Origin of the sequence: Mesorhizobium sp. 113-1-2 (assembly GCF_016756475.1) — a bacterium.
Classification (GTDB): Bacteria; Pseudomonadota; Alphaproteobacteria; order Rhizobiales; family Rhizobiaceae; genus Mesorhizobium; species Mesorhizobium loti_C.
The window spans coordinates 5,794,106-6,024,001 of record NZ_AP023242.1 but is presented as its reverse complement, the minus strand read 5'-3'; the positions used below and the strand labels follow the sequence as shown (position 1 = coordinate 6,024,001).

Here is a 229,896-nt window from a genome sequence, read left to right as displayed (position 1 = left end):
TTCCGTCCTGACATCGCGCATCCTTGCTACGACAAGGTGGCGCGCTGGAACAAGGAAGGGCTGCTGCAGCCGATCGACACCAAGCGCATCAAGAACTGGGATTCGATTTTCCCGGTGTTCAAGAACCTGCCCGACCTGCAGGCCGGCGACGGCAAGGTGTGGATGGTGCCGTGGGACTGGGGCAACACCTCGATCCTCTACCGCACCGATCTGGTGAAGAATCCGGAAGCGAGCTGGAACCTGCTCTGGGACAAGCAATATGCCGGCCGCATGGCGACCATCGACGCCGTGCATGACACGCCGATCGTCGCCGCGCTTCTGGCCGGGGTGAATCCCTTCGACATGACCGCGGAACAGATGGACAAGGTCGCGGCAAAACTGCGAGAACAGCGCCCGCTGCTGTCGAGCTACACCACCGACATGACCTCGGTCGAACAGGCGCTGGCCAGCGGCCAACTGGTCGCCGCCATGACCTGGAATGCGTCGGCCACCTCGCTGAAGAAGCAGGGCGTGCCGGTCGAGTTCATGAAGCCGAAAGAAGGCATGCTGACCTGGGCCTGCGGCTTCGTCATGCTCAAGGACGCCAAGAATGTCGATCTCGCCTATGATTTCATCAACAGCCGGCTCGACGCCGATTCGGGCAAATTCCTGATCCAGTCCTACGGCTATGGCAGCTCGCTCAGCACCGCTTTCGCCGGCGTGGCGAAGGACGAGCTGGAGAAACTGCAACTGCCGTCCGACCCCGAGGTGATGCTGAAGAGCACGATCTTCACCGGGCCGATGAAGCAGAATGACGATGTGGCGAAGATGTTCGAGAAGGTGAAGGCTGGCGGGTGACGCTGATCTTCCCTTCTCCCCTTGTGGGAGAAGGTGTCGCCGAAGGCGACGGATGAGGGGTGCTCCAGCTTGGCGCCGACGGCGATCCGTCACCCACCCCTCATCCGTCTCGGCGCTGCGCGCCGATCCACCTTCTCCCACAAGGGGAGAAGGCAAAACCGCGAAGCACTGCGCCAGTGAAGTGACTGCAACGAGGACGAATGCATGGATGTTCTTGACGAAGCGAAACCCAAGGACGATGCCGACGTTCGCGTTGGCCGGCGCGTGCGGGCGCTGCGGCTCGAGCGCCGCCTGTCGCTGGCAGAACTGGCGGCAAAAGCCGGCGTGTCGATCGGTGCGCTGAGCCAGATCGAGCGCGGCATGTCCTCGTTGCGCGTCAAGGTGATCTGGCCGCTCGCCGCTGCGCTGGACATTGAGCCGTCGGCGCTGATTGCCGACGGCAATGATGCCGTCAACGATCTCTATTGCGTGCGCGCCGACAAAAGGCGGCAGATCCCGGTCAAGTCGGAAGGCATCGCCAAGGCGCTGCTGTCGCCGCCGGGCGCGACGCTCACCGGCATGCTGGTGACGGTCGAGGCCGATGGCGGCACGGCGGAAGCCTATGCCCATGCCGGCCATGAATTCGGCTATGTCCTTTCGGGCGAGGTCGAACTGGTGGTGGATTCGACCAAATACGGGTTGAAGACCGGCGACAGCTTTGCCTTCAAGAGCACGCTTTTGCATGCCTTCCGCAATCCCGGCGCCGAGCAATGTCAGATCCTGTGGGTCAACACCACAAAACCCTCCGAGGTTCGCGATGGCGCCTGATCCACTTGTCCGGTTGCAGGCGGTCTCGAAGGTTTTTCCCGGCGGCATCGTTGGGCTCGATGCCGTCGACCTCGACATTATCAGCGGCGAGTTCATCACGCTGCTTGGGCCATCGGGCTGCGGCAAGACCACCAGCCTGCGCGTCATTGCCGGCTTCGAGAGCCCGTCGAGCGGCAAGGTCTTGCTCGACGGGCGCGACATCACGGCCCTTCGGCCCTTCGATCGGCCGGTCAACACCGTGTTCCAGGATTACGCGCTGTTTCCGCATATGGACGTCGCCGAAAATGTCGGCTTCGGCCTGTCCCTGCGCAAACTGTCCGGCGCCGAGCAGGCCAAGCGCGTCGGCGAGGCGCTCGACATGGTCGGTCTCGCCGACAAGCTCCGCGCCCGCGTCTTAGAACTCTCGGGCGGCCAGCGTCAGCGCGTGGCACTTGCCCGCGCCATCGTCTGCGAGCCGCGCGTGCTTTTGCTCGACGAGCCGCTGTCGGCGCTCGACGCGCATCTGCGCGAACAGATGCAGGTGGAACTGAAGCGGCTGCAATCGCGGCTTGGCACCACCTTCGTCATGGTCACCCACGACCAGACCGAGGCTTTGTCGATCTCCGACCGCATCGTCGTCATGAACAAGGGCCGCATCGAGCAGATTGCGCCGCCGGCGACGCTCTATGACCGGCCCGCCACGAAGTTCGTGGCGAGCTTCATCGGCACCATGAACCTGTTGCAGTCACACTTTGTCGGCCGCGATGGCGATCGCCTGCGTTTTACCGCCGGCACCTTGCCGCTGGAGGCCGTTTCTGAAACCGGCCAGTCACCCGGCGAAGGCGAAATGCGCACCATCGGCGTGCGTCCGGAGGATTTGCTGGCGGCCACCGAGGCGGCCGAAGGAACCGCGCCGGCGCGGGTGAACAGCATCGTCTTCCACGGCCGTACCTTGCGGCTGCACGCCGAGCTGGGGCAGGGGTTGCCGGTGGTGATCGATGCGCCGCGCCAGGCCGAGGGGTTTCAATTCAGCGTCGGCGACGTGGCGCATATCAGCCTGCGCCGTGGCGCCAACTGCCCTATGCTGCCGGGCTAGTCTGATCCACCTTCGCAAGGTTGCCGCCAATTGACCGGCCAGGACGATTCCATGGCCGGCATGTGAGAAATCGTCGCCACACAGTCGCGCTATATCTATCGTCCTGACACGCCTTGTCAGCTGTCGTGCGGGCAAAGGTGGCGGGCCGGCAAGCGATCCCCTACTTCGAGTGCGTCTGAACAGGAGGAACACAAAATGACCATCGCAGAAATTGCCAAGGATTTCACCGAGCTCCTCAAGCAGGGAGACCACAACGGTGCCGCCGAAAAATACAATGCCGACGACATCGCCAGCTACGAAGCCATGGAGGGGCCGATGGCCGTCAGCCATGGCAAGGAGGCCCTCAGGCAGAAAAGCCAGTGGTGGCAAGAGAACCACGAAGTCCATGGCGGCTTGGTCGAGGGCCCCTATGTCAATGGCGACCAGTTCGCGGTGCGCTTCACCTTCGACATAACGCCCAAGGCCACCGGCCAGCGCGTCACCATGGATGAGGTCGGCCTGTACACGGTCAAGAACGGCAAGATCGCCGAAGAGCGCTTTTACTACTGAGGCCAGGAATCAGGCTCTCCGAACTCTTTTCTCTTCGTTGCAGGTCTGATGAATGAGCAAGGCGGCCGGGGCAATCCCCTGGCCGCCTTGTGGCGCTCAAATAGTCTTCACATACTTGGCAAGCTGGTCGGCCACCGTACCCCAGCCATCGAAGAAACCCATCTCTTCATGATTGTTGCGGGTCGCCTCGTCACGGTGAATGGCGGTGGCGGTGTAGCGCGTGCCGCGGCCGTCCGGCTGGAGGGAAATGACCGCGGTGATGAAAGGCTCACCTGACGGCCGATAGCCCGGCAGCAGCGCATCCGTCCACACCAGCCGCTCGTTCGGCACGATGTCGAGATAGCAGCAATGGCGGTCGTTCACCTCCTCGCCGTCGGGTGACTGCATGCGTGTCCGGAACACCCCGCCTGGCTTGAGATCGATCTCGCAATCGGTGATCAGCCATGGCTTGGGCGTGAACCATTGCTTGACATGCTCCGGCGTCGTCCACGCCCGCCACAGCAACTCGCGCGGCGCATCGATGACGCGCTCCAGCACGAGGTCCAGCCTGGGATCCGGCTTGAAAGGGTAGCTCATTTTTCCTGCTCCTTGAGGGTCATCAGATAGGCATCGAACTGGTCGAGGCGGCGCTCCCACAATGTCCGCTGTTCGGCCAGCCAGTTTTCGGCAAGCTGCAGCGGCTCTGGCGCCAGTTGGTAGGTCCTGGTGCGGCCGATCTTTTCTGAGCGCACCAGCCCGCAGCCTTCCAGCACCTTGAGATGTTCCATGAAGGAGGGCAGCGCCATCTCGAAAGGCTGCGCCAGTTCGCTGACCGAGGCCGGGCTGCGGTTCAGCCGCTCGACAACACGGCGCCGCGTCGGATCGGCAAGCGCGCGGAAGATGCCGTCGATCGGCGGAGGGCTCGGATTGGTGGTCTGGAGGCTTGTCATTGGTCGGTCCTGTGATGCCGCCAAAAGCAGCTTGGAAGATACTTAGGAAAATTCCTTAGTATTGGCAAGCCCGAAAATTCCGCGGTTGCCGGCCTGGGTGCTGGCAAAGCGGGCAGGGCAGTTTTAGGCTGTGCGACGGATTCGGCTATCAGCCCAGGGGAAGCGCGCTTTGACGATTACGATCTACGGCATCACCACCTGCGATACGGTCAAGAAGGCACGCGTCTGGCTGGACAACCATGACGTACCCTATCGTTTTCACGATTTTCGTGCGGAGGGGCTGGACGCGAAGCGGCTCGATGGCTGGGTCGGCAAGGTCGGCTGGGAAAAGCTGCTCAACAAGAGCAGCACCACGTTCCGCGAGCTGGCGGACAAGGACAAGCAATCGCTCGATGAGAAGAAAGCCAAGGCGCTGATGTTGACCAAGCCAACGATGGTCAAGCGGCCGGTGCTGGAGGTGGGTGACCGGGTTCTCGTTGGCTTCAAGCCGGAGGCTTATGAGCAGGCGGTGAGATAGGTAGCGAAGCCGTTGAAGCTGCCGATCTCCCCCCTCGTGGGGGAGATGTCCGGCAGGACAGAGGGGGGCGCTGTCCCGCCGGCCTCAGAAGTTCCGGCCGCCTCAGCCGATCCCGCGCAGATACCCCGCCAGCGCCACGGCATTGTTGTGCGCTTCGTCATGGGCGCCGTAGAGCAGCGTTACCTTGCCCTCGCGAAGCAGGTGGCGCAATTGCGCCACCGCCTCGCCATTCCCATCCAGCTCAACACGATACCGCTCCTGAAACTCTGCCCAGCGCGCCGGTTCATGCCCGAACCACTTTCGCAATTCATCGCTCGGCGCGACCTCCTTCAGCCACAGCGCCAGCGCGGCATGCTCCTTGCTGACGCCGCGTGGCCAGATGCGATCGACGAGAACCCGCTGCCCGTCACCAGGTGCGGGTGGCTCGTAAATCCGCTTCACCGTCAGGTCGAAGGCCATCACACCCTCGCTGGTTGGAAACCTTCAGGCCCACTCGCCCTTGCGCATCACAGGCACGCGGCTGCCGTCCTTGTGGACGCCGTCAATGTCGATCTTGTCCGAGCCGATCATCCAGTCGATGTGGATAAAACTCTTGTTGCCGCCGCGCGCGGCGATCTCGTCTTGGCTGAGCGAGGCGCCGTCGACGAAGCACTTCGAATAGCACTGCCCGAGCGCGATGTGGCAGGCGGCGTTCTCGTCGAACAGCGTGTTGAAGAACAGCAGGCCGCTGGCCGAGATCGGCGACGAATGCGGCACCAGCGCCACTTCGCCCAGACGCCGCGATCCCTCGTCGGTGTCGAGCACCTTCTTCAGTACATCTTCACCCTTGGAGGCCTTGGCCTCGACGATCCTGCCTTCCTCGAAACGCACCGAGATCTCGTCGATCAGCGTGCCCTGGTAGGACAGCGGCTTGGTCGAGGAGACGTGGCCTTCGACCCGCCTGGCATGCGGCGTGGTGAAGACCTCTTCGGTCGGAATGTTGGGGTTGCAGGTGATACCGTTCTTGGCGGTCGAGGCGCCGCCCATCCATTCATGCCCGTCCGCCAGCCCGACGGTCAGGTCGGTGCCCGGTCCGGTGAAATGCAGGGCGTGGAAATTATGGCCGTTCAGCCATTCGGTGCGGCCGCGCAGCGCTGCATTGTGCGCCGTCCAGTTGCCGATCGGGTCCTCCACGTCGACCCGTGATGCCGCGAAGATGGCATCGGCGAGCTTGGCCACGGCGACATCGTCGGCATCGCCAGGGAAAACCTGCTTGGCCCAGGCGAGGTCCGGATAGGCGACGATGTTCCAGTTGATGTCGAAGCCGGTGATCTTTTCCAGCGCCGGCTGGTAGGCCATCGAGTTCGCCTTGTTGGCGCGCGCCACTTTCGCCGGGTCCTGCGCCGACAACAGCGATGGATCCTCGCCGCGCACGGCAAGCCTGGCCGCATTGTTGGAAAAAGCCTTCGCCATGCCTTCATAGAGCCAGCCGGCGGCGTGGTCGAAACTGGCGTCCGCCCCGAAGCGGTAGCGCGCCAGCGTCATCTCGTCATCGTTGAAGATCGGCGTCACCAGCCCAGCGCCGGCCTTGTAGGCATGTTCGACAATGCGCCTGGTCAACGGCAATGCCGCGATCGACGAGGTCAGCACCAGATCCTGTCCGGGCTGCAATTGCAGCCCGACCTTGATGGCGACCTCCGCCAGCCTGTCGAGCTTCACCGGGTCGATCGTTGCGGAAACGCCGCGCGAATGTGTGGTCATGATCCTGCCTGCCGTGATGTTTGATCTGGTCTTACATAGACCGCGGCCGGCATCCTTTCCACCGCGATTGCGCTGGGCCAGTTCAGGCCATGATCCCGAAAAGTGGGAACCGGTGTTCGGAAAAGATCATGGTCAACCAAAAGAGACCGAGCCCCATCCCGATTCCATCGGGATGGAACAGGGCTCTAGGCCGCGCTTTCGAGCGATCCGAACTGCGCCATCGTTGCCGCGATCTCCTCCTTGATCCAGGCTTTGAAGTCCCGGACCTTGCGGCTCTCCGTCTTGGCCGACGAGGTCACCAGCCAATAGCCGAGCCCGCTCTGGGCGCGAATTCCAAATGGGGCCACCAGCCGCCCGTCGGCCAGTGCATCCGCCGTCAGCAACTGCCAGCCCAGCATCACCCCATGGCCGGCAATCGCCGATTCCAGGCACAGCATCGGATCGGTGAAGCGCGCGCCCTTCTGGAAGGTGACGGGCGCAACACCGGCCGCGGCGAACCAGCTTTCCCAGTTGATCATCGCCCGCTCGTCGGTGATGGCGCAGGTCTGGGCAAGGTCCTCGATCGATTGCAGTTTCCTGGCGATCACAGGCGCGCAGACCGGGAAGACCTCCTGCGCCAGAAGCAGTTCTGCTTGCCCGCCCGGCCATTTGCCGTCGCCAAGCCGGATGGCGATGTCGATGTCGGAATGATCGAGATCGGCCAGCCGCACCGACGCATCGATGCGCAGCAGCACATTGGGATGCCGGTCGAAGTGACGCGACAGTCTGGGCAGCAGCCATTTCGAAGCGAAGGCCGGTGCCGCCGAGACGACCAATGTGCATTGCGTCGCCTCGTCGGCCAGCGCCACGGCCTGGGCAAGCTCGCGAAATCCAGCACCGAGGCGGGCCGCGAAGACGCCGCCGAATTCGGTCAGCACCAGACCGCTCGCGGTGCGCTCGAACAGCGCCTGGCCAAGTTGCTTTTCGGTGCGGCTTATCTGCTGGCTGACGGCGCTGACGGAAACGTTGAGCTCGCCGGCGGCCGCGGCAAGCGAGCCGAGACGGGCAACAGTTTCGACGGCGCGAAGGCCGTTGAGATGGACGCGGTTGAGCATGGCCATTTGAGATTTTCTAAACTGCTCCGGGTGAAATCTCAATTGAAAGACACGCAGAAACGGCAGATTTTGTCGATGGGAGCCAGATCCGAGGAGCCGGAAATGTTAAGGCTGTTGTCGTCGCTGAAGGTTCTATTCGCCGTGGGCACGCCCTATGAGCCGCGCTCGCAGGGCGATACGCAGACATGGCTCACCGATCCGCTTTCGCACCCCGTCCTGAATACCATGTCGGAGCGCGAACTTGGTGACGTGCCGTTCAGGCTGACGGCGCGGCGGACGGTGTACGAGACCGCTTCATCGCATGCTGGTTTCGGTGGGCGCCGCTGAGTCGAGCACGCGCTTTCAGCTTCATTATAAGTCGAACCGCTCGCGGGTCTCTGCGCTCCACTGGCCCAACAGATGGCTGATTGTTTCGGCGATCGCTGCATTTATTGTGCGCTGCAATGAGATCGGCCACCTCGACAGCGCTGCGCTTCACCCTCGCCGGTATGATTGCGATGGCGGTGGCCATGGGCATCGGCCGCTTCGTCTACACGCCGATCCTGCCCGGCATGATGGAAGAGCTGCATCTGTCACCGGCCAATGCCGGATGGATCGCGTCCGCCAATTATCTCGGCTACCTCGTCGGCGCGTTTGTGGCGGCGGGCGGCTGGGCGCACGGGCGCGAGCGTCTGCTGATGCTGACTGGGCTTGGCGCCAGCACCGTCCTGGCCGCGCTGATGGGGTTGACCGACGCCATGGTCGCCTTTCTCCTCATCCGCTTTCTGGCCGGTCTGGCCAGCGCCTTCGTCATGGTGTTCATGGCCAGCATCGTTTTCAGCCATATCAATGCTGCCGGTCGTGGCGACCTGCAGGCCTGGCATTTCGGCGGTGTCGGCCTCGGCATCGCCATCTCGGCGGCGATGATGGCGGTGTTGGTCACGGAACATGCCGGCTGGGCGGCGGGTTGGTTGTGGTCGGCGGTAATTTCGGCATGCGGCTTCGTGGTCGTGGCGCTGCTGGCCAACGAAGGCCCGCTCGCCAACGGTGAAGCCGTCCGTGAGCCCGCGCTCCCGAAAGACCGGTCGCTGACGAAGATCATCGTCGCCTACGGCCTGTTCGGCTTCGGCTATGTGGTGACGGCGACATTCCTGGTCGCCATCGTCCGGCAAGGTGGCGGCAGCCGCGTCTTCGAGGCCATGGTCTGGCTGGTCGCCGGCCTTGCCGGTTTTCCCTCGACCTGGCTGTGGCAGAAGATCGCTGGACGGATCGGGCTCTACGCCGCCTATGCGTTGGCATGCTTCATCGAAGTGATCGGCGTCACCGCCAGCGTGGCGCTTGGCGGATATTCGGGGCCACTGCTTGGCGGGCTGCTGCTTGGCGGCACCTTCATTGCCATCACCGCACTTGGTCTGCAGGCCGCCCGCCAGCAGGCGCCGAAGGCACCCCGGCGCATCTTTGCGTTGATGACGGCCTCGTTCGGTCTCGGCCAGATCATAGGCCCGATTGCCGCCGGCCTTTTGGCGCAGATGTCAGGCGATTTCTTCCTGGCTTCGATCGTCGCTGCGGCCATGCTGGTGGTCTCCGGCGCCATCACCTGGTCGGCCGCGCCAAAATCGCCATGATTTGTGGTCTTGCTCTGCGCCGGGTGTCGGGCAGGCATTTTCTTTCCCCCTAATGTGTGACTTTATGCCCGCCGAAGTCAGCTGATTTGCCCATCGAGCAAGGAATTCGCCACAGTGTTCGTATCCTTCTTCCCGCAGCCGAAGCTCTTTTTCTCTTCGGCCGCCATCTGGAGCCTTGCGGCAATCCTGTTCTGGTTTTTCGGGGGGGAGCAACTGGGCTCCGTTTTCGGCCTGCCAGCGGCCGCCGCTGACGCGCCGCCCATCATCGGCATCGCCGTGCTGGTGTCGAAGCCGTTCCTCTGGTTCTACATCTACTTCGTGGCCTGCGTGGCCATCTTCTACGCGTTCTGGAGCTGGTATTCCCCGCATCCGTGGCAGCGTTGGTCCATCCTGATGACGGCGGTCATCCTGTTCTTCATCTATTTCAATGTGCAGGTCAGCGTAGCCGTCAACGCCTGGTACGGACCCTTCTTCGACTATGTGCAAGGCCTGATGTCAGGGACCGGGAAATCGACCAACGGTGAATTCTACACCGGACTGGCTGACTTCTCATGGCTGGCGCTGGTTGGCATGAATGTCCAGGTGGTCAATGCCTTCATCGTCAGCCACTGGATTTTCCGCTGGCGCACGGCGATGAACAACTACTTCATCGAGAATTGGGGCAGGCTGCGCCATATCGAGGGTGCTTCGCAGCGAATCCAGGAAGACACGATGCGGTTCTCGCAGATCATGGAGGATCTCGGCTCCAGCTTCGTCCAGTCGATCATGACCTTGATCGCCTTCCTGCCGGTGATGATCCAACTGCAGGCTCATATCAGCGAATTGCCGATCATCGGTGCGATCCCGCAGCCCCTGGTGGTCGCGGCACTCGCTTGGTGTCTGTTCGGAACGATCTCGGTGATGATTGCCGGCCTGAAGCTTCCGGGGCTGCAGTTCCGCAACCAGCGCGTCGAAGCCGCTTATCGCAAGGAGCTGGTTTACGGCGAAGACCATGCGGACAGGGCGCAACCCGCGACCACTGCCGAGCTGTTCGCCAATGTCCGGCACAATTATTTCAGGCTCTATTTCCACTACATCTATTTCAACGTCGTCCGGTACACCTACCTTCAGGCCGACAACATCTTCTCGCTGCTGATCCTGGGTCCGTCGCTGGTCGCGCACAAGATAACGTTCGGCGCGCTGAACCAGATCTCGAATGCCTTCGGCAAGGTGACGGGTTCGCTGCAGTTCCTGCTGACCTCGTGGTCGACCATTGTCGAACTGCAATCGGTCCACAAGCGCCTGCGCGCCTTCGAGGCGACGCTGCTGGGCGAGCCGCTGCCCGAAATCGACCAGCGCTATCTGGCAAGGCAGGGCGCCGAAGATCCGGCATAGTAAGGTTTGATGTAAAACGGGTTGGCGGCTCAGCCGCCAACCGCGGCCTGCTTCTGGTCGCCATCCTGCCGCGAAACATAATCGCGAAAGCTGATGCATTCGACATCTGATTTCACGCAGACTTCGCCGGCGAAGCGCTCCAGTGCGTTCCAATAGGCGCCGTCATTCATCAGCGTGAAGTGGAAGCCGAGTTCCAGCGCAATGCGCTTGCCCTGATATTGCGTGTCGAAAGCGGCGCGAAACGCCTGATAGGTCCGGTCGGCGAATTCGCCCGCCTTGCTCGGCCGCTCGAAGCCGCCGGAGTGTCTGACATAGAGATTGTAATCCATGGCGATCACCGGCCTGGAATTCGGACCTTCCGGGATCTGCGGCAGTGAAAAGCGGGTGATGCCGCCGACGGTCGGCGGCTGGGCAGGGCCCTGCGAGACGCCGCTGGCGTCGAACTGGTAGCCGGCGGCGGGTAAGGCCTCGTAGAGCGCCTTGCTTGCCGACAGATAGGGCGCGCGAAAACCGACCACGCCATGCCGGGCGAATTCGCGCCAGCCATCGGGTTCAGGCACAATGCCGTTGATCGCATAGGCGTTCTCGAGAATGTGCTTGAACGAGCCGAACTCCTTCAGCCAGTCGGCCTTGCTCCAGTCTTTGCCGTCGAAATGGCCACAGGCGTGGCTGGCGATGTCATGGCCCTCATGCGCGGCAAGGCCGATCTGTTCGAGCCGCTCGGCCACTTCCTGTTTGGAAGCGGCAAAGCCGATATTGGATTTGCCGGCCGTTTTGCCGGGCGCGGTGTATTCCTTGCGCGTCTCAGGCGACAGCAGGAAGACGCAGGAGAGAAAATAGGTGAAATGCGCGCCGGTGCGCTGCGCCAGCGCCCGGCTGCGCTTCCACTGCGAGATGTCGCGGGCGCTGTCGAAGGAAATAATGACCACCTGCTTCGGCTTCGCCGGCATTGGCGGCGCGGGTGGATCGGCCAGAGCCGAGCCGGCGGTGGCGAGGGAGGCAAGTGCAAACGCAGCAACACGAAACAAACAAGGCATCGGCAAACTTACAGGCTCCTGGCGGTCAGCAAGCCGGCTATCCCCGAAATGTGGCGTGGGTGCGATTGGGCTTTTTGCCGGTTTGCCCCGGGGCAAACATCGGCTTGCCCCCGGCAAACATCCGTTTGCCCCGGGGGAATAGCCGATTTTCCGGCCGAACCCCTTCCATGCCGACAAAATTTCGCTAAAACGCGGGCTCATGAACCGCCCCGGCCCGGGGCAAAAGTGGTTTTGATTGATGTCCGACGACAGTTTTATCCGTGAAGTCAACGACGAGATGCGTCGCGAACAGGCGCAGAAGCTGTGGGACCGTTTCGGTCCGGCCTTGCTTGTCATTGCGATTCTCGTGGTGCTCGGCACCGCCGCCTTCGTCGGTTATCGCTATTGGGACGAGACCCGCGCCAACCGCTCCGGCGATGCCTTCTCGCAGGCGCTGAAGCTAGCCAATGACGGCAAGAACGACGATGCGCTGGCCGCGCTCGACCAGCTGGAGAAAGATGGCTACGGTGCCTATCCGCTGCTCGCCCGCATGCGCGCCGCCACCGTCAAGGCGAGCAAGGGCGACACCGATGCCGCCGTGAAGGATTTCGACGAGGTCGCCGCCGACACCGCCATCCCCCAGGGCATTCGCGACATGGCGCGGCTCAGGGCGGCGCTCCTGCTCGTCGATCACGGCTCCTTCGCCGACGTGTCCAGCCGCGTCGAGGCGCTGACATCGGACACCAACACGCTGCGCCACACCGCGCGTGAGGCGCTCGGCCTTGCCGCCTGGAAGGAAGGCAAGACCCAGGACGCGCTAAAGCTGTTCGACCAGATCGCCGCCGATGACGGCGCCCCGCGCAACACCCGCGAGCGGGCAACGCTGATGTCCGAGCTGATCCGCGGCTCTGGCAATGCCTCGTAAATGCATGTCGCCCAAAAGTGTGCAGCGGTTTTGGGACAACGACATGCATGATTGTAGGACTGTATGACCTTCAAAGTCGCCATTATCGGCAGACCTAACGTCGGCAAATCGACCCTTTTCAATCGGCTGGTGGGAAGGAAGCTGGCGCTTGTCGACGACACGCCGGGCGTCACCCGCGACCGTCGCGTCCATGCCGCCAAGCTCTACGACCTGCATTTCGACGTCATCGACACCGCCGGTTTCGAGGACGCGGGTGCCTCGACCTTGCCCGGCCGCATGCGGGCGCAGACCGAGATCGCCATCCGCGAAGCCGATCTGATCTTCTTCACCATCGACGCCAAGTCCGGCTTGCTGCCGGACGACAGGACCTTCGCCGAGATCGTGCGCAAGTCCGGCAAGCCGGTCGTGCTGGTCGCCAACAAGGCCGAAGCCAAGGGCGCGCAGGGCGGCATGCTGGAGGCCTGGGAACTGGGTCTTGGCGAGCCGATCCCGGTTTCGGCCGAACATGGCCAGGGCATGCCCGATCTGCGCGATGCGGTCATTGGCGCGCTCGGCGAGGCGCGCGCCTTCGGCGAGGAGGAAGAGGGCGAAGACGACGAGATCGCCGCCACCGAGGTACTGATCGGCGAGGACATTGCCGACCCTGATGCCGAGGATGCGCACACCTACGACGACACCAAGCCGATGCGCATCGCCGTCGTCGGCCGCCCGAACGCCGGCAAGTCGACGCTGATCAATGCGCTGATTGGCGAGGAACGGCTGCTGACAGGACCGGAAGCCGGCATCACCCGGGATTCGATCTCGGTCGACTGGGACTGGCATGGCCGTCGGCTGAAACTGTTCGATACCGCGGGCATGCGCCGCAAGGCCAGGATCCACGAAAAGCTCGAAGTGATGTCGGTGCAGGATGGCTTGCGCGCCATCCGCTTCGCCGAGATCGTCGTCATCGTGCTCGACGCCACCATTCCCTTCGAGAAGCAGGACCTGCAGATCGCCGACCTGATCATCCGTGAGGGTAGGGCGCCGGTGATCGCCTTCAACAAATGGGACCTGATCGATCATCCGCAGGAGCTGCTGGCGGAACTGCGCGAGAAGACCGAGCGGCTGCTGCCGCAGGTGCGCGGCATCCAGGCCGTGCCGGTCTCGGCCGAGACCGGGCGCGGCCTCGACAAGCTGATGGACGCGGTGCTCAGGACGCACAAGGTCTGGAACAGCCGCGTCTCGACCGGCAAGCTCAACCGCTGGCTCGAAGCCATACTGGCGCACCACCCCCCGCCCGCCGTTGCCGGGCGCCGCCTCAAGGTCAAATATGTCACCCAGGCCAAGACGCGGCCTCCGGGTTTTGTTGTCCAGTGCTCGCGGCCGGATGCGATGCCGCAAAGCTACGTCCGCTATCTCTCGAACAGCCTGCGCGAAGCCTTCGACATGCCGGGCGTGCCGATCCGCATTGCGCTGCGCACCTCGGACAATCCGTTCGCCGGCCGGGCCAAGAAGCGTAACTGAGCTCCAGCGCTCGTCTGATCAGGCCACGGCACGCAAGCCGGCACCCCGCGCATTGCCCGGCAAGGCCTGCCGCGCCGCCTCCAGCAATATGTCTCCGAGGCGGGCCGCCACCGGCTCGGGCTCGGCATCCCGTCGATGCAGGAACAGCGCCATCTTGGGCAGCGCCGGCAGCCCAGCGATCTCCGGCGTCATCGCGCTGACGCTGGCCGGCAGGCCGATGTCGGTGCGGATCGTCAGTCCCAGCCCAGCCGCCACGGCCGCCCAGATGCCGCCAAGGCTCGGGCTGGAGAAGGCCATGCGCCAGGGCAGCCCGGCGCGGTCGAGCGTTTCCGTCGCCACCGTGCGCAGCAGGCACGGTGCTTCGAGTGCCACCAGCGGCAGCGGTTCGCCATCGCGCAGGCTGGTCTCGATGCGCTTTGCCGGGCCGATCCAGCGCATGGGAACATCGGCGACATGCTCGCTGTAGGGCAGCGTCTGGCCGCTGTGCCAGGCGAGCGCGATGTCGAGGCTACCCGACACCACCCTTTCGGCAAGGTCGTGGCTGCGCGCGATCCTGGCCTCGATCTTGACCTTGGGGTGGGCACGGGCGAAGCGGCCGAGAACATCGGGCAATACAGCCTCGCCTAAATCCTCCTGCAGGCCGAGCCGCACCCAGCCTTCCAGTTCGACGTCATGGATCGCCGCGGCCGCCTCGTCATTCAGCTCGAGCAGCCGGCGGGCATAGCCGAGCATGGTCTCGCCGGCCTCCGTCAAGGCCAGCCCACGCCCCGATTTGCGGAAGATCGGCGTCGCTGCCTGCTCTTCCAGCTTCTTCAATTGCGCGCTGACCGCCGAGGTCGACCGGCCGAGCCGGTCGGCGGCCTTGGCAAAGCTGCCCAACTCCATGCCGGTGACGAAACTGCGGAGAACGTCGAGGTCGAAGGTCGCACGTTGCATAGAAATGTCCTGCTTTTCAGGATTAACAGTCAAAAACTTCCTGATTTTAAGGACGAAATTATGGCGCTACAGAGATGCCGTCAAGGTCCAGGCGACTGGGCCACCACGGGAATGAAACCATGTCCGCCATTGTCGACTGCACCGACCAACAGCCAAGACAAATCCTGAAAGACAGCGCTGCAGGCCCCGCCGCAAGGGTGTTCAGCCCCGGCCATCGCTGGAAGGTCCTGGGCATCGGCGTTGCCGCGAACGCAGGTTTTTCGGCCACCTTCTCCGGCATACCGGCAACGGCGGTCGTGCTTCGTCAGGGCTATCACTTAAGCAATGCCGAACTTGGCTTGGCGCTCGGCCTTCTCGGCCTGGGCGTTGCGCTCAGCGAATTGCCCTGGGGCCTGCTCACCGATCGCTGGGGCGATCGCCGCGTGCTGCTGATCGGGCTTGGCGCGACGGCGGCCTGGCTCCTTGCCATGGCCATGCTTGTCGTGCCGACAAAGTCAGGCGTTCCCGATGTCATGCTGCTGTCGGCAAGCCTGCTCCTCACCGGATTGCTCGGGGGCAGCGTCAACGGCTCGAGCGGCCGCGCCATCATGGGCTGGTTCCGGGAAAACGAGCGCGGCTTTGCCATGAGCATAAGGCAGACGGCGGTGCCGCTTGGCGGTGGCCTCGGCGCGCTTGTCCTGCCGTCGCTCGCGCTCGCCTACGGCTTTTCCGCGGTGTTCGGGCTGCTGGCGGGCGCATCGGCTCTCTCCGCCCTGTTTGCCTGGCGTTGGCTACACGAACCGCCGACGGCGGGGCACGCCGTTTCGCCGGCCGCGACCGGACCGGCGCCGCTGCGCAACATCGAAGTCTGGCGCATCGCCACCGCCATCGGCCTGCTTTGTTTCCCACAAGTGGCGGTGCTCACCTTCGCATCGGTGTTCCTGCACGACTTCGCCGGGCTGGGAACAGCGGCGATCAGTGCGAGCCTCGCAGCCGTGCAGACCGGTGCCATGGTCATGCGCGTCTGGAGTGGGCGCTTCACCGACCGCCATGGCAACCGCCGCCAGTTTCTGCGCCTGTTGAGTGCGCTCAGCGCGTTCGCCTTCGCGGTGCTTTGGCTGCTGGTGCTGGTCAGCCCCCCGATGCCGGGCGGCCAGTCTTTCCTGGTTGCCGTCCTTCCCTTGGTGCTGATTGTCGCAGGCATCTCGGTGTCCGCCTGGCATGGCGTCGCCTATACCGAGCTAGCCACCCTTGCCGGCGCCGGCCATGTCGGAACCGCGCTCAGCTTGGCCAACACCTTCGTTTTTGTCGGTTTCTTCCTGGTGCCGGTGGCCATTCCGGGGCTGCTGCACCTCTGGTCCTGGTCAGGCGTCTGGCTGTCGGCCGCCATTTGCGCGCTGATCGCCTGGCCGATCTTCCTGCGGCCGGCGGGTGCAAGGTCAGGCGACGGCGCCGACAATAACAGGCGCGGATAAGGGTGCCCGCCTGGTCATCGGGAATTTTTTCCTGGCCCAGTCCATACCGGGTGTTTCCACCGTTCGATGGAGAACGATTGAAAAACCGAGGCTTAGTACGCCTGCCGAGATCGCGGCGACTGTCGGACCACAGTGCTGCCTGATCTCGAAGTTGTAAGCCAGGACGTGGATGACGACCTGATGGATCATGTAGAATGCGAAGCTGATCTCCCCGCAGAAAACCAGCACACGGCAAGACAGGACGCGGGTCAATGAGCCTGACTGATGTGCGAAGACGTAGACGATGGCGGCGAAGAGTGGATACAGCCCGAATTCGCGATAGGCGACGGACGCCATCAGCGATGCATGATCGGCAAAAAATTGCGTGATCTCGGCATGTACGCATGCCCAAAGCACCAGGCACACCACTGCTGCAACCTGGCAGAACGTCACCCAGTCATTGGAAATGCGCCGGTTCCTGAACAGCTGATAGACGGCTATCCCGGACAGAAATTCCACCATACGCACGGGCGGGAAGAGGTGAACCAGCGACGCATCCGTGACGTAGAGGTCCAGCCAGGGCTTTTCGGAAGGGGGCGGAAATACAGGCCCGGGCAAAGTCGCTGTGAGAGCGATCAGACCAAGGACGGCAAATGTCCAGCCACAGACCACCAGCATGATCTGATTTGGCCGCAAGATCAGAATGAGCGGTAAGGCGAGATAGAAAAACAGTTCGACCGATATCGACCAGGAAACGCCGTTATATGCGTAGGCCGTGCCGTAGGTTGGAAACCAGGAACTCTGCAGTGTGGTTGCCAAGTATGCGGTGAAGAGACTGGTTGGAGGATGACGCGCCACAAGGGCAAGGAAGAAACATAGCATGTGGACGGGCCACAGCCGGAAGAATCTCTGCAAGATGAAGTTTCTTATGTCGCGCCAGCCAAGGAAACGCCCCGAGAAACTGTACGCCAGCACGAACCCTGACAGGACAAAGAAGAACGAAACGGCACAGCCGAGATACATGTCCCGAATGGATCGGGATGCATCGATCCCCAATTCCGTCAGATGGTAGATGAAGATCGACAGAGCTGCGAAGGCGCGCAGCGCCGTCAGATTGAGAAGCGTCGGGCGTGCCGTTGCTTTCGCCGATTGGGCGTCATCCACGGCAATATTTCCCGCGACCGCTGTCATCCGTCCGCTGTGCTGAACCACTGTTTGGAACCAACTGCCATATGGCGGTTCGAATATGGATATCCCGTTAAGCCCATCCTCTGGACCAGCAGACCTACCGGCTCGCCCTGCCAGCGTCGGGTCGTTCGAAGCGACGCGCCGCGCGACGGTTGGCCGCAAAACCGCCCGACTTCCAAACCACGACCTTGAGCCGACTGAGAAAACCCGATCGAACCCGTTAACGTCCCATCAAGGTTAATGCATCATTTTGCTCTCCAGTGGGGTCAGTAGCGTTCCTGGAGAGAGTTCTGTGCATCGACGCGTCTTGAAGCGGCTTGTTGCCGCCGCCGGTGAGAAGAAACGCAATTTTGTGTCTCCTTTCATCATCGGCCTCGGCATCTGGATCGGCTTCCCGACCGTCGCCGCCTACCAGGACATGACCAGCCTGGTTTCCGGCCTCGAATCGCCGACCGCGCGCTGGAATTCCTATGTCGAGAGATCCGTCGCGGGCTCGACCCATGCCGCCGAGATGCCCTTCATCGATTCCGACGTCACCGGCTCGATCTCCGGATCGGGCATTCACCTGGCAGGCGTCGGCAACGTGTCGTTTCGCGGCAAGGGCGGCAAGGTCAGCGGCTCGCCCGACGAGGATCGCGTGGTGCGTGCCGACAAGAAGGGCCGCATCGTCCAGGTGTCTCCCGTCGCGCCGCCGAAGAACTTCAACGCTGGTTCGATTTTCCAGCGGACCTCTTCCCTGATGCGGCCGAGCATGGACGGCGGCCTGAAAATGGCCTTTGCCAAGCCGCAGATCAAAGGCAAGGAAATCCAGATCGCCGCGGAATTCCATGCGCGTGAGGACAAGAAGCCTGATCCCGGCGTGCCGGCCATGCTTGCCGCTTTGGTGAACAACGACCATCCCGACGTCCTGGCGACGGCCTATGCGCAATCCGAGCCGGACTATGCCAAGGCTTCGCCCTTCGAAGCCCTGCTGCAGGACGAGCAGCCCAACAGCGGCCGCTTCATTCCGCCGATGGCCAAGGGCGACCATTGGTGGATCCAGAACCCGCTGCCGGCCAGCGTCTTCTCCAAGCCCGAGCAAAAATGCCTGGCCAATGGCATCTATTTCGAGGCAAGGAGCGAATCCGTTCGCGGCCAGGCTGCCGTTGCCCAGGTCATCCTCAACCGCGTGCGCAATCCGGCCTATCCGAATTCGATCTGCGGCGTCGTCTACCAGAACGATAGCTGGTTCAACCGCTGCCAGTTCTCCTTCGCTTGTGACGGCAGGAAGAAGCGCATCGACGATCCTGCCGCCTACAAGACCGCGCAGGACATCGCCATGGCCGTCACCGCCGGCAAGATCTTCATCCCCGAGGTCGGATCGTCGACCCACTACTATGCCCAATATGTCCATCCGGGCTGGGCGCGCACGATGCAGAAGATGACCAAGATCGGCCTGCATATCTTCTACCGCACCTATGGCGGCGGCTGGAGTTGAGGGGCCCCGGCTGCTGGTCTTTCCGACCGGCCACAGGCTCAATCGGGCAGCCATTGCCGGGGGGATTCGTGCAACGCATCCCCATCATCGCGGCGGGCACGATGTCGCACCTCCTTAATTCATTGATTTTATTGCCTAAAATACATGGCAATGATCTTCCGCCCGTGGCTTGACGGGCGCAAACCCTCTAACTATGTTGCCGGCGACTTTAGAAGCGGACGGACGGTGACGGTCTGACCGGGCAGGGGGGTTGCGATGGCCGACAAGAATGGGCCAGACGGAACCGGAGAAACCGGCCGCGGCAATCAGCATGAAACCGGCATCCGCGACGAGGATCTTGAGCGACGTCGGCGTGAACTTGAAGCATCGCTTGCGACAAGGCTGCCGAACCGGCTCGAGGGGAAAGACGACGCGAAAGCGGGCAGTGCGGCCGGTTATGGCCAGGCGGTCAAGCTCTCCAGCGAATTTATCGCTGGCGTGGTGGTGGGCGCCGGCATCGGCTGGATCATCGACCGTATGGCGGGGACATCGCCGTGGGGTCTGATCGTTTTCCTGCTGCTTGGTTTTGGCGCCGGTATACTCAATGTCATGCGTTCCGCGGGCGTTGTGGCAGAATTCGGACAGGGCGATAAATCGCGCTCTGGCCGGGACGACAGCAAATAGCCGCCCTGGTGCGGCAATGATAATTTGGCCGTACGCGGCATTGACGGGGTTAGAACGTGGCAGCTGACAAGGTCGATCCGATCCACCAGTTCCATATCATCAAGCTGATTCCGATTAACATCGGCGGCTACGACCTGTCCTTCACAAATTCGGCATTGTTCATGGTCGCGACCGTGATCGTCGCGGCCGCCTTCCTCTATCTCACCACATCCAGCCGCAGCCTGGTTCCCGGTCGGCTTCAGTCGATCTCGGAAATGGCCTACGAATTCGTCGGCAACATGTTGCGCGATGCCGCCGGCACGCAGGGCATGAAGTTCTTCCCGCTTGTGTTTTCGCTGTTCATGTTCGTGCTGGTCGCCAATCTGCTCGGCCTGTTCCCCTATTTCTTCACCATCACCAGCCACATCATCGTCACCTTCGGCCTCGCCATCCTGGTGATTGGCACCGTCATCGTCTACGGCTTCATGAAGCACGGTCTGGGCTTCCTCAAGCTGTTCGTGCCGAAAGGCGTGCCCCTCGTGATGATGGTGCTTGTCGTTCCGATCGAGGTGATTTCCTTCGTCTCGCGCCCGATCAGCCTCTCGGTTCGTCTGTTCGCCAACATGTTGGCCGGCCATATCACGCTGAAGGTGTTTTCGGGCTTCGTCGTCAGCCTCTCCGCGCTCGGCGCGGTCGGCGTGGCGGGCTCGATCCTGCCGCTGGCCATGGCGGTGGCGCTGACGGCGCTGGAACTGCTGGTCGCCTTCCTGCAGGCTTACGTCTTTGCGGTGTTGACCTGCATGTACCTCAACGACGCCCTGCACCCCAGCCACTAAATTTCACCGGCGCGTGACGCCAATTACAATCTGCAACGACAACGGAACCACAAGGAGTTTGACATGGAAGTAAATGCAGCAGCTGCAATCGGCGCCGGCATCGCTTGCCTGGGCATGGGTGGCGCGGGCATCGGCCTGGGCAACATCTTCGGTAGCTATCTCTCGGGCGCGCTGCGCAATCCGTCGGCTGCCGATGGCCAGTTCGGCCGCCTGATTTTCGGCTTTGCCGTGACCGAAGCTCTGGGCATCTTCTCGCTCCTGATCGCGCTCCTCCTGGTGTTCAAGTAAGAAACACAGGCTGACGAAGGGGGGCGCATGGTGCGACCTTACCTTATGGACAGGGGAATGAGATGTTCGTGACATCTGCCTTTGCGGAAGAGACCGCGCCCGCCGTGACGGAAGGCGACACGCATTCCGGCACCGGCGTGCCTGCCGAAGCGCACGGCACGTTCCCGCCATTCGATCCGGCGACGTTTCCGTCACAGCTTCTGTGGCTGGCGATCACTTTCGGGCTGTTCTACCTCTTCTTGAAGAAGGTAGCGATGCCGCGCGTTGGCGGCATCATCGATGTCCGCAACGATCGCATCAGCCAGGATCTTGATCAGGCGTCGAAGTTGAAGGGCGAGGCCGATGCCGCCGTTGCTGCTTACGAGCAGGAACTGGCGGAGGCCAAGAAGAACGCCAGCTCGATCGGCCAGCAGGCCGCCGATGCGGCCAAGGCGGAAGCCGAAACCGCGCGCAAGAAGATCGAGTCCGCTCTCGACGAGAAGCTTGGCGAGGCCGAGGCGCGCATCTCTTCCATCAAGGCCAACGCCATGAAGGAAGTCGGCAGCATCGCCGAAGACACCGCTTCGGCGATCGTCGAAGCCCTGGTCGGCGGCAAGGCCAGCAAGGCCGAGATCGCGGCCGCGGTCAAATCCGTGGCCCGGTGAGGAGCGCATCATGGACGCTACATCTCTCGCAACGCTCTGGGCCACGATTGCCCTGATCATCTTCCTTGGCATCGCTATCTACATCAAGGTGCCCGGCCTGATCGCCAAGGCGCTTGATGCCCGCGCCGCCAGAATCAGCAGCGAGCTCGACGAGGCCCGCAAGCTGCGCGACGAAGCCCAGCAATTGCTTGGCCAGTACAAGAAGAAGCGCAAGGAAGCCGAGCAGGAGGCTGCCGACATCGTCGCTGCCGCCAAGCGCGAAGCCGAAATGCTCGCCGCCGAGGCGCACAAGAAGACCGAGGATTACGTTGCCCGGCGCACCGCGCTTGCCGAACAGAAGATCGGTCAGGCCGAGCGCGATGCGGTGGCCGAGGTGCGCGCCAGCGCCGTCGACATCGCCGTCGAAGCCGCCCGCGCGCTGCTCGCCGCCAAGGTCGACGTCAAGGCCGGAGCCGACCTGTTCAAGGCTTCGCTCGCGGATGTGAAGGCCAAGCTGAACTGAGCCGACAAGATTTGAAAATCAAAAAAAGCCGCCCGGGCAACCTGGCGGCTTTTTTGTTGGCGATGCGTCAAAGCGGCTAATCTCCCCCACAAGGGGGAGATCAGCTAAATCGCCGTCCGGCTCAATCCAGTCCGGCCAGGCTCTCTTCTTCCGCCACCTCGGCTCCGCCCAGCCGGAACGGCGCGAACGACACGCGGTGCAGGCGCGCGACCGGGCCATGCGCCTCGATGGCCGTGCGGTGGCGTGCGGTGGCGTAGCCCATATGGACCTCGAAGCCGTAGCGGTCGTGGTGGCTGCCGCAGCCGCACATCATGCGGTCGCGCATCACCTTGGCGACGATCGAGGCGGCGGCGATCGATTGCGAGCGCTGGTCGCCCTTGATCAGCGCACGGCCGTCGCAAGGCAACCCCGGCGGCACGTCGCGGCCGTCGGCCAACGCGAGCTTCGGCCGAACCGACAGCCCGACCAGGGCGCGGCGCATCGCCTCGAGGCTGGCCTTCAGGATATTGCCGCCGTCAATGCCTTCGGCGCTGATCGAGGCCATCGAAACCGCCTGCGCCGAACCAAGAATGCGCAGGAACAGCGCCTCGCGCTGCAAATGGCTGAGCCGTTTTGAATCGTCGAGGCCTTCGGGGATGTTGGCGGGGTCGAGCACGACAGCCGCGGCGACCACAGGCCCGGCCAGCGGACCGCGGCCGGCCTCGTCCATCCCCGCGACCGGCCATAGCCCGTCAGCCATCGCCTTCGTCTCGAAGGAGAAATCGGGTTTCTCGACGATTTCGAAGAGAAGCGGAGAATCGGAACGCGCGCGAGCCATGTTGCGGCGAGGTTCGCATCGGCTCCGATTCTCCGCAAGTCCCTCCGGGTCGGGTGGGGCGCCGGACCGGGAGGGCACCGTCTGCAGGCCGGGGCGGGCCGGACGGGATTTTGTACGCCGTGGCAGGTCAAACCGCCGCGGCGAATTGCGTTCTCAGAGCAGCATCAGCTGCTCCTGGTCCTTTCCGGCGGCGACGAACTGGTCGGTGCGCAGCGTGCGCCGCTCGGCATTGATGCCGAGCCGCTTGGCGGTGATCTCGAAACGGCGGCCGATCTGCCAAGCATAGGGTCCGGCGCCCTTCATGCGCTTGCCCCATTCCGAATCGTAGTCCTTGCCGTCGCGCATCGAGCGGATCAGCGACATCACGTGGCGGTAGCGGTCGGGATAGTGGCGCAGCAGCCAGTCCTTGAAGATCGGGCTGACTTCCAGCGGCAGGCGCAGCACGACATAACCCGCCTCGCGCGCGCCGGCGGCTCGTGCCGAATCGAGGATCCGCTCCATCTCCTGGTCGGTGAGGCCGGGGATGATCGGCGCCACCATGACCGAAGTCGGAATGCCTGCATCCGAGAGCTGCCGGATCGCTTCGAGCCGCTTGGTCGGCGTCGATGCGCGGGGCTCCATCGTCCTGGCCAGCATGCGGTCCATCGTCGTCACCGACAGCGCCACTTTGGCCAGTCCGCGTTCGGCCATGCGCGACAAGATGTCGATGTCGCGCGTCACCAGAGCGGATTTGGTGACGATGCCGACCGGATGGCCGCGCGCTTCCAGCACTTCCAGGATCTCGCGCATGATCCGGTACTGTTTCTCGATCGGCTGGTAGGGATCGGTGTTGGTGCCAATGGCAATGGTGCGCGGCTGGTAGCCGTCCTTCGACAGTTCCTTGTCGAGCAACCGCGCCGCATCCGGCTTGGCGAACAGTTTTGATTCGAAATCCAGCCCCGGCGACAGGCCCATGAAGGCGTGCGTCGGCCGTGCGAAACAATAGACGCAGCCATGTTCGCAGCCGCGATAGGGGTTGATCGACCGGTCGAAGGAAATGTCGGGCGATTCGTTGCGGGTGATGATGGTGCGCGGCTTTTCCACCTGCACCTCCGTCTTGAACGGCGGCAGTTCCTCCAGCGAGCTCCAGCCATCGTCGAAGACATGCCGGCTGACCGGTTCGAAGCGGCCGGACGGATTGATGCCCGCCGAGCGGCCACGGTTGCGGTCCGGACGGATGCGCATGCCACTTTGCTCGATCATCGCATTGGCCATCTCGGCGCGTCCTGCCCCGAAGGCTGCAATGTCGGCACGCACGATCGGTTCCATCTTGGCCCGCTCCCAGGGACTGTCCATGTTGTTTCGAATCGCTCTGTTCATGAAATTATTCCTATTTTGCTGATGAGAACAAAGCAAGAACTTTTTATGCTGCGCCGCAAAAACTGGCGCTGTGCGCGGCTTTCCGCTATTCGGCTAAATATGCTCAGTGTTCTCATCGAAACGCGTAATGACGAGGAGGCTCTCGCCCGCACGCTCGCCTCGCTGATTGGCGGCGCGGTCGAGGGCGTGGTGCGCGACGTCATCGTCTGCGACACCGGCTCCACCGACCAGACGCATCATGTCGCCGAGCATGCCGGTTGCCACTATGTGGCGAGTGGCGGTATCGCATCCGGCATCCGGCAGGCCAAGGGTGACTGGCTGTTGCTGCTGGAACCGGGCGCGCGGCTGGTGGAGGGCTGGATCGAAGCGGTCGTCGTCCACACGGCGAAGCAAACCATGGCGGCGCGATTTTCTCGCGCACGCGGCAGCCGCACACCGTTCCTGGCTCGCGTCTTTTCAGGAAACCGTGCGCTCGCCGAAGGGCTGGTGATCAGCAAGCGGCAGGCCGCGTCCTTGTCGAAGAGCGCCGGCAGCGCCGAGGCTCTGGCACGCGGCCTGGCGACAAAGAGGCTCGACGCCGAGATCTGGGTGGCGCCGCCGAAGCAGCAGCACCGCGCCCCGAAGTGATTTTTTGCATCTGCTCTGTCCATTGTGCATTGCACAAAACCTGACGCGGGGTTAGCCTTTCCCCGAGGTGGATGAATTGGGTTTGGGTCATGCGAGTGGTGGGCACCGATGCGGCATCGGGTGTCGCCCTCATAGAAGAGGACCCGATGAACCTTTCAACCCCTGACAAATCCGGCGCCGCCAGTCTCGAGGCCATTGCGCGCAATGGCAGCCTGCTGCGGCGCATCGCCGTACGCATTCCGACCTATCTCACGGACCTGCGCGAAAACCCTGCCTGGCTGCCGATGTTCATGCTGGCGCGCACCATGCCCGGCCGCCGGATGCATTGGCTGGGGGCAAAGCGCGCCCGTCCCGCCGACACTATTGGGAATACGATGTTTTCCGGTGTCGAGCGTGCAGCGGTGGTCGATGCGCTGCGTTCCGACGGCCTGTTTTCAGGCCTGGTCCTGCCGCCGGAAATCCACGAAGAGATCGCGGATTTCGCGGGGCGCACGCCGTGCTTCGGCAATTTCGACCGTCGTCTCGAATTCATGCCGGGCGAGCATGCGCAGGCCGAGAAACGCCTGGGCCGATCGCTGCTCAGCGGACACTATTTCGAGCGCATCCTTGATTGCCCAGCCGCTCTCGCCATCCAGCGCGATCCGCTGCTTCTCGACATCGCCGCGCACTATCTCGGCGCTCAGGCGAAACTGATCACGACGCGCGTCTGGTGGAGCTTTCCGACCGGCGAGGCTTCGGACGCCGACAAGAACCTTGCCTCGCTCGGCAAATATCATTTCGACCTCGATGACTGGCGCATGCTGAAATTCTTCTTCTACCTCAAGCCTGTCGATGCCGACACCGGTCCGCATGTCTATGTCCGGGGCAGCCATAGGCGCCGCGCCATCAAGCATCAACTGACCCTGCTGGTCGGCCATCCCGCCCAGGAGGTGCTGGACGTCTATGGTGAGCAAAGCCCGGTGACGCTGACCGGAGGGGCTGGCCTCGGCTTTGTCGAAGATCCGTTCGGGTTCCACATGGGCACCGTGCCGGCGCGCACGCCGCGGCTGATGATGGAAGTCGGCTTCGGCGTTTCGCGCCCCTCGCGCCGGCGCTTTCACGGCGAGCCGGTCATCCGGTAAAGGCGGACCGGATCTCCACCGGCATCCAGCGCGCACGTCGCCGGGCAATGCGGCTTGCCCTGCTCTCGGCATCATAGTCCACGGCGACCGGTTCGCGGCTGAACTGCAACCGGTCGTCCAGGGCATTGACGATGGCGATCGCCCTTGGATCCCTGTCATCGGTGGTGACCGCCGCGACGTAGACACCGCAGCCCCGGCAGATCAAATACTCGGCTGTACGCAGTCCGAACCGGTATCTGTGCAATCGGGCTTCGTCCTCGACCGAGACGGTCAATCGTCCGTCCGGATCGGCGAGGGCGCGCGAGCCATGCTTGATGCAGAACGCGCATTGGCAGGCGCGGATTTCGATTTGTGAAGGATCGAGCTTGGTTGAAAATCGAAGGCGTATGTTGCCGCAATGGCATCCGCCGATATGCTCGCTCATCGCATCGTCCTTGTCGTGATCGGCTATGGCCCTTCCACGAAAAGGTACTTTCTCCGGTATCCGGTTTGGAATGGCGTTTCGAAGGCACGAACGCCGTTTCGCCTGGCAAACACGGCGTGAAACCGGGACTTGCCCTCGGCTTTTACGGAGCCGACTTGCCGCGCCGCAGATGTTCGTCCAGGCGCGGCATGATCTCGACGAAATTGCAGGGCATGTGCCGGTAGTCGAGCTGCGCCTTGAGGATACCGTCCCAGGCGTCCTTGCAGGCGCCGGGCGAGCCCGGCAGAACGAAGACGAAAGTGGCGTTGACGACGCCGCCGGTAGCCCGGCTCTGGATCGTCGACGTGCCGATCTTGTCGTAGGAAATGCGGTGGAACACTTCCGAAAAGCCGTCCATTCGCTTTTCGAAGATCGGCTCCAGCGCCTCCGGCGTCACGTCGCGCCCAGTGAAGCCGGTGCCGCCGGTGGTGATGACGACATCGATGGCCTTGTCGCGCGACCACGCCAGCACCGTGTCGCGGATCTTGTCGCGGTCATCGGTGACGATGTCGCGGGCGGCCAGGATGTGGCCGGCCTCGGTGATGCGGTCGGCCAGCGTCTGGCCGGATTTGTCGTCGGCAAGGCTTCGCGTGTCGGAAACCGTCAGCACCGCGATGCGCACGGGCATGAACGAACGGCTCTCGTTAATCCCAGCCATTTCACTCAGCCTCCGATGACATGCTGCGCGTCGCCGCGACGAACCAGTCGGGCTGGCGGCTGCGGATTTCGGCCGCCGCGCGCTTGGCGACATTGCCGGTTTCGAACAGGCCAAAGCAGGTCGCGCCCGATCCGGACATGCGGGAAAAGCCAGATCCGGCCTTGTCAAGCCACGAAAGCGCCCGGCCGATGGCGGGCTGCAGCGCAAGCGCAGCCGGTTCGAGATCGTTGCGGGTGACATCCAGCCAGTTGCGCAGGCTGTGAAAGTCGATGCGGCGCGGCAGCGGCGGCAGGGGCTCGTTGTCGCGGTGGGAAAGGGCCGCGAACACGTCGGCCGTGGAGACCGGCGTGCCGGGATTGACCAGCACCAGTCCCAGCGCCGAGAAATCCGGCACGATCGACAGCGCTTCACCGATGCCGCGCGCCACCAGCGGCTTTGCCGCCAGGCACATCGGCACATCGGCGCCGAGCGAGAGGCCGATCCGCGCCAGTTCGGCGCCGCCCATGTCCAGGCCCCATGTCTGCGCCAGTCCGCGCAGCACGGCCGCCGCGTCGCTCGACCCGCCGCCGACGCCGGAGGCGACCGGCAGGTTCTTTTCCAGCTTTATGGCGACAGATGGGGTGCGCTCGGGGCCGGCCTCCCGTCGCAAGGCATCGCGCGCCTTGAGCACAAGATTGCCGGCGTCGAGCGGAACCGCCGGCGCATAGCGGCCGGACACAGTAAAATCGTCGCTGTCGGCGAGCGCGATCTCGACCCGGTCGCCAAAACGCGTGAACACCGCAAGGCTGTCGATCAGATGATAGCCGTCAGGCCGCCTGCCGGTGACATGCAGCGCCAGATTGATCTTGGCGTGCGCGTGCCAGATGCGCGAACCGATCTCGGTGTCCACGGCGTCAGTCGTATGGAGGATGATGCTCAGTCCTTGGCCAGCCGGTATTCGCCGGTCTTCGGATCCTTGACCAGCGTTCCCATCGCGCCATTGGCCGCCTGCTTTTCGGTGCGCCGCACCTTGGCCGTCACGCGCTCGGCCTCGCGCACGAAGGTGCGGTAGCCGAAATAGGCGGCGACGCCAACGACGGTGAAGAAAATGATCTGCGGCATGCCAAAACTCCTCCCACGCTGGGCCGGCGAAGGCGGCCGGTTGGGTCGGTTAATGCATGTCGCCCAAAACTGTGTTCTGTTTTGGGAAAACGACATGCATAGGACTTCAAGCTTTCATGCTAGACGGTTTTACCGGTTTTTCAAAGCCCGAAGCGAGCCCACAATGCGCGCTCTTCCGCCGCATCGATGACGCCGCTGGCGGCAGCGGCGGCGATATCGGGCGCCGAAAAGCCCTTGCTCGAGCCGAACAGGCCGAAACGGCTGAGGAAACCGCGTGGCGCCGTGACCAATCTCAGCTGGGTCTTCGCCCCGAACCGGGTCTTCAGCACCGTGCGCATGTCGCCGAGCGCATCGACGAGGCCTAGCTCCAGCCCCCTTTTTCCGGTCCAGAACAGGCCGGTGAACAGGTCTGGATCGTCCTTCAGCTTGCTGCCGCGCCGCTCCTTGACCAGATCGATGAAGGTGTCGTGGACCTCGAGCTGCAACGCCTTCAGCCGTTCGACGTCTTCCTTCTTCTCGGGTTTGAACGGATCAAGCACCGCCTTGTTCTGGCCGGCCGTGTGGACACGGCGCTCGACGCCGATCTTCTTCATCAGTTCGGGAAAGCCGAACGAGGCCGAGACCACGCCGATGGAGCCGACGATGGAGGACGGATCGGCAAAAATCTCGTCGCCGGCGACCGCGATCATGTAGCCGCCCGAGGCCGCGACGTCCTCGACGAAGACCAGAACTTGTCTGTTCTTTTCAACCGCCATGTCGCGGATGCGCTTGAAGATCAGCCGCGATTGCACCGGCGAGCCGCCGGGCGAATTGATCGAGATGGCGACTGCCGGCGCGTCGAAGGAAAACGCCTTCTCGATGAGGCCGGCGGTGGAGGCCAGCGACAGATTCTGCCGGAACTGGCCGCCGGCCATGATGGTGCCGTGCAGCCGGATGACCGGAATGGTGACGACGGTGGAGCGCCAGGATTTCGGCAGCAGTCGGTTGAAAAGGCGTTTCACGAGGGCATGGTCTCCGGTCGATGGGTTGCAGGCATGTAGGGATTTCCCGGCCAACGGCAATGCGGAGGCCAGGAATAGCTCAATCTCCAAACAACGAGGCGAGACCGTTGGCGATCATTTCGCTGCGCTCGTCGGGGCCGTTGCCCGATTGCGCGTGAAGCATAAGGGGTGGGCGGATTGCGAGCTTTCCGCGCGCGCCGAGTGCTGCCCGCACGATGATGCGGATCGCGGCTGCGTCGGGGCGAGGGTGGACGGCAAGCATCTCTGCATCGCCGAAACGGCCTGACATCGCGTCGAGGATGGCGCCGAGCTGTTCGGGCCGCGCAATGACGGCAAGTCCGCCGCGCGGCCTGACCACCGCCGCCGCACTGCGGATCCAGCTTTCGAACAGGCCGTCCTCCATGACATGGGCTTCCTTCCGCAGCCGGTCAGGCGTGGCGCGGTCCCGGGCGGCGTTGAAGGGCGGGTTCATGATGACGTAGTCGAAATCATTATCAGCGAGGCCGGCTGCCGCTCGCGCCCGGCCGGATACCGTGACATCGGCGATAAGCACGGACGCACGATCGCTGAGATGGGCATTGCCGGGATGAGCAAGGGTGGCCGCGGCAAAGGCCGCCATTTCCGACGCACGTTCGATCAGCACGGCCTGGGCAGCCGGACAGCGCGACAGCACGGCAAGGCCGGCAGCGCCGGCGCCGGCGCCGAAATCGGCGAGGCGTCCGTCGAACGAGGATGGCACGGATGCCGCCAGCATCATCGCATCCATGCCGGCGCGGTGGCCGCCATGCTTGGGCTGCACGAGCCAGAACCGGCCGCGATGGAAGGCATCGACCGTATGGGCCGGCGTGTCCGGGCCAAGGGTGTCAAGGGCAGGGGCGGCTGGCGCGGCCGACATTATTTTGTGCGGATCTCGTTGGCGATGCCGGCGTCCGTGAGGATGCGACGTGCTGCATCGGCCTGGTCAGCGTCGACCATGACGCGCTTCTGCAAAAGACCGATCGACCCTTCGAGAATGCTCATATTCTGATCGGCGACGAAGCAGGCAATGCCGGCGTCGCGCATCAGCGATTCGACAAAGGAGATGATGACGGCATCGTTGGTGCGGACAAGCTCTATCATCGTATGAAACTCGCAGTTTGCGCTATGGATGTAAACGGGCAGGGGATTCCGCGGCAGAGCCTCGCTTCCTGCCGGATCGTTAACAAGCTGTCACCGGCGCCGCGCCAATTCGCCACTTGCCGTGGCCGTGTCCGCCGCCCTAGAGTCCGTATCGGGACTAAGGGTGCCGTCGCACGCGTTATACCAAGGCGGGAGTGATTGTCGTGGGTGTCGTTCTCAACATCGAAAACGGGAAGCGGGAACCCGCCTCCATCAAGGATCTCATCGATCTGACGGCTGCCGATATGGGCCGCGTCAACGAATTGATCCTGTCCAAGGCCGGCTCCGACGTCGAGATGATCCCGGAGGTTGCCAACCATCTGATCTCGTCCGGCGGCAAGCGGCTCAGGCCGATGCTGACGCTCGCTGCCGCGCAGATGTTCGGCTATGCCGGCGAGGGCCACGTCAAGCTCGCCACCTCGGTCGAGTTCATGCATACGGCGACGCTTCTCCACGACGACGTCGTCGACGAGAGCGGCATGCGGCGCGGCAAGAAGACCGCCCGCATGATCTGGGGCAATCAGGCGAGCGTGCTGGTCGGCGACTTCCTGCTCGGCCAAGCCTTCCGCATGATGGTCGATGTCGGTTCGCTCGAAGCGCTCGACATCCTGTCGAGTGCGGCCTCGATTATCGCCGAGGGCGAGGTGATGCAGCTTGCCGCCGCCAAGAACCTCGAAACCACCGAGGATGAGCACTTCGCCGTCATCAAGGCCAAGACCGCGGCGCTGTTTTCGGCCGCCGCCGAAGTTGGACCGGTCATCGCCCAGGCAACCCGCAATGATCGCGCCGCACTTCGCTCCTACGGCATGAATCTCGGCCTTGCCTTCCAGCTCATCGACGATGCGCTGGACTATGGCGGCACCAGCAAGGATCTCGGCAAGAATGTCGGCGACGATTTCCGCGAGGGCAAGGTGACCTTGCCGGTCATCCTCGCCTACCGGCGCGGCACCAAGGCCGAGCGCACCTTCTGGAAGCGCGCGATCGAGGACAATGTCGTCGACGACGCCGGCCTGGAAAAGGCGATCGGCCTGATGACCCGTCACGGCGCCATTGCCGACACGATCGGCCGCGCCCGGCATTTCGGCGAGATCGCCCGCGACGCGCTGGCGCCGCTGGAGGAAACGTCGCAGAAATCGGCGCTGATCGACGTCATCGATTTTTGCATCAGCCGGGTGAACTGAACGGCGTCACTTCGGCGTCGGCTACTTTCCCCGGCAGGACCATTGCGGCGAGCAGGCTGATCACGATGCCTGCCGCCGCAAGCCAGAAGGCCAGCTCTATGCCGTCGGCGATGGCGGTCTTCAGTGCATCGCCCGTCAATCCGGCAATGTGGCTGTTGGCGACGGCGATCAGCGTCGCCATGCCGATGGCGTTGCCAATGTTGAGCGTCGTGCAGGCCATGCCTGAGGCAACGCCCTGTTCGTCATGCGCGACGCCTGAAGCGGCCGCGATCCACATCGCGGTCCAGACGATGCCTTGGCCGACACCGGAGATGATCAGGCCCGGAACGAGGGCGGCATAGCTGCTCTCGGCCGACGCGCCAAGGACCATGAAGGCTGTGCCGGCCGCCCCGATAACCATGCCGCCAACCAGGGTCGAGCGTGTCGAAAAGCGCGTCGCCAGCCGCTCGCCGAGCTGCGTGCCGGTGGCGATAGCGATCGATGGCACCAGGAAGGCGAGGCCGGTCTCCAGCGCGGTGAAGCCATGCACGGTCTGCAGCAGCACGGTGAGGAAATAGGGCAAGGCCCCGAACGTTCCCATGTAGAGGAAGGTGATCGTCATGCCAGCGACCAGGCTGCGGTTGCGGAACAGGCGCAGCGGCATAAGCGGGTCGGCGCTCCGTGCCTCGATCACGGCGAAGACTACCAGGAAGAATGCCGCCAACAGGGCGCTGGTGAGGATTGTCGGTGACGTCCAGCCATAGTCCGGTCCCTGAACCAGCGTGAAGACCAGCAGCGTGGCGCCTGCGGTGACGGTGAGCGCGCCGGGCAGGTCGAAATTGCGATGCGCCTGCCGCTTCGGATCACGCGGGATGATGGCAAAGGCGGCGGCGATGGCGATCCCGGCCAGCACCACATTGACATAAAACACGGCCGGCCAGCCGAAGGCGCCGGTCAAAAACCCTCCCGCCAGGGAGCCGAGGGTCAGGCCGCTTGCCCCGGCGCCGCCCCAGACAGCGAGTGCCCTGTTGCGCTCCGGTCCCTCGGTGAACAGGCGGTTGACCAGCGACAATGTCGCCGGAAACAGGAAGGCAGCGCCGATGCCTTGCACGGCGCGCGCCGCGATGATGACCCCGGGCGACCAGGCGAGGCCGCCAAGCAGCGAGGAGAGCGCGTAGAGCCAGAGCGCGAAGATGAAGACGCGGCGTTGGCCGACCAGGTCTGCGGCGCGGCCGCCAAACAGCAGGAAGCCGCCGGTGAAGACCGTGTAGGCGCTCACCACCCATTGCAATGTCTGGCCGGAAAAGCCGAGGCCCGAGCCGATCTCCGGCAGCGCCACGAAGACGATGTTGAGGTCGAGCGCGATGATGAGCTGGGCGAAGGCGAGCAGCGCCAGCGTGGCGCCGCGCCCGCTGCCGGCCGCCGCTCGAGTTGGCGCGATATCGAGCGCCGCGTCTTGATTGAGTGAACTCATGTCAGTCTCCGGTTTGCGATTCTTTATCGATTGACAAAGAATTGGAATTTGCAATCCGGAGTCAAGCGGATTATTTGTTGATCGATAAAAAATGGAGTTGGCGATGGCGGGCAGGCCAAGGGAGTTCGATCGTGATCAGGCGCTTGAGAAGGCGCAGGATGCCTTCTGGGCGCGCGGCTACGAAGGCACCTCGATGGCCGATCTCGTCTCGGTGCTCGGCATCGCCTCGGCGCGCATCTACGCGGCCTTTGGTTCCAAGGAGGATTTGTTTCGGGAAGCGGTCGGCCTCTATGAGGCCAATGAAGGCGGTTTTGCCACGCGAGCCCTGGCGGAAGAGCCGACCGCCCGGCGCGCCATCGAGCGGATGCTGCGCGAGGCCGTCGAAACCTACACAAAGCCGGGGCGGCCGCAGGGCTGCATGGTGGTATCGGCCGCCACCAACTGCGCCGTCGAGAATGACCGTGTGCAGGAGTGGCTGGCACAGCACCGCCGCGCGCGCACGGTATCGATCGTCGAGCGGCTGAACGAGGCTGTTCGGGACGGCGAACTGAAACCGGGTACGGATGCCGAGGTGCTGGGCGATTACTACGCCACGCTCATGCACGGGCTTTCGGTACAGGCGCGTGACGGCGTACCAAACAAGCGCCTGCACGATCTCGTCACTGTCGCCATGCAGGCGTTGGACGCAAGGTTGGCAGGGCGCCCCTGAATGCCGGTACCGTTTCGCCAGGCAGTTGTGGAAGCCGGTCTCGCTGTCTCGACAAGCGGCCCTTCCGCAAATTATCTATAAAACATGGCAAAGGGCACGGACGACACCATCGCGGTGCGCATCAGCAAGGTGCTGGCGGACCGCATCATCTCGGGCGCGATCGAGCCTGGCGCCCGGTTGCGCCAGGATCATGTCGCCGAGGAGTTCCACACCAGCCATGTTCCGGTGCGCGAGGCGTTCCGCCGGCTGGAAGCGCAAGGCCTTGCCGTCAGCGAGCCGCGCCGCGGCGTGCGCGTCGCTGCCTTCGATCTCGGCGAGGTCAAGGAAGTGGCTGAAATGCGGGCAGCCCTCGAAGTGCTGGCGCTGCGCCATGCCGCGCCACATCTGACGTCAGCCATTCTCGATCTTGCCGAGGAAGCCACCAAGGCCGGCGACAAATCCCGCGATGTCCGGTCATGGGAAGAAGCCAACCGCGCCTTTCACCGGCTGATCCTGGCGCCATGCGCCATGCCCCGCCTGCTCGCCACCATCGACGATCTGCATGCGGCCAGCGCCCGCTTCCTGTTCGCGGCATGGCGTTCGGAGTGGGAGACGCGCACCGACCAGGACCATCGGGCGATCCTGACCGCCTTGCGGCAAGGAAACACCGAATCGGCCGCCGCGACGCTGGGCCGGCATGTTCAATGGATTGGCGGCAAGCCGGTCCGGACGGCCTCCGGCGCGACGCGCGAAGCCTTCGCGATCGTGGGTTGATGCCTGTCGCCCAAAGTGGCCCCCCGGTTTTGGGAGAACGACATGCCTGAAGTGATGATCTGAAGCGCGTCACGCCGCAGGTCAGACGGTCTTTGTCGTGGGAAGGCTTGCTATCCCAGCAAAAATGTGGATTCGATAATAGATCGAAAACAGAAATTATCTATAATTTTAAATCGAGCGAAGGAATACCCATGACAGACATCGCATTCGCGTCCAGCAAGCCGTCCTTCAGCCCGCTCCGGCTCCAGGATCGCTCGCTCACCTGGCAGGTCGGAGCTGTCGTGCTCGGCACGCTGTTCCTGGCGCTGTCGTCCTACATCGAAGTGCCGATGGTGCCGGTTCCAGTGACCATGCAGACCTTCGCGGTGACGCTCATTGGCGCCCTCTATGGCTGGCGGCTTGGCGCGGTCACCATCGCGGCGTGGCTTGTCGAGGGTGCTGCCGGCTTTCCGGTGCTGGCCGGCGGCGCCGCCGGCGTGGCGCATTTCGTCGGCCCGACCGGCGGCTATCTCTTCGCCTTCCCGGTTGTCGGCGCGCTGGTCGGCTGGCTGGCCGAACGCGGCTGGAACGGCAACAGGGTGGTGCTTGCCTTCGTTGCCATGCTGCTCGGCAATCTTGCCTGCCTGGTGCTCGGCACGGCATGGCTTGCCGTCATGATCGGCACTGAGAAGGCCATCACCTTCGGCTTCCTGCCGTTCATCGTCGGCGGATTGCTGAAGTCGGCGCTTGGTGCTGCGACGCTCATGGCGCTTCGCGGCGGCAAGGCCAAGCCGGCCAATTCGTGACGATCAGGCTGCGCGCCCACCACCTCCTTTGCCTGCTCACCTATGTGGGCAAGGGATACAGCCCCGCTTTCACCGCCAATTACGACGCGGTCGCGGAGCGCCTGAGCCGGGGCGAGGACATCCTCCTCGTTTCCGGCCCGGACGACATCTGCGCGCCCTTGCTCGATGAGCAGGAACCGCATTGCCTCAACGAGAGCGTCATCGAACGGGACCGGCTTGCCGCACGCGATGTCGGGGATCTGCTGGCCCGGCCAATCCAGGCCGGCGTCCGCGTCGATCTCGACGCGGCAATCCTGACGCGGATGCGCCAGGCGTTTTCTGTCGGTGGCGTGCGCAAGGCTTGCGACGGCTGCGAATGGAACGAGCTGTGCAGCGCGATAGCGGCCGGCGGCTTTGCCGATACGAAGGTGCAGCGATCCGTCGCGCCGGGAGAGCGTGGACCTTGACGCGGGCTTTTCCGCGGTCGAAAGTCGCCTTCAGCCATGGTTTGTTAATCGGCTGACCCGATTGTGAATTTCAGGCGGATTGAAGCGCGACCCCAAAAAGGCCATGCTTTGCCCGGAAAGATCGAGTCTACGTCGATCCCGCTGATGCGGAGATGGCGCCTGGCTGAAAGGGATACGATGCAGCAAGGACGTGCGCGCTGGCTGACAAGGCTGGCAATTGTGACGGGCATGGCGATCTCGGCTCTGCCGGCCTATGCCAAGCAATCCACCGAACCGGTCAAGATCTCGTCGTTCTCGGGCGCCTATCTGGCCGCCCGGATCGCCGAAGGCGACAATGATCTCGACAGCGCCATCGCCTACTACAAGCAGGCCCTGGCCTTCGATCCGAGTGACACCGGCCTGCAGCAGAGCCTGATGCTGTCGCTGATCGCGCAAGGCCGCTTCGACGAATCCCTGGTCTATGCCGACAAGCTCAAGGAAGTGCCCGATGTCGAGCGCTTCTCGCGCCTGGCACTGGCGGTCGATTCCTTCCACAAGAAGGATTTCACCAAGGCGCAGTACTGGCTCAAGCTGTCGCTGGAGTCCGATCTCGACCGGTTGATCTCCGGCGTCATGTCCGGCTGGGCGCAGCAAGGCGCTGGTGAAGCCATGGATGCGATGGCTTCCATCGACAAGCTGCAGGGCCCTGACTGGTTCGGTCTGTTCAAAGCCTTCCACCGCGCCCTGATCGCCGATGCATCCGGCATGCCTGAGAAGGCCGAGGCGATCTACGCCGCAACGCTGCAGGACACGACCGCCGGCGGCGCGGCGCCCGAAACCTGGATGCGCAATGCGCAGGCCTATGCCTCGTTCCTGGCCCGCAAGGGCGACAAGGCCAAGGCGATTTCGGTACTCGACCAAGCCGAGGCGTTTTCGCCGGGCAAGCTGGAAATCGTCGCCTTGCGCGACAGGATCGCCAAGGGCGACAAGATCCCGCCCTTCGTCTCCGGTCCGTCCGACGGCGCTTCCGAAATCCTGCTCGATCTCGCCACCGCGCTCAACCGTGGCGGCGGCGAACCGTTCGTCCGCCTTTATCTGCAATACGCGCTCGCCCTGAGGCCTGACAGCGATGCGGCTCTCGTGCAGCTCGCTGCCGTCGCCGAACAGCTGAAGGACGGCGAGGGCGCCATCGCGCTCTATCGGCGGATCCCTGATTCTTCGCCGCTGAAGGAGCTGTCGGACCTGCAGCTCGGCCTCAACCTTGCCGATCTCGACCGCCATGACGAGGCGATCACCCATCTGAAGGCCTTCGTCGACGCCCATCCCAACGACATGCGCGCCTATCTGGCGCTTGGCGGGGTCTATTCCTCGAAGGATGATTTCCGCTCGGCCGCCAACCTCTACGACAAGGCCGTCGAGGTGCTGAAGACGCCGACCGCGGCCAACTGGAACATCTTCTATCAGCGCGGCATCGCCTACGAGCGGCTGAAGGAATGGCCGAAGGCCGAGCCCAATTTCCGCAGGGCGCTAGAACTGCAGCCCGACCAGCCGCAAGTGTTGAACTATCTCGGCTATTCCTGGGTCGACATGAACACCAACCTCAAGGAAGGCCTTGCGATGATCCAGAAGGCCGTCGACCTCAGGCCGAGCGACGGGTACATCGTCGATTCGCTGGGCTGGGCCTATTTCCGCCTCGGCAGGTTCGACGACGCGGTGCGCGAAATGGAACGCGCTGTATCGCTGAAGCCGGAAGATCCGGTTCTGAACGACCATCTCGGCGATGCCTACTGGCGCGTCGGCCGCAAGCTGGAAGCCACCTTCCAGTGGAATCAGGCGCGTGACCTGAAGCCCGATCCCGATGTGCTGGCCACCTTGCAGCAGAAGCTGATGAAGGGCCTGCCGCCGATCGAATCCAACACGGCGCAGGAAACCCCCAAGGTCAAGCCCGAGCCGGTGCCTGCCCCGAAGGGGTGAAATCGGCTTTTCGGAATGCGAACGGGGCTCTTTTCAGGGCCCCGTTTTCGTTTGGAGTGGCGCGCCGCCCTCAGAGTAGTTTGCGATAGACGACGAAGCCGGAGCGTTCGCCGACCTTGTCATAGAGCTTCATGGCGGTTTGGTTGGTTTCGTGCGTCAGCCAATACACTCGGCCGGAACCAGCGGCCTGGGCACGCTCATAGACGCCTTCGATCAGCGCCCGGCCGATGCCTATTCCACGCGAAGCCTGCGTAGTGAAAAGGTCCTGCAGATAACAGTTCGGTGCGATCGCGGTCGTACTGCGGTGAAAGAGATAGTGCACAAGGCCGAGAAGCTGTCCCTGGCTTTCGGCCACCAGCGCGTAGACCGGCTCATAGGCGTCGAAGAAGCGCGACCATGTCATCGCGGTGATCTCGCTTGCCAGCGCCGTCTCGCCCGAGCGGCCATAAAATGCGTTGTAGCCGTCCCACAGCGGCAGCCATCGGTCGAAATCCTGTCGCGTGACCGGGCGGATGATGGAGTTGGGCATGGTTGGACCTGTCGTCTTTGCTGTGGGGATCGAACAGACCGCAGGCATCTGAGGCGGGCAATGGGCCAGCCTTCCGCAAAGCTTTCAACAGCGTATGAGCATCTCCAGCGCGACCGCATCCGGCGCGCCTTGCTTGACGCTTTGCCGTCGTGTCTCTAGGACGTGCCGGCAAGCTAGCCTTTGCTGTCGAGGCCACCCGTGACGATTGAAATCCCCGCCCATATGCATCCCAGCCGCTCGTTCCAGGGGCTGATCCTGACCTTGCACAATTACTGGGCGGCCTATGGTTGCGTCATCCTCCAGCCCTATGACATGGAGGTCGGCGCCGGCACGTTTCATCCAGCAACGACGCTGCGCGCGCTCGGGCCGAAGCGCTGGAACGCCGCCTATGTCCAGCCCTCGCGCCGCCCCAAGGATGGCCGCTATGGCGAAAACCCGAACCGGCTGCAGCATTATTACCAGTACCAGGTGATCCTGAAGCCGAACCCGCCGAACCTGCAGGAGCTTTATCTCGGCTCGCTGGCGGCGATCGGCGTCGACCCGCTGCTGCACGATATCCGCTTTGTCGAGGACGACTGGGAAAGCCCGACGCTGGGTGCCTGGGGGCTCGGCTGGGAATGCTGGTGCGACGGCATGGAAGTCTCGCAGTTCACCTATTTCCAGCAGGTCTGCGGCATCGAATGCGCGCCGGTGGCGGGCGAGCTGACCTACGGGCTGGAGCGGCTGGCCATGTATGTGCAGGGTGTCGACAATGTCTACGACCTCAACTTCAACGGTCGTGAAGGCGCCGACAAGGTGACCTATGGCGACGTCTTCCTGCAGGCCGAGCAGGAATATTCACGCCACAATTTCGAATACGCCAACACGGCGATGCTGCTCAGGCACTTCGAGGACGCCGAGGCCGAGTGCAAGGCGCTGCTTGAGGCCGGCGCGCCGGCCTCGAACGATAATCTGCCGATGCACAAGATGGTCTTCCCGGCCTACGACCAGTGCATCAAGGCCAGCCATGTCTTCAACCTGCTCGACGCACGCGGCGTGATCTCGGTCACCGAGCGGCAGAGCTACATCCTGCGGGTGCGCAACCTGGCGAAAGCCTGCGGCGAGGCGTTTCTGAAGACGCAGGCCGGCGGATTGGCGGCTTAGCCAGCTGCTTTCGAGAGGGCGGCGGACGCGCTGATCGGCGGAACGTTCTGACCGGCGGCACCGTCGATCGTCCTTAACGCTTGCCGCACGCCCGGCATTGAGAAGGCGCCATGGACCTGCGCGGTGAAGCAGGCGCTGAGCGCGAGGATCTGCAGAAGTCTCGATGCCGTTTTCATGGTCGTTCAGCCAATAGTTCCCTGCCTGAGCGTGGGTCGCTCCAGCGCCGCGTTTGGTTCATGGAAATCTTTGATCCAAGGACGGGCCGGATCGCTGCGGCCCGACAGGGCGGTCAAAATTTCTGGAAAGGGTGACAGCGGCCAGCCGAGTTGCTATGCCCTCTTTACCTCCCCCTGGATGGGGGAGGTCGCCGCGAAGCGGCGGGTGGGGGTGCTGGCGCGACTTTCCATGCCGAAACTCGATCGGTTCAAGCTGCAGTCCGCGCAACGGCTTCGTGCGGCAATGATCGACGAAGAACGCATTTTGTGGCGGCATCTGTGGCGCATTCCGGTCGAAGGCACTCATTTCCGCAGGCAGGCGTCGGTTGGCATCTACTTCCCGGATTTCATCTCACACCGACTGAAGCTGATCATCGAGGTGGACGGAGCCCATCACAGCTTCGATGACCAGCAGCGCCATGACGAGCGTCGAACAAAATGGTTCGAGAGCCAGGGTTATCGCGTCGTCCGCTTCTGGAACCATGAAATCAAAAACGAACTGGATTCCGTGCTCGATACGATTTATGCGGCGGTGGAAGAACGAAAATCCCACCTTGGCCCGCGAGACGCCGAAGGCGCTTGAGACCGAGACGCCGCCACCCCACCCCGGCGCTAACGCGCCGACCCTCCCCATCAAGGGGAGGGTGAGGAGCTAACCATGCCTGACCTGCTTCTAGAACTTCGCTCCGAGGAAATCCCCGCGCGCATGCAGCGCAAGGCGGCGGGTGATCTCAAGAAGATGCTGACCGACGGTCTGGTCGAGGCGGGTCTGACCTATGAGGCGGCGCGCGAGTACTGGACGCCGCGGCGTCTGACGCTCGACATCAGGGGGCTGACGGCACGCTCGAAGGACATCCGTGAAGAAATCAAGGGACCGTCGACGACGGCGCCCGAGCAGGCGGTCCAGGGGTTCCTGCGCAAGGCAGGCCTGTCCTCGGTCGCCGAGGCGCATGTCCATTCCGACCCGAAGAAGGGCGACTTCTATGTCGCCCACATTTCGAAGCCGGGCAGGGCGGCCGAAGAGATCATCGCCGAGCTGGTGCCGGGCATTATCCGCAATTTCCCCTGGCCGAAGTCGATGCGCTGGGGGCCGGCCTCGGCCAAGCCCGGCTCGCTGCGCTGGGTGCGGCCGCTGCAATCGATCCTGTGCACCTTCGGCCCTGAGACCGAGGAACCTGTCGTGGTCGATTTCGAGATCGACGGCATCCGCTCCGGCAACATCACCTATGGCCACCGCTTCCTGGCGCCGGGCGAAATCACCGTGCGCCGTTTCGACGACTATGTGAGCAAGCTTGAGGCCGCCAAGGTCGTGCTCGATGCCGATCGGCGCAAGGAGATCATCCTCGCCGACGCCCGCAACCTCGCCTTCGCCAACGGGCTCGACCTGGTCGAGGACGAAGGCTTGCTGGAAGAGGTGTCCGGGCTGGTCGAATGGCCTGTCGTGCTGATGGGCGAGTTCGAGCAGGCGTTCCTCGCTATTCCGGCGGAGGTGATCCGGCTGACAATCCGCGCCAACCAGAAGTGCTTTGTCACGCGCCCGCAAGGCGAAGGCGAGGCGCTGTCCAACCGCTTCATCCTCACCGCCAACATCGAAGCCAAAGACGGCGGCAAGGAGATCGCGCACGGCAACGGCAAAGTGGTGCGCGCGCGTCTCTCCGATGCGCTCTATTTCTGGACGACCGACCAGGGCGATCTGCCTGATCTCGGCCAGCTCGAAGCATCGGCTGAAAAGTTCGGGCTCGATCTGAAAAAGCCGCTCGACCAGCGCATGGCCCGCCTCGATCATCTCGGCGTGACCTTCCACGCCAAACTCGGCACGCAGGGCGAGCGCGTGGAGCGGATCAAGCGGTTGGCGGAGGAATTGGCGCCGATCGTCGGCGCCGATCCTGCGCTCGCCGCTCGCACAGCCGTTCTCGCCAAGGCCGATCTGCAGACCGAAGTGGTCGGCGAGTTTCCGGAACTGCAGGGCGCCATGGGCCGCAAATATGCGTTGCTCCAGGGCGAGCATCCGTCCGTGGCCGCGGCCATCGAGGAACATTACAAGCCGCAAGGTCCGTCCGATTATGTGCCGAGCGATCCGGTGTCGGTCGCCGTAGCCCTCGCCGACAAGCTCGATACGCTGGTCGCCTTCTGGGCCATCGATGAAAAGCCAACGGGGTCGAAGGACCCGTATGCGCTGAGACGAGCGGCGCTGGGTGTGGTCAGAATCGTAGTGGAAAACGGGGCTGGGCTTGAGCTTGCTACCGTCACGTCGCCTCACTTTCGCCAGTTGAGACGACAGGAGGCGCATGTTGCCACTCGTGAGCGCCTAAAGAAAGTCAAAGCAGCGTCTGATCAAAGCACCATATCAATGGTTGGCAGTGACGGCGCAATGTCGGTCACCAGAACGATGGGAGGGCGACAGATTGATGAAGGTGCTCTTGACCTCCTGTCCTTCTTCCACGACCGCCTCAAAGTCTACCTCCGCGATCAGGGCGCCCGCCACGATCTCATCGACGCCGTCATCACGCCGCAGTCCGACGACCTCTTGCAGATCGTGCGACGCGTCGAAGCGCTCGGCTCCTTCCTTGATACCGAGGACGGCAAGAACCTGCTCGCCGGCACCAAGCGTGCGGCCAACATCCTGGCTGCCGAAGAGAAGAAGAAGACGGCGGTCGCCGAAACCGTTGAGCCGGCTTTGTTCAAGGAGAATGCCGAGAAAACGCTGTTTGCGGCGGTGAATCAGGCCGAGAAGCAAGCCGGCGAAGCGATTCAAAACGAAGACTTTTCGGCCGCCATGCTGGCGCTTAGCGCGTTGCGCGAACCCGTTGATTCATTCTTTGAAGGTGTTCTCGTGAATGATGAAGACCTGGCGGTGCGAGCCAACCGTCTGGCGCTTCTCACGCGCATCCGCGCGGCGACGGGTCAGGTCGCGGATTTCTCGAAAATCGCCGGCTGAGCGCCCAGGAAAAATATCTCTCAGCCGGCCGTTCGAGCCGGCTTACAGTCATATGACGATGATCTCTCCGTGGCAAAAGGGACATGTTCCCCAACCCAACGGAGGCTTCCATGAATTCCGATCACGACATCGAAGTGACTGAAGAAACCTCGGCCGCCGCCGAGGCGCTTGAATCCGCTTCCGAAACCGCTCTCGATCATGCCGCCGCTGCCACGGTCGAAGCCGCCGACCACTCCGACGATGAGGACGGCGACGAAGAAGAAGGCGACGACGAAGACGGCGAAGAGTCTGACGAAGACGACGCCGATGATGCCGTAAAGGCTGAAGGCGATGACGCTGAAGGCGAAGAAGAATCCGAAGACGGCGAGTCCGAAGAAGACGACGACAAGGAAGAAGCGGCCTGAGATTTCAATCCGGCTCTGTCGAGAAGAGGGGCGGCGCATCAGCGCCGCCCTTTTTGTCCATCTTCCCGGACACTGACTTGTCAGTTGTCCCGGATGCTGACTTGTCAGTCTTCCAGGATGCTGACGCGCACGCTGTTTTCATAGACGTCGACCTGGATCAGCGGTTCGCCATTGACGATGGCGCGCTTGGTCGACGAACTCATCGCGCCGGGGCGCTCCAGCATGCGCTGCAGGTCGGCGCGCGCGTCGTTGGTCGTGAACCACTCATCACCCTGGTCGTCTCTGTCGCGGCGATGGAACTTGTGCCAGTTGGCGCGATCCTGGCGCACCATCTGCGCGGCGTTGTCCAGCGCATAGCCATCGCTCGCCTGATGATCCCTGTCGGAAATGCGCGCGACATAGGATCCCAGCATGTCGTCGGCTTGCGCCGCACTGGCGGCCAGCAGCGACGCCAGCAGAAGCCCGGCCACGGTAACGGTCTTGGATAGTCTCATGATCAACCCCCTTTTAAACGACGAAGCCCGTCTGTCAGAGCCGCCCCTTTGCCTTAAGCACTTGGCTAAATTCAGGCGGCGGCGTCCAGCGAGATGTGCCGCACGAACTCGCGCGGCAATGGTGCGCCGGGCGCCGGAGTGCCGTCAAGCTGTCAACGATCTGGCCAGTCCGGCCGTTTGCCGGCCGCTACTTGACCTTGCCGACGCCGGAAGCGGGCATGGTCGATGCGGCCGGTTTCTTCTGCGTGTTCGATGCCGGAGCGGCCGAGGCGGTCGCCTTGGCTGGAGTGGGGGCAGGGGTGGTGGCCGCGGCTGGTGCCTTGCCTTGCACCGGTGTCGAGAAGTCGCCGCCGACGACGCCGCCGCGAATGATCATCGGGCCTGGCATGAAACCGTGCCGTGCCTCGGGCGCGTTGGGGATCGCCGCCACCTTCTCATAGGTGACGTCAGGCTCGCCGAGCGCAACGACGGACATCACATCGCTTGCCTTCGTGTCATCCGCCTTCAGGGTCAGGACGGAGGGCGTTGTGGCCGGCGCGCCGGGAAAGACCAGGGACGAGGCCTGAGCTTCGCCGATCAACGCCAGGGTGATGATACCCAGCAGGATACGCACAGACACGATGACCACTCCCCTTCGCCCAAGCCCGAATGGTAGTCGACCGGAATTGATGCCGGCTTTCGCGGAAACGTAGCATTTTAGGGATTGATAAATCGCCAAGACGCTCTCTTGCCGAACAGCCGGCTTGCCCAACAGCCGCCATCGTACTACGCAGCCGGCATCTGCGAGGTGACGAGAGTGGCTGAGATACTTGCCGCCGGCGAGGCGTTGGAGCGGGCACTGGCGCTGCTCGAAGGCGGCGATGTCGTCGCCATCCCGACGGAGACCGTCTACGGGCTTGCCGGCGACGCCACCAACGGCATTGGCGTGGCGCGCATTTTCGAGGCCAAGGGTCGGCCGCGGTTCAATCCCTTGATCGCCCATGTCGCTGACATGGCGATGGCCGAGCGCATCGCGGTGTTCGATCCATTGTCGAAGAGACTGGCACAGGCGTTCTGGCCGGGTCCGCTGACGCTGGTGCTGCCGCAGCGGCCCGGCAACGGCATCCACCCGCTGGTCACGGCCGGGCTCGACACGATCGCTCTGCGCATGCCGAGGGGCTTTGGCGGCGATCTCATCGCAAAACTCGGCCGGCCGCTTGCCGCACCCAGCGCCAATTCATCGGGCAGGATCAGCGCGACGACGGCGCAAGCGGTGGCAGCCGATCTCGGCGCACGCATCAAGCTGGTGGTCGATGGCGGCGCGACGCCGGTCGGACTGGAATCGACCATCGTCAAGGCCGAAGGGGCAGGATTGCGCCTGCTTCGTCCCGGCGGCATCGCCGCCGAAGAGATCGAGGCGGCCATCGGCATGACGCTGTTGCGCGGCGGCACCGCCGGCGTCGAGGCGCCGGGCATGCTTGCCTCACACTATGCGCCGGGCGCGGCGATGCGGCTCAATGCTGATACGGTTGGTGAGGGCGAGGCGCTGCTTGCCTTCGGCGGTCAGCGGGCCGAAGGATGGCGGCATGCAGCCGCCTTCCTCAATTTGTCCGCATCAGGCGATCTGCGCGAAGCGGCGAGCAATCTTTTCGCCTATATGCAGGATCTCGATCGCAGCGGCGCACACACCATCGCTGTCGAGACGATTCCCTTCGACGGGCTCGGCGAGGCCATCAACGACCGGCTCTCTCGCGCGGCCGCCCCTCGTGACAACACTCAGCCCACACCGTAGTTTCCCGCATGACCGAAATTCCGCAAAACCTTGACCCCGCTGTCATCGATCGCTTCGCGGCGATTGTCGGTGACAAATACGCGCTGCGCGACGAGCAGGACATCGCGCCCTACCTCATCGAGCGGCGCGGGCTCTGGCATGGCGTGACATCGCTGGTGCTGCGGCCGGGCAGCGTCGACGAAGTCAGCCGGATCATGCGTCTGGCGACCGAGACGGGAACGCCGATCGTGCCGCAAAGCGGCAACACCGGTCTGGTCGGCGCCCAGGTGCCGGACAGATCCGGCCGCGAAATCATCCTGTCGCTGTCGCGGCTGAACCGTATCCGCGAGATCGACGTCCTGTCGAACACAGTGACTGTCGAGGCTGGCGTCATCCTGCAGACGCTGCAGGAGGCGGCCGACGCCGCCGACCGGCTGTTTCCGCTGTCGCTCGCTGCGCAAGGCTCCTGCCAGATCGGCGGCAACCTTTCTTCCAATGCCGGCGGTACCGGCGTGCTTGCCTATGGCAACGCCCGCGAACTGTGTCTCGGCGTCGAAGTGGTGCTGCCGACGGGCGAGGTGTTCGACGATCTGCGCAAGCTGAAAAAGGACAACACCGGCTACGATTTGAAGAACCTGTTCGTCGGCGCCGAAGGCACGCTCGGCATCATCACCGCCGCTGTCTTGAAGCTCTTCCCGAAGCCGAAAGGCAGGGAGGTCGCCTTTGCCGGCATGTCGTCGCCCAAAGCGGCGCTGTCGCTCTTTACCTTGGCGATGGACCGGGCCGGCGCCTCGCTCACCGCTTTCGAGCTGATCGGCAAAAGGCCTTACGACTTCACGCTGAAGCATGGCCAAGGCATCACGCGGCCGCTTGCCGATGATTGGCCCTGGTATGTGCTGATGCAGGTCTCTTCAGGACGTTCCGAGGAAGACGGCAGGGCGCTGATCGAGGAGATCCTGGCCAAAGCCCTCGAGCAAGGCATCATCGGCGACGCAGTGGTCTCGGCAAGCCTTGCCCAGGGCGATGCCTTCTGGAATTTCCGCGAGACGCTGCCAGAGTGCCAGAAGCCCGAGGGCGCTTCGATCAAGCACGACATCTCGGTGCCGACAGCCGCGATCCCGGAGTTCATCGACAAGGCGGCCGGCGTGGTGGAAGGGGTCTGCCCCGGCGCACGCGTGGTCTGCTTCGGCCACATGGGTGACGGCAATCTGCATTACAACATCTCGCGCCCCGTGGACTGGCAGGATGAGGCGTTCCTCGACCTTTACCATCCCATGAACCACGCCGTGCACGATGTCGTGCGCTCCTTTCATGGATCGATCTCTGCCGAGCACGGCATCGGCCAGTTGAAGCGCGACGAACTGATCGCCACCGCGCCGCCGATGGCCATCGATCTGATGCGCAGGGTGAAAGCCGCTTTCGATCCGGCCGGCATCATGAATCCCGGTAAGGTTATCTGATCCTTTCAACATCTTGTGGTCGGTGGCATTCCGATAACCATCCCTGAGATCAGCAAAATTTAACCGACTTTCTTAAGCGCGGCGGTAAGGAGCCCGCGCTACTGTTTCCCCATAACGAGGCCGGGAAAACTGGCCCGGAGAGAACCGGACACCGGCTCTCAGGAGACAGACAGGAAGGCACTCTATGAACACCGGACTGAAGCCAGTCTGGGCGGGACGCAACATGCGCCTCGACCCATTCCGACTGCCCCAGATGGTCAGCTACGCCACGCGCGACGACTACGGCGACGTGACGTTCACCATCGACCACCGTGGCGCCGTGATCCGCCGCATGCTCGAGATGAGCGGCGTGCCGGCGATCATCGCCCTTCCGGCCAATGCGTTCCGCGGCGTCGCCGCCCGCGCCATGGAGGATCCGGAAGGCAATGTCACGGTGACGCTCGAACTCCTGCACAATGATCCAATGCTGTCGGTGCCGCTTTTGGTGGCCGACGATCTCGACGATGTCGCCGCCGACTGGCGCGCCTGGGCCGATGCCTATCGCCTGCCGATGCTGTTGATCGAATCGGACGGCGTCGCCCGCACCCTGGAAGAATCGCTCGGCGCCGCCATCAAGACGCTGCCGCCGCAGGATCGCCGCAAGGGCCGCATTTCGCACACGCGCCGCCCGCGCTTCCTCGCCCGCCGCAGGGCCGGCAACCTCGGTCTCAGGCTGGTCATCGACGGCCAGGAGATCATTTCGAGGGAGTGAGAAGCGGTTCGCGTAGCGAACGAAAAGCCAATTGCTTGGCTTTTCGAGCTTCGAACGCCCTGAGCCTGCGAAGGGCCAGGGCGTGGAAAAAAGCCGCTACACCAGCGGCTTCAGCGCCACCCACAATGCGCCGCCGATCAGGCCGAGGAAGATCAGCCAGCCGACCTGGTTGTTCGACCGGAACAGCCGCAGGCATTGGTCCGGATCGTTGATATCCAGAACCGCGATCTGCCGCGTCATATGGGCCCCGGCGGCGATCAATCCTGCCAGAGCCACCACCGGCGCCTGCGCGGAGGCGAAGGCGATGGCGAAGCAGATCAGCGTGCCGCCGTAAAGCCCGACCAGCCACGACTTGGTGTTGTCGCCGAACAGCCGTGCCGTCGAGCGCACACCGACAATGGCGTCGTCTTCCTTGTCCTGATGCGCGTAGATCGTGTCGTAGCCGATCACCCACAGGATCGAGCCGATATAGAGCATGATGGCGGGGCCATCGAGATCGCCGAACTCGACCGCCCATCCCATCAGCGCACCCCAGGAAAAGGCAAGGCCGAGAAACAATTGCGGCCAGTTGGTTATCCGCTTCATGAATGGATAGATGGCGACGATCGCCAGCGAGCAGATGCCGAGCAGGATGGCGAAACTGTTGAACTGTATCACCACCACAAGGCCGACCAGGGCCTGCAGGACAAGAAACAGCCAGGCCCGCCGGCGCGTCGTCTGGCCCGACGGCAGCGGGCGCGAGCGGGTGCGTTCGACCTGGTTGTCGATGTTCTCGTCGACAATATCGTTGTAGGTGCAGCCGGCGCCGCGCATGGCGATGGCGCCGACCAGGAACAGCACGAGATACAATGGCGCGGGCAGCAGCGAGAGCAGAGGGTCGCCGGGGCGCGGATAGGCGCTCGCGGCGAGCGCCGCCGACCACCAGCACGGCCACAGAAGCAATTGCCAGCCGATCGGCCTGTCCCACCGCGCTAGCTGCGCATAGGGCCAAACCGCGCGCGGCAGCACGCGATAGACCCAATGGCCGTTCGGTGCATCGGCGACACGGCCCTGGGCCGCTTTCGACTGGATAGGTTCCATGTCCATGGAGTGGCAGCAGCCGCGGAAACCGTCAAGCGGCAAGCGGATGCGGGCTGTCGCCGACCCCTCAAGAGGTGAAGATGTCGCGCGTGGAAAACCAGTCTTTCGCCGTCTCGACGAAGGCAAGCGCCGCATTCGACACGCGCTGATGCGTGTCATAGGTCAGGATGATCCGTTGCATCGGCAGCGGATCCGACAATGGCTTGCAGATCAGCGGCAGCCCGTCATAGCTGCGGTCGCCATGCGGCCTTGTGTAGCTGACGGCGACACCAAAACCGTTTGCCACCATGCTGCGCTGGAGTTCGAACGAACTCGTCGCCCTGTCGGCCACCGGCGAAAGGCCACGGCTGCGGAACAGGTCGAGCATGTGCTGCCAGCTCTGCGGCTGGTCCGTCGTGATCAGCGGATAGGCGGCCAGATCGGCCAGACTGACCTCGGCACGGTCCGCCAGCGCATGGCCAGCCGGCAACAGCGCATGCGGCCGCAGCTCGTGCAGCAGGATGCGGGCGAAATGCGATGGCAGGCCGAGATCGTAGCTGAGGCCAAGATCGATGGCGGCGTCCGCCAGACGCCGCCCGAGCGTTTCGAACGTTTCGTCGCGAACGATGACAGCGACGTCTGGATGGCGCTCGGAGAAGGCCCGGATCAGACCCGGCGCGAAATAGGGCGCCAAATCCTCGAAACATCCAAGCACCAGCTCGCCGCCGACGGCTGAATTGCCTGAACCCAGGCTCATCAGTTCATCCGTCTCGGCAAGAACCAGTTTTGCCTTCGCCACGATGACACGCCCGAAGGAGGTCAGCGAAACGCCGCTCCCGCGCTGGCGCACGAACAGTTTCTGGCCGAAATCCTTTTCGATCGCGTCGATCGCCACGGAAATCGAGGGCTGGGAAATGTTCAGCGTCCTGGCTGCGCCGGTGACGCTGCCGTGGCGGGCGACCGCAACCAGATAACGCAACTGCGTGAGAGTCAGGCTCATAGTTTCGTTCTATGTGTCAGATGAGAAGTTATTATTTTACTGAATGAATGCGGGTTGCGATAGTCGTCTCGATCCTGAAAGGAGGACACCATGGCTTCCCAAAATGCTGCCCGCTCCATAGACACCAGCCTGATCGATGCGGAGACGATTGCTGACTACCAGCGTGACGGTGCGGTCTGCATCCGCGGCGCCTTCAAGGGCTGGGTCGATACGATTGCCGCCGGCATCGAGCGCAACATGCAGAACCGCAGCGCCACCGCGTCCGACATCGCCAATGGCCGCGGCAGTTTCTTTGACGATTATTGCAACTGGGAGCGCATCCCTGAATTCGTCGAGGTGGTGCGGAAGTCGCCGGCCGCGCAAATCGCTGCGGCGGTGATGCAGTCGCGCACCGCGCAGTTTTTTCACGATCACGTGCTGGTGAAGGAGCCCGGCACGCAGAAGCCGACACCCTGGCATCAGGACATCCCCTATTATTTCGTCGACGGCCAGCAGACAGTCAGCTTCTGGATCCCCATCGACCCGGTGAAGGAGGCGACGCTGCGGCTGATCGCCGGCTCGCACAAATGGGACAAGATGATCCTGCCGGTGCGCTGGCTCGACGACAGCAATTTTTATGCCGGCGAGGGCGACTATTTGCCGGTGCCCGATCCCGACAACGACCCGTCGATGAAGGTGCTCGAATGGGAGATGGAGCCGGGCGACGCCATCCTGTTCGATTTCCGCACCGCGCATGGCGCGCGCGGCAATCTGACCTCGGCACGGCGCCGGGCGCTGTCGCTGCGCTGGGTGGGCGACGATGCCCATTATGTCGAGCGGCCGGGCCGCACCTCGCCGCCCTATCACGGCCACGGCATGCAGCCGGGCCAGAAATTGCGCGAGGACTGGTTCCCCGTGGTCTTTCCCGGCTGAAGCGGGCCAGAATATGGGCGCCGGTATTCGGCGCCCATATTCGGCTGGGATAACGTTCCCGTGCGCAATTTCGATCAAAACGCCCTGATGCCTTGACCCGTCGCCCCGAGAGCAATAGCGGGTGCTCTCCAGGGTTTGCATCAAGAGGTGGCCATGAACGTTCTTCTTCTGGGCTCCGGCGGCCGCGAACATGCGCTTGCCTGGAAGATTGCCGCCTCGCCGTTGCTGACCAAGCTCTACGTGGCCCCCGGCAATCCAGGCATCGGCGCCGAGGCTGAGCTGGTGAAACTTGACATCACCGAGCACCCCGGTGTGGTCACCTTCTGCCGGGAGAAGAAAATCGACCTCGTCGTCGTGGGTCCGGAAGGGCCGCTGGTCGCCGGCATTGCCGACGATCTGCGCGCCGAAAACATCCGCGTCTTCGGCCCTTCCAAGGCCGCCGCGCGGTTGGAAGGCTCTAAGGGTTTCACCAAGGATCTCTGCGCTCGATACAACATCCCCACTGCCGCCTATGGTCGTTTCAACGATCTGGCCTCGGCCAAAGCCTATGTCGAAAAGACGGGTGCTCCGATCGTCATCAAGGCCGATGGGCTCGCCGCCGGCAAGGGTGTCACCGTCGCCATGACGCTGGACGAGGCGCGGGCGGCCCTCGATGCCTGTTTCGAGGGCTCCTTCGGCGCCGCCGGCGCGGAGGTGGTGGTCGAGGAATTCATGACCGGCGAGGAGGCGAGCTTCTTCTGCCTCTGCGACGGCACCACGGCACTTCCCTTCGGCACCGCGCAGGACCACAAACGCGTCGGCGATGGCGACACCGGCCCCAACACCGGCGGCATGGGCGCCTATTCGCCGGCGCCGGTGATGTCGCCTGAGATGATCGAGCGCACCATGCACGAGATCATCGAGCCGACCATGCGCGGCATGGCCGAGCTTGGCGCGCCCTTCGCCGGCATTCTCTTCGCCGGGCTGATGATCACGGACAAGGGGCCGAAGCTGATCGAATACAACACCCGCTTCGGCGATCCGGAATGCCAGGTGCTGATGATGCGGCTGAAGGACGACCTCTTGGTGCTGCTCAATGCCGCCGTCGACGCCCAGTTGGCGCACACGTCCATACGCTGGCGCGACGAGGCGGCGCTCACCGTGGTGATGGCGGCGCGGGGCTATCCCGGCACGCCGGAAAAAGGCTCGGTTATCCGCGGCGTCGAGCAGGCGGCGAGCGACGGCGTCCAGATCTTCCATGCCGGTACCGCCATCAATGGCGGCGCGCTGGTCGCCAATGGCGGCCGCGTCCTCAATGTCACGGCGACCGGTGCCACGGTCGGCGCGGCGCAGGCGCTGGCCTATGCCGCGCTCGACCGGATCGACTGGCCTGACGGGTTCTGCCGCCGCGACATCGGCTGGCAGGCCGTGGCGCGCGAGCGGGCGAGCTGAGATTTCGCAGCGGCGGCTTACGGCCGACCGCGATCGACTTCGGTCGAGCCGGTGCTGACGGGGTCGGCCGCGGCAAAGGCGGCGTCCAGCTGCTCGGGTGAGCGTTGCTCGGTCCGCTTCCAGGCGACGTATTGGACGATGCCGAAGCCTGGCCGGCGCGGCACCGTCTTCACGACCGGCATGCGGAACCCGTCGCGGAATTTCGACCAGCGCGAGCCGAGCACCGAGACCATTTCCTCGAAGGTCGGCGGCGTTGCCACATCGGCATAGATGAGTGTGGCCTTGCCGGCGAGCGCTGCTTCGCGCGAGAGCGGCACCGGCACGCTGGCGAGATAGTCGGATGGCACGTCGATCAGCCCGCCAAAGGGCCATTGCTGGCGCAGTGTGGCGGCATCCGTCGGCGCGACGTTGACGTCGATATCGTTAGGCGTGCCGGCAACCCTGTAGGGGCAACGGAAACGGCCGCAATTGGCCTGCGCCGAGAATTGCCAAAGTGCGTAGCTCCGCCAGTTTCCCATCGGAAAATGCACGTCGATGTCGGGCTTGTAGCGCGCGTACCAAAGCGGCAGCCGCGACAGGAGCCGGTATTTGTAGCGGTTGTCGGCGATGTACTGGGCGGTCTTGCCGTTGGTGTAGAGCACCGGGAAGCGGCCGACGCGCCGATGCACCTGGCGCACGAACTCCTCGGCGTCGTCGAGCGACATCCATTGCAAGGGATCGATGCCCTCGATATCGAGAACCATGAGATCGTCCGACGCGGGGTCGGCGAAGTCGAGAAAATTGTTGGCCTGCTCGACCGGATTGCCGGGACGGGCGAGGTGATAGGCGCCCCATTTCAGGCCGAGCGCCTTGGCGACGACCCGGCGCGTCTGGAACAGTTCGCGCGTCACCGCATGGCGCTTCCACAGCGCCTTGCAGAGCTTCACATCGGTGTCGCTGCCTAAACAGAAATAGGGCGGCGGCATGCCGTCGGAGGCCTTGTTGATGAAGGCGACGATACGCTTGTCGGTGGCAAGCTGCGCCCAGTCGATGGAATTGTACTCGTAGGCGTCGACGACCAGCGCGCGGTCGGCACTCTTCCACGGCTCGGAAAAGTCCGAAGCCTTTGCCGCGGATATCAGCGCCATCATCGCCGCAAGAGCGATCGCTGAGCGGCGAAGAAGATGCGCCGGCGTTTTCAAACAGGGGGTCCCCGTTGATCAAACACCGATGGTGAACCGGTATGGTTAAGGAATACTTCTCGATGCAGAGGCCGTGGGAACCTAGCGCCGGCTGAACGGCTGAAATTCGAACGGGTCGGGCGCGGGCTCCTGCCGTAGCGTGCCTTCGGCGGCGCGCTTGCGGTGGTGGGCAAGCGAACATTGCGGCGAGCACAATATGCCGCGATCTGACCAATAGGCTGCACCGTGTTCCAGCTGGCCGCCATGATGCCAGAATCCCGTTGCGCGATAGGGCAAGCCGCATTCGATGCAGCGATAGGCGTCTGGTCTGGCGAGCATGGGCTGGTTCCGGTCGGCTAGTTCTGGTCGTCGCCGGTCGATTTGATGCGGCGTGGATCGAATTTAATACAGGCCGGCCCGATTGCAAAATCCGCGTGACAAAATTTGACGTTTACGTAAAAAGAAACCGGGAGACCGCCCAAAGGCGGATGGTTTTGCGGCCGCGCCGGCTCTAGGGTTGGCGAGGCCGATGCATCAGGAGGATCGAGCGGCATGTATCGGGCACCGATCGAGGATATCGCTTTCACCTTGAAGCACGTGGCGGGCATGAAATCGGCCCTCGATGCCGGCACCTTCGGCGATCTCGGCGAGGACCTGGTCGATGCCGTCCTTGGCGAGGCCGGTCGTTTCGCCACCGAGGAGGTGGCGCCACTCTACAAGATCGGTGACGAACACGGTGCGGTGCTGAAAGACGCCGCCGTCACCACGCCGCCCGGCTGGAAGGACCTCTATCGCCGCTGGATCGATGGCGGCTGGAACGCGCTGTCCGGCCCTGAAGACTATGGCGGCCAGGCGCTGCCGACCATGCTGGGCGTCGCGGCGCTCGAAATGTGGAACTCCGCCGCCATGGCCTTCGGCATCGGCCCGACGCTGACCATGGGCGCTGTCGAAGCACTCGACCAGCATGCCTCCGAAGCGCTCAAGGCCAAGTATCTTGCAAAGCTCGTATCGGGCGAATGGATGGGCACGATGAACCTGACCGAGCCCCAGGCGGGCTCGGACCTCGCTGCCTTGCGCGCCCGCGCCGAGCCTGCTGGCGACGGCACCTACCGCATCTTCGGTCAGAAGATCTTCATCACCTATGGCGAGCACGATTTCACCGACAACATCATCCATCTGGTGCTGGCGCGGCTGCCGGACGCACCGGCCGGCACGCGCGGCATCTCGCTGTTCCTGGTGCCGAAGTTTTTCGTCAACGACGATGGTTCGCTCGGCGCCCGCAACGACGTCTTCTGTTCTGGCCTCGAGCACAAGCTTGGCATTCATGCCTCGCCCACTTGCACCATGATCTATGGCGACGGTTTCCAGGGTGCCAAGCCCGGCGCCATTGGCTGGCTGATCGGCGAGGAGAACAAGGGCCTGGCCTGCATGTTCACCATGATGAACAATGCGCGGCTGTGCGTCGGTATGCAGGGTGTCGCGGTCGCGGAAGCCGCCACCCAGAAGGCAATCGCCTACGCCAATGAGCGGCGCCAGGGCAAGGCGGCGGATTACGCCGGGGCCGGCATGGCGCCGATCGTCCATCACCCCGACGTGCAGCGCAATCTCCTCACCATGAAGGCGCTGACGCAGACGGCGCGAGCGATCAGCTATTCCTGTGCCCACGCCATCGACATGGCACGGGTCTCGGACGGTGACGAGGCTGTGCATTGGCGCGACCGCGCCAATCTCTTGACACCGCTGGCCAAGGCATTTTCGACCGATGTCGGTGTCGAAGTGGCCTCGTTCGGCGTGCAGGTGCATGGCGGCATGGGCTTCATCGAGGAGACGGGGGCGGCAGCGCTCTATCGCGATGCCCGCATTGCGCCGATCTACGAGGGCACCAACGGCATCCAGGCGATCGATCTGGTGATGCGCAAGCTGCCGCTCGGCGACGGCGAGCATGTGCACGGCTTCATCGGCGAATTGGCTACGGTCGCCAACGCCGTGCGCATCTCCAATCTGCAGGGTTTCGGCCGCACCGCCGATGCGCTCGATGCTGCACTCAACGATCTGACACTGGCGACCCGTTTCCTGCAGAGATTGTCGGCCGACGGTCGGGTGGAGGAGGTGCTGGCAGGGGCGACGCCGTATCTGCGGTTGATCTCGCTAGCCGCTGGCGGCGCTCATCTGGCGCGGGGCGGTCTTGCCGATCAGGGCCGCATCGCCCTTTGCCGCTTCTTCGCCGAGAATCTGCTGGGCGAGGCACGTACATTGAAGGAACGCGTCATCGACGGCGCGGAGAGCCTCGCTGCCGCCGGCAAGTCGCTGATATCAGCTTGAATTCTCACAGCGCTCACCAGGGAAAAAGACCGTGACAGACCATATCCTCGTCGAGCGCCAGGGCGCCATCCAGATCATCCGCATGAACCGCCCGGAAAAGAAGAACGCACTGACGCGCGCCATGTACGCGAAAATGTCCCAAACCTTGGCCCAGGGTGACGCCGATCCGGCGGTCCGCGTCCATGTTTTCCTCGGCGTGCCCGGCGCCTTCTCCTCCGGCAACGATCTTGCCGATTTCATGGTCGTCGCCACCGGTGGCGATGGCGGCACGGAGGTCTGGGATTTCCTGATGGCGCTGGCCAGGGTCGAAAAACCCATCGTCTCCGGCGTAGACGGCATCGCGGTTGGCATCGGCACCACGATCAATTTGCATTGCGACCTGACCTTCGCCACGCCGCGCACCGTGTTCAGGACGCCTTTCGTAGATCTCGGCCTTGTGCCCGAGGCGGGATCGAGCCTGCTGGCGCCGCGCATGCTGGGGCAGCAGGGCGCGTTCGCGCTGCTCGGCCTCGGCGAAGGCTTTTCCGCCGAGCGCGCCAAGGCCGTTGGCCTGATCTACGAAGTGGTCGAGGAAGACGCGCTGGAAGCCTCGGTCCTGGCGGCCGCCGGCCAGATCGCCGCCAAGCCGCCGCAGGCGCTGAAGATCGCGCGAGATCTCATGCGTGGCTCGCGCGACGACCTCATCGCCCGCATCGGCGAGGAGAGCGAACATTTCCGCGAGCGGCTGAAGTCGGACGAGGCGCGCGCGGCGCTCACCGCATTCATGACCAGAAAGAAGAGCTGAGCCTTCAGGGATAAAGCCGCGTCTTGTCCCAGCCGCCTTTGGCGTTACGGGAAAAGACCACCCGGTCGTGCAGCCGGAACGGACGGTCGTGCCAGAACTCGATCGTCTTCGGCACGATGCGGAAGCCCGACCAGTGCTTCGGCCGCGGAATCTCACCGATGGCGTAGCGCGCCGTGTATTCGGCGACTGCTTTCTCCAGCGCGAAGCGGCTTTCCAGCGGCCGTGACTGTTTTGAGGCCCAGGCGCCGATACGGCTGCCGCGCGGCCGTGTCGCATAATAGGCGTCGGCTTCGGCCTCGCTTACGATCTCCACCGGACCGCGGATGCGCACCTGGCGACGCAGCGATTTCCAATGGAAACACATCGCCGCCTTCATGCTGCCAAGAATCTCCTGGCCCTTCGCGCTTTCGAAATTCGTGTAGAAAACAAAGCCGCCTTCATCGAACCCCTTGAGCAGCACCATCCGCACATCCGGCATGCCTTCGGCATCGACGGTCGCCAGTGCCACGCCATTGGCGTCATTGATTTCGCTCTTGGTGGCGTCATCAAGCCATGCGGCAAAGAGGCGAAACGGCTCGGCCGCTTCGGTAAAGTCACTGGTTGTTAACTCTGTGTCACTCATAGTTTTTCTCAAATTGTCACGAAATCAGGGAGGTTGCCGATTGTCGCGTATCGCGCAAGCTTTTGACAGCAGGCAATGGAGCGTTATCGCTTCGGCCAGCGCGAAAGCGGCGATCGTGGCGGCCGCCTTGCCGCTTGCCGCCTGCGGCGCGGGTGGCTTCAGCCTGGAAAAGGCCGAAGTCGACCGCTCGATCCTGACCAGCAGCACGCAGACTTCAGCGGCACCTGCCGATTCGGATCGCGATTCCGACCAGACGACGATCGGCAATGCGGTGTCCTCCGCCGATATCGAGCAGCTCGGCGGCCAGGCCGTGCCGTGGGCCAATGCCGGCACCGGGTCGCGCGGCTCCATCACTGAACTGGCTGAATTGAAGGACAGGGGCCAGACATGCCGCCGCTTCAAGGCTTCGCGCGAGAGCTTTGATGGCGTTGCCATGTTCGAGGGGGAACTCTGCCTGGCCAGCGCCGGCGGCTGGCGCATGCAGGACTTCAAGCCGCGCTGAGCCTGATCTGATTTTCCGCCCTTGATATGATGCTCCGCTACTGGAATTTCTTCCTATGCGAGCGCATATAGGAGGCAAGTATGGACTCAACTCATTTCCAGGGCAGGAAGCATGCGCGACCCGTATGAGGTCCTGGGCGTTGCAAAGAACGCATCGGCCAAGGACATAAAATCGGCATACCGGAAACTCGCCAAGAAACATCATCCGGACCAGAATCCGAATGATCCCAAGGCGAAGGACCGTTTTGCCCAGGCCAACCAGGCCTATGAGATCGTCGGCGATGAGAAGAACCGTGCGGCTTTCGATCGCGGCGAGATCGACGCCGACGGCAAGCCGCGCTTCCAGGGATTTGAAGGTGCCGCCGGTGGCGACCCCTTCGGTGGGTTTCGCCGCCAGCAAGGTGCCGGTGGTTCGCGATTCGAATTCCGTTCGGGGCGCCCGGGCGGTGATCCGTTCGACGGCAACAGCGATATATTCAGCCAGATTTTCGGCGACGCCTTTTCGGGCGCGCGCGGCGCTGGCGACCGCCGCCAGCCGGCGACGGCGGCCGATCTGAACGTCACGCTCGATGTCACCATCGAGGAAGCCGCGACCGCCGAAAAGGTGACCGCGATGTTCCCGGATGGCCGCAAGGTGGCGGTCAAGCTGCCGGCCTTTGTCGAGGATGGCCAGACCATCCGGCTGAAAGGGCAGGGCGAGCAGGGACCGGGCCAGCCTGGCGACGCGCTGGTCAAGATCCATATCCGCCGTCATCCGCGCTACCGCATCGAGGGCCGCGACCTGCATGCCGATCTGCCGGTGTCGCTGGCGGATGCGGTGCTCGGCGCCAAGGTGCCGGTCGAGACACCGACCGGCAGGCTGGCGGTCAACGTTCCCGCCTGGTCGAGTTCGGACAAGGTGCTCCGTCTGAAAGGCAGGGGCCTGCCGGAAAAGGCCGGCGGCCACGGCGACCTCTATGCCCATGTCCGCATCATGCTTCCGGAAGGCGGCGACAGCGCGCTCGAAGCGTTGCTGCGTGGCCAAAAAGGCTGATCCAGCGCTTTTGTCCCCCGAACTGTCCGGTTTGAGCGCTTGAAGGGTCTCTGTGCCTGTGCGATAGGCACTCCACAAAGCAGAAACCGTGCGGAGAGCGCAGACATGGCGGGTGGACAGGGCTTGATGGCCGGCAAGCGCGGCCTGATTCTTGGCGTCGCGAACAACAGATCGATTGCCTACGGCATCGCCAAGGCATGCGTCGATCATGGCGCCGAAATCGCGCTGACCTATCAGGGCGAGGCGTTCAAGAAGCGTGTCGAGCCGCTGGCGGCGGAACTGGGCGCCTATGTCGCCGGCCATTGCGACGTCACCGATCCGGCGAGCCTCGACGAGGTTTTCGCCAATGTCGCCAAGCATTGGGGCGGCAAGCTCGACTTCCTCGTCCATGCCATCGCTTTCTCCGACAAGGACGAGCTGACTGGCCGCTATGTCGAGACGACGCGCGACAATTTCCTGCGCACCATGGACATTTCGGTGTTTTCCTTCACCACCATCGCCAAGCGCGCCGAGGCACTGATGACCGATGGCGGTTCGCTGCTGACGCTGACTTATTACGGCGCCGAGAAGGTGATGCCGCACTACAACGTCATGGGCGTCGCCAAGGCCGCGCTCGAGGCCAGCGTGCGTTACCTCGCTGTCGATCTCGGCGCCAAGAAGATCCGCGTCAACGCGATCTCCGCCGGCCCGATCAAGACGCTGGCCGCCTCCGGCATCGGCGACTTCCGCTACATCCTGAAGTGGAACGAATACAATTCGCCGCTGAAACAGACGGTCACGCAGGAAGAGGTCGGCGATTCCGGCGTCTATTTCCTGTCCGACCTGTCGCGTGGCGTTACCGGCGAAGTGCATCATGTCGATTCCGGCTATCACGTGGTCGGCATGAAGGCGGTCGACGCGCCCGACATTTCGACGGTCAAGGATTAATTCCCTTCGCCTATCGTCCGCCAGGCCCAGGCCCGACCTCCGGAAAACTGATGTACCCGCTGGTTTTTATCGTGCGCCACGGCCAGACCGCGTGGAACGCCGAGGCCCGGCTTCAGGGTCAGGCCGACACCGACCTCAATGGTCTTGGCCGCGAGCAGGCGACCGGAAACGGGCTTCGGCTGGCCGAGCTTGTCGGTGATGTCAGGGATTTCGATTTCGTCGCCAGCCCGATGCGGCGGACGCGCGAAACGATGGAACGCATCCGTGCCGCGATGAAGCTCGATCCGCTCGCCTATCGAACCGATCCCAGACTGATTGAAGTCAATTTCGGTGACTGGCAGAGCTTCACCTTTGCCGAGTTGGAGACGCAGTCTCCCGGAGCAAAGCGGTCGCGCGCACGGGACAAATGGAACTTCCAGCCGCCCGGCGACGGTGCGGAGAGCTACCAGATGCTGCTCGAACGGGTGAAACCCTACTTCGACGGGATCGACCGCAGGACGATCTGTGTGACGCATGGCGGCGTCATGCGCACCCTGTTTCGCTTCGTGCTCGATATGGCAGAGGACGAGGCCGCGAACCTGGAAATACCGCAGGATCACGTGCTCAAACTCGAAGGCAAGAGCCTGGAGTGGCTGTAGCTAGTCGTCCTGGATTAACGCATCAGTCGATGTAGGTCACCACACCCGTGCCAAGGTCATAGATCGCCGCGACGATCTTCAGCTTGCCGGTCCCGATGAGGCTGGCCAGGAGCTTGCTTGAAACGGCCAGGCGCCTCGCGGTCCTCCGCGCGCTCTCCTTGGCGGTGTTGTCGACGAAATCGCCCGCCTCGCTCCGCACCGCGATCGCCGCGGGCAGGATCGGTTCGATCATCGGGCCGATCGCGCCCGGATAGGTGGCGTTCTTGGCGACCACGTCGCAAGCCGCCTTGACGGCACCGCAACTTGTGTGCGCCAGGACGACGATCAACGGCGAGCCGAGCACCGCCGCACCGTATTCGACCGTGCCGAGCGTCGCGGTGTCGACGAGGTTGCCAGCATTCCGGGCGACGAATAGTTCTCCAACGCCGTGGCCACCGAAGATCAATTCCGGCGGAACGCGACTGTCGGCGCAACTGATGACCGTAGCCCAGGGCGCCTGGTGTGCGGCGACAGCGCTCCGCTGCGCGGCAAGGTCAATCGAGCAGAGTTCAGGGTGGCTGACATAACGTTCGTTGCCGGACTTCAATGCGGCGAGCGCTTCATCGGGGAGCAGCGTCGTCGCAACACCTTCGGCCGCGCGCGCCGACCAGGAAGCTGCGCCAAAACCGATCGCGACGAGCCCCGCACCGACCTTGAGGAAATCCCTGCGGCCGACCCCTTCGCCCTTGCAGTCGATGCACATTGTCCGGCTCCGCCGCAGATCCACCCGACGGCTGAATCTGCTAGCCGAGACTGCTACCAACAAACGGCATTGGCAAGGGCCAGCCTTCGCCCAGCGCGCCCAAGCTGGTTGGAAACGACATCCAGGCGCAGATCCTGAACTTTCGGTTCCGGTAGGGTCCGAACAAGAAGATGGAGCCGATTTCGGCCTTGTCGGAATGGATCTGGCTGTGCGGAGGCGGAGAGCTTCTTATTCGGTGTCCGGCAGTTCCATGTCGGTGACGACGTTCTCGCCATTGGTCACGTCATAGGCGATGACGATATCCATGCCCGGCTTCAAGGAGTCGAGATCGGTTTCGGCATTCAGCTTGTAGGATTTGCCGTCATCCAGGGTCAGCGTCAGCGCGTCCTTGTCGATCTTCTTGATCAGGCCTTCGGTCTGGCCGGCGAAAGCAGCGGTGGAATAGAGCAGCGTGGCGGCAACAGCGCCAATCAGGGTACGCATAATCGTCCTCTTTGGTCATTGCGCCGGCACGGTGGCGGCGGATCCTCAACGGCGGATGGAAGAAAGCAGAAACCAGCCGAATGTGTCAAAACTTAAACGGCGGGGATGACAGTTTGACCACCGCAAAAAACGCCAATAGAAGGCAGGCTTCAACCGGCTCCGCTGCCGGGCAGGGCAATTTTCCATGTCTCACAACACGTTCGGCCACCTTTTCCGCGTCACCACCTGGGGCGAAAGCCATGGGGCAGCGCTCGGCTGCGTCGTCGACGGTTGCCCGCCCGGCATCCGCTTCACGCGCGACGAAATCCAGGCCGAACTCGACAAGCGCCGGCCGGGCCAGTCGCGTTTCGTCACCCAGCGCCGCGAGCCGGACGAAGTGAAGGTGCTGTCGGGCTTCGTGCTTGACGAGGATGGGGAGACGATGATCACCACCGGCACGCCAGTTTCGATGCTGATCGAGAATGTCGATCAGCGTTCGAAGGACTATGGCGAGATCGCCCGCCAGTACCGGCCGGGCCATGCCGACTACACCTATGACGTCAAATACGGTATACGCGACTATCGTGGCGGCGGCCGCTCCTCGGCCCGCGAGACGGCCGCGCGGGTCGCAGCCGGAGCGCTTGCCCGCAAGGTGGTGCCGGGCATGGTGGTGCGCGGCGCGCTGGTGTCGATGGGCGAAAAGTCGATCAACCGCGCCAACTGGAACTGGAATTTCATAGGCGACGCGGAAAACCCGTTCTTCACCCCCGATCCGGCTTCGGTTCCGGTTTTCACGCAGTATCTCGACGGCATCCGCAAGGCCGGTTCCTCGGTCGGCGCGGTGATCGAGATCGTCGCCGACGGCGTACCACCGGGGCTCGGCGCGCCGATCTACGCCAAGCTCGACCAGGACATTGCGTCGGGCCTGATGTCGATCAACGCCGTCAAGGGCGTCGAGATCGGCAACGGTTTCGAGGCCGCGCGCATCACCGGCGAACAGAATGCCGACGAGATGCGCATCGGCAATGACGGCAAGCCGGTGTTCCTGTCCAACAATGCCGGCGGCATCCTCGGCGGCATCTCGACCGGCCAGGCGATCATTGCGCGTTTCGCCGTCAAGCCGACCTCGTCGATCCTGACGCCGCGAAAGTCGATCGACAAGGATGGCCACGACGTCGAGGTGATGACGAAGGGCCGGCACGACCCCTGCGTCGGCATCCGCGCGGTGCCGATCGGCGAAGCGATGGTTGCCTGCGCGATTGCCGATCATTATCTGCGGCACAGGGGACAGACGGGGAAGGGCGCAGAGCAGTAGGGCAGTAGGGCGATATGCTACGCCCCGCGCCCAGACAGCCAAATTTTTGCTTTCCCCTACTGCCTTACTGCCCTATTCCCCTACTGCCCTGCGAGCGAAGCGAGCATCCCATGCCTTACGACCAGAAAAAGATTGTCGAAGCCATCCGCGCTTTCGAACGCGGCGAGATCGTCGTCGTCATGGACGATGACGGGCGCGAGAATGAGGGCGACCTGATTGTCGCCGCCGTCCACTGCACGCCGGAAAAGATGGCCTTCATCGTGCGCAACACCTCGGGCATCGTCTGCACGCCGATGCCGCGCGAGGAAGCCAAGCGGCTCAACCTGCAGCCAATGGTCGCCGACAATGATTCCGCCCACACCACCGCTTTCACCGTCAGCGTCGATTTCAAGCATGGCACGACGACAGGCATTTCGGCCGACGACCGCACGCTGACCGTGCGCAACCTCGCCAACGGCAATGTCGGCGCCTCGGATTTCGTCCGCCCCGGCCACATCTTCCCGCTGATCGCGCGCGAAGGCGGCGTGCTGATGCGTTCGGGCCATACGGAAGCGGCGGTCGACCTTTGCAAGCTCGCCGGCCTGCCGCCGATCGGCGTCATCTCCGAGTTGGTCAACGACGACGGCACCGTCAAGCGAGGCCCGCAAGTGCAGGCTTTTGCCGAGGAACATGGTCTGAAGCAGGTTTCGGTCGCCGACCTCATCGCCTACCGTCAGCGCAAGGAAACGCTGGTCGAGCGCGTCGCATGCTCCGATATCGACACGCTCGGCGGCAAGGCGCAGGTCTTCACCTACACGCTGCCCTGGGACACGATGCATCACGTCGCCGTCGTCTTCGGCGACATCCGCGACGGCGAGGACGTGCCGGTGCGGCTGCATTCCGAGGATGTGGTGACCGACGTTTTCGGCACCTCCCATAGGCTGGACGGCATCATGAAGGCGATGGGCGAACGCAAGCGCGGCGTCATCGTCTATCTCAGAGAAGGTTCGGTGGGCGTCGCCCACCAGGAGCGCAAGCGCCCGCTAAGCGGCGACCGCGAGGATCATGAGGAGGCGCGCCGGCGCGAGAATGAATGGCGCGAGATCGGCCTCGGCGCGCAGATCCTGAAGGACCTCGGCATTTCTTCGATCAACCTGATCGCCTCGCGCGAGCGCCATTATGTCGGCCTCGAAGGCTTTGGCATCCACATCGCCAAGACCGAGATTATCTAGGATATGTCGATATTCAGGTGAGGCCGGCCTGCAAATGACGGCTTTCTGCGCTTCCGGTGCTCACGGACCGGAAAGTCCGCTGCGCTCCGGTTCTCGAAATCCATCATTTTCGGCGCGGCCTGACCTGAATCTCAACATATCCTGGCCGTCACTCGGCGGGAACCGCGGCGGCTTCGCATCCATCCAGCTCGCACCTGTGGGTGGCCAGGCTGCGTTGGCCGAGCAGCACGGTGGCGAGTGCAATCGTACCTGATGCCACCGAGACCCAGAACCCGTTCTGGGCGCCGAACGCATCCACCACCGCGCCGGCGGCGAAGGAGCCCAGCGCCATGCCGATGCCGATCCCGGTGGTCACCCAGGTGATGCCCTCGGTCAGCATCGCTTCCGGCACATGCCGCTCGATCAGGCCGAAGGCCGTGATGAAGGTCGGCGAGATCGCCACGCCGCTGATGAAGACGGTCAGCGCCAGAAGCGGCACGCTGCTGGCGGTGAGCGGCAGCAGCGTGCCAAGCGCGACCAGAGCGACCGCGATGGCAAGTTGGCGCTGCAGCGGCGCTTTCAGGTTGAGCGCGCCGACAATGATGCCGAGCACGAACGACCCCAGCGCGTAGACGCCGATGACGAGGCTGGCGGCGCCGGGCTGACCGAGCTCCTTTGTGATCGCCACGGTGCTCACTTCCGTCGTCGCGAAGGTCGCGCCGATGAAGATCAGGGCAAAGGTGATGATCTGCACCGGGCGCAGACGGATCGCCGAGCTGCTCAAGCCCTGGTCCATCGGGCGCACTTGCGGCTCGGTCGATCGCTGCAGGATGAACGCCGTCGAGCCCAAGGCAAGGAACAGCGTGCTCGCCAGCATGCCCGCTTCCGGGAACAGGGCAGCACTCAGGCCGACCGACAGCGATGCGCCGGCGATATAGACCAGCTCGTCCGCCGCCGATTCGAAGGCGAAGGCGGTGTTCATCTCGGGGCGGCCCCGGAAAAGCTCGGTCCAGCGCGCGCGCACCATGGCGGGCATGCTGGGCATGGCCGCGGCCAGCAGCGCCGACACGAACAGCGTCCAAACCGGCCAGTCCTGATTGGCGGCCGCAACCAGCGTGATGAAGGCGAGCACGGAGATGATTGTCGTGGGCACGACGATCCGCGTCTGGCCGAGGCGGTCGACCAGCCTTGATATTTGCGGCGCCAGGAAGGCGTTGGCCAGCGCGAATGTCGCCGAGACCGCACCCGCCAGCCAGTATTCGCCGCGCGTTTGCGACAGCATCGCCACAATGCCGATCGGTGCCATGGCGATCGGCAGGCGTGCCATGAAGCCGGCCGCTGCAAAGCCCTTGGCTCCAGGGGCGCGGAAGATTTCCGAATAGGGGTTTTGCATGGCAGTTCCTCGACAAAGGGCGATCTGACAATTACATACGAAGCGTATGAGAAATAGATAGATCATACGTGGCGTATGTCAATTGGCATACGAGGCGTATGTGGATAGGGCCAGACGGAAATGCACAGACCCCGCAAGGAAATGATCGCCGAGACGCGCGCCAAGCTGATCGCCGCGGCCCGCCAGGCTTTCGGCACGACAGGCTATGCGGAAGCCTCGATGGATGATTTCACCGCATCGGCCGGGTTGACGCGCGGCGCGCTCTATCATCACTTCGGCGACAAGAAGGGGCTGCTGCAGGCGGTTATCGCCGAAATCGACGCGGAGATGGCTGCCCGGGTGAATGAGGTCGCCTCGAGAGCGCCGACCCGCTGGCAGCATTTCGTCGACGAATGCACAACTTATATCGAAATGGCGCTGGAGCCGGAAATCCAGCGCATCATGTTCCGGGACGGTCCGGCCGTGCTGGGCGATCCAGCACTTTGGCCGAATGCCAGCGCCTGCGTCGGTTCAATGACCGATCATCTGACCGCGCTGCAGGGGGAAGGGGTGGTCGTCCCGGGCGTCGACCCCGAGACCGCGGCACGGCTGATCAACGGGGCGAGCAGCCAGGCAGCGCAGCGGATCGCCAATTCGAACGACCCCGAAGCGACGTCGAAGATGGTGGTGGCGGCGTTCAAGCAACTGCTCGAAGGCCTGCTCAGAAAACCAGGCTCATAACAGACCCAAATCCCCGTTGGGCGCCTCGCTGGCCACCGCCCCCGATTGACAATCTTCAGGCAGAGCGCATCCTTCTCGCCCATCTCTGAGGGGAGATTCGGAGCATGTGGGATTTCGAGATCGGCAGGTCGGTGTCCATCATGATGCGGACCTGGCCCTTCATTGTCTTTCGCATGATCGTCTATTTCGGCATCACGCTGGCCTACATCATGGCGACCGGCACGGGTGCTTCAGTCGGTTATGGCGTCGGCCATATCTCCACCGATCCCGACGGGCCAATGTCCTTTGCCCTGTGGGGTGGCGTGGTCGGTTTTGGCGTCGTCTCGATCGCCGTCTACTGGATCCGCGAATACATCCTCTACGTCGTCAAGGCCGGCCATATCGCCGTCATGGTCCATCTGATCGATGGCCGGGATGTCCCCGACGGCCAGAACCAGATCGCCTATGCCAGGCAGGTCGTGACCGAGCGTTTCGCCGAGGCCAACATCCTTTTTGTCGTCGACCAGCTGGTCAAGGGCGCCATCCGCGCCATCACCGGCCTGCTCGGCGGCATCGCCGCCTTCTTGCCGATCCCGGGCCTGAGCGGCCTGGTCTCCTTCATCAACACGGTGATCCGCCTGTCGCTCACCTATGTCGACGAGATCATCCTCGGCTACAACATCCGCATCAATTCGTCCTCGCCCTTCGAGACGGCGCGGCAAGGCGTCGTGCTCTACGCCCAGAACGGCAAGACCATGGTCAAGAACGCCGTCTGGCTAGCGGTCATCATGTGGGGCGTGTCCTTCGTCATTTTCCTGCTGATGCTGGCCCCGGCCGCCGCCATTCTGTTCATCATGCCGGGGCAACTCGCCGGCTGGGCTTTCGTGCTGGCAATCGTCTTCGCCTGGGCCTTCAAGGCCGCCTTCATCGAGCCATTTGCCATTGCTTGCCTGATGCAGGTCTATTTCAAGACCATAGCCGGCCAGGTGCCCGATCCGGCCTGGGATGCCCGGCTGGCCGAGGCGTCGTCGAAGTTCAGGGAGCTGAGGGACAAGGCGCTGGCCTCCTTTGGCGGCTCGCGCTGGGGCACCGCAGGCGCAACCCGCTGATCGGCGGGCGCGCAGGCGACTGCGTTGAGGTGCACCACAGCTGACTTGAGTGGTGCCTCGCCTTGCCCGCAGAAAGTCTCGCTCATGATCAATTCGGGCAGCGGCAGCCGCCGGCCCCAGCCATGCGTTTCGAGGTCCGGTTTGGGCGCGAACTCGGAAACCCGGCCGACGCAGAGATAAGCGATCGGCGTCACGTGCTCGGGAATGGATAGCAGGCTCTTCAACGCTTGCGGCTCGATGATGCTGACCCAGCCGACGCCTACGCCTTCGGCGCGCGCCGCCAGCCAGAAATTCTGCACCGCGCAGACCGTGCTGTAGAGATCCATTTCCGGATTGTGCCAGCGGCCCAGAGGCGAACCCTGCGAGCGCTGGCGGTCGCAGGTGATGCAGATGTTGAGGGCGCTTTCGCAGATGCCTTCGAGCTTGAGCTTGCGGTAGAGCGCCTGACGTTCCGCCTCGATTTCAGGCAATTCCTGTTCGCGCGCAGCCAGGAACAGGTCGCGCACCTTTTCCCGCCGTTTGGCGTCGCGAATGACGATGAAGTTCCAGGGCTGCATGAAGCCGACCGATGGCGCGTAATGGGCGGCAAGCAGAAGCCGCGCCAGCACCCCGTCGTCGAGCGCGTCGGGCAGGAAATGGCTGCGCACGTCGCGCCGCGTGAACATGGCACGGTAGACCGCGTCACGCGCCATCTGGTCAAATCCGTCGCCCATAGGAGCGGTCATGTGTTCCGGCATCGCTTGTCCCCTTGCGATTGCTATTGATGCCAGCCGCCTGACCATGCGGATGACGATGCCTGCCAGGCCGGTCTTCTGGCTTGGGATCAACCCGCGTCCGGTGCCTTCCCGTCATCGACAGTGGCATTTACCGGCGCGGTCCCCCTCACAGCGTTGGGCACGCCACGGAGTTCAACCGTGTTCCCGATTCTCCCGCTTGCGGCGGGCACCAGGCAGTGGCTGCGACCTTACGCCGAAGCCTCGGCGGCGCCAATCCCCGCAGCGACGCCAATGGACGCATGCGTGATTTTCCCCAGTCATCAAGCGGCAACGCATGGCCATCGCGTTGCCGGGGCACTAGATAGGGAGCATGGCCACTCGTCTCTATACCCATCCGATCTTCCTCGAACACATCACGCCGCCCGGCCATCCCGAGCGGCCGGACCGTTTACGCGCCATAGAACGGGTGCTGGATGACGAGGCCTTCGCTGGGCTCGATCGCGTCAAGGCGCCGGAGGGCGATGAAGCGACCATCCTGTACGCCCATCCCGCCGATTTCGTCGCCCGCGTGCGTGCCGCCATTCCCGAGGAGGGCCTTGCCCGCATCGATGCCGACACCACCGCCAGCCCGAAGAGCTGGCAAGCGGTGATCACCGCGATCGGCGCCGCCAACGCCGCTGTCGACGACGTCTTTGCCGGCCGTGCCGACAATGTCTTCGTCGCCGCAAGGCCGCCCGGCCATCATGCCGAGAAGACCACCGCGATGGGCTTCTGTTTCTTCAACACGGCGGCGATTGCGGCGCGCTATGCGCAGAAGAAGCATGGCGCCGAGCGCGTCGCTGTCGTCGACTGGGACGTGCATCACGGCAACGGCACGCAGGATATCTTCTGGGACGATCCCTCGGTGCTCTATTGCTCGACGCATCAGATGCCGCTTTATCCCGGCACCGGCGCGAAGAGCGAGACTGGCGCCGGCAACATCGTCAACGCGCCCTTGGCGCCACAGACCGGCGGCGAGGTGTTTCGCGATGCCTTCCTGTCGCGGGTGCTGCCGGCGCTCGACAATTTCGCGCCCGATCTGATCATCATTTCGGCCGGCTTCGACGCGCATCACCGCGACCCGCTGGCCGAGATCAACCTGACCGAGGACGATTTCGACTGGGCGACTGGCCAGCTGATGCAGCGCGCTGCCCGCCACAGCGGCAACCGGCTCGTCAGCCTGCTCGAGGGCGGCTACGATCTGCAAGGACTGGCATTTTCGGTCGCCGCCCATGTCGGGCGACTGATGAAAGGATGAGTGATGGCTGCTGAGACCAACGAAGACGTCAAGGCGATGAGCTTCGAACAGGCACTCGACGCGCTGGAGAAGATCGTCGATGATCTGGAGCGTGGCGACGTGCCGCTCGACCAGTCGATCCGCATCTATGAGCGTGGCGAGGCGCTGAAGGCGCATTGCGACCGGCTGCTGAAGGCGGCCGAGGACAAGGTCGAAAAGATCCGGCTGTCGCGCGACGGCAAGCCGGTCGGAACCGAGCCGCTCGACGCGGAATGAGGCGCAAGCCGTCAACCGAGTTTTGGACATCATCGTGATTGAGGATAGAGTTCGTCGCCGTTGAGATGGCGCCCTGGACAAGAGGAGATACGGAAGCGATGTGCAGAAACATCAAGACCCTGTTCAATTTTGATCCGCCGGCAACCAATGACGAAGTGCGCGACGCAGCCCTTCAATTTGTCCGCAAGCTGAGCGGAACGACACGGCCGTCGAAACAGAACCAGCATGCGTTCGACCATGCGGTCGAGGCCATCGCGGCATCGGCGCGTGAACTACTCGATTCGCTGGAAACCCATCAGCATCCGCGCAATCGCGAAGAGGTGGCGGCCAAACTGCGGGCAAAGGCGGCGATCCGCTTTGCCTGATGCTGCCAAAGCGGTCCATGACCGCTGAAAAGGAGAGTCCATGAGCTTCTTTCCGGGAAAAGACCCTGAAGCCGGCGACGCCTTCGCCAGCGACCAGATCGAGTTGATGGTCATCCCAAACGCCAAGGACATTGGCGGTTTCGAGGTCCGTCGCGCTCTGCCGACCGCCAAGCGGCGGCTGGTTGGGCCGTTCATCTTCTTCGACCGCATGGGCCCGGCGATCCTGCGCGGCGGCCAGGCGATGGATGTTCGTCCGCATCCGCATATCGGCCTGTCGACAGTGACCTATCTGTTCGACGGCAAGATCCGTCATCGCGACTCTCTCGGCACCGAAATGGTCATCCAGCCCGGCGACGTGAATCTGATGACCGCCGGCCGCGGCATCGTGCATTCCGAGCGCACACCCGAAGAATTGCGTGGTGCGCCGATGTCGATCTCCGGCCTGCAGACATGGCTGGCGCTGCCCGACGGCAAGGAGGAGGTGGCGCCGGTGTTCGAGAACACCGCTGGCTTGCGGCTTCCCGAGATCGATGCCGAAGGCGTCCGCGGCCGCATCGTCATAGGCGATTTTCAAGGGTTGCGCTCCCCGGTGCGGGCCGACACCGAGACGCTCTACGCCGACCTCAGACTGGCGCCCGGCGCCAGCGTGAAAATCCCGGCGGATGCCGAAGAGCGCGCCATCTACACGCTGGAAGGCGAGGTCGCGATTTCGGGCGACGTCTTTCCGGCCGAACGGCTGCTGGTGTTCCGGCCCGGCGACGAGATCGTCGTATCGTCGCAGACCGGTGCGCATTTCATGCTGTTCGGCGGCGCCTCGCTCGGCTCGCAGCGCTACATCTGGTGGAATTTCGTTTCCTCGTCCAAGGAGCGCATCGAACAGGCCAAGCAGGAATGGAAGACGGGCCGCTTCGATATCGTTCCTGGAGATGAGGAAGAGTTCATCCCGCTGCCGGAAAACTAAGGAATATCGCCCAAAAGCGGCCCGGTTTCGGGGCCACGATATGCATGAAAACAAGGACTTGAAAGCGCGGGCATAGACTGTTTCGACACGCTGTCCTTTTGGGAGCAGGCCCGCGTCACTGACACGCATTTACTTTCGCAGGCCGGCGGCCTATCTCGCCGTTGAATAGAAAGCCTGAGCACCCGTGAACGCAACGCCACATACGCCGCTTCTCGACAAGGTTCGCATTCCGGCGGATTTGCGCGCGCTTGACGAGAGCGAGCTGCCGCAACTGGCATCCGAGCTTCGCCTCGAATTGGTCGACGCGGTGTCGCGCACCGGCGGTCATCTCGGCGCCGGCCTCGGCGTGGTCGAACTGACGGTGGCGCTGCATTACGTCTTCAACACGCCGGAGGACCGGCTGATCTGGGATGTCGGCCATCAGGCCTATCCGCACAAGATCCTGACCGGGCGGCGAGACCGCATCCGCACGCTGCGCCAGGAAGGCGGCCTGTCCGGCTTCACCCGCCGTGCCGAGAGCGAGTACGATCCCTTCGGCGCCGCCCACTCCTCGACATCGATATCGGCCGGCCTCGGCATGGCCGCCGCCCGCGACCTCTCCGGCGGCCGCAACAATGTCATCGCCGTCATCGGCGACGGCGCCATGTCGGCGGGCATGGCTTATGAGGCCATGAACAATGCCGGCGCGCTCGATGCCCGGCTCATCGTCATCCTCAACGACAACGACATGTCGATCGCGCCGCCGACGGGCGCGATGAGCGCCTATCTGGCGCGGCTCGCCTCGGGCAAGGCCTATGCCGGCCTGCGTGACTTCGGCAAGAAGCTGACCTCCTACCTCGGCAAGCGCGCCGATCGTGCGATCACAAGGGCGGTCGAGCATGCACGCGGTTATGTCACCGGCGGCACGCTGTTCGAGGAGCTCGGCTTCTATCACATCGGCCCGATCGACGGTCACAATCTCGAGCATCTGATCCCGGTTCTGAAAAACGTCCGCGACAATGGCGAAGGCCCGGTGCTGATCCATGTCGTCACCCAGAAGGGCAAGGGCTACGCGCCGGCGGAAGCCGCCGCCGACAAGTATCACGGTGTCAACAAATTCGACGTCATCACCGGAGCGCAGGCCAAGGCGCCCGCCAACGCACCGGCCTACACCAAGGTTTTCGCCGAAAGCCTGATCCAGGAGGCTCGTGAGGACGACCGTATTGTCGCCGTCACCGCCGCCATGCCGAGCGGCACGGGGCTGGACCTGTTCGGCGAAGTGTTCCCGTCAAGGACCTTCGATGTCGGCATCGCCGAGCAACATGCGGTGACCTTCGCCGCCGGTCTCGCGACGGAAGGCTATAAGCCGTTCGCGGCGATTTATTCGACCTTCCTGCAGCGCGCCTACGACCAGGTCGTCCACGACGTCGCGATCCAGAAACTGCCGGTGCGCTTTCCCATCGATCGCGCCGGCTTCGTCGGCGCCGACGGTGCCACCCATTGCGGCGCGTTCGACACCACCTTCCTGGCAAGCCTGCCGGGCTTTGTCGTGATGGCGGCCGCCGACGAGGCGGAGCTGCGCCACATGGTGCGCACCGCGGCAGCCTATGATGGCGGCCCGATCGCCTTCCGCTATCCGCGCGGCAATGGCGTCGGCGTCGACATGCCGGAGCGTGGCTCGGTTCTCGAACTCGGCAAGGGCCGCATCGTCAGGGAAGGCACCAAGGTGGCGTTGCTGTCCTTCGGCACGCGCTTGCAGGATTGCCTGATCGCTGCCGAGGAGCTTGGCGCAGCCGGGCTTTCGACCACCGTTGCCGATGCCCGCTTCGCCAAGCCGCTCGACGAGGATCTGATCCGGCGGCTGGCCCGCTCGCACGAGGTTCTGGTGACGGTGGAGGAGGGCGCCATCGGCGGCTTCGCCAGCCATGTGCTGCAGTTCCTTGCCCATGAAGGATTGCTGGAAAGCGGCCTGAAGGTGCGCCCGCTGGTGCTGCCCGATGTGTTCGCCGATCACGCCAAGCCGGAAAAAATGTATGCCGATGCCGGCCTCGATGCCGCTGGCATTGTGCGCACCGTATTCACGGCGCTTGGGCATACGGCCCGCGCCCAGCGCGCCTGAATTAAAATCCCGCCCCAGCGCGCCTGACTCAAGACCTCAAGCGCTTGAATTAGTTTGCCGGCTTGATTTCGTAACGCATTGTTAACACTGCCGTTTGGCGTTTTGCTTACCGTGTCCCTTGGCCGTTTTTCAACGGCGCCCTGCTAGATCGGTTGTCAGGCAGGGAGACGATTGGAATGAAGACGCTTCTGTGCGGCGTGGCCCTATCGGCCATCATAATCGCGCCGGCCGCCGCCGAGACGCGCTATGACCGCAATCTCGAAAAAGCGGCGCTGGGCATCGTCGCCGGCAAGATGGGCAATATCAGGGGCGGCTTTTCCTACAAGCAGGTGCCGCAGCTCGTGATCGTGCCGGACCCTGCGCCTGCGTCTCCGGTTGCGGCTGAGCATCCACGTGAGCAAGCTTCTGGGGAGCGAGACGACGGTTTGTCTCCAGCCGTCGAGCGCCAGGTGTCGCGCACCATCTTCTAGAACCACATATCGCGCACGCAACGCCCGTCGCGGGGCAGGTCGTCATATGTGTCGAGGCCGTCGAAATGGTCGATCGGCAGATCGGCGACGGCCTCGGGCGGCGCCAGCCGCACATTGACCGCAATGCGTGTTCGACCGGAGGCGCCGGTATGCAAGCCGCGCCACGCCAGAACGCAAGCGCAGGTCGGGCAGAACAGGATTTCGAGCGACGGCGTGTCCTTTCCGGCGCGCGTATAGCTGCCCATCGGTCCGGAAACGCGGATGCGTTCATCGGCATAGTCATAGGCCCAGAGCGTGCCATAGCGCCGGCAAAGCGTGCAGTTGCAAGCCGTCACCGGCCCGGGATCGCCTTCCAGGGTCCAGTGGGTTGCGCCACAGTGGCAGGTTCCCGTCAGCATTCGTTCTCCCCGAGGGTTTTGACGATAGAGGGGCTCGTCTCCTCGATTGCCATTCTGCCGGACCCGATACGATGCACGCAAGCGGTGGCGCGGCTCGATGCGTTCGCCGCTTCTTTCCTTGTTGCGCCCAATCTCCTTGCCTTCGCTGCCGGCTTTCGCCATGAAGGCCGATGAACTCGCCTCTGCCAGCCAGCACCCGCCAGCGGCTCGACGACTTGCTCGTCCAGCGCGGCCTGTTTGCCAGCCGCTCGCGTGCCCGCGACGCGGTCGAACGCGGCACGGTGACGGTTGACGGCGTCCTTGCCCGCAAGCCCGGTCAGAACGTTTCGCCGCAATGCCTTGTTGCCATTGACGATCCGGCGCAGGGCTATGTCTCGCGCGCGGCGCTGAAGCTCATCGGCGGGCTCGACCACTTCAGCCTCGATCCGGCCGGTCGCGAAGCGCTCGACATCGGCGCCTCGACCGGCGGCTTTACCCAAGTGCTTCTGGAACGCGGCGCTGTCCATGTCACCGCGATCGATGTCGGTCATGGCCAGATGCATCCCGATGTCAGCAAGGACCCGCGCGTGACGGTCATCGAGGGGCTCAATGCCCGCGATCTCACCATCGATGATCTTGCCGGCCGTGTTCCGGGTTTCATTGTCTCCGACGTCAGCTTCATTTCACTCAAACTGGCGCTGCCGCCCGCGCTCGCGATTGCCGAGCCTGGCGCCGCCGCAGTCTTTCTGGTCAAACCGCAATTCGAGGCGGGCCGCGAGGCGATCGGCAAGGGCGGCCTGCTGAAAGACCCCTTCGATGCCGCCCGTGTCGCCGGCATGCTGCAGGATTGGCTGGATGCCGTTCCCGGCTGGCGCTCGCTCGGCCTGCATCTGTCGCCGATCGAAGGCGGCGACGGCAATCGCGAATTCCTGCTCGGTGGGATCAAGGATCGATGAGCGCGCGCTTCACCATCAAAAAGCTTGGCGCCCAGGGCGACGGCATAGCCGAAACCGAAAGCGGCGATCTGTTCATTCCCTTCACGCTTCCTGGCGAGGTTGTCACCGCCGCGCGCGAAAGGGATCGCGCCGCGCTGATGGCCGTGCTGGAAGCCTCGCCGCTGCGCATCGGACCCGCCTGCCGCCATTTCACCGAATGCGGCGGCTGTGCTCTCCAGCATTTCGAGGCCGAGGCCTATCGCCAGTGGAAACGCGACAAGGTGGTGCACGCCCTGAAGGGCTTCGATTGCGAGATCGACGCGCTGGTCGCCTGCGCGCCGCACACGCGCCGCCGTGTCGTGCTTGCCGCCCGGCGCAGCGATGCCGGCATGCTGCTCGGCTTCAACCGCCATCTGTCGCCGGAAATCATTTCCATATCCGAATGCCCGATCTCGCTGCCCGAAATTGTCGCCGCGCTCGACCGGTTGCGGGCGCTTGCCGATTTGATATGCGCCACCACCAAATCGTTCCGGATGGCTGTCACCGTGACCGGTTCCGGCCTCGACGTCGCGGTGCATGAGTCCGGCAAGCTCGGCGAACACCAGCGCCGCATCGCTTCCAATTTTGTCCTGTCGCAAGGCTTTGCCAGACTGTCCATCGATGACGAGATCATCATCGAGCCAAGGAAGCCCGTGGTAATGTTCGGCAGTGTTGCCGTCGCCGTGCCGCCTGGCGCCTTCCTGCAGGCGACCGAGGCAGCCGAACGGACCATGGCCGAGATCGTTGGCACACATCTGAAGCGCGCCAAGAAGGTCGCCGATCTTTTCGCCGGCTGCGGCAGCTTTGCCTTGCGGTTGGCGGCAAAGTCGGAAGTCCATGCGGTGGAGGGCGATGCGGCGGCCCTTTCAGCGCTCGACCGGGGGGCACGTTTCGCCGCCGGCCTGAAGCGGGTGACGGGCGAACGCCGGGACCTGTTTCGCCGGCCACTGACGTTCAAGGAATTGAGCACCTTCGACGGCCTTGTCTTCGACCCACCACGAGCGGGTGCCGAGGACCAGTCGAAGCAGATCGCCCGCTCGGATGTTCCCTTCGTTGCCGCGGTGTCCTGCAATCCGGTGACGCTGGCTCGCGACCTGCGTATCCTCATCGATGGCGGGTACACCTTGAAAAGCGTGACGCCGATCGACCAGTTCCTGTGGTCGCCCCATGTCGAGGCGGTCGCTCTGCTGGAGAAGCCCAAGAAGCGCCGGTAGGGCGGATCTCGGTTCGACTGTCGCGTGGACAGAAAGCGATCACTTTTCCTTGAGATCGCCAGTTAGGCTTTACTCGATCCCAACTTGCCGAGATCGCGCCGCAAAGCCGCCTCTTTGCGCCCATCTAGTCCAGATTCGCTGGAGGAGCGGAAGGGCCTCGACAGCGTCGGCTCTTTACCCACGGTGGCCTGAAATGCGGATGCTCCAGAAATTCCTCGGTCTATTCGTGCTCTTGCTTGTCGTCGCCGGCTCCACGACGGGCGCGCTCGCGCAACAGCAAAAACGCCTCGCTTTCGTCATCGGCAACGCTGCCTATCCGTCCGGTGCACTGGTGACACCCGCCAACGACGCCGGATTGATCGCGCAGACCTTGCAGGCTGCCGGTTTCGATGTAGTCGGCGCCCGTGATGTGGATCAGGAGTCGCTGCGCGGCGCGCTACGCGACTTCCTCGGCAAGGTCTCCGCCGCCGGACCCGACGCGGTCGTCTTCGTCTATCTCGCCGGCCAAGGTGTGCAGTTCGAAGGCGAGAACTACTTCCTGCCGGTCGACGCCCAGATCGCCAATCCAGCCGACGTCCCGCTCCAGGCGATGCGGCTCTCCGACGTCACCAAGTCGCTGGCTGGACTGCCGACGAAGGTCAACATCGTCGTGCTCGACGCGGCGCGACCGAATGAGTTCCCGAAAACGAACCAGCCGCTGGCGGGCGGTCTCGCGCTGGTCGATCCCGACCCGAACATGCTGATCGCCTTCAACGCCGCGCCAGGAACCGTCGCGCCGGAAGGCAAGGGCCCGTACGGCGCCTATGCCCAAGCGCTGGCCGAGATGATGCGCGACGGCGGCCTGTCGCTCGACGATGTGTTCGACCGCACGCGCCTGCGGGTCAACGAAGTGACGCAAGGGGCCGAAGTGCCTTGGAACGCCTCGAAGATCAGCGCGCCCTTCGTGTTCTTCGATCGTGCCCCGGATGCGCCCGCGCCGAAGGTTTCGGAGGCCGAATCCCAGGCCAACCGGACCAGGGAGATCCGCGACTTCGATGCTCACGACGCTTATGTGGCGGCACTCGATCGCGATACGCTGCGCGGCTATGAGGATTTCGTCGGCGCCTATCCGCACGATCCGATGGCCAAGCGTGTGCGCGCCATCATCGCAGCGCGGCGCGAGGCAATCACTTGGCGCGAAACCTGGCTACGGGACACGCCGGAAGCCTACTGGTCATATCTCCGGCGCTACCCGCATGGCCCGCATGCCTGGGATGCCCGCCGCCGGCTCGAGCATTTCGAGGCGGCCTTGGAGCCCCCGGAGGATTTCACCGTCTACGCCTATGACGTGCCGCCGCCGCCGGAGGAGGAAATCGTCTACGTCGACCGTCCCGTGCTCTATTTCGACGACCCCGATTTCGATTTCGATCCGCCGCCGCCCGTGACGGTGATCTTCCTGCCGCCGCGGCCGCGCGACTTCATCGAACTGCCGCCACCGCCGCCGCCAGTCGGAATCTTCCTTCTGCCGACACCCGTCTTTGTGCCCGTGCCGGCCTGGGTAAACCCGCCGCATGACGTCTTCCCACCGCCGAACGATGTCATCTTCAACAACATCCACATCAACAACACGACGATCAACGAGAACAACAACCAGGGCGGTGGCCTCACCACGGGCCAGAAGCTGACCGCAGGTGCGGTGGGCCTGGGTGCTGCCGCACTGGCGACCAAGGTGGCGCTGCCGGCCTTCCTTCAGAAGAAGGAAACCGTACTGTCCAAACAGAACCCCGGCGGCCTGCCGCTGAAGCCGGGGCAGGGTGGCCAGCAGCCGGGAGTTGCCACGCCGCAGTCGAAGACCTTGCCTGCCGACAAGCTGACAGGTCATGCCTTGCCCGGCGCCGACGGCAAGACGCTGCCTCTCGTCAATGGCAAGCCGGTGCTGAATGGACAGAACCTGCCCAACAACCCGAACCTGCCCAACAACAAGTCTAAGAAGCTGTTGAACAAGCAGGGCACGGCAGGTGGAAACGCCGTGACCGGGAACCCGGTGCTGAATGGACAGAACCTGCCCAACAACCCGATCCTACCCAACAACAAGTCTAAGAAGCTCTTGAACAAGCAGGTCACGACAGGTGGAAACGCCGTGACCGGCAACACGGTGGTGAATGGGCAAAACGGGGCCAATGGGCAGGGCCAGAACGGTACCGGCAAGACTGGCAAGAAGCTCCGCAAGATCCCCGGCGCCAACGGCACGCCTGCGGTGAATGGAGCGAACAACGCATCGGTGCTCAATAGCCAGAATTCAGGCCAGAACCCGCCCAACGGCAAGTTCAAGAAGCTTCACAATCAGGGCAGTGGCCAGACGAACGGCCAGGCCAATGGGCAAGGCAGTGGGCCCCAGGGCAATGGCAACGGTCCCAAATTCCACAAGCTGCCCGCCAGCGGAAACGGTGGTGGCAATGTCCAGCAGAAATTCAAGGTCAACAATGGCAATCCGCAGCTGAAGGTGCTGGGTCAGCCCAAGCCGCAGAGACCGGAGTTCCACGCCCAGCCGAAGCAGCAGATCCAGCAGGTGCACCGGCAGCCGCAGGCGCAGCCAAAGCCGCCGCAGCCGCCAGCCGTCAAGAAGCCGTCTTGCGGGCATCCCAATGAGCCAGCGTGCAAGAAATAGCACATGTCGCCCGGAGGTGATCCGGCTTGGGTCGCGAGATGCGTAACGGCTTGAAACGCATCGCCGGTCGCGTTGTGTGAGGTGAGGCGGCTGTGCCCGGGCCGGCGGCAAAACATGGCTGGCCCGCTGCGGCAACCGTTATCAGATCACAACTGCGTGGTTGGCCACAGCTGAGATTGCGCGGCGCCCCGGCTCGCTGATACCCAGTCAGTGCCGGGGAGCCTCAAGGGAGTAACCATAATGAGGATTGCAAGCGTTCTGACACCCATCGTTGTGGCCGGGTTCATTGCGACGGGAGCTGCCGCGGCAGCGACGACGGCAGCAACCACGACGACGGCGCCGGCCACCACCACGGCCACCCCCATGAAGAAGGCGGCGGCGACTGCCACGACGCCTCAGAAAACCGCGATTTCGAAGCAATGTTCGGCACTTGCCGATGCCCAGAAGCTGCACGGCAAGGCACGCGAGAAGTTCCGGGCCGACTGCAAGAAGAACGGCGGCAAACCCACCTGATCGACGGCTGTTCTCGGCTATTATTGCCAGCCTGCCCTGCCGGGGAGGCTGGCGGCAGTTCCGGAAGAACGTGAACCAGGCTTCCGTCTGAAGCCAGGTTCATTGGGCTCGGTCAAGGGTGGATGAGACGGTCGCGAGATCTTCCATCCCGGGGGCTGAAAACGCACCGACCATCTGTGGCGGCTGGACCGCTGCGGCCCTGGAGAGGTGATCAGTCTACGAGCTTGGCAACATTTGTAACGGTCTTCGGCGTACCACCCCGCTGGTTGATCGACACCCAGATATTCGGGTTCTGCTGCGACTGGCGTTTCAGGAAATAGTAGCCGGTCGCGTTCCAGGGTCGGATTTCGTCGACCAGATTGTCGAGGACGAGATCGCCCTTGTCGGTTTTCACCGTCAGGATGGTGTGGCCTTCATTGTCAAGATCGTGGACCACGGTCATCAGCAGCGCCTGCCGGGGGAACCCAGCCTCCTGAAGAAGCTTGCGCTTGTAGAGTGCGTAGATCTTGCAGTCGCCCTTGCCGTCGACTGGGTAATCCCAGTGGTCCGCCATCGTGCCCCAGTGCTCGAAGTTGCTGACGGGCTTGATGTAGTTGTTTGCCTTGAGGTTTATGCGCTTGAGGATGCGCAGGTTCTGCGCGGTCAGCTTGACGTTCGTGGCCGGCAGAGCGGGGACCTTGCACTCTTTTGGCCGGCGATGGCAGAAATTGAGCCAGCCGTAAGGAACGCTGGTACGTCCTCCAACCGAAGCGAAGCGCAAGGCATCCGCGGATGGCTGCGTCTTCTCGAGCAATGTCGACTGCTTGAGTAAGGTGGATTGCGCTGAAGCCGAACTGACATCCAACGAAGTTAGCCCAACCAGCGAAACACAGCCAAGCAGGAACGAGGAAGTCAGGACGCCGAGGGAACGCAGCACTGGCAACACCATCGTACGAGAGCACCGATCAACGCTAATGTGGTGACGGCGCACGATCAATTAAACATTTAAGAAGGCGTTAACATGTTCGTGTTCGCGGTCTGCAAACACGTCGTGACGCCGGCACAAGGCGCTGCGCCACGGCGTCAACTGGAAAAGCGGGATGCCTGATGCGCGGCAGCGTCAGCCTGTTCCCGAAAGGATGCGCTCGACGAAGGCAGGCACGATCTGCGTCGCCGGTCCTTCCATCTGCTCGTCGAAGCGGGAGGCGGAGCCGGCGCATTTCAAATTGAGTTCGATCGTCAAGGCACCGGCGGCGCGGGCCTCCTCGACGAAACCGGCCGCCGGGTAGACGCTGCCGCTCGTTCCGATCGCCAGGAACAGGTCGCAACGCGTCAGCGCTTCACCGATCTCTTCCATGCGGTAGGGCATCTCGCCGAACCAGACCACGTCGGGCCGCAACTTGCCTTTGGCACCACAGGCGGGGCATTCGGATTGAACGGTGATGTCGCCGGCCCAGGCGCTGCTTGCGCCACAGTCCTGGCAAAGCGCGCGGCCGAGTTCGCCATGCATATGGATCAGTTTCCGCGAGCCGGCACGCTCATGCAGATCGTCGATGTTCTGGGTGACCAGGAGCACGTCGCCCTGGACTTCGCGCTCGAGCCTGGCCAGTGCCGCATGGGCGGCGTTCGGCGCCACGCTGTCCATCTGCCGCCGGCGCATATTGTAGAAATCCTGCACCTTGGCGGGATCGCGGGCAAAGCCTTCGGGCGTCGCAACGTCTTCGAGACTGAATTTCGCCCAGACTCCATCGGGATCGCGAAAGGTCGCGACGCCCGATTCCGCCGAAATGCCGGCACCGGTCAGGATGACGATCTTGGATCTGGACATGGTCGGGCCGCCCGAATTTGGAAACATCACTTTGGCGAGCGACGTTACCGGAACGGCCGCGAGCCTCAAACCCTCGTGCCGCCCACCGTCATCTGGTTCATGCGCAAATGCGGCTGGCCGACGCCGACCGGCACGCCCTGTCCGGCCTTGCCGCACATGCCGATGCCATTGTCGAGCTTCATGTCGTTGCCGACCATCGAGACGCGGTGCATGGCGTCAGGCCCGTTGCCGATCAGCATCGCGCCCTTGATCGGCTGTGTCACCTTGCCGTTCTCGATCATGTAGGCCTCGGTGCAGCCGAACACGAATTTGCCCGACGTGATGTCGACCTGGCCGCCGCCGAAGGAGACGGCGTAGATGCCGTTCTTGACCGAAGCAATGATCTCATCCGGCTCCATGTCACCAGACGTCATATAGGTGTTGGTCATGCGCGGCATCGGCTGGTGCGCGTAGCCTTCGCGCCTTCCGTTGCCGGTGGCTTTCATGCCCATCAGCCGGGCGTTCTGGCGATCCTGCATGTAGCCGACCAGTTTGCCGTCATCGATCAGCACATTGCGTGCCGAAGGCGTGCCTTCATCGTCGACGGTGAGCGAGCCGCGCCGCTCGGGGATGGTGCCGTCATCGACGACGGTGACGCCCTTGGCGGCGACCTGCTGGCCCAGCAGGCCGGCGAAGGCGGATGTCTTCTTGCGGTTGAAGTCGCCTTCCAGCCCGTGCCCGACAGCCTCGTGCAGCATGACGCCCGGCCAACCGCTGGACAGCACGATGTCGAATGTGCCGGCCGGGGCGGGGATCGCCTCGAGGTTGACCAGCGCCTGCCTGAGCGCCTCTTTGGCTGCGTGCTTCCAGCTGTCTTCGATCAGGAAGTCGCCAAAGGCCTTGCGTCCGCCCATGCCGTAGGAGCCGCTTTCCTGGCGGTCGCCGTCGCCGACGACGACCGAGACGTTGATGCGAACCAGCGGCCTTATATCGCGCACCACCTGGCCGTCGGCGCGCACGATCTCGACATGCTGCCAGGACGCGGCGAGCGAGGCCGTCACCTGGCGCACGCGCGGATCCTCGGCGCGCAGCCAGGCGTCGATTTCCTGCAGCAGCTTTGCCTTGGCCTCGAACGTGGGCGAGGGGATCGGGTTCTCGTCGCCGTAGAGATGGCGATTGGTGCGGGCGGGTGCGGCGGCAAGCGTGCCGGAATAGCCACCCTTGACGGTCGAGACGGCAGCGGCCGCGCGCAGCAGCGAAGCCTCGGACAGGTCGCTCGAATGGGCGTAGCCGCTGGCTTCACCGGCGACCGCGCGCAGGCCAAAGCCCTGGTCGGTGTTGAAATTGGCGGTCTTCAGCCGGCCATTGTCGAACATCAGCGCCTCGCTCTCGCTGTATTCGAGAAACAGTTCACCGTCATCGGCGCCGTTGATGGTGTCGGCGACGATCTGCTTGATGCGATCGTCGGAAATGTCGAATTGGCCGATCAGGCTGTTCATGGCGCATCCGTTCGTGGGAAGAGAGCTTGTTTCCCCCGATGTAGGCGCGAAGCCGCGCCGAGACAATCGTCCCGACGCGCGGTGAGGACAAATGCGCTTCGCCGGCAGGCCGCCGGCGTCACTTCTGGTTGATGAAATCCTTGATGTTGGTGGTCATCGAATCCCAGTTCGAGAACTGTTCCTCAAGATTGGCCTTGGCGATGCCGCCGATGAAGGAGACATCCATCTTGAAAGGCGTCGGTGTAGCCCGAGGAAAACTGGATCGATTTGCACTTCTCATGGTTTTCGCAACCATAGAAGTAGATCACGTACTTCATGCCTTCGAGCCGGCCGGAAACCATGGGGCCGCCGCCGTCGTCCTTGTCCAGCTTGGCCGAACCGTATCCCTTGGCGATTTCCAGAATTGCCGCCGGATCAGGCGCGGGTGATGATTTCGGTATCTTCGGCCCAGGCGACGGAACCCGCGCCGGTCAAAACCAGACCAGCGGAGAAAAGCAGAGAAAACGAGCGCATGATGACCCCACCGCCAAACCCGCGTCCCATGGGAATTCTGCGTCAGGGTCGGGTTTTTCGCAAGCGCCTGGCTGTCAGGGCAGGGCGGCAAAGCCGTCGGCAAAACCCTTGAGGTCGACCGGGATGCCGATGCCTTCTTCAGGCGTCTGGAAGACGATGAACGTCGCCGACGTGCCGGTCTTCAGCGTGTCGAGCAGCGGCTTTTCGAGGATGACCTCGGCATAGCAACCGTCCTGGAAGCAGCGCACGAAATAGGCGCGGCCGATATCCTTGCCGTCGACATTGAGGCCGAGCCCGTTCGGCAAAAGCACGCCGAGCGGCGCCAGCACGCGCAGGATCTCGGCCTTGTTGTCGGCGGTGCGCAGCACGACGACCGACAGCCCCATCTCCGGACGATCCTCGGCGACGACGTTCTGCATCATCACGCATTGTTCAGAGGTGGCACCGGCCGGCGTGTCGCAGATGATCGACCAGGCGCCATGCGTCGAGCGCACAGTACCGCTGGGTTGCGCGGCATTGGCCTGACTGGCGACCAGCAGACCGGCCGTGGACAGGGCAACGACAAAAATGGCTTTCGCCAAGGTGATCGAAAGTCCCAGTCTCGTATGCCTCAGTCTCGAAAGCCAAGAGTTCATGACGGCTCCATTGCGAATCACGGCACTTTAAGCCGCGCCAATGCCAAGTAAAGGACGAGACCACGGCCGAACTGTCCCGAAACAGGCAATACAGCGCTTTTCCCTGCCAAATTCGCCTGAATTACGACGCTTCGCGAACCCGGCCGGCATGAGGCTGGCAACCTGCCGAACATACGCGATTCGCCGTCATGGCCGCTGCCCCGGAAGAGCCGTGTCAGCTTGCGCGCAAAAATGCCGCACAGTTTCCTCCGCTCCTTTCTTGCGGAGGGAAAAAGAGTATGGTTTGAACCACCTTGAGACTGTCGGGATTCCCGTCCCGGCATTGTTCGTTATTCTCGTTGGCGCAGCCGCGAGGAACTGGGAGACGAAGAGGGCGATGAGAAATTTCCTAGCAGACGCCAAGTTTCTAGCCAGTGCTGGGGCTGCCACCGCGTTTTTCGCCGGCACGTCCGCCCATGCCGATCAGCCCGTGGCTTGGGAGACGACCTTCCAGGCGCCGGCGACCGATATGATGCGGCAGATCGAGTGGTTCGGAAACTACACGATGTGGTTCATCGTCCCGATCACCATCCTTGTGCTGCTTCTGCTTGCCTACTGCATCGTCAGGTTCCGCGCGAGTGCAAACCCGGTTCCCTCCAAGACCAGCCACAACACGCTGATCGAGGTGATCTGGACCGTCGGTCCGGTCGTGATCCTGCTCTGCCTCGCCATTCCCTCCTTCCAGCTCCTGACCGCGCAGTACACCCCGCCGGAAGAAGCCAAGCTGACCGTCAAGGCGACCGGCAACCAGTGGAACTGGGATTACGAATACCAGACCGACAACACGCTCGCCTTCAATTCGGCCATCCTCCAGGATGGCGATCGCGCCAAGGCCGGCAAGGAGGATCGCAAGGTCTATCCGCGTCTGCTTGCCGTCGACAATGAGTTGGTGGTGCCGGTCAACACAATGACGCGCGTGCTTGTCACCGCGACCGACGTGATCCACTCCTTCGCCATGCCGTCCTTCGGCATCAAGATCGACGCCATTCCGGGACGTACCAACGAGACCTGGTTCAAGGCGGAGAAGGAAGGCATCTTTTACGGCCAGTGCTCGCAGCTCTGCGGCAAGGACCACGCCTTCATGCCGATCGCCATCCGTGTCGTCTCCGACGCGCAGTTCAAGACCTGGCTGGCTGCGGCGAAGACCGACCTGCCCGGCGCCAACAAGACGCTGATGGCCGAGGTCGATGGCCAGAACAAGGTAGCGGCCGCCGGCAATTGATGCCGCGGGTTAGCAAGATTTAGGGAACGGAGCGGAACATGGCAGACGCTGCAGCTCACGACGGCCACGACCACAAGCCTTATCATGGCTGGGTGCGCTGGGTTTATTCGACCAACCACAAGGATATCGGCACGCTCTACCTGATCTTCGCGATCATGGCCGGCATCATCGGCGGCGCCCTGTCGGTCGCCATCCGCATGGAACTGCAGGAGCCTGGCATCCAGATCTTCAGCGGTCTGGCGCAGATGGTCTACGGCATGAACGGTGACGCAGCGGTCGACGGCGGCAAGAGCATGTACAATGCCTTCGCCACCGCGCATGCGCTGATCATGATCTTCTTCATGGTCATGCCGGCGCTGATCGGCGGCTTCGCCAACTGGATGGTGCCGATCATGATCGGTGCTCCCGACATGGCGTTCCCGCGCATGAACAACATCTCCTTCTGGTTGCTGCCGCCGGCCTTCATACTGCTGCTGACCTCGATGTTCGTACCGAGCGCACCGGGCGCCTACGGTGTCGGCGGTGGCTGGACGCTTTATCCGCCGCTGTCGACCTCGGGTCAGCCCGGACCGGCCATGGATCTGGCGATCCTGTCGATCCACATCGCCGGTGCCTCGTCGATCCTCGGCGCCATCAACTTCATCACCACCATCTTCAACATGCGTGCTCCGGGCATGACGCTGCACAAGATGCCGCTGTTCGCCTGGTCGGTGCTGGTCACCGCCTTCCTGCTGCTGTTGTCCCTGCCGGTCCTGGCCGGCGGCATCACCATGCTGCTCACTGACCGCAATTTCGGCACGGCCTTCTTCGCGCCGGACAATGGCGGCGATCCGCTCCTCTTCCAGCATCTGTTCTGGTTCTTCGGCCATCCGGAAGTCTACATCCTGATCCTGCCGGGCTTCGGCATCATCAGCCACATCGTCTCGACCTTCTCGAAGAAGCCGGTGTTCGGCTATCTCGGCATGGCCTACGCGATGGTCGCCATCGGTGCCGTCGGCTTCATCGTCTGGGCGCACCACATGTACACGACCGGCCTGTCGCTCGACACGCAGCGCTACTTCGTCTTCGCCACCATGGTCATCGCGGTGCCGACGGGCGTGAAGATCTTCTCCTGGATCGCGACGATGTGGGGCGGGTCGATCTCGTTCAAGACACCGATGCTGTGGGCGCTGGGCTTCATCTTCCTGTTTACTATCGGTGGCGTCACCGGCGTCCAACTGGCCAATGCCGGTCTCGACCGCTCGCTGCATGACACCTATTTCGTCATCGCCCACTTCCACTACGTGCTGTCGCTGGGCGCGGTGTTCGCCATCTTCGCCGGCTGGTACTACTGGTTCCCCAAGATGACCGGCTACATGTACTCGCCCGTCATCGCCAACACCCACTTCTGGGTCACCTTCGTCGGCGTCAACCTGATCTTCTTCCCGCAGCATTTCCTTGGTCTGGCCGGCATGCCGCGCCGCACGATCGACTATCCGGACGCGTTTGCCGGCTGGAATTACGTGTCGTCGATCGGCTCCTACATCTCGGCCGTCGGCGTCCTGATCTTCCTCTACGGCGTGTTCGAAGCCTTCCAGAAAAAGCGGATCGCCGGCGCCAACCCATGGGGCGAGGGCGCCACCACGCTCGAATGGCAGCTGCCTTCGCCGCCGCCGTTCCACCAGTGGGAGCAGCTGCCGAAGATCAAGTAAGGCGGCACCCGCCCGAATACGAAACCGCCGGTTCGCCGGCGGTTTTGGCCAACGGAATGATGGACTGAGTACGCATGGCCCTAGTCGACGAAACCAGCATTGACGAAGCGGGCTTCCGCATGTCGGAAGCGACGGCGGGCGATTTCTTCGCCCTGCTGAAGCCGCGCGTCATGTCGCTGGTGGTGTTCACGGCCTTTGTCGGGCTGGTCGCCGCCCCGGTGACCATCAACCCGCTGCTGGCGGTGATCGCCATCCTGTCGATCGCCATCGGCGCCGGTGCCTCGGGCGCGCTCAACATGTGGTACGACGCCGACATCGACGCCGTGATGACCAGGACCGCAAGCCGCCCGGTGCCGTCCGGCCGCATCCAGCCGCACGAGGCGCTCAGCTTCGGCCTGGTGCTGTCGGTGCTGTCGGTGATGACGCTCGGCGTGCTGGTCAACTGGCTGTCGGCGACGCTGCTGGCCTTCACCATCTTCTTCTATGCCGTCGTCTACACGATGTGGCTGAAGCGCTGGACGCCGCAGAACATCGTCATCGGCGGCGCTGCCGGTGCGATCCCGCCGGTCATTGGCTGGGCCGCGGTGACCGGGTCGGTCAGCCTCGAAAGCATCGTCCTGTTCCTGATCATCTTCCTGTGGACGCCCCCGCATTTCTGGGCACTCGCGCTGTTCAAGTCCGAGGACTATGAGCGCGCCGGCATCCCGATGATGCCCAATGTCGCCGGCCAGGCGTCGACCCGCCGTCAGATCTTCGCCTATGCGCTGGTGCTGGCCCCGGTCGGCGTGCTGCCGTGGCTGCTCGGCTACACCACGCCTTTCTATGGCGTGGCCGCCGTGCTGCTTGGCGTCGGCTTTGTCTGGTATGCGTGGAAAGTGCTCGGCATGGCCGACGACGACCGGACCATGAAGCCGGCCAAGGCGCTGTTTGCCTATTCGCTGCTTTATCTCTTCGCCATCTTCGCTGCCTATCTGGCCGACAGCGTTGTCGAACGCGCGCTTGCCATGGGTGGGGCATGATCATGGTCGAGGAAAAACTCGAAACGGTCACGCTGACCGATCGTCAGAAGAAGGCCCAGCGCAGCCGTTCGGTTGCCATCGGCGTGGCGCTGGCGGTGCTGGTCGTGATTTTCTACATCGCCACGATCATCAAGTTCGGCCACAATCTGGGCACGATGTGATGAGCATCGAGATCTCCAAGAAGCCGGCCGGCAAGAACAGCAACGCCATCGTCGCGGCTGTCTGCCTCGCCTTCTTCACCGGCATGATCGGCATGGCCTATGCGGCCGTGCCGCTCTACAAGATGTTCTGCCAGGCGACCGGCTATGGCGGTAAGACGCAACGCGTCGAGAAGCAGTATGCCGGCCGCGTGCTTGACCGTGAGATCACCGTGCGCTTCGACGCCAATATTGCCGGCGTGCCGTGGGAATTCCAGCCGGTCCAGCGCTCGATGACCATGAAGATCGGCGAGACCGTGCAGGCGCATTATCAGGCGACCAACAAATTCGATCGCCCCGTTACCGGCCGCGCCACCTTCAACGTGCAGCCGGAACTGGCAGGCCCCTACTTCAACAAGGTCGAGTGCTTCTGCTTCACCGATACGTCGCTGAAGCCAGGCGAGACGCTGGACATGCCGGTCCTCTTTTATGTGGATCCCGATATCGTGAATGTGCCGGAGCTGAAGGACGTGAAGACGATCACGCTGTCCTATACGATGTTCCCGGTCGAGAAGAACAAGCCGGTCGCCTCCTCGGAGCCGGTCCAGGGCACCAGCAAGACAATTTCCAATACCGAAGCAAATCTCGGGGGTTGACATGGCAGACGCGCACGCAAAACCACAGCATGACTATCATCTCGTCGACCCGAGCCCGTGGCCTTTCCTGGGATCGGTCGGGGCGCTTGTCACCGCCTTTGGCGGCGTCTGCCTGATGGAGTATTTGAAGGGCGGCTCCTTCCCGATCTTCGGCTTCAACATCGCCAATCCGTGGCTGTTCTTCATCGGCATCGTGATCGTCCTCTACACCATGTTCGCCTGGTGGTCGGACACGATCAAGGAAGCGCATGAGGGCCATCACACGCGGGTCGTGTCGCTGCATCTGCGCTATGGCATGATCATGTTCATCGCCTCGGAGGTGATGTTCTTCGTCGCCTGGTTCTGGGCCTATTTCGACGCCAGCCTTTTTGCCGGTGAGGTGCAGAACTACGCGCGCCACACCTTTACCGGTGGTGTCTGGCCGCCGAAAGGCATGGAGGTTCTCGATCCCTTCCACCTGCCGCTCTACAACACCATCATCCTGCTCCTGTCGGGCACGACGGTCACCTGGGCGCACCACTCACTCATCCATGGCGATCGCAAGGGCCTGATCAACGGCCTGGTGCTGACCGTCGGCCTCGGCATGCTGTTCACCATGGTGCAGGCCTATGAGTACATGCACGCTCCGTTCGGCTTCAAGGATTCCATCTACGGCGCCACCTTCTTCATGGCGACCGGCTTCCACGGTTTCCATGTCATCATCGGCACCATCTTCCTGCTGGTCTGCCTGGTCAGGGCAATGAAGGGCGATTTCACCCCCAAGCAGCATTTCGGCTTTGAGGCGGCCGCCTGGTACTGGCACTTCGTCGACGTGGTCTGGCTGTTCCTGTTCTCGGCGATCTATGTCTGGGGATCGGCTGGCGCGGTGATCGAAGGCCACTGATCCAGTCTTTGGAGCAATTCCAGGAAAAGTGTGAACGGTTTTCCGTTCGGAATTGCGTCGAAACAAAGAGTCTAGGATTTCGATTTCGGGAAGGCGGCCGCGGCGACGCGGCCGCCTTCTTCTTTTCGGCGCAATGATCGCCGATCGATTGCCGATGCGGCTGACAATTCCCTGGACGATTTGCGCATTCATCTTCCTGGCATTCCCGGCCCTTGCGGCTGAGAAGGTCGATCTGGTGCGTGCCCACAAGGCGGAACGGCGGCTGGAACTTATCGGTGACGGCAAGGTGCTGCGCAGCTACAGCATTGCGCTTGGCGGGGATCCCGTCGGCCACAAGCACCAGGAGGGCGATCAGCGCACGCCCGAGGGGCGCTACATCCTCGACTGGCGCAACCCCGACAGCATCGCGTACAGATCGATTCACATCTCCTATCCCAATGCCGACGATCTGGCGGCGAAGGCGCGCAATGTCGATGCCGGCAGCATGATCATGATCCACGGCCAGGCGAATGGTTTCGGCTGGTGGGGCTGGCTGCTTCAATTGGTCGACTGGACCGACGGCTGCATTGCCGTTACGAACTCCGACATGGACGAAATCTGGGCAATGGTGGCCGATGGGACACCGATAGAGATCGAGCAATAGCGATGAGTGAAGATAAGGCGATCTGGCCTCCGATCGATCCGATATCGGCCGGCCTGCACGGCCGTTGCCCGCGCTGCGGCGAAGGGCGGCTGTTTTCCGGCTTCCTCACCGTCGGCAAACGCTGCGTCAATTGCGGCCTCGACTATTCCTTCGCCGATGCCGGCGACGGGCCAGCGGTCTTCGTCATCCTGATTATCGGCTTCATCATCGTCGGCCTGGCGCTCTGGGTCGAAGTGACGCTAAGCCCGCCGCTGTGGCTGCATCTGCTGATCTGGATCCCGTTGGCCCTGGTGCTGTGCCTGACCGCGCTGCGGCTGATCAAGGGCGTGCTGCTCACCCTGCAATATGCCAACAAGGCGGCCGAAGGCAGGCTGGACCGCGGCGAATGAGCGAAGCATCCATCAGGAGTGGCGGCCGTTCGCGGCCACGCTCGGCATTGCTGCTCGGCCTTGGCCTGGTGCTGCTCTCGATCCTGCTGGCGCTCGGCACCTGGCAGGTCCAGCGCCTGCACTGGAAGGAAGGTCTCCTGCAGACCATCGACCAGCGCACCCATTCGGCGCCGCTGCCGCTGGCCGAGGTCGAGAAGCAATTCGCAGCGACCGGCGACGTCGACTACACGCCGGTCACGGTCTCCGGCACGTTCCTGCATTCGGGCGAGCGGCATTTTTATGCGACCTGGGAGGGTGACGCCGGCTTCAACGTCTATACGCCGCTCGCCCTCGACGACGGCCGCTTCGTCCTGATCAATCGCGGCTTCATACCCTATGATCTGAAAGACCCCGCCAAGCGCGCCAAGGGGCAGATCACCGGCAAAGTGACCATTACCGGGCTTGCCCGCAATCCGCTGACGGCAAAACCGTCGATGATGCTGCCAGACAATGACGTGGCGAAGAACATCTTCTACTGGAAGGACCGCGACGTGATGGCGGCGAGCGCCGGCCTGCCGGCCGGGTTCACGCTGGTGCCGATCTTCATCGATGCCGACAAGACGCCGAATCCTGGCGGTCTTCCGATCGGCGGCGTCACCATCATCGACCTGCCGAACAGCCATCTGCAATATGCCGTCACCTGGTATGGGCTTGCCGCAGCACTCGCCGCTGTGCTGATCCTGCGGCTTCGCCGTCCCGCGAAAGAGGAATGAACGCAAGCAGCGCTCCCCTTTCTACCGACACCCTTGACAGGGCCTGCTCTTGACAGAACAGGGGTAGGCACCTCATTTCGGCGCTGACGAACCGGCCAGGATTCAATGCTTCAGACAATCGCCAAGCCTCCTCTCACGATCCGGCTCTGCCAGCCGCGCGGCTTTTGCGCCGGCGTCGACCGTGCCATCCAGATCGTCGTGCTGGCGCTGAAGAAATACGGCGCGCCGGTCTATGTCCGCCACGAGATCGTGCACAACCGCTACGTCGTCGAGGGGCTGCAAAGCCTTGGCGCGGTCTTCATCGAGGAGCTTTCCGAAATCCCAGCTGAACACCGGCAGTCGCCGGTCGTCTTCTCGGCGCATGGCGTGCCGAAATCGGTGCCGGCGGATGCGCAAGCGCGCAACTTGTTCTATCTCGACGCCACCTGTCCGCTGGTGTCGAAGGTCCACAAGCAGGCCATGCGCCATCAGCGGCTTGGCCGCCATGTGCTGTTGATCGGCCATGCCGGCCACCCCGAGGTGATCGGCACGATGGGGCAATTGCCGGAAGGCGCGGTCACGCTGATCGAGACCGAGGCCGATGCCGCGAAGCTTGTGCCGGCCGACCCGAAGGCGCTTGGCTTCGTCACCCAGACCACACTATCGGTCGAGGACACCGCCGGCATCATCCGCGCGCTGAAAGAGCGCTTTCCCGACCTGCAGGCGCCGGCGGCGGAATCGATCTGCTACGCCACCACCAACCGCCAGGAAGCAGTCAAGGACACCGCCCCGGGTGCTGATCTCTATCTGATCGTAGGCGCTCCCAATTCCTCCAATTCGCGCCGCCTTGTCGAAGTGGCGGAGCGTGCCGGCGCCACGATGTCGCTTCTCGTGCAGCGCGCCGCCGAGATTCCGTGGAATGACATCGGCAACATTTCGACGCTCGGCCTGTCAGCAGGGGCATCGGCGCCGGAGATCATCGTCGACGAGATCATCGACGCGTTCCGCCAGCGCTTCGATGTCACCATCGACCTCGCCATCACGGCCACCGAAACAGAGGATTTTCCGGTCATGCGGGTACTGCGCGATGTCGAACTGACGCCGGCCGACATGGCCTTCGTCAATGGGGCCGCGTAAGCCAGATGGCTGTCTATACCGACGTTGCGGAGGGCGAACTCGGCGCTTTCCTGAAGCACTACCCGGTCGGCGATCTCCTGTCCTACAAGGGCATCGCCGAGGGCACGGAAAACTCCAACTTCCTCCTGCACACTTCCAGCGGCTCCTACATTCTGACGCTCTATGAGAAGCGGGTCGAGAAGGCGGATCTGCCGTTTTTCCTCGGGCTGATGGGCCATCTCGCCAACAAGGGTGTGTCCTGCCCGCTGCCGGTGACCGCGCATGACGGCAGCGTCATCGGCACGCTGGCCGGCCGGCCAGCGGTCATCATCACCTTCCTCGAAGGACTTTCGCTGCGGCGCCCGACGGCAACGCATTGCGCCGAGGTCGGCAAGGCGCTGGCAGCCCTGCACCTGGCCGGCGCCGATTTTCCGATGACCCGTCCCAACGCGCTTGCCATCGGCGGCTGGCGCAAACTTTGGAATGCGGCCCGCGACCGCGCCGACGAGGTCGAGCCGGGCCTCGCGGCCGAGGTCGATGCCGACTTCGCCGATTTCGAGCGCAACTGGCCGAAGGACCTTCCTGCAGGCATCATCCACGCCGATCTTTTTCCGGACAACGTCTTCTTCCTCGGCGAAAAACTGTCCGGCCTGATCGACTTCTATTTCGCCTGTGACGATCTCTATGCCTACGATGTCGCGACCTGCCTCAACGCCTGGTGTTTCGAGAAGGATTTCTCCTTCAACCTTACCAAGGGCAAGGCACTGCTTGCCGGCTATCAGAGCGTGCGTCCGCTGAGCGGAGAAGAAAAGGCGGCATTGCCGATGCTGTCGCGCGGTTCGGCGCTGCGTTTCATGCTGACCCGGCTCTACGACTGGCTGACCGTTCCCGATGGCGGGCTGGTGATGAAGCGCGATCCGACCGAATATATCAGGCGGATGCGGTTCCATCGGGCGATCAAATCGGCTTCGGAATATGGATTGGCCGAATACGGGGTGTCATGAGTAAACAGGTTGAAATCTTCACCGACGGCGCCTGTTCGGGCAATCCCGGCCCTGGCGGCTGGGGCGCCATTCTGCGCTTCAACGGCACCACCAAGGAACTTTCCGGCGGCGAAGCGGAAACGACCAACAACCGCATGGAACTGCTGGCCGCCATCTCGGCGCTGAATGCGCTGAAGGAGCCTTGCACGGTCGAGCTTCACACCGACAGCAAATACGTCATGGACGGCATTTCCAAATGGATCCATGGCTGGAAGAAGAACGGCTGGAAGACCGCCGACAAGAAGCCGGTCAAGAATGGCGAACTCTGGCAGGCGCTGGATGAGGCCAATAGGCGTCACAAGGTCACCTGGAACTGGGTCAAAGGCCATGCCGGCCATACCGAGAACGAGCGCGCCGACGAACTCGCACGGGAAGGCATGGCGCCGTTCAAGAAGGGCTCTTTCAAGCCAGCGGTTTCAGCACCGAAGCCGGATGTCCAGCCGAAGCAGCCGGCAGCCACGAAGGCCCGTCGTTCGACCCAGAGCTACTGAGTTCCAGCAGCCGGTCCGCTTCCAGGCAGGGTAACCTCGATCGTGCCGATCCTGTACTATGTCACGCATCCCCAGGTTCAGATCGACGCTGCCGTTCCCGTTCCGGAATGGGGACTGTCCGATATCGGACGGGCGAGGGCTGTCGCCATGCTCGATCAGCCATGGGTCGGATCTATCCGGCGCATCGTTTCGTCGGGCGAGCGCAAGGCAATAGAAACGGGCGAAATCCTGGCACGCCATCTCCGCCTTGCGGTCGAGGTCAGGGAGCGGATGCACGAGAATGACCGGTCCGCGACCGGCTTTCTGCCGCCGCCGGAGTTCGAAGCGGTCGCCGATCAGTTCTTCGCCAATCCGCATAAAAGCGTTCGCGGGTGGGAGCGGGCGATCGATGCGCAGCAACGTATTGTGAGCGAGGTCGCAGCCGTGATCGGCGGCGATGAGGCCGGCGACATCGCTGTCGTTGGCCATGGAGGCGTTGGAACACTCCTGCTGCTGTCTCTCAGCGGACGGGAAATCAGCCGCGACGCGGATCAGCCGGCGGGCGGCGGCAACTATTTTGCCTATGATATCGGCGCCCGCCGCGTCATCCATGGATGGCGGCCGATCGACAGGCCGGCCTAGGTTTAAACCTTCAGCGTATCAGCAGTGCCGTGCCCCAGAGTCCGAGCGCGAAGACCGTGTGCGAGACGAGGTTGAGCGCCCGGATCTGCATCGGATTGGGCCGCTTCGAGGCGGCCCATCCGGCACCCATGCCCGGCGCTAGCAGGAACCAGCCGGCGCCGACGGTGACGATGCCGAGAATGAAGGCCGGCAGGAAGGTCGGCGCGGAAAGCCAGCCGGTTCCGGCAAGCACGACCAGGATGATGCCGTAGACGATGCCGACGAAATAGTGAAACGCCCAGCCGAGCGCCACTTCATGCGCGTAAGGCGCCGCGGCGCCGATATCGTCGTGAAAGACCTTGTCGCCGAGATGCCAGACCCAGCGGCCGACAGGTCCCCAGTTCGGCCGTGGCTGGCCGAAGGCCTTATGCAAAAAGAGGGCCCAGAGATCCATCAGTACGGTGGCGCCGATGCCGATCGCGATAGCGCGCCAGATGACGTCAAACATCGTTGGATCCCCCGAAAGCCGGCAGTTCTGGAGCGCTAGCGTTGTGGGCGAGGTCGCTGTTGCGGCCTCGCCGACGCGGCCGTTGAAGCTCAGAGCTGTCCGAGAATATGAGCCGCGCCGGACTCGTCGACGCCGGGCTTGGTCTCGACATTGAGCGCGGTGACCTTGCCGTCGTCAATGATCATCGAAAACCGCTTCGAGCGAAGGCCCATGCCGGCGGCGGAAAGGTCGTTATCGAGGCCGACCGCCTTGGCAAAATCGCCGCTGCCGTCGGCGAGGAACAGGATCTTGCCCTCGCCGCCGGTGAAGCGTGCCCAGGCGCCCATGACATGGGCGTCGTTGACCGAAACGACGGCGATGGTGTCGACGCCGCGCGCCAGGATGGCGTCATGGTTTTCGAGATAGCCGGGCAGATGGTTGTTGCTGCAGGTCGGCGTGAAGGCGCCGGGAACGCCGAACAGGACCACCTTCTTGCCCGGGAAAATCTCGGCCGACGTGATCGCCTTGGCGCCGTCATCGGTCATCGTCTTGAAGGTTACCTCGGGCAGCGTGTCGCCAACGGAAATGGTCATGAGTTCCTCGCTTGGGAATGGGAAGGAAGGATGCATGCTTGCGTAGCGAACTCAGCGGCGTCCTGCAACCGTTCGGGCAAGCTGGATCAAGGGAAAGGCAGCAGCCCTTCGACGGCGCCCGCCGAACTCGTCAGCGTGTAGTGAAGCCCGCCATCCGTTGGCGTTGCCGAAGGGCGGTCGAGGATCGGCACGGTGAAGATCAGCTTGCCGTCCTTTTCGCTGCGGGAAGGGGTGCCGAACATGTAGTCCCGCTCGCCGGCGACAAAAAAATCCGCTGCCTCCGGGTCACCGGGAAAGCTCGCCTCGACAACCAGCGTCTCGTGATCGCCCGGTAGCACGTTGATGCCGAAATCAGGCTTTGCCGGCGCCGGCAAAGCCGTGAAGCTCGCCTTCACCAGGGCTGCGTCGTCGGCATTGTCAGGGTCGGAAGTGGGGTCGACGGTCAGCCGTGTCTGCACCGGGATGCAGATCGTCTCGCAAATGCCGAGAAAGATATCGGCATCGATGACAGCCGGCTGGTTCGGTGTTGCCAGCGTAAAGGTCACAGGCAGCGAAATCGGATAGTTGTAGCCTGCCCATTTGCCATAACCATCGTCGTGGCGTTGCGGTGCCGGAAACGAAAGAATGGCATCGGCAATGTTGGTGCTGGCCGAAACATCGAGCTGCGGCGGCACGCCGGCGTCGCCCGGATCGCGCCAATAGGTCTTCCACCCGGGCTTGAGCGCGATGTCGAGAACGCCCTGGATGCGGCCGGCCTCGTCGGGCTTGCCTGATGTCACCAGCCGCACCTTGCCGCCTTCGCTGGTGTACCAGGCGGACGATGAGGCGGAGGCAGGCAGAACGGCCGCCGATCCTATGGCGGTGCCGAGCAGCAGGATTTTCAAGCTTTGCATGGCGGTGATTTGATCGTCCGTTCGTGGCTTCGCAATGTTCTCACGGCTTTGTTGATATCATATTTGCGTGACCTTCGCGGGCAAGCCATCGCGGCCTGGCACCATGGGCTTTGGTCGAATCCGGCGCGGCGCATCTTTTCGGCGCCCGGGAAACACGGTACCTTCGTTGAATGGATTTGTTGCGCCACAAAAAGACGGTCGCTGGACGCGGCTTTCTCGACGATCAGTTCCTGATTGCCATGCCCGGCATGAAGGACGACCGTTTCACGCGCTCGGTCATCTACATCTGCGCGCACAGCGATGAAGGCGCGATGGGCCTGATCATCAATCAGACACAGCAGATGCTGTTTCCGGACCTTCTTGTGCAGCTCGGCATCATGAACGAGCAGGAGGCGATCCGCCTGCCGGCGCAGGCGCGCGATTTCGTCGTGCGCAATGGTGGGCCCGTCGATCGCAGCCGCGGCTTCGTCCTGCATTCGGGCGACTATCGCGTGGAATCGTCGCTGACCGTTTCCGACGATATCTGCCTGACCGCGACGGTCGATATATTGCGCGCCATATCGTCGGGTCGCGGCCCGCGTCATGCGCTGATGGCGCTCGGCTATTCCGGCTGGGGCGCCGGTCAGCTGGAAACCGAGATCGCCGAAAATGGCTGGCTGACCTGTCCGGCCAGTCCCGAGCTTCTGTTCGACGCCGACATCGAGCGCAAATACGATCGCATCCTCGCCTCGATCGGCATCGATCTGGCGCATTTGAGCCTGGCGGCCGGGCACGCCTGACCCATCAGGCCGACGCAGAGGCCTCTAAGCCTGTGTCAGCGGATACTGCTCCTTCAGCGTCTTCAGCACCTGGTCGCCGGGCATCGGCGCGCCGAACATGAAGCTCTGCACATATTCGCAGCCCATCTGGCGCAGTTCCAGCGCATCGCGTTCGTCCGAAATGCCCTCGGCGACCACCGACAGGCCGAGCTCATGCGCCATGTTGACCATGGATTTGAGCAGCACGGCGCGCTTTGGCGAGTTGTCGTCGACAAAACTCTTGTCGATCTTGATCGTGTCGAACGGGAAACGCGTCAGATAGGCGAGCGATGAATAGCCGGTGCCGAAATCGTCCAGCGACAGGCCGATGCCGAGCTGCTTGAGCTTGGTCAGCACATGAGCGGTCTGTTCCGGATTGTCCATCACCAGCGACTCGGTGAGTTCAAGACGGAAACAGCGCGGCTTCAGATTGGCCCGCGCGATGACCGAGCGGACATCGCTGACCAGGTCGCGGCGGATGAGCTGGCGGCTGGACAAATTGACCGAGACGGACAGCGGTGCGTCGCCGATCTGCTTCTGCCATCCGGCAAGGTCTTCGGCTGCTTGCTGCATGGCAAACAGCCCAAGCTGCACGATCAGCCCGCAGCTTTCGGCAACCGGGATGAAGTCGGCCGGCGGGATCATGCCGCGGCGCGGATGGTCCCAGCGCAGCAAGGCCTCGAAGCCGGCGACGCTGCCGTCTTCCAGCCGCACGATCGGCTGGTAGGCAAGCGTGAATTCGCGCCGCTCGATGGCGCGCCGCAGGTCGGATTCGAACTGCAGCCGGTCGGTGCCGACGGTGCGGAAAGCCGGCCGGAACGGCTCGATCCGGTCGCCGCCAAAACGCTTGGCCTGGTGCATGGCAAGCTCGGCGTCCTTGACCATATCCTCGGCCGAAGTCTGCGCCGAGGTCCAGGTGATCAGGCCGATCGAGGCGGTCAGCACGATCTCGCGCTTGGCGAAGGTGATCGGATTGTTGATCGCATGCTTGATGGCATCCGCCACGCCGGCGATGCGGGCAGGGTCCTGTTCGGACAAAAGCATCAGCGCGAACTGGTCGCCGGCGAAGCGCGACAGCGAATCCTTCGGCTTCAACAGCCGGTGCAGGCGGCGCGCTATGGTCAGCAGGATGGTGTCGCCGGCCGAGATGCCGAGCCCGTCATTGACCTGCTTGAAGCGGTCGATGTCGATGACGAAGACGGTCGGGCGCACCTTCTCCTCGGTGCGGGCGATCGAGATGATCGCTTCCAGCCGGTTCATGAACAGTTCGCGGTTCGGCAGGCCGGTCAGATTGTCGTGCACGGCGTCGTGCAGCAGCCGCTCCTCGGACTTCTTCTGCTCGGTGACATCGACCATGGTGCCGACGCAGCGGATGACCTCGCCATCCGATCCGATGACCGGGCGGGCGCGCAAGGCGAACCAGTGATAATGCCCGTCGGCGCCGCGCAGGCGGAAATTCTGCGACACCCGGCCGCGCCGGTGCTCAAGCACCACGTCGAGCGTCGTGCGGAACGTGTCGCGGTCGTCGGCATGCAGCACCGGCAACCAGTTGCGCGCGGCACCCCCGAGGCTGTTGGGCGCGAGGCCGAGCTGGATGCTGACATCGGGCTTGGTGACGACGCGGTCGCGCAGCACGTCCCAATCCCACACCGTGTCTCCCGACCCGGCAACCGCCAGCGCCTGGCGTTCGAGGTCGGAGAACAGCCCCTGATGCAGCGCGCCGCCGGCAAAGGCGTGCTGCATGACGGTGAAGCCGATCAACAGGATGATCAGGATCAGCCCGCCGCCGAGCGCAGGCTGGGCGATGTCATTGTCGAGCATGCCGGTGATCGCCATCCACGACCCGCATAGCCACAACAGCACCATGACCCAACTGGGCACCAGCATGATGGCGCGGTCATAACCACGAATCCCGAGGAAGATGATCAGGCCGAGCCCGGTCAGTGCGGTTGCCGCAAAGGAGATGCGGGCGATGCCGGCGGCGACCGCCGGATCGACGATGGCGACGCCGGCAATCAGCACCAGCCCGAGGATCCAGACCAGGGCGCCATAGCTGAAATGGCCGTGCCATCGGTTGAGGTTGAGATAGGCGAACAGGAAGACCACGAAGGTCGCCGCGAGCGCCACCTCCGTTCCCGCCCGCCACATCTGCTCATTGCCGGGGGAGATCTCGATGACCTTGTTGAGGAAGCCGAAATCGACGCAGATATAGGCAAGCACCGCCCAGGCAAGGGCTGCGGTCGCCGGGAACATCGAGGTCCCCTTGACCACGAAGAGGATGGTCAGGAACAGCGCCAGAAGGCCCGCGATGCCGATGACAATGCCGCGGAACAGTGTGTAGGAATTGACCGAGTCCTTGTAGGCTTCCGGTTCCCACAGATAGACCTGCGGCAGCTTGGGCGAGGCGAGTTCGGCGATGAAGGTGATCACCGTTCCCGGGTTCAGCGTCACCCGGAACACATCGGCGTCAGGGCTGGTCTGGCGGTCGAGCGCGAAGCCCTCGCTGGGCGTGATCGCGGCAATGCGGGTGGCGCCGAGATCGGGCCAGAAGATGCCGGAATTGACCAGCCGGAAATGCGGCGCGACGATCAGCCTGTCGAGCTGCTGGTCGGTGGTGTTGGCGAGCGCGAACACCGCCCAGTCGCCGGTCGAGCGCGCGTCATTGGCTTCGACCTCGATGCGCCGCACGATGCCGTCCGGCCCGGGCGCGGTCGACACCTGGAAGTTTTCGCCCTGGTTGCGGTAGATCTCGAAGGCGCGCGACAGATCGAGCGCGACATCGTCGCGGGCAATCTTGATCGGTTCGACGGCAAAGGCCGACGAAGCCGCGCACAGCGTCAGGATTGCCGCGAGGACAAAGGCGAACAGCGGCCCGTTTCGCAGGAAATTCGTCAAAAATCAGTCCTTCGTTCCTGCGGCCGGCGGATCGTCCGCGATCCGGGCGTAGAGGTAGTGGTCCTGCCAGATGCCGTTGATCCTCAGATAGGATCTTAACAGTCCTTCGCGCCGGAATCCGGCTTTTTCAAGCACACGGATCGACCTGATATTGTCGGGAATACAGGCCGCTTCGATCCGGTGCAACCTCAGCGTATCGAAGGCGAAGCGGGCCACGACCTTGACCGCGTCGGTCATCAGGCCGCGACCGCCGAAGCGCTCGCCGATCCAGTAGCCGACATGGCCGCTTTGCGAGACACCATGGCGTATGTTGCCGAGCGTGATGCCGCCGGCCAGCTTGCCGCTCGATTTCTCGAAGATGAAGAAGGCGATCGCGGTTCCTTGCGCGTAGTCTTCGCGGTAGCGGCTGATGCGCAGGCGCCATGCCGCGCGGTCGAGTTCATCGGGAGTCCAACGCGGCTCCCACGGCTCCAGGAAGGCGCGGCTTTCGCCACGCAATATCGACCATTCCCGGAAGTCATTGGTGAATGGCACACGCAACGTGACGAGGTTGCCCTTCAGCGCCGGCAGGTCACGGCGAAAGAAAGGGAGCGCGAACACGACGCTTGGGGGACTTAGACGGCGAGCCTGCGGGCCGTGGTCTGCGTGCCCGGAAGCGAATCGAGGATCGCCTCATATGGTGCCAGCGTACCCACGGGCCCGACAGCGGTAAGCGTCGGCTTGGTCGAGAACATCCGCGACGACAGGTCGGTCAGCCGCTCCACCGTCAGCGCCGACAGGCGCTCCATCAATTCCTCCTTGGCGATGGGCCTGCCGAACAAAAGCAGTTGCCTTGCGATCTGCGAGGCGCGGCTGGCCGGGCTTTCGGCGGACATGATCAGCCCGGCGCGGTACTGGGCGCGCGCGCGGTCAAGTTCTTCCTGCAGGATGTTCTCGCCGGCCTTTTGTAATTCGTCGATGATCACAGGCACCAGTTCGGCGATGTCGCTCTGCCCGGTCGCGGCGTGGACGCCGAAGATGCCGGTGTCGGAAAAGCCCCAATGGAACGCATAGACGGAGTAACACAGGCCGCGCTTCTCGCGGACTTCCTGGAACAGGCGCGATGACATGCCGCCGCCAAGGATCATCGACAGCACCTGCGAGGCGTAGAAGTCGCGCACATGGTAGGCGCGGCCTTCGAAGCCAAGCACGATCTGCGCGTCCATCAGATCGCGGTCCTCGCGGAAATCGCCGCCGACATATTGCGCATATTGCGGGATGGTGCTGTCGGCCTTGCTGCGGAAGCCGCCAAGCTGCTTCTCGACCTCGCGCACGAAATTGTCGTGCTTGATGTCGCCGGCAGCGACGATCACCATCCGCTCGGCGCCATATTGGCGTTCGATGAAATCGTGCAATTGCTTCGAGGTGAAGGATTTGACGGTTTCCGGCGTGCCCAGGATCGAGCGGCCGATGGTCTGGTGGCGAAAGGCCGTCTCGGTGAAACGGTCGAAGACGATGTCGTCTGGCGTGTCGTGCGCGGCGCCGATCTCCTGCAGGATCACATGCTGCTCGCGCTCGAGTTCCTGCGGGTCGAATTCGGACTCCTGCAGGATGTCGGCGAGAATATCCACTGCCAGCGGTACGTCATCGCTGAGCACCCTGGCATAGTAGGAGGTGGTCTCGACGCTGGTGGCCGCGTTGATCTCGCCGCCGACATCCTCGATTTCCGAGGCGATTTCGAAGGCACTCCGCCGCTTCGTACCCTTGAACGCCATGTGCTCGAGCAGATGGGCCATGCCATGCTCTTCGTCACGTTCATTGCGGGCGCCGGACTTGACCCAGGCCCCCAAGGCAACCGATTCGATACTTGGAAGGGTTTCGGTGGCGACTGTCAGGCCGTTCGACAGACGGCTTACCTCAACACCCATATGGCTCGTACTCCCTAACGCGCCGCCCGCGCGCGGCGGCCGACGTAATCTTCCACCATTTTCAGGTCGGATGGAAGTACCGTGTATTTTTCCTCAAATGTCATCAATCCCCCTAGCCATGCGGGCAGGGCCGGCGAGACCCCGCTGGCGGCCTCGACGGCGGCGGGGAACTTTGCCGGGTGGGCGGTGCCCAGCACCACCATCGGCACCGCGCCTGCCGCCTTGCCCGCCGCGACATGCATAGCTGCCGCCGTGTGCGGATCGAGCAGGTAGTTGCTGGCCGCGAGCGTCGAGCGGATGGTGGCGGCGACCTCGTCCATGGTGGCACGGCCGGCGTCGAATTCGGACCGCATCCCATTGATCTCGCGGGATTCTATGGTGAAGGCGCCGGACTGCTTCAGGCCGTCCATGTAGCGTCGCACGGTCGCTGCGTCACGGTTCGAGGCCTCGAAAAGCAGGCGTTCGAAATTCGATGATACCTGGATATCCATCGACGGCGAGGTGGTCGCAAAGACGCCCTTGGTGCGGTATTCGCCGGTCGCGAAGGTGCGCGCCAAAATGTCGTTGTCGTTGGTGGCGATGACCAGCCGTTCGATCGGCAGGCCCATCTTCTTGGCGGCGTAGCCGGCGAAGATATCGCCGAAATTGCCGGTCGGCACGGTGAACGACACCGCCCGGTCAGGCGCGCCGAGCGACAGCGCCGAGGAGAAATAATAGACGATCTGGGCCATGATGCGCGCCCAGTTGATCGAATTGACCCCCGACAGCGCCACCCGGTCGCGGAAGGCGTGGTCGTTGAACATGTCCTTGAGCAGGCCCTGGCAGTCGTCGAAATTGCCCTCGATCGCCAGCGCATGGACGTTCTCGGCCTTCGACGTCGTCATCTGCCGCTGCTGCACCGGCGAAACGCGTCCATGAGGGAACAGGATGAAGATGTCGGTGCGGCTGCGTCCGGCAAAGGCGTCAATCGCCGCGCCACCGGTGTCGCCTGACGTGGCGCCGACGATGGTGGCGTGCTGATCGCGTTCGGCAAGCACATGGTCCATCAGCCGGGCGAGCAACTGCATCGCCACATCCTTGAACGCCAGCGTCGGCCCGTGGAAGAGTTCGAGGACGAAGGTGTTGGGGCCGGTCTGGACCAGCGGGCAGACGGCTTCGTGGCGGAAGGTGGCATAGGCTTCGCGCACCAGGCGTTCGAAGACCGCCACCGCGATTTCACCGCCAAGGAACGGCGTCAGCACGCGGATCGCGAGATCGGGATAGGCAAGGCCACGCATGGCGCGGATCTCGGATGGCGAAAACTGCGGCCACTCGCGAGGCACGTAAAGCCCGCCATCGCGCGCCAGCCCCGCCAGCACGGCGTCGGAAAATCCAAGCGCGGGTGCTTCCCCGCGCGTACTCACATATTGCATGTCTCAGTCCCGTTGCCGCTTGGCTTTTCCGTTCACCACAAGGTGGTTAATTTCTGTGCCGGCTCCAGTCGCATTTTTGCCGCGCCGTTGATATACGTCACCAGCTTTACGAGAGGGAAGTGGGAGTTTCATGGCGTTTCGTACATCAAGTGGTCGCTTTTTGGCGGGTCTTGCGCTCACCGGCTTTATGCTCGCCGCCGCCGGCTGCCAATCGGGCGACAATGGCATCCTTAACCTCGGTTTCGGCAAGAAAGACCCAACGGCGCCACCGCCGCCGCAGGATCCCAAGATTCTGGCCAGCCAGCTGAACGCCTATTGCCCGAGGGTGACGGTGCGCGACGGTACGGCCTTCTTCAATACCTATGTCAACGAGGTCAAGAAGCCCAAGCCGAAGCTCAAGAAGACCGGCGACGCCGAGGCGGATGCGGCTGCCCAGGCCGCGGCTGACGCCGCCGCTGCCACTCCGCCCGACGATTCGGCGAGGATCATTTACCAGGCCTCGATTGCCGACGTGACCCGCGATTGCAGCCGCGCCGACGGCCAGCTGACGATGAAGATCGCGGTCGCCGGCAAGATCGTTCCAGGACCGAAGTTCACACCCGGCACCATCACCATGCCGATCCGCACGGCGGTGATGCACGGCACCGATGTGCTGTATTCGCAGATTCACCAGTATCAGGTTCAGGTCACCGATCCCTCGGTCGCCACCCAGTTCGTCTTCACCGATTCCAATGTCGTCGTGCCGGCACCGACGGCGCAGGATTATCAGGCCTATGCCGGCTACGACGAAACGGCGCCGAAGGCGACGACCGACAAGCCGAAGAAGACCCACAGAAAAAGGGCCGCCGCGACAAACTGAGCGGTCATCGAAAGAGCGTGCGTCCGGCCGGGCGCGCGCGTCTCAGGCGTCGGCCGACCATTCCGACAGCGCCGCGATCACGCTTTTCAGCTCGGCCCAGCGGCGGATCACCGTCTCGGCACCGGCTTCGGTCAGCGCGTCGGCATGGCCGGGATAGCTGTGGCTGGCGCCGGTGAAGCCGATCACCCGCATGCCGGCTGCCCTGGCGCCGGTGACGCCGTGCACGGAATCCTCGATGACGAAGGTGTTGGCCGGGTTCGCGCCGAGTTTTTCCGCCGCGAGCAGGAAGACGTCGGGGGCAGGCTTGGTCTTTTTGCTCGGTATTTCCAGCGCCGAGAAGATGCGGCCGGCGAAGAACGGCAGCAGATGCGCTTTCTCCAGCATGAATTCTATCCGCTCCGAGCGTGAGTTGGAGCAGACGCAGCGTTGCGCCGTGACCGAGGCGACCGCTTCGCGCACGCCCTCTATGGCACGCACATCGCTGCGCAGTTTCCGGTCGACGAGCTCTTCGGCGCGGTCGATCAGCGACGCCTGGAACGGGATTTTGGACTTCTCCTCGATCCGCAGCAGGATGCCCTTGAACGTCAGGCCCGCATAGGTCTCGGCGACCTCCTCGGCGGAGATTTCATATCCGGCCAGCGTTATCAGCTCAGCCTCGACCCGCGCGGCGATGATTTCGGAATCGACGAGCACGCCGTCGCAATCGAAGATGACAAGGTCTGGCTGGGGCATGGGGATCCGGGACAAGGAGGATGGGGGCTGACCTCTATGGGATCAGGCGGGGGCGGCATACACCAACGGTCCCGCCTTCGCAAACGGAGCGAGCGATTCCTTCGACCTTCACCGAATATTTACGCTGATCGGTAACCATAACGGGGAGTAAACAGTAACGCGTGCCCTGGGTGTAAAAATGTCTGCCGTGCGTCTTCTCGACGACCTTTCCCATGCTCCCCAGCAATCCGAATGGCTGGACACGATCCTCAAGGGCGACTGCGTCGCGGCGCTCGACCGCCTGCCGGAAAAATCGGTCGACGTCATCTTCGCCGATCCGCCCTACAATCTGCAGCTCGACGGCGATCTGCACCGACCCGACCAGTCCAAGGTCGACGCGGTCGACGATCACTGGGACCAGTTCGAAAATTTTGAGGCCTACGACGCCTTCACCCGCGCCTGGCTTTTGGCGGCGCGGCGTGTGCTGAAGCCCAACAGCACCATCTGGGTCATCGGCTCCTATCACAACATCTTCCGCGTCGGCGCCAAGATGCAGGACCTGGGCTTCTGGATCCTCAACGACGTGGTCTGGCGCAAGACCAATCCGATGCCGAATTTCCGCGGCCGCCGCTTCCAGAACGCGCATGAGACGATGATCTGGGCTTCCCGAGACCAGAAGGGCAAGGGGTACACCTTCAATTATGAAGCGCTGAAGGCGTCGAACGATGACATTCAGATGCGCTCCGACTGGCTGTTCCCGATCTGCACCGGAGGCGAGCGGCTGAAGAACGACAATGGCGACAAGCTGCACCCGACACAGAAGCCGGAAGCGCTGCTCGCCCGCATCATGATGGCATCGACCAAGCCCGGTGACATCGTGCTCGATCCCTTCTTCGGCTCCGGCACGACAGGTGCGGTCGCCAAACGCCTCGGCCGCCATTTCGTCGGCATTGAGCGTGAGCAGGCCTATATCGACGCCGCCAACGAGCGCATCGATGCGGTGCGGCCGCTGGAAGATGCCGATTTGACGGTATTGACCGGCAAGCGCGCCGAGCCGCGCGTCGCCTTCGTCAGCCTGATCGACACCGGGCTGGTGACGCCGGGCGCCACGCTTTACGACGCCAAGAAGCGCTGGGCCGCCAAGGTGCGCGCCGACGGCACTGTGGCGATCGGCGAAAGCGCCGGTTCGATCCACAAGATCGGCGCCGAAGTGCAGGGACTGGACGCCTGCAACGGCTGGACCTTCTGGCACTATGAGCGCAGCGGCGGGCTGACCCCAATCGACGAACTGCGCCGCATTGCCCGGCTTGGCATGGAGCGGGCAGGGGGCTGACCCCCTGCCGGATTATCGCGTATCACGTTAAATCGAAATCTCAGGGGATCGCCGCAAGCGATTCGGATCGCGCCTTAATTCCAAAGCGCTCAAGATCTGCTTGAAGCGTCTTGGCATCGGTGAACAACACGGCTTGCCAGCCGGCCACCTTAGCGCCGTCGACATTCTTCTGGCTGTCGTCGATGAACAGCGTCGCCGATGGTTCGAGCCCGAACGCAGCCACGTGATGATCGTAAATGTCACGGTCCGGCTTGATCTTGCCGATCTCGCCGGAGATGGTCACGCCGCGTGGACGATTGAGGAAATCGAAGCGTTTGCGGGCTTCCGCCAAAGTGTCGGCGGCGAAGTTGGTCAGCATGGTCACATCATGGCCGCTCTCGATCAGGCCGAGCATGATAGCGACGCTGTCATCATAGGCGTGCGGTACCATTTCGTGCCAGTGGCGGCGGAAATTGCGGATGTTTTCCGCGTGATCGGGATGGGCGGCGATCAGCAGTGCCTCGGCCTCTTCCCATGTCCGGCCGCGGTCCTGCTCGATATTCCAGTCATGCGTACAGACATTGTCGAAAAACCACTTTCTCTCTTCGGCATCCGGAATGAGGCGGCTGAATGGGATGTTGGGATCGTAATGGATCAGCACCTTGCCGATGTCGAAAACGATGTGGCGGATCTCGGTCATGAAGCCTCTTCAATGCGGGCGTTGCTTTTTCGTCGCGCCGGGTATCGCAGCCTCGATTGCCTTTTTCATGACAGTCGGCAGGGCCTCCCCGGAAATCTCCCGGGCGGGTGACCAGAAATGCCCTGCCGGCGCATCGCCTTTGATGTGGGCGCGAAAGACTTCGAGCTCGAGTGCGAAATGGGTGAAGACATGCGTGATTGTCCCGGCACGCCGCCAGTCGCCGGGAAAGGGCGCCGCCGCCTGCGTGGTGGCTCCGTCCGCCCGCGCCGTCCAGGCCGTTGTCGGCACCTCGGTCATGCCGCCGAGCAAACCTTTCTCGGGCCGTTTGCGCAGAAGAATGGCGCCGTCCTCCCGCACGGCGACGAAAGCGGCACCGCGCCGCTGCGGCTTGTCGGCTTTTGGCAGCCGCACCGGGAAATTTTCCGGATCACCTGAGACGACGGCGCTGCAGTCCTCGCGCAGCGGACACAGCATGCAGCGCGGTCGGCGCGGCGTGCAGATTGTGGCGCCGAGATCCATCATCGCCTGGGCGAAGTCACCTGGCCTTGCCGCCGGCACCATGGCCTCGACATGGGCACGTATCTCGGGCTTGGCTTCGATGAGTGGCGTCGTGATCGAGAACAGCCTCGATATGACGCGTTCGACATTGCCGTCGACAACGGCGGCGGGACGGTCGAAGGCAATCGCGGTAATGGCCGCCGACGTATAGGCGCCGATGCCGGGCAGGTCTCTCAAACCGGCCTCGGTATCGGGAAACCGGCCACCACGCGCCGCCACCAGATCGGCGCAGGCCTTGAGGTTGCGGGCGCGGGAGTAGTAACCCAGCCCCGCCCATGCCTTCATCACGTCCTCGGTCGGCGCCGCGGCCAGCGCTTCGACATCGGGCCATTTCTCGACAAAGGCGCGAAAATAGGATTTCACCGCCTCGACGGTGGTCTGCTGCAGCATGACTTCGGACAGCCAGATGCGGTAGGGATTCGGTCGCACGCCGCGTGCATGGTCGGGCGGGCTCACGCGCCACGGCAGTTCGCGATGATGCACGTCGTACCAGGCAAGCAGGCGCGACGCGGTATCGTCCGGGATTGCCTTGCGTGTCTGGGCCTTGCGGGTCTGGTCTGCTGGTGCCATTGATCGTGTATTGGCCTGGCCGGTATAGCTGGGGTCGTGGCTGGAGAACGTACATGGCAGGGAGAACGCCCTACGGCAATCCCGTCCCGGTGAGCGATCTTGCGACCAAAATCCTCGATCCGGTGCTGCGCAAGCGGGCAGGCATCTCGATTGGTCTCGTCCAGTCCTGGGAAGAGATTGCGGGACCGCGCCTTGCCAGCCGCTCGCGGCCCGAAAAGATCCAGTGGCCGCGCCGCCTGCATGAGGACGATCCATTCGAGCCGGCGGTGCTGGTTATCGCCTGCGAGGGCATGGCCGCACTTCACCTGCAGCACGAAACCGGTGAGATCATCAACCGGGTGAACGCGTTCCTCGGCTTTACGGCAATAGGCCGCATCAGGATCGTGCAAAAACCGGTGACCGCGGACAAAGGACGGCCTAAACCGACCTTCAGGCCTTTGACGGCGGCGGAGCAGACGAAGTTGTCCAGCACTGTCGAACTGATCGAGGATGATGGGCTGCGCGCCTCGCTGGAAAGGCTTGGCGCAACCATTTTGGGTGAAAGGAAGTCAAAAACCCCTTGAAGACAGTCATGGATTTGTCGTCAACATCTCGCATTCGTGATCGCCTCCGTCAGGTTTCACGATTGGATTGGGGATGGAGATGCCTTAATTCGCGCCAACTCTCGCCTTTTCGTGCCTTTGCATTGCAAAATTCAACCCTTGTCAGGTGATTCGTATGAACCGTCCTTTGTTCGGCAAAAGTCTGTCTCGCAGAAACGTCCTGTCTTCGCTGGCCGCCATTCCGGCGGTGGCCCTGCTCGCCGCCTGCAGCGACTCCGGCGAACAGGCCAAGGCAGCGGATGTGAAGCCCGCCGACCCGGCGGCTCCCGCAAAGCCGGCCACGCCGGCTGCCGTCCAGGTTCCCGAGTCCCAGGGCAACGTGGACATGGCGGAACTGCTGAAGCCGGGCGCGCTGCCTGACAAGCAGCTCGGCAAGGATGACGCCAAGGTCACCATCGTCGAATACGCCTCGATGACCTGTCCGCACTGCGCGCATTTCGCCGCAACCACCTTCCCGGACCTGAAGAAGAAGTATATCGACACCGGCAAGGCGCGCTATATCCTGCGCGAATTCCCGTTCGATCCGAGCGCGGAAGCCGGTTTCATGCTGGCACGCTGCGCCAAGGATAACTATTTCCCGATGGTGGACGTGCTGTTTGCGCAGCAGGCGAACTGGGTTGGCGTGTCGAACACGAAGGATGCGCTGCTGCAAATCTCGAAGCTCGCCGGTTTTACACAGGAGTCCTTCGAGGCCTGCTTGACGGACCAGAAACTTCTGGACGATGTGAGATCGGTCCAGAAGCGCGGCGCCAATGAATTCAAGGTCGACTCGACACCGACCTTCTTCATCAACGGTAAGACCTACAAAGGGGCGATGTCGATTGAGGAAATGTCGGCCATCATCGACCCTCTGCTCTGACATCAGGTCAGCGCTGAAGCGGCAGCGTTTCGGCGCTCGCCTTTATGGGGCGCGTGAATGAAGTTTTCGCGCCTCCGCCTCCTTGGTTTCAAGTCCTTCGTCGAGCCCGGCGAGTTCGTCATCGAACGCGGCCTGACGGGTATTGTCGGGCCGAATGGCTGCGGCAAGTCGAACCTTGTCGAGGCGCTGCGCTGGGTGATGGGCGAAAGCTCCTACAAGAACATGCGCGCGTCCGGCATGGACGACGTCATCTTTTCCGGCTCGGGCACGCGGCCTGCGCGCAACACCGCCGAAGTCACGCTTTTCCTCGACAACAGCGACCGCTCGGCACCGGCTGCCTTCAATGACGCCGATGAATTGCAGGTGTCGCGCCGCATCGAGCGCGAGGCCGGCTCGCTCTATCGCATCAACGGCAAGGAAGCGCGCGCCAAGGATGTGCAGCTTCTGTTCGCCGACCAGTCGACCGGCGCGCGCTCGCCGTCCATGGTCGGGCAGGGCCGTATCGGCGAGCTTATCCAGGCCAAGCCGCAGGCGCGCCGCGCGCTGCTTGAAGAGGCCGCCGGCATTTCCGGCCTGCACACCCGCCGCCACGAGGCCGAACTGCGGCTGAAAGCGGCCGAACAGAACCTCGAACGGCTGGACGACGTCGTCGGCGAACTGGAAAGCCAGATCGAAAGCCTCAAGCGCCAGGCGCGCCAGGCGTCCCGCTTCAAGAACCTGTCGGCCGATATCCGCAAGGCAGAAGCGACATTGCTGCATCTGCGCTGGACGCTGGCCAAGACGCAGGAAGGCGAGGCGCGCTCGGCGCTGGCGGTCGCCACCGCCCTTGTCGGCGACCGCGCCGCCGCGCAGATGGCCGCCGCCAGGGAGCAAGGCATCGGCGCCCACCGCTTGCCTGATTTGCGCGACGCGGAAGCCGCGGCTGCCGCTGCATTCCAGCGTCTGTCGATCGCCAAGTCGCAGATCGAGGAGGAGGCCGGCCGCATCCGCAACCGCCAGGCCGAAATCGAGCGCCGCTTGCAGCAGCTCGACGGCGACATCGCCCGCGAGGAGCGGATGGTGCGCGACAATGCCGATGTTCTCGAACGCCTGCGCACCGAAGAAGCCGCGCTGAATTCAGAAAACGCCGGCGCGGCCGAGCGCGAGGCCACCACCCGCGCGGCGTTCGAACAGGCGGCATCGACGCTTGCGCAAAGCGAAGCCAGGCTCGCCGCGCTGACCGCCGAACGAGCCGAGGCCGCCGCCTCGCGCCATCAGATCGAACGCACGCTGCGCGAAACCGCCGAGCGCCGCGACCGCTTCGCCCGCCAGCTCGCCGAGGTCGACCGCGAATTGTCGGACATTCTCTCCAAGGTCGCCGGCTTGCCGGATCCGGCCGAAAAGCGCGAACTGGTAGAACAGGCCATCGCGCAGCTCGAAGAATCCGAGGCAGCCGTGGCGCAGGCCGAACAGTCGGTCATCGATGCCCGCGCCACCGAAAGTGCCGCCCGCCCGCCGCTTCAGGACGCCAGGGCCGAACTGGCGCGGATCGAAACGGAAGCGCGCACGCTGGCCAAGATCCTCAATGCCGCCAGTGGCGATCTCTTCCCTTCGGTGCTCGAGCAGATCAGCGTCGAGCGCGGCTTCGAGACCGCACTCGGCGCAGCCCTTGGCGAAGACCTCGACGTTCCGCTCGACCGCAGCGCGCCCGCGCATTGGGGCGAAAGCCAGATCCAGCCTGGCGACGCGGCTCTGCCGGAAGGCATCAAGAGCCTCGCCAGCGTGGTTCGCGCGCCGGCGCAGCTTGCCCGCCGCCTGGCGCAGATCGGCATTGTCGAGGCCGCTGACGGCCGCCGGCTGCAGGCGCTGCTTGCGCCCGGACAGCGCCTGGTCAGCCGTGAAGGCGCGCTTTGGCGCTGGGACGGTCTGACTGCCAGCGCCGATGCACCGACGGCCGCGGCACAGAGGCTGGCGCAGAAGAACCGACTTGCCGAACTCGATGCCGAAGCGGTGCAGGCGACGCTCGTGCTGCGCCACGCCGAGGAAGCGCTGGCGCAGGCTGAGCAGGCGCTTCGCCAGGCGAGCGAGGCCGAGCGCAACACGCGCCAGGCCGGACGCGACGCCCAGCATCGGCTGGATGCTGCCCGCAATGCGCTGGCCGAAGCCGAAAAAGCCGGCGGCGAGTTGGCGAGCCGGCGCGCGGCACTGGATGAGGCGCGCGCGCGCATCGTCGACAGTCATGAGGAAACCTCGGCGGCATTCGTCGAGGCCGAAATGCTGCTGCAGGACGCGCCCGATCTCGGCGACCTGCAATTGCAGCTCGAACAATCCTCGGCCAATGTCTCCCGCGACCGGGCCACGCTGGCCGATGCGCGGGCCGTTCACGAGGGACTGCGGCGTGAGGCGGAGGCGCGCACGCGCCGGCTGGATGCCATTGGAACCGAGCGCAGCAACTGGCTGGTCCGCGCCGAAAACGCCTCGACGCAAATCGCCTCGCTCGGTGAACGCAAGGCCGAGGCCGAGGCCGAGCGCGAGCGGCTGGCCGATGCGCCTGATGAGATCGACGCCAAGCGGCGCGCACTGCTGTCGCAGCTGACCGAGGCCGAGACCTTGCGCAAGGCAGCCTCCGATCGGCTGCAGGAAGCGGAGAACAGGCAAGCCGAATTCGACAAGGCGGCCACATCCGCCATCCAGTCGCTGGCCGAGGCGCGCGAAACTCGCGTGCGTGCCGAGGAGCGGCTGACGGCGGCCGACGAGCGCCGGCTGGAGGTCGAGGCACGCATCCAGGAAACGCTGAACACGCCGCCGCATCTGGTCATCCGCCACACCGGCCTGGAAGCCGACGATCCGATGCCCGAGATGGCCGAGATCGAACGCCAGCTCGACCGGCTGAAGATCGAGCGCGAACGGCTCGGCGCCGTCAATCTGCGCGCCGAGGAAGAGCAGAAGGAGCTGTCCGACCGGCTGGAGGCCATCGTCTCCGAGCGAGAGGACATTATCGAGGCGATCCGCAAGCTCAGGCAGGCGATCCAGAGCCTTAACCGTGAAGGCCGCGAGCGGCTGCTGGCCGCCTTCGACGTGGTCAATAGCCACTTCCAGCGGCTGTTCTCGCATCTGTTCGGCGGCGGCACGGCGGAATTGCAGCTGATCGAATCCGAGGATCCGCTCGAGGCGGGGTTGGAAATCCTGGCCCGCCCGCCCGGCAAGAAGCCACAGACCATGACGCTGCTCTCGGGCGGCGAGCAGGCGCTGACGGCGATGTCGCTGATCTTCGCCGTGTTCCTGACCAATCCCGCGCCGATCTGCGTGCTCGACGAAGTCGACGCGCCACTCGACGATCACAATGTCGAACGCTTCTGCAATCTCATGGACGAGATGGCCAAGACCACCGAAACGCGCTTCGTCATCATCACCCACAACCCGATCACCATGGCGCGCATGGACCGGCTGTTCGGCGTGACCATGGCCGAGCAGGGCGTCAGCCAGCTTGTGTCGGTCGATCTGCAGGCGGCCGAGGCGATGCGCGAGGCAAGCTGATACGTCCGGGCTGACAGCACTCCGGCCCGTTGGACCAAGTGCGATTGGCCATCAGTCTTTGCGGTGCATGACCCGATTCAAACACATCGCCACCACGAGCCCGCCCGCTATGCCGATGCAATCGGCAACCCAGTCGAACACGTCGAGGTCGCGGTCAATCAGTGGGGTGTCCTGAAGGACCTCGATCGCCGCCCCGACCAGGGCCAGGAAAATGACCAGCCTGACCTTGCGCCGGGGCCAGCCAAGACCTCCAAGAACAGCCAGGGTGGCGAATGCGCTGGCGTGATTGACCTTGTCGTTTTCGAAACCGATGTCGAGCCCGAATTCCTGAAGCTCAGGCACTGGCAAAAGGGCGAGGACCAGAACCGCAACGAGCGTGACGACAAAGGCGGTCCATAAGACGGCTGAACAGGATGTCATTGTGGTCCAACAATGATTTCGACCGCCAAAGGTCGAAGCCTGCCGGTGGTTCCGATGCACGAAGCAACCGCAGCGCAGAGTGCCACGATTGCATCGGATGGTCACAAAAGCAACGAACCTTGGCCGGTGCGGGCAGGGCGAGACCTCAAGGCGCGTTGGGGGATTTACGCCGGATGGCCATTGGCCGAATATGGAAGTGGCGGAGGGGGCGACAGTTTGAGTGAATCCGTTTGTCCTGCTTGCGGGGCCGGCGCACCGATGAGGCTGGCGCTACCCCATCCATCGCTTTCCATGAGGAGCGATGGCGCAGTTCTCAACCGCCGCCTTGAGAAGGCCTCCTGTCTGAGATGCGGACATGGCTTTCATGTCACGCCACTGAGACCTGAAGACCGGGACGCCATGTACAGCGACGGATACGATCTCGGCCTGGTCGATCCGGCCGCCGATGCCGCTCGGGCACAAGGCTATGCCGATTGCATGGACGAATCCGCGGTCACGCTTCTCGGACGCCCGCTTCGCCCCGGAAGCGTCGTTGAGTTCGGGGCAGGGACCGGTGCATTGCTCGAAGACCTTGCGCGGCGATGGCAATTGAGGGAAGCGCTGGGTTTCGAAGCGGCGTCTCAACTGGTCGCGTCGGCCGGGCAGCGGGATCAAGCACAAGCGACGATCCGCCAGGGCTATGCCGAAGAAGCTCTCGGTGAAATTGCCGGACGGTACGACCTCTGCCTCTCGGTAAACGTCCTTGAGCACGCCCTCAGTCCGGAGGCGTTCCTTTCCGTGTCCAGGCGTGCCCTCTCGGACGGAGGCCTTGTGGTGGTGATCTGCCCGGACGGCGATGTTGCCGACACGGAGCTGTTGTTCCTCGATCACGTCTCGAGTTTCTCCCAGCTGTCCCTGAGGATGGTTGCTGCGGCAGCGGGATTGCATGTCATTGGAAGCGTTGCGCTGCGTGGACAGCAAAAGGGCTTTCGACTGACCCTCCTGAGCCCCGATGCGACCGCGCCGCAGGCTCCCACGGATCTCCAGTCCCTGTCGCTGGCGCAGGCGCGATCGGATTTCCTGAAGGGCTGGTCGGAAATTGATGATGGAGCGTCGGAGTGGCTGGACGACAGGCCCTACGCGATGTTTGGAGCCGGGGAATTCCGAAACCTGCTGCGGACTTATGCCCCCCGGCTGGTCAAGGGAGCCGAAGCATTCCTGACGGACGAGCCGCTCGCGGCCACTCTTGACGACCGGCCATGGCTGAGAGCCGGCGAGTATGCTTCCGCGCATCCCCGGACTATCATGGTGGCCGCCGTCAATCCGCGAAGCTGGCCGGCGGTGGCCGGAAGGTTTCGGAACAGCGGCGTGCACATCGTCCATCCCTACCTCTTCTCCAGCCGCCTCAAGGAACAGCTGTGACCGGGATAGATCGCTACGGGGTCAAGGAAAGCGCGGTCGCACGCGACGAGATCGATGTCCTGATCGAGGATCTCCGGCTCACCGGCTATACGACGCTCGAGGCAGGGCTGACGGGCGAACAACTGGATACGCTGTCCCGTGACTTTGACGCCGCCGAAGTGGAATATGCCGAGCAAGCCGCAACTGCGGGATACGACCTTTCGGCGCTCGGCGAGCGGGACACGATCCGCGTGCTTCCCAAATTCGCTCCGGCGTTCATGACCATAGCCTTCAATGTGCGGCTGGCGCAGTTGCTCTCAAGGATGCTCGGCGGCTACTACATCCTCAATCAGGTCAATGGGCTGATCAACCGCGCCAACAAGAGCAAATACGCACAGGCGTCCTACCATCGCGACCTTCCCTACCAGCACTTCGTCAGTTCGCGGCCGCTTGCAATAAGTGCCCTGTTTGCGCTTGACGATTTCACGGCTGAAAATGGCGCCACCCGGGTCATACCCGCCAGCCATCATCGTGAGGATTTTCCCTCCGACGAGACGGTGCGGCGGCGTCAGATCCAGGTAACCGTGCCGCGAGGGACATTCATCATAATGGACTGCATGCTCTACCACGCCGGGTCGACCAATCACACAGACAGCAACCGGCGCGGTGTGAACCACGTCTTTACTATCCCGATGCTGCGGCAGCAGCTTCATCTCCCGTCGGTCCTGTCCGAGTTTCCGGGATTGAGCGCGGATCAGAAGAAAATTCTCGGATTTGGTCTGGACGAGTATCGCTCGGTGGACGCGTGGTTAGGCGCGCGGGCGAAAAAGTAAATCCTGCAAAGGCGTCACCGTGCACGCCCTGCTTCCGCCGCTACGGGCTTGCGCGCTCGATGGTGACTGATTTGAACGCCACCGCGCCGTTTCCCAGAGCCCAGACTCGAAACTCCATAGCCGATGTGTGGTCGAGCGAGAAAAGCAGCTGTTGGGGGCCGTGACTTTCCGTCAGATCCTTCTGAACCAAAACTATCCCGCCCGGCGACGCAGCTGCGTCAAGGCGCAGCGTGGCGGCAGGACTGCTGCTCGCTTCGACGTCAAAGGTAAGGCGATACCTTCCCGGGGCGACCGTCACATAGGGACCATAGTACAGCGCGCCGTTCGCCTCCGGCGGCGCCACCAGCGCCTTCCCGTCGCCGCGCTGTTGCAAGGAGCCCACTTGCGTAAGCGCCTGGGCGTCGGCATGAAATGTTACCGGCTGCATGAACCGAACATCCCAACCCGGCAGCTTCGCTGCAATGTTCTCTGCGAAGACAAAGATGCTGAGATCGCCGAATTGAAGTTTCCGCGAAACGGGCAGTCCGAGCGCTGCCAACCGCTTCCAGTCGATCTTGTTTGCGTCTTCCTGCGTCAGCAGAAGAAACGTCTCGCCCTTCCACGTATCGGCATTGTACCAGCGGTCCGCGGACAGGAAACGCATGGGCATCGGCAGGGCGTGGTCCAGGGTGATCTGCCGAACCAGGACATGCTCATCGGACAACACGCTGACCGAGCCGGCGTTCCAGTAGGTGGCGTAGCCATAGGTCAGCCCATTGGCCTGGAGGTAGCGAGCCAAGTCCGACAAATCGATGGCACGGGGTTTCCGTTGCACCAAGGCCAGATGCGACAGCGTATCCGACCTGACAAATGTCGGGTAGGCACTTGTCAGCAATCCGGCAAGGACCACTGCTACGCTGAGGAACTCGATGGGTCTCAGGCGCATGTCGAGAGGCGTGGCCAACGCCACTATGGCCATCGTGACCAGCGCCGGTACCAGGTAACGGGAACTTCCGATCGGATCGGCAAGGTTTGGAATGGTCGTTGCCACTTGCAGAAGGCAAACCGACAGAAGCGCCACCGATCCATAGATGGCGAGCGGTCTGACCGCGTCGCCCGGCCTTACCGATGTTGCCACCGACCGCACGATCAACGCCACCAATATGATTGCCACAATCAATCGCAGCGCGCCGTAGAGACCGATCACGGTCAGAAGTCCGCTGCCTCCCGGTGGAGATCCGCCGAAAACCGCCAGAACCTCCTTGCCCAGGACCAGAAGGTTGCCGACGATCGCCTCGTATGGCAGCCATTGGACGGAGGACGCGTCGCGCGCGGCATTGTTTACATGCGCGAAGGTCACTCCATAGAGGATGGTCCCGCCACCTATCGCTGCGCAGATCGAAGCGGTCGCGCCCACCAAGGATGCTCTTCCCACACCTGCGTTATGCACTCCCAGCCCGTGGATCGACCACAGAGCGGCGGCGACGAGCGGCATCCCTATGGTAACGATCGCGCGCTGAGGATTGCCCCAGAACTCGGCTGTAATCAGCAGGCAGAGCAAAACGCTCCATAGGACGACGTCCTTCGTCGACTTCTCTCTCATCAACCTGACGAGGCAGTAGATCGAGTACAGCGACATGTAGAGAATTGTGCCGTATGACGCCTGTCCGTAGAGATTTTCCGCCAGCACTCCGGACATTCCCGCCGCTACTGAAGCGGTTATCAGCGTCCGCCGCGTCTTGCCGATCGGCGCCAGGCCGGCAGCCAGCCAGACGCTGTGCAGCACGAGTATGGATGTGACGAGGCCCGAGATCGCATGAACTGTAAAGCCGGCGGGAAGAAAAGCCAGGGCCGGTATAATAAAGAGATGGCCGAATACAACGACAATGTCATTGTTTCCATAATACCAATCCGAGGGGAAGAAATTGTGGCTGCTCACAATTTCTCGCGCCAGCAAGACCTTCATTGCGCTGTCGGCGTGAAACAGTTTTTTGTATTCCACAAAAACGTAGAATACGAGGAAGCAGAAATTGATCGCCAGAATTAATACTGCGGCAGGAAGCCAATAAGACCTGGCTTTGGGCAATCCCTCTGCCGGCAGATTCTGCTCAGCCGGGATTGTCCGGGACTGCTCCTGGATTGCCATGGTTCGGTTGGGCTCCCCCTAGAGCAGTTCACCGTTTCACGAAAACGGCGAGCCGCTCCAACTCTTTGTTTTGACGCAACTCCTATGGGAAAGCCGTTACACGCTTTTCCTGGAATTGCTCGAAGCCGTGCACGCCGCTCGAAACCAAGGCTAGGCACGACAACTGGCCTAGATGGACCGTTTGGCTTTGCCTTTGTCAACCTGCACGAGACAATCCAAGCCGGTATCAACGGTTCTTGCTGGACGGAGAGGCTGCCGGGCGGGTGACCCGCGCCTGCAGCCGCAACACAGCCTAAAATGGACAGCTGGCATGCTACAGTCCAATGCCAAAGCGCCGGCCGATTCGAGCAAAATGGAGAAGCAAACTGGATAACCGTGCCACCGGCATTGCCCTCATTGTTGCGGCCGTATCTTTGCTCACCATGGCCCAAATCATCATCAAGTCCCGCCTGACCGAGCATGGGACGGTGCCGTTCAGCTTCGATGCGGGCTGGCCCTATCTGCTTGGTTTGCTCGCCGACTGGCAGGTTTGGATAGGAGGCCTTGGCCTCGTGGCTTCCAGTCTTTTCTGGTACGCGGGGATATCGAGAATTCCGCTATCGGTGGCCTTCCCGTTTGCGGCCCTGTCCTATCCCCTGATTTTCGCCGGCTCGATCGTGTTCCTGCACGAACGGTTCAGCTGGCAGTCCCTTGCGGGCAATGGCTTGATTGTCCTCGGTGTGGTGCTGGCGGCGACCCGGTCTTAGGCTGCGCGCTCGCAAGGCTGCTTTCGCGGTGAGCGCAACCCGTTACGGACGTCTCGCCACCACCAGCCGTGATCCGCCGACAGGAAGGGTGAGGCCCGTCGCCAGGATAAGGCTTTCGATCCCCATCACGGCCCGCAAAGAGGCATTTGTGGCCCGTCCGAGGCCCAATTCCCTGCCGGCGTCCAACTCCGGGCTCTTGCTCTTGCGCCGCCGTGACAGGAACATCAGCGGCATCGGAAGCGACACGAAGGACGTGCTGTAGACGATCTCGAGCCCCACGCCTTCGATCCTTTCATGCAGCTCCCGTTTTTCATAGCGCCGGAAATGAAACGACTGTCTGTCGATGTCGCTCCAAAGCCATTTGTGCTGCGGCACGGAAATGATCACGCCCCCTCCAGGCTTCACCGCGCGTTTCAGATTCTCCAGCACGTCGACATCTTCCTCGATGTGCTCGATCACGTCGAACGCCCCCGCCACGTCGAATTCCGCGGCATAGGGCAATCGTCTTGCGTCCATCTGCGCAAAGCTTGCCGACGGCACGCGGGCGGCGGCAAAGGGCAGCCCTGCAATGAAGATTTCGGTCCCGACAAGCCGGACCTCGGGAAAGGCGCGGGCGATGCCGCGCAGCACAAAGCCCGTGCCACAGCCGATCTCGAGGAACGACCGCAATTTCGGAAAGAACCGCCGCAGCGTGCGAACGATGATGGCATTGCGGGCCTCGAACCAGAAATTTCCGGCCTCGAGCCGGGCGAGTTCGGCAAAGAAGGTCTCGTGGAATCCCCCACCTTCGTTTGCCATTTCGGGTGCCCATGCGGGGAAGCCGTTCCGGCTCGCCGGAACGAAGCTGCAGGCCGGACAGCCTGCGTCAAGGGACGCATGGTGCAGACTGCAGCGCGGGCAAACGATCATGTCGGCTCAAGCCTTGCTAGACGAGCACGGCCAGGCCGAAGCCGCTCTTCCCGTAGCCATTGCCGTTGTAAAGCATGTAGCGCTGTCCTCCATGATCGAACACAAACGGGTACTCGATCATTTCCGAATCCCAGCCCGACTCCGAGCGTACGATGCCCACGTCCTGGTCCATCCGGGTCCAGGTCAGGCCGTCGGCCGACTCGGCGTAGCCGATGCGATAGCTCTCGCCGCGATAGGCATACCACATGCGCCATAGGTCGCCGTCTCTCACGACCGCTGGGCGAGATATCGCATATTCCTGTTCGTTCGCGAAATCGATGGCGACCCGTCCGTCACGACGCCAATGGATGCCATCGTCGGAACTCGCATATTTGATATGGTAGCGGTGTCGTGGTCCATCGGCCAACTGGGTCCAGCCGACGCAGGACAAGTACCACATATACCAGAGGCCAGCCTCGTTCAGCACGCAGCAGCTTCCGACAAAATGCGGCTCTGTCATCGAGCGATCGATCAGGGGACCTGCGGCGAACCGCGAAAACGGGCCGCCGGATGTCGCAGTGGCGAGGCCGATGGCGTTGCGGAAGGGAACAGTCACACCCAGATTCCAGCCGATATAGTAGAGATACTTGGTCGGCCCCACGACCGTGAGCCAACTTGCCAGGGCGCCGCTGTCATCGAATTCGCCAAGATTGCCCGGTACCAGAACAGGCGATCGGGACGTCTCAAGGATGTGTGAGGGCGCAGACAGGTCAACGATGACATAGCCGGTATGCGAGCGTTGCGATGCGTCCCGGGAGCCGAAATAGATTTTGAACAAATCGCCCGAAACGTGCTCTGCGATCGGTAGGGTGGCGTGCGAGCGCATCCACTCGATATCGCCGTTCGGGCAGAACAGGCGCCCGAGTTTTTCCCATCGCACCAGCTTATATCCTTCTCAGCCGTGAGCTTGGCACTTTCGACCGCTCCGTCGCGTTGCCGAGATAGACGCCGTCGGGCGCCGCATCCGCCAGGATTAACGCTCCTGCGCCGATCACGCATCGCTCGCCAACCTGGATATGATCGCGCAGCGTCGCGTTGACACCCAGGAAGCAGGCCTCGCCGATATCGACCCCGCCCGAGACCACGATATGCGAGGCGAGAAAGCAATGATCGGCAATGCGCGAGTGGTGCCCGATGTGATTGCCGCTCCACAGCGTCACATTGTTGCCGATCGATGCGAAAGGTTGAACGACATTGTGCTCGAGAATGAAGCAGTTTTCGCCGATCTTGCCGTCGTTGAGGATGGTGGCCTGGGAACTGATATAGCTTACGAAATCGTAGCCCAACGCTTTGAGCGCCAAGTATTTCTCGCGGCGAAGCTCATTCAGCTTGCTGTAGCTGAGCGCCACGAACGCACTATGGCTGCTCGGCGGATAGTCCCGGGTCAACGCCTCGAATGGCACGACAGGAAGGCCCGCCAGCCGGTCCTGGGTCAGGAATGCACCGTCAACGGTGAAGGCAGCGACGTCGTAGGAGGAATCGCGCGTGAAATAGTAGTGGGCAAGCTCAGCGATATCGCCGGCTCCGAATATGACGATCGGCCGCTTCATGACTTCCTGACCAGGATGGTGAATTCATAGAGACCATAGTCGTGCAACAGTGCCACGCGCTGCGCATATTTTTTCTTGCAGATGTCGAAAAGCTTCGTTGGATCGGCATAGAAAAGATCGGCTCTTCTCTTGTCCGGATCCGAATAGGAGGTAAGGCAATTGAAGGCGAAGCCGCGTCGGCTGGTGGCATGGAGGACGTCCAGTGTTGCCTCCAGATAGGCTGCCCATTGATCGTCCGGGCGTGTCAGCCTGACGTTGAAGATACCGCTCGCGAAGCCGAAATCGGCAATCTGCGCCGGCACTGATCCGACGGCAAACTGCGCTTGCGAACGATCACCAAAAAGTGTGGCCGCTGCTTCGATCATCTCTGCAGCGACATCGCAGCCATAGTATCGTACACTGGGAAAGCGATCTGCGAGGAACGGCAGCAAGGCACCGTAGCCGCACCCCAGATCGTTGACCGTGAAGTCGCCCGGCAGGTCGATCAGCAACGCCAATTGCCTGAAGCGAAGGATCTGGCCTTCTTCCGTATTCCAGTCCACACCTTTGGGGCTGGGGCCGTGCGCCTGCACCTTGTCGCCATAGTAGCGGGCGACTTCAAGCAGCATTGCCCCGCTTTTGTCCGTTGCCGGGGCGCCAATAGACGTCATGGGCATAACCATCGGTGGGTTTTCGCTCACAGAATCGTGTATCCAAGTCTAAATGGGCGGTTCCGCGAATGATACCGGAATTGAGTTTTGTTTCCCCGTGGACTCGTCAGCCCCTGACAAAGGCGGCGGACGGCTCCGCGTTGCTGGGCGGGCCAGATGAGCGCTATCCCCTGATCGACGGCATTCCGCAACTGCTCATCCGCTCCGGTCAGGTGCAGGCCTCCTCCGAGAGCCAGGCCTACTACCGCGATCGGGCAAGCGAATATGACCGCGGTAATGAGGTAATGTTTGCCATGCTCCTTGCGGACGAGGAGCAAACGCGCAGGGACATGTTTGCCCAACTCGAACTTCGGCCGGACAGCAGATTGCTGGAGATCGGTTGCGGGACCTGCCGCGACACCATCCATCTGCTCGATATGCCCATCGACGTATTTGCCGGGGACCTGTCCCTTGAAATGCTGCTGACAGGGCAGCATCGCCTGCGCCGCGCGGGGAAGGACACCTCACGCCTGCACTTGTTCTGCGCCGATGTGATGCACCTGCCTTTCACGGACGGGTTCTTCGACGCGGCCTATCATTTCGGCGGCTTCAACCTGTTCCCCGACCACAGGCAAGCTTTGGCGGAAATCACCCGTGTCGTGAGGCCGAACGGGCGGGTCGTGGTCGGCGACGAGGGAATCGCGCCCTGGCTGGCGAACAGCGAATTCGCCAGGATACTGGAAAACTCCAATCACCTGTTTCGCCATCGCGCGCCGCTGGACTGTATTCCTGTCGCTGCGCGACAGGTCACCTGCCGGTGGGTTCTCGGCGGGTCCTTTTATCTGATCAGCTTCGTGAAGGGCCAGGGAGAGCCACCGCTCGATCTCGACGTCACGTTCCCCGGGCGACGGGGCGGTTCGCACCGAACCCGCTATTTCGGCAAATTGGAGGGCGTTTCCCCCGCATTGCGCGACCAAGTGCTGGGTGCCGCGGCGGCCGAGGGAATATCCGTGGTCGCCTGGCTGGAAAGAACACTTGGCAGAGCTGTGCAGAATGCCCCGTGTGATGGCGCCGACGACCAGCTAGTCGCGAACTCTTTCCGACCCAAGGGATGACCGATCTTTAGCATCGCCATCGTTCTGCCCCTCGATGCCTGCCGCAGCACCACGATGAATAGCTCGAATTATCGTGTAGGGACGACGTTTGGTTTCGGACAGTATGTTGGCAATGTAGACACTGAGAAGACCAAGGACGAGCATCGTCATGCCGCCAAAGAACCATATGGAAATTATTATGGAGGTGAACCCGCTAACGCCAACACCGTAGACAACATATCTTGTGAGATAAAACGCCATCGTCAGTACCGACAACATCGAAATTGTGAGACCAAAATACAGTATCAGGTAAAGAATTTTGGTCGATGTCGTCATCAGATAGCGAACCGCCATTTGAATGCGGCGGTTGATCGAATAGGTCGTGGGCGACAAAGCGTGCTTGACGACGAGTTGTGAATCCTGCCGGAAACCGGTCAATTGAAACAGATGAGCGATGATAAACTCATGATCCTGATGGCTGACGAGCGCGGCGACATAGGCGCGAGTCATGATCCGCGCGATCACCACATTGCGCGGCAGATGGAAGTCGCTCAGCCAATCATTGATTGAGAAGAATATCGCGCCGGTCCATCGTTCGAAGGCGCCGCCACGGCGGGATCCCTGCACGCCATAGACCACATCGAGCTTGTGCTCCGACATCTGGTCGGCAAAGGGCAGCAGCCACTCGGGCTCTTCCTCGAGATCGCTGTCGATGAGGAACACCCGATCGCCCTTGGCATGGGCCAACCCGGTCATGATCGCCTTGTGGTGGCCGAAATTCCGCGACAGGTCGATAACGGTCACATGCGGGTCAACCGCGCTGCGCGCGACTGCCAGGTCCAGGCTGCCATCGGGAGAGCCGTCATTGACGAGGATGATCTCGAAGTCATCCCCGACCAGGCGGCGCGCCACGGCAGAGATCCGGTCGCAAAACTCGGCGATATGGGACTCTGACTTGTAGAGCGTGCTGACGACGGAAAGCTTCATGAGGGGAACGGGTCCGTTGCTGCGCCAGGCGCTTCAGCCCGACGTCTCATTTCAGCTATCGTTGCCCCAGGAAAAGCAACACCGTCAACCTGGCTTCCTTCATTCTGCGCCCTTGGCGCCGAAATCGGATGTTCTCGCGCCCTATTTCCCAAGTTGGCTTGCTCAAGCCGCCAATTAATGGAACTGTCCTGGTTGAAGTACAGGAGGTGCTTTCTTTCGGCGACACCAGTAGCGCCGTTTGGCGGGGGGATGGCAGTGTCCGATTCTTTGAACAAGCCTTTGCGGACTGCCGGGTCGCTGCCTGTTGCATTCAATCGTTTACATTTGACCGGACGGGAGATGCTCTACATCGCGGAGGCGCGAGTTGCTCAGCACATGTCCGGTGACGGGGCTTTCACCAAGCGCTGCCATGCCTGGATCGAGGAGCATGTCGGGTGCGCAAAGGCGCTTCTGACCCATTCATGTACGGCGGCGCTGGAGATGTCGGCTCTCCTGCTGGATATTGTTCCCGGCGACGAAATCATCATGCCGTCCTACACATTCACATCGACGGCAAACGCGTTTGTGCTGCGCGGCGGCGTACCCGTATTCGTCGACATAAGAGAGGATACCCTCAATATCGACGAGCGCCTGATAGAGGCCGCTATAACCTCAAGGACGCGGGCGATCGTGGTGGTCCACTATGCCGGAGTGGGCTGCGAGATGGACGCCATACTCGATATCGCCCGCCGGCACGATCTCAAGATCGTCGAAGATGCTGCCCAGGGCGCGATGGCACGCTACAAGGGGCGGTCGCTCGGCAGCATTGGCGATTTGGGGACGCTAAGCTTCCATGAGACCAAGAACCTGATTTCGGGTGAGGGCGGGGCGCTGCTGATCAATGACCCCGCGCTCAGCCAACGGGCCGAGATCATCCGCGAAAAGGGAACCGACCGCGGCCGGTTCTTCCGCGGCGAGGTCGACAAATACACTTGGCAGGATATCGGCTCCTCCTATCTGCCCAGCGATTTGCTGGCGGCATTCCTCCTCGCCCAGCTCGAGGATGCGGAATCGATCACCGCGGAGCGCTTGCGGATTTGGAACCGCTATCACGAGCTGCTGGCGCCACTGGAGCAGGCCGGGCAGCTTCGTCGGCCAATCATTCCGGCGACGTGCGAACACAATGCGCATCTCTACTACGTGCTGCTGCCCGGAGGAGTCGACAGGCGTGGCGTGCTGGCCCGTCTTCGGGAAAATGGCATCGCCGCCATTTTCCACTATGTTCCGCTGCACGAATCGCCGGCAGGCCGACGCTACTGCCGGACCCACGGCGAACTGCGCGTCACCACCGATGCCGCCGCACGCCTGATCAGACTGCCGCTGTGGTTTGGCCTCAGTCTCGCTGCCCAGGAGGGCGTGGCCGCGGTGCTGAGCGCCGTTCACCGCTGAACAAACCGCAAGGACGTTGAGCTGCCCCCGGGATTCTTGGTGCGTGAAGCTGTGAGCAGATGACGAAGCGGGTGGCCATTCTCCAGTCCAACTATATCCCCTGGAAGGGATATTTCGACCTCATCGCTTCGGTCGACGAGTTCATCCTCTACGACGACATGCAATACACCCGGCGCGACTGGCGCAATCGCAACAAGATCAAGACGCCTGCCGGCGCCCAATGGCTGACCGTGCCTGTCGTGACCAAGGGAAGATACCTTCAGAAGATTCTCGAGACCGAGATAGACGGCGCCGACTGGGCTCAGTCGCACTGGCGGCAGCTACAGCTGAACTACCGTCGGGCAAGCTGCTTTTCGGAAATAGCCGAATGGCTGGAGCCGCTCTATAGCCGCCACTACACGCACATATCGGAGCTGAACCGCTGCTTTATCGCGGCAATATGCGGGTATTTGGGGATCACCACGGCCATCACGTCCTCCAGCGCGTACCAGCTCAACGGTGCCAAAACCGAGCGGTTGGCCGACATTTGCGCCCAGGCGGGAGGGACGGTCTACGTTTCGGGGCCGTCCGCGAAGGACTACATCGTGCCCGAGGTCTTCGATCTCAAGGGCATCGATCTCGAATGGTTCGACTATGAGGGCTATCCTGTCTATCCCCAGCTCTGGACCGGATTCATACACCAGGTGTCGATCCTCGATCTGCTGTTCAATTGCGGAAAGCAGTCGCCTCAGTTCATGAGGTTCGTTGCCAAGCGGGCCTGATTCCAGCGCTCCGATCGAATGGTTTAGTAAGGTTTTAGTACACAATCATTGATTGGCTGGGGCGCCAGGATTCGAACCTGGGAATGTCGGTACCAAAAACCGATGCCTTACCACTTGGCGACGCCCCAATAGCCGTCAGAGTCGCTTGTGCGGCGGGTTATTAGCAGAGCAGCCGAAAAGCACAATCCTTATGAGCGATGGCAAGAACGCTCAATCGAGCAATCCACAAAAGCCACCAGATCCTGCCCGAGCGGGCTAGTCACCCCAGACAGCCAGCTCATTGCCGGCCGGATCGACGAAGTGGAAGCGCCGGCCACCGGGAAACGCGAAGATCGGCTTGATGACCGTACCGCCTGCACTTTCGACGGCGCTCAGCGTTTCCTCGAGGTTGTCGCTATAGAGCACAGGCAGCGGCTTGGCCGGTGCTTCCGCGGCGTCGGCCTGAAAACCGCCATCCAGGCCCTCGGCAAAGGCTGAATAGGTCGGCCCGTAGTCTGTGAACGACCAGGCAAAGGCAGAACTGTAAAAAGCCTTCAACCGGTCCAGCGTGCCGCCGGTCGCCGGCATTTCCAGATAGTCGAGTTTTCCTGTCAGTTTCATGGGGCACCTCTTTGTTCCCTTTATGTTCTAGTCGGTGGATCCTGAGGTGGCAAGTCTTTTTGCCGCATGTCCGGGCGAGGCTTTTTCTTAATCGATTGTAGCGGCCGGACGGCTTTGCCGGCGCTTGCCTTTCGCACTGCAGCATCATATCGCTCCAAAGTCGGAGCAGGGCGGAACTTTCCGTTTCGCCAATCTTTCCAATCTCCTGCAACCGGAGAGCAAAGCATGACCAAATGGGTTTTCACCTTTGGCGATGGTGCGGCGGAAGGCCGTGCCGGCGACAAGAATCTGCTGGGCGGCAAGGGCGCCAACCTGGCCGAGATGTGCAGCCTGGGCCTGCCGGTGCCGCCGGGTTTCACCATCACCACCGAGGTCTGCAATGCCTATTATGCCAATGGCCGCGCCTATCCAGCGGGGTTGGAAGCCGACGTGGCGGTGGCGCTCGATCACATCGGCCGGCTGACCGGCCGCCGGTTCGGCGATCCGTCTAAGCTGCTGCTGGTGTCGGTACGCTCCGGAGCCCGCGCCTCGATGCCCGGCATGATGGACACCGTGCTCAATCTCGGCCTTAACGACGAGACCGTTGAGGCCCTGGCCAGCGATTCCGGCGATGCGCGCTTTGCCTATGACAGCTACCGCCGCTTCATCCAGATGTATTCCGACGTGGTCATGGGTCTCGATCACGAGGTGTTCGAGGAGATACTCGAGGACCAGAAGGCCAGCCTCGGCCATGAGCTCGACACCGAACTGACGGCCATCGAATGGCAAGGCGTGATCGCGCTCTACAAGGCCAAGGTCGAGGAAGAACTCGGCAGGCCGTTCCCGCAGGATCCGCAAGAGCAGCTCTGGGGCGCCATCGGCGCCGTGTTCTCGAGTTGGATGAACAACCGTGCCATCACCTACCGGCGTCTGCACGATATTCCCGAAAGCTGGGGCACGGCGGTCAACGTCCAGGCCATGGTGTTCGGCAATATGGGCGAGACTTCAGCCACCGGCGTTGCCTTTACCCGCAACCCGTCGACCGGCGAAAAGCAGCTTTATGGCGAGTTCCTGGTCAACGCGCAGGGCGAGGATGTCGTCGCCGGCATCCGCACGCCGCAGAACATCACCGAGGCGGCCCGCATCGCCGCCGGCTCCGACAAGCCGTCGCTGCAGAAGTTGATGCCGGACGCCTTCCAGTCTTTCGTCACCATCTCCGACAGTCTGGAAAAGCACTACCGCGACATGCAGGACCTCGAATTCACCATCGAGCGCGGCAAGTTGTGGATGCTGCAGACCCGGTCAGGCAAACGCACCGCCAAGGCGGCGCTGAAGATTGCCGTCGAAATGGCCAGGGACGGCCTGATCACGAAAGAAGAAGCCGTCGCCCGCATCGATCCGGCCTCACTTGACCAGTTGCTGCACCCGACCATCGATCCGAAGGCCGCGCGTGACGTCATCGGCGTCGGCTTGCCGGCGTCGCCCGGCGCCGCCACCGGCGAGATCGTCTTCTCCTCCGGCGATGCCGAGGACCTCAAGGCACAAGGCCGCAAGGCGATCCTGGTGCGCATCGAGACCAGCCCCGAGGACATCCATGGCATGCATGCGGCGGAAGGCATCCTGACCACGCGCGGCGGCATGACCAGCCACGCCGCCGTCGTCGCGCGCGGCATGGGCAAGCCTTGCGTCTCGGGCGCCGGCTCGCTGCGCGTCGACTACAAGGCCGGCACGCTGCTCTCGATGGGGCAGACCTTCCGCAAGGGCGACATCATCACCATCGACGGCGGCAACGGCCAGGTGCTGAAGGGCGCCGTGGCCATGCTGCAGCCGGAACTGTCGGGCGATTTCGCCGCCATCATGGAATGGGCGGACGCCGTGCGCCGCATGAAGGTGCGCACCAACGCCGAAACCCCACTCGATGCCCGCATGGCGCGCTCCTTCGGCGCCGAAGGCATCGGGCTTTGCCGCACCGAGCACATGTTCTTCGACGGCGCCCGCATCGTCGCCATGCGCGAGATGATCCTGGCCGACACCGAGAAGGACCGGCGCGCCGCCCTTGCCAAGCTTCTGCCCATGCAGCGCTCTGACTTCCTCGAACTGTTCGAGATCATGGCCGGCCTGCCGGTGACGATCCGCCTGCTCGATCCGCCGCTGCACGAATTCCTGCCCAAGACCGAGGCCGAGATCGCCGAGGTCGCGGCCGCCATGAACGTCTCGCCCGACAAGCTCAGGCAGCGCACCGAGGCGCTGCACGAATTCAACCCGATGCTCGGCCATCGCGGCTGCCGGCTGGCCGTCTCCTATCCCGAGATCGCCGAGATGCAGGCGCGCGCCATTTTCGAGGCCGCCGTCGAGGCCGGCAAGAAGGCCGGCGCGCTGGTGGTTCCCGAGATCATGGTGCCGCTGGTCGGCCTGGTGAAGGAACTCGATTACGTGAAGGCGCGCATCGATGCGGTCGCCAAGAGCGTCATGGAGGAGAGCGGCGTCAAGATCGAGTACCTCACAGGCACGATGATCGAACTGCCGCGCGCTGCGATCCGCGCCCATGTCATCGCCGAGTCGGCCGAGTTCTTCTCCTTCGGCACCAACGATCTTACCCAGACCACTTTCGGCATCTCACGCGACGATGCGGCCTCGTTCCTGGAAACCTACCGCAAGAAGGGCATCATCGAGCAGGATCCATTCGTCTCACTCGACATAGACGGCGTCGGCGAACTGGTGCGCATGGCCGCACAAAAGGGCAGGGCGACGCGGCCGGAGATCAAGCTCGGCATCTGCGGCGAACATGGCGGCGATCCCGCTTCGATCCGTTTCTGTGAGGAGGTCGGGCTCGACTATGTCTCGTGTTCGCCCTATCGCGTGCCGATCGCCAGGCTGGCGGCCGCGCAGGCCGCGGTACAGGTGGCCAAGACGGGGCGTGGATAGGGAGATCAAAGCTTACGGTTTTGTATGAAACCTCACGTGAACGTGCTGAAGACATTGCGTAATCTCGACATTGTTCCTGCCCAATTTGCGGATCGCCCGCCAATTGTCCGTGGAATCACATGTTGCAGATCTCACCCGCGCCGTTTCGCTCGATCCTGGTCATTCAAACGAAGTTCATCGGCGATATCGTCCTCGCCTCGACGCTCGCCAGGAACCTGCAGCTCGAATTTCCCGGTGCCAGGATCGTCTTCCTTTGCGAAGCGCGTTTCAAAAGCTTTGTGGTCGCGCATGGCATCGCCTCCGAAGTGGTCACGTTCAGCCGGTCCCGCATGCGCGGCACCCCACTGGAGCGCGCTAAAGAGCTCTATGCCATGGTGCGGGAGTTGCGCGGTTTCCGTTTCGATCTGACAATCGACCTGACCGATTCCAAGACCTCGCGCCTCGTCAGCGGGCTCGTCAACGCAAAGACGCGCGTCGGCTACAATCCTCCCGAAAGGCCCCTGAAGCTGCTGGAGCGGCAACCCGCCAATCTGTTTGCAAAACCACAGGGGTTTGGTGGCCAGCATTTTGTCTATCGCTATCTTTCGCCCCTTGAGGCGCTCGGCCTCGATCTGCGCGTGACGGTGCCGAGCATTCAGCCGCTGCCATCAGAGACCTTGAAAGCGCTGGCGCTTCTGGCCAAGCACCATCTCAACCCAGACGGCTTCATCGCCGTGCATGCGGGCGCGAGCTTCAAGGGCCGGCAATGGCAGCCGGAACGGTTTGCCGAGGCCATCGACGAGATTGTAGCCGACAGCGGATTGGGCATTGCCCTGGTGGGAGGGCCGGACGAACGCGAGGCCGCCGCGCAGATCATCGCCAGGACGGCGGCGCCGGTCGTCGACCTCGTCGGGTCGCTGTCGCTCGAGACCTTGCTGGCTGTCCTGAAACAGGCGCGGCTGTTTCTTGGCAATGAGAGCGGCCCGATGCATATGGCCGCTGCCACGGGCACGCCGGTTGTCGGGCTTTTCGGCCTGACGCATCCGTTGCGCTGGGGACCTGTCGGCGTGCCCAGCATCGCGCTGCGGCCGCCCATGCCGTGCGACTGCGTGGCCAGGGGCTTTTGCCGCCCGAAGGATCCCAGCAAGGCGTGCTGCGTGTGGCGCCTGGAGGTGAAACCTGTCGTCAAAGCGGCGCGCGAGCTGCTGGCGCGCACCGAGATGAAGCGGGAACGCGCTGTCTGAAAGGCGATCGATCGTTGGGGGCTGTCGAATGGCGCGTGCATCAGGCGGACGGTCAAATTGCCGCGCCAGGCATTTTTCTGCTATCCATCGTCCCGATTTCCGCCTTCATGCAGGTCTTGGAATGACGGCTTGAAATCGCTGCTCCAACACAAAGAGTTGGAGCAGGTCGCCGTGAAACGGTGAGCTGCCCCAGTCAGGAATTCGGTTTGATGCGTCTGCTGCAAAGACATCTCTGCATGATCGCCATGTCGGCGGCGATGGTAGCCAGCGCCCAGGCCGCGCCGCTGGTCGAACCCACGCTGCACATCAAGCCCGCGGCAAGTGGGGCCGGCCGCGTTGCACTCACGCTCGATGCCTGCGGCGGACAGACCGACACACGCATTCTCTCGGCGCTGGTGGAAAACAAGATCCCCGCCACCATTTTCGTCACCGGCATCTGGCTGAAGCGGAACGCCGCGGCCGTCGAGATCATGCGGGCGCATCCCGACCTTTTCGAATTGGAAAATCACGGCGGGCGCCATATTCCGGCGGTCGACACACCGCAGAAGATCTATGGCATAAAGAGCGCCGGCAGCCCGGAGGCCGTGCTGGCCGAGGTCGAGTCGGGGGTCGCGGCGCTTGCCAGAACCGGTGAGCCGGCACCGAAATGGTTCCGTGGCGCGACCGCCGAATACAGCCCTTCGGCGATCGCGATGATCCGCAAGCTCGGTTTCAAGATCGCGGGCTTCTCGATCAATGGCGACGGTGGCTCGCTGCTGGGCGCCAAGGAAACCACCAGGCGTATCGCCGCGGCCAAGGACGGTGACGTCATCATCGCCCACATCAACCAGCCGACACACGCTGCCGGCGAGGGTGTGGTTCAGGGCCTGCTGGCGCTCAAGGACAAGGGCATGACTTTCGTGCGCCTCGACGATGCCGATGGCACAGGCAATCACGGCACCACCGACTGATCTCGCAGAGATGTGCTGGAACTGACGCCTGCTCAGGCCGGCTTGGCTTCGATGCTGACCTTGCTGGCGTAGAACGCGCCGTGATCGCGGATTTCGGTCATTTCGTCGAAAGGCCGCTCGTAGGCCCACATCGCATTCTGACCGGTTTCGCCGGCAGGCAGCACGCTCCAATAACTGGCGTCGCCCTTATAGGGGCAATGGGTCGAGTGCTGCGTGCTGCTGAGCTTGTCGAAATCGATGTCGGCGAACGGAATGTAGAAGGCCGGGGAATAGGGAGCCTCCGTCAGCACCTTGGCCTTGGTGGATGACGCGATGACCGTGTCGCCGGCGCGCACGGTGACGGTGCCGATATAGGGCTCGATGGTGATGATCTTGTCGGGATTGCGCTGGAAGCCGGGTGCCGGGTTGGCGATCTTGTCCATGCTGGTTTCTCCTTACCTCGCCCCCTAAGGTGTGGCGGGTAGGGCTGTTGCGCAAGGTCCGTTCACATCACGAAAACAGGCGCACCAATCACCGAGGCGTGGCGCTACAGCGCTTTCGGGCGTCCACCGAGGCTCAGGCGGCGGTCTTGAATGCGTCCATCAGTCCGGCATAGGCGGCCGCGATGCCCGCCACCGGGTTGCTGCTCCTCGAAACGGTCTCGACTTTCAGCGAGCCGCCGCCGGTCGGCAATGTCAGCAGAAGGAATTGGCGATTGCCGCCAGCGCCGACGGATGCGGCAGCGACGTGCTGGCCTTCCCCTGCGTTCTGGACGCACATCTTAAAAAGCAGCGTGCCGCCGACCGCTTCGAGCGCGCCGCCGACAACTTCAACAAATTCGTCTTCGGAAACAGTCTTTTCGTCCGGCCCCAGATCGGCCAGGCTTTCGGCAAGTGTGCTCTCAAGCACTTTGTCGTCGAGCTGCGTGTCCATGCGAACCTCTTTCAGTCGCCAATCGCACCCCTTTGCCCGTTAACGAAACTTAACGCGGACGATGGCCGGATTGTGGCGGATTTCCCGGTCATTTCGCAAGACAATGCCGCCACAATGGTGGTTTGACCCTCCTGCCATCTCGGTGGCACGAGGGATCAGCGGCCTGAAATCCAAAACATGCCGGAATTCAACCGCTTGCCGTCGCGGCACGGGCTCTGAAATTCGTGTCGCGCGCAAGCGGGTGACTGGACAATCCGCCGGTTCGCTTCACAATGCGCCAAAAGCCATGACGCAAAATGCGCGAGGGAGGAGGAACGGGATGCTGGGGCTGATGCAGGAATGGCCGCTGCTGTGCCACAAGCTTATCGACAACGCTGAACGGCAGCATGGGGTGCGCGAGATCGTGTCGCGCTCGATCGAGGGACCGATCGTGCGCACCACCTATGCCAACATTCATCGTCGTTCCCTCAAGGTCGCCCAGAGGCTGGAGCGGGACGGCTACGGGTTGGGCGACCGCATCGCCACGCTGGCCTGGAACACGGCACGCCATATCGAGGCCTGGTACGGCATCATGGGCGTCGGCGCGATCTATCATACGCTCAATCCGCGCCTGTTTCCCGAGCAGATCGTCTGGATCATGAACCATGCCGAGGACAAGGCCGTCTTCGTCGACCTCACTTTCGTACCGTTGCTGGAGAAGATCGCCGGAGCCGTCAAATCGCTGAAAAAGGTGATTGTGCTGACCGACAAGGCGCACATGCCGCAAACGACCTTGCCCAACGCCGTCGCCTATGAGGCCTGGCTTGATGAGGTCGATGGCGATTTCGCCTGGAAGACCTTCGACGAAGGCACCGCTGCCGGCATGTGCTACACATCGGGCACGACGGGCGACCCCAAGGGCGTCGTCTACAGCCACCGCTCGAACGTGCTGCACGCCATGATCGCGGCCATGCCCGACGCGATGGGCCTGTCGTCGCGCGACACGATCCTGCCGGTGGTGCCGATGTTCCACGCCAATGCCTGGGGTCTTGCCCAGAGCGGCCCGATGATCGGCGCCAAGCTGGTCATGCCCGGCTGCAAGATGGACGGCGCCTCGATCTACGAGTTGCTCGACACCGAGAAGGTAACCTTCAGCGCCGCCGTGCCGACCGTGTGGATGATGCTGCTGCAATATCTGGAGGAGACCGGCAAGAAGCTTCCCTATCTGAACAAGGTCGTCATCGGCGGCTCGTCCTGCCCGCGCGCGATCATGACGAAGTTCCAGGACAATTACGACGTCCAGGTCATCCATGCCTGGGGCATGACCGAGATGTCGCCGCTCGGCACGCTGTGCACCTTGAAGCCCGAATATGAGAATCTCCAGGGCGAGGCCCGGCTCGATGTCAAGCAGAAGCAGGGCTACCCGCCCTTCGGTGTCGAAATGAAGGTGACCGATGACGAGAACAATGCGCAACCCTGGGATGGCAAGACCTTTGGCCGCCTGAAGGTGCGCGGCCCGGCCGTCGCCCGCGCTTATTACGGTGGCGTCGGCGCGGAGCAGTTCGACGAGGACGGCTGGTTCGACACCGGAGATGTCGCTCACATAGATGCCAGCGGCTACATGCAGATCACCGATCGGGCCAAGGACGTCATCAAGTCCGGCGGTGAATGGATTTCGACCATCGACCTCGAGAATCTGGCCGTAGGCCATCCGGACGTGGCGGAAGCGGCGGCCATTGGCGTCCATCACTCGAAATGGGGCGAGCGGCCCTTGTTGGTCGTCGTTGCCAAGCCAGGCAAGGAACCGACCAAGGCGGAGATTTTGGGCTTCATGGATGGCAAGGTGGCCAAATGGTGGATGCCCGACGATGTCGCTTTCGTCGGCGAAATACCGCATACCGCCACCGGCAAGATCCAGAAAACAACCTTGCGCCAGCAGTTCAGGGATTATCGGTTGCCGACGGATTGACGGGATGTTGCGTGTTTCGGCTTCAAGCCGCCGCGAAAATTCACTAAACCTCCGTCCGGGTTGGGGCAACGCAGAGAACAATGGTTAGCATTCCCGAACGGCGAACGTCGAAGGCTGCCGGCTGGTCGCGGCGCACCGGCGCATTTTCAGCGGTGCTTTTGCTGACCGACTTCGTCGGGCACCGCTTCGATCTCGTCGAAACGCCGGTGTTCCTGTGGGTGCTGGGCATTGTCGCGCTGCTGGCGGCGCTGTCGTTGCTGTTTGCCGCCTTTGCCTTTTCGAGGCTATGGAAATTCGGTGACCGCGGTGGCCGCGATCTGACCGTCGGCGCCTTGCTGGCACTGCTGGTGCTGGTCCCCTATGGCGTTGCCGCCTACTGGGCGACGATCTATCCGCCGCTCCGGGACATCACGACCGATTTCGATGATCCGCCCGCGCTCGACGTCAGCGACCGGACGAAGGACATGAATGTGCTTGTTCCGTCGACGCCGGGCGAACAGCGGCTGCAGGCCGACAACTATCCGCTGGTCACCGCGCGCAGCTACGACCTGCCATTCGAGACCATCGTCAATGCCGTCGAAACCGTGCTCGACCGGCGCAGTTGGGAGCTTTCCGAGCCCTATCCCGACCTTACCGGGCAAAGCGACGTGACCATCACCGCTGTCGCCAAGGGCTTCGTGCTCGGCCTTCCGGCCGATGTGGCGATCCGCGTGATGGACGATGGCGATACGGTCATCGTCGACATGCGCTCTGCCTCGCGTTACGGCCGCTACGACCTTGGCGACAATGCCCAGCGCATCACCGACTTCCTGGCGGAACTGGATCAGGAAGTCGCCGGCCAAGTCGGAGCGGCGCCGGCCGAGTGAAGTCCAGAACATCTTGAAACCAGGCGGATTTGCGCAGTGCCGCACAAATGCGGCTTCAGTCTCAGAGCCGACTATTCGGCCGGCTCGAACCTGCCTTGCAGCAAGATCGTCGCGACCGGTCCAAGCGGATTGGCGATCCGGCTCTCGAGGACCTCGATAAGTTTGTGCCCGACATCCGCCATGTCGACGGAATGAACGTCGATGTTCGCCGGCAGGAAGCGCGCCAGATGTGTGTTGTCACGGGTGACGATGTGGATGTCACGGCCCGGCACCAGACCCCGTTTGCCGAGAGCGTGCAGCGCACCCAGAAGGCCCAGTTCGTTGGCGCATGCCAAGCCCGTCGGCGGATCTGACGACGCCAGCAGGCGATCGAACCAGGCCGCGCTCGATTCCATTGTGAACGTGCCGTCACCGATCAGCGATTGGTCGATCGAGAGACCGGCCTCGGCCATCGCCCTTCTATAGCCGGCGAGACGCGTGGCGCTCGCCTGATCCTTCTGTACGAGAAGTTGTAGGGCAATGCGTCGACAGCCCTTGTCCATAAGCCGCCGGGTCGCCTCATAGGCGATCTGCTCGTTGTCGATGTCGACATAGGGATAGGCAACGTCCAGGTCGGTCCTTCCAAACGCGACGAACGGTATCTCCTGATCCAGTAGCAGCTTGACGCGCGGATCGCCCGAGACCATGCGCGTGATGATCAGGCCGTCCGCGCTGCGCGCCTGAAGCAGGCGCTGCACGCTTTCGACGGGATCGTCGTCGGGCGTGGTGGAATAGATGGACAGACTATAACCCGCTTGCCGCGCCGCCAGCGTCATGCCTTCGATCAAGGGAAGCTTCGCCAGATCCGACAGGTAGTCGCGTGTTTCCATCGGCAGCACCGCCGTCAGCGTCAGGGTCTGTCCGGTCTTGAGCGCGCGGCCGTGATGGTTCGGAACATATCCGACCCGCTTCGCCACTTCCTTGACGCGCGCCACGGTCGAGGGATGCACCTCCGGCCCGTCCTTCAGAGCACGCGATACGGTTGTCACCGAAAGGGAAAGTTCCGCCGCGATCTGTTTTAGATTGGCCATGTCGCCCGACTTCATTCGCGAAAGCGCCGGCTGATTTGCTTGGCATCGTAACGTTACCGGATTCGACCCGAGGGTCAAATCCAGGCGCCATGAAATTTAATGGGCCTGCCTGAAAGCCGCTTGACTCTGAGGTGTTTCACGGTAATCGTAACGTTACGATTATGAAAAAAGGCCGACTTAAGGCGATACTCGACGAATCCTGGAGGAGAACACATGTCCCGGCTACTACGCATTTTGCTGACAGCTATCGCAGTCTCGGCTGCCGTGCCCGTCTATGCCCAATCAGTCACCATCACGACCGCGGGCGGCGACTACGGCAAGGCCATGAAGGAGGCGATGTGGGGCCCTGCCGCAAAGGAACTTGGCTATGATGTCCGCGAGGAGACGCAGAGCGATGGCCTGGCTGCCCTGAAGATGCAGGTCACCGCGGGCGCGGTCACCACCGACATCATCCACCTCGGCTCACCGGAAGGCGCGCAGGCGGCCGCACAGTCGCTGCTGGAGCCGCTTGACTACAAGATCATCGATCCCAACTCCGTGCCGGCCGGCGCAAAGTCCGATTACTGCTATCCGTTCGACTCCTACGGCACCGTCATGTCGTGGAGCACCAAGACTTATGGCGAGAGCCCGCCTAAGACCTGGGCGGAGTTCTGGGACGTTGCCAAATTCCCGGGCCGTCGCGCGCTGCGCGCCAATGCGCAGGACTTGATCGAAATCGCGCTGCTCTCTGATGGCGTCGCGCCGGCGGACGTCTATCCCACGCTCAGCACGCCCGAGGGCCTGGCGCGCGCCATCAAGCGGCTTGAAGCGATCAAACCGAATGTCTCGGTGTGGTGGACCTCCGGAGCGCAGTCGGCGCAGTTGCTGAAGGACGGCGAGGCGGATCTGGTCGTTACCTGGAATGGGCGAGCCCAGACGGTGAAGGCGGATGGCGGCGCGGTCGACTACACATTCAAAGGGTCCGTCATCGGGACGGATTGCCTTGGGGTGCCGAAGGGAGCGCCGAACAAGGAAGCGGCCATGAAGCTCATCGCGGCGATGACGCAACCCGCACGGGTTGCGAAGCTGACCGACTTCATCGCCTATGGTCCGGTCAATCCTGCCGGCTATGCGGGTGGTCTTATCCCCGAAGATCGTCTGAAGACCCTGGCGACAGCGCCTGAAAACGCCGGCACTTCGGTGTTTTCGAACGCCGACTGGTGGGTCAAGAACGGTGAGGCTGCCCAAAAGGCTTTCGATGAAATGATGAGCCGCTGAGTCTATGGTGCATCAGCCCTAGACGTTCGAGCCCATCATGAAGTCGCTCCCCATCACCATCGACAGCGTGCGCAAGGCCTATGGGTCCTACGTCGCGCTGGACGATGTCTCGCTCGATGTCCAGGCTGGCGAATTCCTCACTTTGCTCGGGCCGTCCGGGTCGGGCAAGACCACTTTGCTCATGGCTCTGGCCGGGTTTGTCCGGCCCGATTCCGGCAAGCTCCTGTTGGGGGATCGGGACATCACCCGCCTGGCCCCCAACAAGCGCGACATCGGCATCGTGTTCCAGAACTATGCCCTGTTTCCCCACATGAACGTCCTGGCGAATGTCGAATATCCGTTGGCGCTGCGCAAGACGCCGAAAGCGGAGGCCCGCAAGCGGGCGCTGGACACCTTGGCCCGCGTGAAGCTGGAAGGTCTGTCGGAGCGCAACATTGCCGCGCTGTCCGGCGGCCAGCGCCAGCGGGTGGCGCTGGCGCGGGCCATCGTCTTCGAACCACGCGTGATGTTGATGGACGAGCCGCTGTCGGCCCTCGACAGGAATCTGCGCGAAACCATGCAGTACGAGATCAGGCGTCTGCACGATGATCTGGGGATCACCACGATCTATGTGACGCATGACCAGCGCGAGGCGCTGACCATGTCCGATCGGGTTGCGGTGATGAATTCCGGCCGCATCCAGCAGATCGATACGCCGCAGCGAATTTATGATTGTCCATCGACCCGCTTTGTCGCGCAGTTCATGGGCGAGGCCAATATTCTGGCCCCGGGCTCAGTGCGCACAATCGGCGGCGGCGATGCATCACACGAGACCCTTATGATCCGCGCGGAAAGCTTCCATCTGGATGCGAAGCTCGCTGGGCCAGACGCAGTGGCGCTCGAAGGAATGCTGCACGCCAAGGCGTTTCGCGGCGAGAACTGGCTTTTGACGCTGGCACCTGAGGGTGGGCAAGAGGTTCTTGTCTGCATCCCGTCGGCACTTGCCGGCGGCTGCGCCGAGCTTGCCACCGGTCAGCGGGTGACCGTGTATGCATCGGCAGCGAAAGTTCACGCCATACCGGGAGCGATAGCGTGACCATCGCCGCCGATCCCGCGCTCGCCGCCGATGCGCGAAGCGAGCGTCGGTTCTTCCTTGCGCTTTCGCTACCGGCGCTTCTCATCGTCGGACTGGCGGCGATACTGCCCATCCTCTGGATAATCCGGCAATCCTTCCTGACCACGGGGGGCGAGTACACTGTCGGCAATTATGAGAAGGTGCTTTCGAGTGGGCTGACATGGTCGGCCCTCATAACGACCGTCGAGTTGTCCTTGGGGACGCTGGCGTTCTGCATCCTTCTCGGCACCCCCCTGGCGCTCGCTCTGGCCAGCGCCAGGCCAAGGGTGGCCAATTTGCTGATGGCCTTCGTCATGCTGCCGTTGTGGACCTCCATTCTGGTGCGCACCTATGGCTGGCTGGTGCTGTTGCGGCGCGATGGCCTGATCAACGCGGCTCTGACGGGCTCGGGCCTGACAGCGGAACCATTGCCGCTGGTCTACAACTTCACCGGAACGCTGATCGGCATGGTCCATTACATGCTGCCGCTCTTCCTGCTGCCCGTTTATGCCGCGATGCGCGATATCGACGCCAACCTTGTTCGCGCGTCGGCGAGCATGGGAGCCACGCTCGGGCAGGTGATCCGCACCGTCATCCTGCCCCTTTCGGCCGGCGGCATCTTCTCGGGTTCGATGATCGTTTTCATCTACACAATAGGTTTTTTCATCACGCCGGCGGTGCTTGGCGGCGGCAAGGTAAATCCTCTCTCCATCCGGATAGAGCGGACGCTGTCGACCTTTCAGGACTGGGGTTCGGCGAGCGTCCTGGGCATTCTGCTGCTCGTTCTCATGGCGCTGATCGGTGTGATGTTCCTGGCGGCGCGGCGACTGGTGGCGCGCAACAAAGTCGGTGCGGTCCATGCTTGAAGCCTATCCGGACAACAGGCTGGCCCGCATCCTCCTGTGGGGCTTTTCCGCGCTTGCGATGGCGTTCTTGATGTTGCCGACGCTGGTGGTCGTGCCGCTCTCCTTTTCGGCGTCGGATCTTCTGGAATTTCCGCCGCGTGCATACTCGCTGCGCTGGTACGAGAATTTCTTCGGTTCGGCGACATGGATGGCCGGACTCAGGACGAGCCTGATCCTTGGGAGTTTGACGGCGATGATCGCGGTCCCCCTAGGGCTGCTGGCCTGCATCTCGATGAACCGGCTTGGCGGAAAGACCGCCTCAGCCATTCAAAGCGTTCTGCTCGCCCCCTCCGTCGTCCCGGGAATCCTGCTTGCGATCGGCCTCTTCTTCGTGCTGGCGGCGCAAGGCCTGGTCGGAACGCTGTTCGGCGTGCTGGTCGGACATGTGGTGCTGGCCATTCCGGTGGCGTGCATTGTGCTGTTGCCCGCCGTGGCCCGGTTTGACTGGAACCAGGTCCAGGCGGCGCGCAGCCTTGGCGCGGACTGGGCGAGGGCCATCGGCGGAATAATCGTTCCGCAACTTCAAATCAGCCTGTTGTCGGCGACACTGATGGCCTTCCTGACGTCGCTCGACGAGTCCGTTATTTCGATCTTCATCGCCAGTGGTCGCAACAGCACCCTGCCGAAGCTCATGTTCCTGTCGCTACGCGATCAGATCGATCCGACCATCGCGGCGATCTCGACCTTGTGGACCGCCATCGTCGTGGTCGCCGTCCTGATCGTGACCCTTCGCCAAAAATCCTGACCGGGACTGGAAACATGCCTGCCAATCATCACGCAACCGCCGAACTGACGGATCAACCGCCTGACATACCCCAGGTGGGGTTGGCGATCATCACCGGGTCGGCAAACTGGGGGCTCGCCTTCCCGGAGGATGTCCAGGTCGATGGCGTGCGCACCTTGCAGCGCGACATGAGTTTTGAAACGCCTTTCGGCCGCACCGACAACTGGAAGCTGCTCGAGTTCGATGCGTCGATGACCGCCGAAGGCAAAACGAAACGCGCCTTGTGCATGTATTCGCACGGCAATCCTCGCGACCATATCGACCATTCCTGCCATCGCCGCGCGTTCTGGGTGTTGATGCAAGCGGGTGTACGGCAAGTCCTGTCCTGCTCGACCATTGGCGCCGTCAACAAGGCGATCAAGCCCGGCGACATGGTGGTGAACGCCGATATCATCGAACTGACGCAGACCCCGTTTTCGCTGCTTCCCGGCCGCCAGAGCTTCGACTGCTCGGGCAAGCAGATCGTATGTCCAAGATGCGCGGCGGTTCTGGTCGAGACCGCCCGCCGTCATTGGCCGGCCGAATGCCGTGTTCATGGCATCGAACAGCAATTGGTGGCCGCCCACTGTTACGGACCGCGGCTGACGAGCCCGGCCGAGGCCCTGGCGTTCCGCAGCATGGGGGCGGATGTGCTCAACCATTCGATCGCCCCCGAGGCCACCTTGTCGCGAGAGATCGGCGCGTGTTTCGTGCCTTGCGCGTTCGTGACGGCAGGCTTCAACGACTATATGGACCGCAATCGCCAGCAATTGCTGCAGGAGGACGTGTTGCCGAACCTGTCCATGACGGCCTCGCGGGTCGCGCTGGAGACCGCCGCACGACTTCCGGCCAATCCGGAATGCTCCTGCCAGGGTTTGAAGTCGCCTCAACCGGAAGAGCGGTCCAGCCGGTTCTGAGGGAAGGGCAGTGCAAGGTCGTGGCGGAGTCTCGGCCTATCGAGCCGGCGTGAAAATGCCGTCGATGGCGGCAGCGGCGTCCGTCGACACCATGCCGCGCGCCACCAGATCCTCGAGATGGGCAAGCACCGACAGTCCGGCGGCGCCATGCAGCCGGGGGTCGGTGTCGCGATAGATTGCCTTGACCATGTCGGGAATCGTCCGGTCGCCGGCCCTGACCCGCTCCAATATAGCCCGCTCGCGCATCTTGCGATGCGTCTTCAGCCCGCGCATGAAAGCGCGCGGCTTCGTCACCGGCCCGCCATGGCCAGGCAGCAGCAGGCTGTCGTCTCGCGCGATCAGCCTGTCCAGGGATGCCATGTAGTCGGCCATTGCCCCGTCCGGCGGCGCGACGATGGACGTCGCCCACGCCATCACATGATCGGCTGAAAACAGGATGCCGGTTCCGTCCAGCGCGAACACCGCATGATTGGCGGTGTGGCCGGGGGTGAGAACCGCGCGGATCGCCCAGCCGTCGCCGGCGACCAACGAACCGTCAGGCAGCGCGATGTCGGGAATGAAAGCGGTATCGGCGCTGGCGTCGAGCGAATTGGTCTCACCAATATGCAACGGCCTTGCCGGCCGGTGCGGCCCCTCCGCCATCACCAAAGCCCCGGTGCGCTCCTTCAGCCGGGCCGCCAGCGGGGAATGGTCGCGATGCGTGTGGCTGACGAAGATATGGCTGACCGGCCTGCCGGTGATCACGTCGAGCAAGGTCTGAAGATGTGCCTCGTCTTCCGGCCCGGGATCGATCACCGCCAGCGTGTCGCGCCCTACGACATAGCTGTTGGTGCCGTGAAAGGTGAAGGGGCTGGGATTCCGGACCGTGACGCGCTGCACGTCCGGCGCCACGTTCACGCCCTGGCCGTAGTGCGGATCGAAGCTGGTATCGAATTTGAGAGCCATATCGGCACATTGTTCCCGCAACGGCAAAACCGATTGCCGCATAGCACGCAAGCCAATATAGGAAAACGCTGAGACCGCGATTATCGGATCGCGACAGACCGGATTGGGGAAGACCATGGCAACTGCAACGACGATGCGCCCACTTGTTTCTCTGGCTTTGCCGCAAGAAGGCGCGGCGCGACTGGCAACGCAGCTTTTCCTGGCGATCGCCGGAACGCTGCTTTTGACCCTGTCGGCCAAGACCAAGGTTGTACTGGGGCCCGTTGATATCTCGATGCAGACGCTCGCCGTCCTCTTGATCGCCGCCGCCTTCGGCATGCGCCTCGGCGTCGCCACTCTGCTGCTCTACATGGCGGAAGGTGCGATGGGCTTCCCGGTCTTCCAGGGCACGCCTGAGAAGGGCATTGGCCTTGCCTACATGGTCGGCCCGACGGGTGGCTATCTCGCGGGCTTCGTGGTCATGGCAGCGATTGTCGGCTGGGCCGCCGATCGCGGCTGGGATCGCCACCCGATCAAGCTTTTCAACGCGATGCTGGTTGCCGAAGTGGTGATGATGGCGATGGGCTTTGCCTGGCTGGCGCTGCTCATCGGCCCGGAGAAGTCCTGGCAGTTCGGCGTCGTGCCGTTCATCGTCGGCGACCTGATCAAGGTTGCGCTGGCGGCCAGCCTTGTGCCGGCCGTGTGGTCGCTGCTGAAGCGCTCCTGAGATCTGCAGCAAGCTTGGCGTACCGTAGACGTCAGGGGTCCATTCCCGAAAGCGGACGCTTCCGATGAAGGTTCTGGTCACCGGCGCCGCCGGCTTCATAGGCTATCATGTCGCCAGGCGGCTTCTGCAGCGTGGCGACCAGGTTGTCGGCATCGACAGCGTCAACGATTACTATGATCCGGCGCTCAAGCAGGCGCGGCTGCGGCTGCTTGCCGAGACAAGCCGAAGCACCAATTCCGGCTATCATTTCATCCACGGCAATCTTGCCGACAGGGGCATCGTGGACGGCTGCTTTGCCGACCACGCCTTCGACCGCGTGATCCACCTCGCCGCCCAGGCCGGGGTGCGCTACAGCTTGGAGAACCCGCGCGCCTATGTCGAAAGCAACATCATCGCTTTCACCAACATGCTGGAGGCTTGCCGCAATGGCGGCATTGCGCACCTGACCTATGCCAGCACCTCGAGCGTCTACGGCGCCAACACCGACATGCCGTTTTCCGAGCATCGTCCGGCCGATCATCCACTGCAGTTCTACGCCGCGACCAAGCGCGCCAACGAGCTGATGGCACACAGCTACAGCCATTTGTTCGGGCTGCCGACCACGGGGCTGCGTTTCTTCACGGTGTACGGCCCCTGGGGGCGTCCCGACATGGCGCTGTTCCTGTTCACCAGGAGCATCCTGGCCGGCGAGCCGATCAAGCTGTTCAACAACGGCAACCACACGCGCGACTTCACCTATATCGATGACATCGCCGAAGGCGTGATCCGAGCCAGCGACAGTCCTGCCGCCGGCAACCCTGCCTGGGATTCCGGCCATCCGGACCCGGCAACGAGCATCGCGCCTTGGCGCATCTTCAACATCGGCAACAACAATCCGGTGAAGCTGACCGCCTATGTCGAGGCGCTGGAAGACGCGCTCGGCCGCAAGGCCATCATCGAGCTCTTGCCGCTACAGGCCGGCGACGTGCCGGACACCTTCGCCGACACCTCGGCTCTGCAAGACGCCGTCGGCTATCGCCCCGGCACGTCCGTGTCCGAAGGGGTAGGGCGGTTCGTCGAGTGGTACCAGGCGTATTTTGGTAACGACTCTAGGATATAAGCCGGGGCTGGCAGCAGCTTTTTCCAGGTGTAGTATGGCTACCACTGCTGCCGAGGGGATTTGGGCATGTCAGGGAGAGCTTCTTGAAAGGAATTATCCTTGCGGGAGGTAGTGGAACACGCCTTTATCCGCTGACGCTAGCAGTCTCCAAGCAAATTCTCCCGGTATACGACAAGCCGATGATCTACTATCCGCTGAGCGTACTGATGCTCGCGGAAATTCGCGAGATCCTGGTTATTTCGACGCCGCGAGATCTGCCCGTTTTCCGTGAATTGCTCGGCGACGGATCGGATTTTGGGCTGGATATCTCCTATGCGGAGCAGCCGCACCCCAATGGGCTTGCCGAAGCTTTCATCATCGGCCGCGACTTTATCGCCAAGGACAGTGTGTCGATGATCCTGGGCGACAACATCTATTTTGGCGACGGGCTGTCGCAGCTTTGCCGCACCGCCGCTGCGCGCGACACCGGCGCTTCGGTGTTCGCTTACCGCGTCGATGATCCTGAACGGTATGGTGTCGTATCCTTCGACAAGGCCACCGGAACCGCGCTCACCATCGAGGAAAAGCCGCAAAAGCCGAGATCCAACTGGGCCGTCACAGGGCTGTATTTCTACGACAACACCGTCGTCGACATCGCTTCGTCCATTCAACCTTCCGCCCGCGGCGAGCTCGAGATCACGGCGGTCAACAACGCCTATCTTGATCGCGGCCTGCTGCATGTGCACCGGCTGGGGCGCGGCTATGCCTGGCTCGACACAGGGACCCATGACAGTCTGAACGACGCGTCTTCCTTCGTGCGCACGATCGAACATCGGCAAGGCATCAAGGTCGCTTGTCCTGAGGAGATCGCCTTCGAGCAGGGCTGGCTGACGGCAGAGCAAGTGCTGCAACGCGCAACCCGGTTGGGAAAAAACGAATATGCCGCCTATCTGCGCCGGCGCGTTGCCGATCTGTCGGAGGGCTGAACCTTGGAGATCAGGTCCCTCGGCCTCGAAGGCGTACTGGAAATTGTTCCAAAGCGGCATGGCGACGCACGTGGTTTCTTCATGGAAACCTATAGTGCCGAGCGCTTCGCGCAGGCTGGGATAAAATTGCATTTCGTCCAGGACAACCATTCCTATTCCGCGGCGGCAGGCGTCTTGCGCGGGCTCCATTATCAGCTTGCGCCCCGCACCCAGGACAAGTTGCTGCGTGTGATCCGCGGTCGAATCCTGGACGTTTGTGTCGACATTCGCCACGGTTCGAAAAGCTTTGGGAAATGGATGGCTCACGAGATCTCGGCCGAAAAGGGCAACCAGATTCTGGTGCCAAGGGGCTTCGCACATGGCTTTGTGACGCTCGTGCCCGACACCGAGGTGCTCTACAAGGTCACCGACACCTATTCGCCCGAGCATGAACGCTCGATCCGTTTCGACGATCCCGCCATCGGTATCGAATGGCCTTCGCTGGCTGGCGGGTTTCAGCTTTCGGACAAGGACCTCAAGGCGCCGTTACTTGCCGACGCCGAAGTGTTTGCCTGATGAGGATAGCGGCATGAATTTCCTGGTGACAGGCGGGGCTGGCTTCATCGGTTCGGCGGTGTGCCGGCATCTGTGCGCCAATCCGGCCTACCGGGTGACCAATCTCGACAAGCTCACCTATGCCGGCAACCTGGCCTCGCTGCGCCAGATCGAGAACGCGCATAATTATCGCTTCGCCCATGCCGATATCTGCGACGAGCGGGCGGTGCTGGACATACTGCGCCGTGACGATATCGACATCGTCATGAACCTCGCCGCCGAGAGCCATGTCGACCGTTCGATCGACGGGCCCGGTGCCTTCATCGAGACCAACATCGTCGGCACCTACCGCATCCTCAATGCGGCGCTCGAATATTGGCGTGGCCTTGCCGACGACCGGAAAAGCCGCTTCCGCTTCCATCATGTCTCCACCGACGAGGTGTTCGGCGATCTGCCTTTCGATGGCGGCATGTTCGTCGAGGAGACGCCTTACGCACCGTCCTCGCCCTATTCCGCCTCGAAGGCAGCCTCGGACCATCTGGTGCGGGCGTGGCACGAGACCTACGGCCTGCCGGTCGTGCTCTCCAACTGTTCGAACAATTACGGCCCCTATCATTTCCCCGAAAAACTGATCCCGCTCGTTATCCTCAACGCGCTCGACGAAAAACCGCTGCCGGTCTACGGCGCCGGCGCCAATGTGCGCGATTGGCTGTTCGTCGAGGATCACGCGCGGGCCCTGGAACTGGTGGCCACCAAGGGGACGCCGGGCGAGAGCTACAATGTCGGCGGCAATTCGGAACGGACGAACCTCACCGTCGTCGAGACGATCTGCGACCTGCTCGACATCAGGCGTCCCCGCAGCGGCGGCAAGCGCTATCGCGAGCTGATCTCCTTCGTCACCGACCGTCCCGGCCACGACCGCCGCTATGCCATCGATGCCTCCAAGATCGGCCGCGAACTCGGCTGGGCACCCAGGGAGAATTTCGACAGCGGCCTGGCCAGAACCGTGGACTGGTTCCTCGACAACAAATGGTGGTGGGGGCCGATCCGCGAGCAGCGCTACGCCGGTGAGAGGCTGGGTGAAGCGCGCAAGGGTGGCGCGTGAGGCTCGTCGTCACCGGACGCGACGGCCAGGTCGCGGCAAGCCTGCTGGAGGCCGGCCAGGCGCACGCCGGTGTGGAGGTCGTCGCCATCGGCCGTCCGGAGCTCGATCTGGCAAGACCCGAGACCATCGTCGACGCCATCGCGCTTGCCAAGCCGGATATCGTCGTGTCGGCCGCCGCTTACACGGCGGTGGATCTGGCAGAAGACGAGCCCGACCTGGCCTTTGCGGTCAACGCGACCGGCGCCGGCAAAGTGGCTGAAGCGGCAGCGCGGCTCGGTGTTCCGATCATCCATCTTTCGACCGATTACGTCTTCGACGGCAGCGCTTCTCGTCCCTATCTCGAGACCGACGCGACGGCACCGCTCGGCGTTTACGGCGCCTCCAAGCTCGCCGGTGAACAGGCGGTGGCCGCCGCCGGCCCGCGCCACCTGATCCTCCGTACCGCCTGGGTCTACAGCCCGTTCGGCAAGAATTTCGCCAAAACCATGCTGCGGCTGGCTGCCGACCGCGACGAGATTTCGGTGGTGGCCGATCAGTGGGGAAACCCCACCTCGGCGCTCGATATCGCCGACGCCATCCTGCATGCGGCGGCGATGCTGCATGGCGACAAGAGCGTCAGCGCGTTCGGTACCTATCATCTGGCTGGCACGGGCGAGACCAACTGGAGCGGCTTTGCCCGTCACATCCTGGATACAAGCCAGGCGTCTGGTGGATCCTGGGCTGATGTGCGCGATATCGCCACCAAGGACTATCCGACCAAGGCGCGGCGCCCCGCCAATTCGCGGCTGTCGAGCGCGAAATTCGCCGCCGTATTCGGATGGAGCGCGCCGGAATGGCGAGAATCCACCGAGCGGGTCGTGCGCCGCATCCTGGATCGTCCGTGAACAGCTCGCAGTTTTCAATCGACGCTTGATTTGCCCACTCGCCAGGCTTGGTCCGTAGCCCTCAGGGTCGCTGTAGCCTGAATCCCCTGCAGCGTGTTGAAATCGAACTCGGTCCCGTGTCCGACATTGACAAGCCATTGCGCGAAACCTAAGCACGGGCAACTTGGGTGTCAGGTGGGGGCTTGGCAATTCACGGAGAGCTTCTTGAAAGGAATGCTCCTTGCTCGAGGCAATGAGAACCGGCTGTACCCAGTAATATTAGCGGTCTCTAAGCAAAAACTGCCGGTATATGAAGATCAGGTCGCTGGCTTTGATCTATAGTAGCGCGAGGTCCGATGGTGTCGCTCTCCAGCCTTCATGCTGTCGTAGGCTTCGACAGGTGAGGGGCCTTGTCGCAATTCGCGCCGGGGCGGCATTCCTGGAAAAAGGTAGCTATCCGTGACTCTAAAGTTCGGCACCAGCGGGCTGCGCGGTCTCGTCAGCGAGCTCAGGGGACCTCCGGCGCGCACCTATACAATTGCGTTCGCACGCATGCTTTTGGGGCGTGGTGCCTTGAGCGAGGGCGACAAGATCCTCGTTGGACGTGACCTTCGCTCGTCGAGTCCCGAGATTGCGGGGATTGTCCATGCTGCGATCGCCGAAGCCGGTTTGGTGCCGGTCGATTGCGGCACCTTGCCCACGCCGGCACTCGCACTTTATGCCACCGGCAAAAGTGCCCCGGCGATCATGGTGACCGGCAGCCACATTCCCGACGACAGGAATGGGCTCAAATTCTACCGGGCGGACGGCGAGATCGACAAGCGCGATGAGCTTGAGATTGTAGCAATCCACGCAGGCTTGCAGGCCGCCAATCGACCAGAGCCGTCAGTTGAACCCATCCAGCTGGGCTCCGAACCGTCCGCAGGCTACAGGGCTCATTTTCTTGGCTTCTTCCAGCCGGATAGCCTGTCTGGTCTCCGCGTCGGCGTCTACCAGCATTCGTCCGTGGCAAGGGACATTATTGTCGATATGCTTTGTGCGTTGGGGGCGGAGGCGGTTCCCCTGGGCAGGTCCGCCCATTTCATTCCGGTGGATACCGAAGCGCTCAGGCAAGAGGATCTATCGCTTCTCAAAGGCTGGGCGGCGACGGAGCCGTTCGATGCCATCGTGTCCGCTGACGGCGATGGCGACCGGCCGCTTGTGGCGGATGCACATGGCAGTTTCGTGCGCGGCGACCTGATCGGCGCGATCACGGCGCGTTTTCTGGATGCCGACTGCATCGTCACGCCGGTCAGTTCCAATTCTGCCCTGGAGCGCTGCGGGCATTTCGCGACGGTGCTGCGCACACGCATAGGCTCGCCCTATGTCATCGAAGGCATCGGCACGGCCCTCGCTCAAGGGGCGAAATGCGTCGTGGGCTTCGAAGCCAATGGCGGCGTTCTTCTGGGTTCATCCGTCGAGAAGGATGGCCGCACGCTCGCAGCCTTGCTGACCCGGGATTCGCTGCTGCCAATTCTCTGTGCGCTGTCAACGATTGCGGCGACAGGTCGCCCGCTCGCCGAGATCGCGGCCGGTTTCGGATTCCTCGCCGCGACGAGCGGCCGGCTTGAAGGCGTCTCGGCGGAAGACAGCGCGTCTTTCCTCAAAAGACTGGCGACGGATGCCGTCTATACCGGAACTCTTTTCGAGGTTCTCGGGGGCGTCGCTTATATTGACAATCGCGACGGCGTGCGTATCACCGCCCGCAACGGAGAGGTTGTTCACTTCCGTGCGTCCGGCAACGCGCCCGAATTGCGATGCTACATCGAGGCAAAGACAGAATCCCGCGCAGACGAATTGCTCGGTTGGGGTCTTGACCTCGGCCGAACTCAAATCCTGGAAAGCTGAAGTTTGACCAATATCGTTCCTGTCATCATAAGTGGCGGTGTCGGTTCCCGCCTCTGGCCTATTTCTCGTGCGTTGCACCCAAAACCCTTTATTCCCTTGCCGGGAGGGGGAACCCTCATTCGCAGGACCTACGCCCGCGCGGCCGGACTTGCAGGCGTCGATCAAATTGTGACGGTCACCAACCGCGATCTGCTGTTCCTGACGGCGGACGAGTATGCGGAGGTGGCGGCGCCAAGTGTAAAGAACACGTTCCTGCTGGAGCCTTTCGGTCGTGACACGGCGGCCGCGGTCGCGCTCGCCGCGTTGCAGGTCGCGCGCGACAATCCAGACGCGGTTCTGGTTGTGCTGCCTGCCGATCACCTGATCCTGGACGAAGCCGGCTTTGGCGCGGCCGTGGCGAAGGCGGCGGCGATCGCGGCCACGGGACGGATCGTGACGTTTGGCATGAAGGCCGAAAGCCCTGAAACCGGGTTTGGCTATATCGAGGCCGAGGGAGATACGGTCCTTCGGTTCGTGGAAAAGCCGAATGCGGAACGAGCGGCCCAATTTATCGCCAGCGGTCGTTTCTTCTGGAATTCGGGCATGTTCTGTTTTGCGGCCCGCTCGATGATCGCCGCGATGCAGGAACTGTGTCCGGATGTGTTGTCCAATGCGCGCACGGCGCTCGATAAAGCCAGGACAAGCGATGCCGCGGACCGCACCACTGTTGAGATAGACAGGGATGGGTTCGCCGCCGTTCCTGCTGTTTCCATCGACTATGCGGTCATGGAGAAAGCGAAGAACGTAGGTTTCGTGCCCTGCAGTTTCGATTGGTCCGATATCGGCTCATGGAACGTTCTTTCGAAGCTTGTTCCAGCCGACGACAGCGGCAACCGCACGACCGGGGAGACAATGCTCCATGGCGTGACGAACTGTTACGTGCACAGCGAAGACCGGCTTGTGGGGCTTGTCGGCGTCTCGGATCTGTTGATCGTCGACACGCCGGATGCGCTTCTTATCGCCCACAAGGATAAGGCGCAGGAGGTCAAGGATCTCTACAATCGCCTCAAGACGGAGGGGCATGAGGCGGCAACCGTGCACCGCACCGTGCATCGTCCATGGGGTACCTATACCGTCCTGGAGGAAGGTCCGCGCTTCAAGATCAAGCGCATCGAGGTAAAGCCGAACGCGCGGCTCAGCCTTCAGGCGCATCATCACCGCTCCGAGCACTGGGTGGTGGTGAGCGGGACTGCGAAGGTCGTCAACGGCCAGAGTGAAATCCTGCTGGCGACAAACCAGTCCACCTATATCCCCTGCGGCCACAAGCACCGCCTCGAAAATCCCGGCATTCTTCCGCTCGTCATGATCGAAGTGCAGAGCGGGGAATATCTTGGCGAAGACGATATCGTGCGGTTCGATGATGTCTATGGCCGCGCGTGATCCGAAGACAACCCATCGGGCACATCTGCGAATTGGGTACGTTTTGCGTTTTTGGGCAGACGGTTTGCATTTCCTGAAATAGCGATCAAGAAGGTAGGGACAGGTTCACCATGAATTCCAAAACAGCGTTTATCACCGGCGTGACCGGGCAGGATGGAGCCTATCTCTCGAAGTTCCTGCTTGAGAAGGGATACGAGGTCCACGGCCTTTTGCGGCGTAGCGCCTCGGCCGATGTGGTCGGTTCACGGCTGAAATGGCTTGGCATTGCCGACAAGATCGTGCTTCACGACGGCAATCTGACGGATCTCTCCGGCCTCATCCGGGTACTCCAGGACGTTCGCCCGGCCGAAGTCTACAATCTTGCCGCCCAGTCCTTCGTCAAATCGTCTTGGCAACAGCCGCTTTTGACTGGCAACGTGACGGGCATCGGCGCAGCCAACGTGCTGGAAGCGGTGCGGATAACGTGTCCCGAAACCCGTTTCTACCAGGCATCCTCTTCGGAAATGTTCGGGCTGATCCAGGAACCGATCCAGTCGGAAAAGACCCCGTTTTATCCGCGCTCTCCCTATGCTGCGGCCAAGCTCTATGCACATTGGATGACGGTCAACTATCGCGAGAGCTTTGGGCTGCACGCGTCGAGCGGCATTCTCTTCAATCATGAATCGCCCCTGCGCGGCATCGAATTCGTCACCCGCAAGATTACCGACGCTGTCGCCCGCATTAAGCTTGGACTGCAGGAAAAGCTGGCGCTCGGCAATTTGGACGCCAAGCGCGACTGGGGCCACGCACGCGACTATGTCGAAGCCATGTGGCTGATGGTGCAGCAAGACACAGCAAGCGACTATGTGGTCGCCACGGGCAAGACCGTGTCGGTTCGGGACTTCTGCAAGCTCGCCTTCGAACATGCCGGTCTCAATATGGAGGATCACGTTTCTATCGACGAGCGCTTCCTGCGGCCTGCGGAAGTCGAAGTTCTGCATGGCAATCCGACCAAGGCCAAAGAGAAGTTGGGCTGGGAGGCAAAGACGAGCCTCAAGGAACTCGTGATTGAGATGGTCGAAGCCGACCTTGAGCGTGTAAGACGTGACCGACACCTTTGAGGCGCGGTTAGCGAGGTCGGCATGCGGGTTTTGATCACGGGCGCGCGGGGCTTTGTCGGTCCCTATGTCCATGACGCGTTGCGCCGCATCTGCGGTCGCGACATGACGGTTGTTGCGACCTCCAAGGACGGAGGACCGCATCCCGTATTTGGTCAAATCGGAGCGCTCGACGTGACGGACAGGGCTGCTGTTCGTGAGGCTGTTGCTCGTCACAAGCCGACGCACCTTGTCCATCTGGCCGCCGTCGCCGCCCTTGGCGCCGCCCAGGCTGACCCTGAAAACACTTGGCGCATCCACGTCCAGGGCGCGCTCAACGTGGCCCATGCCATTCTCGACGAGGCGCCGGAATGTTGGTTGATCTATGTCGGGTCGGGTCTGGTTTATGGCGAGACCGCAAAAGCTGGCCGGCCGGTTGACGAAAATGCACTGCTTGCACCGATGGACGACTATGCCGTGACCAAGGCCGCGGCCGATCTCGCCTTGGGTGCGCTTTCCCGTCACGGCCTTAAATGCATTCGAATGCGCCCCTTCAATCACACCGGTCCAGGGCAAACCGAGGCATTTGCCGTACCTGCCTTCGCCATGCAGGTCGCGCGGATTGAAGCAGGCTTGGCGCCCCCGGTCATTCGCGTCGGCAATCTAGACGCGGAGCGGGATTTCCTGGACGCGCGGGACGTCGCCAGTGCTTATGCGCGTGTCGCCTTGAACAGCGACGGTCTCCAGCCAAACACCATCTTCAATGTCGCATCTGGCATCTCTTGGCGGATGGGGGATATTTTGGACCAGCTCTTGGCGCGAAGCAGTGTCAAGATCGTCACCGAACAAGATCCGCTGCGGCTGCGACCGAGTGATCTGCCCTCCCTTGTGGGGGATGCGACCCGCGCCCGAACGCGTCTTGGCTGGGTGCCGGAGCATCCCTTCGAGGAGGCCCTTGCCGCGGTTCTGAAGGATTGCCGCGCACGGGTGGCCCAAGCGTAGAGAACTGCAGTCGATGCACTTTGAATCAATACCCTTTCACCAACAAATTGGGAGAAGAGTCAGAATTCATGAACGAGGTAAGGTATCACGCCATCGAGACCTGCCGTGTCGGCAAGGACAAGGATCTCGTCACAGTGCTCAATCTCGGCGAGCAGGCGCTCACCGGAGTGTTTCCCAAATCGGCGTCCGAACCCGTGACCCGAGGGCCGCTCGAGCTGGTCTGGTCTGCCTCCAGCGGTCTTCTGCAGCTGAAACATTCCTATGAGCCGAGCGAAATGTACGGCGACAATTACGGCTATCGCTCGGGTCTCAACCAGTCGATGGTCGATCATTTGACGAACAAGGTTCGTTTCCTGGAGAGGCTTGCTTCGCCACGCGGCGGTGACGTCGTTCTCGACATCGGGAGCAACGATTGCACGACCCTCATGGCCTATTCGACGGCGGGTTTGACTCGAATCGGCATCGATCCGACGGGCCGGAAGTTTGCGCAGTATTATCCGGACGACGTGAAACTGGTGCCCGACTTTTTCTCTGCCGAAGCCTATCGGAGCATTTCACAAAAGCGGGCCAAGATCGTGACATCCATTGCGATGTTCTACGATCTTGAGGATCCCATCGCCTTCGCGCGTCAGGTGGCCGAGGTCCTTGCCGAAGACGGCATCTGGCATTTCGAGCAAAGCTACATGCCATCCATGCTTCGCCTCAACTCCTATGACACGATTTGCCATGAGCACATCGAGTATTATTCCCTCGGCGTTGTGGCCAAGATTTTGGAGGCGGCTGGTCTCAAGGTCGTCAACGTCGTCATGAACAACATCAACGGCGGCAGTTTCGCGGTCACGGCCACGCACAAGGGCAACACAAGCCTCAGACCCGATCAGCCGGTTATCGATTGGCTGCTGGAACAGGAAGACCGCATGGGCCTTGCCACGCCGCGGCCCTTTCGCGACTTCGAGGAGCGCGTGTTCCGGCACAAGGACGATCTGTCACGTCTTATCAGGACACTCGTGGCCGACGGCAAGAAAGTGCTGGGTTACGGCGCTTCGACCAAGGGCAATGTCGTCCTGCAATTCTGCAGCTTCACACAAGCCGAGATCCCGGCCATCGCCGAAGTCAATCCGGAAAAGTTTGGCCGCATGACCCCTGGGACGCACATACCGATCATTTCTGAAGCCGAGGCGCGCGCGATGGAGCCGGACTATTTTCTGGTCCTGCCTTGGCATTTCAAGGACGGTATCCTGCGTCGCGAACGCGAATACCTCGCTGATGGCGGGAGGTTTATTTTTCCGTTCCCCGAGATCGAGATAATATAGAGAGGGTTTTCAAGGATATCGCCGGTTTCGGGAAGGTGGAAATACGACAGAAGGCTGAAATCATTATTTCTTGTGGTTTCTAGGATCGGTCGACTTGGTTGGCCATCAAACTGCGTGACAAGGATGCTGATTTTCATTGCGGGAATGCCGCGTAGCGGATCCACCTACTCCTTCAACGTTGTCAGGCGGGCCCTGTCACGGAGAGGTAGTGTTGCTTCGGTCACTTCCGACAGACGCGCACAGTTTACGTCAAACGAGACTGCCCATGCGATCTACAAGGCGCATGATGCTGACGATGAGTTGCTCTCCTTGTTGCGGAGCGGCGCGGTAAAATCGATCTGTACCATTCGAAAACCCGAAAGCGCGGTTCTCTCGTGGCTAAACACGTTCGGAGGAGAACCTGCGCACGTGGTCGATACGGTGATGCTGCCGTGGATGCGCCTCTATGAACGCATAGCGGCGTACTCGCTCATCCTCAGTATGGACGAGATTGAGAATCGAAGGCTTCTCTCAACATGGAAAGTCGGCCGTTATGTTTGTCCGGACTACAGCCTGTTGGAATGGGCCAAGGATTGCCACAATTTGAGCAAACGCCGTGTTTCGCACCTCCTGAAGGAAATCGAGAGCAAGAAGCGCCAGGTCGTCGATGGCGGGTGGACTTACTATGACGAAGAGACTTTTTTCCACCGTCGACATATCTCAGACCGCAACCAGTTCAATACGAAGCCTGATGTTTTGGCGGATATCCGCAAGCGGTTAGCCCCCTGGTTAGACAAGAACGGCGATCTCATACGATTAGACCGTAACTTGATGTGCCCAGGGCAATAATGTATCGAACCTTTCGCACACAGCCGGGCCTGGGCAGAACACACGATCGGGACATCTCGACATATGCTGCCGACTAAGACAGGCGTCTTCGCAGAGGCGGTCGCCGACATAAGAGCCGCGCTGAAGAAACACCACCTTGCGACGACGTTCAGTTGGCAGGATGTGGCCCAGCGCTACCGGCGCTCGCGGGTCGGAGCGTTTTGGCTGACCATCAACATGGGCGTGCTGATCGGCGCGCTCGGCTTCGTCTTCGGCACGCTCTTTCGCACGCCGATGCAGGAGTTTCTCCCCTACATCTGCGTCAGCTTGATCTTCTGGGGGTACATTTCGTCGTCGATCAACGAGGGATGCATGGCCTTTATCGGGGCCGAGGGCATCATCCTTCAGGTGCGCATGCCGCTGTTCACCCATGTGTTGCGCGTGCTCTACCGCAACGCCATCATTCTGGGCCACAACATTCTCATCTACCCGCTCGTCCTGCTGGCCGTCGCGCGCATGCCATCCTGGCACATTATCCTGGCGCTGCCCGGCTTTGTCATTTTGTCGCTCAATCTGCTCTGGATCATGCTGATCCTGGGTGTGCTGTGCGCACGCTACCGCGACATGACGCAGGTGATGCAGAACCTCCTGCAGGTCATCATGTACCTGACCCCGGTGATGTGGATGACGCGAACGCTGCCCGAGGGCATTTCAAGGTTGTTGCTGGAACTCAATCCCTTCTACCATCTCCTCAGTGTCGTGCGCGACCCGCTGCTGGGCGAGCTCCCGTCCGCGACGAGCTGGATGGCCTGCATCGTGTTTGCGATCGTTGGCTGGACGGCCGCCCTGTTGCTGTTCGGCCGTTATCGTCATCGCATCCCCTATTGGTTATGATCCCTGCTATGGCTTCCATCATATTGGCCGGCGTCTCGGTCGAATTTCCGGTCTTCAACGCGGCAAGCCGCTCTCTCAAGAACAGGGTGCTGAGCGTGGCCACGGGCGGCGCGATCGACCGTCGGGTCGATGGCCATGTCATCGTGCGCGGACTGGAGGATGTGAGTTTTTCGGTGAACGAGGGGGACCGGATCGGCCTCGTCGGCCACAACGGTTCCGGCAAGACGACACTGCTGCGCGTGCTGTCGGGCATCTACAGGCCGACGAGCGGGTCGGCGGAAATCCACGGCGAATGCGTGTCGCTCATCAACATCTCGCTGGGCATCGACCCGGAAGCGACGGGCCGCGAGAACATCAGGCTGCGGGCGGCGATGATGGGCATGCGGCCAAACGAATTGCGCGAGCAATTCGATGGCATCGCCGAGTTCACCGGACTGGGCGATTTTCTTGACATGCCGTTCCGGACCTATTCGTCGGGCATGCAGCTACGCCTGGCGTTCTCGACCTCGACGGCGATCCGGCCGGAAATCCTGGTCATGGACGAATGGCTTTCGACCGGCGACGAGGACTTCAAGCACAAGGCCGACAAGCGGCTGCGCGAGATCGTGGAGACGACGAAGATCCTTGTCCTTGCCAGCCACTCGCGCGAGCTGCTGCAAAAGAATTGCAACCGCATCCTGTGGATGGAGCATGGCCGTGTGCGCATGGATGGCCCTACAAATGAGGTTCTGCCAGCCTATTTCGGTTGATAGTTTTTCGAATGGAGGTAGAACGATCTCCATTAGGGCAGACAATAACAATCAATAGTCATGAGGTCATTGGAACTCCTACGATTCTGATGAAATGTACGGAGAAATAATGAAAATCGAGGCAATGCCCGCACGTGATGCATCCGCCGTTACAGCCGCCTCGAGCCTAGCGCGGGAAACCTGCGTCAGTCCGCATCCAGGCCTTGCGATGATGCATCCCATAGCCTCGGGGCGCACTCGTGGTTAGCAACGAGCAGGGCTGGTGGCACGGCAGGAAAGCTGCATTGATCGTTGCCCATCCGGGGCATGAATTGCGGGTCCATCACTGGATGGAAACGAGCAAGCCGCTGGTCTTGGTGCTGACAGACGGCTCGGGTCATCTCCATGCCGGCCGGCTCGACCGCACGGCCGAAGTCCTGGCTGGCGCCGGCGCGCGTCCCGCTGCAACGTTCTTCGGCAGGATGGCGGACCGCGATCTCTATCGGGCCATTCTGGCCGGCGAAGCGGAGACATTCAGGGCGCTGGTTGACGAAATAGCCACGATTCTCGCCGGCGAGGCGATCGACTATGTCGCCGCCGACGCGGTCGAGGGGTTCAATCCGGGGCATGACCTTTGCCGGCTGCTCGTCAATGCGGCGCTGGCGCGGCTGCACGACCGAGGTGGTCGCGATCTGCCCAATCTCGAATTTCCGCTCGAGGCGGTGGCACTGAGGCGCCAAACCGCCACACAAGAGGGAATAGAGCTTCATCTCGACGCCGGGGCATTCGACCGCAAGCTCAGGGCCGTCGACAATTATCCGGAATTGACCGAGGAGGCCGACCGCCTGCGCGCGGCGTACGGCCTTACCAGTTTCAGTCTGGAACGCCTCACACCGGTCGACTACCATCTGGACATTTCAGAATGTTCCGAGCAGCCACCAGCCTATGAGCGTTGGGGCACGGAGCGTGTGAAAAGCGGCTACTACAAGACGGTGCTTCGCTTCAAGGAACACGTCGAGCCGCTGGCCAGGCAACTGGCGGCTTGAATCCCGGATGAGCATCTTGGCCGAAGGTCAGGACCTCATTCGCCAAGTTCGATCTGGCACAGCCCCAGTCCAAGCCGCCGCCGATCGTCCGACAAGCCTACCTGCAGTGGACTTGCCGGATTCTCGATCCGCAGGCCAACAGTGAGACTCCGGGCCAGCGCGGCTTCGGGCGGCAACGCCACCTCCCAGTCTTGCTGAAGGAAAAGCGGCGCACCAGGATCGATCGGTCCAAACACCCGTCGTTCGATCCATATTCCGTTGATGAAAAGCTCAGCGACCAGTTTCGGGTGGTTCTCATGAAGAAAGGGCACCAAACCCAGTCTCAGCGAGGCTGGCGCGGCTGCGGAGAAGATTTTGAATTCGACTGTCGCGAGGTCGCCGTCAGTCCAGACTCCCCAGTGTTCTGCCGCGGAGAATCCTGTCAGGCGCACGAACCTTTCGGGATTGTTGGCCTGGGCGCATGATACCACTTTGTTCGCCTCGACCGGTTCCAGCCCGACCTGCTCCGGCTCGGCCTGCACCAGTTTGGCCAGTTCCAACTCTGCCTGTTCCAACTCGGCCTGCGCGCGAGCCAGTTGCCCCAGCAGATCCTCACGCTCCGTCATCCACGGCCATATCGGTCCAGGCTTAGGCAGCCAGGTCTGCATATGACGCGCCAGTGAAAGGTTCAACGCGTCCTTGTCCGCAGGTGCGGCGCGGTGTTGGCTGATTGCTTCGCCATAGAGCGACAGGCAAGCGTTCAACCATTTTGACATGCTTGCCTCTTGGCGGGTTCTCTTCGAGATTTCCGCTGCGTCGACCACATCGTAGCGGTCGATCTCGGCTGCGATTGCCTCGGCCGACAGGCGCTGTTGCAGCACCCGCAATCCGAAGTTGCGCCGCCGCCAATGATCCCAAGTTTCGGAACGAGCCATTCCGGCAAGGCCGCGGCCGTCGCAAACGATGACAGCGCGACCGCATGCCATCGCTTCAAGGGCGCTTAGCGCCGACGCGAAGACGAGGTCGTATTGCGGCAGCAGGGTTTCGGGTTCGCTTACGATGCTGTCGATCGAGGCTCCTATCACGTCCAGCTCGATGCCGCGCTCCGCGCAGGCGGCGCGCACCGCTTGCAAATGCTGCGTGTTCTTGGCGAAAGCCAGGGCTCGGCGCGGGCGCTCCGGCAGCGGCGGCCCGGGCACGAAACGGTCGGTGTCGACGGCATTGAGCAGCGTGACGATACGGTCGGCCGGAATGCCAGCTTCAAACTGCAGCCGTTCGGCAACCGTGTCGTCGACGGCCACGTATCTGCAGACGTTGGCGAGCAGCGGTGGGGCGCTGTGCCAAGCGACGAAATCGTGGGCGAAGTAGAGTGCCGGGGCGTTCGGGAAGCGCGCCGCAGCGATCGCGGTAACCTGGGTGTGGTTGCCGTGGATGATGTCGATGTCTGCGGCGATGGTCGAGATGTCGTCGGTGACGGGTATGCCGCGTGCCTGGATCTCTTCCGCGATCGGCCCCAACCCGGGTGCATAGACGATCGGTCTGTGCCCGGCGCGCATGAGGGCGAAGGCGACCTCCCGGGTGACGATCTCGGTTCCCGAACGGCCCGTCAGATAGATGTTGGCAATCAGGACCGTCAGCGGCTGTTCGAAGGTCATGGATCGGGCAGGCTCCTTACGACGAACTGTCCGCTCAGCCAGTCCATGGCGCACGGCGCCAACTCTATAACTTATCAGCGCTACGACAGGAAATTGCTGCCCGACCGTGGCGCCGTGCAGATCGCGAAACCGCGCAAGGGAGAAATGTCCTGATCCATTGGCGGGGTTTTAGCCGATGTCCCGTTTTCAGCAAGCCGTTCGACAATTTTCAGACACGGCAGCATGCGACCAGCAAAACGCAGGCGGAGCCGACCGCACGGATCGTCAAAGGGGTAGCATCGACGATGCAATCCCAAGAGGTGAATTGAGATGAAAAATCTGGCCAGATTGATCCGACCAAGAGCCGTGTTGGAGCTATGCGGAGTCACTGCAGTCCATCGCAGCCGTGGCGTGCCGATGGGCGGTCCAAGGTGGCTGCCGACCTACCTCGGTTGAGAGTTTCCCACTAATGTCAAACAGCCTCAGCTAAGTTAGACAGCGAAGTTGCGGGACCAATGGAGCTTTTTCGATTCGAATGAGATCTAAGGAAAAACCATGGGCGCCAACGCAACGCCCCCACCGGCAGCGCCCGCTATGATCAGCTACGCCCAAAATTGTGAAGACGTTTTGCTCGAGCGCGTTTTCAAGGATGCCGCGACCGGTTTCTACATCGACATCGGCGCCTATCACCCGACCATAGGATCCGTCACCAAAACCTTCTACGATCGAGGCTGGTCCGGCATAAACGTCGAACCGGGAACGGTTTTCGACGAGCTGGCGCGGGAACGGCCGCGCGACATAAATGTAAGGGCCGTGGTCACGGATCAGGAGGGCGACGTTGATTTCTTCGAGAATCAATCCGATCCTGGCATGTCCAAAGTGGCCGACGGGCCGATCATGGCGGACGGTGAAGGGGAGATGCTTCGCGTCCGCGCTGTGACGCTGGACAGTCTCGTCGCCCAGCATGCCATCGGACAGGAGATCAACTTTCTCAAGATCGATGCGGAAGGATCGGAAGCTGCCATCATTCGAGCGACAGACTGGAGCTTGATTCGACCGCTGGTGCTGGTGATTGAAGCGACTGCCCCGTGGTCGAACGAACTCGTCAATCAGAATTGGGAGCCTGTCCTGCTCGCAAACGGGTTCTTGCGTGCGTATTTCGACGGCATCAATGTCTTTTATGTGAGGGCCGAGAGCAAAGAGCTGCTCCGCCACTTCCAAGTGCCGGTAAACGTTCTCGACGGCCATTTGACATTCGAACAATGGCATTCAGGCGTGGCGGTGAAGCAACTGACGGCCGAACGCAGTGAGATCATTGCGCAGCGAGATCAATTTTCCGCGGAATGCGAAGCTCAGCGCCAAAAGAGCGCGGACATTCAAGAACAATCGGCTGAGCTCACGGCGGCAGTTGAGCGGGCGGAGGCTGAAAGCCAGCGTCTGACAGTCCACGCAGCGGCTCTGTCCAAACGCCTGGCGCGGGAACAAAAGCAGGCGGAGGCCGAACGCAAGCGCCTGACGGCCCACGCGGCAGCCCTGTCCAAGCAGCTGGAGCAAGAACGCGAGCGGGCGGAGGAGGACGGCAGGCGCCTGGCGGCCCATATTGCCGCCCTGTCCAGACAGCTGGAGCAGGAACATCATTCGCTCGCTTCCGCGACGTCTCTTGCCGCGCGTTACGATCGTATCGTCCTTGAGCTTCGCGATGAGGGGGGCCCGCGCGCTCTGGGGAGCGTTCTGCCATTGGCGCGGCTTTTGCGCCGGTTTCATCATGCTGTCGGTCGTAATAACGCGACTGATATCACTCCTGCGGAGAGTTCCATGGGTTCACCTGCCAGCTATGAGCCGCCCTCCAGCCCTGCTCCAGGTCGCCTGCGCTCAACCGCGAAGAAGGGCGCTCTCGGTGTCTACAAGGTCCTTTTCAGGCCATTCGTGCGTCCGGTCATGTGGCGGGTCAGGACATTTCTGTTGCAGCCCGTCTACGAACGCCTCGATCGCTCACAAGAGGCCCTTCATCACGCGCGCTCGAATGAGATTCAGGCGTTGCGACAGGAGCTGGCTCAACTTGCGAGGAGCTTGGATAATCATGCACGCTCGGATGACATCCAGGCGTTGCGGCAGGAGCAGGCTCAACTGGTGAGGAGTCTGGAAGCGCTCGCCCTGACGATCGCGTCAAACCCGCCGCGAGGACGTTAGCCTGTGCCGTGCAGCCACGATGCGAGTGTCTGCACAAACCCGTCCCAAGTCGGTATTCGCAGTCTCGTCACCTCACCCCAAAGCCTTTCCGCGAACGGATCATCAAGCAGTTGACGCACCGCGCCCGCAATCGCCTCTGGGCTTATCTCGTCGAGGATGACACGGCCGCCTTGTGGCAGCACGTCGAGGCTTGGCAGGTTCGCGGATGCAATGACCGGGATGCCGCTTGCCAGGCTTTCATAGGGCGGGATGCCAAAGCCTTCCAGTGAACTGACGAACAGGGTTGCTCTGGTTTTCTGCAGAGTTTGCCTGATCGCATCATCGCTTGCGTGACCCAGATATCTGAACCGCGGTTCGGCCTTGAGGCGTTCCAGGATCGCAGGCTCGCGTGTCGATCGGCTTTCTATCCGACCAATGATGGTCAATTCGACGTCGACATCCTGCTGCCAAAGCAGCTCGAAGGCCTCGAGAATATCGGCAACGTTTTTCCTGGGCTCGATCGTCCCGACATATGTGAACATCCGCTTTTTGGCGTCGAACATTTGCCGGGATATCGCAACGCCATCGCCTCCGAGCGGGATCGCGGGACCTGCGCGGCCAGCCTTTCGGATCACGCGATGCACGTACTCGCGGCGGGTCTGTTCGCTGATAAACGCTGCGCGCGGTACTTCGCGAAGCGCACGCACATAATGCATCAGTCGCCCTGTCGTACGCGGCTCCCAGTCCTGCGGATGAAGATAGGGCAGGAAATCGTACACCAGCCAACTGACCGAGGCGGTGCCCTCATGGCACAAGGCCCGGTATGCCTCGGCGCGTTGCTGGTCGAAAAACACCTCGGGGTTGTGCAAGCCGGCTTTGAGGTCGGTGGTGGAAATCGGCGTACCCTTCTGGAGATGTGGCAGAAGTCGTTCTGTCTCATCCTCTACGGAGTGCTTGCCGTCGCCGGTGAGTATTTCCACCACCGCGTCCGGGAGCGCGCAGAAAGCCAATTTCTCCGCGTCGAACCGACACGGGACGAGCGGCCGAGGCCCGCTCCAGCGTCGCAAGATCTCGCGTTCCACCCGCTGGATTCCCGTGCGCAACGGATTGCTCGTCAACTCGGTCAGATCGGCAAAGATTGGGGCTGGTGGCAATGCTCTTCTCTTACGGTCCTCGGCGATTGGCGACAGTCTCAGAATCCAAGCCCCTCGCACAGCTGCTGCGCGTAGTTTTTGAAACTATGAACTTCGCAGTAATGTCGCCGCGCCTCGTCAAATTGAGACCGATTGGCGCTTTTCTGGCTGATCTTGGCCAGCGCTTCCGCGATGAGAACCGGGCTTGGATGATCCGGCACGGTAGAGACATAGGTCGGCCCCTCCATTGCCAGCGCCAGGTCCTCGTTTGCAACGGTGGGCAGCCCAACGGCGATACAGTCGAGCAGCGCGCCGGACAAGCCTCCGAAGCGATGGGTTCTCAACTGAACCGCTGCATCAGCCGCGAGCAAATAGTCTCGATATTGCGTCTCATGGATAAAGCTCGATGAAAACACTACATGATCTGTCAAGCCGAGTTGGGAGACCATATCCTTGAAAGGTCCATCATTTCCAGAAAGCTCGCCAACAAAATATAGTTTTACCGGAATGTTCCAGCTTTGCAGAACGTCAACAGCCCAAATGCACTCTTCGACCGCTTTCGTGGAGTGAACAAAACCAAGAGAGACGACTGCGAATTCTTTTGCGGCGATTCCGAGGCTCTGTCTGGCTGCCGATTTCAACTTTTCATCGGTCGGATCATTCTCCCATTGCCGATAGATCGAAAAAGGCAAGTAGGTCGCTGTCTTGGAAAAGCGTTCTTGAACGATCCGAGCCGTCACGCGCGAATGGACGAACATGGGCGAAGCCCATTCTGCGATTTCACCGAGAAATGTTGCTCGCAGCCTCGATTCGTCTTGCAGCCAGGAACCGATCTCCTCGTCGGTCACAGGTCGCCCGAGCTCACGCTCCGCAACCGCCCGGGCGCGCGACGACCCCAGGAGGGCTGCGTAGAAACCGAGCAGGCGATTGTCGTGCTCGATACAAGCCCCGCCATAGCGTTCAAGCATCTGGAACACCTCCAGATGAAAATGGGAGTTCCCCATCACCCCGACCACTCGATCAAAGCCAGAAGACAGGCAGGGAAGGGCGGTGATCAGCTGCGCCGACGCTGCTCCCTCAGGTGTGGCCACAGGCGCATGTTTTGAGAATACGTGGACATCGGCCAGTTTGCCGAGTTCCCTGATTGTTGCGGCGGAATAGTCCGCAACCCCGGACTGGTCCGGCGGCATCGGACTGAGGAACGCAATTTGTGGTCGTGCGCCTCTGAGGACGCCGGTGGGCTTCGGCTGACGACGCGTGACCAAATCGCCCACCGTCGACCAGAATTCACCGGCGATCTTGTCGGCCCGAAACCGCTGCCAGCGTGTTGACTGATCCTGGACGATCTCGGTGCGCCCCGCCTGATCGACGGCAATCGCTTCGAGCTTCTTTCTGAGTTCCTCCGCGTTGTCTGGAGAAAACATCAAATCGTCGCGCCCGATCAGTTCCTTGTGAGCGGGGATGGAAGACGCGATCACCGGCGATCCCGCCGCCATCGCCTCGACGACCGGAATCGAGAACCCCTCCATGTGCGTAGCAACGACCGTACAAAGCGCGCCGCGGTAGATCGAAACGAGCTCATCTTCGTCGACAAAACCAGGGAAGACAAGAAGCTCGGGCCTGCCGCCATTTCCCGTATGCAGATCGCGCAGGATTGCCTGCCAAACCGGCGGGTAGTTCCCCGTGACCACGAGCCGAATGCCGGCGTCTTGCATCACGGCGCTTCCGGCATGAGCGAGGATAGGGCACTCGACATTCTTTCGAGGCTCGGCTCCGCCGCAGGCAAGAACATAGCGCTCGGAAAATCTCTCCCGCCGCCCGGATGTGTCGGCGTGCTCGAACGCGCTGTCTATCGGTGCCCCGGTCTTGGTAATGCGCAACGGGTCTACGCCGAGAAGGCGCTGGAGCTCGCCTGATGTATGCTGCGAGATCGGGAAGAAATGATCGTAGCGGGAAAGCCAAATGAGCTGGGTGTGATAGTCGAGGCGATTGGAAGCCGTTGGCAGGTAACGTTCCGGCTTCATGAGCGGGATGAAGTCATAGACAATCGCGAGCTTGAGAATATCGGGGTCGTTCACGATGCGACCCAGGAAGAATGGATCATGGGTCATGGGGGACAGTTCGAAGAACACTGTCGAACATCCTTTGACACCCAGATAGGCGTTGCTGCGAACCCGATCGACGAGATGAAGGAAACGATCCTCGAGCGGCGGCAAGGCGGGATCGACCAGCCCGAGAGTCGACACCCCAACCCTTTCGCGAAGGTGGCCGACGGCCCTGACCAGATTCGCTGACAGCTTGCCGACGCCGCGATCCTTGTAGGAAGGGTCTTGCAGGCATCTCAAATCGAATACAATTTCGCAGTCGTCCATGCCGCAACCCAGCGCAATCGTAGCCCACTACCTACTCGCTGCAAACGGAAATTGACAAGCGAAAAGGGTCTGGGATATCGCGCGTATGGGGTGAGGCCGCACGGAAATCGATTCGATATTTAGTTTTGATTAATATAAGAGCCGACAGGCATCTTGATTATCGCTACAATCGCGTGACGTAAAAGGCGCGGTGACATCCGATTTATTTGTTGTCGCCGAGGAAATATTAGATATTCCGAACGAGATCCTGGTAGAGCTTGGTATAGGAGATTGCCATTTTTTCGGACGTGAACAGGTTCTCGTAGCGCTCTACTGCGTTTTCCCCGAAGCGTTTCGCCATGTCCGGGTCCTCCCAGATCTGAGCCATGGCTGCAGCCAAGGCCGGCGCATCGGCGGGTGGGACGACCAATCCCGTCACCTTGTCCAGGTTGATGAAACTTGTGCCAGTGCCGATCTCGCAAGAGATCATGGCTTTGCCGAACATCGCTGCCTCGACAAGAGACAACCCAAAAGCTTCCGAGCGCAGATGAGACGGGAAGACGACCCCGCTGCACAGGGTCAGAAGCGCGATCTTGTCCTCTTCTTCCAGCGCGCCGACAAAATGCACATTCGACAGCCCGTTTGCTTCAGCTTGCCCGTGCAGGGCCTGCTCCATCGGACCCGAGCCGACGATAACGACCGGATAGCCACTCAGGCGCGCTGCCTCGATCAGGACATGCACGCCCTTGTAGTAACGCAGTACGCCGGTGAACAGGAAAAATTTGCCGGGAAACCGCGCGCGCCATTGTTGCAGCCGTGCTTCGGAGGGGGCCGGATAATCCTTCACGTCCAGGCCGTTCGGAATGACGATTGTCTTGGCACGCCGTCCTCGCAGGACAGCGCTCGTTTCCAGATAATTGGGCGAGGCCACGACGATGCGGTCAACGCTGTTGAGGAAGATATGCATCAGCGGACGATAGACCTGCAGCAGCGTGCTCTGCTTGACTATGTCAGACTGATAGGTGACCACGGTTGGCTTTCGCACCCGCATGCCGAAATGAGCCAGGTCCATGAAGGGCCAGGGGAAGTGATAGTGAATGACATCGGCTTGCGCCGCCAGTTCGCCGAAGCGCTTGAAGGCGCCGAGCGAAAAACCCGTCGAGGCGACCTCCAGATCGAGGCGTGCCTTGTAGGCCCAATGCCCGTCGAAGAAGACGCTGTTCTCCTCCGGCTTGCGGCTGAGTGAAAGCACCGTCGGCTCAACGCCCAGTTTCGACGTTCCGCAGGCGATTGCATGGATTGCTCGTTCCATGCCGCCGAACGTGTCAGGCCAATACGTCTTGAAAAAGTGGAGGACGCGCATGTCAGCGGCTTTTCCGCTTGGCAATGGCCTGGTCGAAAACCTCGATCAAACGCTTTGCGCTGAGATGCCAGTCGAAACGCGCCGCATTGGCCTTGGCGATCGCGGCTCGTCGTGCAAGATCGCGATCGTCGGTAAGCAGTTGATGCAGCTTTGCGGTGAGGTCGCTGACTGACAGCGGATCGACCAGCAAGGCGCCTGCGCCGGCAACTTCGGGCATTGAAGAGACGTTGGAGGTCAGAACCGGTACCCCAAAACCGTTTGCCTCCAGAATGGGCAAGCCGAACCCTTCATAGAGTGATGGCATCGTAAGAGCCCGGGCTCCAGCATAGAGCGATGCCAGATCGGTGTCATCCAGGTACCCCGTGAGCCGCAACTGGTCGGAAACACCAAGATCCACCAGGCGAGACCGGAGATCGCCGAGGTGCCAACCCTGTCCACCAGCGATGACCAGCAGATGTCCGGAACGGACCTGCGGGTCGAGGCCGGCCCAGGCCTCCAAGAGGCGAACGAGATTCTTGCGCGGCTCGAGGGTCCCTACAAACAGCAGATAGGGCCGGTCGATTCCAAAACGCGTGTGCACGGCGGCAATGTTGCCCGGCACGAGGCGGGTATAGCCGGGATAGATCGTTGTCACGGGAGCTTCCAGACCGGGGTATCTCTCCCGGAGCGCCCCCTCCGTTGAATTCGAGTCCACGACGATAGCGTCAGCCCGGCGCACCGCGGCGCCCACAAAGGCGCGCTCCGCGCCCCATGTCTGCCAACGCATGGTTTCGGGCGCATAGGCCCAAACCAGGTCATGAATTGTGACCACCCGCGGCATCGGCGCCGGCAGACGGAAGGGAAGCCGGTGCGCCGGCCCCCAAAATACATCGACCGCGTCGTTGGTTGCTGCGCGTGGCAGCGCCGTTTGCGACCAGATCATGCGAGCGGCAGCGCCCGGGAAAGCCGCCACGCGCATGTCGGCCCCAACGAGCTCATCAAGCCCATTGGCCGGCGACTCGGGCAGATAGAGAATTGGTCGGTGTCCGGCTGCGACGAGCGCCCGCGTCATCTCGACGACGTATCTTCCGATACCCGTGAGGCCAGGCACAAGGTTGCGTGCGTCGATTCCGATTTTCATTTACGATCTGGGTACAATGAACTGCGTGCGGTGCGGGTTAGCGAGCCCTTCAGCCGTGATATCAGGTTTCCGCGTCGATCCCGGCTTTTCATACCTGGCGCCGGCACCTCCTCCGCATAGCAGAGTCGAACTCCATTGCAACATGGCCTGCGAGGAGCGCGGATTTTGTACGCTGCGGGCATGGTGATGAGACGATGCGGCGATCTTGTAGTCTCTTCCCGAAGTGAGCGGCCTTGGGTTGAAGGCGTCGTGTGATTTCGTGGCGAAAGGCGCTTGCTCAATCGGTTTGCCTGAGACAGTCGTCAACTTGATGTCGCCAGGGCAATAATGTATCGAACCTTTCGCACACAGCCGGGCCTGGGCAGAACACACGATCGGGACATCTCGACATATGCTGCCGACTAAGACAGGCGTCCTCGCAGAGGCGTTCGCCGACATAAGAGCCGCGCTGAAGAAACACCATCTGGCGACGACGTTCAGCTGGCAGGACGTGGCCCAGCGCTACCGGCGCTCGCGGGTCGGAGCGTTTTGGCTGACCATCAACATGGGCGTGCTGATCGGCGCGCTCGGCTTCGTCTTTGGCACCCTCTTTCGCACGCCGATGCAGGAGTTTCTCCCCTACATTTGCGTCAGCTTGATCTTCTGGGGTTACATTTCGTCGTCGATCAACGAGGGATGCATGGCCTTTATCGGGGCCGAGGGCATCATCCTTCAGGTGCGCATGCCGCTGTTCACCCATGTGTTGCGCGTGCTCTACCGCAACGCCATCATTCTGGGCCACAACATTCTCATCTACCCGCTCGTCCTGCTGGCCGTCGCGCGCATGCCGACATGGCACGTCTTCCTGGCGCTGCCCGGCTTTGTCATCTTGTCGCTCAACCTGCTCTGGATCATGCTGATCCTGGGTGTGCTGTGCGCACGCTACCGCGACATGACGCAGGTGATGCAGAACCTTCTGCAGGTCATCATGTACCTGACCCCGGTGATGTGGATGACGCGAACGCTGCCCGAGGGCATTTCAAGGTTGTTGCTGGAACTCAATCCCTTCTACCATCTCCTCAGTGTCGTGCGCGACCCGCTGCTGGGCGAGCTCCCGTCCGCGACGAGCTGGATCGCCTGCATCGTGTTTGCGATCGTTGGCTGGACGGTCGCCCTGTTGCTGTTCGGCCGTTATCGTCACCGCATCCCCTATTGGTTATGATCCCTGCTATGGCTTCCATCATATTGGCCGGCGTCTCGGTCGAATTTCCGGTCTTCAACGCGGCAAGCCGCTCGCTCAAGAACAGGGTGCTGAGCGTCGCCACGGGCGGCGCGATCGACCGTCGGGTCGATGGCCATGTCATCGTGCGCGGACTGGAGGATGTGAGTTTTTCGGTGAACGAGGGGGACCGGATCGGCCTCGTCGGCCACAACGGTTCCGGCAAGACGACGCTGCTGCGCGTGCTGTCGGGCATCTACAGGCCGACGAGCGGCTCGGCGGAAATCCACGGCGAATGCGTGTCGCTGATCAACATCTCGCTGGGCATCGACCCGGAAGCGACAGGGCGCGAGAACATCAGGCTGCGGGCGGCGATGATGGGCATGCGGCCGAACGAATTGCGCGAGCAATTCGATGGCATCGCCGAGTTCACCGGACTGGGCGATTTTCTGGACATGCCGTTCCGGACCTATTCGTCGGGCATGCAGCTACGCCTGGCGTTCTCGACATCGACGGCGATCCGGCCGGAAATCCTGGTCATGGACGAATGGCTTTCGACCGGCGACGAGGACTTCAAGCACAAGGCCGACAGGCGGCTGCGCGAGATCGTCGAGACGACCAAGATCCTTGTCCTTGCCAGCCACTCGCGCGATCTGCTGCAAAAGAATTGCAACCGCATCCTGTGGATGGAGCATGGCCGTGTGCGCATGGATGGCCCTACAAATGAGGTTCTGCCAGCCTATTTCGGTTGAGTTCATCGTCTGAAACAAGAATAAATGCAAACAGGTTGTAGACGATGCCAATCGCAACCTCGTATGTTTGTCCAGGCTGATGCCCGGCTAGGGCGCGAACGGATGAGACAGTGTGATAAAGAAGAAAATCCGATTCGATCCGTCGAACCCGCTCTTCGCGCTACCTGCTTAGAGATCCGAGAGACGGCGCGTGACAATAGGCCGAACTCGGCCCCAATCGAGATTTGGACACAACGGTACTTCCTTTGACCTTCATTTCATACGCCCAGAATTTTGAAGATGTTATGCTTTGGCGGGCGCTCAAGCATATTCCGCAAGGATTCTGGATTGATGTGGGCACCGCGGACCCGGACGAATACTCTGTTACGCGGGCCTTTAGCGATCATGGCTGGTGTGGGATCAACATCGAGGCCAATCCACCCTATGTGGCGCGCATCGCGGGCGCGCGCCCACGCGATGTAACTTTGGGTGTCGCAGCCGGCGCCAGTGCGGGGAGCGTGCCTTTCTTTGAGGTGGTTGGCACTGGCATGTCGACCATGGACCGGGTCATCGCCGAACAGCATCGCGTGGCAGGATACGAGATCCGGGAACACGAGGTTCCGTCGCGGATATTGGCTTCCATCTGCGCCGACTATGCTCCAGCAGATATCCATTTCCTGAAAATCGACGTTGAAGGGACAGAACGTGATGTTCTGGCCAGAGCTGTTTGGACGAGCCATCGACCTTGGATCGTCCTGCTTGAGGCGACGAAGCCGAATCCGCAGGAGCAAAACCACCTGAAGTGGGAACCGCTACTTCTCGCTGCGAACAACCGGTTGGTGTGGTTCGACGGTTTGAACCGCTTCTACATTGCCGCAGAATTCTGGGACGAATTGGCGCCGGCATCCGCGGCGCCACCGAACCTATTTGACGACTTTGTTCGCGCAACCGGCGCAGAGCACCTCAACAGGATCGTCGGTGCCGAGACGCGAGCCGGGCAGGCGGAAGAGCGAGCGGGACAGGCGGCGGCGCATGCTGCGCAAGCCGACACGCGCGGTTCGTCATCCGAGGAAATATTGCATGGACAAACTCGAACGCGTCATAGTCGCGGTCGCGAGTGGCCGTGTGAATCTGAGCGTCGAGCTTCCGCCGGTGTCGTCAGACAAGACCGCCCATTCATTCTGGCCTATCAGGCTGCGCGATTAGCCAAATTCAGTTGGTTTGTAGTGACTATTAAAGGGTGGTCGCCGCCCTTTTCTGGAGAACTTTGATGGCAGCCAGCATCATGAACCAGTACCGCAATTTTGAGGAGCGATTCAGAGGAGACCGGGAATCCATCCTACACACATTTTCCGTGTATCTGCCGCTCTTGGACGTCATTCATTCCGAGAGCGATGCCGATCCAACTGCGCTTGATCTCGGCTCCGGAAGAGGAGAATGGTGCAGTCTTTTGAAAGGTAGGGGATGGCTGTGCACTGGGGTCGAGAACAATCCCACGATGATCGCGGAGGCTGAAAGCAAAAACTTTGTATCGGTCAACGCGGATGCTCTCGAATTTGTCAGAAACACGAAGAATGCGAGCTACGATGTCGTTACAGCTTTTCATCTGGTTGAGCATCTCCAAAGCGAATATGCCATAGAGTTGCTGGAGCAGATTTATAGAATACTGAAGCCCGGTGGGATTATCATTGTTGAGACGCCAAACCCAGAGAATCTCGCTGTCGCAACTTGGGCGTTCCACATGGATCCGACCCATGTTAGGCCGATACCGCCACCGTTAATGGTCTACTACGCTGAGCTTGCTGGCTTCAGGGCGAACAGGATTCTTAGACTCAACGGCAAACCAGCCGCCGAGGATTTTGGCCCTATCCAATCGTTGATAAACACACTGTTTAGCTTGGGACCCGATTATGCGCTGGTCGCGTTGAAACAGTCGGGCCTAGATACAGCCAGAAAATTGAAATTTGAATCGTATTGCGCATCTGTTCCGCAGCAAGGACCCGCTGACATGCGACGTCTCATGCAATTGGCGGAAGAAGCCGATGCGGTTCATGCTCGTCTTAAAGGTGTTGAATATGCACTAGAGGAGAACAGGCGTGAACATGCGTCAAAAGACATCGCGGTGGAGAAATTTATAATTGAACAGATGGAAATGAATTATGTGATACATTCGCACTTGCAGGAAATAAAGAGCAGGGTGTCAAATATTAACCTCTCCTGGATGGTCACGGAGGCACTCCAAAGAGTGCAACGTCAATCTCGATCATCGGCAAAGAGAATTTTTTATAAGAGTAAAAATATATTAAGAACTTACCCGCGCTTGTGGCGTCATCTTGACAGGTCAATTAGGTGTTTTCCGACCCTCCACCGCTATCTGGCGCGCGTATCGTCCTACCCTCCTTTGACCGAAGCATATCCAACACTTTTGGAAAAAGGCTTCCTGATTGACTTTCCCGATGTGACGGCCAAAGGGTTCGAAAATTTCACTGAACGATCCATAAAATTCATTGGCCATTTCAGCGGAACATACAGCCTCGCCTATATCAACCGCAATTTGGCTGAGAAGATGTATTCGCTTGGGCTGGGACGGATCAATATCGTCCCATTTCATGGACGACGTGAGGACGCTATTTCGGCCCCAAACGATACATCGACGGCGGTTCTCACGCGCATGATGCGGGATGGGTTTGCCGACGAATCCTATATTACCCTTGTTCACCATTTTCCGGTGCTGGATCGCTCGGATGACGACAAGCGCGCCTATATCATGTTTTTCTGGGAGGAATCGTCAATCCCGTTCGGAACAATCGAAAAGCTGAATGGCTACGACGCCGTTGTCGCTCCGTCTCGTTTCGTAATGAAAACGCTGCAGGACAACGGCTGTCGTAGGCCAATCGTTTTGGCGCCGCCGCCCGTCGTGGATATTCCGGCCGCGGAACCGAAATCCCCCCGGGTGTCAGGGGTAATCAATCTTCTGCACATCTCTTCCTGCTTTCCTAGGAAAGGTGTCGATCTTCTTCTGTCAGCGTTCGACATCGTTTCGAGAAATAATGACATTCGCTTGACTATAAAAACATTTCCAAACGAACACAATAATGTCGATCAGCTCATTTTAGACATCGTGGCTCCCGAATTTCGAAATAATATTCGCGTCATTTTTGATGACTATACGACTCTGCAAATGCAGGAACTTTACGATCAATCAGATGCGATAGTCCTGCCATCTAGGGGCGAAGGTTTGAATTTGCCGGCCATCGAAGCGGGACTTCGTTATCTTCCTGTGGTTGCAACCGGTTTCGGTGGACAAGCGGATTTTCTCTCCGATGAGAACAGCTGGCGAATTCCCTTTCACTTCGTTCCTTCCTCGTCGCACTTATCCAGCGGTGCATCATTTTGGGTTGAGCCTGACCAAAAGGCATTAGCCTCTATACTCGACGACCTGATCAGCGATTTTGGCGCGGGAGGAAGCCGCTCGCAGCGACGGGCGCGACTGCTGTTCGACCGGGTGAGTCAGCTTTATGCTTCGGACGATGCGGCCAAGCATTTTTTAGGCGCAATTAACAGAATTGAGCAGATAGAGGAGGGTTTTAAGCGACCGCTTGGTTTGACGGTGGTATCGACTTGGCGTGAGCCATGCGGGATTGCAGATTACTCGGATCGTTTGATCGGCGCTTTACATCTTAAAGATGTTTCAATTGTCGGTCCAAAAAATAAAGTTAGGGAAACTCATGCCTCTACATCAAGTGAGGATGTGAGGGTAACAAGAGAATGGTTAAAGAACGCCCCAACATCGGGATTTGCCAGCGCGGATATTAGATTATGGAAAGAAGTTGTTTGGTTTCAACATCATTTTGCCTTTTACGAGATTGATAGAGAGCTACTGTTAACTGTCAAGGAGCTTAAAGCCTTAGGGAAGGTCGTTTTCATCACGCTACATACTTCGCGGCCAATTCTACAATTTGATTCGGCGCGACGGAGCACTGTTGTAGAAACCCTGAAGCTGTTTGATCGAGTCATCGTGCATACAGTGACTGACCTCAACAATTTGGGTCAATGCGGGCTGGGTCACAACGTGACAGTTATGCCGCAGGGCATTCCATATCGCGGCAACACCCGCCCTGCAGAGAGATTGACCAAGCGGATCGGATCCTTTGGCTTCTTGTACCAACACAAGAATGTGAGGGCATTAATCGAGGGGTTTGCGAAATTTATCGCGGCCCGACACGATGGCGAACAATTCAGGCTGTGTCTGCTGAATGCTGTTCGCACGGATTCCAATTCGAAGGAGGAGCTTGAAAATTGCAAGAAAATGATAAGAACCATGGGTCTTGAAGATCAAGTAGAGCTGTACCCGGATTACCTTGAAGAAGCGAAGGTTGAGGAAATGCTTTCGGAGTGTGACTTGGTCGTACTTCCCTACTTGGATAATCCAGAATCTTCCAGCGCCGCTGTCAGGACCGCTTTGGCTGCCTGCGCGTTTGTAGCCACATCTCCTGCACACCTGTTCGATGAGGTTCGCGGGATAACGATCGGGTTGAACGGCTTCGCCCCCTCGAATATTGCAACCGCCTTACGTGAATTCTATGACGATCCCAGAGGGTCCAATCTCGAGAATATCGCCAAGCGTCGATTGGAGTGGGTGGAAGAGAACAGTTGGGAACGGATAGGGCAACGCTCATTGGCGATGATGCTAGGCGCTAGAGCTGAGGTCTGAGATTGTCAGTATAGGCGGCAGCCGCCAATAATTCCCCCGGTCCGGTTGCCGCTGAAATGTCCTACCTGCTTCCGGAGATAGGCTTGAGAATCGGCATCGATGGCAGGAATCTCGGCTCATCCACCGATCGAATCGGCCGGTTCGTCCACAATTCCACCCGACTGGCCGCAGCTTTGTGCTCGCAAGGATAGGCGGTTCGGTCTCTCGAAGCCGGTGGCGCGATAAAGCGGGGAGCATAGCCCGGCCCCTGACGCTCTGCCCAACCGGAAATCAAAAAAAGCTCTGGCGATGGCTGCAACTCCACGCTATGCGATGATTGCAGCGGGGGCTGAGGATTAGAACTTCGAAACGGGCGATCGGTGAGGGATGTCATTCGATCGCGCGAGGCTGTAATGTTCGAATCCTTGCCTGGAGTATAGTACTGGCCAATGACTTCCTATGTAAAAGCCGTATCCGGAAGTCGGCCGAAGATGCGGCGCGCCTTCATCATGGTCCAGGATATGGCTATGGTCCTGGTCGCGGTGGCGCTTAGTCTCGTCCTCTCCAGGTCAGACCTTTCGTTCGATGCATTCTCCTACGAAGGCTTTGTCACCTGGGCAGGGGTCGTTCTCATCAGCCACCTGCTGTTCAGATATTGTGGTCTCTACACCACGATCTGGCGCTTTGCCTCGACCCCGGACTTTTTCAACATTCTGAAGAGCTGCGCGATTCTGACGGTTGTGCTTTATACCGTTTCGCTGATGTCTCGTTTCCTCCAGCCCGTGGCTGGCCTCAACGAGCGCCAATTCATCGTCTTCTTCCTCGTTTCCTTCACCATTATATCGGCGCCTCGGCTGTTCTACCGATTTCTTCGCGACGGCGCGAGCTGGGGCATCCTCACCCAGAAGGCCAATAAAACGCAGGCCAAGCGGGCGCTGTTCGTCGGTCGGCTTGGCGAGGCCGACCTGATCATTCGCTTCACACGCACGGCAGAGCCGGCCGACTATTCCATCGCCGGCATCATGGCGACCGAGCGCGGCGCTCCGTTGGGCACACGGATTCAAGGTGTTCCCGTGGTGGCGTCCCGACCGCGCCTGATCGATGTGCTGGAGGACTTCGCCGCCGGCACCAAGAGCATCGACCTGCTTATTTTCGGCAGCGGCGTCGAGCATGAGATCGAGGAATATTCCGAGCTTGTGCGTGTCGCCCGCCATGGCGGCATAGCCGTCGTACAGTTCTCGAGGCTTTCGCAACTGGGGCAGGAGGGAAAGATCGTTCTCGACGAAGTCGAGATGGAAACGATCCTGCGCCGTCCGACGGTGCCGTCCGACATCGAACGCATTGGCGCTTTCGTCGGCGGCAAGCGCGTCCTGGTGACCGGAGGCGCAGGGTCTATCGGCCGCACACTGGTCAAGCGGTCGCTGGAGCTGGGGGCAGGGGCGGTGCTGGTCGCCGACAATTCCGAGTTCGGCATCTTCCAGTTGAGCCAGTATGTCGACGAGAAGGACCATGAACGCCTGAAGGTCCGCATTGTCGATGTCGCGGACCGGCGCCAGATGACGCGTGTCGTCACGGAATTCAAACCGGACATCATCTTCCATGCCGCTGCGCTCAAGCACGTTCCGCTGCTCGAGGAAAACTGGGAATCGGCCATCCAGACCAATGTTTTCGGCACGCTTGTCTGCGCTGAGGTTGCCGCCAAATGCGGCGTTCCGCAGTTCCTGCTCATCTCGAGCGACAAGGCCGTGGATCCGACCTCGGTGCTTGGCATCACCAAGAGAGCGGCCGAGCAGCTCGTCAGCTCCCTGCACGAAAGCCATGCAATCGTGGCAGATGGGCGCCGTTCCGGCACCAAGTTCATAGCCGTGCGGTTCGGCAATGTGTTTGGCTCCAATGGTTCGGTGGCGACCATCTTCCAGGCACAGATCGAGGCTGGCGGCCCGGTCACGATTACCGATCGACGCATGACCCGCTATTTCATGACGGTGGCGGAAGCTGTCGACCTCGTCATCATGGCCGCCGCTGACGCACAGTCGCGTAACGGCAAGGACGATTATGCCATCTACATGCTGGACATGGGCAAACCCGTGCCGATTCTCGAAGTCGCGGAAACCATGATCCGCATGGCCGGCAAGACGCCCTATGCGGATATCCCGATCCGCTTCACCGGCATCAGGCCCGGCGAGAAGCTGCATGAGACGCTGCAGGGCGCCAATGAAGAGATCGTCACGCTCGACATCGCCAAGATCTTCGGTCTCAGGACCGATGTCGTGGCGTGGCCGGCGATTCAGGCCGCACTGGCTGCGCTGCAGGCGGCAATGAAGAACCAGGACAAGGCTTCCGCCCTTGCCGTGTTGGCGGAGCTCCATCGGCCGGAGACATCAGCGCCAGACACGCGGCAGGAAACTGGCTCGAGAACAGTCGGGCAAGCAGGTTAGAGACGTTGCAGCTGACGGTTGAACGGCGAGATCTTCCTGGGATATCGATCCCGCGCTGGCGGTTTTAATGATCCGGGGAAGGCTGTGAAGCGACTGAAGCGAGCCTTCGATCTCGTCGCGACAGCCCTGCTGTTGCTGGTGACGTCGCCTGTTCTATTGCTCTGCGCGCTTGCGGTGCGGGCATCGTCGCCCGGTCCGGTGATCTTTTCGCAAACGCGGGTCGGCCGCGATGGTGTGTTGTTTCGCTGCCACAAGTTGCGGACGATGGTCCAGGGAACGCCGTCCTTGCCCTCGCACGAAGCGCCGGCGAATGCCGTGACCGCGGTCGGAAAGACCTTGCGGAAGTTCAAGCTCGATGAGCTGCCGCAATTCTGGAATGTTCTCAAGGGCGAGATGAGCCTGGTCGGGCCGCGCCCTTGTCTGCCGACACAGACGGAACTGATCGAGCGTCGCAGGCGGCTGGGGGTTTTGGCAGTACGTCCGGGCATTACCGGCATGGCCCAGATCAGGGGCATCGACATGTCGAACCCACAGCTTCTGGCCGAAACGGATGCCGCCTATCTCAAGGCGGCATCGTTCTGGCTCGACCTTCGCATCCTGTTTGGAACGCTCTATCGCAACGGCGGCGATTGAGCGTTTTCGAGCCGCGCTATCTCGGCCAGCCGCTCCAGCGTGCCGGTTTCCGGCAGCCAGCCTTCCGATACGAGCAGGGAAGGGTCGCATATCTGTGTCGCGGTCAAGCTGTCCCAGGACGTCCGCTTGCCCAACAGGATCGCGGCTGCCCGCAACGGCCCGGCCGGCACGGCTACCAGGCGCGTCGGCCGTCCGAAACCGCTGCGAAAGGCGCCGACGATGTCAGCGATCGAAACCGGCGGCACATCGCCGGCAACATAGATCGGGCACAGCGGCCCCGAATGGCTGAGCAGATGCCACACCGCGCCTGCCGCCGATTGCGACGACAACAGCGAGCGGGTTCCCGTCAGCGCGCCTGCCGGCAACGGCAGAGCCGTGTCGGCCAGGCGCATCAGTGTCGCCAGGTTTCCTTTCATGCCGCTCCCGTAGACCGGAGGCAGCCGCAGCACGGCGGCGTCGGAACGGCCATGCGACGCATAGGTGTCCAGCACTCTGATCTCTGCTTCGCGCTTCGAGCGCCCATAGGCGCATTGCGGATCGGGTATCGTGTCCGCGTCGATCGTTGCGCTGACGCGCGCGCCGATCACGGCCCGGATCGAGGAGAGCTGGATAAACCGTCCGCTTGCCTGTTCGGCCGCCGCTTGCGCCAACCGTGCGCTCAATTCCGCATTGGCCTGCCGAAAATCGGCGTCGGTGGCATTGCCTTCATCATTGTTCAGACCCGCGCAATGGACGACATCCGTAACGTCCCTGGTAAGCGCCAGGAAGGCAGCCGTCGGCGCATCGAAACCGGGCATCTGCACGGCGTCATGTCCGGGACCAAGCCTCTCCGGGTGGCGGGACGCGAGGCGGAGCTCGGCGCCGGCCTTTCGAAGCTGGCTGACCACCTGACGGCCGATAAAGCCCGTCGCGCCTGTGACCAGGACTTTCATCGCCTTTGCCCTGAACGCCTATTGGGTGACGGATGGACGCATCTGCTCTTCCATCGTCGGCGAAAGGATTGGGTCTTCCGCCACCGGCGCCAGCTCTCGTTCGTCCGTCATCGGCGCAAGTGCCTGGTCTTGCGGCAATGGAGCCTGACGTCCGGAGGCGAGATACGTTCCCGACACCAGGAAGACCATCAGCATCGAGTCCAGAATGTCGTGGCCGACCAGGATGCCTGTCATTCCGGCCGTGAGATAGGTGATCACCACGATGACAATCATGGTGGCGCCGAACCGCTCGATCGCATCGGTGCTGTTTCGCAGGACCAAGGCGGCATTCCTGGCGGCAACGACAAAGATTGCCGCCAGCGTCACCGCGCCCAGGATTCCCGCCTGCACCAAGGCGGTCAGGAAGCCGTTGTGGAAATGGCTGAAGCCTGCATCCATTCCGAACTGATCGCGGAAGCCCTGTTTTATCAAGGTCTGGGTGGCACCCACTCCATGTCCGAACAGGGGCATCTCACGAAACGCCTTCAGACCGATATCCCACACGGCGAATCGCAATCCGATGGGCGTCGTGTAGTCACCATGGGTGGCGAGCGCGTCCAGGTCGGAGCGCAGAAAGTCGACACGCCCGGATATCGTCTGGAAACCGACGGCCGCGATCACGGCGCCGACCGCCACCAGCAGCACCAGCAGGCGAATGGCATTCCTTCCTTTCAGCCTCTGTTGGTTGATCAGCAGGACGGCGATGCCGGCGATGAGCAGCGACAGCCAGATAATGCGCGTACCGGAGTAGATGATGGCGATCGTTCCGCCAAGGGCTGCGCAGATGAGGGCGTTCCTGTGTCTCTCGATACCCGACAAGGCACCAGCCACACAGACCATTACGGCAAGGCAAAGCACCTCTGCGAACACTATCGCATTGCCGGCCCCGCCCTTGGCCCTCATCCCCAGCCAATATTGCTGGATAACGGCCAGCAGCAGCGCGACGAAACAGGCGGCCAGGCTGCTGAGCACGATGATGCGGACGAGCGTGGTTTTCTGCGTGATGCTCCAGGTTGAATAGGAGATCGGGAAAAGCAGGAAGGTCACGAGCGGAATAAGGCGTGGTGCATCCCGGACGATCGCATTGTTGACAATGGACGCCACGATATTGGCCGTGCAGTAGGCATAGATCGCGATCGTCAGCGCCATCATCGCCCTGTCGATGTTGAAGCGCCTCTTCTTCAAGGCTATCAACAGGACGGACCACAGGCCGCCGCCATTGAACACGAAGCTGACCAGCGATCCCAGGACCGGTGGAAAAAAGAAGCAAAGAATGGAGAAGTAGATATTGATCCGCGACGGCGTAAGTTGCGGTCTGATGGACGAAAGCCGGTTCAAGTTTCGGGCTCGCTGTTCTCGAGTAGCTTAATGCGGCACATCCCGTTCAGCGGAACCGAATATGCTCGCCTCGAATTGCCCATGCCTGATGACGCATCTTGCCCGCTTCCGCAGGTTGTATAACGGCTGGACGGTCTTTTCGATAGTGCGCCGGGGCTTGTTGTCACGGAAAATCGGCGGCCCGGCGCCCGTCGATTGGCAAAGGGCGCCAGGGGTGTTTGTCGTCATGGTCTCCCGAGTAATATTTTTCCTGCCTTTTCCCGGCTGGCGGCCTTGCGAACAGAAATTTTCGGGTTATGGCGAAAGCGTGGAAAATTCATTCCCGAACCGACCGCTGCCGGGCTGGTCTTGCATTGTTCTGCCGTGCGCCGATCTGCTAGAACGCCCGCACGAAAACACTTTGTCCAGAAGCGAAGCTTGAACCGGGCGCAAAAGGCTCGATGATTTGACGCAAGGTCTTCTGTCGCAAGGCACGAGAGAACGCTCACAGTCTATGACCATAGCACTTACGCATCTGCAGCGGCTTGAAGCCGAGTCCATCCACATTTTCCGCGAGGTCGCGGCCGCCTTCTCCAAGCCGGTCATGCTGTATTCGGTCGGCAAGGATTCATCCGTGCTGATGCATCTGGCAATGAAGGCGTTCTATCCCGCCAAGCCGCCGTTCCCGTTCCTTCACGTCGATACCACCTGGAAATTCCGCGAAATGATCGCTTTTCGCGATCAGATGGCGCAAAAACTCGGCTTCGACCTTTTGGTGCATGTCAACGAAGACGGCGTGCGCGACAAGATCAACCCGTTCGACCATGGCTCGAACACCCACACCCATGTGATGAAGACCGTGGCGTTACGCCAGGCGCTCGACAAATACGGTTTCGATGCCGCCTTTGGCGGCGCCCGTCGCGACGAGGAGAAGTCGCGCGCCAAGGAGCGCATATTCTCTTTCCGCAATGTCCAGCATGTCTGGGATCCGAAGAACCAGCGCCCCGAAATGTGGAAGATATTCAACACCCGCATCGCATCGGGCGAATCGATCCGCGTCTTCCCGCTGTCGAACTGGACCGAACTCGATATCTGGCAGTACATCCTGCAGGAGAACATCCCGATCGTGCCGCTCTACTTCGCCAAGGAACGGCCGGTGGTGGAGCGCGACGGCATGCTGATCCTCAAGGACGACGATCGCATGAAACTGCGCCCCGGCGAAACGGTCGAGAACCGGCTGGTCCGGTTCCGCACTTTGGGCTGCTATCCGCTCACCGGCGCTATCGAATCGGATGCCGACACGCTCGAAGCCATCGTCGGCGAGATGCTGACCGCCCGCACCTCCGAGCGGCAGGGCCGCCTGATCGACCGTGATGAAGCTGGCTCCATGGAAAAGAAGAAGCGCGAGGGGTATTTCTGACCATGCGTCACATCATGGCAAAAAGCCTCGCCCCCACCGATGGCGTCCGCGACTATCTGGCGGCGCAGGAGAAGAAGTCGCTGCTGCGCTTCCTGACCTGCGGTTCCGTCGATGACGGCAAGTCGACGCTCATCGGGCGTCTGCTGTCCGACACCAAGCAGATCTTCGAAGACCAGCTTGCCGCGCTCGAACGCGATTCGCGCAAGCATGGCACCACCGGTGACGACATTGATTTCGCGCTGCTGGTCGACGGCCTCGAGGCCGAGCGCGAGCAAGGCATCACCATCGACGTCGCCTACCGCTTCTTTGCGACGCCCAAGCGCAAGTTCATCGTCGCCGACACGCCCGGCCACGAGCAGTACACCCGCAACATGGCGACAGGTGCCTCGACAGCCGATCTGGCGATCGTGCTGATCGATGCAAGGCAGGGGGTGTTGCGCCAGACAAGGCGCCATTCGATCATAGCCTCGCTGCTCGGCATCCATCACATCGTGCTGGCCGTCAACAAGATCGATCTCGTCGATTTCGACCAGGCGGTTTTCGACCGGATCGTCGAAGACTATGGCCAATTCTCGCGTGATCTCGGCTTCCAGACCATCGTGCCGATCCCGATGTCGGCCCGCTATGGTGACAATGTCAGCAGCCGGTCGCAGAACATGCAATGGTATTCCGGTCCGACGCTGATCGAGCACCTCGAGACCGTTTCGGTCGAAGAGGCTGCCGTCGAACAGCCGTTCCGTTTTCCGGTGCAGTACGTCAACCGCCCCAATCTCGACTTCCGTGGTTTTGCCGGCACGATCGCGTCCGGCGCCATCGCGCAAGGCGACGAGGTCGTCGTCGCCAAATCCGGCAAGTCCTCGCATGTCAAACGCATTGTCGCTTATGGCGGCGATCTCAAACAGGCGGTGGCTGGCCAGGCCATCACACTCGTCCTCGACGACGAGGTCGAGGTCTCCAGAGGCAACATGCTGGTATCGCCAGCTGCTCGGCCACAGGTGGCCGATCAGTTCGCCGCCAACATCGTCTGGTTTGACGAGCATGCGTTGCTGCCGGGCCGTTCCTACATCCTGCGCACCGAAACCGACCAGACCAGCGCCACCGTAACCGATCTGAAATACCGCATCAACGTCAATGACTTCGCCCATGAGGCGGCCAAGTCACTTGAAATGAATGAAGTCGGCATCTGCAACATCTCGACGCGGGCGCCGATCGCTTTCGATCCCTTCGCCGAGAACCGCACCACCGGCGCCTTCATCCTGATCGATCGCATCTCGAACGCCACCGTCGGCGCCGGCATGATAGTGCACTCGCTGCGCCGTGCCGAGAACATCCATTGGCAATCGCTCGATGTCGGCAAGCGTGTGCGCGCCGACATAAAGAACCAGCGGCCCGCCGTGTTCTGGTTCACCGGGCTTTCGGGCTCCGGCAAGTCGACCATCGCCAACCTGTTCGAGAAGAAGCTGTTCGCCACCGGCCGGCACACCTATATCCTGGATGGCGACAATGTCCGTCACGGTCTGAACCGCGATCTCGGCTTCACCGACGCCGACCGCGTCGAGAACATCCGCCGGGTGGCCGAAGTGGCCAAGCTGATGGCCGATGCCGGGTTGATCGTCATTGTTTCGTTCATTTCGCCGTTCAGCGCCGAACGGCGGATGGCCAGGGAATTAATGGCCGACGGCGAGTTCATCGAGGTCTTTGTCGACACGCCCTTCGAGGAGTGTGCCAGGCGTGATCCGAAAGGCCTCTATGCCCGCGCGCTGAACGGCGAGATCAAGAACTTCACCGGTGTCGATTCCCCATACGAAGCGCCGGAAAAACCGGAAATCCATCTGAAGACGCTCGGCAGATCGGCGGAAGAGATGGTAGATGCCCTGGAACACTGGCTGAACGAGCGTGACATTGCCGAAGACCAATATGACAGCGGCGGCGGTATCTGACGACAGGTCGATGCTGGACGTCTTCGAGCGGCTGGCGCTGGCGGCCGGACGCGAGGTCATGCGCGTGTTCGACGCCGGCTGTGCGGTCGACCGCAAATCGGACGCCTCGCCGGTAACTGAGGCGGATCGCGAGAGCGAGAAGATCATCCTCGCCGGCCTGCGCGCCGCATTTCCCGACATTCCTTGCGTGGCAGAGGAGGAAGCGGCGGCCGGAATCATGCCGACCGATCTTGGCGAGGCCTTCTTCCTCATCGACCCGCTCGACGGCACCAAGGAATTCGTCAATCGCCGCACCGACTTCACCGTCAACATCGCGCTCGTGCGCCATGGTGTGCCGGAAGTCGGCGTCGTCTTCGCACCTTGCACTGGCCGCTTCTTTTCGGGACGGCCGGACAGGGCGGAATCCCTGGAGATCGATGGCGATTACCAGATCGTCGGCCGCCGGCCGATTTCGGTGAGAACGGCAGCAGCGCCGCTGGCCGTGGTCGCCAGCCGCTCCCACAACACGCCGGAAACCGAAGCCTATATTCGCGACCTCGGTGCCGCCGAGATCGTCTCGGTCGGTTCGTCCTTGAAATTCTGTCTTCTCGCCAGCGCCGAGGCGGATGTCTATCCGCGCTTCGGACGCACCATGGAATGGGACACCGCGGCGGGCGACGCGGTGCTGCGCGCGGCGGGCGGCACGACACGCACGCTGGACGGCAAGCTCTTGGCCTACGGTAAACGAGACCAGGCCGACGACGAGGATTTCGCCAACCCGCATTTCATCGCCACCGGCAGGGCAGGGGCGAACCCCGTCTGAGATCGGCTGCCGACTACTCGGCCGCGGCCTGCGCCGAGTTCGAGCCGATATAGTTGCGGATCGTCTCGATGATCCGGTCTTGGTCGGCCTCGCTGAGATAGGGGTGCATCGGCAGGCACAGGATGCGCTTCGGCAGGTCCTCCGAGACAGCAAGGCCTGTCGGGGTGCGCGGATAGTCGCGATAGGCGACCTGGGCGTGCAGCGGCTTGACGTAGTAGATGACGGACGGAATGCCCTTTTCGCCCAGATGCGCCTTCAGGCCGTCGCGCTTGGGCGTCTCGATAGCGTATTGCGCCCAGGCCGAACGGCTGCCGTCGAGGTTGCGGGCGGCAGCCACGACATCGCCAAGCCCTTCGGCATAGCGGTTTGCCACCACCTGGCGTGCGGCCATCTCGTCTTCGAGAATGGCGAGCTTTTCGATGAGGATCGCCGCCTGCAGCGTGTCGAGCCGCGAATTGATGCCGACGCGGACGTTGTCATATTGCGTCTCGCCCTTGCCGTGGAAGGCGAAGGAACGCAGCTTGTCGGCCATCTCGTCGTCGTTGGTGAACATCGCGCCGCCGTCGCCATAGCAGCCAAGCGGCTTGGCCGGATAGAAGCTGGTCGAGCCGACATGGCCGAAGGCGCCGCACATCTTACCGTCGAGCGACCCGCCCATCGACTGGGCGGCGTCCTCGATCACCAGCAGTCCTTCGCGGTTGGCGATCGCCATGATCGCATCGTAATCGGCTGCAAGGCCGAACAGGTCGACCGGGATGATCGCCTTCGGCTTCAGCCTTCCTTCCTTCTTGATCATGGCGATGGCCGCTTCGAGGCTGGCGATGTCGATATTGTAGGTCACCGGATCGACATCGACGAAGACGGGTTCCGCCTTGGCCAGCGCCACCACTTCGGCGGTGGCGGCGAAGGTGAAGCTCGGCACGAACACGGCGTCGCCCGGGCCGATGCCGGCGGCAAACAGCGGCAGCAGCAGCGCATCGGTGCCGTTGGCGCAGGCCACGACATGCTTGGTGCCGACATAGGCGGCGAGCTTCTTCTCGAACTCCGCCACCTGGGGCCCCAGGATGTAGCGACCGTCTTCGACGACATGGTCGATCGCGGCCTTCAGCCGGTCGCGGATACGTTCGCGCTGTGCGCCAAGATCGATGAACTGCATATCGGCCTCTAAACGGTGGAGTACGTTCTCGCCCGAACCGGGGTTTGCGATACGTACAGAAACAACAACTTAACTGGCCCGCTGGTACCAGACTTGGGCCGGTCGAGAAAGCCGGCCCGGCTGCAGCGCAGGTTGCCCAGGTGTCGCAGCCTGTTACTTCAGGCCTTCCCCGGTAGCGCCAAAGATGCCGGAAATCCGGGCTTCGCCAGGCATAGACTGGCAAGTTTATCGCGTCTTTCCGGCTCGCGGAAACATAAAGTGATCAGCCTTTGGCGCGGCTTGCAGCCCACTGACGGCCAGATCAGGCGATTTCGTGCCGCCACGGCGGATTGGCGCCAGCGCGCGACACGGTCACCGCCGCCGCCTTTGCGCCGAGCGCCAAGGCCTTGCGGATGGCGTCTTGCGTAAGGGTGCCGATGGCCGCCTTGGTCAGCAGGCCCTGTTCATGCAGCGAGGCGAGGATGCCGGCGTTGAACGTGTCGCCGGCGCCGACGGTGTCGACCACCTCGACCTTTTCCGGCATCACGGTGACGGCATGGTCCTTGGTGTAACCGACAGCGCCTTCACTGCCATGCGTGACGACGATCAGCTTCGGCCCGCGCTCAAGCCAGTTTCGCACGACATCCTCATGCGAGCCGGCTTCGCCGAACCAGTTCAGGTCTTCGTCCGACAGTTTCACGATGTCGGCCATCGCCATCATGGCGCGAATGCGCTTGAGGTGCTTTGCCTTGTCCGGGATGAAGTTCGGCCGGATGTTGGGGTCGAGCATCATGACGCGGCTCGCGTGTTCGCGCAGCATGAACTCTTCATAGGCGCTGCCGGCGGGCTCCGAAATCAGGCTGATGGCGCCGAACAGCATGGCTTCGATCTCGCCGCCGAGCGCCGGCAGGTCATCGATCGTCAGCATGCGTCCGGCGGTGTTCTCGTCATAGAATGTGTAGGTCGCCTGACCGTTGGTGAGCCGCACGAAGGCGAGCGTGGTCGGCCTGGGCGAGGTGTGGGCATAGGTAGAGCTGACCTTGCTCGCGCCGAGCGCATCCCTGAACTGGCCACCGAAAAGGTCAGACGACAGGCCGGAAAAGAAGCCGGCCGGCGCGCCGAGCCGTCCAAGCGCGATCGCCGTGTTGAACACCGCGCCGCCGACATAGGGGGCAAAAGCCGGCTCACCTTGCGTCGTGGTGCGCGGCAGCATGTCGATCAGGGCTTCGCCGCAGCAAAGGATCATGGTTTTCTGGTCTCCGGCGGATAGATCACGCCCTTGCGGATGATGATGTTGGCGTAAAGCCTTGGCTCGCTTGTCGCGACGATGGCATGCGCCGATTTGACCCGTGCATAGAAGTCGGCGCCGGCCAGTGCAACCACCTTGCGACCCGGTGCGTGCCTGGCGCAGACCGCCTCGATCTCGTGATGGACTGGATCGGCAATCGAGGGATTGCCTTTGACCGAGGCGCGAAACAGGGCTTCCGGAACGGCGTCGTCGACCGGCAGCACGCTCAGGATCGCATCGAGCACCGGGATGAGATGATGACCGTCGGCCCGGACCAGGCGCCTTGCCTGCTCCTCTGCCGGATAGTTTGCGTCGACAAGGGCGATCTCGTCGCCATGGCCCATGGCGCGCAGTGTCGCCAGAAGGTCCGGTCCAAGGAGCGCCGGGATTCCGATCAGCATTCAGGCACTCCTGGAAATCGTCGTCGAGCCGATCAGAAAGCGTTCGGAAAGCGGCAGGCTGGCGCCGCCGAGCGCCCGGGCGTGGATGCCGACGGTTCCTTCGCGAACGGCGGGGAGTTTCAGGCCCTCGCCGTCGATTGTGGCGATGGCGGCGACAATGGCATCGACCAGCCGGCGGCGCACTGCCTGTGGCATCCAGCCGTCGACCACCGCCGCCTCGAAATCGATAACCGAGGACGCCGCGACGATGGCATAGGCGAGCGCCTGCGAGGCGCTGGCGATCCAATCGTCGAGTTCGGAGCCGATGTCGCCCCAATCCTCGGGCGAGGTCCACAGATGCGAGGCCTCGACGCCGCGCGCATTGAGCGCTTTTTCCAGCATGGCGATCGACGCCACATCGATCAGCTGGGTCGGCTTGCCGTCCGGGCCGGGCACCGGCATAGAGCCGAGCGCGCCGGCATTGCCGGTCGGGCCGCCGAACAGCCGGCCGTTGAGCACGATGCCGCCGCCAGCGAAGGCGCCGATATAGAAATAGACGAAGTCACGTGCGCCACCCGCCTGGCCGAACACGAGTTCGGCGCCGCAGGCCGAGGTGGCATCGTTTTGCAGATAGACCGGAAACTCGCATTGCGCCTGGATGTCGGCCCTGATGTCGCGGTGGCGCCACTCGTCCATGACGTCGCGCGGCGCGCCGGCGGTGTCGGCCCAGTTCCACAGTTCGAATGGCATGGCGATGCCGAGCCCGGCGATACGCTTGTCCTGCGCCGGCGTCAGTTCGCCGCGCATCTTTTTCATGCCTTCGGTGACGAACTCCACCGTTTCGCGCGGAGCCGGATAGCGATAGGAGTGCTGCAGCATCGAGCGCACATGCCCAAGAAAATCGATCAGCACCAGTTCGGCGCTGCGGCGGCCGATCTTAAGGCCGATGAAGAAGGCGCCTTCCGGATTGAGCGCCATTGGAATTGACGGCTGGCCGATCTTGCCGCGCAGCGGCGCCTGGCGGACGAGCAGGCCTTCTTCTTCCAGTTCGCGCATGATGACCGAAACCGTCTGCGCCGAAAGTCCGGTCATGCGGGCGATGTCGGATTTCGCCAGGCTGCCATGCTGGCGCACCAGCGACAGCACCAACCGCTCGTTGTGGTCGCGCATGCCGCTCTGGTTGGTGCCGCGGTGAATCAGGCTGTCATTCGCTTCGGGCGAACCGTGCCTCGCAGTGGCGGTCTCCACCCTGTTCCTCCCGTCGTTTCCCCCGAATGCTTTTGGGCCAGAATGGGTGAACGGCGCAAGGCTGTCAATAATAAATAAGAGTGATTTAATTATTGACAGCGCCTGCGGTCTGGTGTCTGTTGGGGCGGCGTCCACGCTGGGAGAAATTCGATGGATGCGCCGTAGATGCCGATTGGCCGGCATCCGGAATGGTTCCACTGGGAGGAAGATCGTGACCAATACAAAACTGTTGAAATCGACCGTTTTTGCCGCCGCTGCCCTGGGTCTGATGGCGTTTGCGTCGTCTGCATCCGCGGCCGGTGTCGGCGCTTGCCTGATCACCAAGACCGACACCAATCCCTTCTTCGTCAAGATGAAGGAAGGCGCGACCGCAAAGGCCAAGGAGCTCGGCGTCGACCTCAAGACCTACGCCGGCAAGATCGACGGCGACAGCGAGAGCCAGGTGGCGGCGATCGAAAGCTGCATTGCCGACGGTGCCAAGGGTATCCTGATCACCGCATCCGATACCAAGGGCATCGTGCCGACCGTCAAGAAGGCGCGTGACGCCGGCCTGCTGGTGATCGCGCTCGACACGCCGCTCGATCCGATCGACGCGGCCGATGCGACCTTCGCCACCGACAATCTCGAGGCCGGCAAGCTGATCGGCGCCTGGGCCGCCGCGACGCTCGGCGACAAGGCCAAGGACGCCAAGATCGGCTTCCTCGACCTGACGCCTTCGCAGCCGACGGTCGACGTGCTGCGCGACCAGGGCTTCATGATGGGCTATGGCATCGACGTGAAGGATCCCAACAAGATCGGCGACGAAACCGATCCGCGCATCGTCGGCCACGACGTCACCAACGGCAATGAGGAGGGCGGCCGCAAGGCGATGGAGAACCTTCTGCAGAAGGACAACACCATCAACGTCATCCACACCATCAACGAGCCGGCCGCTGTCGGCGCCTACCAGGCGCTCAAGGCCGTCGGTCTTGAAAAGCAGGTGCTGATCGTTTCCGTCGACGGCGGCTGCCCCGGCGTGAAGTCGGTGACAGAGGGTGTCATCGGTGCGACGTCGCAGCAATACCCGCTGCAGATGGCAGCGCTCGGCATCGAGGCGATCGCCGCCTTCGCCAAGGATGGAACCAAGCCGAAGCCGACCGAAGGCAAGAACTTCTTCGACACCGGCGTCAATTTGGTGACCGACAAGCCGGCCAACGGCGTCAAGTCCATCGACACCAAGGAAGGCCTCGCCAAGTGCTGGGGCTGATGCTGGTCTGACCGGCAATTACCGAACTCGAGCGGTTGGGGCTTGATCCCCGACCGCTTCGGGTGGACGATGGGTCGCGTGACCGCGAACAATCCCGGCAACAGACCGGAAAGGCGTGGACGGGCGTTGGCGCTAGGCTGACACCTCACGGGGAGGAAACATGGCTCAAGCTCAGGAATTCGAGAAGGTTCTCTCGGGCAGCGACACCAGCGTCGCCGCTTTTGACGAGCACAAATCGGCCGTCAAGCGCATCCAGCATTTCCTGCATTCGACGCCGGCGGCAGTGCCGCTGATCGTGCTGGTCCTGTCAATCATCATTTTCGGCATCGCCATCGGCGGACGTTTCTTTTCGTCCTATACGCTGACGCTGATCCTGCAGCAGATCGCCATCGTCGGCATTCTGGGCGCCGCGCAGACACTGGTCATCCTGACCGCCGGCATCGACCTGTCGATTGGCGTGATTATGGTGATTTCAGCCGTGATCATGGGCAATTGCGCGGTCAGCTACGGTATGCCGGCCATTCTCGCCGTGGCGATCGGGCTTGCCGCGGGTGCGGCCTGCGGGCTGCTCAACGGGTTGCTGGTCGCCTATATGAAACTGCCGCCCTTCATCGTGACGCTTGGCACCTGGAACATCGTCATGGCCACGAACTTCATCTATTCGGCCAATGAGACGATCCGCGACACCGACGTCGACACCCAGGCGCCGTTGCTGCATCTGTTCGCCCTGAGCTTCAAGATCGGCACGGCGGTGCTGACGCTCGGCGTCATTGCCACGGTCGTGCTCGTGCTGATCCTCTGGTACGTGCTCAACCACACCGCATGGGGTCGCCATGTCTACGCCGTCGGCGATGACCAGGAGGCGGCGAAGCTGTCGGGCATCCAGACCAAGAAGGTGCTGGTGACGGTCTATACCCTTGCCGGGCTGATCGCCGCTTTCGCTGCCTGGGTTTCTGTCGGCCGCAACGGCTCGATCTCACCGTCCGCCGCCGTCACCGATTACAATCTGCAGGCCATCACCGCGACCGTGATCGGCGGTATTTCTCTGTTCGGCGGGCGCGGCTCTATCCTGGGCACGCTGTTCGGCGCGATGATCGTCGGCGTCGTCTCCATGGGTCTCAACATGCTGGGCGCCGATCCGCAATGGAAAGTGCTGCTCACCGGTGTGCTGATCATCGGCGCCGTGGCAATCGACCAATGGATCAGAAAGGTTTCGGCATAGTCATGACCCAGGAACCCATCCTCACCGCGCGTGGCCTGGTCAAGCGCTACGGTCGCGTCACCGCCCTCGACAATGCCGACTTCGACCTTTATCCCGGCGAAATCCTTGCCGTCATCGGCGACAACGGCGCCGGCAAGTCGTCGCTCATCAAGGCGATTTCCGGCGCGGCCGTGCCCGACGAAGGTGAAATCCGGCTTGAAGGCAAAGCCGTTTCCTTCAAATCGCCGATGGAGGCCCGCGAAGCCGGTATCGAGACGGTTTACCAGAACCTCGCTTTGTCGCCGGCACTGTCGATCGCCGACAACATGTTCCTCGGCCGGGAGATCCGCAAACCCGGCTTCCTCGGCCAGTGGCTGCGCATGCTCGATCGCCCGGCGATGGAAAAGCGCGCCCGCGACAAGCTCACCGAACTTGGCTTGATGACCATCCAGAACATCAGCCAGGCGGTGGAGACGCTGTCGGGCGGCCAGCGCCAGGGCGTGGCGGTGGCGCGCGCCGCTGCCTTCGGCAGCCGCGTGGTAATCATGGACGAACCAACGGCCGCCCTTGGCGTCAAGGAAAGCCGCCGCGTGCTCGAACTGATCCTCGACGTCAAGAAGCGCGGCCTGCCGATCGTGCTGATCTCGCACAACATGCCGCATGTCTTCGAGGTGGCCGACCGTATCCACATCCACCGCCTGGGTCGTCGCCTGTGCGTCATCGATCCCAAGCAATATACGATGTCCGATGCCGTCGCCTTCATGACCGGCGCGAAGGCACCTCCGGAGGCTGCGCTCGCGGCCTGATTGTCAAATTGCCGCAGGGTAAGCCGGCGCATGCTCATCTAAATCGATTGAATATATGTTGCAATGCAGTAACATGGGCTGGGATGAATGGTGAAAGCCGGTATGATCATTGCAACCGCACGAGAGGCAGCATGACGCGCGCGATGACATCCGAGACCCTTCCTCCACTGCTCGAAAATCCTGATCCGAAGACGCTCGCAAGGGAAGTCTTGGTGGCCCTCAAATACCGGGTCGGCAAGGATACCACCGTCGCGACCCAGTACGACTGGCTGACGGCCTCGATCAAGGTCGTGCGCGACCGCATCGTCGATCGCTGGATGCAGGCAACGAAAGAGGCCTACGACCAGCAGGAAAAGCGCGTCTACTATTTGTCGCTGGAGTTCCTCATCGGCCGCTTGATGCGCGACGCCTTCTCCAATCTCGGTTTGATGGCCAATATGCGCGAGGCGCTGTCGTCGCTCGGCGTGGACCTCGATCTCATCGCGGCGCTTGAGCCCGATGCCGCGCTCGGCAATGGTGGCCTTGGCCGGCTCGCCGCCTGCTTCATGGAAAGCATGGCGACCGTCGACATTCCGGCACACGGCTACGGCATCCGCTACGCCAACGGCATGTTCCGCCAGGAGATTCAAGGCGGCTGGCAGGTCGAACTGCCCGAGACATGGCTCGACCACGGCAACCCTTGGGAATTCGAACGGCGCGAACGCTCCTTCGAAGTCGGTTTCGGCGGTTCGGTGGAGTCCATCACCTCGAAGGACGGCCGGCTCGAGCGTCACGTCTGGAAGCCGACCGAGCATGTCCTGGCTGTCGCCTACGACACGCCTGTCGTCGGCTGGCGGGGCAACCGCGTCAACACGCTGCGGCTGTGGTCGGGCATGCCGGTCGATCCGATCCTGCTCGACAAGTTCAATGCCGGCGACCACATCGGCGCGCTCGCCGAAAGCAACAAGGCTGACGCGCTGTCGCGCGTGCTTTACCCCGCCGATTCCCATATGGCCGGGCAGGAGCTCAGGCTGCGGCAGGAGTATTTCTTCTCGACCGCCTCGCTACAGGACATCGTGCAGCGCCATCTCAGCCAGTATGGCGACCTGAAGTCGCTGCCCGACAAGGCGGCGATCCACCTCAACGACACCCATCCGGCGATCGCCGTGCCGGAGCTGATGCGGCTCTTGATGGATGTCCACGGCATGGACTTCGATCTCGCCTGGGACATCACCAAGCGCACCTTCGGCTACACCAACCACACGCTTCTTCCGGAGGCGCTGGAAAGCTGGCCGGTGCCGCTGTTCGAGCGGCTTTTGCCGCGCCATATGCAGATCGTATACGCCATAAATGCGCAGGTGCTTCTGGAGGCGCGCGCCACCGACCAGTTCTCGGACGAGCAGATCAGCCGCATCTCGCTGATCCAGGAGAATGGCGATCGCCGCGTGCGCATGGGCAACCTTGCCTTTGTCGGCTCGCACTCGATCAATGGTGTCTCGGCGCTGCATACCGAACTGATGAAGGAAACGGTGTTCGCCGACCTGCACAAGCTCTATCCCGATCGCATCAACAACAAGACCAATGGCATCACGCCGCGGCGTTGGCTGATCCAGTGCAATCCTGGGCTGACCTCGCTCGCCCGTGAGGCGATCGGTGACCGCTTTCTCGACGACATCGACGCCATCAAAGGGCTCGAGGGCTTTGCCGATGACAGCGCGTTCCGGGAAAAATTCGCCGGCGTCAAGCGGCAGAACAAGGTGCGGCTGGCCAATCTCGTCGCCGACCGGCTCGGCATCAAGGTCGATCCCTCGGCGCTGTTCGACATCCAGGTCAAGCGCATCCATGAATACAAGCGCCAGCTCCTCAACATCCTCGAGGCGATCGCGCTTTACGACCAGATCCGTTCGCATCCCGAACGCGACTGGATGCCGCGCGTGAAATTCTTCGGCGGCAAGGCGGCGCCCAGCTATCACAATGCCAAGCTGATCATCAAACTCGCCAACGATGTCGCCAAGGTCATCAACCGTGATCCGGCGGTGCGTGGCCTGCTGAAAGTGTTGTTCGTGCCGAACTACAATGTCAGCCTGGCCGAAATCATGATGCCGGCCGCCGACCTGTCCGAGCAGATTTCGACCGCGGGCATGGAAGCGTCGGGTACCGGCAACATGAAGTTCGCGCTGAACGGCGCGCTGACCATCGGCACGCTCGACGGCGCCAATGTCGAGATCAAGGAATGCGTCGGCGACGACAACATCTTCATCTTCGGCCTGACGACGGCTGAAGTGGCCGAGCGGCGCAACAATGGCTACAACCCGCGCGCCGTGATCGAGGGTTCGTCCGAACTGGCGCAGGCTGTGGCCGCTGTTTCGTCCGGCGTCTTCTCGCCCGATGATCCCAATCGCTACCGCGAGCTGATCAACGGCCTCTACGACAGCGACTGGTTCATGGTCGCCGCCGACTTCGACGCCTACGCCGCCGCCCAGCGTGATGTCGACGCCGTCTGGCGCAACAGCCCGGATTGGTATGCCAGGGCAATCCGCAATGTCGCCCGCGTCGGCTGGTTCTCGTCCGATCGCACGATCCGCCAATACGCGAAAGAAATCTGGAACGTGCCTGCCTGATGTGGTTGCATGAGGCCACGAACAATGTGGTCCCGGTGATGCTGGTTGAATGCCAACGCGCATCATCAGAAACAAACACCTGGTGCCCTGGGAGGGACACTGCCTGATGAGGAAGCCGCGCGCGACCGCTGCGACAAGCGGGCCGGACGGACTGGCGCCAGCCAGCGATGTTGCGGCGATTGTCGCCGGCACGCATGGAGATTCGTTTGCGGTCCTCGGTGTCCATGAGGTCGGCAAAAGCCTGTTTGCCCGTTGCTTCGTTCCGCATGCCGAAACCGTCACCGCCTATACGCTGACGGGCATTGAGGCTGGTGAATTGTCGAGGCGAGACGATGCCGGCTTCTTCGAAGGGCAGTTGACGATCAAGAAGCGGCAGCCGCTGCGCTACCATGCGCGCAATGCCGGCGGCGACTGGTGGCTGACCGATCCCTATTCGTTCGGCCCGGTGCTCGGGCCTCTGGATGACTACTATATCGCCGAGGGATCGCATCTCAGGCTGTTCGACAAGCTTGGCGCGCATGTCATCGAGCATGAAGGCGCCACTGGCGTGCATTTCGCCGTCTGGGCTCCCAATGCAAAACGCGTCTCGGTGGTCGGCGATTTCAACGACTGGGATGGCCGCCGCCACACGATGCGCGACCGCCGCGACACCGGCATATGGGAGGTATTCATCCCCGACATCGGCGCCGGGCGGCCCTACAAATACGAGATCATCGGCCCCGACGGCGTCAGGCTGCCGCTGAAGGCTGACCCGTTTGCGTTCAAATCCGAACTGCGTCCGGCCACGGCTTCTGTCGTTGCCGTGCCGCCGGCTCATGAATGGGGCGATGAGGCGCACCGCAATTTCTGGCGCAATGCCGATCACCGGCGCGAAGCGATCTCCATCTACGAGGTCCATGCCGGATCCTGGCAGCTTCGCGACGACGGCACGTTCCTGTCATGGGACGAACTGGCCGACCGGCTGATCCCCTATGCAGTCGAGACCGGTTTCACCCACATCGAATTCATGCCGATCTCCGAACATCCCTATGACCCGTCCTGGGGTTATCAGACAACCGGGCTTTACGCGCCGTCGGCCCGCTTTGGCGATCCCGACGGCTTTGCCCGTTTCGTCGATGGCGCGCATCGCGCCGGCGTCGGCGTCATCCTCGACTGGGTGCCGGCGCATTTTCCGGTCGACGCGCATGGCCTGGCCCATTTCGACGGCACCGCGCTCTATGAGCATGCCGATCCGCGCAAGGGTTTTCATCCCGACTGGAACACCGCGATCTACAATTTCGGCCGCCGCGAGGTGGTGTCGTTCCTGGTCAACAACGCGCTGTTCTGGGCCGAAAAATATCATGTCGACGGTTTGCGCGTCGATGCGGTCGCCTCGATGCTGTACCTCGACTATTCGCGCAAGGCCGGCGAGTGGATCCCCAATGAGAAGGGTGGCCGCGAGAACCTCGAGGCGGTCTCTTTCCTGCAGAAAATGAACAAGGAGGTCTACGGCCACCATCCCGGCGTCATGACCATCGCCGAGGAATCGACCTCGTGGCCGAAGGTCTCGGCACCGGTGCATGAAGGCGGGCTGGGCTTTGGCTTCAAGTGGAACATGGGCTTCATGCACGACACGCTGGAGTATTTTGCCAAGGAGCCGATCTTCCGCAAGCACCACCACAACGACCTGACCTTCGGCCTGACCTACGCCTTCTCGGAGAATTTCGTGCTGCCGCTCTCGCATGACGAGGTGGTGCACGGCAAAGGCACGCTGCTGGGCAAGATGGCCGGCGACGACTGGCAGAAATTCGCGACGCTGCGCGCCTATTACGGCTTCATGTGGGGCTATCCCGGCAAGAAGCTCTTGTTCATGGGACAGGAATTCGCGCAGCGCCGCGAATGGAGCGAGGCGCGCGCGCTCGACTGGAACCTGCTCGATTTCCGCCCGCATCGCGGCGTCTGGCAGACGGTGCGCGATCTCAACTATCTCTACCGCTCGCGCCCCGCGCTGCACGGCCGTGACTGCGAGCCGGAAGGGTTTTCCTGGCTGATCGTCGACGACAGCCAGAATTCGGTTTTCGCCTGGGTGCGCAACGCGCCGGGCGGCAGTCCGGTGGCCGTCATCTCCAACTTCACGCCGGTGCCGCGCGACAATTACCGCGTGCCGCTGCCGAAGGCCGGCAAGTGGCGCGAGATCATCAACACCGACGCATCCGAATATGGCGGCTCCGGCATGGGCAATGGCGGCATGGTCGAGGCAAGGGCGGAAGGCAAGAGCATCTCGGCGACGATGCTTCTGCCGCCGCTGTCGACAATCATGCTTGAACTCGTTGTCGACTGAGCCCGTCAAGGCCGAGGTAACAGGGCGAGACTTGAGTAACTTGGGAGGGTAGAAATGGCAGACTTGAAACGGACCCAGCCGCTGGCGCGCGATGCCATGGCCTATGTACTGGCCGGCGGCCGTGGCAGCCGCCTCAAGGAACTGACGGACCGTCGCGCCAAGCCGGCGGTCTACTTCGGCGGCAAGACGCGCATCATCGATTTCGCGCTCTCCAACGCGCTCAACTCGGGCATTCGCCGCCTCGGCGTCGCCACCCAGTACAAGGCGCACTCGCTGATCCGCCACCTGCAGCGCGGCTGGAACTTCCTGCGGCCGGAACGAAACGAGAGTTTCGACATCCTGCCGGCCAGCCAGCGCGTCTCGGAAACGCAATGGTATGAAGGCACGGCCGACGCCGTCTACCAGAACATCGACATCATCGAGGCCTATGGCCCGGAATACATGGTCATCCTGGCTGGGGACCACATCTACAAGATGGATTACGAGCTGATGTTGCGCCAGCACGTCGATGCCGGCGCCGATGTCACGGTCGGCTGTCTCGAAGTGCCCCGCATGGAAGCGACAGGCTTCGGTGTCATGCATGTCGATGCCAAGGACAACATCATCGCCTTCGTCGAAAAGCCCGCCGATCCGCCTGGCATTCCGGGCAACCCGGACTTCGCCTTGGCCTCGATGGGTATCTACGTCTTCAAGACCAAGTTCCTGATGGAGCAGTTGCGCCGCGACGCCGCCGAGCCGGGCTCCAGCCGCGACTTCGGCAAGGACATCATCCCCTATATCGTCCAGCACGGTAAGGCGATCGCTCACCGCTTCACCAAGTCCTGCGTGCGCTCGACCGCCGAGAATGAGGCCTACTGGCGCGATGTCGGAACGGTCGACGCCTATTGGGAAGCCAATATCGACCTGACTGATATTACGCCCGAACTCGACCTCTACGACCGCGACTGGCCGATCTGGACCTATGCCGAGTTGAAGCCGCCGGCAAAGTTCGTCCATGATGAGGATGGCCGGCGCGGCTCGGCCGTTTCTTCCCTGGTCTCGGGCGACTGCATCGTCTCCGGCGCTTCGCTGAAGAAGAGCCTGATCTTCACCGGCGCCCGCATCAATTCCTATTCGACGCTGGAAGAAGTCGTCATGCTGCCGGACGTTCATGTCGGCCGGAACGCAAAGTTGAAGCGCGTCGTCATCGACCACGGTGTAAGGATACCGGAGGGGCTGGTGGTCGGCGAGGATCCCGCTCTCGACGCCAAGCGCTTCCGCGTTTCGGAGAAAGGCATCTGCCTGATCACGCAGGACATGATCAACAAACTCGGGCTCTAGAGCAATTCCAGGAAAAGTGTGAGAACGGTTTTCCCACGGGAATTGCTCAAAACAGGATCGGGATAGACGCATGCAGGTTCTGTCGGTCACGCCCGAGATCTTTCCGCTGGTCAAAACCGGCGGGCTTGCCGACGTAACCGGCGCGCTGCCCATCGCGCTTGCTGCCAAGGGCGTGACCATGCGCACGCTCATTCCGGGCTTTCCCGTGGTGATGGACGCCTTCAAGAAAAAGAAGGCCGTTTATCAATATCCGCTGCTGCAGGGTGGCAAGGCTTCCGTCCATGCCGTCCAGCTTGCCGGGCTCGATCTCTTCGTCCTCGACGCGCCGCATCTGTTCGACCGCCCGGGCGGCCCCTACGGCAATGCGTCTGGCGCGGACTGGCCGGACAATTGGCGGCGCTTCGCGGCGCTGAGCCAGGTTGGTGGCGATATCGCCGGTGGTGCCATATCGGGCTATCAACCTGACATCGTCCACGCCCATGACTGGCAGTCGGCGATGACGCTGGCCTATATGCGCTACGGCAAGGCGGTCGGCGTCCCATCGATGATGACCGTCCACAATCTCGCCTTCCAGGGCCAGTTCGGCGCCGGCATCTTTGGCGAGCTTGGCCTGCCGGCGGTGGCGATGGCGCTTGACGGCGTCGAATATTACGGCGGCGTCGGCTTCCTTAAGGCCGGCCTGCAGGCCGCCTGGGCGATCACCACGGTGAGCCCGACCTATGCGCAGGAGATACGTTCGCCGGAGTTCGGCATGGGCCTCGATGGGCTGATCAACATGCGCTCCACCGATCTCTATGGCATCGTCAACGGCATCGACACCGCCATCTGGGATCCGGAGACGGATAAGCATCTGGTGTCGAACTATACGGCCGCGACGCTCAAGGCGCGGGCGCCGAACAGGGCCGCCGTGGAGGAACGCTTCGGCCTCGATCGCGACGACAGCCCGATTGTCTGCGTCATCAGCCGGCTGACCTGGCAGAAAGGCATGGACATATTGGCGACGGTGATCGACGGCGTCGTCGCGACGGGCGCGCGGCTGGCCATACTTGGCTCCGGTGACGCCGGCCTTGAAGGCGCGCTGCTTGCCGCTGCCGCACGCCACCGTGGCCGTATCGGCGTGGTCATCGGCTATGACGAAGGGCTTTCGCACACTATGCAGGGCGGCTGCGACGCCATCATCATCCCGTCACGCTTCGAACCCTGCGGACTGACGCAGCTTTACGGCCTGCGCTACGGCTGCGTGCCGGTTGTCGCCCGCACCGGCGGCCTCGCCGACACCATCATCGACGCCAACGAGGCGGCGATGGCGGCCGGCGTGGCGACCGGGTTCCAGTTTGCTCCCAACAATGGCGGCGCGATGCTGCACGCCATCCGGCGCCTTGCCGACGCCTATGCCAATCCCGCAGCCTTCGAGACCATCCAGTGCCAGGGCATGAAGTCCGACGTGTCGTGGGACCGAAGCGCGGAAAAATACGTCGAACTCTATCGCCTGCTGCTTTCGAAAAGGGTTGCCTGAAGCATGATACGGACTGTCCCCACCAAACCCTATGCCGACCAGAAGCCCGGCACGTCGGGCCTGCGCAAGAAGGTGCCTGTGTTCCAGCAGGAGCACTATGCCGAGAACTTCATCCAGTCGATCTTCGACGCGCTCGAGGGCTTCCAGGGCAAGACGCTGGTGATCGGCGGCGACGGCCGCTTCTACAACCGCGAGGTCATCCAGAAGGCGATCGCCATGGCGGCCGCCAACGGCTTCGGCAAGGTCATGGTCGGGCAGGGCGGCATATTGTCGACGCCGGCCGCCTCGCATGTCATCCGCAAATACAAGACCTTCGGCGGCATCATCCTGTCGGCCAGCCACAATCCCGGCGGCCCGCATGAGGATTTCGGCATCAAGTACAATGCCGGCAATGGCGGTCCCGCGCCGGAAAAGCTGACCGACGCGATCTTCGCCAAGACCAAGGCGATTTCGAGCTTCAAGACATCAGACATCGAACCGATCGACATCGACACGATCGGCACCGTCAAGGCCGCCGGCATGACGGTCGAGATCATCGATCCGGTCGCCGACTATGCCGAACTGATGGAAAGCCTGTTCGATTTCGACGCGCTACGCAAACTGTTCAAGTCAGGCTTCCGCATGCGCTTCGACGCCATGCACGCGGTGACCGGTCCCTACGCCAAAGAGATCCTTGAAAACCGGCTCGGCGCGCCCAGCGGCACCTGCCGCAACTTCAAGCCGCTGCCGGATTTCGGCGGCCACCACCCGGATCCGAACCTGGTCCACGCCAAGCATCTCTATGACGAGATGATGGGACCGGACGCGCCGGATTTTGGTGCCGCTTCCGATGGCGATGGCGACCGCAATTTGATCATCGGCAAGGGCGTCTTCGTCACCCCGTCGGATTCGGTGGCGATGCTCGCCGCCAATGCCCGCCTGGCGCCCGGCTACAAGGACGGGCTGAAGGGCATCGCCCGGTCGATGCCGACCAGTGGTGCCGCCGACCGCGTCGCCGAAAAACTCGGCATCGGCATCTATGAAACGCCGACCGGCTGGAAGTTCTTCGGCAACCTGCTCGATGCCGGCATGGCGACGATCTGCGGCGAGGAGAGCGCCGGCACCGGCTCCAACCATGTCCGCGAGAAGGACGGGCTTTGGGCGGTGCTGTTGTGGCTCAACATCCTCGCGGCACGCGGCGAAAGCTGCAAGCAGGTCGTCACCGAGCACTGGGCGGCCTATGGGCGCAACTACTATTCGCGCCACGACTATGAAGAGGTCGAGAGCGACCGCGCCAACGCGCTGGTCGACGAACTCAGGGCTAAGCTCGGTTCGCTGCCCGGCACCAGCGTGCGCGGCCTGAAGATCGCCAAGGCCGACGACTTCGCCTATCACGACCCGGTCGATGGTTCGACCAGCGAGCACCAGGGCATCAGGATACTGTTCGAAGGCGGCTCGCGCGTCGTCTTCCGGCTCTCCGGCACAGGCACTTCCGGAGCGACGCTGCGCGTCTACATCGAGCGCTACGAGCCGGACAAGGCCCGGCACGATCTCGACACGCAGGCGGCACTCGCCGATCTTATCGCCGCCGCCGACGACATTGCCGGCATCAAAAGCCACACCGGGCGCAACAAGCCGAGCGTGATTACTTGAGGGTGGTGCCTTGGCGATTGGCCGAAACGCTCAATGTTTCGTCATCCACGGGCGGAGCAAGGAGCGAAGCGACGCGGCGCAGACCCGAGGATCCATGCCGTGACGTTAAGGCGTTGCCACGGTGCAGAATTCTGATCCGCCGCGCTCTTCGGCTAAGGTCACGGCATGGATCCCAGGGTCTCCGCGACGGAGCTTCGCTCCTGCTTCGCCCTGGGATGACGAAGTCGGGGAGGCCTCGGCTAATCTCCAACGTTTGCGCCGTGCTTCAGGGCCGGTACTCATGACCCAGCTCGGCGCCACCATCGCTCCCGAAGGCATCCGGTTCGCCGCCTGGTCCTCGTCGGCTCGTCGCCTTTGGGTCTCGATCTTCGACGAGCACGGAAACCGTGAACTCGACCGGCTGGAACTGAAACCGGAAGGCGAGGGGGTGTATGCGCTCTTCGTTTCCGGCCTTGCGGCGGGCACAAGGTATGGCATTCGTGCCGACGGCGACTATGCGCCTGAACGTGGCCTGTGGTTCGATCCGGATAAGCTGCTTACCGATCCCTACGCCATCGAGATCGACCGCCCCTATGCCTATCACTGGCGGCTCGCAGCGCGGCGCAATGAGGGTGCCGATACCGCGCTGCTGATGCCCAAGACTGTGGCGAAAGCCTTGCCCACTGTCCCTGTGCTGCCGCCGCTGTTCCGTCCGGGCGGCCTGGTCTACGAGCTGAATATCCGCGCCTTCAGCAAGCTGCATCCGGATGTGCCCGAAGCGCAGCGCGGCACCATCGCGGCGCTTGCCCACCCTGCCATCATCGCGCATCTGAAGCGCCTCGGCGTCTCCGCCGTAGAACTGATGCCGGTGACGGCGTCAATCGACGAACGGCATCTGCCGCCGCTCGGCCTGAGCAACGCCTGGGGCTACAACCCCGTCACCTTCATGGCGCTCGATCCGCGCCTCGCGCCGGGCGGCCTCGCCGAATTGCGCGATACGGTCGCGGCCCTACGCAAAGCCGGCATCGGCACCATTCTCGACCTCGTCTTCAACCACACGGGCGAGAGTGATCGGCTGGGCCCGACGCTGTCGCTGCGCGGGCTCGACGCCCAGGCCTACTATCGGCACCAGCCGGACGGCCGGCTGGCCAACGACACCGGCACCGGCAACACCGTTGCCTGCGATCATCCGGTGGTGCACGAGATGGTGCTCGACACGCTCCGCCACTTCGTCCGCCACGCCGGCGTCGACGGCTTCCGCTTCGATCTGGCGCCGGTGCTGGGCCGCGTTGACGGCAGGTTTGATCCCGCGGCGCCCTTGCTCGCGGCGATCGCCGGCGATCCCGTCCTTGCAGATCGCGTCTTGGTCGCCGAACCCTGGGACATCGGTCCCGACGGTTATCAGCTCGGCAATTTCCGGCCACAATACCTCGAATGGAACGATCGCTACCGTGACGATGTCAGGCGCTTCTGGCGCGGCGATGCCGGCGCGGTCGGCGCGCTGGCGACGCGGCTCGCAGGGTCGTCCGATGTGTTCGGCAGGGATAGCCAACCTGCCAGCCGCACGGTCAATTTCATCGCCGCCCATGACGGCATGACGCTGGCCGACATCGTCGCCTATGAGCGCAAGCACAACGCGGCCAATGGCGAGCAGAACCGCGATGGCCACAATGAGAACCTGTCCTGGAACAATGGCGCCGAGGGCGAGACGGACAATGCGGCGATCACCAAGGCGCGCTTCGACGATCAATGCGCTCTGCTTGCCACGCTGTTCGCCTCGCGTGGCACCATTATGCTGACCGCCGGCGATGAATTCGGCCGCACCCAGCGGGGCAACAACAACGCCTACGCGCAGGACAATGCCATCACCTGGCTCGACTGGGCCGGACGAGACCAGGCGCTGGAGCGCTACGCATCGGCGCTCGGCATGCTTCGCCGCACCATTCCGGCCTTGGCCGACACGCATTTCCTCACGGGAGAACCGGCCGATGGCATCCCCGACGTCGCCTGGTTGGCCGAGACCGGCATGCCGCTTGCCGAGGCGGACTGGAACGACCCCGCCCGACATCGCCTCGTCATGCTATTGGGCGATGCTGGCGGCGGCCGCCTTGCCGTCATCATCAACGGCGATCGTCGCCAATGCGTCTTCACCTTGCCGGAGCGGGAAGGCTTCCGATGGCAGCCGGCGATCGAGACGCAGGCGATCGATCTTGCGCGGCCGCTGCCGGGTCGCAGCGTCCATTTCATGGCAGAGCATCGGACCGAAAAGTGGCAACCGGTTTTCGGGCAATCCGATGCGAAAAAATAGTTCGCGCCAGGCCGCAAAAGGCTGCGCCAGGAAGGGTTCGTGATGGCCGACGACAATGCGGGGCGGGGGGCCGAATGGTGGCGCGGCTGCGTCATTTATCAGGTCTATCCCCGTTCCTTCCAGGACACGACCGGCGACGGCAGCGGCGATCTCAGAGGTATCACCACGCGGCTTGCCCATATCGCCTCGCTTGGCGTCGATGCCGTCTGGCTGTCGCCCTTCTTCAAGTCGCCGATGGCCGATATGGGCTATGACGTCTCAGACTATCGCGACGTCGATCCGATGTTCGGTTCGCTGGAGGAATTCGACGCTTTGGTCGCCGAAGCGCACCGGCTCGGACTGAAGGTCGTCATCGACCAGGTCTTGTCGCACTCATCCGACAAGCATGAATGGTTCATCGAAAGCCGTGCCAGCCGCGACAATCCCAAGGCTGACTGGTACGTCTGGGCCGATACCAAGCCCGACGGCAACGCGCCCAACAACTGGCTGTCCGTCTTCGGTGGGCCGGCCTGGGAGTGGGATTCGACCCGCCGGCAATATTACATGCACAATTTCCTCGCCTCGCAGCCCGACCTGAATTTTCACAATCCGGAAGTCCAGGATGCGCTGCTCGACACGGTGCGCTTCTGGCTTGAGCGTGGCGTCGACGGTTTCCGGCTCGACACGGTCAACTACTATGTCCACGACCGCTGGCTGCGCAGCAATCCGCCTCTGGCATCGAGCGTCGCCGGCACCAATGGCGAGACCAACACCTACCTCTACCAGGAGCATCTGTTCGACAAGACGCAGCCGGAAAACCTGGCCTTCCTCAGGCGCTTTCGCGCGCTGCTCGACGAGTATCAGGACCGCGCCGCCGTCGGTGAAATTGGTGATGAGGGGCGCTCGCTGCAGACGCTGGCCGCCTACACCTCAGGCGGCGACAAGCTGCAGATGTGCTACACCTTCGATCTACTCGGTTCGCAGTTTTCGGCGGCGCATGTGCGCGGCTGCGTCGAAGCCTTCGAGCATGCGGTCGCCGACGGCTGGGTCTGCTGGGCGTTTTCCAATCACGACGTGGTGCGCCATGTCAGCCGCTGGACAGGGCCTGACGGCGATGCCGACGCGGTGGCCAGATTCTCGATCATGTTGCTCGCCTGCCTGCGCGGCTCGATCTGCCTCTATCAGGGCGAGGAGCTTGGCCTGGAGGAGGCGGAGCTTGCCTATGAGGATCTGCGCGACCCCGTCGGCATCCGCTTCTGGCCAGGGGTGAAGGGCAGGGATGGCTGCCGCACGCCGATGGTCTGGGAGGCCGGCGCCGACAATGCGGGTTTCTCAACGGGCAAGCCCTGGCTGCCGGTCCCGGCCAGCCATCGCGCCCGCGCCGCCGATGTGCAGAACGACAACGAGCAATCGGTGCTGTCCGCCTACCGCTCCACGCTCGCCTTGCGCAGGCGCCATCCAGCGCTGGTCGGCGGTTCGATCCGCTTTCTCGACGCCGAGGGCGACGTGCTCGCCTTCATCCGCGAAGGCGACGGGCAGAGGCTGCTCTGTGTCTTCAATTTCGCTGGGGAGCCGGCGGATTGGCCCTTGCCGCTGGACATCGGCGCTGTCGCACCTTTGGATGGCACCGCTGCTGTTGGGGATGAAGCGCTTTTGCTGCCGGCTCTCGGTTGCTTCCTTGGTCGGCTCGACTGATGGCGGATCGGCCAGGCGATCCGCCTGGCCACAAATGCCTACTGTACAAGCACCGCCCGTCCGCAGGTCGCCCCGGTGACACGCACATCGGCCTGGCCAACACCGACACCCAGGGCCGACAGCACATTGTAGAGCAAGTCGTCGACGGGCGCCGTTACACCGTTGAGCAGCGTCACCACCGCCGGCTTGACCGTTCCGAGCAGGGCGGTGAGATCGATGCCGAGACCAAGCACATTGGCCGAAAGCGACAGGTTGTTGACCAGCGACGTGGTCAGCGACTGCGAGATGTTGCGCGTCGAAACGGTCTTCACCGTCTTGTTGGCGATGTCAGTCGCATTGAAGGTCAGGGTTTGCGGGCTGTTGTTGGTGATCGCGGTCGCGGCGGAGCCCATCACCTGGATCAAGGGAATGTTGATCAGCAGCAGATGGAGGCTCACATCGGCGATCTCGGCGTCGGTGAAGGTCTGCGGCTGGCTGAAATCGGCGAAGCCGGAGGGATTGTTGCTGTTGGCCAGGTTCAACTGGGCAATGCCGGGGTGTGCGGCGATGGAAACGCTGATGCTGGAGGGGCCGGTCGGACAGGAGATGTCGGTCAGCTTGGCCTCGGCGTAGGCGACTTCCACATTGAGCGGCAGATTGACGGCCAGCAGGCTGATGCCGCCGCCGAGACCTGGTGTGCCGACACCGACGGAGGCCGTTAGTTTGATGCGCGTCTGGGCTGTCCGCACGGTAGTGCCTATGCCATCGATCGCCAGCCAGGGTGAGGATTGCGCTGGCTCGCCAATGGCGATGTTGAGCTGGGTGTTGAGCAGCCCCGGGATGGTGGCGCCGAGATTGACCGCGGCCTGGTTGGTGCCGTTCGCCAGCACGGCGGCGGCGGTCAGCATCCCCATGGCGCTTGCGTCGACACCGAGGCCGGACGGCTGTTGACCGAGGCCCACGCTGCCGACGGACCCGAGGTCGATAAGGCTGCTGAGCGGGATCTTGACCGTGCTGGTCGACTTGGAGGCGATGGTCTGCAGGGCGACCTTGGCCGTATTGCCGAGGCCGGGAACATTGGCCATGGCCGTGGCGATCTGGCCGACTGTCGCCTTCGAGGCCAGCACGTCCGAATAGGTGCCGGCCGTGATGTTCAGCTGTGTGGCGAGCGCACTGACGAAGGAAAGCACGCTGACATCGGCGGAGATCAGCCCGTTATAGTCCATGACGCTGAGCGAGATGTTGCCGCCAAGAAGTCCGCTCAGCAAAGCGTTGAGGATGCCGCCATTGACGCTGAGCAGTCTCGATCCGACCGAGAAAGTCGCCTGCGGCGTCATGCTGGCCGTGGCTTGGGTGCCGATGACCGGAGTGGGGATGAGCGAGCTCGCGAAATAGCGGGCTGGGATTTTCGTCAGCGTGACACGCACCGCATTGTACGGTGTTACGCCCGCCTGGAAGCGCTGGGTGACATTGGTGGTCGACGAGGCGTATCGGCCTTTCGTCACCGTTACCACCGTCTTCCCGACAGCCGGGGCAATGGTCTGGCCCGAAGCCTGAACGACGACGCCCGGCATGCCGTTGTCGGTGAGCGTGGTGACGACCGCCGTGTTGACATTGTTGATGTTCGAGGCGGCGGTAATCGCTGCCAGATCGACCATCGCCTGGGCTTGCCGGCGCTCGGTGTAGATTGAGGCCTCATCGATGGCCACCGCGGCCAACGCCAGCGCGACCGGCGCGCTCAGGGCGGTCATGACGGCGAAGTTCGCCTTCTTGTCGACCAGCAGACGCTGGGCGATCCGGCCGATCTTGGTGCGCGCGCGCAGCAACATTCAGATACCTCCGACCCTGATCGTCGACTGGCGCGTGATCGTGGTCCCCGGCATGGCTATGCCCGGGAACAGATTCCAGATCGGCAGGTTGCGCGCATCGTATGAGATCGACACCACGAACTGGCTGCCATCGGCCACGCTGTCATTGGCCTGGTAGGTCAGTTTGCTGGCGTCCACGAACGGGTAGCCACCGGCATTGTTGGTAAGGTAGCTGGCCACCAGCGTCTGCCGCTCGGTCTGGTTCAACCCGGCGATGGCCGTCCGCGCGGCATCCGCCGCGATCTGCTGGATCGAGTTGGCAGCGCCAAAATAAATGCCGTACGCAACCATTCCGAGTAGAAGAAGGATAAAAAGTGGCGATAGCAGAGCGAATTCGACCGCCGAAGTTCCCGAATTATCTGTTCGGAACGCGCGCCTTCGGACCCTGGAAATGAGGTTCTGAACCATGCTGCCAGCATGCCAAATTTCGCATGCAGAAAGCGAAAACTCCAGGCACAACCGGGGGATGTGTGCGATTGAAAATGATGCTCTAATTTAGCCGTTGCTTCTTCGATTCTGAGGATTGACTTAGGGTCAATCAGTACTCGGTTGAAAAGAGCTTACCTCCTGTCTAGTCTCCTGCCACCAGCTGCCGGAGGGAACCGGCGGCGCGCTCAAAGGAACCAGGCATCGGTTCCGGGGCGTCAACACGAAAAGGCGCGCCAACGGCTGCGCCGACAGGGAGAACTTCATGCTGAAAAACATGCTGAAGGCGACGGTATTCGCCACCACCATGGCGGTAGCCGCCGGCGCATTCTACACGCCGGCTTTCGCCGAGAGCGTCTACAACAGGGGCACCGCCGCCGAATCGGAATCGGTCGACCCGCACAAGACCTCGACGGTCTATGAAGCCAATGTGCTGCGCGACCTGTTCCAGGGCCTGGTCATGCAGGACGAGAAGGCCAACCTCATTCCGGGCGCCGCCGAAAGCTGGACGGTATCGGATGACGGCACCGTCTACACCTTCAAGCTGCGCAAGGACGGCATGTGGTCGGACGGCAGCCCGGTGACGGCGGACGACTTCGTCTACGCCTTCCACCGGCTGGAAGACCCGGCGACCGGCGCCGAATACGCCTCGATGCTGTATCCGGTGAAGGGTGCGGAGGATTTCAACACCAAGAAGGGCAAGCCCGAGGACATGGGTGTCAAGGCGATCGACGCCAACACCCTGGAAGTGACGCTCAAGGCGCCGACGCCTTACTTCCTGGAGATGCTCACCCATCAGGCTACCTACCCGGTCAGCAAGGCCTCGATCGAAAAGCTCGGCGCCGACTGGATCAAGCCCGGCAATCTCGTCTCGAACGGCGCCTATACGCTGGCCGAATGGGTTCCCAACGACCACATGAAACTGGTCAAGAATCCGAAATTCTGGGACGCTGCCACCGTCAAGTTCGACGTGGTCAACTACATCCCGACCGAAGACCGCTCCTCGGCGATGAAGCGCTTCGAGGCCGGCGAACTCGACAGCTATGACGATCTGCCGACCGAACAGCTCGCCGACCTCAAGACCAAGTTCGGCGCCCAGATCCATGTCGGCCCGTACCTCGGCACCTACTACTACGCGATCAAGACCGACAAAGCGCCGTGGAACAATCCCGAACTGCGCACCGCCATCTCGATGGCCATCGACCGCGACTTCATCGCCGAAAAGGTCTGGCAGAACTCGATGCTGCCCGGCTATTCGATGGTGCCTCCCGGCATCGAGGGCTACACGCCGGCAATGGCCAAATACGCCGACATGCCGCAGATCGACCGCGAGGACGCGGCCAAGAAGATCCTCGAGAAACTCGGCTATACACCCGAGCATCCGCTGAAGATGGAAATCCGCTACAACACCTCGGAGAACCACAAGAACACCGCGGTGGCCATCCAGGAACAGCTGAAGCCGCTCGGCGTCGACGTCACACTGCTCAACACCGACACCAAGACCCACTATTCCTTCCTCGAGCAGAAGGGCGACTACGACGTGGCACGTGCCGCTTGGATCGCCGACTACAAGGACCCGGAAACCTTCCTCGGCATCTCGCGCAAGGCGAGCGGCAACAACTACTCGAACTACAACAGCCCGGCCTATGAAGCGGCCATGGACAAGGCGGCGGCCGCCGGCGGCAAGCCCGAAGAGCGCATGAAGGAGCTCTCCGAGGCCGAGCGCATCCTGATCGACGATGTCGGCCAGATTCCGCTTCTCTACTACAGCTACCACGATATCGTGTCCTCGAAGCTGCATGGCTTCGTCGACAATGTGATGGATGTCCATCCGTCGCGCTTCGTCAGCAAGGACTGATCCCTGGCCAAGCCGCCGCGCCCTGAGAGGCGCGGCGGTGCTGGTTTGCCATCGCATCGGCCCGGGACGCGGAATCGTTTTTCGGAAAATCCGGTGCGAAGATTTGAAGGCTGGAGCATAATCATCCAACTGGATGGGCGTGTTCCGGATCAAGCGGGGCACCGATGCTGCGATATGTATTCCGGCGGCTTTTGACCGCCATACCGACGCTGTTCGTCATCGTGACGATGGCGTTCTTCCTGATGCGCGTCGCGCCAGGCGGCCCCTTCAACCAGGAGCGAGGGCTGAGCCCCGAGATCAAGGCCAACCTTGAAGCCCAGTTCGGCCTCAACGATCCGCTCTGGCTGCAATATGTCCACTATCTCGGCAATCTGTTGCGCGGCAATTTCGGCCCGAGCTACAACATGCCGGACTTCACCGTCACCGAACTGTTCGCCAAGGGCCTGCCCATTTCCGTCCAGCTCGGTGCCTCGGCGCTGATCCTGGCGCTGCTGCTGGGTTCCGTGCTCGGCACCATTGCCGCGCTCAACCAGAACAAGCTTGGCGACTATACGGTGATCGCGCTGGCCACCGCCGGCAGCACCATCCCGACCTTCGTCATCGCGCCGGTGATCCAGCTGCTGTTCGGACTGACCTGGAAGCTCCTGCCGATCGGCGGCTGGGGCGACGGCGCCTTCATCAACAAGGTCGGACCGGTGCTGACGCTCGCCCTGCCGCAGATCGCCATCGTTGCCCGCCTGATGCGTGGGTCGATGATCGAATCGCTGCGCTCCCATCACATCCGCACGGCGCGCGCGCTCGGCCTTTCCGACTGGTCGGTGGTGGTCAAGCATGCGCTGCGTGGCGCCATCCTGCCGATCGTCTCGTTCACCGGCCCGGCGGCGGCGGCGCTTTTGACCGGGTCGGTCATCGTCGAGACGATCTTCTCCATTCCCGGCGTCGGCCGGTATTTCGTCGATGCCGCGCTCAACCGCGATTATACGCTGGTGATGGGGACTGTGGTGGTGATCGCCATCTTCACCATCGTCTTCAACCTGATCGTCGACGTCATGTACGCGGTCGTCGACCCGAGGGTGCGCTATGACTGACATCGCAGCCACGGCTCCCGCCATCGTTGGTCGTTCGCTCTGGGGCGATGCTTGGGCGCGCCTAAAGGCCAACCGCGCCGCCATGTTCAGCCTCTACTATCTCGCCTTTATATCAGTCATCAGCGTGTTCGGGCCCTGGTTCGTGCCGCACCAGTACACGACCATCTATGCCGACTATGTGCGCATGCCGCCAAGCCTGTCGGCCTATCCCAAGCCCGACATGATCGAAACGGCGCTCACCGAAGCGATCAAGCGAATGCGGGTCGACATCAAGGAGTGGCATCAGGAGGGCAGTCAGGTCTTCGTCACCGTCAAGTCGACCAAGCCGATCGATGACCGCAACATCCGCTACCTCGACCGGTCCGATGCCTTTGACGACACCAAGATCGAGAACAAATCGCCCGACGGTCTGGAAGTGACTATGAGCGCGTCGGTCAAGCAGCAATATTTCCTGTTCGGCACCGACAACACCGGCCGCGATCTTCTCTCACGCACGCTCATGGCCGGGCGCATCTCGCTGGCCATCGGCTTGCTTGCCGGCGTCGTGGCGGTGGTGATTGGCGTGATCTATGGTGCTGCCGCCGGCTTTTCCGGCGGCAAGATCGACGAGGTGATGATGCGCATCGTCGATGTGCTCTATTCCTTGCCGTTCATCTTCTTCGTCATCATGCTGGTGGTGTTCTTCGGCCGCAACTTCGTGCTGATGTTCCTGGCCGTGGGTGCGGTGCTGTGGCTCGACATGGCGCGCATCGTGCGCGGGCAGGCGCTGTCGATCCGCCGCCAGGAATATGTCCAGGCGGCGGAAGCCATGGGTGTCGGCCAGCGCGGTATCCTGCTGCGCCACGTCATCCCCAATCTGCTCGGCCCGGTGGTGATCTACATGACGCTGCTGGTACCGCAGGTCATCATCCTGGAGAGTTTCCTGTCATTCCTCGGCCTCGGCGTGCAGGAGCCGATGACCAGCTGGGGCGTGCTGATTTCGGTCGGCGCCAAGAACATCGGCACCGCCAACTGGCTGCTTCTGTTCCCCGCCTTCTTCCTCGTCTCGACGCTGTTCGCGCTCAATTTCGTCGGCGACGGCCTGCGCGACGCACTTGACCCAAGGGATCGATAAAGATGGGGATCGCTGACATGGCCACTCCCGAAACGATCCTCAGCGTCAAGGACCTGCGCGTCCGCTTCCGCACGCTCGACGGCGCCGTGGAAGCGGTGAAGGGCATCAACATCCACGTCAATGCGGGCGAGACCGTTGCCGTGGTCGGCGAGTCCGGCTCCGGCAAGAGCCAGACGATGATGGCGGCGATGAGCCTGCTGGCCTCGAACGGTGAGGCGACGGGCCATGTCGACTATCGCGGCCGCAACCTTCTGACGCTGAGCAAATCCGACCTGAACAAGGTCCGCGGCGCCAAGATCAGCATGATCTTCCAGGAGCCGATGACCTCGCTCGATCCGCTCTATTCGATCGGCAACCAGCTGATCGAACCGATCCGCCGGCATCGCGGACTGAATGCCGCCGAGGCACGCGAGGAGGCGCTCAAGCTCTTGCGGCTCGTGCATATTCCCGATCCTGAGCGGCGGATGAAATCCTATCCGCACGAAATGTCGGGTGGCCAGCGCCAGCGCGTGATGATCGCCATGGCGCTCGCCAACGATCCCGACATACTGATCGCCGACGAACCGACGACGGCACTCGACGTCACCATCCAGGCGCAGATCCTGATGCTGCTGGCCGAACTGCAGCGCAAGCTCGGCATGGCGATTGTTTTCATCACCCATGATCTCGGCATCGTCCGGCGCTTCGCCGACCGGGTCTATGTCATGCGCCAGGGCGAGGTCGTCGAGGAGGGGGAGGCGGAAGCCATCTTCGTCAACCCGCAGCACGCCTACACCAAGATGCTGCTGGCGGCCGAGCCGACAGGCACCAAGGCGCCGCCGCCGGCCAATGCGCCCGTGGTGCTCGAAGGCCGGAATGTCGAAGTCACATTCAAGATTGGCGGGGGCTTCCTTGCCGGCGAGCCGCTGATGCTGCGTGCTGTCGATGACATTTCGATCCGGCTGCAGCGCAACCAGACCATCGGCATTGTCGGCGAATCCGGCTCGGGCAAATCCACGCTCGGCCGCGCTCTGCTGCGGCTGCTGCCCAGCGATGGCTTGATTCGTTTCGGCGATCGCGACATTTCCACCGCCGACCGGCAGCAGATGCGGCCGCTGCGGCGCCAGATGCAGCTTGTCTTCCAGGATCCGTTCGGCTCGTTGTCGCCACGCATGACCGTCGGCCAGGTCATCACCGAAGGGCTGCTGGTACATGAGCCCAATCTTTCGGGCAAGCAGCGTGACCAGCGCGCGGTCGAGGCCTTGCTCGAGGTCGGCCTCGATCCCAACGCCCGCAACCGTTACCCGCATGAATTCTCCGGTGGCCAGCGGCAACGCATCGCCATTGCCCGCGCCATGATCCTGAAGCCCAAAATGGTGGTGCTGGACGAGCCGACCTCGGCGCTCGACCGTTCGGTGCAGAAACAGATCGTCGAACTGCTGCGCAAGCTGCAGGCCGACCATGAACTGTCCTACCTCTTCATCAGTCACGACCTGTCGGTCGTGCGCGCCATGGCCGACTACATCATCGTCATGAAGCAGGGCAAGATCGTCGAACAGGGGCCGACCGAGGCGATCTTCAGCAATCCGCAGCACGTTTACACGCAGACGCTGATGGCCGCAGCGATCGATGTGACGCGGTTCCGGTTGAGCGCCTGAGACGTCATATCAGGTAAGGCAATCATCGTGACTGTTCGCTTAGCCCGCTGACCTCGGGCACCTGCGCGCTCGCGCAGCGGCAATGGCATCCTGCTGCTGTTTCAGCCGCTCGATCCTGGCTGTTTCGCGGTTGGCCACCGCGGTTTTCACACGCGAGCCACCAAGCAGCCACCGCGGAACACTGGTGTTGGCGACCTTGCCGCGCGTGATCGCGGTTTGCGAGATTTCGCCGGCGTTTTGACCCAGCGCGCTGTTGAGCTCGGTACAGCTCATGCTGTCGTACTTCGCCGGATCGGCCGTCCTGCCGATCGACGAGCAGCCGGCAACCAGAAACAGCGCTATGACAAGAGCGGGTGCCGAGGCTGTCGTTGAAATCAAATTCATGTCCACATCCGGCTCGCCAGTTTCACCGGCTTCATCATATCCACCGAACCATCTGGAGCCGACGATTATTTCGTCAACGATGCGCTCGCGACGGAACCTGTGGCCGCCTGAACACAAGGTTTCCAGCCGATACGGGAACGTTCTCGGCCACTCGAAGTTGGTATCCGTCGAGTGTCTAAATTCAATCACTGGAAACGGAGAGAGTCGTCTCGGTTGATGCCGGGGCGGCTTTTCGTCACCTAGGGGCGCACTTTCGGCGGCCTAAATTGGTTGTGGCAACCCGCCTCGTCCTGCGCCTTTCATCCAGTCTCGAATTCTCATGCTGCTTCGGCGATGAATGCGGTGGGAGTGCAACCGCCGAGTACTGCTTGGACGATGTCGGTTGCATTTTCATCAACATGCGCCGTCACCAAGACGATCCCGTCGGCAACGCTCCGATCATCTGGCGTTGCCGGAGTGGTGATGAATGCGCCGAGCAACCCGCCGGCACAGACCGCACAAACCAGTGCTGTTGCCGGTAGTCCTGCCGGAATAGGACTGACGCCGCAAACGGCCATGGCGCTCAGGCAGGCCAATGCCGCACCGACCGTACCAAGGACGACACTCGGGGACCTCAGAACTGTGACTTCGTCCCGGTAGGGCCCGATAATGGCAATCTGAACGCGAGGAACACCGACCGCCACCAACTCTCCAGCAACCCGGGCTGCTTCAGCATGGGAATCAAAAAGCTTGCTGATTGTCCGCATGGTCTCAGGGCGTTTTCTTGTCGAGCAACGTGTCGGTAACGAAGGACGCGGCGATTAAATCGTCATGGTCAATGCTGCCCCGTCCGTCCTCCATCATGGCCGCGACCCTTTGGAAGGTCTTCATTTCGCTCATGGTAATTCTGGCATGCTGCATTCTGGTCCTAAGGTCCGCTACGCGCGTTCCCAAGGCATCGGATCTTATGGCCTCAATGTTAGACATGGTGACGTTCATCCACTTCCGCTCATGTAATTATCTTCGGGTCCAGCAATCGAACAGGGCCGCAGCACAAACGTTCCCGGGCTGGCCTTCGGTCTAGTGGATCCCAGACTTTAGTCTGGCCGCAAAATGCAATGGTCTTACCTATGGTGCTGTTCGGAACGGCCACTGTTCGTAGCCGTTGTCCACCGCACGTCAGGAGGAAGTTGATGGACAAGAGTGTTGGCCAAGCGCGCTGGTTGCTCGCACTGATCTTCGCTGTGGCCATCACTTTCATGGCGATTGGAATGACCCATGGCTGACCATCGGAAAGATCGAGCACGAATGTTTTGCAGATCGGCGCAGCTACGTCCCTTCCTGCGCTGATAGGGTTCGCTCGCCGCGCCCGTGTGGCGAGCGAACCCTAAATATCAATAGGTCGTTGACGTGTGAGTGCGGGCCCACTCCAAAAAATCTTGGGCAGGCCCGGCTACAAAGAGCCGAGCCTTCGGCGTCGATCAATAGCCGTTGTTTTCGATCACCACGGAGCGATGGTGATGGTGCCTGGAGACGGCGCCCGTGACGATGACGGTATCCGGACGATGGTGCCGGCGGCCGTGATCGTAGAACGCGACGGTGCCGTGGTGACGGTGATGCAGACGCTGGCCGTCCTCGTTGATGATCTTGACGTTGCTGTGGTGACGATGGTGGGTCTTGATGATGACGTCGGTCTGTGCCGCCGAAGCGATAGCCGGCAATCCGACGGAAAGCGCCAAAGCGCATATGATCATTGATTTCATTGCAATTTCTCCACTATCTTGATTTGCCCTTCGCTGGATAACTGCCGCTGGCCTCTTTGGTTCCGGGCTGTCCCAGGACAGTCTCCGAGGCCTCCGGAAAGTCGAAGGACGGCTATGGCTTCGCTAAGGCTGAGAAGGGGCGGCCTCTCGCTGACGGTACTTGCAAAGAACGAAGTGGCTCGATGCATCGGTCGTGCCCGCATCGGGCAACACGACGATCTGTGCCCAGAAATCGCAATATCGGGCTATCGCTTCCGGCACCTCTTTGGTGCTCATGCCGGAGATAGTGGCGACATCGCCGTCTCTACAGTTGGTCTTTCCGGACAGCTGGGCTGACGCCGCCACGATTTCGCATGACCGCTCGTTGTCCGCGTGGGAGGGAGCGCAATGGCAGGCAAGCGCAAATGCTGCTGTGAGAACCAGTTTTTCCATGGCGGCTCCAGCCATCACCGGCAGTCCCTCAGGAGAGAGCATGCGCCATCGCTAATATAAAGGCAATTCAACAGGCCCTTTGCTCGATCTTGCTCATGCGATGGAACATTAGGTGAGTCTAATTGTTCTGTCCTCACAGCCGACGCCATCGGCAGAAGATCAGCCGGGCAAAGGCTGATCGGCTCGCGTTTCTCCACCAGAGGCGCGAGCTTTTCCAGGCAACAGGAGAAGGATCATGAACAATATAATTTGGCTCGTTGGAGCGGTGGTCATCGTACTAGTGATATTGAGCTTCTTCGGCCTGCGATAAGCTCGACGTCCGATATGCCTATGGACCCCTCATCGGAAGATGACCAGCCCAAGCGGACACTGCGAAAGCGCCGCAGGCTATCAGCCGAAGGCCGAAACGATGGCAGGGAGTTCGTCGCCCCTTTTCCACCTGAAGACAGGAGCTTCCGCGTCTGGTTCCTGTCCAATGAAACAGGCATCAGCGTCGACCAGGCCAGCGAACTTGTCGACAGGATCGATACGGATGGCGCGGCGTTGTTGAACGCCGCGCGACGGATGAAAATTCATGTGCAATGACTGATAAACTGCAGCCGGTTACGTCGTCTGCGTTTTCAACAGCCCACTTTGCAGTGCGTTGGCGACAAAGGGAAGGGCTGCGCCAAGACGGCCGCTCATCTCGCCATATTTTCAAGTGTGATATCAGTTTAAGCGCCAAAGTCGGGATGCGCTAACACGTTGTTTTTCTGGTCGGAGTGGCAGGATTTGAACCTGCGACCCCCTCGTCCCGAACGAGGTGCGCTACCAGGCTGCGCTACACTCCGTGACCAGTCGGCGGGCTTATAGCCGCCACACTTCATTCCTGCAAGCGGCAATGGCAGCACTTCTGTCGCATTTCATCAGCTTTCGCCGCGCAGGCCGCTGGCGCCCCAGTTAAATGCGCGCGCCCAGTCGGCAAAACTGTGCCAGCGGACTTCAGGGAATTGCTTGTGCAAGGCAGCGATGTCGACGTCGTAGCCGACTCGGTCGAACCATTCGAACATCAGCGCCGCGTCTTCGCTCTGCTGGCGGGCAGCATCAATCGGGATCTCCTGATAGCGGATCGGGCGGCCGATGGCATCGGACAGGATTTTCGCCTGCTCCTCGCCGGACAACTCATCCCCGGCGAAATCGAAACGCTTGCCGAACACCTGTTCCCGCCGTTCCGCGAGCGCCGCGACGAAAGCGCCGATATCGGCCAGCGCGACCAGTTGGAGGACACGCTTCGGCGGCATGGCGAAGGCATGAGTGCCCTGGCTGAGCGCGCCAATCGACCACGGCGCGACGGCATTCTCCATGAAGGCAACCGGCGCGCTGATCGTATAGGGGATGCCGAGCTGCCTGACATGCTGCTCGACCCGGTATTTGCTTTCGAAATGCGGAATGCCGGTCTGCTTGTCGGCGTCGGCAACCGACGAATAGATCAGGTGCCCGATGCCGGCTACCTTCGCCGCATCGGCGGCAAGGATCCCCTGGCGGGTTTCTTCCTCGAGGCCGGCCTCGTAGCTGTTGCCCATCAGGAACATGGCGTCGACGTCTTTTGCGGCCTTCACGACGGAGGCGGCGTCGGCGAGATTGCCGGCCACGACTTCGGCGCCCGCCGCAGTCAGTTGCCGCGCGGCTTCGCTGTCCGGCTTGCGCGTCAGGGCCTTGACGCGATGGCCCCTGGACAACAGGGCACGCGCGACGGCGCCGCCTTGCTGGCCCGTGGCGCCGGTCACAAGAATGCTTCGTTTGCTGGTCATCTCATTTGCTCCATCTTGTTTTGTCTGGAGCAAAATTAGGCTCTGTCGCATTGATGCATAATTGCCTATAATTGGAAAACTTTGTCCCAATCTTGAGCACAATGATTGACCTCAACGATGTCATCGTGTTTGCCCGCGTCGTCGAAGCCGGTAGCTTCACCGCTGCCGCGCGCCTGCTCGCCATGCCAAAGACGACCGTCAGCCGCCGTGTCGCCGCGCTCGAACGTGAGGTCGGTGTGCGCCTGCTGCAGCGCACCACGCGCAGCCTCAACCTGACGGATGCCGGGCGCCTCTACTATGAGCAAAGCAGCCAGGGCCTGCGGACGATCGAGGAGGCGAATCTGCGCCTCGCCGAGGCGAGGGCGGAGCCTTCGGGGACGATCCGCATTTCGGCGCCGGTCGGTTTTGGCGGCCACTTCCTCATTCGCGCCGTGGTCGAGTTTCTGGCGCTGTACCCGAAGACCAATGTCGAACTCCGCCTCACCGACGACAAGCTCAACCTGGTCGAGGACGGCATCGACCTTGCCTTCCGCACCGGGAGACTTGAGGATTCGACGCTGATTGCCCGCAAGATCGGTTCCACGCACAGGTTGCTCTGTGCCAGCCCCGACTATCTGGCACGGCATGGCATGCCGGAAAGCCCGGCCGATCTCGCCCGCCATCGATGCGTCATCGCTGGCCCGTCGGCTTCAGGCGCTCACTGGGTGCTGGACGGACCACAAGGCCAGGAAACCGCCGTTGTCGCCGGACGCTTCGCCGCCAATGAGATGCAGGCGGTGGTGGCGGCCGCAATCGCGGGATTCGGCATCGCCCAATTGCCCCAGCTGATGGCCGAGGGGCTGATCAACGAGGGACGGCTGCGGCGCGTTCTCGACGGCTACACGACGCCGGTCGGCGGCCTGCATGTTCTCTATCCCAGCAGCCGGCACCTTTCACCCCTGGTTAAGACCTTCATCGATCTGGCTGTCGAGCGGATGTCCAATCGGGCAAACGCGGCTTAAGGCATGTCTGCTACGTCAGGCCAACTTCCAAGCGAGACCCGAATGAGCCAGCGCATCGTCAGTTTTGTCATGAGCGGCGGCGTCGGTTCGCGGCTCTGGCCGCTGTCACGCGAGGACAATCCCAAGCAGTTTCACGATTTTTCCGGTGACGGCTCCATGCTGGCCAAGACCTTGCGCCGGCTGACCGCAAGGCCGGCCGGCGAAACGCCGATCTTCCTGATCGCCTCCGAGCGCCATGCCGATCGTGTCCATGCCGACCTGGCCGGCCTCGATCTCGCCGGCGGGGGGCCATTGTTCGAACCCACGGGGCGCAACACCGCCGCCGCGATCGCACTGGCAACGCTGCGCACCTTGTCTGAATTCGGCGACAGCCTGGTGCTGGTCGTGCCGTCGGACCACGAAATATCAACCCCAGGGCAATTCTGGCAGAGCGTCGAGGCAGGCGCCGAGGCGGCGCATGCCGGCCGGCTCGTGGTGTTCGGCATCAAGCCGACGCAGCCCGAAACCGGCTATGGCTATATCGAGGTGGCGCGCGCGCAGGGCGGCATCTTCGACGTCACGCGCTTCGTCGAGAAACCGGACCTTGCGACGGCGCAGACCTATCTCAGAGCGGAAAGCTTCTACTGGAACACCGGCATTTTCCTGTTTCGCGCCGCCGCCATGCGTGACGCGTTCGCCGCTTTCGAGCCCGATATCTGGCGGACCACCGAAGCCGCCTACAAGGCGGCGACATCGGACCTTTCCGGCCTCTATATGCCGCTGGAGCTCTATGAGGCCATCCCCTCGATCTCGATCGACTATGCCATCATGGAACGGGCGCAAGGCATTGCCATGGTGCCGGCCGACTTCCGCTGGAACGATCTCGGCTCCTGGCAATCGCTGCTCGACGTCGGCCCAGCCGACGACCACGGCAATGTCGTCATCGGCGATGTCGTCGCCATTGATTGTGAGAACTCCTACATCCGCAGCGATGGCCGCCTGCTGTCGGCGATCGGCATGAAGGACGTTGCCATCGTTTCGACCGCCGATGCCACTTTCGTCGCACCGGTCAGCCACAGCCAGCACGTCAAGAAGATCGTCGAGCAACTCGAAAAATCCGGCCGGCTGGAAACCAGGTTCACGCCGGCACATGACCGGGTCATCGAAAGCGGCGCCTGGCGGCGGCGTGTGCACCACTGGTTATTTCAGGAGACCTTGCCGCTGTGGTCGACATCGGGCGTCGACGAACGCCATGGCGGTTTCCATGAAGCGCTCGGCTTTGATCGCGCGCCGCTGATGAAACACAAGCGCATGCGCACGATGGCCAGGCAGGTCTATGCCTTCGCGGTCGCCAGCGCGCGCGGCTGGGACGGCCCGGCCGACCGGCTGATCAGCCACGGTATCGAGTTCATGGTCAGGAATGGCCGCACCGACAAAGGCGGCTGGGTGCGCACGCTGCATGTCGACGGCTCCGTCGCCGACGCCACCGAGGATGCCTACGATCATTCCTGCGTGCTGCTCGCGCTTGCGCATGCGCATATGTCTGGCAATCCCGATGCCTTGCGGCTCGGCGAGGAAACCTTCGCGTTCCTCGATGCCCATCTCGAGGATCATCGCATGACCGGCTTCCTCGAAACGTCGGACGGCGAGGGCGAGCGGCGCTCCAACCCGCATATGCATCTGCTCGAAGCCTTCCTGGCCTGGCATCAGGCAACCGGCGAGCGCGCCCATCTGCGCCGCGCGGCACGCATCATCGATCTCTTCCGCAGCCATTTCTTCGACCGGGAAAGCTGGACCCTGGGCGAATATTTCGACGACGAATGGAAGCCGTCAGCCGGCGACAAGGGCGCCTGGACCGAGCCCGGCCATCACTTCGAATGGGCCTCGCTGCTGGTCGATTTCGCCGGACGCAGCGGCCAGGCCGAGTTGAGCGGCTTTGCCAGGAAACTCTATGCCTCGGCCATCGCCAATGGCCTCAACCGCGCCACCGGCCTTGCCTATGGCGCCGTCTCCCGGCAGGGGCTGCCGCTGGACCTGATCTCGCGCAGCTGGCCACAGGCCGAAGCGGTCAAGGCGGCGATCGCGCTGGATGGTTCGGGCGGACCCGATCTCAAGCCGGAGATCGAGGAACGCGTCGGCCGGCTGTTCCGCTGGCACATCGATCCGGCGCCGCTCGGCCTGTGGATCGACCGCATCGACGAGCGTGGCCGCTCGCTGGCGACCGACGTGCCGGCCAGCATCTTTTATCACCTGGTCTGTGCGTTGACCCAGTATCTGGACGGAACGGCGGGGGAGGCGGCTTGACCTCGGCTCAATACGGGCTCGCCACGTCCCCGGTCTCGACATAGACCGACTTCAGCTGCGAATAGAGCGCCAGTGCCGCCAGCGAATTCTCGCGCCCGATGCCGGACTGCTTGAAGCCGCCGAAGGGGATTTCCACCGGCGTCAGATTGTAGGCATTGATCCAGCAGGTGCCGGCCTGCAGCTCGGCGATGACGCGGTGGGCGCGCGGCAGGTCGCGGGTGAAGACACCGGCGGCGAGGCCGAATTCAGTGTCGTTGGCGCGGTCGATCACCTCGTCCTCGCCATCGAATTTCAGCACGCTCATGACCGGCCCGAAAATCTCCTCGCGGGCGATGCGCATCGTGTCGGTGACACCGGTGAAGACCGTCGGCTCGACGAAGAAGCCGCCGGCAAAACCCTGCAGCGAAGGCACGTTGCCGCCACAGGCCAGTGTGGCACCATCCTGCTTGCCGATCTCGATATAGCCGACCACCTTCTCATGCTGCGCCTTCGACACCAGCGGCCCCATCTGCGTCTCGGGGTCGAGCGGATCGCCGATGCGGATTTTTTTCGTCCGCTCGATCAGGCGGTCGACGAAGCGGTCGTGAATGCCGCTCTGCACGAAGACCCGTGTGCCGTTGGAGCAGATCTGGCCGGTGGAGTAGAAATTGCCGAGCATGGCGCCGCCGATGGCGTTCTCGATGTCGGCATCGTCGAAGACGATCAGCGGCGACTTGCCGCCGAGCTCCATCGTCGCGTGCTTCATCTTCGAGCCGGCAAGCGACAGCACCTTGCGGCCGGTCGGCACAGAGCCGGTCACCGAAACTTTTGCCACGACGTCGTGGTCAACGAGGCCCGCGCCAACATCGCCATAGCCCTGCACGACGTTGAACAACCCGTCGGGCAGGCCGGCCTCGCTGTAGATCTCGGCCAGCGCCAGCGCTGAAAGCGGCGTGTTTTCCGACGGCTTGAACACCATGGCATTGCCCATGGCGAGCGCCGGTGCCGATTTCCAGCCGGCGATCTGGATCGGGTAGTTCCAGGCGCCGATGCCGACACAGACGCCGAGCGCCTCACGCCGCGTGTAGGCAAAAGGGCCGCCGAGGTCGACGGCCTCGCCATTATAGGCGGCGACCGCACCGCCGAAATATTCGAGGCAGTCCGCGGCGGAAGGCGCGTCGGCCACCAACGTCTCCTGGATCGCCTTGCCGGTGTCGAGCGTCTCGATGCGGGCGAGGTCGGCATTGCGGGCGCGCAGGATGTCGGCGGCGCGGCGCAGGATGCGGCCGCGCTCGACAGGTTTCAGCCGCGCCCAGGCCGGCTGCGCGGCGCGTGCGGCCTCGATGGCGAGTTCCAGCACGTTCGGCGTCGCCGAGCGCAGGGTGGCGATGACCTCGCCGGTTGCCGGATAGATCACCGGCAGCGGCGCACCGCCTTCGTCCTCTATGTAGCGTCCGTTGACATAGTGCGATGCCGTGGGCTGGGCGCGCATGGGAGTCTCCAAGTGGTCCGACGCCCAAATGGGCGGCTCAATCTATCGGGCAGCTCGATTTGTCGTGTGGATCATGCGCTATCTGTCCGAGGTCTGCCAGCGCGGATTGATCCAGGGTTCCTGGTTGGACGGCGCCAGCGGCGTGCGGCCAAGAATGTGGTCGGACGCCTTCTCGCCCGTCATGATCGACGGCGCGTTGAGATTGCCGTTGGTAACGCGCGGGAAGATCGAGGAATCGGCGACCCGCAGCCCGTCGACGCCGATCACCCGGCATTCCGGATCGACGACGCTCGTCACATCGTCGGCCCGGCCCATCTTGCAGGTGCCGCAGGGGTGGTAGGCGCTCTCGGCATGGTCGCGGATGAAGACATCGAGATCGTCGTCCGATTGCACATGGCTGCCCGGCGAGATTTCCTGACCGCGATAGGCATCGAACGCCGATTGCCCAAAGATCTCGCGAGTCAGCCGGATGCAGTGACGGAACTCCGTCCAGTCGTCCGGATGCGACATGTAGTTGAAGCGGATCACCGGTTTCGCTTTCGGGTCCGGCGAACGCAGCGTCACCGAGCCGCGCGACTTCGACCGCATCGGTCCGACATGCGCCTGGAAGCCATGCGACTTCGCCGCCGCCTTGCCGTCATAGCGCACCGCCGCCGGGATGAAATGGTACTGGATATCGGGGTAGTCGACACCGGCGCGCGAGCGCACGAAGGCCGCCGCCTCGAAATGGTTGGTGGCGCCGAGGCCCGATTTGAAGAACAGCCACTGCGCCCCGATGAGTGCCTTGGAGAACGGGTTCAGCACTGAATTCAGCGTGATAGGCTTGGTCGATTCCTGCTGGATATAAAGCTCCATGTGGTCCTGCAGATTGCGGCCGACGCCGGGCCGGTCGGCCACCACGGCGATGCCGTTTTCCCGCAGATGGTCGGCCGGGCCGATACCCGACAGCATCAGGATCTTGGGCGAATTGATCGAGGAGGCGGCGACGATCACCTCACGTCGCGCCTTAACCACCTGAATCTGTTTGTGAGCTTCGATCTCGACGCCGACGGCGCGTTGATTCTCGATGATCACCCGGCGGGCGAAACCCTTGACCAGGCTAACATTTCTGCGTTTCAGAGCCGGCTTCAGATAGGCTGATGCCGCCGACCAGCGGCGGCCGCCACGAATGGTCTGCTCCATCGGCCCAAAGCCTTCCTGCTTGGAGCCGTTGTAGTCGTCGGTCAGTTCGAAGCCGGCCTGGCGGCCCGCCTCGACGAAGGCGCCGTAGAGCGGATTTTTACGCGAGCCGCGCTGCACATGCAGCGGGCCGCCGTGGCCGCGCCAGCCATCCTCGCCGCCGTCATTGTCTTCCATGCGCTTGAAATAGGGGAGCACGTCGGCAAAGCCCCAACCCGTTGCACCTTCTTCGGCCCAGTGATCGAAATCGCGGGCATGGCCGCGCACATAGACCATGCCGTTGATCGAGGACGAGCCGCCGATGACCTTGCCGCGCGGCGTCGCCAGCACGCGGCCGCCGAGATGCGGCTCCGGCTCGCTGGCAAAGCCCCAGTCGTAAAGGCTCATATTGAGCGGGATCGACAGTGCCGACGGCATCTGGATCAGCGGTCCGATATCGCTGCCGCCGAATTCGATGACGATGACCGAATGCTTGCCGTCTTCCGATAGGCGATAGGCCATGGCCGAGCCGGCCGAGCCGGAGCCGATGATGACGAAATCCGCTTCAAGCATGGTTCATATGCGCCATAAAATCGGCAAGCGAGACATTGCCGCCGGTTGCCACCACAAGGACGGTCTTTCCCGCCACATCCACTTTCCCGCCGAGCAACGCCGCCAGCGACGCCGCGCCCGACGGCTCGAGCACCAGCTTCATGCGCTCGAAGGCGATTCGCATGGCACGCCGCACCGAAGCGTCGTCGACAGTGATGCCGCGAACGCCCGCGGTCTTGACCGCCGCGAATGGCGCATCGCCTGGCCGTCGCGACATCAGCCCGTCGCAGATCGACTTCGGCCCGATCGGCATCGTCTCGATACTGCCATGCGCCAATGACGAGCCCATGCCATTGAAACCTTCCGGCTCGACGCCGATGATCTCTGTCGCCGGCGACAGATAATGGAAGGCAAGCGAAACGCCGCCGATCAGCCCGCCGCCGCCGACTGAGCAGAACAACAGGTCGGCGCTGGCGTCCTTAGCCCCCAGCTGGTCGAGCGCTTCGAGGCCGGCTCCCGCCTGGCCGGCGACGATCTCCGGATCGTCGAAGGGATGCAGCAAGGCCAGGCCTTCGGTCTCGGCGATCTCGCGCGCCTTGGCGGCGGCGACCTCTTCACGGGCGCGCTCGCCATGGTCGGTCAGCACGACGCGCGCGCCGTAGCCCGCGGTCGCGTCGCGCTTGGCCGCCGGCGCATCGATCGGCATGACGATGGTGACCGGAATGCCGAGCGCCTGGCCGGCAGCAGCCAGTCCTTGCGCGAAATTGCCGGAAGAATAGGCGACGACACCCTTCCTCGCTTCGTCGGCCGAAAGCCGCTTCAGCCGCCAATATGCGCCGCGTATCTTGAACGATCCCGCCCATTGCAGCGATTCCGGCTTGATGAAGACGCGGGCAGCACCGGTCTCCCTGGCGAGTGCGGCCGATTCCAGCAGCGGCGTGATCTGCGTCGCCTTGGAGGTGACGGCATAGGCCTGTTTGAGATGGGCCAGCGAGGGGACGAGAAGATCTGTCATCATTCGCCTCGCGGAAACCGTTTCTGCTCTTCGAGCACGTTGAGATCCATATGGTTGCGCATGTAGCGTTCCGAGGCCTTCTGCAGCGGCTGGAACTCCCAGGGGTAGTGCGTGCCGTTGCGCAGCGCCGGATAGACCACCCAGCGCCGCGCCTGGCTGGCCCGCACGGCGGCATCGAAAGCCGCCATGTCCCAGCGTGCGCGGACCTTTTCCAGGAAAGCCGCCACCAGATCGGCATGCGCCGGATCGGCGGCAAGATTGCTCAACTCATGCGGGTCGGCTTCGATGTCATAGAGTTGCGGCGGATCGATCTCGCAATGGACGAACTTGTAGCGGCCGTCGCGGATCGCCACCAATGGTGCGTTGGAGCCCTCGGCGGCATATTCCATCAGCGCCGGCGCCATGCGCTGCTTGCCTTCGAGCAGCAGCGTTAGCGACTGGCCGTCGGTCCATGGCGCGATCGCGCTCATGTCGATGCCGGCGAGGTCGCACAGCGTCGGCGTCACGTCGAGATTGGAGACCGGCGCCTCGATCAGGCCGGCAGGCACGCCCTTGCCGGCGATCATCAGTGGCACCCGCGCCGAACCCTCGAAGAAGCACATCTTGAACCAGAGGCCGCGCTCGCCGAGCATATCGCCGTGGTCCGAGCAGAACAGGATGATCGTGTCGTCGAGCATCCGCGTGCGCTCAAGCACCGACAGCAGCTCGCCGACCTTGTCGTCGAGATAGGAGATGTTGGCGAAATAGCCGCGCCGCGAGCGGCGGATTTGTTCTGCGGTGATGTCGAAACTGTCGTAGTCGGAAGCCTTGTAGAGCCGCTGCGAATGCGGGTCCTGTTTGTCGTAAGGGATGAAGCCAATCTCCGGCTCAAGGGCTGGGCAATCTTCGTAGAGATCCCAGTACTGCCGCCGCGCCACATAGGGGTCGTGCGGATGGGTGAAGGAGACGGTCAGGCACCAGGGCCGGTGCGCGGCATCGTCGGAGACGCGGGCGAAGTCATAGAGTTTCTGCACCGCGTGGAAGGCGACCTCGTCGTCATACTCCATCTGGTTTGAGATCTCGGCGACGCCGGCGCCGGTCACCGAGCCCAGATTGTGATACCACCAGTCGATGCGCTCGCCGGGCTTGCGATAGTCCGGCGTCCAGCCAAAATCGGCCGGGTAGATGTCGGTGGTCAGCCGCTCCTCGAAGCCATGCAACTGATCCGGCCCGACAAAATGCATCTTGCCCGACAGCACGGTGTGATAGCCGTCGGCGCGCAGATGATGGGCAAAGGTCGGGATCGACGAGGCGAATTCGGCGGCATTGTCATAGACCTCGGTGCGCGACGGCAGCTGTCCGCTCATGAATGAGGCGCGCCCCGGCGCGCAGAGCGGCGAGGCGGTGTAGTTGTTCTTGAATCGGGCCGAACGCGCGGCGAGCGCTTTCAGATGCGGCGCGTGCAGAAACGCGGCCGGCCCATCGGGAAAAAACGTCCCGTTGAGCTGATCGACCATGACGATCAGGAAATTGGGTCGCTTCGCTGTCACTGTTTGGGCCGCTCGCCGAGTTTGGTTTCGAGATAGTCCTCGACCAGCGCGATCGCGGTCGCGGCATCGGGCACGCCATCCTTCAGCGCCCGCCTGATGTAGAGCCCGTCGATCATCGCCGCTGTCGCTTCGGCAGCACGGTCGGCCTCGGCCCTGGGCAGGATGCCGGTCAGCCCGCTCATCAGGTTCGAGTGCAGCCGCCTTGCATAGACCCTGAGCAGCCGGCGCAAAGCCGATGATTTCTGCGCCTCGACATAGAAGGCAAGCCAGGCGGCGATGGTTTCCGGCTGGAACTGCAGATCGGAGAAATTGACGGCCACAACGGCGGAGACGCGCTGACGAGGAGTGGTTGCGGAACCAAGGGCGCGCAGTGTGTCCGCGGTCAGCTCGGCCAAGATGTGGCGCATCGTCGCCAGCAGCAGCTCGTCCTTGGCGCCGAAATAATGATGGGCAAGTGCGGAGGACACACCGGCGCGGCCGGCGATCTCGGACATGGTCACGTCAAGCGAGCCGCGCTCGCCGATCGCTGAAATCGTCGCGTCGATAAGCGCCTTGCGGCGCAGTGGCTCCATTCCGACTTTCGGCATGCTGTTCCCGATTTTTGCACGGAGATTATTTTTTATTGACGGGTCAATCAACAAAAAATCGACACGACCACGACCTGTACCAAGCGATTGTCGGCTTCCGGCCCTTCACGGCTCGGGCAAGAATGTTTATATTTGAACAATAACGGCGAAGTGCGCCATGAGCCCGGTATGCTAGGCTGGCGCCAAGGATGGAGACCGCCATGACCGCATGCATCGTCGGCTGGGCGCATTCGCGCTTCGGCAAACTCGAAGGCGAGACGCTCGAAAACCTGATCGTCAAGGTCGCGACGGACGCGCTCGACCATGCCGGCATCGGCCCGGACGAGGTCGATGAGATCGTGCTTGGCCATTTCAACGCCGGCTTTTCGGCACAGGATTTTACCGCGAGCCTTGTGCTTCAAGCCGACGACCGGCTGCGCTTCAAGCCGGCGACGCGCGTCGAGAACGCTTGCGCCACGGGATCGGCGGCGGTCCGGCAAGGCATCCGCGCCATCGATGCCAACGCGGCCCGTATCGTGCTGGTGGTCGGCGCCGAGCAGATGACGACGACGCCGGGGCCTGAGATCGGCAAGAACCTGCTGAAGGCGTCCTATCTGCCGGAGGATGGCGAGACACCCGCAGGCTTCGCCGGCGTCTTCGGCAAGATCGCGCAGGCCTATTTCCAGCGCTATGGCGACCAGTCGGATGCGCTCGCCATGATCGCCGCCAAAAACCACAAGAACGGCGTCGACAATCCCTATGCGCAGATGCGCAAGGATTTCGGCTATGAATTCTGCCGTCAGGAGAGCGAGAAGAACCCCTTCGTCGCCGGTCCTCTCAAGCGCACGGACTGCTCGCTGGTCTCGGACGGGGCTGCCGCTCTGATCCTTGCCGACACGGCGACCGCGCTGAAGATGCGCCGTGCGGTGGCTTTCCGCGCCAATGAGCATGTGCAGGATTTCCTGCCAATGTCGAAGCGCGATATTCTCTCCTTCGAAGGCTGTGAGCAGGCCTGGACCCGGGCGCTGAAGAACGCCGGCGTGACCCTCGACGATCTCTCCTTCGTCGAGACGCATGACTGCTTCACCATAGCCGAACTGATCGAATACGAGGCGATGGGGCTGGCCAGGCCGGGCGAGGGCGCCAAATTGGCGCTGGACGGCACGACGGCCAAGGACGGCCGCTTGCCGGTCAATCCGTCCGGCGGGCTCAAGGCCAAGGGCCATCCGATCGGCGCCACCGGTGTGTCCATGCATGTCCTGACCGCCATGCAGCTTGTCGGCGAAGCCGGCGGCATCCAGGTGCCGGGCGCGAAGCTTGGCGGCATCTTCAACATGGGTGGGGCTGCGGTCGCCAACTACGTTTCCATTCTCGACCGGATCAGGTAAACCGCCCCAGCATTCGTTGGAGGTGGCATGGCAAATCCGGTTCTGATCGAGGTTCTGCGCGGCGCGATCGTCGAGAGCGCGCATCGCGGTGCCGTCGCGGTCTTCGATGCCGATGGCAAGCCGGTCCTGGAGATCGGCGACACCTCGAAGCCGGTGTTTCCGCGCTCGGCGGTCAAGGCCATCCAGGCCCTGCCGCTGGTCGAAACGGGTGCTGCCGATGCCTATGGGTTCGGCAATCGCGAGCTGGCGCTGGCCTGTGCCTCGCATTCGGGCGAGCCGGCGCATGTCGAACTGGCACGGTCCATGCTGGCCAAGGCCGGGTTGGACAAGTCGGCGCTTGAATGCGGCGCTCATTGGCCTTCAAACCACGACGCCGAGATCGCACTCGCCCGCACTGGCGATTTGCCCAATGCGTTGCACAACAATTGCTCCGGCAAACATTCCGGTTTCCTCTGTACCTGCGTGCACTCCGGCATTGCGCACCGTGGCTACGTCAAGGCGGGGCACGCACTGCAAGAGATGGTGCGCGACGCCATGCAGGCGGTCACCGGCGCTGTCCATGGCGCCGATGAGCGGGCGACCGATGGCTGCTCGATCCCGACCTATGCGGTGCCGCTCAAGAGTTTCGCACTCGGCTTTGCCCGCATGGCCACGACAAATGGTTTCGGCCCTGAGCGGGCCAAGGCGGCCAAGCGGCTGCTGGCCGCCTGCATGGCGGAGCCCTTCTATGTCGCCGGCACCGGCCGCGAAGACGTCGCCCTGATGGAAGCAGCACCGGGCCGGATTTTTGCGAAAGGCGGCGCCGAAGGTGTCCACTGTGCAGCAATTCCGGAGCTTGGCCTCGGTATCGCGCTGAAATGCGATGATGGCGCCCACCGCGCCAGCGAAGCCATGGTCGCCGCCGTCCTCGCCAAGCTGCTGCGTGCGGACGAGGCCCTGTCGGCAAAGCTCATCGAACTGGCAAACGCACCGATCGAAAGTCGGATCGGCGCCAAGGTCGGGGCGCTGAGGCCGACCCCAGCCTTGAATTGAAAATCGCTCTCAACTGACGCGGTTGCGCTCGACAGTCAGATGGGCAAAGCCGCTATTGCTTAGCTGGGTGAGGTCTGCCGTCACCGGCTCGGCCCAGCGCTGTCCGATGACCGCTCCGTTCAACGCGCCGTCGATGACGTTGTCGGAGATGACGGCCGTGCCCGCACCCTCGACCACGCTGACGACGATGCCGGTGCCGGCCTTGCGGATGATGTTGCCCGTGGCCACGACATTGCGCAGATACGGCCCCCAGCCGATCGACATGCCGTAGAGCGGCGCGCTCTCGATGACGTTGTTGGAAGCGATGGTGTCGGCCTCGACGGCGATGCCGACGCCGAAGCCGGGCGGATCGGCGGTGTAGGGGCCGCTGGTCGACAGATTGCGCACGATGTTGCCGGAGCAGACACCCATGCGGCCGCCTTCGTTGAAGTTGACGATCGAGATGCCGTTGGCTGCGCCGTCGACGATGTTGTTGCTGATGACGGCGCCCTCGAACGAGAATTCGGAATAGACCGCGGTCTCGCCCGAGCGCGAACAGGTATTGCCGGAAATCTGCAGATTGCTGGAACTGTTGGCGCGGATCGCCGAGAAAGCGCAATCCGAGACGACATTGCCCGAAATGATGACGTTGCCGGCGCGGAAGGCATTGATGCCATTGCCGTTCTGACCGGTTCCGCCGCTGCGCGCGCCGATGCGTTCGACACGGTTGCCGGTGACCATTGTGCCGTCTTCGGCCGCCTGCCAGCGATGCACCAGAATGCCGCCATTGGCACAGTCGGAAACCGTGTTGCCCGATATCGCCAGCCCGGCTGCTTCGACCGAATAGATGCCGGCGTCGGCCGCGCCCGATATGTCGGAGCGTTCGATGCGGCCTGCCGCATGTTCCAGCGCCAGCCCGTTCTTGCCGCTGCCGGTTATCTGGCAATTGTCGACGACGAGATGGCCGACCCGGCGCAGGTCGAGCAGCCCTTGCGCATAGTCGCCCATCGAGCGGTTCGAACCGTCGAAGACCAGCCCGCTGAGTTCGACATGGTCGGCCTGTTCGGCCATGAAGAGGTGGCCATCGCCGCCATAGACGATCCGCGTGGCGCCCGGTACGCCGGAAAGGCGCACGCGGCTGGGCAGCGAGAGGTTGGACACCACATAGGTACCCGCCGGCAGGAACACCGGTATATCGCGGTCGTTCGAGTCACGCAGCAGCTTGGCAAAGGCCTTGCTCTGGTCATCGAACGTGCCGGGCTGCACGCCAAGTTCGGTGGCGTTGATCGAGCCGCGCATCGAGGCCTTTTCGATACCAGCCAGGCTGGCTGCCGCCGCCTTGCCAAGCGCGAGGCCCATCACGGCAAAGCCGGCGGTTCCGGTCAGCAGCGTTCGTCTGTTCAACATCGGCACAGATTCCTAGAGTTCACCTCCGATGTCGCAGGAATCGTGCCAGATGTTGTGTTCCTTTTCGCAAGACATCGGCAATGGCTTGTCGAGCAGCCACGCTGCGCATAAGTTCAGGGGATGAGCAGAGCTTTTACCCGCGAAGAAGACAGCGAAAATGCCATCGCCGGCGTCGGCGAGCGGCCGATCAGCACACACCGCAACCTGGTGACGGAGCGCGGTCTGGCGCAGATCGAGGACAATCTGACCGATCTACGCGACATCCTGGCGAAAGCCGAACGGAAAGCCGACCGCGAGCGCATCGCGGTCGTGTCGCGCGACCTGCGCTACTGGACGGCCCGACGCGAAAACGCCGAACTGTCCGTGCCGGAGCCCGACAGCGACGTCGTCCGCTTCGGCATGGGCGTCACGCTGGAAGGCGATGACGGCAAGAAGGTGCACTGGAAGATCGTCGGCGAGGACGAGGCCGATCCAGCCAAGGGCACGATTTCCCACGTCTCGCCAATGGCGGTCGCTCTGTTCGGCAAGAAGATCGGCGAGGTCGTCACGGTCAACGGCAAGGAATGGGAAATCGTCAAGCTGTCGGACAGTTAGAGCCACATAGCCTAGTTGGCCGCCAGCAGCCGATCCATCAGCCGGTCCGCCGCCTCCGGAATAACAGTCCCTGGCGGAAAAATTTCCGCCGCGCCGGCTTGCAGCACCGCGTCGTAGTCCTGCGGTGGGATAACACCGCCGGCGACGATCAGCATGTCGCCTCGGCCGAGCTTTTTCAGCGCGTCGCGCAATTCGGGGATCAGCGTCAGGTGTCCTGCCGCCAGC

At 62.4% G+C, this 229,896-nt stretch carries 215 protein-coding genes, 2 tRNA genes, 1 pseudogene and 1 riboswitch (2 of these 219 only partly in view); of the genes and pseudogenes, 133 read left to right on the top strand and 85 right to left on the bottom strand.

Annotation, left to right across the window (positions count from 1 at the left end; translation table 11 throughout):
- From JN279_RS29440 to JN279_RS29425, 4 genes are all read left to right on the top strand, one after another.
- Positions 1-837 carry the 3' portion of an ABC transporter substrate-binding protein gene (locus tag JN279_RS29440; protein ID WP_202350917.1) on the top strand. It extends 234 nt beyond the left edge of the window, so 837 of the gene's 1,071 nt are visible here — the last part of the coding sequence; the start codon falls outside the window, past its left edge; its stop codon occupies positions 835-837.
- A 204-nt stretch (positions 838-1,041) separates the two neighbouring features.
- Positions 1,042-1,644 carry a cupin domain-containing protein gene (locus JN279_RS29435; RefSeq protein WP_202350916.1) on the top strand — a complete coding sequence of 201 codons (603 nt, stop codon included), beginning with the start codon at positions 1,042-1,044 and terminating at the stop codon, positions 1,642-1,644.
- The gene (locus JN279_RS29430) at positions 1,634-2,719 is read left to right on the top strand and encodes an ABC transporter ATP-binding protein (protein WP_202350915.1); all 1,086 of its coding nucleotides are present in this window, start codon (positions 1,634-1,636) and stop codon (positions 2,717-2,719) included. Before JN279_RS29435 ends, JN279_RS29430 begins: the two co-directional genes overlap by 11 nt.
- Before the next feature lie 195 nt (positions 2,720-2,914).
- Complete coding sequence (locus JN279_RS29425) at positions 2,915-3,268, top strand: SnoaL-like domain-containing protein (RefSeq protein ID WP_202350914.1); 354 nt, start codon at positions 2,915-2,917, stop codon at positions 3,266-3,268.
- A gap of 96 nt (positions 3,269-3,364) precedes the next feature.
- Here the strand turns inward: JN279_RS29425 and JN279_RS29420 are convergent, their stop codons facing one another.
- Together JN279_RS29420 and JN279_RS29415 are read right to left on the bottom strand one after the other, a co-directional pair.
- Complete coding sequence (locus JN279_RS29420; protein WP_202350913.1) at positions 3,365-3,844, bottom strand: SRPBCC family protein; 480 nt, start codon at positions 3,842-3,844, stop codon at positions 3,365-3,367.
- The gene (locus JN279_RS29415) at positions 3,841-4,197 is read right to left on the bottom strand and encodes an ArsR/SmtB family transcription factor (protein ID WP_202350912.1); all 357 of its coding nucleotides are present in this window, start codon (positions 4,195-4,197) and stop codon (positions 3,841-3,843) included. The genes JN279_RS29420 and JN279_RS29415 overlap by 4 nt, the downstream gene beginning before the upstream one ends.
- A 169-nt stretch (positions 4,198-4,366) precedes the next feature.
- On the opposite strand from JN279_RS29415, the gene JN279_RS29410 reads away from it, so the two are divergent.
- Complete coding sequence (locus JN279_RS29410; RefSeq protein WP_202350911.1) at positions 4,367-4,714, top strand: ArsC family reductase; 348 nt, start codon at positions 4,367-4,369, stop codon at positions 4,712-4,714.
- Between the two features lie 102 nt (positions 4,715-4,816).
- On the opposite strand, the gene JN279_RS29405 is transcribed toward JN279_RS29410, so the two are convergent.
- The 3 genes from JN279_RS29405 to JN279_RS29395 all read right to left on the bottom strand — a co-directional run bounded on the left by JN279_RS29405 (position 4,817) and on the right by JN279_RS29395 (position 7,554).
- Positions 4,817-5,173: a DUF488 domain-containing protein gene (locus JN279_RS29405; protein WP_202350910.1), complete on the bottom strand. Its 357-nt coding sequence runs from the start codon at positions 5,171-5,173 to the stop codon at positions 4,817-4,819.
- Between the two features lie 24 nt (positions 5,174-5,197).
- A complete protein-coding gene (locus JN279_RS29400; RefSeq protein ID WP_202350909.1) occupies positions 5,198-6,454 on the bottom strand; it encodes an aminopeptidase in 1,257 nt (418 codons plus the stop codon).
- A gap of 185 nt (positions 6,455-6,639) precedes the next feature.
- Entirely contained in the window at positions 6,640-7,554 is a 915-nt protein-coding gene (locus JN279_RS29395; RefSeq protein WP_202350908.1) for a LysR substrate-binding domain-containing protein, read from the bottom strand.
- Here JN279_RS29395 and JN279_RS29390 point away from each other — a divergent pair.
- From JN279_RS29390 to sbmA, 3 genes are all read left to right on the top strand, one after another.
- A complete protein-coding gene (locus tag JN279_RS29390; RefSeq protein ID WP_342216280.1) occupies positions 7,531-7,875 on the top strand; it encodes a hypothetical protein in 345 nt (114 codons plus the stop codon). The genes JN279_RS29395 and JN279_RS29390 overlap by 24 nt on opposite strands.
- 116 nt (positions 7,876-7,991) lie before the next feature.
- On the top strand, positions 7,992-9,152 hold the full coding sequence (locus JN279_RS29385; RefSeq protein ID WP_096455829.1) for a YbfB/YjiJ family MFS transporter: 1,161 nt from the start codon (positions 7,992-7,994) through the stop codon (positions 9,150-9,152).
- Positions 9,153-9,266: 114 nt separating this feature from the next.
- A complete protein-coding gene (sbmA, locus tag JN279_RS29380; RefSeq protein ID WP_096455831.1) occupies positions 9,267-10,526 on the top strand; it encodes a peptide antibiotic transporter SbmA in 1,260 nt (419 codons plus the stop codon).
- A gap of 29 nt (positions 10,527-10,555) precedes the next feature.
- On the opposite strand, the gene JN279_RS29375 is transcribed toward sbmA, so the two are convergent.
- Positions 10,556-11,563: a polysaccharide deacetylase family protein gene (locus tag JN279_RS29375; RefSeq protein ID WP_202350907.1), complete on the bottom strand. Its 1,008-nt coding sequence runs from the start codon at positions 11,561-11,563 to the stop codon at positions 10,556-10,558.
- Between the two features lie 238 nt (positions 11,564-11,801).
- Here JN279_RS29375 and JN279_RS29370 point away from each other — a divergent pair, with 238 nt between their 5' ends.
- Together JN279_RS29370 and der are read left to right on the top strand one after the other, a co-directional pair.
- The gene (locus JN279_RS29370) at positions 11,802-12,467 is read left to right on the top strand and encodes a tetratricopeptide repeat protein (RefSeq protein WP_096455835.1); all 666 of its coding nucleotides are present in this window, start codon (positions 11,802-11,804) and stop codon (positions 12,465-12,467) included.
- A gap of 63 nt (positions 12,468-12,530) precedes the next feature.
- Positions 12,531-13,970 (top strand): ribosome biogenesis GTPase Der, encoded by a 1,440-nt coding sequence (der, locus tag JN279_RS29365; protein ID WP_202350906.1) that lies wholly within the window; start codon positions 12,531-12,533, stop codon positions 13,968-13,970.
- An 18-nt stretch (positions 13,971-13,988) separates the two neighbouring features.
- Here der and JN279_RS29360 read toward each other — a convergent pair whose 3' ends face one another.
- Positions 13,989-14,906: a LysR substrate-binding domain-containing protein gene (locus JN279_RS29360; protein WP_202350905.1), complete on the bottom strand. Its 918-nt coding sequence runs from the start codon at positions 14,904-14,906 to the stop codon at positions 13,989-13,991.
- Positions 14,907-15,025: 119 nt separating this feature from the next.
- On the opposite strand from JN279_RS29360, the gene JN279_RS29355 reads away from it, so the two are divergent.
- Positions 15,026-16,360: an MFS transporter gene (locus JN279_RS29355; RefSeq protein WP_202350904.1), complete on the top strand. Its 1,335-nt coding sequence runs from the start codon at positions 15,026-15,028 to the stop codon at positions 16,358-16,360.
- On the opposite strand, the gene JN279_RS29350 is transcribed toward JN279_RS29355, so the two are convergent.
- The gene (locus JN279_RS29350) at positions 16,325-17,530 is read right to left on the bottom strand and encodes an acyltransferase family protein (RefSeq protein ID WP_202350903.1); all 1,206 of its coding nucleotides are present in this window, start codon (positions 17,528-17,530) and stop codon (positions 16,325-16,327) included. The genes JN279_RS29355 and JN279_RS29350 overlap by 36 nt on opposite strands.
- A 289-nt stretch (positions 17,531-17,819) precedes the next feature.
- Here JN279_RS29350 and JN279_RS29345 point away from each other — a divergent pair, with 289 nt between their 5' ends.
- From JN279_RS29345 to JN279_RS29320, 6 genes are all read left to right on the top strand, one after another.
- On the top strand, positions 17,820-19,004 hold the full coding sequence (locus tag JN279_RS29345; RefSeq protein ID WP_202350902.1) for a cell wall hydrolase: 1,185 nt from the start codon (positions 17,820-17,822) through the stop codon (positions 19,002-19,004).
- A 255-nt stretch (positions 19,005-19,259) separates the two neighbouring features.
- A complete protein-coding gene (locus tag JN279_RS29340) occupies positions 19,260-19,667 on the top strand; it encodes an AtpZ/AtpI family protein (RefSeq protein ID WP_096455847.1) in 408 nt (135 codons plus the stop codon).
- A gap of 56 nt (positions 19,668-19,723) precedes the next feature.
- A complete protein-coding gene (locus tag JN279_RS29335; protein ID WP_096455849.1) occupies positions 19,724-20,482 on the top strand; it encodes a F0F1 ATP synthase subunit A in 759 nt (252 codons plus the stop codon).
- Positions 20,483-20,545: 63 nt separating this feature from the next.
- The gene (locus JN279_RS29330) at positions 20,546-20,770 is read left to right on the top strand and encodes a F0F1 ATP synthase subunit C (RefSeq protein WP_010914827.1); all 225 of its coding nucleotides are present in this window, start codon (positions 20,546-20,548) and stop codon (positions 20,768-20,770) included.
- Positions 20,771-20,832: 62 nt separating this feature from the next.
- Positions 20,833-21,414, top strand: coding sequence for a F0F1 ATP synthase subunit B (locus JN279_RS29325; protein WP_096455851.1), 582 nt, complete (start codon positions 20,833-20,835; stop codon positions 21,412-21,414).
- 10 nt (positions 21,415-21,424) lie between these two features.
- A complete protein-coding gene (locus JN279_RS29320) occupies positions 21,425-21,916 on the top strand; it encodes a F0F1 ATP synthase subunit B (protein ID WP_096455853.1) in 492 nt (163 codons plus the stop codon).
- Between the two features lie 121 nt (positions 21,917-22,037).
- Here JN279_RS29320 and JN279_RS29315 read toward each other — a convergent pair whose 3' ends face one another.
- Both JN279_RS29315 and JN279_RS29310 read right to left on the bottom strand, forming a co-directional pair.
- Complete coding sequence (locus JN279_RS29315; protein ID WP_202350901.1) at positions 22,038-22,733, bottom strand: ribonuclease HII; 696 nt, start codon at positions 22,731-22,733, stop codon at positions 22,038-22,040.
- A gap of 153 nt (positions 22,734-22,886) precedes the next feature.
- Positions 22,887-24,041, bottom strand: coding sequence for a PA0069 family radical SAM protein (locus tag JN279_RS29310; protein WP_202353818.1), 1,155 nt, complete (start codon positions 24,039-24,041; stop codon positions 22,887-22,889).
- Positions 24,042-24,191: 150 nt separating this feature from the next.
- Between JN279_RS29310 and JN279_RS29305 the strand changes: the two genes are divergently transcribed.
- Together JN279_RS29305 and JN279_RS29300 are read left to right on the top strand one after the other, a co-directional pair.
- Positions 24,192-24,719: a glycosyltransferase gene (locus JN279_RS29305; protein WP_096458947.1), complete on the top strand. Its 528-nt coding sequence runs from the start codon at positions 24,192-24,194 to the stop codon at positions 24,717-24,719.
- 146 nt (positions 24,720-24,865) lie between these two features.
- Positions 24,866-25,840 (top strand): hypothetical protein, encoded by a 975-nt coding sequence (locus JN279_RS29300; protein ID WP_202350900.1) that lies wholly within the window; start codon positions 24,866-24,868, stop codon positions 25,838-25,840.
- Here the strand turns inward: JN279_RS29300 and JN279_RS29295 are convergent.
- From JN279_RS29295 to JN279_RS29265, 7 genes are all read right to left on the bottom strand, one after another.
- Entirely contained in the window at positions 25,830-26,264 is a 435-nt protein-coding gene (locus JN279_RS29295; protein WP_202350899.1) for a GFA family protein, read from the bottom strand. The two genes, JN279_RS29300 and JN279_RS29295, sit on opposite strands and share 11 nt — an antisense overlap.
- Before the next feature lie 142 nt (positions 26,265-26,406).
- On the bottom strand, positions 26,407-26,961 hold the full coding sequence (moaB, locus tag JN279_RS29290) for a molybdenum cofactor biosynthesis protein B (protein ID WP_096455861.1): 555 nt from the start codon (positions 26,959-26,961) through the stop codon (positions 26,407-26,409).
- A gap of 1 nt (position 26,962) precedes the next feature.
- Positions 26,963-27,850 (bottom strand): 4-(cytidine 5'-diphospho)-2-C-methyl-D-erythritol kinase, encoded by an 888-nt coding sequence (locus JN279_RS29285; protein WP_202350898.1) that lies wholly within the window; start codon positions 27,848-27,850, stop codon positions 26,963-26,965.
- A 26-nt stretch (positions 27,851-27,876) separates the two neighbouring features.
- Positions 27,877-28,062 (bottom strand): membrane protein, encoded by a 186-nt coding sequence (locus JN279_RS29280; RefSeq protein ID WP_013896713.1) that lies wholly within the window; start codon positions 28,060-28,062, stop codon positions 27,877-27,879.
- 140 nt (positions 28,063-28,202) lie between these two features.
- Positions 28,203-29,063, bottom strand: coding sequence for a S49 family peptidase (locus JN279_RS29275; protein WP_096455865.1), 861 nt, complete (start codon positions 29,061-29,063; stop codon positions 28,203-28,205).
- 79 nt (positions 29,064-29,142) lie between these two features.
- Positions 29,143-29,958, bottom strand: a complete 816-nt coding sequence (locus tag JN279_RS29270; protein WP_202350897.1) for a tRNA1(Val) (adenine(37)-N6)-methyltransferase — start codon at positions 29,956-29,958, stop codon at positions 29,143-29,145.
- Entirely contained in the window at positions 29,958-30,182 is a 225-nt protein-coding gene (locus JN279_RS29265) for a putative signal transducing protein (protein WP_096455869.1), read from the bottom strand. Before JN279_RS29265 ends, JN279_RS29270 begins: the two co-directional genes overlap by 1 nt.
- 203 nt (positions 30,183-30,385) lie before the next feature.
- Here JN279_RS29265 and JN279_RS29260 point away from each other — a divergent pair, with 203 nt between their 5' ends.
- Entirely contained in the window at positions 30,386-31,402 is a 1,017-nt protein-coding gene (locus tag JN279_RS29260) for a polyprenyl synthetase family protein (RefSeq protein ID WP_095198726.1), read from the top strand.
- Here the strand turns inward: JN279_RS29260 and JN279_RS29255 are convergent.
- Positions 31,386-32,855 carry an MFS transporter gene (locus tag JN279_RS29255; protein ID WP_202350896.1) on the bottom strand — a complete coding sequence of 490 codons (1,470 nt, stop codon included), beginning with the start codon at positions 32,853-32,855 and terminating at the stop codon, positions 31,386-31,388. The genes JN279_RS29260 and JN279_RS29255 overlap by 17 nt on opposite strands.
- A 103-nt stretch (positions 32,856-32,958) precedes the next feature.
- On the opposite strand from JN279_RS29255, the gene JN279_RS29250 reads away from it, so the two are divergent.
- From JN279_RS29250 to JN279_RS29230, 5 genes are all read left to right on the top strand, one after another.
- On the top strand, positions 32,959-33,564 hold the full coding sequence (locus tag JN279_RS29250; protein WP_202350895.1) for a TetR/AcrR family transcriptional regulator: 606 nt from the start codon (positions 32,959-32,961) through the stop codon (positions 33,562-33,564).
- Positions 33,565-33,648: 84 nt separating this feature from the next.
- Positions 33,649-34,317 (top strand): GntR family transcriptional regulator, encoded by a 669-nt coding sequence (locus JN279_RS29245; RefSeq protein WP_202350894.1) that lies wholly within the window; start codon positions 33,649-33,651, stop codon positions 34,315-34,317.
- Positions 34,318-34,508: 191 nt separating this feature from the next.
- Entirely contained in the window at positions 34,509-35,102 is a 594-nt protein-coding gene (locus JN279_RS29240; protein ID WP_202350893.1) for a biotin transporter BioY, read from the top strand.
- The gene (locus JN279_RS29235; protein ID WP_202350892.1) at positions 35,099-35,548 is read left to right on the top strand and encodes a DUF1284 domain-containing protein; all 450 of its coding nucleotides are present in this window, start codon (positions 35,099-35,101) and stop codon (positions 35,546-35,548) included. Before JN279_RS29240 ends, JN279_RS29235 begins: the two co-directional genes overlap by 4 nt.
- 177 nt (positions 35,549-35,725) lie before the next feature.
- Entirely contained in the window at positions 35,726-37,501 is a 1,776-nt protein-coding gene (locus JN279_RS29230) for a tetratricopeptide repeat protein (RefSeq protein ID WP_202350891.1), read from the top strand.
- A gap of 70 nt (positions 37,502-37,571) precedes the next feature.
- On the opposite strand, the gene JN279_RS29225 is transcribed toward JN279_RS29230, so the two are convergent.
- Positions 37,572-38,030 (bottom strand): GNAT family N-acetyltransferase, encoded by a 459-nt coding sequence (locus JN279_RS29225; RefSeq protein ID WP_202350890.1) that lies wholly within the window; start codon positions 38,028-38,030, stop codon positions 37,572-37,574.
- A gap of 198 nt (positions 38,031-38,228) precedes the next feature.
- Here JN279_RS29225 and JN279_RS29220 point away from each other — a divergent pair, with 198 nt between their 5' ends.
- From JN279_RS29220 to JN279_RS29205, 4 genes are all read left to right on the top strand, one after another.
- Complete coding sequence (locus JN279_RS29220; RefSeq protein ID WP_038645360.1) at positions 38,229-39,173, top strand: glycine--tRNA ligase subunit alpha; 945 nt, start codon at positions 38,229-38,231, stop codon at positions 39,171-39,173.
- A gap of 123 nt (positions 39,174-39,296) precedes the next feature.
- Complete coding sequence (locus JN279_RS38375; RefSeq protein WP_244734183.1) at positions 39,297-39,971, top strand: endonuclease domain-containing protein; 675 nt, start codon at positions 39,297-39,299, stop codon at positions 39,969-39,971.
- 75 nt (positions 39,972-40,046) lie between these two features.
- Entirely contained in the window at positions 40,047-42,326 is a 2,280-nt protein-coding gene (glyS, locus tag JN279_RS29210) for a glycine--tRNA ligase subunit beta (RefSeq protein WP_202350889.1), read from the top strand.
- A gap of 110 nt (positions 42,327-42,436) precedes the next feature.
- Positions 42,437-42,730 (top strand): ATPase, encoded by a 294-nt coding sequence (locus JN279_RS29205; protein ID WP_202350888.1) that lies wholly within the window; start codon positions 42,437-42,439, stop codon positions 42,728-42,730.
- A gap of 104 nt (positions 42,731-42,834) precedes the next feature.
- Here the strand turns inward: JN279_RS29205 and JN279_RS29200 are convergent, their stop codons facing one another.
- Both JN279_RS29200 and JN279_RS29195 read right to left on the bottom strand, forming a co-directional pair.
- A complete protein-coding gene (locus JN279_RS29200) occupies positions 42,835-43,224 on the bottom strand; it encodes a hypothetical protein (protein WP_202350887.1) in 390 nt (129 codons plus the stop codon).
- Positions 43,225-43,411: 187 nt separating this feature from the next.
- Entirely contained in the window at positions 43,412-43,843 is a 432-nt protein-coding gene (locus JN279_RS29195) for a hypothetical protein (protein ID WP_096458962.1), read from the bottom strand.
- 177 nt (positions 43,844-44,020) lie between these two features.
- Here JN279_RS29195 and JN279_RS29190 point away from each other — a divergent pair, with 177 nt between their 5' ends.
- From JN279_RS29190 to JN279_RS29180, 3 genes are all read left to right on the top strand, one after another.
- The gene (locus JN279_RS29190) at positions 44,021-44,995 is read left to right on the top strand and encodes an L-threonylcarbamoyladenylate synthase (RefSeq protein ID WP_202350886.1); all 975 of its coding nucleotides are present in this window, start codon (positions 44,021-44,023) and stop codon (positions 44,993-44,995) included.
- Positions 44,996-45,003: 8 nt separating this feature from the next.
- Positions 45,004-46,434 carry an FAD-binding oxidoreductase gene (locus JN279_RS29185; protein WP_096455893.1) on the top strand — a complete coding sequence of 477 codons (1,431 nt, stop codon included), beginning with the start codon at positions 45,004-45,006 and terminating at the stop codon, positions 46,432-46,434.
- Between the two features lie 184 nt (positions 46,435-46,618).
- Positions 46,619-47,185 (top strand): DUF6101 family protein, encoded by a 567-nt coding sequence (locus JN279_RS29180; RefSeq protein ID WP_096455895.1) that lies wholly within the window; start codon positions 46,619-46,621, stop codon positions 47,183-47,185.
- A 96-nt stretch (positions 47,186-47,281) separates the two neighbouring features.
- On the opposite strand, the gene ubiA is transcribed toward JN279_RS29180, so the two are convergent.
- Together ubiA and JN279_RS29170 are read right to left on the bottom strand one after the other, a co-directional pair.
- Positions 47,282-48,265, bottom strand: a complete 984-nt coding sequence (ubiA, locus tag JN279_RS29175) for a 4-hydroxybenzoate octaprenyltransferase (RefSeq protein WP_202353816.1) — start codon at positions 48,263-48,265, stop codon at positions 47,282-47,284.
- 67 nt (positions 48,266-48,332) lie between these two features.
- On the bottom strand, positions 48,333-49,244 hold the full coding sequence (locus JN279_RS29170) for a LysR family transcriptional regulator (RefSeq protein WP_202350885.1): 912 nt from the start codon (positions 49,242-49,244) through the stop codon (positions 48,333-48,335).
- Between the two features lie 90 nt (positions 49,245-49,334).
- On the opposite strand from JN279_RS29170, the gene JN279_RS29165 reads away from it, so the two are divergent.
- Both JN279_RS29165 and purD read left to right on the top strand, forming a co-directional pair.
- A complete protein-coding gene (locus JN279_RS29165; protein ID WP_202350884.1) occupies positions 49,335-50,156 on the top strand; it encodes a phytanoyl-CoA dioxygenase family protein in 822 nt (273 codons plus the stop codon).
- A gap of 153 nt (positions 50,157-50,309) precedes the next feature.
- A complete protein-coding gene (gene purD, locus JN279_RS29160) occupies positions 50,310-51,587 on the top strand; it encodes a phosphoribosylamine--glycine ligase (protein ID WP_202350883.1) in 1,278 nt (425 codons plus the stop codon).
- 17 nt (positions 51,588-51,604) lie between these two features.
- Here purD and JN279_RS29155 read toward each other — a convergent pair whose 3' ends face one another.
- Positions 51,605-52,717 carry a glycoside hydrolase family 25 protein gene (locus JN279_RS29155; RefSeq protein WP_096458970.1) on the bottom strand — a complete coding sequence of 371 codons (1,113 nt, stop codon included), beginning with the start codon at positions 52,715-52,717 and terminating at the stop codon, positions 51,605-51,607.
- A gap of 132 nt (positions 52,718-52,849) precedes the next feature.
- Positions 52,850-53,086: a hypothetical protein gene (locus tag JN279_RS29150; protein WP_096455903.1), complete on the bottom strand. Its 237-nt coding sequence runs from the start codon at positions 53,084-53,086 to the stop codon at positions 52,850-52,852.
- Positions 53,087-53,299: 213 nt separating this feature from the next.
- Here JN279_RS29150 and JN279_RS29145 point away from each other — a divergent pair, with 213 nt between their 5' ends.
- Both JN279_RS29145 and JN279_RS29140 read left to right on the top strand, forming a co-directional pair.
- Positions 53,300-55,069 carry an acyl-CoA dehydrogenase family protein gene (locus JN279_RS29145; protein ID WP_202350882.1) on the top strand — a complete coding sequence of 590 codons (1,770 nt, stop codon included), beginning with the start codon at positions 53,300-53,302 and terminating at the stop codon, positions 55,067-55,069.
- A 31-nt stretch (positions 55,070-55,100) separates the two neighbouring features.
- On the top strand, positions 55,101-55,853 hold the full coding sequence (locus tag JN279_RS29140) for a crotonase/enoyl-CoA hydratase family protein (RefSeq protein ID WP_096455907.1): 753 nt from the start codon (positions 55,101-55,103) through the stop codon (positions 55,851-55,853).
- 4 nt (positions 55,854-55,857) lie between these two features.
- Here the strand turns inward: JN279_RS29140 and pdxH are convergent, their stop codons facing one another.
- Positions 55,858-56,475 carry a pyridoxamine 5'-phosphate oxidase gene (gene pdxH / locus JN279_RS29135; protein WP_096455909.1) on the bottom strand — a complete coding sequence of 206 codons (618 nt, stop codon included), beginning with the start codon at positions 56,473-56,475 and terminating at the stop codon, positions 55,858-55,860.
- Positions 56,476-56,515: 40 nt separating this feature from the next.
- On the opposite strand from pdxH, the gene JN279_RS29130 reads away from it, so the two are divergent.
- The 4 genes from JN279_RS29130 (at position 56,516) to JN279_RS29115 (ending at position 59,574) form a co-directional block, all read left to right on the top strand.
- Positions 56,516-56,977 carry an RT0821/Lpp0805 family surface protein gene (locus tag JN279_RS29130; protein WP_202350881.1) on the top strand — a complete coding sequence of 154 codons (462 nt, stop codon included), beginning with the start codon at positions 56,516-56,518 and terminating at the stop codon, positions 56,975-56,977.
- 111 nt (positions 56,978-57,088) lie between these two features.
- Positions 57,089-58,009 carry a DnaJ C-terminal domain-containing protein gene (locus JN279_RS29125; protein WP_096455913.1) on the top strand — a complete coding sequence of 307 codons (921 nt, stop codon included), beginning with the start codon at positions 57,089-57,091 and terminating at the stop codon, positions 58,007-58,009.
- 105 nt (positions 58,010-58,114) lie between these two features.
- Positions 58,115-58,936 (top strand): enoyl-ACP reductase FabI, encoded by an 822-nt coding sequence (fabI, locus tag JN279_RS29120; protein ID WP_096455915.1) that lies wholly within the window; start codon positions 58,115-58,117, stop codon positions 58,934-58,936.
- A gap of 50 nt (positions 58,937-58,986) precedes the next feature.
- Complete coding sequence (locus JN279_RS29115) at positions 58,987-59,574, top strand: histidine phosphatase family protein (RefSeq protein ID WP_096455917.1); 588 nt, start codon at positions 58,987-58,989, stop codon at positions 59,572-59,574.
- Positions 59,575-59,596: 22 nt separating this feature from the next.
- Here JN279_RS29115 and JN279_RS29110 read toward each other — a convergent pair whose 3' ends face one another.
- Together JN279_RS29110 and JN279_RS29105 are read right to left on the bottom strand one after the other, a co-directional pair.
- Complete coding sequence (locus JN279_RS29110) at positions 59,597-60,316, bottom strand: carbonic anhydrase (protein ID WP_096455919.1); 720 nt, start codon at positions 60,314-60,316, stop codon at positions 59,597-59,599.
- A 228-nt stretch (positions 60,317-60,544) separates the two neighbouring features.
- Positions 60,545-60,799, bottom strand: a complete 255-nt coding sequence (locus JN279_RS29105; RefSeq protein ID WP_096455921.1) for a DUF1344 domain-containing protein — start codon at positions 60,797-60,799, stop codon at positions 60,545-60,547.
- A gap of 184 nt (positions 60,800-60,983) precedes the next feature.
- Between JN279_RS29105 and aroC the strand changes: the two genes are divergently transcribed.
- Positions 60,984-62,093 carry a chorismate synthase gene (gene aroC / locus JN279_RS29100; RefSeq protein WP_096455923.1) on the top strand — a complete coding sequence of 370 codons (1,110 nt, stop codon included), beginning with the start codon at positions 60,984-60,986 and terminating at the stop codon, positions 62,091-62,093.
- Positions 62,094-62,203: 110 nt separating this feature from the next.
- Positions 62,204-63,304 (top strand): 3,4-dihydroxy-2-butanone-4-phosphate synthase, encoded by a 1,101-nt coding sequence (gene ribB / locus JN279_RS29095; protein WP_096455925.1) that lies wholly within the window; start codon positions 62,204-62,206, stop codon positions 63,302-63,304.
- Between the two features lie 148 nt (positions 63,305-63,452).
- Here the strand turns inward: ribB and JN279_RS29090 are convergent, their stop codons facing one another.
- On the bottom strand, positions 63,453-64,676 hold the full coding sequence (locus JN279_RS29090) for an MFS transporter (protein WP_096455927.1): 1,224 nt from the start codon (positions 64,674-64,676) through the stop codon (positions 63,453-63,455).
- A gap of 120 nt (positions 64,677-64,796) precedes the next feature.
- Here JN279_RS29090 and JN279_RS29085 point away from each other — a divergent pair, with 120 nt between their 5' ends.
- Complete coding sequence (locus JN279_RS29085) at positions 64,797-65,396, top strand: TetR/AcrR family transcriptional regulator (RefSeq protein WP_096455929.1); 600 nt, start codon at positions 64,797-64,799, stop codon at positions 65,394-65,396.
- A 104-nt stretch (positions 65,397-65,500) separates the two neighbouring features.
- Positions 65,501-66,484, top strand: a complete 984-nt coding sequence (locus JN279_RS29080) for a hypothetical protein (RefSeq protein WP_244734182.1) — start codon at positions 65,501-65,503, stop codon at positions 66,482-66,484.
- A gap of 107 nt (positions 66,485-66,591) precedes the next feature.
- On the opposite strand, the pseudogene bluB reads toward JN279_RS29080, so the two are convergent.
- Positions 66,592-67,176 (bottom strand): annotated as a pseudogene (gene bluB / locus JN279_RS38370) (5,6-dimethylbenzimidazole synthase); the annotation flags it as partial.
- Between the two features lie 93 nt (positions 67,177-67,269).
- Positions 67,270-67,449, bottom strand: a riboswitch (cobalamin riboswitch).
- Positions 67,450-67,570: 121 nt separating this feature from the next.
- On the opposite strand from bluB, the gene JN279_RS29070 reads away from it, so the two are divergent.
- From JN279_RS29070 to JN279_RS29045, 6 genes are all read left to right on the top strand, one after another.
- Positions 67,571-68,497: a histone deacetylase family protein gene (locus tag JN279_RS29070; protein WP_096455933.1), complete on the top strand. Its 927-nt coding sequence runs from the start codon at positions 67,571-67,573 to the stop codon at positions 68,495-68,497.
- A gap of 3 nt (positions 68,498-68,500) precedes the next feature.
- Entirely contained in the window at positions 68,501-68,752 is a 252-nt protein-coding gene (locus tag JN279_RS29065) for an exodeoxyribonuclease VII small subunit (RefSeq protein ID WP_096455935.1), read from the top strand.
- Between the two features lie 98 nt (positions 68,753-68,850).
- Complete coding sequence (locus JN279_RS29060) at positions 68,851-69,117, top strand: DUF2277 domain-containing protein (protein ID WP_027035955.1); 267 nt, start codon at positions 68,851-68,853, stop codon at positions 69,115-69,117.
- A gap of 40 nt (positions 69,118-69,157) precedes the next feature.
- Positions 69,158-70,078: a pirin family protein gene (locus tag JN279_RS29055; RefSeq protein ID WP_202350880.1), complete on the top strand. Its 921-nt coding sequence runs from the start codon at positions 69,158-69,160 to the stop codon at positions 70,076-70,078.
- A 184-nt stretch (positions 70,079-70,262) separates the two neighbouring features.
- On the top strand, positions 70,263-72,176 hold the full coding sequence (gene dxs, locus JN279_RS29050) for a 1-deoxy-D-xylulose-5-phosphate synthase (protein WP_096455939.1): 1,914 nt from the start codon (positions 70,263-70,265) through the stop codon (positions 72,174-72,176).
- Between the two features lie 176 nt (positions 72,177-72,352).
- Entirely contained in the window at positions 72,353-72,646 is a 294-nt protein-coding gene (locus tag JN279_RS29045) for a hypothetical protein (RefSeq protein ID WP_202350879.1), read from the top strand.
- Here JN279_RS29045 and JN279_RS29040 read toward each other — a convergent pair.
- Positions 72,643-73,044 (bottom strand): GFA family protein, encoded by a 402-nt coding sequence (locus JN279_RS29040; RefSeq protein WP_096458973.1) that lies wholly within the window; start codon positions 73,042-73,044, stop codon positions 72,643-72,645. The genes JN279_RS29045 and JN279_RS29040 overlap by 4 nt on opposite strands.
- A 170-nt stretch (positions 73,045-73,214) precedes the next feature.
- Here JN279_RS29040 and JN279_RS29035 point away from each other — a divergent pair, with 170 nt between their 5' ends.
- From JN279_RS29035 to JN279_RS29020, 4 genes are all read left to right on the top strand, one after another.
- Positions 73,215-73,979 carry a TlyA family RNA methyltransferase gene (locus JN279_RS29035; RefSeq protein ID WP_202350878.1) on the top strand — a complete coding sequence of 255 codons (765 nt, stop codon included), beginning with the start codon at positions 73,215-73,217 and terminating at the stop codon, positions 73,977-73,979.
- Positions 73,976-75,211: a class I SAM-dependent RNA methyltransferase gene (locus tag JN279_RS29030; RefSeq protein ID WP_202350877.1), complete on the top strand. Its 1,236-nt coding sequence runs from the start codon at positions 73,976-73,978 to the stop codon at positions 75,209-75,211. The genes JN279_RS29035 and JN279_RS29030 overlap by 4 nt, the downstream gene beginning before the upstream one ends.
- A 193-nt stretch (positions 75,212-75,404) precedes the next feature.
- Positions 75,405-77,858 (top strand): caspase family protein, encoded by a 2,454-nt coding sequence (locus JN279_RS29025; protein WP_202350876.1) that lies wholly within the window; start codon positions 75,405-75,407, stop codon positions 77,856-77,858.
- A gap of 240 nt (positions 77,859-78,098) precedes the next feature.
- On the top strand, positions 78,099-78,371 hold the full coding sequence (locus JN279_RS29020; protein ID WP_244734181.1) for a hypothetical protein: 273 nt from the start codon (positions 78,099-78,101) through the stop codon (positions 78,369-78,371).
- A gap of 211 nt (positions 78,372-78,582) precedes the next feature.
- On the opposite strand, the gene JN279_RS29015 is transcribed toward JN279_RS29020, so the two are convergent.
- From JN279_RS29015 to JN279_RS29000, 4 genes are all read right to left on the bottom strand, one after another.
- On the bottom strand, positions 78,583-79,299 hold the full coding sequence (locus JN279_RS29015) for a transglutaminase-like cysteine peptidase (protein ID WP_202350875.1): 717 nt from the start codon (positions 79,297-79,299) through the stop codon (positions 78,583-78,585).
- 171 nt (positions 79,300-79,470) lie between these two features.
- Positions 79,471-80,178, bottom strand: a complete 708-nt coding sequence (locus tag JN279_RS29010) for an NAD-dependent deacylase (protein WP_202350874.1) — start codon at positions 80,176-80,178, stop codon at positions 79,471-79,473.
- Between the two features lie 65 nt (positions 80,179-80,243).
- Positions 80,244-81,656, bottom strand: a complete 1,413-nt coding sequence (gene tldD / locus JN279_RS29005) for a metalloprotease TldD (protein ID WP_202350873.1) — start codon at positions 81,654-81,656, stop codon at positions 80,244-80,246.
- Positions 81,657-82,243: 587 nt separating this feature from the next.
- A complete protein-coding gene (locus JN279_RS29000; protein WP_096455953.1) occupies positions 82,244-82,804 on the bottom strand; it encodes an invasion associated locus B family protein in 561 nt (186 codons plus the stop codon).
- Positions 82,805-83,180: 376 nt separating this feature from the next.
- Between JN279_RS29000 and coxB the strand changes: the two genes are divergently transcribed.
- The 13 genes from coxB to JN279_RS28935 all read left to right on the top strand — a co-directional run bounded on the left by coxB (position 83,181) and on the right by JN279_RS28935 (position 93,485).
- Positions 83,181-84,065, top strand: coding sequence for a cytochrome c oxidase subunit II (coxB, locus tag JN279_RS28995; protein ID WP_244734180.1), 885 nt, complete (start codon positions 83,181-83,183; stop codon positions 84,063-84,065).
- Between the two features lie 38 nt (positions 84,066-84,103).
- Entirely contained in the window at positions 84,104-85,756 is a 1,653-nt protein-coding gene (gene ctaD / locus JN279_RS28990; protein WP_202350871.1) for a cytochrome c oxidase subunit I, read from the top strand.
- A 74-nt stretch (positions 85,757-85,830) separates the two neighbouring features.
- On the top strand, positions 85,831-86,775 hold the full coding sequence (locus JN279_RS28985) for a heme o synthase (protein ID WP_096455957.1): 945 nt from the start codon (positions 85,831-85,833) through the stop codon (positions 86,773-86,775).
- A 2-nt stretch (positions 86,776-86,777) separates the two neighbouring features.
- A complete protein-coding gene (locus JN279_RS28980) occupies positions 86,778-86,936 on the top strand; it encodes a hypothetical protein (protein ID WP_096458982.1) in 159 nt (52 codons plus the stop codon).
- Entirely contained in the window at positions 86,936-87,568 is a 633-nt protein-coding gene (locus JN279_RS28975; RefSeq protein ID WP_202350870.1) for a cytochrome c oxidase assembly protein, read from the top strand. The genes JN279_RS28980 and JN279_RS28975 overlap by 1 nt, the downstream gene beginning before the upstream one ends.
- 1 nt (position 87,569) lies before the next feature.
- Positions 87,570-88,451, top strand: coding sequence for a cytochrome c oxidase subunit 3 (locus JN279_RS28970; protein WP_096455961.1), 882 nt, complete (start codon positions 87,570-87,572; stop codon positions 88,449-88,451).
- 154 nt (positions 88,452-88,605) lie between these two features.
- Entirely contained in the window at positions 88,606-89,094 is a 489-nt protein-coding gene (locus tag JN279_RS28965; RefSeq protein ID WP_202350869.1) for a L,D-transpeptidase family protein, read from the top strand.
- Between the two features lie 2 nt (positions 89,095-89,096).
- A complete protein-coding gene (locus JN279_RS28960; protein WP_202350868.1) occupies positions 89,097-89,483 on the top strand; it encodes a DUF983 domain-containing protein in 387 nt (128 codons plus the stop codon).
- The gene (locus JN279_RS28955) at positions 89,480-90,235 is read left to right on the top strand and encodes an SURF1 family protein (RefSeq protein WP_202350867.1); all 756 of its coding nucleotides are present in this window, start codon (positions 89,480-89,482) and stop codon (positions 90,233-90,235) included. Before JN279_RS28960 ends, JN279_RS28955 begins: the two co-directional genes overlap by 4 nt.
- Before the next feature lie 105 nt (positions 90,236-90,340).
- Positions 90,341-91,351, top strand: a complete 1,011-nt coding sequence (gene ispH, locus JN279_RS28950; RefSeq protein ID WP_096455965.1) for a 4-hydroxy-3-methylbut-2-enyl diphosphate reductase — start codon at positions 90,341-90,343, stop codon at positions 91,349-91,351.
- 5 nt (positions 91,352-91,356) lie between these two features.
- Positions 91,357-92,334: a homoserine kinase gene (locus tag JN279_RS28945; protein WP_096455967.1), complete on the top strand. Its 978-nt coding sequence runs from the start codon at positions 91,357-91,359 to the stop codon at positions 92,332-92,334.
- The gene (gene rnhA / locus JN279_RS28940; RefSeq protein WP_096455969.1) at positions 92,331-92,864 is read left to right on the top strand and encodes a ribonuclease HI; all 534 of its coding nucleotides are present in this window, start codon (positions 92,331-92,333) and stop codon (positions 92,862-92,864) included. The genes JN279_RS28945 and rnhA overlap by 4 nt, the downstream gene beginning before the upstream one ends.
- Before the next feature lie 42 nt (positions 92,865-92,906).
- A complete protein-coding gene (locus tag JN279_RS28935; protein ID WP_096455970.1) occupies positions 92,907-93,485 on the top strand; it encodes a histidine phosphatase family protein in 579 nt (192 codons plus the stop codon).
- A 10-nt stretch (positions 93,486-93,495) separates the two neighbouring features.
- Here the strand turns inward: JN279_RS28935 and JN279_RS28930 are convergent, their stop codons facing one another.
- From JN279_RS28930 to JN279_RS28920, 3 genes are all read right to left on the bottom strand, one after another.
- On the bottom strand, positions 93,496-93,972 hold the full coding sequence (locus JN279_RS28930) for a DUF2938 domain-containing protein (RefSeq protein ID WP_202350866.1): 477 nt from the start codon (positions 93,970-93,972) through the stop codon (positions 93,496-93,498).
- An 89-nt stretch (positions 93,973-94,061) separates the two neighbouring features.
- Positions 94,062-94,544 (bottom strand): peroxiredoxin, encoded by a 483-nt coding sequence (locus JN279_RS28925; protein ID WP_202350865.1) that lies wholly within the window; start codon positions 94,542-94,544, stop codon positions 94,062-94,064.
- A gap of 86 nt (positions 94,545-94,630) precedes the next feature.
- Positions 94,631-95,437, bottom strand: a complete 807-nt coding sequence (locus JN279_RS28920) for a protein-disulfide reductase DsbD domain-containing protein (RefSeq protein ID WP_202350864.1) — start codon at positions 95,435-95,437, stop codon at positions 94,631-94,633.
- A gap of 170 nt (positions 95,438-95,607) precedes the next feature.
- Between JN279_RS28920 and JN279_RS28915 the strand changes: the two genes are divergently transcribed.
- Complete coding sequence (locus tag JN279_RS28915; RefSeq protein ID WP_096455978.1) at positions 95,608-96,216, top strand: YqgE/AlgH family protein; 609 nt, start codon at positions 95,608-95,610, stop codon at positions 96,214-96,216.
- Positions 96,217-96,240: 24 nt separating this feature from the next.
- Here the strand turns inward: JN279_RS28915 and JN279_RS28910 are convergent, their stop codons facing one another.
- From JN279_RS28910 to thrC, 4 genes are read right to left on the bottom strand one after another with little or no spacing between them, the layout of a single operon-like run.
- Positions 96,241-99,129, bottom strand: a complete 2,889-nt coding sequence (locus JN279_RS28910) for an EAL domain-containing protein (RefSeq protein WP_202350863.1) — start codon at positions 99,127-99,129, stop codon at positions 96,241-96,243.
- A gap of 3 nt (positions 99,130-99,132) precedes the next feature.
- Complete coding sequence (locus JN279_RS28905; RefSeq protein WP_096455982.1) at positions 99,133-99,729, bottom strand: GNAT family N-acetyltransferase; 597 nt, start codon at positions 99,727-99,729, stop codon at positions 99,133-99,135.
- A gap of 14 nt (positions 99,730-99,743) precedes the next feature.
- Positions 99,744-101,036: a M16 family metallopeptidase gene (locus JN279_RS28900; RefSeq protein ID WP_096455984.1), complete on the bottom strand. Its 1,293-nt coding sequence runs from the start codon at positions 101,034-101,036 to the stop codon at positions 99,744-99,746.
- Between the two features lie 14 nt (positions 101,037-101,050).
- Entirely contained in the window at positions 101,051-102,448 is a 1,398-nt protein-coding gene (gene thrC, locus JN279_RS28895; protein ID WP_202350862.1) for a threonine synthase, read from the bottom strand.
- Positions 102,449-102,578: 130 nt separating this feature from the next.
- On the opposite strand from thrC, the gene JN279_RS28890 reads away from it, so the two are divergent.
- Complete coding sequence (locus JN279_RS28890) at positions 102,579-103,307, top strand: hypothetical protein (protein ID WP_096455988.1); 729 nt, start codon at positions 102,579-102,581, stop codon at positions 103,305-103,307.
- Positions 103,308-103,349: 42 nt separating this feature from the next.
- On the opposite strand, the gene JN279_RS28885 is transcribed toward JN279_RS28890, so the two are convergent.
- Complete coding sequence (locus tag JN279_RS28885; protein WP_202350861.1) at positions 103,350-104,039, bottom strand: HAD family hydrolase; 690 nt, start codon at positions 104,037-104,039, stop codon at positions 103,350-103,352.
- Positions 104,040-104,217: 178 nt separating this feature from the next.
- Here JN279_RS28885 and JN279_RS28880 point away from each other — a divergent pair, with 178 nt between their 5' ends.
- Positions 104,218-105,351 (top strand): site-specific DNA-methyltransferase, encoded by a 1,134-nt coding sequence (locus JN279_RS28880; protein WP_202350860.1) that lies wholly within the window; start codon positions 104,218-104,220, stop codon positions 105,349-105,351.
- Positions 105,352-105,391: 40 nt separating this feature from the next.
- Here JN279_RS28880 and JN279_RS28875 read toward each other — a convergent pair whose 3' ends face one another.
- Complete coding sequence (locus JN279_RS28875) at positions 105,392-106,030, bottom strand: HAD family hydrolase (protein WP_096455994.1); 639 nt, start codon at positions 106,028-106,030, stop codon at positions 105,392-105,394.
- 9 nt (positions 106,031-106,039) lie between these two features.
- Positions 106,040-107,158, bottom strand: coding sequence for an A/G-specific adenine glycosylase (gene mutY / locus JN279_RS28870; RefSeq protein WP_096455996.1), 1,119 nt, complete (start codon positions 107,156-107,158; stop codon positions 106,040-106,042).
- 53 nt (positions 107,159-107,211) lie between these two features.
- Between mutY and JN279_RS28865 the strand changes: the two genes are divergently transcribed.
- The 3 genes from JN279_RS28865 (at position 107,212) to smc (ending at position 112,135) form a co-directional block, all read left to right on the top strand.
- Complete coding sequence (locus JN279_RS28865) at positions 107,212-107,721, top strand: DUF721 domain-containing protein (RefSeq protein ID WP_096455998.1); 510 nt, start codon at positions 107,212-107,214, stop codon at positions 107,719-107,721.
- Between the two features lie 154 nt (positions 107,722-107,875).
- On the top strand, positions 107,876-108,619 hold the full coding sequence (locus JN279_RS28860) for a DsbA family protein (protein ID WP_096456000.1): 744 nt from the start codon (positions 107,876-107,878) through the stop codon (positions 108,617-108,619).
- Positions 108,620-108,676: 57 nt separating this feature from the next.
- Complete coding sequence (gene smc, locus JN279_RS28855; RefSeq protein ID WP_096456002.1) at positions 108,677-112,135, top strand: chromosome segregation protein SMC; 3,459 nt, start codon at positions 108,677-108,679, stop codon at positions 112,133-112,135.
- A 51-nt stretch (positions 112,136-112,186) separates the two neighbouring features.
- Here the strand turns inward: smc and JN279_RS28850 are convergent, their stop codons facing one another.
- Positions 112,187-112,477, bottom strand: coding sequence for a hypothetical protein (locus tag JN279_RS28850; RefSeq protein ID WP_244734178.1), 291 nt, complete (start codon positions 112,475-112,477; stop codon positions 112,187-112,189).
- Between the two features lie 477 nt (positions 112,478-112,954).
- Between JN279_RS28850 and JN279_RS28845 the strand changes: the two genes are divergently transcribed.
- Together JN279_RS28845 and JN279_RS28840 are read left to right on the top strand one after the other, a co-directional pair.
- On the top strand, positions 112,955-113,956 hold the full coding sequence (locus JN279_RS28845) for a class I SAM-dependent methyltransferase (protein WP_202350859.1): 1,002 nt from the start codon (positions 112,955-112,957) through the stop codon (positions 113,954-113,956).
- Entirely contained in the window at positions 113,953-114,768 is an 816-nt protein-coding gene (locus JN279_RS28840; RefSeq protein WP_096456008.1) for a phytanoyl-CoA dioxygenase family protein, read from the top strand. The genes JN279_RS28845 and JN279_RS28840 overlap by 4 nt, the downstream gene beginning before the upstream one ends.
- A 40-nt stretch (positions 114,769-114,808) precedes the next feature.
- On the opposite strand, the gene JN279_RS28835 is transcribed toward JN279_RS28840, so the two are convergent.
- Positions 114,809-116,893 carry a hypothetical protein gene (locus tag JN279_RS28835; RefSeq protein WP_096456010.1) on the bottom strand — a complete coding sequence of 695 codons (2,085 nt, stop codon included), beginning with the start codon at positions 116,891-116,893 and terminating at the stop codon, positions 114,809-114,811.
- A gap of 323 nt (positions 116,894-117,216) precedes the next feature.
- On the opposite strand from JN279_RS28835, the gene JN279_RS28830 reads away from it, so the two are divergent.
- Positions 117,217-117,639 (top strand): hypothetical protein, encoded by a 423-nt coding sequence (locus tag JN279_RS28830; protein WP_202350858.1) that lies wholly within the window; start codon positions 117,217-117,219, stop codon positions 117,637-117,639.
- 42 nt (positions 117,640-117,681) lie between these two features.
- Here the strand turns inward: JN279_RS28830 and JN279_RS28825 are convergent, their stop codons facing one another.
- From JN279_RS28825 to JN279_RS28810, 4 genes are all read right to left on the bottom strand, one after another.
- Positions 117,682-118,437 carry a class I SAM-dependent methyltransferase gene (locus JN279_RS28825; RefSeq protein ID WP_244734177.1) on the bottom strand — a complete coding sequence of 252 codons (756 nt, stop codon included), beginning with the start codon at positions 118,435-118,437 and terminating at the stop codon, positions 117,682-117,684.
- A gap of 127 nt (positions 118,438-118,564) precedes the next feature.
- Entirely contained in the window at positions 118,565-119,467 is a 903-nt protein-coding gene (locus JN279_RS28820; protein WP_244734176.1) for a hypothetical protein, read from the bottom strand.
- A 4-nt stretch (positions 119,468-119,471) separates the two neighbouring features.
- Positions 119,472-120,137 carry an acetyltransferase gene (locus JN279_RS28815; RefSeq protein WP_202350856.1) on the bottom strand — a complete coding sequence of 222 codons (666 nt, stop codon included), beginning with the start codon at positions 120,135-120,137 and terminating at the stop codon, positions 119,472-119,474.
- Positions 120,134-120,787: a class I SAM-dependent methyltransferase gene (locus tag JN279_RS28810; RefSeq protein WP_244734175.1), complete on the bottom strand. Its 654-nt coding sequence runs from the start codon at positions 120,785-120,787 to the stop codon at positions 120,134-120,136. Before JN279_RS28810 ends, JN279_RS28815 begins: the two co-directional genes overlap by 4 nt.
- A gap of 68 nt (positions 120,788-120,855) precedes the next feature.
- Between JN279_RS28810 and JN279_RS28805 the strand changes: the two genes are divergently transcribed.
- A complete protein-coding gene (locus JN279_RS28805; protein ID WP_202350855.1) occupies positions 120,856-121,881 on the top strand; it encodes a class I SAM-dependent methyltransferase in 1,026 nt (341 codons plus the stop codon).
- On the opposite strand, the gene JN279_RS28800 is transcribed toward JN279_RS28805, so the two are convergent.
- Positions 121,849-122,847, bottom strand: a complete 999-nt coding sequence (locus tag JN279_RS28800) for a glycosyltransferase family 2 protein (protein ID WP_202350854.1) — start codon at positions 122,845-122,847, stop codon at positions 121,849-121,851. The two genes, JN279_RS28805 and JN279_RS28800, sit on opposite strands and share 33 nt — an antisense overlap.
- Positions 122,848-123,096: 249 nt before the next feature.
- Between JN279_RS28800 and rffA the strand changes: the two genes are divergently transcribed.
- Together rffA and JN279_RS28790 are read left to right on the top strand one after the other, a co-directional pair.
- On the top strand, positions 123,097-124,275 hold the full coding sequence (rffA, locus tag JN279_RS28795) for a dTDP-4-amino-4,6-dideoxygalactose transaminase (RefSeq protein WP_202350853.1): 1,179 nt from the start codon (positions 123,097-123,099) through the stop codon (positions 124,273-124,275).
- Between the two features lie 59 nt (positions 124,276-124,334).
- Entirely contained in the window at positions 124,335-125,036 is a 702-nt protein-coding gene (locus JN279_RS28790; RefSeq protein ID WP_096456028.1) for a WbqC family protein, read from the top strand.
- A gap of 53 nt (positions 125,037-125,089) precedes the next feature.
- Here the strand turns inward: JN279_RS28790 and JN279_RS28785 are convergent.
- Both JN279_RS28785 and JN279_RS28780 read right to left on the bottom strand, forming a co-directional pair.
- Positions 125,090-125,164: transfer RNA gene (locus JN279_RS28785), tRNA-Gln, on the bottom strand.
- A gap of 127 nt (positions 125,165-125,291) precedes the next feature.
- Positions 125,292-125,636 (bottom strand): VOC family protein, encoded by a 345-nt coding sequence (locus tag JN279_RS28780; protein WP_202350852.1) that lies wholly within the window; start codon positions 125,634-125,636, stop codon positions 125,292-125,294.
- A 225-nt stretch (positions 125,637-125,861) separates the two neighbouring features.
- Between JN279_RS28780 and ppdK the strand changes: the two genes are divergently transcribed.
- From ppdK to JN279_RS28765, 3 genes are all read left to right on the top strand, one after another.
- Complete coding sequence (gene ppdK, locus JN279_RS28775) at positions 125,862-128,540, top strand: pyruvate, phosphate dikinase (protein WP_202350851.1); 2,679 nt, start codon at positions 125,862-125,864, stop codon at positions 128,538-128,540.
- 119 nt (positions 128,541-128,659) lie between these two features.
- Positions 128,660-129,763 carry a glycosyltransferase family 9 protein gene (locus tag JN279_RS28770; RefSeq protein ID WP_202350850.1) on the top strand — a complete coding sequence of 368 codons (1,104 nt, stop codon included), beginning with the start codon at positions 128,660-128,662 and terminating at the stop codon, positions 129,761-129,763.
- Between the two features lie 209 nt (positions 129,764-129,972).
- Positions 129,973-130,713: a polysaccharide deacetylase family protein gene (locus JN279_RS28765; protein WP_202350849.1), complete on the top strand. Its 741-nt coding sequence runs from the start codon at positions 129,973-129,975 to the stop codon at positions 130,711-130,713.
- Positions 130,714-130,745: 32 nt separating this feature from the next.
- Here the strand turns inward: JN279_RS28765 and JN279_RS28760 are convergent, their stop codons facing one another.
- Together JN279_RS28760 and JN279_RS28755 are read right to left on the bottom strand one after the other, a co-directional pair.
- Entirely contained in the window at positions 130,746-131,135 is a 390-nt protein-coding gene (locus JN279_RS28760; protein WP_096456038.1) for a DUF427 domain-containing protein, read from the bottom strand.
- Between the two features lie 133 nt (positions 131,136-131,268).
- Complete coding sequence (locus tag JN279_RS28755; protein WP_096456040.1) at positions 131,269-131,625, bottom strand: hypothetical protein; 357 nt, start codon at positions 131,623-131,625, stop codon at positions 131,269-131,271.
- 319 nt (positions 131,626-131,944) lie between these two features.
- Here JN279_RS28755 and JN279_RS28750 point away from each other — a divergent pair, with 319 nt between their 5' ends.
- Together JN279_RS28750 and JN279_RS28745 are read left to right on the top strand one after the other, a co-directional pair.
- A complete protein-coding gene (locus JN279_RS28750; protein ID WP_096456042.1) occupies positions 131,945-133,573 on the top strand; it encodes a fatty-acid--CoA ligase in 1,629 nt (542 codons plus the stop codon).
- 80 nt (positions 133,574-133,653) lie between these two features.
- Positions 133,654-134,439, top strand: a complete 786-nt coding sequence (locus tag JN279_RS28745) for a DUF1499 domain-containing protein (protein WP_202350848.1) — start codon at positions 133,654-133,656, stop codon at positions 134,437-134,439.
- A gap of 71 nt (positions 134,440-134,510) precedes the next feature.
- On the opposite strand, the gene JN279_RS28740 is transcribed toward JN279_RS28745, so the two are convergent.
- Positions 134,511-135,509: a LacI family DNA-binding transcriptional regulator gene (locus JN279_RS28740; RefSeq protein ID WP_202350847.1), complete on the bottom strand. Its 999-nt coding sequence runs from the start codon at positions 135,507-135,509 to the stop codon at positions 134,511-134,513.
- Between the two features lie 213 nt (positions 135,510-135,722).
- Here JN279_RS28740 and JN279_RS28735 point away from each other — a divergent pair, with 213 nt between their 5' ends.
- Genes JN279_RS28735 through JN279_RS28715 form a run of 5 tightly spaced genes read left to right on the top strand, consistent with a single transcriptional unit; the run spans position 135,723 to position 140,444 of the window.
- The gene (locus JN279_RS28735) at positions 135,723-136,766 is read left to right on the top strand and encodes an ABC transporter substrate-binding protein (RefSeq protein WP_202350846.1); all 1,044 of its coding nucleotides are present in this window, start codon (positions 135,723-135,725) and stop codon (positions 136,764-136,766) included.
- A gap of 37 nt (positions 136,767-136,803) precedes the next feature.
- A complete protein-coding gene (locus tag JN279_RS28730; RefSeq protein ID WP_202350845.1) occupies positions 136,804-137,841 on the top strand; it encodes an ABC transporter ATP-binding protein in 1,038 nt (345 codons plus the stop codon).
- The gene (locus tag JN279_RS28725; protein ID WP_096456050.1) at positions 137,838-138,725 is read left to right on the top strand and encodes an ABC transporter permease; all 888 of its coding nucleotides are present in this window, start codon (positions 137,838-137,840) and stop codon (positions 138,723-138,725) included. The genes JN279_RS28730 and JN279_RS28725 overlap by 4 nt, the downstream gene beginning before the upstream one ends.
- Positions 138,718-139,509 (top strand): ABC transporter permease, encoded by a 792-nt coding sequence (locus JN279_RS28720; RefSeq protein ID WP_202350844.1) that lies wholly within the window; start codon positions 138,718-138,720, stop codon positions 139,507-139,509. The genes JN279_RS28725 and JN279_RS28720 overlap by 8 nt, the downstream gene beginning before the upstream one ends.
- 14 nt (positions 139,510-139,523) lie before the next feature.
- Positions 139,524-140,444 carry a phosphorylase family protein gene (locus JN279_RS28715; RefSeq protein WP_202350843.1) on the top strand — a complete coding sequence of 307 codons (921 nt, stop codon included), beginning with the start codon at positions 139,524-139,526 and terminating at the stop codon, positions 140,442-140,444.
- A gap of 36 nt (positions 140,445-140,480) precedes the next feature.
- On the opposite strand, the gene JN279_RS28710 is transcribed toward JN279_RS28715, so the two are convergent.
- Entirely contained in the window at positions 140,481-141,389 is a 909-nt protein-coding gene (locus JN279_RS28710; RefSeq protein WP_202350842.1) for an MBL fold metallo-hydrolase, read from the bottom strand.
- Positions 141,390-141,504: 115 nt separating this feature from the next.
- Between JN279_RS28710 and JN279_RS28705 the strand changes: the two genes are divergently transcribed.
- From JN279_RS28705 to JN279_RS28635, 15 genes are all read left to right on the top strand, one after another.
- Positions 141,505-142,095, top strand: coding sequence for a biotin transporter BioY (locus tag JN279_RS28705; protein WP_202350841.1), 591 nt, complete (start codon positions 141,505-141,507; stop codon positions 142,093-142,095).
- A 64-nt stretch (positions 142,096-142,159) separates the two neighbouring features.
- A complete protein-coding gene (locus JN279_RS28700) occupies positions 142,160-143,194 on the top strand; it encodes an NAD-dependent epimerase (RefSeq protein WP_202350840.1) in 1,035 nt (344 codons plus the stop codon).
- A gap of 83 nt (positions 143,195-143,277) precedes the next feature.
- Complete coding sequence (gene rfbA, locus JN279_RS28695) at positions 143,278-144,159, top strand: glucose-1-phosphate thymidylyltransferase RfbA (protein WP_096456060.1); 882 nt, start codon at positions 143,278-143,280, stop codon at positions 144,157-144,159.
- Between the two features lie 3 nt (positions 144,160-144,162).
- Positions 144,163-144,714 (top strand): dTDP-4-dehydrorhamnose 3,5-epimerase, encoded by a 552-nt coding sequence (rfbC, locus tag JN279_RS28690; protein ID WP_096456062.1) that lies wholly within the window; start codon positions 144,163-144,165, stop codon positions 144,712-144,714.
- Between the two features lie 13 nt (positions 144,715-144,727).
- Complete coding sequence (rfbB, locus tag JN279_RS28685) at positions 144,728-145,798, top strand: dTDP-glucose 4,6-dehydratase (protein ID WP_096456064.1); 1,071 nt, start codon at positions 144,728-144,730, stop codon at positions 145,796-145,798.
- Positions 145,795-146,682 (top strand): dTDP-4-dehydrorhamnose reductase, encoded by an 888-nt coding sequence (rfbD, locus tag JN279_RS28680; RefSeq protein ID WP_096456066.1) that lies wholly within the window; start codon positions 145,795-145,797, stop codon positions 146,680-146,682. The genes rfbB and rfbD overlap by 4 nt, the downstream gene beginning before the upstream one ends.
- Positions 146,683-147,120: 438 nt before the next feature.
- Positions 147,121-148,548, top strand: coding sequence for a phosphomannomutase (locus JN279_RS28675; RefSeq protein ID WP_096456068.1), 1,428 nt, complete (start codon positions 147,121-147,123; stop codon positions 148,546-148,548).
- Between the two features lie 3 nt (positions 148,549-148,551).
- Entirely contained in the window at positions 148,552-149,967 is a 1,416-nt protein-coding gene (locus JN279_RS28670) for a mannose-1-phosphate guanylyltransferase/mannose-6-phosphate isomerase (RefSeq protein WP_202350839.1), read from the top strand.
- Positions 149,968-150,077: 110 nt separating this feature from the next.
- Positions 150,078-151,067, top strand: coding sequence for a GDP-mannose 4,6-dehydratase (gmd, locus tag JN279_RS28665; protein ID WP_096456070.1), 990 nt, complete (start codon positions 150,078-150,080; stop codon positions 151,065-151,067).
- A gap of 21 nt (positions 151,068-151,088) precedes the next feature.
- Complete coding sequence (locus tag JN279_RS28660) at positions 151,089-152,045, top strand: NAD-dependent epimerase/dehydratase family protein (protein WP_096456072.1); 957 nt, start codon at positions 151,089-151,091, stop codon at positions 152,043-152,045.
- 68 nt (positions 152,046-152,113) lie between these two features.
- Positions 152,114-153,358 carry a class I SAM-dependent methyltransferase gene (locus JN279_RS28655; protein WP_096456074.1) on the top strand — a complete coding sequence of 415 codons (1,245 nt, stop codon included), beginning with the start codon at positions 152,114-152,116 and terminating at the stop codon, positions 153,356-153,358.
- 123 nt (positions 153,359-153,481) lie between these two features.
- Positions 153,482-154,186 carry a hypothetical protein gene (locus JN279_RS28650; protein ID WP_202350838.1) on the top strand — a complete coding sequence of 235 codons (705 nt, stop codon included), beginning with the start codon at positions 153,482-153,484 and terminating at the stop codon, positions 154,184-154,186.
- A 63-nt stretch (positions 154,187-154,249) separates the two neighbouring features.
- Positions 154,250-155,059 carry an ABC transporter permease gene (locus JN279_RS28645; RefSeq protein WP_202350837.1) on the top strand — a complete coding sequence of 270 codons (810 nt, stop codon included), beginning with the start codon at positions 154,250-154,252 and terminating at the stop codon, positions 155,057-155,059.
- An 8-nt stretch (positions 155,060-155,067) separates the two neighbouring features.
- Complete coding sequence (locus JN279_RS28640; RefSeq protein WP_096456080.1) at positions 155,068-155,808, top strand: ABC transporter ATP-binding protein; 741 nt, start codon at positions 155,068-155,070, stop codon at positions 155,806-155,808.
- A gap of 239 nt (positions 155,809-156,047) precedes the next feature.
- Complete coding sequence (locus JN279_RS28635) at positions 156,048-156,833, top strand: hypothetical protein (protein ID WP_202350836.1); 786 nt, start codon at positions 156,048-156,050, stop codon at positions 156,831-156,833.
- A 35-nt stretch (positions 156,834-156,868) separates the two neighbouring features.
- On the opposite strand, the gene JN279_RS28630 is transcribed toward JN279_RS28635, so the two are convergent.
- A complete protein-coding gene (locus tag JN279_RS28630) occupies positions 156,869-158,467 on the bottom strand; it encodes a glycosyltransferase (protein WP_096456083.1) in 1,599 nt (532 codons plus the stop codon).
- Positions 158,468-159,001: 534 nt separating this feature from the next.
- Here JN279_RS28630 and JN279_RS28625 point away from each other — a divergent pair.
- Positions 159,002-160,636: an FkbM family methyltransferase gene (locus JN279_RS28625; protein WP_096456085.1), complete on the top strand. Its 1,635-nt coding sequence runs from the start codon at positions 159,002-159,004 to the stop codon at positions 160,634-160,636.
- On the opposite strand, the gene JN279_RS28620 is transcribed toward JN279_RS28625, so the two are convergent.
- The 4 genes from JN279_RS28620 to JN279_RS28605 form a co-directional block, all read right to left on the bottom strand.
- Entirely contained in the window at positions 160,633-161,769 is a 1,137-nt protein-coding gene (locus tag JN279_RS28620) for a glycosyltransferase (protein ID WP_202350834.1), read from the bottom strand. The two genes, JN279_RS28625 and JN279_RS28620, sit on opposite strands and share 4 nt — an antisense overlap.
- 38 nt (positions 161,770-161,807) lie before the next feature.
- Positions 161,808-164,120 carry a glycosyltransferase gene (locus JN279_RS28615; protein ID WP_096456089.1) on the bottom strand — a complete coding sequence of 771 codons (2,313 nt, stop codon included), beginning with the start codon at positions 164,118-164,120 and terminating at the stop codon, positions 161,808-161,810.
- A gap of 226 nt (positions 164,121-164,346) precedes the next feature.
- A complete protein-coding gene (locus tag JN279_RS28610) occupies positions 164,347-165,462 on the bottom strand; it encodes a glycosyltransferase (protein ID WP_096456091.1) in 1,116 nt (371 codons plus the stop codon).
- 1 nt (position 165,463) lies between these two features.
- Positions 165,464-166,582, bottom strand: coding sequence for a glycosyltransferase family 4 protein (locus JN279_RS28605; RefSeq protein WP_096456093.1), 1,119 nt, complete (start codon positions 166,580-166,582; stop codon positions 165,464-165,466).
- A gap of 391 nt (positions 166,583-166,973) precedes the next feature.
- Between JN279_RS28605 and JN279_RS28600 the strand changes: the two genes are divergently transcribed.
- The 6 genes from JN279_RS28600 (at position 166,974) to JN279_RS28575 (ending at position 176,275) form a co-directional block, all read left to right on the top strand.
- A complete protein-coding gene (locus JN279_RS28600) occupies positions 166,974-167,783 on the top strand; it encodes an ABC transporter permease (protein ID WP_096456095.1) in 810 nt (269 codons plus the stop codon).
- Between the two features lie 8 nt (positions 167,784-167,791).
- The gene (locus JN279_RS28595) at positions 167,792-168,532 is read left to right on the top strand and encodes an ABC transporter ATP-binding protein (RefSeq protein WP_096456096.1); all 741 of its coding nucleotides are present in this window, start codon (positions 167,792-167,794) and stop codon (positions 168,530-168,532) included.
- 245 nt (positions 168,533-168,777) lie between these two features.
- Positions 168,778-169,782, top strand: coding sequence for an FkbM family methyltransferase (locus tag JN279_RS28590; RefSeq protein ID WP_202350833.1), 1,005 nt, complete (start codon positions 168,778-168,780; stop codon positions 169,780-169,782).
- Positions 169,782-173,225: a glycosyltransferase gene (locus tag JN279_RS28585; protein WP_202350832.1), complete on the top strand. Its 3,444-nt coding sequence runs from the start codon at positions 169,782-169,784 to the stop codon at positions 173,223-173,225. Before JN279_RS28590 ends, JN279_RS28585 begins: the two co-directional genes overlap by 1 nt.
- Before the next feature lie 428 nt (positions 173,226-173,653).
- The gene (locus JN279_RS28580) at positions 173,654-175,642 is read left to right on the top strand and encodes a nucleoside-diphosphate sugar epimerase/dehydratase (RefSeq protein WP_202350831.1); all 1,989 of its coding nucleotides are present in this window, start codon (positions 173,654-173,656) and stop codon (positions 175,640-175,642) included.
- Between the two features lie 84 nt (positions 175,643-175,726).
- Entirely contained in the window at positions 175,727-176,275 is a 549-nt protein-coding gene (locus tag JN279_RS28575) for a sugar transferase (RefSeq protein ID WP_096459000.1), read from the top strand.
- Here the strand turns inward: JN279_RS28575 and JN279_RS28570 are convergent.
- Both JN279_RS28570 and JN279_RS28565 read right to left on the bottom strand, forming a co-directional pair.
- On the bottom strand, positions 176,254-177,207 hold the full coding sequence (locus JN279_RS28570; RefSeq protein ID WP_096456104.1) for a UDP-glucose 4-epimerase family protein: 954 nt from the start codon (positions 177,205-177,207) through the stop codon (positions 176,254-176,256). The two genes, JN279_RS28575 and JN279_RS28570, sit on opposite strands and share 22 nt — an antisense overlap.
- Positions 177,208-177,225: 18 nt before the next feature.
- Positions 177,226-178,584: an O-antigen ligase family protein gene (locus JN279_RS28565; RefSeq protein WP_096456106.1), complete on the bottom strand. Its 1,359-nt coding sequence runs from the start codon at positions 178,582-178,584 to the stop codon at positions 177,226-177,228.
- Positions 178,585-179,077: 493 nt separating this feature from the next.
- On the opposite strand from JN279_RS28565, the gene cysD reads away from it, so the two are divergent.
- From cysD to cysQ, 3 genes are read left to right on the top strand one after another with little or no spacing between them, the layout of a single operon-like run.
- The gene (cysD, locus tag JN279_RS28560; protein WP_096456108.1) at positions 179,078-179,983 is read left to right on the top strand and encodes a sulfate adenylyltransferase subunit CysD; all 906 of its coding nucleotides are present in this window, start codon (positions 179,078-179,080) and stop codon (positions 179,981-179,983) included.
- A gap of 2 nt (positions 179,984-179,985) precedes the next feature.
- On the top strand, positions 179,986-181,923 hold the full coding sequence (gene cysN / locus JN279_RS28555) for a sulfate adenylyltransferase subunit CysN (protein WP_202350830.1): 1,938 nt from the start codon (positions 179,986-179,988) through the stop codon (positions 181,921-181,923).
- A gap of 10 nt (positions 181,924-181,933) precedes the next feature.
- Positions 181,934-182,725 (top strand): 3'(2'),5'-bisphosphate nucleotidase CysQ, encoded by a 792-nt coding sequence (cysQ, locus tag JN279_RS28550; RefSeq protein ID WP_202353812.1) that lies wholly within the window; start codon positions 181,934-181,936, stop codon positions 182,723-182,725.
- 13 nt (positions 182,726-182,738) lie between these two features.
- Here cysQ and JN279_RS28545 read toward each other — a convergent pair whose 3' ends face one another.
- From JN279_RS28545 to JN279_RS28530, 4 genes are all read right to left on the bottom strand, one after another.
- Complete coding sequence (locus JN279_RS28545; RefSeq protein WP_096456114.1) at positions 182,739-183,881, bottom strand: DegT/DnrJ/EryC1/StrS family aminotransferase; 1,143 nt, start codon at positions 183,879-183,881, stop codon at positions 182,739-182,741.
- Positions 183,882-184,182: 301 nt separating this feature from the next.
- Positions 184,183-185,106 (bottom strand): carbohydrate kinase family protein, encoded by a 924-nt coding sequence (locus tag JN279_RS28540; protein WP_096456116.1) that lies wholly within the window; start codon positions 185,104-185,106, stop codon positions 184,183-184,185.
- Complete coding sequence (locus tag JN279_RS28535) at positions 185,103-185,549, bottom strand: RbsD/FucU family protein (RefSeq protein ID WP_096456118.1); 447 nt, start codon at positions 185,547-185,549, stop codon at positions 185,103-185,105. Before JN279_RS28535 ends, JN279_RS28540 begins: the two co-directional genes overlap by 4 nt.
- A complete protein-coding gene (locus tag JN279_RS28530) occupies positions 185,550-186,776 on the bottom strand; it encodes an ROK family transcriptional regulator (protein WP_096456120.1) in 1,227 nt (408 codons plus the stop codon).
- A 268-nt stretch (positions 186,777-187,044) separates the two neighbouring features.
- Between JN279_RS28530 and JN279_RS28525 the strand changes: the two genes are divergently transcribed.
- The 10 genes from JN279_RS28525 (at position 187,045) to bglA (ending at position 203,378) form a co-directional block, all read left to right on the top strand.
- Positions 187,045-188,022, top strand: a complete 978-nt coding sequence (locus JN279_RS28525; protein ID WP_167448946.1) for a sugar ABC transporter substrate-binding protein — start codon at positions 187,045-187,047, stop codon at positions 188,020-188,022.
- 160 nt (positions 188,023-188,182) lie between these two features.
- Positions 188,183-189,244, top strand: a complete 1,062-nt coding sequence (locus JN279_RS28520; protein WP_096456122.1) for an ABC transporter permease — start codon at positions 188,183-188,185, stop codon at positions 189,242-189,244.
- 2 nt (positions 189,245-189,246) lie between these two features.
- Entirely contained in the window at positions 189,247-190,029 is a 783-nt protein-coding gene (locus JN279_RS28515) for an ATP-binding cassette domain-containing protein (protein ID WP_183457606.1), read from the top strand.
- 131 nt (positions 190,030-190,160) lie between these two features.
- Complete coding sequence (locus JN279_RS28510; protein WP_202350829.1) at positions 190,161-192,629, top strand: glycogen/starch/alpha-glucan phosphorylase; 2,469 nt, start codon at positions 190,161-190,163, stop codon at positions 192,627-192,629.
- A gap of 106 nt (positions 192,630-192,735) precedes the next feature.
- The gene (glgB, locus tag JN279_RS28505; protein WP_096459007.1) at positions 192,736-194,949 is read left to right on the top strand and encodes a 1,4-alpha-glucan branching protein GlgB; all 2,214 of its coding nucleotides are present in this window, start codon (positions 192,736-192,738) and stop codon (positions 194,947-194,949) included.
- Positions 194,950-195,003: 54 nt separating this feature from the next.
- Positions 195,004-196,269 carry a glucose-1-phosphate adenylyltransferase gene (glgC, locus tag JN279_RS28500; RefSeq protein ID WP_096456126.1) on the top strand — a complete coding sequence of 422 codons (1,266 nt, stop codon included), beginning with the start codon at positions 195,004-195,006 and terminating at the stop codon, positions 196,267-196,269.
- A gap of 70 nt (positions 196,270-196,339) precedes the next feature.
- Positions 196,340-197,785, top strand: coding sequence for a glycogen synthase GlgA (glgA, locus tag JN279_RS28495; protein ID WP_202350828.1), 1,446 nt, complete (start codon positions 196,340-196,342; stop codon positions 197,783-197,785).
- Positions 197,786-197,788: 3 nt separating this feature from the next.
- Positions 197,789-199,417 carry an alpha-D-glucose phosphate-specific phosphoglucomutase gene (locus JN279_RS28490; RefSeq protein ID WP_202350827.1) on the top strand — a complete coding sequence of 543 codons (1,629 nt, stop codon included), beginning with the start codon at positions 197,789-197,791 and terminating at the stop codon, positions 199,415-199,417.
- A 280-nt stretch (positions 199,418-199,697) separates the two neighbouring features.
- Complete coding sequence (gene glgX, locus JN279_RS28485; RefSeq protein ID WP_202350826.1) at positions 199,698-201,704, top strand: glycogen debranching protein GlgX; 2,007 nt, start codon at positions 199,698-199,700, stop codon at positions 201,702-201,704.
- A gap of 42 nt (positions 201,705-201,746) precedes the next feature.
- Positions 201,747-203,378 (top strand): beta-galactosidase BglA, encoded by a 1,632-nt coding sequence (bglA, locus tag JN279_RS28480; protein ID WP_202350825.1) that lies wholly within the window; start codon positions 201,747-201,749, stop codon positions 203,376-203,378.
- Positions 203,379-203,416: 38 nt separating this feature from the next.
- On the opposite strand, the gene JN279_RS28475 is transcribed toward bglA, so the two are convergent.
- Together JN279_RS28475 and JN279_RS28470 are read right to left on the bottom strand one after the other, a co-directional pair.
- Positions 203,417-205,186: a TadG family pilus assembly protein gene (locus JN279_RS28475; protein WP_202350824.1), complete on the bottom strand. Its 1,770-nt coding sequence runs from the start codon at positions 205,184-205,186 to the stop codon at positions 203,417-203,419.
- Positions 205,187-205,633 (bottom strand): TadE/TadG family type IV pilus assembly protein, encoded by a 447-nt coding sequence (locus JN279_RS28470; protein ID WP_096456137.1) that lies wholly within the window; start codon positions 205,631-205,633, stop codon positions 205,187-205,189.
- A gap of 283 nt (positions 205,634-205,916) precedes the next feature.
- Between JN279_RS28470 and JN279_RS28465 the strand changes: the two genes are divergently transcribed.
- The 4 genes from JN279_RS28465 to JN279_RS28450 all read left to right on the top strand — a co-directional run bounded on the left by JN279_RS28465 (position 205,917) and on the right by JN279_RS28450 (position 211,348).
- Positions 205,917-207,509 (top strand): peptide ABC transporter substrate-binding protein, encoded by a 1,593-nt coding sequence (locus JN279_RS28465; protein WP_096456139.1) that lies wholly within the window; start codon positions 205,917-205,919, stop codon positions 207,507-207,509.
- A gap of 164 nt (positions 207,510-207,673) precedes the next feature.
- Complete coding sequence (locus JN279_RS28460) at positions 207,674-208,597, top strand: ABC transporter permease subunit (protein WP_019857069.1); 924 nt, start codon at positions 207,674-207,676, stop codon at positions 208,595-208,597.
- Positions 208,590-209,711, top strand: coding sequence for an ABC transporter permease (locus JN279_RS28455; protein ID WP_202350823.1), 1,122 nt, complete (start codon positions 208,590-208,592; stop codon positions 209,709-209,711). Before JN279_RS28460 ends, JN279_RS28455 begins: the two co-directional genes overlap by 8 nt.
- A gap of 17 nt (positions 209,712-209,728) precedes the next feature.
- Positions 209,729-211,348 (top strand): ABC transporter ATP-binding protein, encoded by a 1,620-nt coding sequence (locus JN279_RS28450; RefSeq protein ID WP_202350822.1) that lies wholly within the window; start codon positions 209,729-209,731, stop codon positions 211,346-211,348.
- 39 nt (positions 211,349-211,387) lie between these two features.
- Here JN279_RS28450 and JN279_RS28445 read toward each other — a convergent pair whose 3' ends face one another.
- The 7 genes from JN279_RS28445 to JN279_RS28415 form a co-directional block, all read right to left on the bottom strand.
- On the bottom strand, positions 211,388-211,732 hold the full coding sequence (locus JN279_RS28445) for a hypothetical protein (RefSeq protein ID WP_202350821.1): 345 nt from the start codon (positions 211,730-211,732) through the stop codon (positions 211,388-211,390).
- Between the two features lie 317 nt (positions 211,733-212,049).
- Positions 212,050-212,478 (bottom strand): hypothetical protein, encoded by a 429-nt coding sequence (locus JN279_RS28440; protein ID WP_202350820.1) that lies wholly within the window; start codon positions 212,476-212,478, stop codon positions 212,050-212,052.
- 4 nt (positions 212,479-212,482) lie between these two features.
- Positions 212,483-212,611, bottom strand: coding sequence for a hypothetical protein (locus tag JN279_RS38850; protein WP_342202917.1), 129 nt, complete (start codon positions 212,609-212,611; stop codon positions 212,483-212,485).
- Positions 212,612-213,192: 581 nt separating this feature from the next.
- Complete coding sequence (locus tag JN279_RS28430) at positions 213,193-213,474, bottom strand: hypothetical protein (protein ID WP_096456145.1); 282 nt, start codon at positions 213,472-213,474, stop codon at positions 213,193-213,195.
- 123 nt (positions 213,475-213,597) lie between these two features.
- Positions 213,598-213,906: a hypothetical protein gene (locus JN279_RS28425; protein ID WP_202350819.1), complete on the bottom strand. Its 309-nt coding sequence runs from the start codon at positions 213,904-213,906 to the stop codon at positions 213,598-213,600.
- A gap of 753 nt (positions 213,907-214,659) precedes the next feature.
- Positions 214,660-214,736: transfer RNA gene (locus JN279_RS28420), tRNA-Pro, on the bottom strand.
- Between the two features lie 75 nt (positions 214,737-214,811).
- Positions 214,812-215,696 (bottom strand): NmrA/HSCARG family protein, encoded by an 885-nt coding sequence (locus JN279_RS28415; protein WP_202350818.1) that lies wholly within the window; start codon positions 215,694-215,696, stop codon positions 214,812-214,814.
- 101 nt (positions 215,697-215,797) lie between these two features.
- Between JN279_RS28415 and JN279_RS28410 the strand changes: the two genes are divergently transcribed.
- Together JN279_RS28410 and JN279_RS28405 are read left to right on the top strand one after the other, a co-directional pair.
- A complete protein-coding gene (locus JN279_RS28410; protein WP_202353811.1) occupies positions 215,798-216,697 on the top strand; it encodes a LysR family transcriptional regulator in 900 nt (299 codons plus the stop codon).
- A 42-nt stretch (positions 216,698-216,739) separates the two neighbouring features.
- Positions 216,740-218,980: an AGE family epimerase/isomerase gene (locus JN279_RS28405; RefSeq protein WP_202350817.1), complete on the top strand. Its 2,241-nt coding sequence runs from the start codon at positions 216,740-216,742 to the stop codon at positions 218,978-218,980.
- 7 nt (positions 218,981-218,987) lie between these two features.
- Here the strand turns inward: JN279_RS28405 and betB are convergent, their stop codons facing one another.
- The 5 genes from betB to betI all read right to left on the bottom strand — a co-directional run bounded on the left by betB (position 218,988) and on the right by betI (position 225,292).
- Complete coding sequence (gene betB / locus JN279_RS28400) at positions 218,988-220,451, bottom strand: betaine-aldehyde dehydrogenase (RefSeq protein ID WP_202350816.1); 1,464 nt, start codon at positions 220,449-220,451, stop codon at positions 218,988-218,990.
- 78 nt (positions 220,452-220,529) lie between these two features.
- The gene (gene betA, locus JN279_RS28395; protein ID WP_202350815.1) at positions 220,530-222,182 is read right to left on the bottom strand and encodes a choline dehydrogenase; all 1,653 of its coding nucleotides are present in this window, start codon (positions 222,180-222,182) and stop codon (positions 220,530-220,532) included.
- Positions 222,175-223,176, bottom strand: a complete 1,002-nt coding sequence (locus JN279_RS28390) for a threonine/serine dehydratase (protein ID WP_446720367.1) — start codon at positions 223,174-223,176, stop codon at positions 222,175-222,177. The genes betA and JN279_RS28390 overlap by 8 nt, the downstream gene beginning before the upstream one ends.
- Positions 223,176-224,705, bottom strand: a complete 1,530-nt coding sequence (gene betC / locus JN279_RS28385; RefSeq protein ID WP_202350813.1) for a choline-sulfatase — start codon at positions 224,703-224,705, stop codon at positions 223,176-223,178. The genes JN279_RS28390 and betC overlap by 1 nt, the downstream gene beginning before the upstream one ends.
- Entirely contained in the window at positions 224,702-225,292 is a 591-nt protein-coding gene (gene betI / locus JN279_RS28380; RefSeq protein WP_202350812.1) for a choline-binding transcriptional repressor BetI, read from the bottom strand. Before betI ends, betC begins: the two co-directional genes overlap by 4 nt.
- 200 nt (positions 225,293-225,492) lie before the next feature.
- Between betI and JN279_RS28375 the strand changes: the two genes are divergently transcribed.
- Together JN279_RS28375 and JN279_RS28370 are read left to right on the top strand one after the other, a co-directional pair.
- Positions 225,493-226,659, top strand: a complete 1,167-nt coding sequence (locus tag JN279_RS28375; RefSeq protein WP_096456166.1) for an acetyl-CoA acetyltransferase — start codon at positions 225,493-225,495, stop codon at positions 226,657-226,659.
- A gap of 27 nt (positions 226,660-226,686) precedes the next feature.
- Complete coding sequence (locus JN279_RS28370; protein ID WP_096456168.1) at positions 226,687-227,691, top strand: asparaginase; 1,005 nt, start codon at positions 226,687-226,689, stop codon at positions 227,689-227,691.
- Positions 227,692-227,700: 9 nt separating this feature from the next.
- Here JN279_RS28370 and JN279_RS28365 read toward each other — a convergent pair whose 3' ends face one another.
- Entirely contained in the window at positions 227,701-229,077 is a 1,377-nt protein-coding gene (locus JN279_RS28365; protein WP_202350811.1) for a TIGR03808 family TAT-translocated repetitive protein, read from the bottom strand.
- A gap of 120 nt (positions 229,078-229,197) precedes the next feature.
- Between JN279_RS28365 and greA the strand changes: the two genes are divergently transcribed.
- A complete protein-coding gene (greA, locus tag JN279_RS28360; RefSeq protein ID WP_096456172.1) occupies positions 229,198-229,671 on the top strand; it encodes a transcription elongation factor GreA in 474 nt (157 codons plus the stop codon).
- A gap of 11 nt (positions 229,672-229,682) precedes the next feature.
- On the opposite strand, the gene scpA is transcribed toward greA, so the two are convergent.
- On the bottom strand, positions 229,683-229,896 hold the 3' end of the coding sequence (scpA, locus tag JN279_RS28355) for a methylmalonyl-CoA mutase (protein ID WP_202350810.1). It continues 1,910 nt past the right edge of the window; 214 of the gene's 2,124 nt are visible here — the last part of the coding sequence; the start codon falls outside the window, past its right edge; it ends in the stop codon at positions 229,683-229,685.

Bases quoted from the DNA above. Each gene is read 5' to 3' on its own strand.
- JN279_RS29435 (WP_202350916.1), top strand. From the start codon at position 1,042: ATGGATGTTCTTGACGAAGCGAAACCCAAGGACGATGCCGACGTTCGC.
- JN279_RS29430 (WP_202350915.1), top strand. From the start codon at position 1,634: ATGGCGCCTGATCCACTTGTCCGGTTGCAGGCGGTCTCGAAGGTTTTT.
- JN279_RS29425 (WP_202350914.1), top strand. From the start codon at position 2,915: ATGACCATCGCAGAAATTGCCAAGGATTTCACCGAGCTCCTCAAGCAG.
- JN279_RS29420 (WP_202350913.1), bottom strand. From the start codon at position 3,844: ATGAGCTACCCTTTCAAGCCGGATCCCAGGCTGGACCTCGTGCTGGAG.
- JN279_RS29415 (WP_202350912.1), bottom strand. From the start codon at position 4,197: ATGACAAGCCTCCAGACCACCAATCCGAGCCCTCCGCCGATCGACGGC.
- JN279_RS29405 (WP_202350910.1), bottom strand. From the start codon at position 5,173: ATGGCCTTCGACCTGACGGTGAAGCGGATTTACGAGCCACCCGCACCT.
- JN279_RS29400 (WP_202350909.1), bottom strand. From the start codon at position 6,454: ATGACCACACATTCGCGCGGCGTTTCCGCAACGATCGACCCGGTGAAG.
- JN279_RS29390 (WP_342216280.1), top strand. From the start codon at position 7,531: ATGGACGCGGTTGAGCATGGCCATTTGAGATTTTCTAAACTGCTCCGG.
- JN279_RS29395 (WP_202350908.1), bottom strand. From the start codon at position 7,554: ATGGCCATGCTCAACCGCGTCCATCTCAACGGCCTTCGCGCCGTCGAA.
- JN279_RS29385 (WP_096455829.1), top strand. From the start codon at position 7,992: ATGAGATCGGCCACCTCGACAGCGCTGCGCTTCACCCTCGCCGGTATG.
- JN279_RS29375 (WP_202350907.1), bottom strand. From the start codon at position 11,563: ATGCCTTGTTTGTTTCGTGTTGCTGCGTTTGCACTTGCCTCCCTCGCC.
- JN279_RS29370 (WP_096455835.1), top strand. From the start codon at position 11,802: ATGTCCGACGACAGTTTTATCCGTGAAGTCAACGACGAGATGCGTCGC.
- der (WP_202350906.1), top strand. From the start codon at position 12,531: ATGACCTTCAAAGTCGCCATTATCGGCAGACCTAACGTCGGCAAATCG.
- JN279_RS29360 (WP_202350905.1), bottom strand. From the start codon at position 14,906: ATGCAACGTGCGACCTTCGACCTCGACGTTCTCCGCAGTTTCGTCACC.
- JN279_RS29355 (WP_202350904.1), top strand. From the start codon at position 15,026: ATGTCCGCCATTGTCGACTGCACCGACCAACAGCCAAGACAAATCCTG.
- JN279_RS29350 (WP_202350903.1), bottom strand. From the start codon at position 17,530: ATGACAGCGGTCGCGGGAAATATTGCCGTGGATGACGCCCAATCGGCG.
- JN279_RS29340 (WP_096455847.1), top strand. From the start codon at position 19,260: ATGGCCGACAAGAATGGGCCAGACGGAACCGGAGAAACCGGCCGCGGC.
- JN279_RS29330 (WP_010914827.1), top strand. From the start codon at position 20,546: ATGGAAGTAAATGCAGCAGCTGCAATCGGCGCCGGCATCGCTTGCCTG.
- JN279_RS29325 (WP_096455851.1), top strand. From the start codon at position 20,833: ATGTTCGTGACATCTGCCTTTGCGGAAGAGACCGCGCCCGCCGTGACG.
- JN279_RS29320 (WP_096455853.1), top strand. From the start codon at position 21,425: ATGGACGCTACATCTCTCGCAACGCTCTGGGCCACGATTGCCCTGATC.
- JN279_RS29315 (WP_202350901.1), bottom strand. From the start codon at position 22,733: ATGGCTCGCGCGCGTTCCGATTCTCCGCTTCTCTTCGAAATCGTCGAG.
- JN279_RS29310 (WP_202353818.1), bottom strand. From the start codon at position 24,041: ATGGAACCGATCGTGCGTGCCGACATTGCAGCCTTCGGGGCAGGACGC.
- JN279_RS29305 (WP_096458947.1), top strand. From the start codon at position 24,192: ATGCTCAGTGTTCTCATCGAAACGCGTAATGACGAGGAGGCTCTCGCC.
- JN279_RS29300 (WP_202350900.1), top strand. From the start codon at position 24,866: ATGAACCTTTCAACCCCTGACAAATCCGGCGCCGCCAGTCTCGAGGCC.
- JN279_RS29295 (WP_202350899.1), bottom strand. From the start codon at position 26,264: ATGAGCGAGCATATCGGCGGATGCCATTGCGGCAACATACGCCTTCGA.
- moaB (WP_096455861.1), bottom strand. From the start codon at position 26,961: ATGGCTGGGATTAACGAGAGCCGTTCGTTCATGCCCGTGCGCATCGCG.
- JN279_RS29280 (WP_013896713.1), bottom strand. From the start codon at position 28,062: ATGCCGCAGATCATTTTCTTCACCGTCGTTGGCGTCGCCGCCTATTTC.
- JN279_RS29270 (WP_202350897.1), bottom strand. From the start codon at position 29,958: ATGTCGGCCGCGCCAGCCGCCCCTGCCCTTGACACCCTTGGCCCGGAC.
- JN279_RS29265 (WP_096455869.1), bottom strand. From the start codon at position 30,182: ATGATAGAGCTTGTCCGCACCAACGATGCCGTCATCATCTCCTTTGTC.
- JN279_RS29255 (WP_202350896.1), bottom strand. From the start codon at position 32,855: ATGAGTTCACTCAATCAAGACGCGGCGCTCGATATCGCGCCAACTCGA.
- JN279_RS29250 (WP_202350895.1), top strand. From the start codon at position 32,959: ATGGCGGGCAGGCCAAGGGAGTTCGATCGTGATCAGGCGCTTGAGAAG.
- JN279_RS29245 (WP_202350894.1), top strand. From the start codon at position 33,649: ATGGCAAAGGGCACGGACGACACCATCGCGGTGCGCATCAGCAAGGTG.
- JN279_RS29240 (WP_202350893.1), top strand. From the start codon at position 34,509: ATGACAGACATCGCATTCGCGTCCAGCAAGCCGTCCTTCAGCCCGCTC.
- JN279_RS29230 (WP_202350891.1), top strand. From the start codon at position 35,726: ATGCAGCAAGGACGTGCGCGCTGGCTGACAAGGCTGGCAATTGTGACG.
- JN279_RS29225 (WP_202350890.1), bottom strand. From the start codon at position 38,030: ATGCCCAACTCCATCATCCGCCCGGTCACGCGACAGGATTTCGACCGA.
- glyS (WP_202350889.1), top strand. From the start codon at position 40,047: ATGCCTGACCTGCTTCTAGAACTTCGCTCCGAGGAAATCCCCGCGCGC.
- JN279_RS29205 (WP_202350888.1), top strand. From the start codon at position 42,437: ATGAATTCCGATCACGACATCGAAGTGACTGAAGAAACCTCGGCCGCC.
- JN279_RS29200 (WP_202350887.1), bottom strand. From the start codon at position 43,224: ATGAGACTATCCAAGACCGTTACCGTGGCCGGGCTTCTGCTGGCGTCG.
- JN279_RS29185 (WP_096455893.1), top strand. From the start codon at position 45,004: ATGACCGAAATTCCGCAAAACCTTGACCCCGCTGTCATCGATCGCTTC.
- JN279_RS29180 (WP_096455895.1), top strand. From the start codon at position 46,619: ATGAACACCGGACTGAAGCCAGTCTGGGCGGGACGCAACATGCGCCTC.
- ubiA (WP_202353816.1), bottom strand. From the start codon at position 48,265: ATGGAACCTATCCAGTCGAAAGCGGCCCAGGGCCGTGTCGCCGATGCA.
- JN279_RS29170 (WP_202350885.1), bottom strand. From the start codon at position 49,244: ATGAGCCTGACTCTCACGCAGTTGCGTTATCTGGTTGCGGTCGCCCGC.
- JN279_RS29165 (WP_202350884.1), top strand. From the start codon at position 49,335: ATGGCTTCCCAAAATGCTGCCCGCTCCATAGACACCAGCCTGATCGAT.
- purD (WP_202350883.1), top strand. From the start codon at position 50,310: ATGAACGTTCTTCTTCTGGGCTCCGGCGGCCGCGAACATGCGCTTGCC.
- JN279_RS29155 (WP_096458970.1), bottom strand. From the start codon at position 52,717: ATGATGGCGCTGATATCCGCGGCAAAGGCTTCGGACTTTTCCGAGCCG.
- JN279_RS29150 (WP_096455903.1), bottom strand. From the start codon at position 53,086: ATGCTCGCCAGACCAGACGCCTATCGCTGCATCGAATGCGGCTTGCCC.
- JN279_RS29145 (WP_202350882.1), top strand. From the start codon at position 53,300: ATGTATCGGGCACCGATCGAGGATATCGCTTTCACCTTGAAGCACGTG.
- pdxH (WP_096455909.1), bottom strand. From the start codon at position 56,475: ATGAGTGACACAGAGTTAACAACCAGTGACTTTACCGAAGCGGCCGAG.
- JN279_RS29125 (WP_096455913.1), top strand. From the start codon at position 57,089: ATGCGCGACCCGTATGAGGTCCTGGGCGTTGCAAAGAACGCATCGGCC.
- fabI (WP_096455915.1), top strand. From the start codon at position 58,115: ATGGCGGGTGGACAGGGCTTGATGGCCGGCAAGCGCGGCCTGATTCTT.
- JN279_RS29115 (WP_096455917.1), top strand. From the start codon at position 58,987: ATGTACCCGCTGGTTTTTATCGTGCGCCACGGCCAGACCGCGTGGAAC.
- JN279_RS29110 (WP_096455919.1), bottom strand. From the start codon at position 60,316: ATGTGCATCGACTGCAAGGGCGAAGGGGTCGGCCGCAGGGATTTCCTC.
- JN279_RS29105 (WP_096455921.1), bottom strand. From the start codon at position 60,799: ATGCGTACCCTGATTGGCGCTGTTGCCGCCACGCTGCTCTATTCCACC.
- aroC (WP_096455923.1), top strand. From the start codon at position 60,984: ATGTCTCACAACACGTTCGGCCACCTTTTCCGCGTCACCACCTGGGGC.
- ribB (WP_096455925.1), top strand. From the start codon at position 62,204: ATGCCTTACGACCAGAAAAAGATTGTCGAAGCCATCCGCGCTTTCGAA.
- JN279_RS29090 (WP_096455927.1), bottom strand. From the start codon at position 64,676: ATGCAAAACCCCTATTCGGAAATCTTCCGCGCCCCTGGAGCCAAGGGC.
- JN279_RS29085 (WP_096455929.1), top strand. From the start codon at position 64,797: ATGCACAGACCCCGCAAGGAAATGATCGCCGAGACGCGCGCCAAGCTG.
- JN279_RS29080 (WP_244734182.1), top strand. From the start codon at position 65,501: ATGTGGGATTTCGAGATCGGCAGGTCGGTGTCCATCATGATGCGGACC.
- JN279_RS29070 (WP_096455933.1), top strand. From the start codon at position 67,571: ATGGCCACTCGTCTCTATACCCATCCGATCTTCCTCGAACACATCACG.
- JN279_RS29065 (WP_096455935.1), top strand. From the start codon at position 68,501: ATGGCTGCTGAGACCAACGAAGACGTCAAGGCGATGAGCTTCGAACAG.
- JN279_RS29060 (WP_027035955.1), top strand. From the start codon at position 68,851: ATGTGCAGAAACATCAAGACCCTGTTCAATTTTGATCCGCCGGCAACC.
- JN279_RS29055 (WP_202350880.1), top strand. From the start codon at position 69,158: ATGAGCTTCTTTCCGGGAAAAGACCCTGAAGCCGGCGACGCCTTCGCC.
- JN279_RS29045 (WP_202350879.1), top strand. From the start codon at position 72,353: ATGAAGACGCTTCTGTGCGGCGTGGCCCTATCGGCCATCATAATCGCG.
- JN279_RS29040 (WP_096458973.1), bottom strand. From the start codon at position 73,044: ATGCTGACGGGAACCTGCCACTGTGGCGCAACCCACTGGACCCTGGAA.
- JN279_RS29035 (WP_202350878.1), top strand. From the start codon at position 73,215: ATGAACTCGCCTCTGCCAGCCAGCACCCGCCAGCGGCTCGACGACTTG.
- JN279_RS29030 (WP_202350877.1), top strand. From the start codon at position 73,976: ATGAGCGCGCGCTTCACCATCAAAAAGCTTGGCGCCCAGGGCGACGGC.
- JN279_RS29025 (WP_202350876.1), top strand. From the start codon at position 75,405: ATGCGGATGCTCCAGAAATTCCTCGGTCTATTCGTGCTCTTGCTTGTC.
- JN279_RS29020 (WP_244734181.1), top strand. From the start codon at position 78,099: ATGAGGATTGCAAGCGTTCTGACACCCATCGTTGTGGCCGGGTTCATT.
- JN279_RS29015 (WP_202350875.1), bottom strand. From the start codon at position 79,299: ATGGTGTTGCCAGTGCTGCGTTCCCTCGGCGTCCTGACTTCCTCGTTC.
- JN279_RS29010 (WP_202350874.1), bottom strand. From the start codon at position 80,178: ATGTCCAGATCCAAGATCGTCATCCTGACCGGTGCCGGCATTTCGGCG.
- tldD (WP_202350873.1), bottom strand. From the start codon at position 81,656: ATGAACAGCCTGATCGGCCAATTCGACATTTCCGACGATCGCATCAAG.
- JN279_RS29000 (WP_096455953.1), bottom strand. From the start codon at position 82,804: ATGAACTCTTGGCTTTCGAGACTGAGGCATACGAGACTGGGACTTTCG.
- coxB (WP_244734180.1), top strand. From the start codon at position 83,181: ATGAGAAATTTCCTAGCAGACGCCAAGTTTCTAGCCAGTGCTGGGGCT.
- ctaD (WP_202350871.1), top strand. From the start codon at position 84,104: ATGGCAGACGCTGCAGCTCACGACGGCCACGACCACAAGCCTTATCAT.
- JN279_RS28985 (WP_096455957.1), top strand. From the start codon at position 85,831: ATGGCCCTAGTCGACGAAACCAGCATTGACGAAGCGGGCTTCCGCATG.
- JN279_RS28980 (WP_096458982.1), top strand. From the start codon at position 86,778: ATGGTCGAGGAAAAACTCGAAACGGTCACGCTGACCGATCGTCAGAAG.
- JN279_RS28975 (WP_202350870.1), top strand. From the start codon at position 86,936: ATGAGCATCGAGATCTCCAAGAAGCCGGCCGGCAAGAACAGCAACGCC.
- JN279_RS28970 (WP_096455961.1), top strand. From the start codon at position 87,570: ATGGCAGACGCGCACGCAAAACCACAGCATGACTATCATCTCGTCGAC.
- JN279_RS28965 (WP_202350869.1), top strand. From the start codon at position 88,606: ATGCGGCTGACAATTCCCTGGACGATTTGCGCATTCATCTTCCTGGCA.
- JN279_RS28960 (WP_202350868.1), top strand. From the start codon at position 89,097: ATGAGTGAAGATAAGGCGATCTGGCCTCCGATCGATCCGATATCGGCC.
- JN279_RS28955 (WP_202350867.1), top strand. From the start codon at position 89,480: ATGAGCGAAGCATCCATCAGGAGTGGCGGCCGTTCGCGGCCACGCTCG.
- ispH (WP_096455965.1), top strand. From the start codon at position 90,341: ATGCTTCAGACAATCGCCAAGCCTCCTCTCACGATCCGGCTCTGCCAG.
- JN279_RS28945 (WP_096455967.1), top strand. From the start codon at position 91,357: ATGGCTGTCTATACCGACGTTGCGGAGGGCGAACTCGGCGCTTTCCTG.
- rnhA (WP_096455969.1), top strand. From the start codon at position 92,331: ATGAGTAAACAGGTTGAAATCTTCACCGACGGCGCCTGTTCGGGCAAT.
- JN279_RS28930 (WP_202350866.1), bottom strand. From the start codon at position 93,972: ATGTTTGACGTCATCTGGCGCGCTATCGCGATCGGCATCGGCGCCACC.
- JN279_RS28925 (WP_202350865.1), bottom strand. From the start codon at position 94,544: ATGACCATTTCCGTTGGCGACACGCTGCCCGAGGTAACCTTCAAGACG.
- JN279_RS28920 (WP_202350864.1), bottom strand. From the start codon at position 95,437: ATGCAAAGCTTGAAAATCCTGCTGCTCGGCACCGCCATAGGATCGGCG.
- JN279_RS28915 (WP_096455978.1), top strand. From the start codon at position 95,608: ATGGATTTGTTGCGCCACAAAAAGACGGTCGCTGGACGCGGCTTTCTC.
- JN279_RS28900 (WP_096455984.1), bottom strand. From the start codon at position 101,036: ATGGGTGTTGAGGTAAGCCGTCTGTCGAACGGCCTGACAGTCGCCACC.
- thrC (WP_202350862.1), bottom strand. From the start codon at position 102,448: ATGCAATATGTGAGTACGCGCGGGGAAGCACCCGCGCTTGGATTTTCC.
- JN279_RS28890 (WP_096455988.1), top strand. From the start codon at position 102,579: ATGGCGTTTCGTACATCAAGTGGTCGCTTTTTGGCGGGTCTTGCGCTC.
- JN279_RS28885 (WP_202350861.1), bottom strand. From the start codon at position 104,039: ATGCCCCAGCCAGACCTTGTCATCTTCGATTGCGACGGCGTGCTCGTC.
- JN279_RS28880 (WP_202350860.1), top strand. From the start codon at position 104,218: ATGTCTGCCGTGCGTCTTCTCGACGACCTTTCCCATGCTCCCCAGCAA.
- JN279_RS28875 (WP_096455994.1), bottom strand. From the start codon at position 106,030: ATGACCGAGATCCGCCACATCGTTTTCGACATCGGCAAGGTGCTGATC.
- mutY (WP_096455996.1), bottom strand. From the start codon at position 107,158: ATGGCACCAGCAGACCAGACCCGCAAGGCCCAGACACGCAAGGCAATC.
- JN279_RS28865 (WP_096455998.1), top strand. From the start codon at position 107,212: ATGGCAGGGAGAACGCCCTACGGCAATCCCGTCCCGGTGAGCGATCTT.
- JN279_RS28860 (WP_096456000.1), top strand. From the start codon at position 107,876: ATGAACCGTCCTTTGTTCGGCAAAAGTCTGTCTCGCAGAAACGTCCTG.
- smc (WP_096456002.1), top strand. From the start codon at position 108,677: ATGAAGTTTTCGCGCCTCCGCCTCCTTGGTTTCAAGTCCTTCGTCGAG.
- JN279_RS28845 (WP_202350859.1), top strand. From the start codon at position 112,955: ATGTACAGCGACGGATACGATCTCGGCCTGGTCGATCCGGCCGCCGAT.
- JN279_RS28835 (WP_096456010.1), bottom strand. From the start codon at position 116,893: ATGGCAATCCAGGAGCAGTCCCGGACAATCCCGGCTGAGCAGAATCTG.
- JN279_RS28830 (WP_202350858.1), top strand. From the start codon at position 117,217: ATGCCAAAGCGCCGGCCGATTCGAGCAAAATGGAGAAGCAAACTGGAT.
- JN279_RS28825 (WP_244734177.1), bottom strand. From the start codon at position 118,437: ATGGCAAACGAAGGTGGGGGATTCCACGAGACCTTCTTTGCCGAACTC.
- JN279_RS28815 (WP_202350856.1), bottom strand. From the start codon at position 120,137: ATGAAGCGGCCGATCGTCATATTCGGAGCCGGCGATATCGCTGAGCTT.
- JN279_RS28810 (WP_244734175.1), bottom strand. From the start codon at position 120,787: ATGACGTCTATTGGCGCCCCGGCAACGGACAAAAGCGGGGCAATGCTG.
- JN279_RS28805 (WP_202350855.1), top strand. From the start codon at position 120,856: ATGATACCGGAATTGAGTTTTGTTTCCCCGTGGACTCGTCAGCCCCTG.
- JN279_RS28800 (WP_202350854.1), bottom strand. From the start codon at position 122,847: ATGAAGCTTTCCGTCGTCAGCACGCTCTACAAGTCAGAGTCCCATATC.
- rffA (WP_202350853.1), top strand. From the start codon at position 123,097: ATGGCAGTGTCCGATTCTTTGAACAAGCCTTTGCGGACTGCCGGGTCG.
- JN279_RS28790 (WP_096456028.1), top strand. From the start codon at position 124,335: ATGACGAAGCGGGTGGCCATTCTCCAGTCCAACTATATCCCCTGGAAG.
- JN279_RS28780 (WP_202350852.1), bottom strand. From the start codon at position 125,636: ATGAAACTGACAGGAAAACTCGACTATCTGGAAATGCCGGCGACCGGC.
- ppdK (WP_202350851.1), top strand. From the start codon at position 125,862: ATGACCAAATGGGTTTTCACCTTTGGCGATGGTGCGGCGGAAGGCCGT.
- JN279_RS28770 (WP_202350850.1), top strand. From the start codon at position 128,660: ATGTTGCAGATCTCACCCGCGCCGTTTCGCTCGATCCTGGTCATTCAA.
- JN279_RS28765 (WP_202350849.1), top strand. From the start codon at position 129,973: ATGCGTCTGCTGCAAAGACATCTCTGCATGATCGCCATGTCGGCGGCG.
- JN279_RS28760 (WP_096456038.1), bottom strand. From the start codon at position 131,135: ATGGACAAGATCGCCAACCCGGCACCCGGCTTCCAGCGCAATCCCGAC.
- JN279_RS28755 (WP_096456040.1), bottom strand. From the start codon at position 131,625: ATGGACACGCAGCTCGACGACAAAGTGCTTGAGAGCACACTTGCCGAA.
- JN279_RS28750 (WP_096456042.1), top strand. From the start codon at position 131,945: ATGCTGGGGCTGATGCAGGAATGGCCGCTGCTGTGCCACAAGCTTATC.
- JN279_RS28745 (WP_202350848.1), top strand. From the start codon at position 133,654: ATGGTTAGCATTCCCGAACGGCGAACGTCGAAGGCTGCCGGCTGGTCG.
- JN279_RS28740 (WP_202350847.1), bottom strand. From the start codon at position 135,509: ATGGCCAATCTAAAACAGATCGCGGCGGAACTTTCCCTTTCGGTGACA.
- JN279_RS28735 (WP_202350846.1), top strand. From the start codon at position 135,723: ATGTCCCGGCTACTACGCATTTTGCTGACAGCTATCGCAGTCTCGGCT.
- JN279_RS28730 (WP_202350845.1), top strand. From the start codon at position 136,804: ATGAAGTCGCTCCCCATCACCATCGACAGCGTGCGCAAGGCCTATGGG.
- JN279_RS28720 (WP_202350844.1), top strand. From the start codon at position 138,718: ATGCTTGAAGCCTATCCGGACAACAGGCTGGCCCGCATCCTCCTGTGG.
- JN279_RS28715 (WP_202350843.1), top strand. From the start codon at position 139,524: ATGCCTGCCAATCATCACGCAACCGCCGAACTGACGGATCAACCGCCT.
- JN279_RS28710 (WP_202350842.1), bottom strand. From the start codon at position 141,389: ATGGCTCTCAAATTCGATACCAGCTTCGATCCGCACTACGGCCAGGGC.
- JN279_RS28705 (WP_202350841.1), top strand. From the start codon at position 141,505: ATGGCAACTGCAACGACGATGCGCCCACTTGTTTCTCTGGCTTTGCCG.
- JN279_RS28700 (WP_202350840.1), top strand. From the start codon at position 142,160: ATGAAGGTTCTGGTCACCGGCGCCGCCGGCTTCATAGGCTATCATGTC.
- rfbB (WP_096456064.1), top strand. From the start codon at position 144,728: ATGAATTTCCTGGTGACAGGCGGGGCTGGCTTCATCGGTTCGGCGGTG.
- gmd (WP_096456070.1), top strand. From the start codon at position 150,078: ATGAATTCCAAAACAGCGTTTATCACCGGCGTGACCGGGCAGGATGGA.
- JN279_RS28660 (WP_096456072.1), top strand. From the start codon at position 151,089: ATGCGGGTTTTGATCACGGGCGCGCGGGGCTTTGTCGGTCCCTATGTC.
- JN279_RS28655 (WP_096456074.1), top strand. From the start codon at position 152,114: ATGAACGAGGTAAGGTATCACGCCATCGAGACCTGCCGTGTCGGCAAG.
- JN279_RS28650 (WP_202350838.1), top strand. From the start codon at position 153,482: ATGCTGATTTTCATTGCGGGAATGCCGCGTAGCGGATCCACCTACTCC.
- JN279_RS28645 (WP_202350837.1), top strand. From the start codon at position 154,250: ATGCTGCCGACTAAGACAGGCGTCTTCGCAGAGGCGGTCGCCGACATA.
- JN279_RS28640 (WP_096456080.1), top strand. From the start codon at position 155,068: ATGGCTTCCATCATATTGGCCGGCGTCTCGGTCGAATTTCCGGTCTTC.
- JN279_RS28630 (WP_096456083.1), bottom strand. From the start codon at position 158,467: ATGACCTTCGAACAGCCGCTGACGGTCCTGATTGCCAACATCTATCTG.
- JN279_RS28625 (WP_096456085.1), top strand. From the start codon at position 159,002: ATGGGCGCCAACGCAACGCCCCCACCGGCAGCGCCCGCTATGATCAGC.
- JN279_RS28615 (WP_096456089.1), bottom strand. From the start codon at position 164,120: ATGGACGACTGCGAAATTGTATTCGATTTGAGATGCCTGCAAGACCCT.
- JN279_RS28610 (WP_096456091.1), bottom strand. From the start codon at position 165,462: ATGCGCGTCCTCCACTTTTTCAAGACGTATTGGCCTGACACGTTCGGC.
- JN279_RS28605 (WP_096456093.1), bottom strand. From the start codon at position 166,582: ATGAAAATCGGAATCGACGCACGCAACCTTGTGCCTGGCCTCACGGGT.
- JN279_RS28600 (WP_096456095.1), top strand. From the start codon at position 166,974: ATGCTGCCGACTAAGACAGGCGTCCTCGCAGAGGCGTTCGCCGACATA.
- JN279_RS28595 (WP_096456096.1), top strand. From the start codon at position 167,792: ATGGCTTCCATCATATTGGCCGGCGTCTCGGTCGAATTTCCGGTCTTC.
- JN279_RS28585 (WP_202350832.1), top strand. From the start codon at position 169,782: ATGGCAGCCAGCATCATGAACCAGTACCGCAATTTTGAGGAGCGATTC.
- JN279_RS28580 (WP_202350831.1), top strand. From the start codon at position 173,654: ATGACTTCCTATGTAAAAGCCGTATCCGGAAGTCGGCCGAAGATGCGG.
- JN279_RS28570 (WP_096456104.1), bottom strand. From the start codon at position 177,207: ATGAAAGTCCTGGTCACAGGCGCGACGGGCTTTATCGGCCGTCAGGTG.
- cysD (WP_096456108.1), top strand. From the start codon at position 179,078: ATGACCATAGCACTTACGCATCTGCAGCGGCTTGAAGCCGAGTCCATC.
- cysN (WP_202350830.1), top strand. From the start codon at position 179,986: ATGCGTCACATCATGGCAAAAAGCCTCGCCCCCACCGATGGCGTCCGC.
- cysQ (WP_202353812.1), top strand. From the start codon at position 181,934: ATGCTGGACGTCTTCGAGCGGCTGGCGCTGGCGGCCGGACGCGAGGTC.
- JN279_RS28545 (WP_096456114.1), bottom strand. From the start codon at position 183,881: ATGCAGTTCATCGATCTTGGCGCACAGCGCGAACGTATCCGCGACCGG.
- JN279_RS28540 (WP_096456116.1), bottom strand. From the start codon at position 185,106: ATGATCCTTTGCTGCGGCGAAGCCCTGATCGACATGCTGCCGCGCACC.
- JN279_RS28535 (WP_096456118.1), bottom strand. From the start codon at position 185,549: ATGCTGATCGGAATCCCGGCGCTCCTTGGACCGGACCTTCTGGCGACA.
- JN279_RS28525 (WP_167448946.1), top strand. From the start codon at position 187,045: ATGGCGTTTGCGTCGTCTGCATCCGCGGCCGGTGTCGGCGCTTGCCTG.
- JN279_RS28520 (WP_096456122.1), top strand. From the start codon at position 188,183: ATGGCTCAAGCTCAGGAATTCGAGAAGGTTCTCTCGGGCAGCGACACC.
- JN279_RS28515 (WP_183457606.1), top strand. From the start codon at position 189,247: ATGACCCAGGAACCCATCCTCACCGCGCGTGGCCTGGTCAAGCGCTAC.
- JN279_RS28510 (WP_202350829.1), top strand. From the start codon at position 190,161: ATGACGCGCGCGATGACATCCGAGACCCTTCCTCCACTGCTCGAAAAT.
- glgB (WP_096459007.1), top strand. From the start codon at position 192,736: ATGAGGAAGCCGCGCGCGACCGCTGCGACAAGCGGGCCGGACGGACTG.
- glgC (WP_096456126.1), top strand. From the start codon at position 195,004: ATGGCAGACTTGAAACGGACCCAGCCGCTGGCGCGCGATGCCATGGCC.
- glgA (WP_202350828.1), top strand. From the start codon at position 196,340: ATGCAGGTTCTGTCGGTCACGCCCGAGATCTTTCCGCTGGTCAAAACC.
- JN279_RS28490 (WP_202350827.1), top strand. From the start codon at position 197,789: ATGATACGGACTGTCCCCACCAAACCCTATGCCGACCAGAAGCCCGGC.
- glgX (WP_202350826.1), top strand. From the start codon at position 199,698: ATGACCCAGCTCGGCGCCACCATCGCTCCCGAAGGCATCCGGTTCGCC.
- bglA (WP_202350825.1), top strand. From the start codon at position 201,747: ATGGCCGACGACAATGCGGGGCGGGGGGCCGAATGGTGGCGCGGCTGC.
- JN279_RS28475 (WP_202350824.1), bottom strand. From the start codon at position 205,186: ATGTTGCTGCGCGCGCGCACCAAGATCGGCCGGATCGCCCAGCGTCTG.
- JN279_RS28470 (WP_096456137.1), bottom strand. From the start codon at position 205,633: ATGGTTCAGAACCTCATTTCCAGGGTCCGAAGGCGCGCGTTCCGAACA.
- JN279_RS28465 (WP_096456139.1), top strand. From the start codon at position 205,917: ATGCTGAAAAACATGCTGAAGGCGACGGTATTCGCCACCACCATGGCG.
- JN279_RS28460 (WP_019857069.1), top strand. From the start codon at position 207,674: ATGCTGCGATATGTATTCCGGCGGCTTTTGACCGCCATACCGACGCTG.
- JN279_RS28455 (WP_202350823.1), top strand. From the start codon at position 208,590: ATGACTGACATCGCAGCCACGGCTCCCGCCATCGTTGGTCGTTCGCTC.
- JN279_RS28450 (WP_202350822.1), top strand. From the start codon at position 209,729: ATGGCCACTCCCGAAACGATCCTCAGCGTCAAGGACCTGCGCGTCCGC.
- JN279_RS28445 (WP_202350821.1), bottom strand. From the start codon at position 211,732: ATGAATTTGATTTCAACGACAGCCTCGGCACCCGCTCTTGTCATAGCG.
- JN279_RS28440 (WP_202350820.1), bottom strand. From the start codon at position 212,478: ATGCGGACAATCAGCAAGCTTTTTGATTCCCATGCTGAAGCAGCCCGG.
- JN279_RS38850 (WP_342202917.1), bottom strand. From the start codon at position 212,611: ATGAGCGAAATGAAGACCTTCCAAAGGGTCGCGGCCATGATGGAGGAC.
- JN279_RS28430 (WP_096456145.1), bottom strand. From the start codon at position 213,474: ATGAAATCAATGATCATATGCGCTTTGGCGCTTTCCGTCGGATTGCCG.
- JN279_RS28425 (WP_202350819.1), bottom strand. From the start codon at position 213,906: ATGGAAAAACTGGTTCTCACAGCAGCATTTGCGCTTGCCTGCCATTGC.
- JN279_RS28415 (WP_202350818.1), bottom strand. From the start codon at position 215,696: ATGACCAGCAAACGAAGCATTCTTGTGACCGGCGCCACGGGCCAGCAA.
- JN279_RS28410 (WP_202353811.1), top strand. From the start codon at position 215,798: ATGATTGACCTCAACGATGTCATCGTGTTTGCCCGCGTCGTCGAAGCC.
- JN279_RS28405 (WP_202350817.1), top strand. From the start codon at position 216,740: ATGAGCCAGCGCATCGTCAGTTTTGTCATGAGCGGCGGCGTCGGTTCG.
- betB (WP_202350816.1), bottom strand. From the start codon at position 220,451: ATGCGCGCCCAGCCCACGGCATCGCACTATGTCAACGGACGCTACATA.
- betA (WP_202350815.1), bottom strand. From the start codon at position 222,182: ATGCTTGAAGCGGATTTCGTCATCATCGGCTCCGGCTCGGCCGGCTCG.
- JN279_RS28390 (WP_446720367.1), bottom strand. From the start codon at position 223,176: ATGACAGATCTTCTCGTCCCCTCGCTGGCCCATCTCAAACAGGCCTAT.
- betI (WP_202350812.1), bottom strand. From the start codon at position 225,292: ATGCCGAAAGTCGGAATGGAGCCACTGCGCCGCAAGGCGCTTATCGAC.
- JN279_RS28375 (WP_096456166.1), top strand. From the start codon at position 225,493: ATGACCGCATGCATCGTCGGCTGGGCGCATTCGCGCTTCGGCAAACTC.
- JN279_RS28370 (WP_096456168.1), top strand. From the start codon at position 226,687: ATGGCAAATCCGGTTCTGATCGAGGTTCTGCGCGGCGCGATCGTCGAG.
- JN279_RS28365 (WP_202350811.1), bottom strand. From the start codon at position 229,077: ATGTTGAACAGACGAACGCTGCTGACCGGAACCGCCGGCTTTGCCGTG.
- greA (WP_096456172.1), top strand. From the start codon at position 229,198: ATGAGCAGAGCTTTTACCCGCGAAGAAGACAGCGAAAATGCCATCGCC.